Origin of the sequence: Enterobacter sp. DC4 (assembly GCF_000568095.1) — a bacterium.
GTDB classification, from domain to species: Bacteria; Pseudomonadota; Gammaproteobacteria; order Enterobacterales; family Enterobacteriaceae; genus Enterobacter; species Enterobacter pseudoroggenkampii.
This window is the reverse complement of record NZ_AZUB01000003.1, coordinates 1-230,686: the sequence shown is the minus strand read 5'-3', so window position 1 is coordinate 230,686 and position 230,686 is coordinate 1. Positions and strand designations below refer to the sequence as shown.

General features: G+C 55.6%; 202 protein-coding genes, 1 pseudogene, 1 riboswitch and 1 other annotated feature (1 of these 205 cut by a window edge). Of the genes and pseudogenes, 120 read left to right on the top strand and 83 right to left on the bottom strand.

Annotated features, from left to right (window positions below):
- A protein-coding gene (gene lplA / locus P349_RS13780) for a lipoate--protein ligase LplA (protein ID WP_032649887.1) crosses the window boundary here: on the bottom strand, positions 1-110 show its start. The gene continues 907 nt to the left of window position 1, outside the view; only the first 110 of its 1,017 coding nucleotides appear in the window; the start codon lies at positions 108-110; its stop codon lies off the left edge, out of view.
- 39 nt (positions 111-149) lie between these two features.
- Positions 150-794: a YtjB family periplasmic protein gene (locus P349_RS13785; RefSeq protein WP_024907398.1), complete on the bottom strand. Its 645-nt coding sequence runs from the start codon at positions 792-794 to the stop codon at positions 150-152.
- 117 nt (positions 795-911) lie between these two features.
- Between P349_RS13785 and serB the strand changes: the two genes are divergently transcribed.
- The 3 genes from serB to nadR all read left to right on the top strand — a co-directional run bounded on the left by serB (position 912) and on the right by nadR (position 4,608).
- Positions 912-1,880, top strand: a complete 969-nt coding sequence (gene serB, locus P349_RS13790) for a phosphoserine phosphatase (protein WP_025757501.1) — start codon at positions 912-914, stop codon at positions 1,878-1,880.
- A 74-nt stretch (positions 1,881-1,954) separates the two neighbouring features.
- Positions 1,955-3,340 carry a DNA repair protein RadA gene (gene radA, locus P349_RS13795; RefSeq protein ID WP_014068810.1) on the top strand — a complete coding sequence of 462 codons (1,386 nt, stop codon included), beginning with the start codon at positions 1,955-1,957 and terminating at the stop codon, positions 3,338-3,340.
- Positions 3,341-3,375: 35 nt separating this feature from the next.
- Complete coding sequence (gene nadR, locus P349_RS13800) at positions 3,376-4,608, top strand: multifunctional transcriptional regulator/nicotinamide-nucleotide adenylyltransferase/ribosylnicotinamide kinase NadR (protein ID WP_024907400.1); 1,233 nt, start codon at positions 3,376-3,378, stop codon at positions 4,606-4,608.
- A gap of 95 nt (positions 4,609-4,703) precedes the next feature.
- Here the strand turns inward: nadR and P349_RS13805 are convergent, their stop codons facing one another.
- On the bottom strand, positions 4,704-5,705 hold the full coding sequence (locus P349_RS13805; RefSeq protein ID WP_032649884.1) for a zinc-binding alcohol dehydrogenase family protein: 1,002 nt from the start codon (positions 5,703-5,705) through the stop codon (positions 4,704-4,706).
- Positions 5,706-5,813: 108 nt separating this feature from the next.
- Between P349_RS13805 and P349_RS13810 the strand changes: the two genes are divergently transcribed.
- Entirely contained in the window at positions 5,814-6,713 is a 900-nt protein-coding gene (locus tag P349_RS13810) for a LysR family transcriptional regulator (RefSeq protein WP_024907402.1), read from the top strand.
- A gap of 91 nt (positions 6,714-6,804) precedes the next feature.
- On the opposite strand, the gene ettA is transcribed toward P349_RS13810, so the two are convergent.
- A complete protein-coding gene (gene ettA / locus P349_RS13815; protein ID WP_032649883.1) occupies positions 6,805-8,472 on the bottom strand; it encodes an energy-dependent translational throttle protein EttA in 1,668 nt (555 codons plus the stop codon).
- 227 nt (positions 8,473-8,699) lie between these two features.
- Between ettA and sltY the strand changes: the two genes are divergently transcribed.
- Both sltY and trpR read left to right on the top strand, forming a co-directional pair.
- Entirely contained in the window at positions 8,700-10,637 is a 1,938-nt protein-coding gene (sltY, locus tag P349_RS13820; protein WP_032649881.1) for a murein transglycosylase, read from the top strand.
- Positions 10,638-10,692: 55 nt separating this feature from the next.
- On the top strand, positions 10,693-11,022 hold the full coding sequence (trpR, locus tag P349_RS13825) for a trp operon repressor (protein ID WP_024907404.1): 330 nt from the start codon (positions 10,693-10,695) through the stop codon (positions 11,020-11,022).
- On the opposite strand, the gene yjjX is transcribed toward trpR, so the two are convergent.
- Positions 11,013-11,528, bottom strand: a complete 516-nt coding sequence (gene yjjX / locus P349_RS13830) for an inosine/xanthosine triphosphatase (protein WP_032649880.1) — start codon at positions 11,526-11,528, stop codon at positions 11,013-11,015. The two genes, trpR and yjjX, sit on opposite strands and share 10 nt — an antisense overlap.
- Before the next feature lie 50 nt (positions 11,529-11,578).
- On the opposite strand from yjjX, the gene gpmB reads away from it, so the two are divergent.
- Complete coding sequence (gpmB, locus tag P349_RS13835) at positions 11,579-12,226, top strand: 2,3-diphosphoglycerate-dependent phosphoglycerate mutase GpmB (RefSeq protein ID WP_008502057.1); 648 nt, start codon at positions 11,579-11,581, stop codon at positions 12,224-12,226.
- Here gpmB and robA read toward each other — a convergent pair.
- The gene (gene robA, locus P349_RS13840) at positions 12,223-13,092 is read right to left on the bottom strand and encodes an MDR efflux pump AcrAB transcriptional activator RobA (RefSeq protein WP_024907406.1); all 870 of its coding nucleotides are present in this window, start codon (positions 13,090-13,092) and stop codon (positions 12,223-12,225) included. The two genes, gpmB and robA, sit on opposite strands and share 4 nt — an antisense overlap.
- A gap of 211 nt (positions 13,093-13,303) precedes the next feature.
- Between robA and creA the strand changes: the two genes are divergently transcribed.
- The 4 genes from creA to creD are packed head-to-tail and all read left to right on the top strand — an operon-like array spanning position 13,304 to position 17,311.
- A complete protein-coding gene (creA, locus tag P349_RS13845; protein ID WP_024907407.1) occupies positions 13,304-13,774 on the top strand; it encodes a protein CreA in 471 nt (156 codons plus the stop codon).
- A 14-nt stretch (positions 13,775-13,788) separates the two neighbouring features.
- Positions 13,789-14,478, top strand: a complete 690-nt coding sequence (creB, locus tag P349_RS13850) for a two-component system response regulator CreB (protein WP_032649878.1) — start codon at positions 13,789-13,791, stop codon at positions 14,476-14,478.
- Positions 14,478-15,902: a two-component system sensor histidine kinase CreC gene (gene creC / locus P349_RS13855; protein WP_032649876.1), complete on the top strand. Its 1,425-nt coding sequence runs from the start codon at positions 14,478-14,480 to the stop codon at positions 15,900-15,902. The genes creB and creC overlap by 1 nt, the downstream gene beginning before the upstream one ends.
- Positions 15,903-15,958: 56 nt before the next feature.
- A complete protein-coding gene (creD, locus tag P349_RS13860; RefSeq protein WP_032649874.1) occupies positions 15,959-17,311 on the top strand; it encodes a cell envelope integrity protein CreD in 1,353 nt (450 codons plus the stop codon).
- Positions 17,312-17,356: 45 nt separating this feature from the next.
- Here the strand turns inward: creD and arcA are convergent, their stop codons facing one another.
- On the bottom strand, positions 17,357-18,073 hold the full coding sequence (gene arcA, locus P349_RS13865; RefSeq protein WP_003856501.1) for a two-component system response regulator ArcA: 717 nt from the start codon (positions 18,071-18,073) through the stop codon (positions 17,357-17,359).
- A 95-nt stretch (positions 18,074-18,168) separates the two neighbouring features.
- Between arcA and yjjY the strand changes: the two genes are divergently transcribed.
- The 7 genes from yjjY to P349_RS13890 all read left to right on the top strand — a co-directional run bounded on the left by yjjY (position 18,169) and on the right by P349_RS13890 (position 24,987).
- A complete protein-coding gene (gene yjjY / locus P349_RS26300) occupies positions 18,169-18,309 on the top strand; it encodes a protein YjjY (RefSeq protein ID WP_085928893.1) in 141 nt (46 codons plus the stop codon).
- A 399-nt stretch (positions 18,310-18,708) separates the two neighbouring features.
- On the top strand, positions 18,709-19,395 hold the full coding sequence (locus tag P349_RS13870; RefSeq protein ID WP_032649873.1) for a tRNA/rRNA methyltransferase: 687 nt from the start codon (positions 18,709-18,711) through the stop codon (positions 19,393-19,395).
- A gap of 211 nt (positions 19,396-19,606) precedes the next feature.
- The gene (thrL, locus tag P349_RS25355) at positions 19,607-19,675 is read left to right on the top strand and encodes a thr operon leader peptide (RefSeq protein WP_015572623.1); all 69 of its coding nucleotides are present in this window, start codon (positions 19,607-19,609) and stop codon (positions 19,673-19,675) included.
- Positions 19,614-19,731, top strand: a sequence feature (Thr leader region). (Overlaps the previous gene by 62 nt.)
- Positions 19,732-19,755: 24 nt before the next feature.
- The gene (gene thrA / locus P349_RS13875) at positions 19,756-22,218 is read left to right on the top strand and encodes a bifunctional aspartate kinase/homoserine dehydrogenase I (protein WP_032649870.1); all 2,463 of its coding nucleotides are present in this window, start codon (positions 19,756-19,758) and stop codon (positions 22,216-22,218) included.
- Position 22,219: 1 nt separating this feature from the next.
- Positions 22,220-23,149 (top strand): homoserine kinase, encoded by a 930-nt coding sequence (gene thrB / locus P349_RS13880; RefSeq protein ID WP_024907413.1) that lies wholly within the window; start codon positions 22,220-22,222, stop codon positions 23,147-23,149.
- Between the two features lie 3 nt (positions 23,150-23,152).
- The gene (thrC, locus tag P349_RS13885; RefSeq protein ID WP_024907414.1) at positions 23,153-24,439 is read left to right on the top strand and encodes a threonine synthase; all 1,287 of its coding nucleotides are present in this window, start codon (positions 23,153-23,155) and stop codon (positions 24,437-24,439) included.
- A 245-nt stretch (positions 24,440-24,684) separates the two neighbouring features.
- Entirely contained in the window at positions 24,685-24,987 is a 303-nt protein-coding gene (locus tag P349_RS13890) for a DUF2502 domain-containing protein (protein WP_032649869.1), read from the top strand.
- A 32-nt stretch (positions 24,988-25,019) separates the two neighbouring features.
- On the opposite strand, the gene yaaA is transcribed toward P349_RS13890, so the two are convergent.
- Complete coding sequence (yaaA, locus tag P349_RS13895; RefSeq protein ID WP_032649867.1) at positions 25,020-25,793, bottom strand: peroxide stress protein YaaA; 774 nt, start codon at positions 25,791-25,793, stop codon at positions 25,020-25,022.
- Positions 25,794-25,859: 66 nt separating this feature from the next.
- A complete protein-coding gene (locus P349_RS13900; protein ID WP_032649865.1) occupies positions 25,860-27,290 on the bottom strand; it encodes an alanine/glycine:cation symporter family protein in 1,431 nt (476 codons plus the stop codon).
- A gap of 262 nt (positions 27,291-27,552) precedes the next feature.
- On the opposite strand from P349_RS13900, the gene tal reads away from it, so the two are divergent.
- The 3 genes from tal to P349_RS13915 all read left to right on the top strand — a co-directional run bounded on the left by tal (position 27,553) and on the right by P349_RS13915 (position 30,649).
- Positions 27,553-28,506, top strand: coding sequence for a transaldolase (tal, locus tag P349_RS13905; RefSeq protein ID WP_024907418.1), 954 nt, complete (start codon positions 27,553-27,555; stop codon positions 28,504-28,506).
- Positions 28,507-28,616: 110 nt separating this feature from the next.
- Entirely contained in the window at positions 28,617-29,204 is a 588-nt protein-coding gene (gene mog / locus P349_RS13910) for a molybdopterin adenylyltransferase (protein ID WP_024907419.1), read from the top strand.
- Positions 29,205-29,326: 122 nt separating this feature from the next.
- A complete protein-coding gene (locus tag P349_RS13915) occupies positions 29,327-30,649 on the top strand; it encodes an MFS transporter (protein WP_032649864.1) in 1,323 nt (440 codons plus the stop codon).
- On the opposite strand, the gene satP is transcribed toward P349_RS13915, so the two are convergent.
- Positions 30,626-31,192, bottom strand: coding sequence for an acetate uptake transporter (gene satP / locus P349_RS13920; RefSeq protein ID WP_032649862.1), 567 nt, complete (start codon positions 31,190-31,192; stop codon positions 30,626-30,628). The genes P349_RS13915 and satP overlap by 24 nt on opposite strands.
- Before the next feature lie 296 nt (positions 31,193-31,488).
- Here satP and dnaK point away from each other — a divergent pair, with 296 nt between their 5' ends.
- The 4 genes from dnaK to nhaR all read left to right on the top strand — a co-directional run bounded on the left by dnaK (position 31,489) and on the right by nhaR (position 36,941).
- Complete coding sequence (gene dnaK / locus P349_RS13925) at positions 31,489-33,402, top strand: molecular chaperone DnaK (RefSeq protein ID WP_024907421.1); 1,914 nt, start codon at positions 31,489-31,491, stop codon at positions 33,400-33,402.
- An 87-nt stretch (positions 33,403-33,489) separates the two neighbouring features.
- Positions 33,490-34,635 (top strand): molecular chaperone DnaJ, encoded by a 1,146-nt coding sequence (dnaJ, locus tag P349_RS13930; protein ID WP_023310347.1) that lies wholly within the window; start codon positions 33,490-33,492, stop codon positions 34,633-34,635.
- Positions 34,636-34,807: 172 nt separating this feature from the next.
- Positions 34,808-35,983 carry a Na+/H+ antiporter NhaA gene (gene nhaA, locus P349_RS13935; RefSeq protein WP_032649860.1) on the top strand — a complete coding sequence of 392 codons (1,176 nt, stop codon included), beginning with the start codon at positions 34,808-34,810 and terminating at the stop codon, positions 35,981-35,983.
- A 58-nt stretch (positions 35,984-36,041) separates the two neighbouring features.
- Positions 36,042-36,941, top strand: a complete 900-nt coding sequence (gene nhaR / locus P349_RS13940) for a transcriptional activator NhaR (RefSeq protein WP_003856462.1) — start codon at positions 36,042-36,044, stop codon at positions 36,939-36,941.
- Positions 36,942-36,998: 57 nt separating this feature from the next.
- Here nhaR and rpsT read toward each other — a convergent pair whose 3' ends face one another.
- Entirely contained in the window at positions 36,999-37,262 is a 264-nt protein-coding gene (gene rpsT, locus P349_RS13945; protein ID WP_003856458.1) for a 30S ribosomal protein S20, read from the bottom strand.
- 101 nt (positions 37,263-37,363) lie between these two features.
- Between rpsT and P349_RS26800 the strand changes: the two are divergent.
- From P349_RS26800 to folA, 13 genes and pseudogenes are all read left to right on the top strand, one after another.
- Positions 37,364-37,582 (top strand): annotated as a pseudogene (locus P349_RS26800) (DUF2575 domain-containing protein).
- Positions 37,583-37,589: 7 nt separating this feature from the next.
- Entirely contained in the window at positions 37,590-38,516 is a 927-nt protein-coding gene (gene ribF, locus P349_RS13950; RefSeq protein WP_024907423.1) for a bifunctional riboflavin kinase/FAD synthetase, read from the top strand.
- A gap of 45 nt (positions 38,517-38,561) precedes the next feature.
- Positions 38,562-41,378, top strand: coding sequence for an isoleucine--tRNA ligase (ileS, locus tag P349_RS13955; protein WP_024907424.1), 2,817 nt, complete (start codon positions 38,562-38,564; stop codon positions 41,376-41,378).
- Positions 41,378-41,878, top strand: coding sequence for a signal peptidase II (gene lspA / locus P349_RS13960; protein WP_008502034.1), 501 nt, complete (start codon positions 41,378-41,380; stop codon positions 41,876-41,878). Before ileS ends, lspA begins: the two co-directional genes overlap by 1 nt.
- A gap of 93 nt (positions 41,879-41,971) precedes the next feature.
- A complete protein-coding gene (gene fkpB, locus P349_RS13965; protein WP_003856450.1) occupies positions 41,972-42,421 on the top strand; it encodes an FKBP-type peptidyl-prolyl cis-trans isomerase in 450 nt (149 codons plus the stop codon).
- 1 nt (position 42,422) lies between these two features.
- Complete coding sequence (gene ispH, locus P349_RS13970; protein WP_024907425.1) at positions 42,423-43,373, top strand: 4-hydroxy-3-methylbut-2-enyl diphosphate reductase; 951 nt, start codon at positions 42,423-42,425, stop codon at positions 43,371-43,373.
- Between the two features lie 205 nt (positions 43,374-43,578).
- Positions 43,579-44,400, top strand: a complete 822-nt coding sequence (dapB, locus tag P349_RS13975) for a 4-hydroxy-tetrahydrodipicolinate reductase (RefSeq protein ID WP_032649858.1) — start codon at positions 43,579-43,581, stop codon at positions 44,398-44,400.
- 455 nt (positions 44,401-44,855) lie between these two features.
- Entirely contained in the window at positions 44,856-46,004 is a 1,149-nt protein-coding gene (gene carA, locus P349_RS13980) for a glutamine-hydrolyzing carbamoyl-phosphate synthase small subunit (protein WP_024907427.1), read from the top strand.
- Between the two features lie 18 nt (positions 46,005-46,022).
- Positions 46,023-49,247 (top strand): carbamoyl-phosphate synthase large subunit, encoded by a 3,225-nt coding sequence (gene carB / locus P349_RS13985; RefSeq protein ID WP_024907428.1) that lies wholly within the window; start codon positions 46,023-46,025, stop codon positions 49,245-49,247.
- A gap of 139 nt (positions 49,248-49,386) precedes the next feature.
- On the top strand, positions 49,387-49,620 hold the full coding sequence (locus P349_RS13990; protein WP_023310357.1) for a YgdI/YgdR family lipoprotein: 234 nt from the start codon (positions 49,387-49,389) through the stop codon (positions 49,618-49,620).
- Positions 49,621-49,723: 103 nt separating this feature from the next.
- Complete coding sequence (gene kefF / locus P349_RS13995; RefSeq protein ID WP_032649856.1) at positions 49,724-50,254, top strand: glutathione-regulated potassium-efflux system oxidoreductase KefF; 531 nt, start codon at positions 49,724-49,726, stop codon at positions 50,252-50,254.
- The gene (gene kefC / locus P349_RS14000; RefSeq protein WP_032649854.1) at positions 50,247-52,112 is read left to right on the top strand and encodes a glutathione-regulated potassium-efflux system protein KefC; all 1,866 of its coding nucleotides are present in this window, start codon (positions 50,247-50,249) and stop codon (positions 52,110-52,112) included. The genes kefF and kefC overlap by 8 nt, the downstream gene beginning before the upstream one ends.
- 114 nt (positions 52,113-52,226) lie before the next feature.
- Entirely contained in the window at positions 52,227-52,706 is a 480-nt protein-coding gene (gene folA / locus P349_RS14005; protein WP_008502023.1) for a type 3 dihydrofolate reductase, read from the top strand.
- 38 nt (positions 52,707-52,744) lie between these two features.
- Here the strand turns inward: folA and apaH are convergent, their stop codons facing one another.
- Genes apaH through lptD form a run of 6 tightly spaced genes read right to left on the bottom strand, consistent with a single transcriptional unit; the run spans position 52,745 to position 59,474 of the window.
- A complete protein-coding gene (gene apaH / locus P349_RS14010; protein ID WP_032649852.1) occupies positions 52,745-53,593 on the bottom strand; it encodes a bis(5'-nucleosyl)-tetraphosphatase (symmetrical) ApaH in 849 nt (282 codons plus the stop codon).
- A gap of 4 nt (positions 53,594-53,597) precedes the next feature.
- A complete protein-coding gene (gene apaG / locus P349_RS14015; RefSeq protein ID WP_024907431.1) occupies positions 53,598-53,975 on the bottom strand; it encodes a Co2+/Mg2+ efflux protein ApaG in 378 nt (125 codons plus the stop codon).
- A gap of 3 nt (positions 53,976-53,978) precedes the next feature.
- Positions 53,979-54,800 (bottom strand): 16S rRNA (adenine(1518)-N(6)/adenine(1519)-N(6))-dimethyltransferase RsmA, encoded by an 822-nt coding sequence (rsmA, locus tag P349_RS14020; protein WP_023310362.1) that lies wholly within the window; start codon positions 54,798-54,800, stop codon positions 53,979-53,981.
- Complete coding sequence (gene pdxA / locus P349_RS14025; RefSeq protein WP_032649850.1) at positions 54,797-55,783, bottom strand: 4-hydroxythreonine-4-phosphate dehydrogenase PdxA; 987 nt, start codon at positions 55,781-55,783, stop codon at positions 54,797-54,799. Before pdxA ends, rsmA begins: the two co-directional genes overlap by 4 nt.
- On the bottom strand, positions 55,783-57,069 hold the full coding sequence (surA, locus tag P349_RS14030) for a peptidylprolyl isomerase SurA (RefSeq protein WP_032649849.1): 1,287 nt from the start codon (positions 57,067-57,069) through the stop codon (positions 55,783-55,785). Before surA ends, pdxA begins: the two co-directional genes overlap by 1 nt.
- Before the next feature lie 53 nt (positions 57,070-57,122).
- Positions 57,123-59,474, bottom strand: a complete 2,352-nt coding sequence (gene lptD / locus P349_RS14035) for an LPS assembly protein LptD (protein WP_032649847.1) — start codon at positions 59,472-59,474, stop codon at positions 57,123-57,125.
- A 239-nt stretch (positions 59,475-59,713) separates the two neighbouring features.
- On the opposite strand from lptD, the gene djlA reads away from it, so the two are divergent.
- On the top strand, positions 59,714-60,529 hold the full coding sequence (gene djlA, locus P349_RS14040; protein WP_008502016.1) for a co-chaperone DjlA: 816 nt from the start codon (positions 59,714-59,716) through the stop codon (positions 60,527-60,529).
- A 29-nt stretch (positions 60,530-60,558) separates the two neighbouring features.
- On the opposite strand, the gene rluA is transcribed toward djlA, so the two are convergent.
- From rluA to araB, 6 genes are all read right to left on the bottom strand, one after another.
- Positions 60,559-61,218, bottom strand: a complete 660-nt coding sequence (rluA, locus tag P349_RS14045; protein WP_008502014.1) for a bifunctional tRNA pseudouridine(32) synthase/23S rRNA pseudouridine(746) synthase RluA — start codon at positions 61,216-61,218, stop codon at positions 60,559-60,561.
- A gap of 12 nt (positions 61,219-61,230) precedes the next feature.
- Positions 61,231-64,137, bottom strand: a complete 2,907-nt coding sequence (gene rapA, locus P349_RS14050; protein ID WP_032649845.1) for an RNA polymerase-associated protein RapA — start codon at positions 64,135-64,137, stop codon at positions 61,231-61,233.
- A 128-nt stretch (positions 64,138-64,265) separates the two neighbouring features.
- Entirely contained in the window at positions 64,266-66,623 is a 2,358-nt protein-coding gene (gene polB / locus P349_RS14055; RefSeq protein ID WP_032649843.1) for a DNA polymerase II, read from the bottom strand.
- 74 nt (positions 66,624-66,697) lie between these two features.
- Entirely contained in the window at positions 66,698-67,393 is a 696-nt protein-coding gene (gene araD, locus P349_RS14060; RefSeq protein WP_024907438.1) for an L-ribulose-5-phosphate 4-epimerase, read from the bottom strand.
- A gap of 86 nt (positions 67,394-67,479) precedes the next feature.
- Positions 67,480-68,982 carry an L-arabinose isomerase gene (gene araA / locus P349_RS14065; protein ID WP_032649842.1) on the bottom strand — a complete coding sequence of 501 codons (1,503 nt, stop codon included), beginning with the start codon at positions 68,980-68,982 and terminating at the stop codon, positions 67,480-67,482.
- Between the two features lie 10 nt (positions 68,983-68,992).
- Complete coding sequence (araB, locus tag P349_RS14070; protein ID WP_032649840.1) at positions 68,993-70,702, bottom strand: ribulokinase; 1,710 nt, start codon at positions 70,700-70,702, stop codon at positions 68,993-68,995.
- A gap of 337 nt (positions 70,703-71,039) precedes the next feature.
- Here araB and araC point away from each other — a divergent pair, with 337 nt between their 5' ends.
- Both araC and P349_RS14080 read left to right on the top strand, forming a co-directional pair.
- Positions 71,040-71,885 (top strand): arabinose operon transcriptional regulator AraC, encoded by an 846-nt coding sequence (araC, locus tag P349_RS14075; protein WP_032649837.1) that lies wholly within the window; start codon positions 71,040-71,042, stop codon positions 71,883-71,885.
- 128 nt (positions 71,886-72,013) lie between these two features.
- A complete protein-coding gene (locus P349_RS14080) occupies positions 72,014-72,781 on the top strand; it encodes a DedA family protein (RefSeq protein ID WP_024907441.1) in 768 nt (255 codons plus the stop codon).
- Between the two features lie 32 nt (positions 72,782-72,813).
- On the opposite strand, the gene thiQ is transcribed toward P349_RS14080, so the two are convergent.
- From thiQ to sgrR, 4 genes are all read right to left on the bottom strand, one after another.
- The gene (gene thiQ / locus P349_RS14085) at positions 72,814-73,515 is read right to left on the bottom strand and encodes a thiamine ABC transporter ATP-binding protein ThiQ (RefSeq protein ID WP_032649835.1); all 702 of its coding nucleotides are present in this window, start codon (positions 73,513-73,515) and stop codon (positions 72,814-72,816) included.
- The gene (thiP, locus tag P349_RS14090) at positions 73,499-75,109 is read right to left on the bottom strand and encodes a thiamine/thiamine pyrophosphate ABC transporter permease ThiP (protein ID WP_032649833.1); all 1,611 of its coding nucleotides are present in this window, start codon (positions 75,107-75,109) and stop codon (positions 73,499-73,501) included. Before thiP ends, thiQ begins: the two co-directional genes overlap by 17 nt.
- Positions 75,085-76,068: a thiamine ABC transporter substrate binding subunit gene (gene thiB, locus P349_RS14095; protein WP_032649831.1), complete on the bottom strand. Its 984-nt coding sequence runs from the start codon at positions 76,066-76,068 to the stop codon at positions 75,085-75,087. The genes thiP and thiB overlap by 25 nt, the downstream gene beginning before the upstream one ends.
- Before the next feature lie 31 nt (positions 76,069-76,099).
- A riboswitch (TPP riboswitch) is annotated at positions 76,100-76,200 on the bottom strand.
- 36 nt (positions 76,201-76,236) lie between these two features.
- On the bottom strand, positions 76,237-77,892 hold the full coding sequence (gene sgrR / locus P349_RS14100; protein ID WP_032649829.1) for an HTH-type transcriptional regulator SgrR: 1,656 nt from the start codon (positions 77,890-77,892) through the stop codon (positions 76,237-76,239).
- A gap of 88 nt (positions 77,893-77,980) precedes the next feature.
- Between sgrR and sgrT the strand changes: the two genes are divergently transcribed.
- Positions 77,981-78,133: a glucose uptake inhibitor SgrT gene (gene sgrT, locus P349_RS14105; protein WP_032644049.1), complete on the top strand. Its 153-nt coding sequence runs from the start codon at positions 77,981-77,983 to the stop codon at positions 78,131-78,133.
- Between the two features lie 120 nt (positions 78,134-78,253).
- Complete coding sequence (locus P349_RS14110; protein ID WP_032649827.1) at positions 78,254-79,432, top strand: sugar efflux transporter; 1,179 nt, start codon at positions 78,254-78,256, stop codon at positions 79,430-79,432.
- A gap of 41 nt (positions 79,433-79,473) precedes the next feature.
- Here P349_RS14110 and P349_RS14115 read toward each other — a convergent pair whose 3' ends face one another.
- The 7 genes from P349_RS14115 to leuL all read right to left on the bottom strand — a co-directional run bounded on the left by P349_RS14115 (position 79,474) and on the right by leuL (position 86,076).
- Positions 79,474-80,055, bottom strand: a complete 582-nt coding sequence (locus tag P349_RS14115) for a cytochrome b/b6 domain-containing protein (protein WP_032649825.1) — start codon at positions 80,053-80,055, stop codon at positions 79,474-79,476.
- A 106-nt stretch (positions 80,056-80,161) separates the two neighbouring features.
- Positions 80,162-81,052, bottom strand: coding sequence for a cation diffusion facilitator family transporter (locus P349_RS14120; RefSeq protein ID WP_032650075.1), 891 nt, complete (start codon positions 81,050-81,052; stop codon positions 80,162-80,164).
- A 164-nt stretch (positions 81,053-81,216) separates the two neighbouring features.
- Positions 81,217-81,822, bottom strand: a complete 606-nt coding sequence (gene leuD, locus P349_RS14125; protein ID WP_032649823.1) for a 3-isopropylmalate dehydratase small subunit — start codon at positions 81,820-81,822, stop codon at positions 81,217-81,219.
- 10 nt (positions 81,823-81,832) lie between these two features.
- On the bottom strand, positions 81,833-83,233 hold the full coding sequence (gene leuC, locus P349_RS14130) for a 3-isopropylmalate dehydratase large subunit (RefSeq protein WP_032649821.1): 1,401 nt from the start codon (positions 83,231-83,233) through the stop codon (positions 81,833-81,835).
- A gap of 2 nt (positions 83,234-83,235) precedes the next feature.
- Positions 83,236-84,327 (bottom strand): 3-isopropylmalate dehydrogenase, encoded by a 1,092-nt coding sequence (gene leuB, locus P349_RS14135; protein WP_024907450.1) that lies wholly within the window; start codon positions 84,325-84,327, stop codon positions 83,236-83,238.
- Complete coding sequence (gene leuA, locus P349_RS14140) at positions 84,327-85,898, bottom strand: 2-isopropylmalate synthase (RefSeq protein WP_029741222.1); 1,572 nt, start codon at positions 85,896-85,898, stop codon at positions 84,327-84,329. Before leuA ends, leuB begins: the two co-directional genes overlap by 1 nt.
- Before the next feature lie 91 nt (positions 85,899-85,989).
- Entirely contained in the window at positions 85,990-86,076 is an 87-nt protein-coding gene (leuL, locus tag P349_RS27040; RefSeq protein ID WP_071787438.1) for a leu operon leader peptide, read from the bottom strand.
- A 606-nt stretch (positions 86,077-86,682) separates the two neighbouring features.
- On the opposite strand from leuL, the gene leuO reads away from it, so the two are divergent.
- The 23 genes from leuO to mutT all read left to right on the top strand — a co-directional run bounded on the left by leuO (position 86,683) and on the right by mutT (position 113,859).
- The gene (gene leuO, locus P349_RS14145; RefSeq protein WP_050597488.1) at positions 86,683-87,627 is read left to right on the top strand and encodes a transcriptional regulator LeuO; all 945 of its coding nucleotides are present in this window, start codon (positions 86,683-86,685) and stop codon (positions 87,625-87,627) included.
- 380 nt (positions 87,628-88,007) lie between these two features.
- Positions 88,008-89,732, top strand: coding sequence for an acetolactate synthase 3 large subunit (ilvI, locus tag P349_RS14150; protein ID WP_032649818.1), 1,725 nt, complete (start codon positions 88,008-88,010; stop codon positions 89,730-89,732).
- A gap of 1 nt (position 89,733) precedes the next feature.
- Positions 89,734-90,225 (top strand): acetolactate synthase small subunit, encoded by a 492-nt coding sequence (ilvN, locus tag P349_RS14155; protein WP_008501994.1) that lies wholly within the window; start codon positions 89,734-89,736, stop codon positions 90,223-90,225.
- Between the two features lie 179 nt (positions 90,226-90,404).
- Positions 90,405-91,412 carry a catabolite repressor/activator gene (cra, locus tag P349_RS14160; protein ID WP_008501993.1) on the top strand — a complete coding sequence of 336 codons (1,008 nt, stop codon included), beginning with the start codon at positions 90,405-90,407 and terminating at the stop codon, positions 91,410-91,412.
- A 599-nt stretch (positions 91,413-92,011) separates the two neighbouring features.
- Entirely contained in the window at positions 92,012-92,470 is a 459-nt protein-coding gene (mraZ, locus tag P349_RS14165; protein ID WP_021240528.1) for a division/cell wall cluster transcriptional repressor MraZ, read from the top strand.
- A gap of 2 nt (positions 92,471-92,472) precedes the next feature.
- Entirely contained in the window at positions 92,473-93,414 is a 942-nt protein-coding gene (rsmH, locus tag P349_RS14170) for a 16S rRNA (cytosine(1402)-N(4))-methyltransferase RsmH (protein WP_021240527.1), read from the top strand.
- Positions 93,411-93,776, top strand: coding sequence for a cell division protein FtsL (ftsL, locus tag P349_RS14175; RefSeq protein ID WP_008501989.1), 366 nt, complete (start codon positions 93,411-93,413; stop codon positions 93,774-93,776). The genes rsmH and ftsL overlap by 4 nt, the downstream gene beginning before the upstream one ends.
- Before the next feature lie 15 nt (positions 93,777-93,791).
- On the top strand, positions 93,792-95,558 hold the full coding sequence (locus tag P349_RS14180) for a peptidoglycan glycosyltransferase FtsI (protein ID WP_024907454.1): 1,767 nt from the start codon (positions 93,792-93,794) through the stop codon (positions 95,556-95,558).
- Positions 95,545-97,032: a UDP-N-acetylmuramoyl-L-alanyl-D-glutamate--2,6-diaminopimelate ligase gene (murE, locus tag P349_RS14185; protein ID WP_032649816.1), complete on the top strand. Its 1,488-nt coding sequence runs from the start codon at positions 95,545-95,547 to the stop codon at positions 97,030-97,032. The genes P349_RS14180 and murE overlap by 14 nt, the downstream gene beginning before the upstream one ends.
- Positions 97,029-98,387 (top strand): UDP-N-acetylmuramoyl-tripeptide--D-alanyl-D-alanine ligase, encoded by a 1,359-nt coding sequence (gene murF, locus P349_RS14190; protein ID WP_032649814.1) that lies wholly within the window; start codon positions 97,029-97,031, stop codon positions 98,385-98,387. Before murE ends, murF begins: the two co-directional genes overlap by 4 nt.
- Positions 98,381-99,463 carry a phospho-N-acetylmuramoyl-pentapeptide-transferase gene (gene mraY / locus P349_RS14195; RefSeq protein ID WP_008501985.1) on the top strand — a complete coding sequence of 361 codons (1,083 nt, stop codon included), beginning with the start codon at positions 98,381-98,383 and terminating at the stop codon, positions 99,461-99,463. The genes murF and mraY overlap by 7 nt, the downstream gene beginning before the upstream one ends.
- A 2-nt stretch (positions 99,464-99,465) precedes the next feature.
- Positions 99,466-100,782: a UDP-N-acetylmuramoyl-L-alanine--D-glutamate ligase gene (gene murD / locus P349_RS14200; protein WP_032649813.1), complete on the top strand. Its 1,317-nt coding sequence runs from the start codon at positions 99,466-99,468 to the stop codon at positions 100,780-100,782.
- Positions 100,782-102,026 (top strand): cell division protein FtsW, encoded by a 1,245-nt coding sequence (ftsW, locus tag P349_RS14205; protein ID WP_024907458.1) that lies wholly within the window; start codon positions 100,782-100,784, stop codon positions 102,024-102,026. Before murD ends, ftsW begins: the two co-directional genes overlap by 1 nt.
- Positions 102,023-103,087, top strand: coding sequence for an undecaprenyldiphospho-muramoylpentapeptide beta-N-acetylglucosaminyltransferase (gene murG, locus P349_RS14210; protein ID WP_032649811.1), 1,065 nt, complete (start codon positions 102,023-102,025; stop codon positions 103,085-103,087). Before ftsW ends, murG begins: the two co-directional genes overlap by 4 nt.
- 56 nt (positions 103,088-103,143) lie before the next feature.
- Positions 103,144-104,619 (top strand): UDP-N-acetylmuramate--L-alanine ligase, encoded by a 1,476-nt coding sequence (murC, locus tag P349_RS14215; protein ID WP_032649810.1) that lies wholly within the window; start codon positions 103,144-103,146, stop codon positions 104,617-104,619.
- Positions 104,612-105,532, top strand: a complete 921-nt coding sequence (locus tag P349_RS14220; RefSeq protein WP_032649808.1) for a D-alanine--D-alanine ligase — start codon at positions 104,612-104,614, stop codon at positions 105,530-105,532. The genes murC and P349_RS14220 overlap by 8 nt, the downstream gene beginning before the upstream one ends.
- 1 nt (position 105,533) lies before the next feature.
- A complete protein-coding gene (gene ftsQ / locus P349_RS14225; RefSeq protein WP_024907461.1) occupies positions 105,534-106,376 on the top strand; it encodes a cell division protein FtsQ in 843 nt (280 codons plus the stop codon).
- Positions 106,373-107,629, top strand: a complete 1,257-nt coding sequence (gene ftsA, locus P349_RS14230; RefSeq protein ID WP_023334508.1) for a cell division protein FtsA — start codon at positions 106,373-106,375, stop codon at positions 107,627-107,629. Before ftsQ ends, ftsA begins: the two co-directional genes overlap by 4 nt.
- A gap of 63 nt (positions 107,630-107,692) precedes the next feature.
- The gene (gene ftsZ, locus P349_RS14235; RefSeq protein WP_008501978.1) at positions 107,693-108,844 is read left to right on the top strand and encodes a cell division protein FtsZ; all 1,152 of its coding nucleotides are present in this window, start codon (positions 107,693-107,695) and stop codon (positions 108,842-108,844) included.
- Positions 108,845-108,945: 101 nt separating this feature from the next.
- On the top strand, positions 108,946-109,863 hold the full coding sequence (lpxC, locus tag P349_RS14240; protein WP_008501977.1) for a UDP-3-O-acyl-N-acetylglucosamine deacetylase: 918 nt from the start codon (positions 108,946-108,948) through the stop codon (positions 109,861-109,863).
- Positions 109,864-110,142: 279 nt separating this feature from the next.
- Positions 110,143-110,646, top strand: coding sequence for a secA translation cis-regulator SecM (gene secM / locus P349_RS14245; RefSeq protein WP_193745660.1), 504 nt, complete (start codon positions 110,143-110,145; stop codon positions 110,644-110,646).
- Between the two features lie 58 nt (positions 110,647-110,704).
- On the top strand, positions 110,705-113,410 hold the full coding sequence (secA, locus tag P349_RS14250) for a preprotein translocase subunit SecA (protein ID WP_024907463.1): 2,706 nt from the start codon (positions 110,705-110,707) through the stop codon (positions 113,408-113,410).
- 56 nt (positions 113,411-113,466) lie between these two features.
- Complete coding sequence (mutT, locus tag P349_RS14255; RefSeq protein ID WP_032649804.1) at positions 113,467-113,859, top strand: 8-oxo-dGTP diphosphatase MutT; 393 nt, start codon at positions 113,467-113,469, stop codon at positions 113,857-113,859.
- Positions 113,860-113,893: 34 nt separating this feature from the next.
- Here mutT and yacG read toward each other — a convergent pair whose 3' ends face one another.
- From yacG to coaE, 3 genes are read right to left on the bottom strand one after another with little or no spacing between them, the layout of a single operon-like run.
- A complete protein-coding gene (gene yacG, locus P349_RS14260) occupies positions 113,894-114,088 on the bottom strand; it encodes a DNA gyrase inhibitor YacG (protein WP_024907465.1) in 195 nt (64 codons plus the stop codon).
- A 9-nt stretch (positions 114,089-114,097) separates the two neighbouring features.
- Positions 114,098-114,841 (bottom strand): cell division protein ZapD, encoded by a 744-nt coding sequence (gene zapD / locus P349_RS14265; RefSeq protein WP_024907466.1) that lies wholly within the window; start codon positions 114,839-114,841, stop codon positions 114,098-114,100.
- Positions 114,841-115,461, bottom strand: a complete 621-nt coding sequence (gene coaE, locus P349_RS14270) for a dephospho-CoA kinase (protein ID WP_032649802.1) — start codon at positions 115,459-115,461, stop codon at positions 114,841-114,843. Before coaE ends, zapD begins: the two co-directional genes overlap by 1 nt.
- 228 nt (positions 115,462-115,689) lie before the next feature.
- On the opposite strand from coaE, the gene P349_RS14275 reads away from it, so the two are divergent.
- Positions 115,690-116,733 (top strand): GMP reductase, encoded by a 1,044-nt coding sequence (locus P349_RS14275; RefSeq protein ID WP_023310407.1) that lies wholly within the window; start codon positions 115,690-115,692, stop codon positions 116,731-116,733.
- A 43-nt stretch (positions 116,734-116,776) separates the two neighbouring features.
- On the opposite strand, the gene hofC is transcribed toward P349_RS14275, so the two are convergent.
- From hofC to nadC, 4 genes are all read right to left on the bottom strand, one after another.
- The gene (gene hofC, locus P349_RS14280) at positions 116,777-117,961 is read right to left on the bottom strand and encodes a protein transport protein HofC (RefSeq protein WP_032649801.1); all 1,185 of its coding nucleotides are present in this window, start codon (positions 117,959-117,961) and stop codon (positions 116,777-116,779) included.
- Positions 117,951-119,333, bottom strand: coding sequence for a type II secretion system protein GspE (gene gspE, locus P349_RS14285; RefSeq protein WP_032649799.1), 1,383 nt, complete (start codon positions 119,331-119,333; stop codon positions 117,951-117,953). The genes hofC and gspE overlap by 11 nt, the downstream gene beginning before the upstream one ends.
- A gap of 10 nt (positions 119,334-119,343) precedes the next feature.
- A complete protein-coding gene (ppdD, locus tag P349_RS14290) occupies positions 119,344-119,781 on the bottom strand; it encodes a prepilin peptidase-dependent pilin (protein WP_032649798.1) in 438 nt (145 codons plus the stop codon).
- A 174-nt stretch (positions 119,782-119,955) separates the two neighbouring features.
- The gene (gene nadC, locus P349_RS14295) at positions 119,956-120,849 is read right to left on the bottom strand and encodes a carboxylating nicotinate-nucleotide diphosphorylase (RefSeq protein ID WP_032649796.1); all 894 of its coding nucleotides are present in this window, start codon (positions 120,847-120,849) and stop codon (positions 119,956-119,958) included.
- Between the two features lie 87 nt (positions 120,850-120,936).
- On the opposite strand from nadC, the gene ampD reads away from it, so the two are divergent.
- Positions 120,937-121,488 carry a 1,6-anhydro-N-acetylmuramyl-L-alanine amidase AmpD gene (gene ampD, locus P349_RS14300; RefSeq protein ID WP_032649795.1) on the top strand — a complete coding sequence of 184 codons (552 nt, stop codon included), beginning with the start codon at positions 120,937-120,939 and terminating at the stop codon, positions 121,486-121,488.
- 9 nt (positions 121,489-121,497) lie between these two features.
- On the top strand, positions 121,498-122,352 hold the full coding sequence (ampE, locus tag P349_RS14305) for a beta-lactamase regulator AmpE (RefSeq protein WP_032649793.1): 855 nt from the start codon (positions 121,498-121,500) through the stop codon (positions 122,350-122,352).
- A gap of 18 nt (positions 122,353-122,370) precedes the next feature.
- On the opposite strand, the gene P349_RS14310 is transcribed toward ampE, so the two are convergent.
- From P349_RS14310 to aroP, 3 genes are all read right to left on the bottom strand, one after another.
- Entirely contained in the window at positions 122,371-123,321 is a 951-nt protein-coding gene (locus P349_RS14310) for a glycoside hydrolase family 43 protein (protein WP_032649791.1), read from the bottom strand.
- A gap of 10 nt (positions 123,322-123,331) precedes the next feature.
- On the bottom strand, positions 123,332-124,729 hold the full coding sequence (locus tag P349_RS14315) for a glycoside-pentoside-hexuronide (GPH):cation symporter (protein ID WP_032649789.1): 1,398 nt from the start codon (positions 124,727-124,729) through the stop codon (positions 123,332-123,334).
- Between the two features lie 164 nt (positions 124,730-124,893).
- On the bottom strand, positions 124,894-126,264 hold the full coding sequence (aroP, locus tag P349_RS14320) for an aromatic amino acid transporter AroP (protein ID WP_024907477.1): 1,371 nt from the start codon (positions 126,262-126,264) through the stop codon (positions 124,894-124,896).
- 537 nt (positions 126,265-126,801) lie between these two features.
- On the opposite strand from aroP, the gene pdhR reads away from it, so the two are divergent.
- The 4 genes from pdhR (at position 126,802) to lpdA (ending at position 133,863) form a co-directional block, all read left to right on the top strand.
- On the top strand, positions 126,802-127,566 hold the full coding sequence (gene pdhR / locus P349_RS14325) for a pyruvate dehydrogenase complex transcriptional repressor PdhR (protein ID WP_014882565.1): 765 nt from the start codon (positions 126,802-126,804) through the stop codon (positions 127,564-127,566).
- A gap of 123 nt (positions 127,567-127,689) precedes the next feature.
- Positions 127,690-130,353, top strand: a complete 2,664-nt coding sequence (gene aceE, locus P349_RS14330) for a pyruvate dehydrogenase (acetyl-transferring), homodimeric type (RefSeq protein ID WP_024907478.1) — start codon at positions 127,690-127,692, stop codon at positions 130,351-130,353.
- 14 nt (positions 130,354-130,367) lie between these two features.
- The gene (aceF, locus tag P349_RS14335) at positions 130,368-132,263 is read left to right on the top strand and encodes a pyruvate dehydrogenase complex dihydrolipoyllysine-residue acetyltransferase (RefSeq protein ID WP_032649787.1); all 1,896 of its coding nucleotides are present in this window, start codon (positions 130,368-130,370) and stop codon (positions 132,261-132,263) included.
- A 175-nt stretch (positions 132,264-132,438) separates the two neighbouring features.
- The gene (lpdA, locus tag P349_RS14340) at positions 132,439-133,863 is read left to right on the top strand and encodes a dihydrolipoyl dehydrogenase (protein WP_003856313.1); all 1,425 of its coding nucleotides are present in this window, start codon (positions 132,439-132,441) and stop codon (positions 133,861-133,863) included.
- A 52-nt stretch (positions 133,864-133,915) separates the two neighbouring features.
- On the opposite strand, the gene P349_RS14345 is transcribed toward lpdA, so the two are convergent.
- Both P349_RS14345 and P349_RS14350 read right to left on the bottom strand, forming a co-directional pair.
- On the bottom strand, positions 133,916-134,707 hold the full coding sequence (locus tag P349_RS14345) for a DUF2950 family protein (protein ID WP_032650074.1): 792 nt from the start codon (positions 134,705-134,707) through the stop codon (positions 133,916-133,918).
- Positions 134,708-134,717: 10 nt separating this feature from the next.
- Complete coding sequence (locus tag P349_RS14350; protein WP_032649785.1) at positions 134,718-136,268, bottom strand: DUF3300 domain-containing protein; 1,551 nt, start codon at positions 136,266-136,268, stop codon at positions 134,718-134,720.
- Between the two features lie 891 nt (positions 136,269-137,159).
- On the opposite strand from P349_RS14350, the gene acnB reads away from it, so the two are divergent.
- Positions 137,160-139,757 (top strand): bifunctional aconitate hydratase 2/2-methylisocitrate dehydratase, encoded by a 2,598-nt coding sequence (gene acnB, locus P349_RS14355; protein WP_032645211.1) that lies wholly within the window; start codon positions 137,160-137,162, stop codon positions 139,755-139,757.
- Between the two features lie 190 nt (positions 139,758-139,947).
- On the top strand, positions 139,948-140,310 hold the full coding sequence (gene yacL, locus P349_RS14360; RefSeq protein ID WP_032649783.1) for a protein YacL: 363 nt from the start codon (positions 139,948-139,950) through the stop codon (positions 140,308-140,310).
- Positions 140,311-140,341: 31 nt separating this feature from the next.
- On the opposite strand, the gene speD is transcribed toward yacL, so the two are convergent.
- From speD to P349_RS14375, 3 genes are all read right to left on the bottom strand, one after another.
- Positions 140,342-141,136, bottom strand: a complete 795-nt coding sequence (speD, locus tag P349_RS14365) for an adenosylmethionine decarboxylase (RefSeq protein ID WP_032649781.1) — start codon at positions 141,134-141,136, stop codon at positions 140,342-140,344.
- Positions 141,137-142,006 carry a polyamine aminopropyltransferase gene (gene speE / locus P349_RS14370; protein ID WP_023310424.1) on the bottom strand — a complete coding sequence of 290 codons (870 nt, stop codon included), beginning with the start codon at positions 142,004-142,006 and terminating at the stop codon, positions 141,137-141,139.
- Between the two features lie 114 nt (positions 142,007-142,120).
- On the bottom strand, positions 142,121-142,468 hold the full coding sequence (locus tag P349_RS14375; RefSeq protein ID WP_014882582.1) for a YacC family pilotin-like protein: 348 nt from the start codon (positions 142,466-142,468) through the stop codon (positions 142,121-142,123).
- Between the two features lie 145 nt (positions 142,469-142,613).
- On the opposite strand from P349_RS14375, the gene cueO reads away from it, so the two are divergent.
- The gene (cueO, locus tag P349_RS14380; RefSeq protein ID WP_032649779.1) at positions 142,614-144,182 is read left to right on the top strand and encodes a multicopper oxidase CueO; all 1,569 of its coding nucleotides are present in this window, start codon (positions 142,614-142,616) and stop codon (positions 144,180-144,182) included.
- A gap of 136 nt (positions 144,183-144,318) precedes the next feature.
- Here the strand turns inward: cueO and P349_RS14385 are convergent, their stop codons facing one another.
- On the bottom strand, positions 144,319-146,709 hold the full coding sequence (locus P349_RS14385) for a glucose/quinate/shikimate family membrane-bound PQQ-dependent dehydrogenase (protein WP_032649777.1): 2,391 nt from the start codon (positions 146,707-146,709) through the stop codon (positions 144,319-144,321).
- Between the two features lie 208 nt (positions 146,710-146,917).
- Between P349_RS14385 and hpt the strand changes: the two genes are divergently transcribed.
- The gene (gene hpt, locus P349_RS14390; protein WP_008501948.1) at positions 146,918-147,454 is read left to right on the top strand and encodes a hypoxanthine phosphoribosyltransferase; all 537 of its coding nucleotides are present in this window, start codon (positions 146,918-146,920) and stop codon (positions 147,452-147,454) included.
- A 91-nt stretch (positions 147,455-147,545) separates the two neighbouring features.
- On the opposite strand, the gene can is transcribed toward hpt, so the two are convergent.
- Complete coding sequence (gene can, locus P349_RS14395) at positions 147,546-148,208, bottom strand: carbonate dehydratase (RefSeq protein ID WP_008501947.1); 663 nt, start codon at positions 148,206-148,208, stop codon at positions 147,546-147,548.
- Between the two features lie 107 nt (positions 148,209-148,315).
- Here can and P349_RS14400 point away from each other — a divergent pair, with 107 nt between their 5' ends.
- From P349_RS14400 to P349_RS14415, 4 genes are all read left to right on the top strand, one after another.
- A complete protein-coding gene (locus tag P349_RS14400) occupies positions 148,316-149,242 on the top strand; it encodes an ABC transporter ATP-binding protein (protein ID WP_032649775.1) in 927 nt (308 codons plus the stop codon).
- Positions 149,239-150,009 carry an ABC transporter permease gene (locus P349_RS14405; RefSeq protein ID WP_023334536.1) on the top strand — a complete coding sequence of 257 codons (771 nt, stop codon included), beginning with the start codon at positions 149,239-149,241 and terminating at the stop codon, positions 150,007-150,009. Before P349_RS14400 ends, P349_RS14405 begins: the two co-directional genes overlap by 4 nt.
- 104 nt (positions 150,010-150,113) lie before the next feature.
- Positions 150,114-150,554: a PTS sugar transporter subunit IIA gene (locus P349_RS14410; RefSeq protein ID WP_032649773.1), complete on the top strand. Its 441-nt coding sequence runs from the start codon at positions 150,114-150,116 to the stop codon at positions 150,552-150,554.
- A gap of 65 nt (positions 150,555-150,619) precedes the next feature.
- Positions 150,620-151,867 carry a polysaccharide deacetylase family protein gene (locus tag P349_RS14415; RefSeq protein WP_032649771.1) on the top strand — a complete coding sequence of 416 codons (1,248 nt, stop codon included), beginning with the start codon at positions 150,620-150,622 and terminating at the stop codon, positions 151,865-151,867.
- A 1-nt stretch (position 151,868) separates the two neighbouring features.
- Here P349_RS14415 and P349_RS14420 read toward each other — a convergent pair whose 3' ends face one another.
- The 16 genes from P349_RS14420 to thpR form a co-directional block, all read right to left on the bottom strand.
- Positions 151,869-152,936, bottom strand: a complete 1,068-nt coding sequence (locus P349_RS14420; RefSeq protein ID WP_032649769.1) for a fimbrial protein StkG — start codon at positions 152,934-152,936, stop codon at positions 151,869-151,871.
- 11 nt (positions 152,937-152,947) lie between these two features.
- On the bottom strand, positions 152,948-153,553 hold the full coding sequence (locus P349_RS14425; RefSeq protein ID WP_032650072.1) for a fimbrial-like protein: 606 nt from the start codon (positions 153,551-153,553) through the stop codon (positions 152,948-152,950).
- A gap of 12 nt (positions 153,554-153,565) precedes the next feature.
- Complete coding sequence (locus P349_RS14430) at positions 153,566-154,129, bottom strand: fimbrial protein (RefSeq protein ID WP_032649767.1); 564 nt, start codon at positions 154,127-154,129, stop codon at positions 153,566-153,568.
- A gap of 26 nt (positions 154,130-154,155) precedes the next feature.
- Positions 154,156-154,737, bottom strand: a complete 582-nt coding sequence (locus tag P349_RS14435; protein WP_032650071.1) for a fimbrial protein — start codon at positions 154,735-154,737, stop codon at positions 154,156-154,158.
- 31 nt (positions 154,738-154,768) lie between these two features.
- A complete protein-coding gene (locus P349_RS14440; protein ID WP_032649765.1) occupies positions 154,769-157,369 on the bottom strand; it encodes an outer membrane usher protein in 2,601 nt (866 codons plus the stop codon).
- 84 nt (positions 157,370-157,453) lie between these two features.
- On the bottom strand, positions 157,454-158,197 hold the full coding sequence (locus P349_RS14445; protein WP_032649762.1) for a fimbrial chaperone: 744 nt from the start codon (positions 158,195-158,197) through the stop codon (positions 157,454-157,456).
- Between the two features lie 82 nt (positions 158,198-158,279).
- Entirely contained in the window at positions 158,280-158,885 is a 606-nt protein-coding gene (locus P349_RS14450; RefSeq protein ID WP_032650069.1) for a fimbrial protein, read from the bottom strand.
- A 300-nt stretch (positions 158,886-159,185) separates the two neighbouring features.
- On the bottom strand, positions 159,186-159,566 hold the full coding sequence (panD, locus tag P349_RS14455; RefSeq protein ID WP_003856284.1) for an aspartate 1-decarboxylase: 381 nt from the start codon (positions 159,564-159,566) through the stop codon (positions 159,186-159,188).
- Between the two features lie 34 nt (positions 159,567-159,600).
- Positions 159,601-160,452, bottom strand: coding sequence for a pantoate--beta-alanine ligase (gene panC, locus P349_RS14460; protein WP_008501942.1), 852 nt, complete (start codon positions 160,450-160,452; stop codon positions 159,601-159,603).
- 11 nt (positions 160,453-160,463) lie between these two features.
- On the bottom strand, positions 160,464-161,255 hold the full coding sequence (panB, locus tag P349_RS14465; RefSeq protein ID WP_032649761.1) for a 3-methyl-2-oxobutanoate hydroxymethyltransferase: 792 nt from the start codon (positions 161,253-161,255) through the stop codon (positions 160,464-160,466).
- Between the two features lie 123 nt (positions 161,256-161,378).
- Positions 161,379-161,858 (bottom strand): 2-amino-4-hydroxy-6-hydroxymethyldihydropteridine diphosphokinase, encoded by a 480-nt coding sequence (gene folK, locus P349_RS14470; protein ID WP_032649759.1) that lies wholly within the window; start codon positions 161,856-161,858, stop codon positions 161,379-161,381.
- Entirely contained in the window at positions 161,855-163,252 is a 1,398-nt protein-coding gene (pcnB, locus tag P349_RS14475; RefSeq protein WP_073961632.1) for a polynucleotide adenylyltransferase PcnB, read from the bottom strand. The genes folK and pcnB overlap by 4 nt, the downstream gene beginning before the upstream one ends.
- 42 nt (positions 163,253-163,294) lie before the next feature.
- On the bottom strand, positions 163,295-164,185 hold the full coding sequence (gene gluQRS / locus P349_RS14480; RefSeq protein WP_032649757.1) for a tRNA glutamyl-Q(34) synthetase GluQRS: 891 nt from the start codon (positions 164,183-164,185) through the stop codon (positions 163,295-163,297).
- A gap of 59 nt (positions 164,186-164,244) precedes the next feature.
- The gene (dksA, locus tag P349_RS14485; RefSeq protein WP_001155232.1) at positions 164,245-164,700 is read right to left on the bottom strand and encodes an RNA polymerase-binding protein DksA; all 456 of its coding nucleotides are present in this window, start codon (positions 164,698-164,700) and stop codon (positions 164,245-164,247) included.
- 176 nt (positions 164,701-164,876) lie between these two features.
- Positions 164,877-165,581 carry a DNA/RNA nuclease SfsA gene (gene sfsA, locus P349_RS14490; protein ID WP_032649756.1) on the bottom strand — a complete coding sequence of 235 codons (705 nt, stop codon included), beginning with the start codon at positions 165,579-165,581 and terminating at the stop codon, positions 164,877-164,879.
- Positions 165,571-166,125, bottom strand: a complete 555-nt coding sequence (gene thpR, locus P349_RS14495; RefSeq protein WP_032649754.1) for an RNA 2',3'-cyclic phosphodiesterase — start codon at positions 166,123-166,125, stop codon at positions 165,571-165,573. Before thpR ends, sfsA begins: the two co-directional genes overlap by 11 nt.
- Positions 166,126-166,198: 73 nt before the next feature.
- Here thpR and hrpB point away from each other — a divergent pair, with 73 nt between their 5' ends.
- The 10 genes from hrpB (at position 166,199) to fhuB (ending at position 182,640) form a co-directional block, all read left to right on the top strand.
- Positions 166,199-168,628 carry an ATP-dependent helicase HrpB gene (gene hrpB, locus P349_RS14500; protein WP_032649753.1) on the top strand — a complete coding sequence of 810 codons (2,430 nt, stop codon included), beginning with the start codon at positions 166,199-166,201 and terminating at the stop codon, positions 168,626-168,628.
- A gap of 144 nt (positions 168,629-168,772) precedes the next feature.
- On the top strand, positions 168,773-171,295 hold the full coding sequence (gene mrcB, locus P349_RS14505; RefSeq protein WP_032649751.1) for a bifunctional glycosyl transferase/transpeptidase: 2,523 nt from the start codon (positions 168,773-168,775) through the stop codon (positions 171,293-171,295).
- Positions 171,296-171,621: 326 nt separating this feature from the next.
- Positions 171,622-172,191, top strand: a complete 570-nt coding sequence (locus P349_RS14510; RefSeq protein ID WP_032649749.1) for a fimbrial protein — start codon at positions 171,622-171,624, stop codon at positions 172,189-172,191.
- A 49-nt stretch (positions 172,192-172,240) separates the two neighbouring features.
- Positions 172,241-172,954, top strand: a complete 714-nt coding sequence (locus tag P349_RS14515; RefSeq protein WP_071995291.1) for a fimbrial biogenesis chaperone — start codon at positions 172,241-172,243, stop codon at positions 172,952-172,954.
- 19 nt (positions 172,955-172,973) lie between these two features.
- On the top strand, positions 172,974-175,451 hold the full coding sequence (locus tag P349_RS14520) for a fimbria/pilus outer membrane usher protein (protein WP_032649745.1): 2,478 nt from the start codon (positions 172,974-172,976) through the stop codon (positions 175,449-175,451).
- A gap of 13 nt (positions 175,452-175,464) precedes the next feature.
- A complete protein-coding gene (locus P349_RS14525) occupies positions 175,465-176,466 on the top strand; it encodes a fimbrial protein (protein WP_238550748.1) in 1,002 nt (333 codons plus the stop codon).
- 207 nt (positions 176,467-176,673) lie between these two features.
- Complete coding sequence (gene fhuA / locus P349_RS14530; protein ID WP_032649743.1) at positions 176,674-178,923, top strand: ferrichrome porin FhuA; 2,250 nt, start codon at positions 176,674-176,676, stop codon at positions 178,921-178,923.
- A gap of 50 nt (positions 178,924-178,973) precedes the next feature.
- The gene (fhuC, locus tag P349_RS14535) at positions 178,974-179,771 is read left to right on the top strand and encodes a Fe3+-hydroxamate ABC transporter ATP-binding protein FhuC (protein WP_032649742.1); all 798 of its coding nucleotides are present in this window, start codon (positions 178,974-178,976) and stop codon (positions 179,769-179,771) included.
- On the top strand, positions 179,771-180,661 hold the full coding sequence (gene fhuD, locus P349_RS14540; protein WP_032649740.1) for a Fe(3+)-hydroxamate ABC transporter substrate-binding protein FhuD: 891 nt from the start codon (positions 179,771-179,773) through the stop codon (positions 180,659-180,661). The genes fhuC and fhuD overlap by 1 nt, the downstream gene beginning before the upstream one ends.
- Positions 180,658-182,640: a Fe(3+)-hydroxamate ABC transporter permease FhuB gene (gene fhuB, locus P349_RS14545; protein WP_032649738.1), complete on the top strand. Its 1,983-nt coding sequence runs from the start codon at positions 180,658-180,660 to the stop codon at positions 182,638-182,640. The genes fhuD and fhuB overlap by 4 nt, the downstream gene beginning before the upstream one ends.
- A gap of 96 nt (positions 182,641-182,736) precedes the next feature.
- Here fhuB and hemL read toward each other — a convergent pair whose 3' ends face one another.
- The gene (gene hemL, locus P349_RS14550; protein ID WP_032649736.1) at positions 182,737-184,017 is read right to left on the bottom strand and encodes a glutamate-1-semialdehyde 2,1-aminomutase; all 1,281 of its coding nucleotides are present in this window, start codon (positions 184,015-184,017) and stop codon (positions 182,737-182,739) included.
- Positions 184,018-184,194: 177 nt separating this feature from the next.
- Here hemL and clcA point away from each other — a divergent pair, with 177 nt between their 5' ends.
- Together clcA and erpA are read left to right on the top strand one after the other, a co-directional pair.
- A complete protein-coding gene (gene clcA / locus P349_RS14555) occupies positions 184,195-185,595 on the top strand; it encodes a H(+)/Cl(-) exchange transporter ClcA (RefSeq protein ID WP_032649734.1) in 1,401 nt (466 codons plus the stop codon).
- A gap of 85 nt (positions 185,596-185,680) precedes the next feature.
- On the top strand, positions 185,681-186,025 hold the full coding sequence (gene erpA, locus P349_RS14560; protein WP_013095643.1) for an iron-sulfur cluster insertion protein ErpA: 345 nt from the start codon (positions 185,681-185,683) through the stop codon (positions 186,023-186,025).
- A gap of 93 nt (positions 186,026-186,118) precedes the next feature.
- On the opposite strand, the gene P349_RS14565 is transcribed toward erpA, so the two are convergent.
- Genes P349_RS14565 through mtnN form a run of 3 tightly spaced genes read right to left on the bottom strand, consistent with a single transcriptional unit; the run spans position 186,119 to position 188,255 of the window.
- Positions 186,119-186,736: a TRIC cation channel family protein gene (locus P349_RS14565; RefSeq protein WP_024907514.1), complete on the bottom strand. Its 618-nt coding sequence runs from the start codon at positions 186,734-186,736 to the stop codon at positions 186,119-186,121.
- A gap of 27 nt (positions 186,737-186,763) precedes the next feature.
- Positions 186,764-187,564 carry a vitamin B12 ABC transporter substrate-binding protein BtuF gene (btuF, locus tag P349_RS14570; protein WP_024907515.1) on the bottom strand — a complete coding sequence of 267 codons (801 nt, stop codon included), beginning with the start codon at positions 187,562-187,564 and terminating at the stop codon, positions 186,764-186,766.
- A complete protein-coding gene (gene mtnN / locus P349_RS14575; protein WP_024907516.1) occupies positions 187,557-188,255 on the bottom strand; it encodes a 5'-methylthioadenosine/S-adenosylhomocysteine nucleosidase in 699 nt (232 codons plus the stop codon). Before mtnN ends, btuF begins: the two co-directional genes overlap by 8 nt.
- 82 nt (positions 188,256-188,337) lie before the next feature.
- On the opposite strand from mtnN, the gene dgt reads away from it, so the two are divergent.
- From dgt to cdaR, 3 genes are all read left to right on the top strand, one after another.
- A complete protein-coding gene (gene dgt, locus P349_RS14580; protein WP_024907517.1) occupies positions 188,338-189,852 on the top strand; it encodes a dGTPase in 1,515 nt (504 codons plus the stop codon).
- A gap of 131 nt (positions 189,853-189,983) precedes the next feature.
- Positions 189,984-191,420 (top strand): serine endoprotease DegP, encoded by a 1,437-nt coding sequence (gene degP / locus P349_RS14585; RefSeq protein ID WP_024907518.1) that lies wholly within the window; start codon positions 189,984-189,986, stop codon positions 191,418-191,420.
- Positions 191,421-191,566: 146 nt separating this feature from the next.
- Positions 191,567-192,724: a DNA-binding transcriptional regulator CdaR gene (gene cdaR, locus P349_RS14590; RefSeq protein ID WP_023334570.1), complete on the top strand. Its 1,158-nt coding sequence runs from the start codon at positions 191,567-191,569 to the stop codon at positions 192,722-192,724.
- Positions 192,725-192,816: 92 nt separating this feature from the next.
- Here the strand turns inward: cdaR and P349_RS14595 are convergent, their stop codons facing one another.
- The 4 genes from P349_RS14595 to map form a co-directional block, all read right to left on the bottom strand.
- Complete coding sequence (locus P349_RS14595; RefSeq protein WP_014168696.1) at positions 192,817-193,203, bottom strand: DUF3461 family protein; 387 nt, start codon at positions 193,201-193,203, stop codon at positions 192,817-192,819.
- A gap of 111 nt (positions 193,204-193,314) precedes the next feature.
- Positions 193,315-194,139 carry a 2,3,4,5-tetrahydropyridine-2,6-dicarboxylate N-succinyltransferase gene (dapD, locus tag P349_RS14600; protein ID WP_008501915.1) on the bottom strand — a complete coding sequence of 275 codons (825 nt, stop codon included), beginning with the start codon at positions 194,137-194,139 and terminating at the stop codon, positions 193,315-193,317.
- A 32-nt stretch (positions 194,140-194,171) separates the two neighbouring features.
- Positions 194,172-196,847, bottom strand: a complete 2,676-nt coding sequence (glnD, locus tag P349_RS14605; protein WP_024907520.1) for a bifunctional uridylyltransferase/uridylyl-removing protein GlnD — start codon at positions 196,845-196,847, stop codon at positions 194,172-194,174.
- A 63-nt stretch (positions 196,848-196,910) separates the two neighbouring features.
- Positions 196,911-197,705 carry a type I methionyl aminopeptidase gene (gene map, locus P349_RS14610; RefSeq protein WP_023310454.1) on the bottom strand — a complete coding sequence of 265 codons (795 nt, stop codon included), beginning with the start codon at positions 197,703-197,705 and terminating at the stop codon, positions 196,911-196,913.
- 321 nt (positions 197,706-198,026) lie between these two features.
- On the opposite strand from map, the gene rpsB reads away from it, so the two are divergent.
- The 20 genes from rpsB (at position 198,027) to tilS (ending at position 221,509) form a co-directional block, all read left to right on the top strand.
- Positions 198,027-198,752 (top strand): 30S ribosomal protein S2, encoded by a 726-nt coding sequence (gene rpsB / locus P349_RS14615; protein ID WP_003856207.1) that lies wholly within the window; start codon positions 198,027-198,029, stop codon positions 198,750-198,752.
- A 117-nt stretch (positions 198,753-198,869) separates the two neighbouring features.
- Positions 198,870-199,721, top strand: a complete 852-nt coding sequence (tsf, locus tag P349_RS14620) for a translation elongation factor Ts (RefSeq protein ID WP_014830708.1) — start codon at positions 198,870-198,872, stop codon at positions 199,719-199,721.
- A 150-nt stretch (positions 199,722-199,871) separates the two neighbouring features.
- Positions 199,872-200,597: a UMP kinase gene (gene pyrH / locus P349_RS14625; protein ID WP_008501910.1), complete on the top strand. Its 726-nt coding sequence runs from the start codon at positions 199,872-199,874 to the stop codon at positions 200,595-200,597.
- A 167-nt stretch (positions 200,598-200,764) separates the two neighbouring features.
- Positions 200,765-201,322 (top strand): ribosome recycling factor, encoded by a 558-nt coding sequence (gene frr / locus P349_RS14630; protein ID WP_014882629.1) that lies wholly within the window; start codon positions 200,765-200,767, stop codon positions 201,320-201,322.
- Positions 201,323-201,417: 95 nt separating this feature from the next.
- Positions 201,418-202,617: a 1-deoxy-D-xylulose-5-phosphate reductoisomerase gene (ispC, locus tag P349_RS14635; RefSeq protein WP_032649731.1), complete on the top strand. Its 1,200-nt coding sequence runs from the start codon at positions 201,418-201,420 to the stop codon at positions 202,615-202,617.
- A 186-nt stretch (positions 202,618-202,803) separates the two neighbouring features.
- Positions 202,804-203,562 (top strand): (2E,6E)-farnesyl-diphosphate-specific ditrans,polycis-undecaprenyl-diphosphate synthase, encoded by a 759-nt coding sequence (ispU, locus tag P349_RS14640; RefSeq protein ID WP_024907522.1) that lies wholly within the window; start codon positions 202,804-202,806, stop codon positions 203,560-203,562.
- Between the two features lie 12 nt (positions 203,563-203,574).
- Positions 203,575-204,432, top strand: coding sequence for a phosphatidate cytidylyltransferase (gene cdsA / locus P349_RS14645; protein WP_024907523.1), 858 nt, complete (start codon positions 203,575-203,577; stop codon positions 204,430-204,432).
- 11 nt (positions 204,433-204,443) lie between these two features.
- On the top strand, positions 204,444-205,796 hold the full coding sequence (gene rseP / locus P349_RS14650) for a sigma E protease regulator RseP (RefSeq protein WP_024907524.1): 1,353 nt from the start codon (positions 204,444-204,446) through the stop codon (positions 205,794-205,796).
- A gap of 29 nt (positions 205,797-205,825) precedes the next feature.
- A complete protein-coding gene (gene bamA / locus P349_RS14655; protein WP_032649730.1) occupies positions 205,826-208,243 on the top strand; it encodes an outer membrane protein assembly factor BamA in 2,418 nt (805 codons plus the stop codon).
- 122 nt (positions 208,244-208,365) lie between these two features.
- Positions 208,366-208,860, top strand: coding sequence for a molecular chaperone Skp (gene skp / locus P349_RS14660; RefSeq protein WP_008501902.1), 495 nt, complete (start codon positions 208,366-208,368; stop codon positions 208,858-208,860).
- A gap of 3 nt (positions 208,861-208,863) precedes the next feature.
- Positions 208,864-209,889 (top strand): UDP-3-O-(3-hydroxymyristoyl)glucosamine N-acyltransferase, encoded by a 1,026-nt coding sequence (gene lpxD / locus P349_RS14665; protein WP_032649728.1) that lies wholly within the window; start codon positions 208,864-208,866, stop codon positions 209,887-209,889.
- Between the two features lie 102 nt (positions 209,890-209,991).
- Entirely contained in the window at positions 209,992-210,447 is a 456-nt protein-coding gene (gene fabZ, locus P349_RS14670) for a 3-hydroxyacyl-ACP dehydratase FabZ (RefSeq protein WP_010426706.1), read from the top strand.
- Positions 210,448-210,450: 3 nt separating this feature from the next.
- Positions 210,451-211,239, top strand: a complete 789-nt coding sequence (gene lpxA, locus P349_RS14675) for an acyl-ACP--UDP-N-acetylglucosamine O-acyltransferase (RefSeq protein WP_023310462.1) — start codon at positions 210,451-210,453, stop codon at positions 211,237-211,239.
- Positions 211,239-212,387 (top strand): lipid-A-disaccharide synthase, encoded by a 1,149-nt coding sequence (gene lpxB, locus P349_RS14680; RefSeq protein ID WP_024907527.1) that lies wholly within the window; start codon positions 211,239-211,241, stop codon positions 212,385-212,387. Before lpxA ends, lpxB begins: the two co-directional genes overlap by 1 nt.
- A complete protein-coding gene (gene rnhB / locus P349_RS14685; RefSeq protein WP_024907528.1) occupies positions 212,384-212,980 on the top strand; it encodes a ribonuclease HII in 597 nt (198 codons plus the stop codon). The genes lpxB and rnhB overlap by 4 nt, the downstream gene beginning before the upstream one ends.
- Before the next feature lie 38 nt (positions 212,981-213,018).
- Positions 213,019-216,501 (top strand): DNA polymerase III subunit alpha, encoded by a 3,483-nt coding sequence (gene dnaE / locus P349_RS14690; RefSeq protein ID WP_024907529.1) that lies wholly within the window; start codon positions 213,019-213,021, stop codon positions 216,499-216,501.
- Positions 216,502-216,513: 12 nt separating this feature from the next.
- A complete protein-coding gene (gene accA, locus P349_RS14695) occupies positions 216,514-217,473 on the top strand; it encodes an acetyl-CoA carboxylase carboxyl transferase subunit alpha (RefSeq protein WP_008501895.1) in 960 nt (319 codons plus the stop codon).
- A gap of 100 nt (positions 217,474-217,573) precedes the next feature.
- Positions 217,574-219,706 carry a lysine decarboxylase LdcC gene (locus P349_RS14700; RefSeq protein ID WP_032649727.1) on the top strand — a complete coding sequence of 711 codons (2,133 nt, stop codon included), beginning with the start codon at positions 217,574-217,576 and terminating at the stop codon, positions 219,704-219,706.
- A gap of 65 nt (positions 219,707-219,771) precedes the next feature.
- Positions 219,772-220,161, top strand: a complete 390-nt coding sequence (locus tag P349_RS14705; RefSeq protein ID WP_032649725.1) for a VOC family protein — start codon at positions 219,772-219,774, stop codon at positions 220,159-220,161.
- A gap of 58 nt (positions 220,162-220,219) precedes the next feature.
- Complete coding sequence (gene tilS, locus P349_RS14710) at positions 220,220-221,509, top strand: tRNA lysidine(34) synthetase TilS (RefSeq protein WP_032649722.1); 1,290 nt, start codon at positions 220,220-220,222, stop codon at positions 221,507-221,509.
- 28 nt (positions 221,510-221,537) lie between these two features.
- Here the strand turns inward: tilS and rof are convergent, their stop codons facing one another.
- Both rof and P349_RS14720 read right to left on the bottom strand, forming a co-directional pair.
- Positions 221,538-221,798: a Rho-binding antiterminator gene (rof, locus tag P349_RS14715; protein ID WP_024907532.1), complete on the bottom strand. Its 261-nt coding sequence runs from the start codon at positions 221,796-221,798 to the stop codon at positions 221,538-221,540.
- A complete protein-coding gene (locus P349_RS14720; RefSeq protein WP_008501889.1) occupies positions 221,785-221,985 on the bottom strand; it encodes a YaeP family protein in 201 nt (66 codons plus the stop codon). The genes rof and P349_RS14720 overlap by 14 nt, the downstream gene beginning before the upstream one ends.
- Positions 221,986-222,181: 196 nt before the next feature.
- On the opposite strand from P349_RS14720, the gene P349_RS14725 reads away from it, so the two are divergent.
- Genes P349_RS14725 through nlpE form a run of 3 tightly spaced genes read left to right on the top strand, consistent with a single transcriptional unit; the run spans position 222,182 to position 223,879 of the window.
- Complete coding sequence (locus tag P349_RS14725; protein ID WP_023310470.1) at positions 222,182-222,727, top strand: YaeQ family protein; 546 nt, start codon at positions 222,182-222,184, stop codon at positions 222,725-222,727.
- Complete coding sequence (gene arfB / locus P349_RS14730) at positions 222,724-223,146, top strand: alternative ribosome rescue aminoacyl-tRNA hydrolase ArfB (protein ID WP_032649720.1); 423 nt, start codon at positions 222,724-222,726, stop codon at positions 223,144-223,146. Before P349_RS14725 ends, arfB begins: the two co-directional genes overlap by 4 nt.
- A 34-nt stretch (positions 223,147-223,180) precedes the next feature.
- On the top strand, positions 223,181-223,879 hold the full coding sequence (nlpE, locus tag P349_RS14735) for an envelope stress response activation lipoprotein NlpE (RefSeq protein WP_032649717.1): 699 nt from the start codon (positions 223,181-223,183) through the stop codon (positions 223,877-223,879).
- Positions 223,880-223,926: 47 nt separating this feature from the next.
- Here the strand turns inward: nlpE and proS are convergent, their stop codons facing one another.
- The 6 genes from proS to metN all read right to left on the bottom strand — a co-directional run bounded on the left by proS (position 223,927) and on the right by metN (position 229,506).
- Entirely contained in the window at positions 223,927-225,645 is a 1,719-nt protein-coding gene (gene proS / locus P349_RS14740) for a proline--tRNA ligase (protein WP_032649715.1), read from the bottom strand.
- 112 nt (positions 225,646-225,757) lie between these two features.
- Positions 225,758-226,465, bottom strand: a complete 708-nt coding sequence (gene tsaA / locus P349_RS14745; RefSeq protein WP_032649713.1) for a tRNA (N6-threonylcarbamoyladenosine(37)-N6)-methyltransferase TrmO — start codon at positions 226,463-226,465, stop codon at positions 225,758-225,760.
- Entirely contained in the window at positions 226,462-226,866 is a 405-nt protein-coding gene (gene rcsF / locus P349_RS14750; protein ID WP_032649711.1) for an Rcs stress response system protein RcsF, read from the bottom strand. The genes tsaA and rcsF overlap by 4 nt, the downstream gene beginning before the upstream one ends.
- A gap of 106 nt (positions 226,867-226,972) precedes the next feature.
- Complete coding sequence (gene metQ, locus P349_RS14755) at positions 226,973-227,788, bottom strand: methionine ABC transporter substrate-binding lipoprotein MetQ (RefSeq protein ID WP_032649710.1); 816 nt, start codon at positions 227,786-227,788, stop codon at positions 226,973-226,975.
- A 40-nt stretch (positions 227,789-227,828) separates the two neighbouring features.
- The gene (locus P349_RS14760) at positions 227,829-228,482 is read right to left on the bottom strand and encodes a methionine ABC transporter permease MetI (RefSeq protein ID WP_014168730.1); all 654 of its coding nucleotides are present in this window, start codon (positions 228,480-228,482) and stop codon (positions 227,829-227,831) included.
- Positions 228,475-229,506 (bottom strand): methionine ABC transporter ATP-binding protein MetN, encoded by a 1,032-nt coding sequence (gene metN, locus P349_RS14765; RefSeq protein ID WP_032649708.1) that lies wholly within the window; start codon positions 229,504-229,506, stop codon positions 228,475-228,477. The genes P349_RS14760 and metN overlap by 8 nt, the downstream gene beginning before the upstream one ends.
- A gap of 188 nt (positions 229,507-229,694) precedes the next feature.
- Here metN and gmhB point away from each other — a divergent pair, with 188 nt between their 5' ends.
- Positions 229,695-230,261: a D-glycero-beta-D-manno-heptose 1,7-bisphosphate 7-phosphatase gene (gene gmhB, locus P349_RS14770; protein WP_029741186.1), complete on the top strand. Its 567-nt coding sequence runs from the start codon at positions 229,695-229,697 to the stop codon at positions 230,259-230,261.
- The last annotated feature ends 425 nt before the right edge of the window (positions 230,262-230,686 follow it).

Here is a 230,686-nt window from a genome sequence, read left to right as displayed (position 1 = left end):
AGAAACAGTACGCGCTGGGTAGCGGGCATCTGGCGGAAGATGCACTCTTCTACCGCGAGATTAAACCAGGGATCGTAAGAGTCAGAGATAAGCAGGCGTAACGTCGTCATGGCAAAGTTCCTTTTCCGAATCGTTCGCCTACTTTATCACTATTCTTTCTTCTCGCTCTCTTCGTCTTCAGGGACGGATTTGCTGGCGGTCAGCAGGAACGGGGATTGCTGCCAGCGCGTGCGTTTGCCCCGAAGCAGGGTGCGCGCCAGCACAACGCCGATGGCGAGTGAAAGCAGCAGCATCAGGCGCAGAATATTGGTGGTATTATCGACCTGTTTGGCTTCAGTGGGCAGGGTGTGGGTATCGAGAGTCAGGCGCAGATAGCCAAGCGGACCATTCTTTCCCTGAATAGGTTCGACGATCTGCTGGTTAAAATAGCCCCCGGCTTTTTTACCGTCCAGCGCCAGCCTGTCGCGCACGTCGACGTGCTCGCCCGCGCGGGCAATCAGGTTACCTTGCTCATCATAGACGCCGGCATCAAGAATGCGGCTGTTCTCCGTGAGCTGGCGTAAAACCTGGCCTATCCGCTTATCGTCCGGCGTTTCAGTACGCATGGATGGCGCGACGTTGAGCGTCACCTGGCGTGCCAGCGTGCGGGCCAGCTCTTCAAACTGAGGATTGCGTTGCCGTTGATGGTTCTGGCTAAACCAGGATGCCCCTTGCATCAGCACCACTAACAGTGCGAGACAAGAGAGGACAATCACGGCGCGATGGAGCCGGAATTTCAGTTTTGCGCGAGCCATATTCCACCTGCTGAAAATTTACGGCTTAATGTTGCCAGAAGTGATGGTTACAGGGTAGCCTCATGCGTTATTTTCCCTCTGCAACCTTCCGGCGCGAACGAAACTACAGGAGCTTTAATGCCGAACATTACCTGGTGTGACCTGCCAACGGATGTCTCTTTATGGCCAGGATTGCCGCTCTCTTTAAGTGGCGATGAGGTGATGCCTCTGGATTACCACGCCGGTCGTAGCGGCTGGCTCCTCTACGGACGCGGTCTGGATAAGCAACGCCTGACCCAGTATCAAAGCAAGCTGGGCGCCGCGATGGTCATCGTCGCCGCCTGGTGCGTGGAAGACTACCAGGTTATTCGCCTGGCGGGCTCTCTGACGCAGCGCGCAACGCGTCTGGCGCATGACGCCGGGCTGGACGTCGCGCCGCTGGGTAAAATTCCGCATCTGAAAACGCCGGGCCTGCTGGTGATGGACATGGACTCTACCGCCATTCAGATCGAGTGTATCGACGAAATTGCAAAGCTGGCGGGCAGCGGCGAGCTGGTGGCGGAAGTGACCGAGCGTGCGATGCGCGGCGAGCTGGACTTCACCGCCAGCCTGAGACAGCGCGTGGCGACCCTGAAAGGGGCTGATGCCAACATTCTGCGCCAGGTGCGCGACGTGCTGCCGCTGATGCCAGGGCTGACGCAGCTGGTGCTGAAGCTGCAGTCGCTGGGCTGGAAAGTGGCGATCGCCTCCGGTGGCTTCACCTTCTTCGCGGATTATCTGCGGGAAAAACTGCATCTGACCACCGTGGTGGCCAACGAGCTGGAGATCATGGACGGAAAGCTGACCGGCCAGGTGATCGGCGATATTGTGGATGCCCAGTACAAAGCCAATACGCTGACGCGTCTGGCGGAAAAATATGAAATTCCGGTTGTCCAGACCGTCGCGATCGGGGACGGCGCGAACGACCTGCCGATGATCAAAGCGGCCGGCCTGGGCATTGCCTACCATGCCAAGCCAAAAGTGAATGAAAAGACGGAAGTGACTATCCGTCACGCTGACCTGATGGGGGTGTTCTGCATTCTCTCCGGCAGCCTTAATCAGAAATAACGGCCTGCTTTGTAGGCCGGGTAAGCGTAAGCGCCACCCGGCTCGCAGGCCGCACAGAAATAACGAGGTAAACCGTGGCGAAAGCTCCAAAACGCGCATTTGTCTGTAATGAATGTGGTGCGGATTATCCGCGCTGGCAGGGGCAATGCAGCGCCTGCCATGCCTGGAACACCATCACCGAAGTGCGTGGTGTGGCGGCTTCGCCGAGCGTGGCGCGCAATGAACGCCTGAGCGGCTACGCGGGCAATGCGGGCGTAGCGAAAGTCCAGAAGCTCTCGGACATCAGCCTCGAAGAGCTGCCGCGCTTCTCCACCGGGTTCAAAGAGTTTGACCGCGTGCTCGGCGGCGGCGTAGTGCCGGGCAGCGCGATTCTTATCGGCGGTAACCCGGGCGCGGGCAAGTCAACCCTGCTGCTGCAAACGCTCTGCAAGCTCGCCGAACAGATGAAAACCCTGTACGTCACGGGGGAAGAGTCCCTGCAGCAGGTGGCGATGCGCGCGCACCGTCTGGGCCTGCCGACCGGTAATCTGAACATGCTGTCGGAAACCAGCATCGAGCAGATCTGCATGATCGCCGAAGAAGAGCAGCCGAAGCTGATGGTGATCGACTCCATCCAGGTGATGCACATGGCGGACATCCAGTCCTCGCCGGGCAGCGTCGCGCAGGTGCGTGAAACCGCGGCCTACCTGACGCGCTTTGCCAAAACGCGCGGCGTGGCGATTGTGATGGTCGGCCACGTGACCAAAGACGGCTCGCTGGCCGGGCCGAAGGTGCTTGAACACTGTATCGACTGCTCCGTGATGCTCGACGGCGACGCGGACTCTCGCTTCCGTACCCTGCGCAGCCATAAAAACCGCTTTGGGGCGGTGAATGAACTGGGCGTGTTTGCCATGACCGAGCAGGGGCTGCGCGAAGTCAGCAACCCGTCGGCCATCTTCCTGAGCCGTGGCGATGAGATCACCTCCGGCAGTTCGGTGATGGTGCTATGGGAAGGGACGCGCCCGCTGCTTGTTGAAATTCAGGCGCTGGTGGACGTGTCGATGATGGGCAACCCGCGGCGCGTGGCGGTCGGTCTGGAACAGAACCGTCTGGCGATCCTGCTGGCGGTGTTGCACCGTCACGGCGGGCTGCAGATGGCGGATCAGGACGTCTTCGTGAACGTGGTCGGCGGCGTTAAAGTCACTGAGACCAGCGCAGACCTGGCGCTGCTGCTGGCGATGGTCTCCAGCCTGCGCGACAGACCGCTGCCGCAGGATCTGGTGGTGTTTGGTGAAGTGGGGCTGGCCGGGGAAATCCGTCCGGTGCCCAGCGGCCAGGAGCGTATCTCCGAGGCGGCAAAACACGGTTTCCGTCGCGCGATCGTTCCCGCCGCCAACGTGCCGAAAAAAATCCCGGAAGGGATGCAGGTTTTTGGCGTGAAGAAACTCGCTGATGCGTTAAATGTCTTTGACGACTTATAATTATGTATTCGATTTTGCAGGAGGCATCGTAATTTATGTCATCATTTGACTACATCAAGACCGCTATCCGCCAGAAGGGCTGCACGCTGCAGCAGGTGGCAGACGCCAGCGGCATGACCAAAGGCTACCTGAGCCAACTGCTGAACGCCAAAATCAAAAGCCCCAGCGCGCAGAAGCTCGAAGCGCTACACCGCTTTCTGGGGCTGGAATTCCCGCGTATGCAAAAGAACATCGGCGTGGTGTTCGGCAAGTTTTACCCGCTGCATACCGGGCATATCTATCTGATCCAGCGCGCCTGTAGTCAGGTGGACGAGCTGCACATCATTATGGGGTACGACGAAACCCGCGACCGTCAGCTGTTTGAAGAGAGCGCCATGTCGCAGCAGCCGACCGTGCCGGACCGCCTGCGCTGGCTGCTCCAGACCTTCAAGTACCAGAAAAACATTCGCATTCATGCCTTCAATGAAGAGGGCATGGAGCCGTACCCGCACGGCTGGGACGTGTGGAGCAACGGCATCAAAGCGTTTATGGAAGAGAAGGGCATTGCGCCTAACTGGATCTATACCTCTGAAGAGTCCGATGCGCCGCAGTTCCGCGAGCATTTGGGCATCGAGACGGTACTGATCGATCCGAAGCGCACCTTCATGAACATCAGCGGAGCGCAGATCCGCGAAAACCCGTTCCGCTACTGGGATTACATCCCGACCGAGGTGAAGCCGTTCTTTGTGCGCACGGTAGCTATTCTGGGCGGCGAGTCGAGCGGGAAATCAACGCTGGTCAACAAGCTGGCGAACATCTTCAATACCACCAGCGCGTGGGAGTACGGACGCGACTATGTCTTTTCCCATCTGGGCGGTGATGAGATGGCGCTGCAGTATTCCGACTACGATAAAATCGCGCTCGGTCATGCCCAGTACATTGATTTCGCGGTGAAATACGCCAACAAGGTGGCGTTTATCGATACCGATTTCGTCACCACGCAGGCGTTCTGTAAAAAATACGAAGGGCGCGAGCACCCGTTCGTGCAGGCGCTGATTGACGAATACCGCTTTGACCTGGTGATCCTGCTGGAGAACAACACCCCGTGGGTGGCCGACGGCATGCGCAGCCTCGGCAGCTCCGTGGACCGGCGGGAGTTCCAGTCCATGCTGGTGGAGATGCTCAACGAAAACAACGTTGAGTTTGTGCACGTGGAAGAGTCGGACTACGACTCCCGTTTCCTGCGCTGCGTCGAGCTGGTGAAGGAGATGATGGGGGAGCAGGGGTAAAAAACTTACCCCTCACCCTAACCCTTTCCCCAAAGGGGAGAGGGAACGATTACCCCCTCGCCCCTTTGGGGAGAGGGCTGGGGTGAGGGGAAAACTTAGAACTCAACCACCACTTTCCCGCGCATATGCCCGTCCAGCACCTTACGGTGCGCCTCGGTAATGCTTTCCACGCTCAGCCCGTGCAGCGTTTCACTTAGCGAGCTTTCCACCACGCCGTTATCCACCAGCTTCGCCACCTCATTGAGGATCTCACCCTGACGCGCCATATCAGCGGTCTGGTACATGCTGCGGGTGTACATAAATTCCCAGTGCAGCGCGGCGGATTTCGACTTCAGCTTGTCCTGGTTCAGCGGACGTTCATTCTCGACGATAGAACAGATATGCCCCTGAGGCGCAATCAGTTCGCTGACCGCATCCCAGTGCCCGTCGGTATCGTTGAGGATGAAAATATAATCCACAAAGGTCAGCCCGTGTTTCGCCAGTTCGCCTTTCAGATCGCGGTAGTTCACCACCACATCTGCACCACGATCGCGGCACCACTGGGCGGAATCTTCACGCGACGCGGTTGCGATGATTTGCACCTTGCTGTTGTGCTTCGCGAACGGGATCGCCAGCGATCCCACCCCGCCTGCACCGCCGATGATCAGCAGGGTCTTGTCCGCACCGGCATCCTGAATGTTCAGCCGTTCAAACAGTCCTTCCCACGCGGTGAGTGCGGTCAACGGTAGCGCAGCGGCAGCCGCCCAGCCGAGGCTTGCCGGTTTGTGCCCGACAATGCGCGCATCGATCAGCTGGTGTGTGGTGTTGCTGCCCGGACGGGTGATGTCGCCCGCGTACCACACTTCATCTCCCGGCTTGAATCCGGTCACGCCCGTCCCAACGGCTTTGACAATCCCGCTGGCATCCCACCCGAGAATGCGCGGCGCGTTCAGCCCGTTCCTGGCAATGCCCGCGTGGACTTTGGTATCAACCGGGTTAATGGAGACGGCCTTCACCTCCACCAGAAGATCGTGCTCGCCGGGCTGCGGCATCGGCGGGGTGATTTCAATGAAGGTAGAGGGATTTTCAGGGTTAACGGCGATGGCTTTCACTGACATGGTGTGCTCCTCAATGGCATGCGTTTTGTTGAGGCTAGTCTATTAAGTGGCCAGCTGCATGATAAGATGGACAATCAAGAACTCAGCGTTCGTACAGGATGAACAATCATGTTTAAGCAGCTGCAGGATATGGCGCTGTTCGCGCTGGTGGCGGAGATGGGCAGCTTTACCGCGGCGGCGCAGAAGGCGGAACTGCCGAAATCCAGCGTCAGCCAGCGTATTAGCCAGCTGGAGCAGCAGGTGGGTATCCGCCTGCTTAACCGCACCACGCGCAGGATCAGCCTCACGTTTGCGGGCGAGCACTATCTGGTGCACTGCCGCGAAATGCTGGCGGCCAGCGAGCGGGCGGAGTACGCCATTCAGCGCCTGCGCGAAAACCCGAGCGGGCGGCTGCGCATCACCTGTCCGGCTGGGATTGGGGCGACGCTGCTGGCACACATGAATGCCGAGTTCCAGCTTCGCTATCCTGAGGTTTCGCTGGACGTGTCGATCTCTGATGACGTGGTGGACCTGGTCGAGGCCGGGTTTGACGTGGCGCTGCGTACCGGCAAGCCGCAGGACTCCTCCCTGATTGGCCGCATGATCGGGCACTGCCCGCGCTACATGCTGGCTTCGCCGGACTATCTGGCGCGCCGGGCGCCGCTGACGCATCCCCGTCAGCTGGTGGAGCACCGCAGCATTACGCATCGGGCGTGGTCAGAGTGGCTTCTGCGAAGCGAGAGCGAGGATTACCGCTACCTGCCGGATAACGCCCACATGACCGATAACCTGGTATACGCCCGCGAATGTGCGATTGCCGGTGCGGGGATTACGCTCCTTCCGGCTTTTTTGCTGGAAGATAAGGTCGAGAAAGGGGCGCTGGTGCAGGTACTGCCGGAGTGGAACGTTGAAGGAAACGACCTGTGGCTGGCCTATCCGAGCCGTAAGCTCAACTCACCCGCGCTGATGAGCTATATCGACTTTGCAATGCAGTTTGATGAGGTGAAGCGGTATTACGTGGGTGGGTGATTTTGTGCGGCCTGATGCCCTCACCCTGGCCCTCTCCCACGGGGAGAGGGTACAAACATAAAAAACGGCAACCGAAGTTGCCGTTTTGCTTTTATTTCGCAATACGCTTGTACTTAATACGCTTCGGCTCCAGCGCGTCGGCGCCCAGCGTGCGTTTCTTGTACTCTTCGTATTCGGTGAAGTTACCTTCGAAGAACTCCACTTTACCTTCGTCCTGGTAGTCCAGGATGTGGGTCGCGATACGGTCCAGGAACCAGCGGTCGTGCGAGATAACCATCGCGCAGCCCGGGAACTCCAGCAGGGCGTTTTCCAGCGCGCGCAGGGTTTCGATATCCAGGTCGTTGGTTGGTTCATCGAGCAGCAGAACGTTACCGCCCACCTGCAGCAGCTTCGCCAGGTGCAGACGACCGCGCTCACCGCCGGACAGCTCGCCCACGCGTTTGCCCTGATCGGTGCCTTTAAAGTTAAAGCGACCAACGTAGGCGCGGCTTGGCATCTCGGTGTTGCCGATACGCATGATATCCAGACCGCCGGAGACTTCTTCCCACACGGTTTTGCTGTTATCCATCGCGTCACGGAACTGGTCAACGGAGGCCAGCTTCACGGTTTCACCCAGGGTGATTGAGCCGCTATCAGGCTGTTCCTGACCGGACATCATGCGGAACAGGGTTGATTTACCCGCGCCGTTCGGACCGATGATGCCGACGATAGCGCCTTTCGGTACGGAGAAGGTCAGGTCGTCGATCAGCAGGCGGTCGCCGTAAGACTTACGCAGGTTGCTGACTTCAACCACTTTATCCCCCAGACGTGCTCCAGGTGGAATAAACAGTTCGTTGGTTTCGTTACGTTTCTGGTATTCGGTGTTGTTCAGCTCTTCGAAGCGTGCCAGACGGGCTTTGCCCTTAGACTGACGGCCTTTCGCGCCCTGACGCACCCACTCCAGCTCTTTCTCGATAGACTTACGACGGGCCGCTTCCTGAGACGCTTCCTGAGCCAGACGCTGATCTTTCTGCTCCAGCCAGGAGGAGTAGTTGCCTTCCCACGGAATACCTTCGCCGCGGTCCAGCTCCAGGATCCAGCCGGCGACGTTGTCGAGGAAGTAACGGTCGTGGGTGATCGCCACAACGGTGCCTTCGAAGTCATGCAGGAAGCGCTCCAGCCACGCCACGGATTCCGCATCCAGGTGGTTGGTCGGTTCGTCGAGCAGCAGCATGTCTGGTTTTTCCAGCAGCAGGCGGCACAGCGCCACGCGGCGGCGTTCACCACCGGAGAGGTTCGCGATTTTCGCATCCCAGTCCGGCAGACGCAGGGCATCAGCCGCGCGCTCCAACTGCACGTTCAGGTTGTGACCGTCGTGCGCCTGGATAATCTCTTCATACTTGCCCTGCTGCGCGGCCAGCTTGTCGAAGTCCGCATCCGGTTCGGCGTATTTGGCATACACTTCATCCAGACCTTTCAGGGCGTTAACCACTTCGGAAACCGCTTCTTCAACGGACTCACGCACGGTGTGTTCCGGATTCAGCTGAGGTTCCTGCGGCAGGTAGCCGATCTTGATGCCAGGCTGCGGACGGGCTTCACCTTCGATGTCTGTATCAATGCCGGCCATGATGCGCAGCAGGGTGGACTTACCGGCACCGTTGAGACCCAGAACACCGATTTTTGCGCCCGGGAAGAAGCTCAGCGAGATATTTTTAAGAATATGACGTTTCGGCGGGACAACTTTGCCGACACGATGCATGGTATAAACGAATTGAGCCACGTTGGACTTCGCCTCTTTTATCGTAATGAGAAGGAATTTCAGCCTCGAAGTGTAGCCTTTTTCACGGCCTAATCCCAGCCAGGAACGTCGGGAGTGTTAAAACGCGCAAGAAAGGTAAAAAAGTGTCCATGACGTGGCGCGTTGAAGGATGCCTGGTTAGCATAAGTTAATTAGACTTTGACGTGGCAAGACGCTGCAATTGACGAAAAAACAATGAGGAAGAGCTTGTGGAAAAAGCCAAACGGGTGGTCTGGCGTCTGCTGGCTGCCAGCGTATGCGTAATGGCGGTAAGCCAGGCGGTGCATGCCGATTCACTGGATGAACAACGTAATCGCTACGCCCAGATTAAACAGGCGTGGGACAACAAGCAGATGGATACCGTGCAGGCGCTAATGCCGACGCTAAAGGATTATCCGCTGTATCCGTATCTGGAGTATCGCCAGATTACGGACGATCTGATGAACCAGCCTACCGTCACCGTGAATAACTTCATTCAGGCGAACCCGACCCTGCCGCCAGCCCGAAATCTCCAGTCTCGTTTTGTGAATGAGCTGGCGCGTCGCGAAGACTGGCGTGGACTGCTGGCGTTTAGTCCTGAAAAGCCGAACGCCACCGAAGCCCAGTGTAACTACTACTACGCGAAATGGGCGACTGGCCAGCAGGAAGAGGCCTGGGCCGGGGCGAAAGAGCTCTGGCTGACCGGGAAAAACCAACCGAACGCCTGTGATTCCCTGTTTGGCGCGTGGCGCGCATCCGGCAAGCAGGATCCGCTGTCCTACCTTGAGCGCATCCGTCTGGCGATGAAGGCCGGTAACACGCGTCTGGTGACCACGCTGGCGGGGCAGATGCCGTCCGATTACCAGACAATCTCCACCGCGGTTATCTCGCTGGCTAACGATCCGAACAGCGTGCTGACCTTTGCCCGCAGTACGGGCGCGACCGATTTTACCCGCCAGATGGCGGCGGTGGCCTTTGCCAGCGTGGCGCGTGACGACGTGGAAAACGCGCGGCTGATGATCCCGCAACTGGTGCAGGCGCAGCAGCTTAATGAGGAGCAAACCCAGGAGCTGCGCGACATCGTGGCGTGGCGACTGATGGGCACCGATGTGACCGATGAACAGGCGCGCTGGCGTGACGATGCCATTATGCGTTCGAACTCCACGTCGCTGGTGGAACGCCGCGTGCGCATGGCGCTGGGCACGGGCGATCGCCGTGGGCTGAATACCTGGCTCGCGCGGTTGCCAATGGAGGCTAAAGAGAAAGACGAATGGCGCTACTGGCAGGCCGATCTGCTGTTGGAGCGCGGTCGTGATGATGAAGCTAAAGAGATCCTCCATACGCTGATGCAGCAGCGCGGGTTCTACCCGATGGCGGCCGCGCAGCGCCTGGGCGAGGAGTATACCTTCCGCATTGATAAAGCGCCCGCTAACGCGAACCCGGCGCTGACGCAGGGGCCAGAAATGGCGCGCGTTCGCGAGCTGATGTACTGGAATATGGATAACACCGCGCGCAGCGAGTGGGCGAATCTGGTGACCAGCCGCACCACCGACGAAAAAGCCCAGCTTGCCCGCTATGCGTTTGATAACCACTGGTGGGATCTCAGCGTGCAGGCGACGATCGCCGGCAAGCTCTGGGATCATCTGGAAGAGCGTTTCCCGCTGGCGTACAAAGATCTCTTCGATCGCTATACCAGCGGCAAAGATATCCCGCAAAGCTACGCGATGGCGATTGCCCGTCAGGAGAGCGCATGGAACCCGAAAGTCCGTTCCCCGGTGGGCGCCAGCGGCCTGATGCAGATTATGCCGGGCACGGCGACGCACACGGTGAAGATGTTTAATATCCCTGGGTACAGCAGCCCGTCACAGCTTCTCGATCCGGATACCAACATCAACATCGGTACCAGCTACCTGCAGTATGTGTACCAGCAGTTCGGCAATAACCGCATCTTCTCGTCGGCGGCGTATAACGCGGGGCCTGGACGCGTGCGCACCTGGCTCGGCAACAGCGCCGGACGCATCGACGCCGTGGCGTTTGTCGAGAGCATCCCGTTCTCGGAAACGCGCGGCTACGTGAAGAACGTGCTGGCCTATGACGCCTACTATCGCTACTTCATGGGGCAGAAAGATACCCTGATGAGCGATGCCGAGTGGCAGAGACGTTACTGATCGGCGTGGGTTGTGTTATGCTGTACTCGCTAATGAGTACAAGAGGCAGCATAACATGACCCAGCATTCCCCGTATTCCTCGGCAATGGCCGAACAACGTCATCAGGAGTGGCTTCGTTTTGTGGAGCTGCTTCGCCAGTCTTACGAACAGGATCTGCATTTACCCCTGATGCAGCTGATGCTCACGCCGGACGAGCGCGAGGCGCTGGGCACGCGCGTGCGGATCATTGAAGAGTTGCTGCGCGGCGAGATGAGCCAGCGCGAGCTGAAGAATGAGCTCGGCGCGGGCATTGCAACGATCACCCGCGGCTCGAACAGCCTGAAGTCGGCGCCGGTTGAGCTGCGCCAGTGGCTCGAGTCAGTCTTATTAAGCGATCAACGATAAATCGCGTTATGGAACGGGCTTAACGCCAGGATCACCGCCTGGTGGTAAACGCCTGAACGCGTCAGCGCGCCTGCGGTAAAGACGCCAATCGCCCCTTCTTTACGACCAATCTCATCGATGCCGGTGTACTGCGACATCACCGGCCCGAGCGCTTCACCCGCACGGACTTTTTCCAGAATGATCTCCGGCAGCGGAAGGGTGGCCGAACGCGCTTCACCGCGCTGCTCGCGGCTTTCAATGACCACCCAGCTAAAGGTTGCGCCTTCGTCGATACCGGCTTCAATCGCTACCCAAAAGTCTGCATCCGGTGCCGCGGCCTTAGCGTTTGCCACGCGATTTCGTGCGCCAGCGCGCGTTTCCTCGCTGCCAAACGGCTGTTCAGGCACGCCACTCTCGACGCCGATGGCCTCAATATGGCAGGATCCTGCGCCGAAGATCTCGTCAAATGCCCTTAGAATTGCCTGAATTTTGGCAGGATTAGTGGTAGCAGAGACAACATGGTGCATAATTAAGCTCGATTCAAAAAAAACTCATCGCAGTATAACGGAAAAAAAGCATGTTACAGGTATACCTTGTTCGCCACGGTGAAACGCAGTGGAACGCCGAGCGACGTATTCAAGGCCAGTCAGACAGTCCTCTCACTGAGAAGGGTGTGCAGCAAGCGTGGCAGGTGGCGGAACGCGCCAGAACGCTGGGCATAACCCACGTGATTACCAGCGATTTAGGTCGCACACAGCAGACGGCGCGCATCATCGCGGACGCCTGCGGCTGTGACGTCATGCTTGAGCCGCGCCTGCGCGAGCTGGATATGGGCGTGCTGGAAAAACGCCATATCGATACGCTGACGGAAACGGAAGAGGGCTGGCGCCGCACGCTGGTGAACGGTACCGAAGATGGCCGTATTCCTGAGGGCGAATCCATGCAGGAGCTCAGCGTACGTATGCATGCCGCACTGGCGGAATGCCTGAAGCTCCCGGCAGGAAGCCGTCCGCTGCTGGTGAGTCACGGGATTGCGTTGGGTTGCCTGGTGAGCACCATTCTGGGGTTACCGGCTTACGCCGAGCGCCGTTTGCGTCTGCGCAACTGCTCCATTTCCCGGATTGATTATCAGGAAAGCGCGTGGCTGGCGTCAGGTTGGGTAGTGGAGATGGCAGGGGACATTTCGCATCTTGATGCCCCTGCGCTTGACGAACTGCAGCGTTAACGGCGTATCGGAATCAAGAATTCCATACGCAGATTGATTGGGCCTTCTTCCGGTTTGGCATCCTGCGCCGGGTAGTAGCGCTCAATGTCCTGACCTTTACGGCGATTCAGATTCAGCATCGGCATGCAGGTTCCGTAAACGGTCAGGATGAACTCCTGAACTCCCGTTCCCAGCCCTTCATAGGCGAACATCACGTATTCGCCGCCTTCCAGCACGACAGGCTTCGAACCCTGAATGTAGCCATTGGCCATATCCGGCGTCAGCGCGGTGGTGTAGAACACCTCCTGCTCGTCGTCTTTTTCCTGGCTCGGGTGCGTTTCGTTGAGACCATACAGAATCGGCGGGATCGCCGGCGCGTGGCTCAGGAAGTCGCGCCAGAACTGGACGCGCATCTGATGACGGAACTCGGAAATCTGCTCCAGTGAACAGGAGTAGCTCTGCGTTGTGCCGATCAGATGGGTTTCTGGCAGGGTAATAATTTCATACTTCGGCATCGCGAACTCGCCCAGACGCAGCGGCGGACGCATGCCAAACGAGCTCCAGTCAGGCGAGCGACGATAAAGCGCTGGCGTCAACGAGAACTGTTTTTTAAAGGCGCGGGTGAAGGTCTGCTGCGAATCGAAACGATATTGCAGGGCAATATCCAGAATCGGCCGCGCCGTCAGGCGCAGTGCCACAGCAGATTTTGATAAACGACGCGCGCGAATATAGGCCCCGATAGCATGACCGGTGACATCCTTGAACATCCTTTGCAGATGCCACTTGGAATAGCCTGCTTTAGCCGCCACATTATCCAGTGACAAAGGCTGGTCGAGATGACCTTCCAGCCAGGTGAGCAGGTCGCGAATAATTCCAGCCTGATCCATATACTATCCTCATCCTTAAAACAGCAGGTGCCTGATAACAGGTTAGCGGATAATAGCATTTTTTGATGTTTTAGCATTCAGTGTTTTTTTTGCGCATTCATGCTTTTTAGAGCACATTACAGGCAGATATATTCTAATCCTGTGATCTTGCTACATTTTTATCTAAAGTGTTGAATAATTGCTCAATGTAATTTTAAAGAATGGTAACAATATGAAATACAAGACTTTGATCTTCACCGCGTTGATGCTGATGGTCGGGCGCGCGGCGCAGGCTGAGCAGATTGGCTCCGTCGATACCGTGTTCAAAATGTTTGGCCCGGACCACAAAATCGTGGTGGAGGCGTTTGACGATCCGGACGTGAAAAACGTCACCTGCTACGTCAGCCGCGCGAAAACGGGCGGTATCAAAGGCGGGCTGGGACTGGCGGAAGACACCTCCGATGCGGCGATCTCGTGTCAGCAGGTGGGGCCGGTTGAGCTAAGTGATAAAATTAAAAACGGCAAAGCGCAGGGCGACGTGGTATTCCAGAAACGGACCTCGCTGGTGTTTAAAAAGCTGCAGGTGGTGCGTTTTTATGATGCCAAACGCAACACGCTGGCTTACCTCGCCTATTCCGATAAAGTGGTGGAAGGCTCGCCGAAAAACGCGATCAGCGCGGTGCCAATTATGCCTTGGCAGTAACTCAGGGATGAATCATGCAACAACCTGTGGTCTGGCTGGTTGAAGACGAAACCAGTATCGCCGATACGCTGATCTACATGCTTCAGCAGGAAGGATTCGCGGTAAAGGCGTTTGAACGCGGCTTACCCGTGCTGGAGGAGGCGCGGCGGCAGGTTCCGGCGCTTGCCATTCTGGATGTCGGGCTGCCGGACATCAGTGGATTTGAGCTTTGTCGCCGGCTGCTGGCGCAGCATCCCTCACTGCCCGTGCTGTTTCTGACGGCGCGCAGTGATGAGGTAGACAAGCTGCTTGGTCTGGAAATGGGCGCTGATGACTACGTTGCGAAACCTTTCTCCCCTCGTGAAGTCTGCGCCCGGGTGCGGACGATTTTGAGGCGCATGCAAAAATCCGCCGCACCGTCAGAAACGTTGCGTATCGGGCAGTTTGAACTGAACGAACCTGCCGCGCGGATCAGCTGGTGCGGGGAAGCACTGCCCCTGACCCGCTACGAATTCTTGCTGCTCAAAACCTTGTTACAGGCACCCGGGCGGGTCTTTTCGCGTCAGCAGCTCATGGACAAGGTATGGGGTGAAGACGGCGACAGCTTCGATCGTACCGTGGACACCCACATCAAAACCCTGCGCGCCAAGCTGCGGGCGGTGAACGAAGAACTGTCACCCATCAGCACCCATCGCGGTATGGGCTACAGTCTGGGCCTTTACTGATGCGCATTGGGATGCGGCTATTGCTGGGATACTTCCTGATCGTGGCCATCGCCGCGTGGTTTGTGCTGTCGATCTTTGTTCAGGAAGTAAAGCCCGGCGTGCGTAGGGCAACCGAGGGCACGCTAATCGATACCGCGACCCTGTTGGCCGAAATCGGACGTGATGATTTGCTTTCGGGTCACGCGCAGCAGGGCAAGCTGGCACAGGCCTTTTCCCAGCTTCATCAGCGCCCTTTCCGCGCCAATATCGGCGGGATCCATAAAGTGCGTAACGAGTATCACGTCTACATGACCGATGCGCAGGGCAGGGTCGTGTTTGATTCCGCCGGTCTGGCCGTGGGGCAAGATTATTCGCGCTGGAACGATGTCTGGCTGACGCTTCGCGGCGAATACGGCGCGCGCAGTACCCAGAGCCATCCCGACGATCCGGAGAGTACGGTGATGTATGTTGCCGCGCCGGTTGTGGATCAGGGCAAGATTATCGGCGTGCTGTCGGTGGGGAAACCGAACAGCGCGATGGCGCCGGTGATTCACCGCAGCGAGCGAAGGATCCTGTGGGCTGGCGGGGCGCTGCTCGGCATTGCCCTGCTGATTGGCCTCGTTGTGGCATGGTGGATCAATCGATCTATCGGTACGTTATCGCGCTATGCCGACTCGGTGACCACGGATACACCTCTCCCGCTGCCTAATCCTGGCAGCAGCGAACTGCACAAGCTGGCCCAGGCGCTGGAGAATATGCGCATTCGCCTTGAAGGGAAAAACTACATTGAACGCTATGTCCATGCGCTGACCCACGAGCTGAAAAGCCCCATCGCCGCCATACGCGGCGCGGCAGAAATTCTCTCCGAGCAGCCACCGCCGCAAGTGGCCGCGCGGTTTATCGATAATATTCTGGTGCAAAACGCGCGCATGCAGTCTCTGGTTGAAAAACTGCTCACTCAGGCGCGGCTTGAAAATCGGGTCGAGATTACGCCTCAGACCGTCCGCGTCGATCTGCTGTTTACGCGGCTTGCCGATGCGCGCTCGGCGGTGCTGGCGGCAAAAGAGATTGCGCTGACCCTCCAGCCCGCTTCGCTTCATGTGGAAGGCGATCCCGACCTCCTCGAACAGGCACTCGGCAATTTGCTGGATAACGCTATCGATTTTACCCCGCAGGTCGGTGCCATTGAACTGGCGGCCCGGGAGGAGCACGGGCAGATACAGCTTCTCGTCACCGACAGCGGAAGCGGGATCCCGGATTACGCGCTGGAGCGAATTTTTGAGCGTTTTTATTCCCTGCCGCGCGAGAACGGGTTGAAGAGCAGCGGGCTCGGGCTGGCGTTTGTCCAGGAGGTGGCGCGTCTGCATCAGGGAGAGATTACATTGCGTAATCGTGATGAAGGCGGCGTGATGGCCACGCTGACACTTCACCGTCCCTTCACATAACTTCAAACTGACCCCACACAGCCTGGTTACGCTCTCCTCATCACAAAGGAGACGTAATGATGAAATCCCCCCTGTTCTGGAAAGTCAGCACCCTGCTGGGGTGCATCCTGCTGCTGTTAGTCCCGCTTTTTATGGTCAGTAACCTGATATCAGAGCGGGAGAGCTACCGCAACGATGTCGAAAATACGCTTCGTCAGAGTACCAGCGGACCGCAAAAGCTGGTCGGTCCGATGATTGCGATTCCGATGACGGAGATCTTTTACAAGATAGAGGATGAGAAGAAGGTCGAGTACAAGAAAAGCTATATGCACTTCATTCTGCCGGAATCTCTGGTTGTGGAAGGGAACCAGCGCGTGGAGTCCCGCAATATTGGCATCTATGACGGGCAAATCTGGAACACTGACCTGAAGATCAAAGCGCAGTTTAATACCGACGAGCTGAAGCAGCTGAAAGGGGAAACGATCGCGACAGGGCAGCCGTTTATCGTGACGGGCGTTGGCGACGCGCGGGGCATTGGCACGGTCAGTATCTCTAAAATCAATGGTGAGACGCTAAGCGTGGAACCCGGTTCAGGCGTCTACGGGGCGCTTGCGGGGATCCACATCCCGCTGACCGACAAAGCGCTGGAAGCCAAAACGTTTACGCTTGAGATGTCCCTCAGTCTGGCGGGAACCGGCAGTTTTGCGGTGGTACCGGTAGGGCGTAATAGCGAAATGATGCTCACCAGCAACTGGCCGCATCCGGGTTTTATGGGCGATTATCTCCCTGTTAAGCATCAGATTGGCGAGTCTGGTTTCCAGGCGAACTGGCAGAGCAGCTGGTTTGCAAATAACCTTGAGAGCTGGTTCTACGACAAGGAGTCGCCGGAGTGGGAGGCGCTCCCGGCCTTTAGCGTCACGGTAGCCACGCCCGCCGATCAGTATCAGCTGACTGACCGTGCGATCAAGTACGCTATTTTGCTGATTGCGCTGACGTTTATGGCCTTCTTTGTCTTCGAAACCTTAACCGGATTACGCCTTCACCCGATGCAGTATCTGCTGGTGGGGCTGTCGCTGGTCCTGTTCTATCTGGTGCTGCTGGCGCTGTCTGAACACGTCGGGTTTACGCCAGCCTGGGTTGTTGCAAGCCTGGTTGGCGCAGCGATGAACGGAATGTACCTGCAGGCCGTGCTGAAAAGCTGGAAACGCAGCGGGCTGTTTGTACTGGCACTGCTCGGGCTGGATGTCGTGATGTGGTTCCTGCTGCGCTCGGAGGACAGCGCGCTGCTGTTGGGGTCAGCGGTTCTCGCGCTGGCGCTGTTCGCCGTGATGTACCTGACCCGGCATTTCGACTGGTACTCGCTCTCTCAGCCGAAGCGACCTGAGCCACCCGCAGAGCCTGATAACGACACGATGCGGATCTGGAAATAAAAAAAACGGCGCAAATGCGCCGTTTTTTAATGCGTTAACTGCGGATTACTCCTGCAGATCGCCGCAGAAACGGTACCCTTCGCCGTGGATCGTGGCGATGATTTCCGGCGTATCTGGCGTAGATTCGAAGTGCTTACGAATACGACGGATGGTCACGTCTACGGTACGGTCGTGCGGTTTCAGCTCACGGCCGGTCATTTTCTTCAGCAGCTCTGCACGGGACTGAATTTTGCCCGGGTTTTCGCAGAAGTGCAGCATCGCGCGGAATTCACTGCGCGGCAGTTTATACTGCTCACCGTTCGGGCTAATCAGTGAACGGCTATTGATATCAAGTTCCCAGCCGTTGAATTTGTAGCTATCTACGCTACGACGCTCTTCGCTGACCGTACCCAGGTTCATGGTGCGGGATAGCAGGTTGCGTGCACGAATGGTTAACTCGCGAGGATTGAACGGCTTGGTGATGTAGTCATCCGCACCGATTTCCAAGCCAAGAATTTTATCAACTTCGTTATCACGGCCCGTCAGGAACATTAACGCGACGTTCGCCTGCTCGCGCAGTTCGCGCGCCAGTAGAAGACCGTTTTTGCCCGGCAGGTTAATATCCATGATCACCAGGTTGATATCATTTTCAGAAAGGATCTGATGCATCTCTGCGCCATCGGTCGCTTCAAAGACATCGTAGCCTTCTGCTTCGAAAATGCTCTTTAACGTGTTGCGTGTTACCAACTCGTCTTCAACGATAAGAATGTGCGGGGTCTGCATGTTTGCTACCTAAATTGCCAACTAAATCGAAACAGGAAGTACAAAAGTCCCTGACCTGCCTGATGCATGTCGCAAATTAACATGATCGGCTTAACGTGACTAAAGTACGTAATTGCGTTCTTGATGCACTTTCCATCAACGTCAACAACATCATTAGCTTGGTCTTGGGTACTTTCCCTTTGGACCCGACAGTGTCAAAAACGGCTGTCATCCTAACCATTTTAACAGCAACATAACAGGCTAAGTGACACCAGACACCCAATAAAACTACGCTTCGTTGACATATATCAAGTTCAATTGTAGCACGTTAACAGTTTGATGAAATCATCGTAGCCGAATGCTAGCCTTTGTCACAATTTTTCAATAAACCAACTAGTTGCGGACATTGATTTATAAACGAAGCGAATCCAATCAGAATAGGGTATTCATGCCGCTATTACCATTATAAAACATAAGGATAATAGTGTTCTGTTAACATTCTAACTGATTGTTCAGACACAGAATAGTTTAGCGTTTTTAATTTGTTATGAAACGCTATTTCGGTGATTTGTGTTGCAATTTTGTAAATTCGCGCTGCGTAATATGTTGAAGCGCATCACATTTTTACCCGCTAACTGATTAAAAAGAGAGCATAAATGCATCTGTCGATTGTACTGGTTGCCCCAGCCAGAGCAGAAAATATAGGCGCAGCGGCGCGTGCCATGAAGACCATGGGTTTTACCGATTTACGTATCGTGGACAGCACGGCCCACCTGGAGCCAGCGGCCCGTTGGGTGGCGCACGGATCGGGAGATATTCTCGATAATATAACCACTTACGCTACACTTGCCGATGCGCTGCACGATATTTCGTTTACCGTCGCAACCACGGCGCGCAGCCGGGCGAAGTTTCACTACTATGCCACGCCAGCGGAGCTGGTGCCGATGCTGAGCGAGAAAAGCCAGTGGCTGGAGAAAGCGGCGCTGGTGTTTGGGCGTGAAGATTCCGGGCTGACCAATGAAGAACTGGAACTGGCGGATGTGCTGACAGGCGCGCCGATGGTTGCAGATTACCCTTCTCTCAATTTAGGCCAGGCGGTGATGGTCTATTGCTATCAATTAGCATCCTTAATACAAATTCCGCAGTCGCCTGTTACAGGTTCCGATGAAAACCAGCTGGCTGCACTTCGCGCGCGCGTGGAAAACCTGCTCATGCAACTGGGTGTGGCAGACGATCAAAAAATGGTCGACTGGTTACAGCAGCGTTTGGGCCGTCTTGAGCAACGCGACACGGCAATGCTGCACCGTTTGCTGCACGATATTGAAAAAAAATTGGCCGAGTAAAGTGCTGTCATATATTTTTATTATGGTGTAATCATCTGATGCTAAGGGTTGCTTTTGGGGTATTCGGATGAAAATAAATCCGACGGCAGCGGGACGTGAGAGTCTCCCGAATTGTGATCAAATTAAAAATTCGTTGACTTAAGGTGCCCGATCCTTTAACCCTAAAAGAATACAGCACAGACAGATAATAATGACAGAGTACACAACATCCATGAAACGCATCAGCATCACCACCATTACCACAACCATCATCATTACCACAGGTAACGATGCGGGCTGACGCGTACAGGAAAAACAAAAAAAAGCCCGCACCTAGACAGTGCGGGCTTTTTTTTCGGCTAAAGGAAACGAGGTAGAACCATGCGAGTGTTGAAGTTCGGCGGTACATCAGTGGCAAATGCAGAACGTTTTCTGCGTGTTGCCGATATCCTGGAAAGCAACGCCAGGCAGGGGCAGGTTGCGACCGTGCTCTCTGCCCCGGCAAAAATCACGAACCATCTGGTGGCGATGATTGAAAAAACCATCGGTGGCCAGGATGCACTCCCGAACATCAGCGACGCAGAGCGTATCTTCGCTGACCTGCTGCAAGGGCTGGCAGAGGCGCTGCCTGGCTTCCCGCACGCTCAGCTGAAGTCTTTCGTTGAGCAGGAATTTGCCCAAATCAAACACGTCCTGCACGGCATCAGCCTTCTCGGCCAGTGTCCGGACAGCATCAACGCGGCGCTGATCTGCCGGGGCGAAAAACTCTCTATCGCCATCATGGCGGGCGTGCTGGAAGCGCGCGGCCATAGCGTGACCGTGATCGATCCCGTTGAAAAACTGCTGGCGGTGGGCCACTACCTCGAATCCACCGTTGATATTGCCGAATCAACCCGCCGTATCGCCGCCAGCAAAATTCCGTCTGACCATATGATCCTGATGGCTGGCTTCACCGCCGGTAACGAGAAGGGCGAGCTGGTGGTGCTGGGCCGTAACGGCTCCGACTATTCCGCCGCCGTGCTGGCCGCCTGTTTACGCGCAGACTGTTGTGAGATCTGGACTGACGTCGACGGCGTCTATACCTGCGACCCGCGCCAGGTACCGGACGCCAGGCTGCTGAAGTCGATGTCGTACCAGGAAGCAATGGAGCTTTCCTACTTCGGCGCCAAAGTGCTTCACCCGCGTACCATCTCCCCGATTGCCCAGTTCCAGATCCCTTGCCTGATTAAAAATACCGGTAACCCGCAGGCGCCGGGTACGCTGATTGGCGCGAGCACCGATGAGGACGGTCTGCCGGTGAAAGGCATCTCCAACCTCAACAACATGGCGATGTTCAGCGTCTCCGGTCCGGGGATGAAGGGGATGGTCGGCATGGCGGCGCGCGTGTTTGCGGCCATGTCCCGCAACGGTATCTCTGTTGTGCTGATCACCCAGTCCTCTTCCGAATACAGCATCAGCTTCTGCGTGCCGCAGGCCGACTGCCTGCGCGCCCGCCGCGCGCTGGAGGAAGAGTTCTATCTGGAGCTGAAAGAAGAGCTGCTGGAGCCGCTCGCGATTCAGGAGCGTCTGGCGATCATCTCCGTGGTGGGCGACGGTATGCGTACCCTGCGCGGTATCTCCGCCAAGTTCTTTGCCGCACTGGCGCGCGCCAATATCAATATCGTGGCGATTGCCCAGGGCTCGTCTGAGCGTTCAATTTCTGTTGTCGTGGACAACGATGACGCGACCACTGGCGTACGCGTGGTCCACCAGATGCTGTTCAATACCGACCAGGTTATCGAGCTGTTCCTGATTGGCGTCGGCGGCGTCGGCGGCGCGTTGCTGGAGCAGGTTAAGCGTCAGCAGGAATGGCTGAAGAAGAAACACATCGACCTGCGCGTCTGCGGGATCGCGAATTCCAAAGCGCTGCTGACCAACGTCCACGGCCTGAACCTGGAAAACTGGCAGGCCGAGATGAAGGAGGCGAAAGAGCCGTTCAACCTGGGCCGCCTGATCCGTCTGGTAAAAGAGTATCACCTGCTTAACCCGGTCATCGTCGACTGCACCTCGAACCAGGCGGTGGCCGATCAGTACGCGGACTTCCTGCGCGAAGGTTTCCACGTGGTGACGCCGAACAAAAAGGCCAACACCTCGTCGATGGATTACTATCACCAGCTGCGTCTGGCAGCGAGCAAGTCGCGCCGCAAGTTCCTGTACGACACCAACGTTGGGGCAGGCCTGCCGGTTATCGAGAACCTGCAGAACCTGCTTAACGCGGGCGACGAACTGCAGCGTTTCTCCGGCATTCTCTCCGGCTCGCTGTCGTTTATCTTCGGCAAGCTGGATGAGGGGATGAGCCTCTCGGAAGCCACCCGCGCCGCGCGCGAGCTGGGCTATACCGAGCCGGATCCGCGTGACGACCTTTCCGGTATGGACGTGGCGCGCAAGCTGCTGATCCTCGCGCGTGAAACGGGCCGCGAGCTTGAGCTTTCGGATATCGTGATTGAGCCTGTCCTGCCGGCAGAATTTGACAGCAGCGGTGATGTCGCTGCCTTTATGGCCAGTTTGCCGCAGCTTGACGACGCGTTTGCCGCGCGCGTTGCAAAAGCCCGTGATGAAGGTAAGGTATTGCGCTATGTTGGCAACATTGAAGAAGATGGCGTGTGCCGGGTGAAGATTGCCGAAGTGGATGGCAACGACCCGCTGTACAAAGTCAAAAACGGCGAAAACGCCCTCGCGTTTTACAGCCACTATTATCAGCCACTGCCGCTGGTGCTTCGCGGCTATGGCGCAGGGAACGATGTTACGGCGGCGGGTGTGTTTGCCGATCTGCTGCGTACCCTGTCATGGAAGTTAGGAGTTTAACATGGTCAAAGTTTATGCCCCGGCTTCCAGCGCGAATATGAGCGTCGGATTTGACGTGCTGGGTGCGGCGGTGACGCCGGTGGATGGTTCGCTGCTGGGCGATACGGTTACGGTGGAAGCGGCAGACAGCTTCAGCCTGAACAACGTGGGCCGCAACGCCTGCAAACTGCCGTCTGAGCCGCGCGAAAATATCGTCTATCAGTGCTGGGAACGCTTCTGTCAGGAGATCGGCAAAAACGTGCCGGTTGCCATGACGCTGGAAAAAAGTATGCCGATCGGCTCAGGTCTGGGCTCCAGCGCCTGCTCGGTGGTCGCCGCGCTGGTGGCGATGAACGAGCACTGCGGCAAGCCGCTGAACAACAACCGCCTGCTGGGGTTAATGGGCGAGCTGGAAGGGCGCATCTCCGGCAGCATTCACTATGACAACGTGGCGCCGTGCTTCCTCGGCGGCATGCAGCTGATGATCGAAGAAAATGGCATCATCAGCCAGCAGGTGCCAGGGTTTGATGAGTGGCTGTGGGTGCTGGCCTATCCGGGTATCAAGGTTTCAACCGCGGAAGCGCGTGCGATCCTGCCCGCGCAGTATCGTCGTCAGGACTGTATTGCCCACGGGCGTCATCTGGCGGGCTTTATCCACGCCTGCTACACCCGCCAGCCGCAGCTGGCGGCCAAACTGATGAAGGACGTCATTGCCGAGCCGTACCGCACGAAGCTGCTGCCCGGCTTTAACGAGGCGCGACAGGCATCGATGGATATTGGCGCGCAGGCGTGCGGCATCTCCGGCTCCGGGCCGACGCTGTTCGCCCTGTGCGACAAGCCTGATACCGCGCAGCGCGTGGCGGACTGGCTCTCTAAACACTACCTGCAAAATCAGGAAGGCTTTGTTCATATTTGCCGTCTGGACACGGCTGGCGCACGAGTACTGGGATAATCAATGAAACTCTATAACCTTAAAGATCATAACGAGCAGGTCAGCTTCGCGCAGGCAGTCACTCAGGGACTGGGCAAAAACCAGGGGCTGTTCTTCCCGCATGACCTGCCGGAATTCCACCTGACCGACATCGACGAACTGCTGAAGCAGGACTTTGTCACCCGCAGCACTAAAATTCTTTCGGCGTTTATCGGCGACGAAATCCCGCAGGAGCTGCTGGAAGAGCGTGTGCGTGCGGCGTTCGCTTTCCCGGCACCGGTGAAGCAGGTGGAGCCTGACGTTGGCTGCCTGGAGCTGTTCCACGGCCCGACCCTGGCGTTCAAAGACTTCGGCGGCCGCTTTATGGCGCAAATGCTGACCCACATCAGCGGCGACAAGCCGGTGACCATCCTGACCGCGACCTCCGGGGATACCGGTGCGGCGGTGGCGCACGCGTTCTACGGCCTGAAAAACGTCCGCGTGGTGATCCTCTATCCGAAAGGCAAAATCAGCCCGCTGCAGGAAAAACTGTTCTGTACGCTCGGCGGCAACATTGAAACCGTGGCAATTGACGGTGATTTCGATGCCTGTCAGGCGCTGGTCAAGCAGGCCTTCGACGACGAAGAGCTGAAGGTGGCCCTGGGTCTGAACTCTGCCAACTCTATCAACATCAGCCGTCTGCTGGCGCAGATCTGCTACTACTTCGAAGCGGTGGCGCAGCTGCCGCAGGAAGCGCGTAACCAGCTGGTGATCTCCGTGCCGAGCGGTAACTTTGGTGACCTGACGGCTGGCCTGCTGGCGAAATCCCTGGGTCTGCCGGTGAAACGCTTTATCGCCGCCACCAACGCTAACGACACCGTGCCGCGCTTCCTGAAAGACGGGAAGTGGGCGCCGAACGCCACGCAGGCAACGCTCTCTAACGCCATGGACGTGAGCCAGCCGAACAACTGGCCGCGCGTGGAAGAGCTGTTCCGCCGTAAGATCTGGCGTCTGGGCGATCTGGGTTACGCCGCGGTGACGGATGAAACCACCAAAGCGACCATGCGCGAGCTGAAGGCGGTGGGGTATACCTCTGAACCGCATGCGGCGATTGCTTACCGCGCGCTGCGCGACCAGCTTAACCCGGGTGAATATGGCCTGTTCCTGGGCACCGCGCATCCGGCGAAGTTTAAAGAGAGCGTGGAAGCGATCCTGGGCGAAACGCTGCCGCTGCCGAAAGAGCTGGCCGAGCGTGCCGACCTGCCGCTGCTGTCACATGAGCTGCCGGCAGACTTTGCCGCGCTGCGTAAGCTGATGATGACCCGAGCATAATTTTTGTCGGGTGCGGCTACGCCTTACCCGACCTACAACGGCTCAGAAAGTAGGCCGGGTAAGGCGAAGCCGCCACCCGGCTTTTTTGTGAAGAAATTAAGGAGAAAAATAGCAGGGAAAAAGCAGAAATTCCCAATAAATGCGGTCACTTAGCGTTTAGGATTGCAGAGAATAACATCCCCCGTTCCCCTCGCGTACTCTCCTTACATCGGCCCACGTTGGGCAAAGATAATAAGGAGTCACCGATGTCTACACTGAAACCTGTGCTGATTGCGCTTTCACTGATGCTGGTCGCTCCCATAGCGGTACAGGCATCTGAAATCACCCTTGTGCCTGCGGTCAAACTGCAGATTGGCGACCAGGATAATAACGGTCACTACTGGGACGGCGGCCGCTGGCGCGACCACGACTGGTGGAAAGCGCATTATGACTGGCGCGATAATCACTGGCGTCCGCATGATGAGCATCGTAAACATGACGATCGCCATGATGACCATCACCACGATGACCACCGCGACGATCGCGGCCCGGACTGGAAACACCATTAATGCAAAACCCCGCCAGCTGGCGGGGTTTGTTTTTACTGCTCGTGGCGCTTAAACACCAGCTCGCCTTTCCCTGACGACGTCTCGTCAAAGAAATAGCCTTCGCTGTTGAAGGCGGTCAGCTGCTCCGGCTTTGTCAGACGGTTCTGGATGATGTAGCGGCTCATCAGGCCACGCGCTTTCTTGGCGTAGAAGCTGATCACCTTGAACTTACCGTTCTTCTCGTCGAGGAACACCGGTTTGATAATCTCTGCATCCAGCTTTTTCGGTTTCACCGACTTGTAGTATTCATCGGATGCCAGGTTAATCACCACGTTATCGCCCTGAGCGCGCAGTGCCGCGTTCAGCTTATCGGTGATGATATCGCCCCAGAAATGGTACAGATCTTTGCCTTTGGCATTCTCCAGACGAATCCCCATCTCCAGACGATAGGGCTGCATCAGATCCAGCGGGCGCAGTACGCCGTACAGACCCGACAGCATGCGCAGATGCTGCTGGGCAAAATCGAAATCGGCTTCGCTAAAATCTTCCGCCTGCAGGCCGGTATAGACATCGCCTTTAAACGCCAGAATCGCCTGGCGAGCGTTAGCCGGGGTGAAATCCGGGTGCCACTCGTGAAAGCGGGTCGCGTTAAGGTCTGCCAGCTTGTCGCTGATGCTCATCAGCGAGGCGATTTGCGGTGCAGAGAGCTTGCGCGCTTCGCGGATCAGCTGTTGCGAGTAGTCCAGCAGTTCAGGCTGGGTATAGCGCTCGGTGGCGAGTTGGCTCTGGTAGTCGAGCGTTTTTGCAGGTGAAATCAGAATCAGCATATCCAGTCCTTGCAGGAAATTTAGAGCGACTTTAGCAAAAAATCGCCCCGAATTGATCGATAGCTGTTATTGCCGCGGCAAATCATCCCACGTGCCCGGGGCAAGCTGCGCCTTAATATCGGGATAGCGGGCGGGATCAAATACCGGCGGAACACCCAGTTTGCGCTGACGAAGATAGTCTCTGGCAATCAGGGTCACCACGGGTGAGAGCAGCAGGATTGCCGTGAGGTTAGTGATCGCCATCAGCGCCATAATGATATCGGCCAGTTGCCAGACCAGCGGCATACTGAGCAGGGAGCCTGCTATCACCATCAGGACGACCCCGAGACGCAGGGTTCCGATTGCAGCGCGGGAGTCGAGCTTCAGGAAAATAAGGTTATTTTCGGCGTAGAGGTAATTCACCACTATTGAGCTGAAGGCAAACAAGATCAGGATGAGCGAGACAAACCCTGCACCCCAGCCGCCGGTCAGGTTCACCAGCGCCTGCTGGAGAAGCTGTATCCCGGCGGTTCCTGAGGAATGCGGGACGGGGCCTGCCAGCAGCAAAATCATGGCGCTGGCGGAACAGATGATAATGGTATCGGTAAAGACGCCAATCATCTGCACAATGCCTTGTGCGGCCGGGTGCGGCGGCCAGGAAGAGGCGGCGGCGGCCGCGTTGGGGGTTGACCCCATACCGGCTTCATTGGAGAACATGCCCCGCTGAAAGCCCGCCATCAGCGCCTGGCTGAAGGTGTAGCCCAGCGCCCCGGAGGCCACTTCGCGCCAGCCAAAGGCGCTTTTGACGATGGTGGCAATCACGCCCGGCACCTGGTCGAGATGCAGTGCGGCAACAAACAGGCTCGCGGCAACCCAGAGCAACGCCATAATGGGCACCAGCCACTGCATCAGGCGGGCGATGCCCTTAAGACCGGCAGAAATGGTGAGCAGAACGAGGAGGGCTAAAGCAATACCGGCGACCCACTCCGGGCAGGAGAAGGCGTAGCTCAGGGCATTGGCGACAGAATTTGCCTGGACGGTATTAAAAATGAGGCCGTACGCGAGCAGTAAAAAAACCGAGAACAGGACGCCCATCCAGCGCATCCCCAGGCCACGCGCCATGTACCAGGCAGGACCACCGCGAAACTGGCCGTGCTTATCTTTCTCTTTGTAGAGTTGTGCAAGCGAACTTTCGGCAAAGGAGGTGGCCATTCCGAGTAGCGCCGTCACCCACATCCAGAAGACCGCGCCTGGCCCACCGGCGCTGATGGCCAGCGCAACGCCCGCCAGATTGCCGCTGCCGAGACGCGCTGCCAGGCTGGTACAGAGTGCCTGGAACGACGTTAATCCACCCGGCTGGGGCGTAACGCTGTTTTTCAGACTTCTGCCAAACTTGCGAATATAGCGAAACTGGATAAACCCACTGCGTAGCGTAAACCAAATACCTGCTCCCAGAAGCAGGTAAATCATTATCGAACCCCAGAGGACTTCGTTAATAAAGAAAAAGAAATCAGGCATTAACGTCCCTCTTGTTGATGCCAATGTGAATATGTAAGCGCTACCACTGATTGGGCATGCTGTTGCTTAGCAGCCTGTTAATCTTCCGAGTTTACCATACTCTGCCTAAGCGCACTGTCTGCGGTTGCGCTACCCCTCCGTCGTGTTATCATCAGGGCAGACCGGTTACATCCCCCTAACAAGTAAACCTGTCATTTTTCCGCTGCAGGCATGCTGTCGGTAGCGTGAATTATCCAGGGCACGTTAAAAGAGAAACACTATCATGACGGATAAATTGACCTCCCTTCGTCAGTTCACCACTGTCGTAGCTGACACCGGAGATATCGCGGCAATGAAGCTGTACCAGCCGCAGGATGCCACAACCAACCCTTCTCTGATCCTTAACGCCGCACAGATCCCTGAGTATCGCAAACTGATTGACGACGCAGTGACCTGGGCGAAAGCGCAGAGCAACGACCGCGCGCAGCAGGTTGTGGATGCCACCGACAAACTGGCAGTGAACATCGGTCTGGAAATCCTGAAACTGGTTCCTGGCCGTATCTCTACCGAAGTGGATGCGCGTCTCTCCTACGACACCGAAGCGTCTATCGCCAAAGCGAAACGTCTGATCAAAATGTACAACGACGCGGGCATCAGCAACGACCGTATCCTGATCAAACTGGCTTCTACCTGGCAGGGTATTCGCGCGGCAGAGCAGCTGGAAAAAGACGGTATCAACTGTAACCTGACCCTGCTGTTCTCCTTCGCGCAGGCGCGTGCATGTGCAGAAGCAGGCGTATACCTGATTTCTCCGTTCGTGGGCCGTATTCTGGACTGGTACAAAGCCAACACCGATAAGAAAGAGTACGCACCGGCTGAAGATCCAGGCGTGATTTCTGTGACTGAAATCTACGAATACTACAAACAGCACGGCTATGAGACTGTGGTTATGGGAGCAAGCTTCCGTAACGTCGGTGAAATCATCGAGCTGGCTGGCTGTGACCGCCTGACCATCGCGCCTGCGCTGCTGAAAGAGCTGGCAGAAAGCGAAGGTACTCTGGAGCGTAAACTGTCTTACACCGGTGAAGTGAAAGCACGCCCAGAGCGCATCACGGAATCCGAGTTCCTGTGGCAGCACAACCAGGATCCAATGGCGGTAGACAAACTGGCGGACGGTATCCGTAAGTTTGCTGTTGACCAGGGCAAACTGGAAAAAATGATCGGCGACCTGCTGTAATCATTCTGCGTGACCGGGCTCCCGGTCACGCGACTTCTTTCGTCCCCTGTCTGAATCTCCTCTCTGCGTGTATCATTCCCTTTAATCAGTACTCTTTGAATGGAATGGATATGAATACCTTACGCATCGGCTTAGTGTCGATTTCTGACCGCGCCTCCAGCGGTGTTTACCAGGATAAAGGCATCCCCGCTCTGGAAGCGTGGTTGAGCAGCGCGCTGACCACCCCCTTTGACATTCAGACCCGCCTGATCCCTGACGAACAGCCGATCATCGAGCAGACGCTTTGCGAACTGGTGGATGAGATGAGCTGCCACCTTGTTCTGACGACGGGCGGAACCGGCCCCGCGCGCCGCGACGTGACGCCGGACGCGACGCTGGCGATTGCCGATCGTGAAATGCCTGGCTTCGGCGAACAGATGCGCCAGATCAGTCTACACTTTGTTCCGACGGCCATTCTTTCCCGCCAGGTGGGGGTGATCCGCAAGCAGGCGTTGATCCTGAACCTGCCGGGCCAGCCGAAGTCGATTAAAGAGACGCTGGAAGGGCTGAAAGCAGAAGATGGCAGCGTCCTGGTTCATGGCATCTTTGCAAGTGTACCGTATTGTATACAGCTGCTTGACGGTCCCTATGTGGAAACCGATGAGAAAGTGGTAGCAGCTTTTCGCCCGAAAAACGCACGTCGCGAAACAATCTCCTGAAATTAACCAATATGTGACATTAGCTGAAGCGGCGATAGCGTGGTGAAGCTTTTACGGTATAGTAATTTTTTCTTTACGAATGCTGTAAAAATAAATCCACAACACACGCACAATGGTTCGCTATGTCACATAACACCCGACCTCTGAATCGACAGGACTACAAAACCCTCACGCTCGCGGCCTTAGGCGGCGCGCTGGAGTTTTACGACTTTATCATCTTCGTCTTCTTCGCCGCCGTGGTGGGAGAACTCTTCTTCCCGGCGGATATCCCGGAATGGCTGCGTCAGGTGCAAACCTTCGGCATTTTTGCCGCCGGGTATCTGGCGCGTCCGCTGGGCGGCATTATCATGGCCCACTTTGGCGATCTGGTCGGGCGCAAGAAGATGTTTACCCTTAGCATCCTGCTGATGGCCGTGCCGACGCTGGCCATTGGTTTGCTACCTACCTATGCCTCGATGGGCATTCTCGCGCCGTTGCTGCTGTTGCTGATGCGCGTCCTGCAGGGGGCGGCGATTGGCGGTGAAGTGCCGGGCGCGTGGGTGTTTGTCGCGGAGCATGTTCCGGCGCGCCGCATTGGTATCGCCTGCGGAACCTTAACGGCGGGGCTGACGGTCGGGATCCTGCTCGGCTCGGTGGTCGCAACAATTGTGAATACCAGCATGACGCAGCAGGCCGTGCACGACTGGGGCTGGCGTATTCCGTTCCTGCTGGGCGGAGCGTTTGGTCTGGTCGCGATGTACCTGCGCCGCTGGCTGCAGGAGACGCCGATTTTCCTCGAGATGCAGCAGCGCAAAGCGCTGGCGCAGGAGCTGCCGGTGAAGGCGGTTGTGGTACGCCATAAAAAAGCGGTGGTGGTATCGATGCTGCTGACCTGGCTGCTCTCGGCGGGCATTGTGGTGGTGATATTGATGTCCCCGGTCTGGCTGCAAAAGCAGTACGGTTTCGCCCCTGCTGTGACGCTACAGGCGAACAGTATCGCGACAATCATGCTCTGCTTTGGCTGTCTGGCCGCCGGGCTGGCGGCGGATCGTTTTGGTGCCAGCGTTACCTTTATCATCGGTAGCCTGCTACTGGCCGCATCAAGCTGGGCGTTTTACCATCTTGCGGGCAGCCATCCTGAACAGCTGTTCCTGCTGTACGGCGTGGTAGGGCTGTGCGTGGGCGTAGTGGGGGCTGTGCCTTACGTCATGGTGCGAGCTTTCCCACCGGAAGTTCGTTTCACCGGGATCTCGTTCTCTTACAACGTGTCGTATGCCATTTTCGGCGGGCTGACGCCGATTGCGGTCACCGTGCTGATGGGCGTGTCTCCCCTGGCTCCGGCCTGGTACGTGCTGGCGCTGTCGGTGATGGGGCTGGTATTAGGATTTTGGCTTCGTCAGGCGGGGGAATGTCGTGCCCGCGAGGCGGGCACGACAGAGGGATCAGTGTTTTTCACCAATCGGTAAAACGGTGCGGTCAAACTGCTCGTTCAGCACTTCACCCATTGCCAGGTAGATAGCGCTTGCGCCGCAAACCAGACCAATCCAGCCTGCAACATGAACGATGCCTTCGTTATCCACCAGATGACCAATCGCCAGCAGGGCGAACAGCACGGTCAGGCTCAGGAAAACGAACTGCAGCATGCGGTTACCTTTCAGGGTACCGAAGAACATGAACAGGGTGAAGATGCCCCACAGGCCCAGGTAAACGCCCAGGAAGTGGGCGTTTGCCGCGTCTGCCATGCCCATTTTAGGCAGCAGCAGAATGGCAACCAGAGTCAGCCAGAAAGAACCGTAAGAGGTGAATGCGGTTAAGCCGAAGGTATTGCCTTTCTTATATTCCAGCAGGCCCGCGAAGATTTGCGCGATACCGCCGTAAAAAATGCCCATCGCCAGGATGATGCCATCCATCGGGAACATCCCGATATTGTGCAGGTTCAGCAGGATAGTGGTCATGCCAAAACCCATCAGGCCCAGCGGAGCCGGATTAGCCAACTTAGTGTTGCCCATAAGTCCTCAAAAAAATCATCATTAATATGGTGAAATGGTTAAACCCGCGTCAGTTCTCCCTGACTGGGCGCGGCATCATAATGGGCGCAATCGATGGCGTCTATGATCTCATCAGGGTGAAATTAAAATTTTTTTTATCATTCCCCCTTGATGGATGCCGTCGCGACCCCATCTTGTAGTCAACCGCAGTGTGTGGACCTGAAAAAAATCAAATCTGGGCAGTTGAAAAAGCACGTTCTGCCCTTATTACAGGTACACAACCACATGTTGACTGAATTTTTAGTGGAGACGTTTAGATGGGTAAAATTATTGGTATCGACCTGGGTACTACCAACTCTTGTGTAGCGATTATGGATGGCACTACTGCACGCGTGCTGGAGAACGCCGAGGGCGATCGCACCACGCCTTCTATCATTGCTTATACCCAGGATGGTGAAACTCTGGTTGGTCAGCCGGCTAAACGTCAGGCAGTGACAAACCCGCAAAACACCCTGTTTGCGATTAAACGCCTGATCGGTCGCCGCTTCCAGGACGAAGAAGTTCAGCGTGACGTTTCCATCATGCCTTACAAAATCATCGCGGCAGATAACGGCGATGCATGGCTTGATGTGAAAGGCGCTAAAACTGCACCACCGCAGATTTCTGCTGAAGTGCTGAAGAAAATGAAGAAAACCGCTGAAGATTACCTGGGTGAGCCGGTAACTGAAGCTGTTATTACCGTACCTGCCTACTTCAACGATGCTCAGCGTCAGGCAACCAAAGATGCTGGCCGTATCGCAGGTCTGGAAGTAAAACGTATCATCAACGAACCAACCGCGGCTGCACTGGCTTACGGTCTGGATAAAGAAGTTGGCAACCGTACTATCGCGGTTTACGACCTGGGTGGTGGTACCTTCGATATCTCTATTATCGAAATCGACGAAGTTGACGGCGAAAAAACCTTCGAAGTTCTGGCAACCAACGGTGATACCCACCTGGGTGGTGAAGACTTCGATACCCGTCTGATCAACTACCTCGTTGACGAGTTTAAGAAAGATCAGGGCATTGACCTGCGTAACGACCCGCTGGCGATGCAGCGCCTGAAAGAAGCCGCTGAGAAAGCGAAGATCGAGCTGTCTTCCGCTCAGCAGACCGACGTGAACCTGCCGTACATCACTGCAGACGCGACCGGTCCTAAACACATGAACATCAAAGTGACCCGTGCGAAACTGGAAAGCCTGGTAGAAGACCTGGTGAACCGTTCTATCGAGCCGCTGAAAGTTGCTCTGCAGGATGCTGGCCTGTCCGTATCCGATATCCAGGACGTTATCCTGGTCGGTGGTCAGACCCGTATGCCAATGGTTCAGAAGAAAGTGGCTGAGTTCTTTGGTAAAGAGCCACGTAAAGACGTTAACCCGGACGAAGCAGTTGCAATCGGTGCTGCGGTTCAGGGTGGCGTACTGACCGGTGAAGTTAAAGACGTACTGCTGCTGGACGTTACCCCGCTGTCTCTGGGTATCGAAACCATGGGCGGTGTGATGACTGCGCTCATCAACAAAAACACCACCATCCCGACGAAACACAGCCAGGTGTTCTCTACCGCTGAAGACAACCAGTCTGCGGTAACCATCCATGTGATTCAGGGTGAGCGTAAGCGTGCGGCGGATAACAAATCTCTGGGTCAGTTCAACCTGGACGGTATTAACCCGGCACCGCGCGGCATGCCGCAGATCGAAGTGACCTTCGATATCGATGCTGACGGTATCCTGCACGTGTCTGCGAAAGACAAAAACAGCGGTAAAGAGCAGAAGATCACCATCAAGGCATCTTCTGGCCTGAACGAAGCGGAAATCGAAAAAATGGTTCGCGATGCCGAAGCTAACGCGGAATCCGACCGTAAGTTCGAAGAGCTGGTTCAGACCCGTAACCAGGGTGACCATCTGCTGCACAGCACCCGTAAGCAGGTTGAAGAAGCAGGCGATAAACTGCCAGCGGAAGACAAGACTGCTATCGAAGCTGCACTGAGTGCGCTGGAATCCTCACTGAAAGGTGAAGACAAAGCGGACATCGAAGCGAAGATGCAGGAACTGGCGCAGGCTTCTCAGAAGCTGATGGAAATCGCTCAGCAGCAGCACGCTCAACAGCAGGCGGGCGCTGACGCTTCGGCGAACAACGCGAAAGACGACGACGTTGTCGACGCTGAGTTCGAAGAAGTTAAAGATAAAAAATAATCGCCCTGATGCAGGGTAATTAATCGGCACGGGCGTAGGAGAACTCTCCACGCCCGTGCTCGCATGTTAAGGGGCTTAAAAAAACCAATGGCAAAGCAAGACTATTACGAGATTTTAGGCGTTCCGAAAACTGCGGAAGAGCGTGAAATCAAAAAGGCGTATAAGCGCCTGGCCATGAAATTCCACCCGGACCGTAACCAGGGTGATAAAGAGGCTGAAGCCAAATTTAAAGAGATCAAAGAAGCCTACGAAGTCCTGACCGATGCACAAAAACGTGCGGCCTATGACCAGTACGGTCATGCAGCCTTTGAACAGGGCGGCATGGGCGGCGGTGGATTCGGTGGCGGCGGCTTTGGCGGCGGCGCTGACTTCAGCGATATCTTTGGCGATGTGTTTGGCGACATCTTCGGCGGTGGCCGTGGTCGTCAGCGCGCGGCGCGCGGCGCGGACCTGCGCTACAACATGGAGCTGACGCTGGAAGAGGCCGTCCGCGGTGTCACCAAAGAGATCCGTATTCCGACGCTGGAAGAGTGTGACGTTTGCCACGGCAGCGGCGCGAAAGCAGGTACACAGCCTCAGACCTGTCCAACCTGTCACGGCTCTGGTCAGGTACAGATGCGTCAGGGCTTCTTCGCGGTACAGCAGGCCTGTCCGCACTGTCACGGTCGCGGTACGCTGATTAAAGATCCGTGCACCAAATGCCACGGCCACGGTCGCGTTGAGAAAACCAAGACCCTCTCCGTTAAAATCCCGGCCGGCGTCGATACGGGCGACCGCATTCGTCTGGCGGGTGAAGGTGAAGCAGGTGAACACGGTGCACCGGCAGGCGATCTGTACGTTCAGGTGCAGGTGAAGCAGCACGCCATCTTCGAGCGTGAAGGTAATAACCTGTACTGCGAAGTGCCGATCAACTTCGCGATGGCGGCACTGGGCGGTGAAATCGAAGTGCCGACGCTGGATGGTCGCGTGAACCTGAAAGTGCCAGGCGAAACCCAGACCGGTAAGCTGTTCCGCATGCGCGGGAAAGGCGTTAAGTCCGTTCGCGGTGGTGCGCAGGGCGACCTGCTGTGCCGCGTCGTCGTAGAAACGCCGGTTGGCCTGAACGACAAGCAGAAACAGCTGCTGAAAGAGCTGCAGGAGAGCTTTGGTGGCCCGACGGGTGAGAAAAACAGCCCGCGTTCCAAAAGCTTCTTCGATGGCGTCAAAAAATTCTTCGATGATTTGACCCGTTAATCTGTTCTCAGATTTTCATCCGCAAAAGCCCGGAAGCGATTCCGGGCTTTTTCTATTTACGGGTATTGCTCGGTAAAACTGAATCTATACTCAATATTAATCTGTTTTTGCCGAGCTATTTGGCTTGGTATTATGGTTTTATCGAGGTATTGTTGTAACAGAGAGAATTAAAGTGAAATTACTACACCGTTTTTTTAGCAGTGAGGCGTCCGGCGGCGTGATCCTGATTATTGCCGCTGTGGCCGCGATGGTGCTGGCTAACCTTGGCATCACGCAGGAACTCTACCATGCATTTCTGGAAACGCCCGTTGAGCTGAAGGTCGGGGCGCTGGAAATTAACAAGAACATGCTGCTGTGGATCAACGATGCGCTGATGGCGGTGTTCTTCCTGCTCGTCGGGCTTGAGGTTAAGCGTGAGCTGGTACTGGGCTCGCTTGCCAGCCGCCAGCGCGCGGCGTTCCCGGTGATTGCCGCGCTCGGCGGGATGGTGGTGCCGGCTCTGCTCTTCCTGGCGTTCACCTGGCAGGATCCGATTGCACGTCACGGCTGGGCGATCCCGGCTGCGACGGATATCGCCTTTGCCCTCGGGGTGCTGGCCTTACTGGGAAGCCGCGTGCCGGTAGCCCTGAAAATCTTCCTGATGGCGCTGGCGATCATCGATGACCTGGGTGCCATTGTGATTATCGCACTCTTCTACACCAGCGATCTGTCGATCCTGTCCCTGAGCGTGGCCGCCGGGGCGATTGCGGTGCTGGCGCTGCTGAACATCTTCAATGTTCGCCGTATCGGTATCTATATCCTGGTGGGGATGGTGCTGTGGACGGCGGTGCTGAAATCAGGCGTGCACGCCACGCTGGCGGGCGTGATCGTCGGCTTCTTCGTACCGCTGAAGCCGCAGGACGGCAAGTCGCCTGCCAAACAGCTGGAGCATGTGCTGCACCCGTGGGTCGCCTTTATGATCCTGCCGCTGTTTGCGTTTGCCAACGCCGGTGTGTCGCTGGGTGGCGTGACGCTGGACGGGCTAACGTCCGTGCTACCGCTGGGCATTATTGCCGGGCTGTTTATCGGCAAGCCGCTGGGTATTAGCCTCTTCTGCTGGCTGGCGACGAAGCTGAAGCTGGCGTCTTTGCCGCACGGCACCACCTTTAAGCAGATTATGGCCGTCGGCGTGCTGTGTGGTATAGGGTTTACGATGTCGATCTTTATCTCGACGCTGGCGTTTGGGACGCATGCGCCTGAGCTTATCGTCTGGGCAAAACTCGGCATTCTCATCGGGTCATTACTGGCTGCGGTAATCGGTTATACCTTGCTGAAGGTAAAATTGTCCGGACAGGCCGTCCAGGCATAACGGAACACCGGGAGGAGGCGATCCTTTTCCCGATACACACTCAGGGAGAGAAGACGCGATGTCTCATTTAAATTACAACCATCTGTACTACTTCTGGCACGTCTATAAACAGGGCTCGGTGGTGGGGGCGGCAGAGGCGCTCTACCTGACGCCGCAAACCATCACCGGGCAAATCAAGGCCCTGGAAGAGCGCCTGCAGGGTAAGCTGTTCAAGCGTAAGGGGCGTGGGATTGAACCCAGCGAACTGGGTGAACTGGTTTTCCGCTACGCGGACAAAATGTTCACCCTGAGCCAGGAGATGCTGGATATCGTCAACTACCGCAAAGAGTCGAACCTGCTCTTTGATGTTGGCGTGGCGGATGCGCTGTCCAAGCGGCTGGTGAGCGGCGTGCTGGATGCGGCGGTGGTGGAAGATGAGCAAATCCATCTGCGCTGCTTTGAATCCACCCATGAGATGCTGCTGGAACAGCTCAGCCAGCATAAGCTGGACATGATTATCTCGGACTGCCCGATTGACTCCACCCAGCAGGAAGGGCTGTTCTCGGTGAAGATTGGCGAATGCGGCGTCAGCTTCTGGTGTATTAACCCGCCGCCGGAAAAACCGTTCCCCGCGTGCCTGGAAGAGCGTCGCCTGCTGGTGCCGGGAAGACGCTCCATGCTCGGACGCAAGCTGCTGAACTGGTTTAACTCGCAGGGGCTGAACGTGGAGATACTCGGTGAGTTCGACGATGCGGCGCTGATGAAAGCCTTTGGCGAAGCGCATAACGCGATCTTCGTTGCGCCGACGCTGTACGCGCACGATCTCTATTCGGACGATAAGATTACGGAGATAGGCAGAGTGGATAACGTGATGGAGGAGTATCACGCCATATTTGCCGAAAGAATGATTCAGCACCCGGCGGTACAGCGAATCTGTAACCGCGACTATTCAGCGCTGTTTACGCCACCGGCAATCTGAAGACATAAAAAAACCCGCGTTAAGCGGGTTCTTTAAACAAGCAACAACAAGTAGCGATTAAGCCAGTTTGTTGATCTGCGCAGTCAGGTTTGCTTTATGACGCGCTGCTTTGTTTTTGTGGATCAGACCTTTAGCAGCCTGACGATCCACGATTGGTTGCATTTCGTTAAATGCGTTCTGCGCTGCAGCTTTGTCGCCTGCTTCGATTGCTGCGTATACTTTCTTGATGAAAGTACGCATCATAGAGCGACGGCTTGCATTGTGCTTACGAGCCTTTTCAGACTGAACGGCACGTTTCTTAGCTGATTTGATATTAGCCAAGTCCAACTCCCAAATATGATCTATGTGGACAATTCAAAGGCCGAGGAATATGCCCTCTTTGCCTTCTTTTGTCAATGGATTTGTGCAAATAAGCGCCGTTAATTAGCGACGCTACGTTACGTAGTGATGGCGCAGGATTCTACCAGCTTGTCTTCCCTGAATACAGCCTTTCGGCATAAAAATCGCAGTTCACGAGCAGATTTTTTCGCTGCGAAAGGTCAGCCTGATGAAATCATTACGGCTTTCTGTTTTGCACGAACAATCGCCGGTTAACCTTAACCGTTGTACAAGGTATACTTTGGCGATTTTCACTGTTTTGAGCCAGACATGAAGCTGATACGCGGCATACATAATCTCAGTAGCGCGCCACACGGGTGCGTGCTGACCATTGGTAATTTCGACGGCGTGCATCGTGGTCATCAGGCGCTGTTGCAGGGATTGCGTAAAGAAGGGGAGGCCCGTGGCCTGCCCGTTGTGGTGATGATTTTCGAACCGCAGCCGTTGGAGCTGTTCGCGGGTGATAAATCTCCCGCCCGTCTCACTCGCCTGCGCGAGAAGTTGCGCTACCTGGCAGAGTCCGGTGTGGACTACGTATTGTGTGTACGTTTCGATCGCCGCTTTGCCGCGCTGACAGCACAAAATTTTGTCAGCGACCTGCTGGTTAAGCGTCTTGGCGTACAGTTTCTCGCCGTGGGCGATGATTTCCGCTTTGGCGCTGGTCGTCAGGGCGATTTCTTGCTATTACAGAAGGCTGGTCTGGAGTACGGGTTTGACGTCACCAGCGCGATGACCTTCTGTGAGGGCGGCGTGCGCGTCAGCAGCACGGCGGTACGCCGGGCACTGGCCGATGACGAGCTGGAGACGGCGGAAACCCTACTGGGGCATCCGTTCACTATCTCTGGCCGCGTGGTCCATGGCGATGCGCTCGGCCGCACGATAGGCTTCCCGACGGCGAATATACCGCTGCGTCGTCAGGTTTCCCCGGTTAAAGGGGTGTATGCGGTGGAAGTGGCAGGACTGGGCGATAAGCCGTTTTACGGCGTCGCCAATATTGGCACGCGTCCGACCGTCGCCGGTGTGCGTCAACAGTTGGAAGTGCACCTGCTGGACGTTGTAATGGACCTGTATGGTCGCCATATAGATGTGATACTGCGTAAAAAAATACGCAACGAGCAGCGATTTGGTTCGCTGGATGAACTCAAAGCGCAAATTGCGCGAGATGAATTGACGGCCCGCGAGTTTTTTGGGCTTTGAACCCGGCTTAACTGCCTACGTGATAAATACGGAACCGAGAATCTGATGAGTGACTATAAATCAACCCTGAATTTGCCGGAAACAGGGTTCCCGATGCGCGGCGATCTCGCCAAGCGCGAACCGGGAATGCTGGCGCGTTGGACCGATGATGACCTGTACGGCATCATTCGTGCAGCCAAAAAAGGCAAAAAATCCTTCATTCTGCATGATGGCCCTCCATATGCGAATGGCAGCATTCATATTGGTCACTCGGTTAACAAGATTCTGAAAGACATTATCGTGAAGTCCAAAGGCCTCGCGGGATATGACTCGCCTTACGTTCCGGGCTGGGACTGCCACGGTCTGCCAATCGAGCTGAAAGTGGAGCAGGAGTTTGGCAAGCCGGGTGAGAAGTTCACCGCCGCCGAGTTCCGTGCGAAGTGCCGCGAATACGCCGCTACGCAGGTTGACGGTCAGCGCGCTGACTTCATCCGTCTGGGCGTGCTGGGCGACTGGTCGCACCCGTACCTGACCATGGACTTCAAAACTGAAGCCAACATCATTCGTGCGCTGGGGAAAATCATCGGTAACGGCCACCTGCACAAAGGCGCTAAGCCGGTGCACTGGTGCGTGGACTGCCGCTCTGCGCTGGCAGAAGCGGAAGTGGAGTATTACGACAAAACCTCTCCATCTATCGACGTGGCCTTCCAGGCCGTCGATCAGGATGCGGTGAAAGCCAAATTTGGCGTCTCCTCGGTAAACGGCCCAATCTCGCTGGTTATCTGGACCACCACTCCGTGGACCCTGCCTGCGAACCGTGCGATCTCCCTGTCCGGTGAGTTCGAATACGCGCTGGTTCAGGTTGAAGGTCAGGCGGTTATCCTGGCGAAAGATCTGGTTGAAAGCGTGCTGAAGCGTGCGCATATCACCGACTACACCGTGCTGGGCACCGTGAAAGGTGACGCGCTGGAGCTGATGCGCTTCAAGCACCCGTTCCTGGACTTCGACGTTCCGGCGATTCTGGGCGACCACGTGACGCTGGAAGCGGGTACCGGTGCGGTGCATACCGCCGGTGGCCACGGTCCTGACGACTACAACATCAGCCTGAAGTACGGTCTGGAAATCGCTAACCCGGTGGGCCCGGATGGTTCTTACCTGCCAGGCACCTACCCGGCTCTGGACGGTATCAACGTCTTCAAAGCGAACGACATCATCGTCGACATGCTGCGCACCAGCGGCGCGCTGCTGCACGTTGAAAAAATGCAGCACAGCTATCCGTGCTGCTGGCGTCACAAGACCCCGATCATCTTCCGTGCGACCCCGCAGTGGTTCGTCAGCATGGATCAGAAAGGCCTGCGCGAGCAGTCTCTGAAAGAGATCAAAGGCGTGCAGTGGATCCCTGACTGGGGCCAGGCGCGTATCGAATCCATGGTGGCTAACCGTCCTGACTGGTGTATCTCCCGTCAGCGTACCTGGGGCGTACCGATGTCTCTGTTCGTACATAAAGAGACGCAGGAGCTGCACCCGAACACCCTGGAACTGATGGAAGAAGTGGCGAAGCGCGTCGAAGTTGACGGCATTCAGGCGTGGTGGGATCTCGACGCCCGCGACATCCTGGGCGCTGACGCTGACAGCTACGAGAAAGTGCCGGATACCCTGGACGTGTGGTTTGACTCCGGATCGACCCACTCCTCCGTGGTTGACGTGCGTCCGGAGTTTGCCGGCCACGCTGCCGATATGTATCTGGAAGGCTCTGACCAACACCGCGGCTGGTTCATGTCATCCCTGATGATCTCCACCGCCATGAAGGGTAAAGCGCCTTACCGTCAGGTACTGACTCACGGCTTCACCGTGGATGGTCAGGGCCGTAAGATGTCCAAATCTATCGGTAACACCGTTTCTCCGCAGGATGTGATGAACAAGCTGGGCGCAGACATTCTGCGTCTGTGGGTGGCGTCGACCGACTACACCGGCGAAATGGCGGTATCTGACGAGATCCTGAAACGTGCTGCCGACAGCTATCGTCGTATCCGTAACACCGCGCGCTTCCTGCTGGCGAACCTGAACGGGTTCGATCCGGCAAAAGACATGGTGAAACCGGAAGAGATGGTCGTGCTGGACCGCTGGGCGGTAGGCTGCGCGAAAGCGGCGCAGGAAGATATCCTGAAGGCCTATGAGTCTTATGACTTCCACGAAGTGGTGCAGCGCCTGATGCGCTTCTGCTCCATTGAGATGGGTTCGTTCTACCTCGACATCATCAAAGACCGCCAGTACACCGCGAAAGCGGATAGCGTGGCGCGTCGTAGCTGCCAGACCGCGCTGTTCCATATCGCAGAAGCGCTGGTACGCTGGATGGCGCCGATCATGTCCTTCACCGCGGATGAAATCTGGGGTTACCTGCCGGGCGATCGTGAGAAGTATGTCTTCACCGGCGAGTGGTACGAAGGTCTGTTCGACCTCTCCAGCACCGAAGCGATGAACGATGCCTTCTGGGACGAGCTGCTGAAAGTGCGTGGCGAAGTGAACAAGGTTATCGAGCAGGCGCGTGCAGACAAGAAAGTCGGCGGCTCTCTGGAAGCAGCAGTCACGCTGTACGCTGAACCGGAGCTGGCGGCGAAGCTGACGGCGCTGGGCGATGAATTACGATTTGTCCTGTTGACCTCCGGTGCGAAAGTTGCGGATTATGCCGAGGCTTCTGCTGATGCTCAGCAGAGCGAACTGCTCAAAGGACTGAAAGTCGCGCTGAGCAAAGCCGACGGTGAGAAATGCCCGCGCTGCTGGCATTACACCACCGATGTCGGTCAGGTGGCGGAACACGCAGACATCTGCGGACGCTGTGTAAGCAACGTCGCCGGTGACGGCGAAAAACGTAAGTTTGCCTGATGAGTAAAACTCTCTGTTCAACAGGACTGCGCTGGCTGTGGCTGGTTGTGGTGGTGCTGATTATCGATCTGGGCAGCAAGTTCCTGATCCTCCAGAATTTTGCTCTGGGGGAGACGGTCCCGCTGTTCCCGTCACTTAACCTGCACTACGCACGTAACTACGGCGCAGCGTTCAGTTTCCTTGCCGACAGCGGTGGCTGGCAGCGCTGGTTCTTCGCGGGTATCGCTCTCGGTATCTGCGTGATCCTGGCTGTGCTGATGTACCGCTCGAAGGCGACGCAAAAGCTGAATAACATCGCCTACGCGCTGATCATTGGCGGCGCGCTGGGCAACCTGTTTGACCGCCTGTGGCACGGCTTTGTGGTCGATATGATCGACTTCTACGTCGGCGACTGGCACTTCGCGACCTTTAACCTCGCCGATAGCGCTATTTGCATCGGTGCAGCGTTAATCGTGCTGGAAGGCTTCTTGCCGAAACCCGCCGCGAAAGAGCAGGCGTAAAAACCAGCCGGGTGGCGCTGCGCTTACCCGGCCTACGGTTAATGTAGGCCCGGCAAGCGCAGCGCCACCGGACAAAACAAGCGAGCAATTTGCATGTCTAAATCCGTACAGAGCAACAGCGCGGTTCTCGTCCACTTCACGCTGAAGCTGGATGACGGCTCCACGGCCGAATCCACCCGCAATAACGGCAAACCGGCCCTGTTTCGTCTTGGCGATACTTCCCTGTCTGAAGGTCTTGAGCAGCAGCTTCTCGGTCTGAAAGAGGGTGAGAAAAAAGCCTTTTCGCTGGAGCCGGATGCCGCGTTTGGCGTGCCAAGTCCCGATCTGATCCAGTATTTCTCGCGCCGTGAGTTCATGGACGCGGGTGAACCGGAAATCGGGGCGATTATGCTCTTTACCGCTATGGACGGCAGCGAAATGCCTGGCGTGATCCGCGAAATCAACGGCGATTCGATTACCGTTGATTTCAACCATCCGCTTGCCGGGCGTACCGTTCATTTTGATGTTGAAGTGCTGGAAATCGATCCTGCACTGGAGGCCTGAAATGCAGATCCTGTTGGCTAACCCGCGCGGCTTCTGCGCCGGTGTAGACCGCGCTATCAGCATTGTTGAAAACGCGCTGGAGATTTACGGCGCGCCGATTTATGTACGTCACGAAGTGGTGCATAACCGCTACGTGGTTGACAGCCTGCGCGAGCGCGGCGCCATCTTTATCGAGCAGATCAGTGAAGTGCCGGACGGTGCGATCCTGATCTTCTCCGCGCATGGCGTCTCCCAGGCGGTACGTAACGAAGCGAAAAGCCGCGATCTGACCGTATTCGATGCCACCTGTCCACTGGTGACCAAGGTGCATATGGAAGTGGCGCGCGCCAGCCGTCGTGGTGAAGAGTCGATTCTGATTGGCCATGCCGGTCATCCGGAAGTTGAAGGCACCATGGGCCAGTACAGCAACCCGGAAGGGGGGATGTATCTGGTCGAGTCGCCGGAAGATGTCCTGACGCTGAACGTGAAAAATGAAGCCCGTCTGTCGTTTATGACCCAGACGACGCTCTCCGTAGACGATACCTCAGACGTGATTGACGCCCTGCGTCAGCGCTTCCCGAAAATCGTCGGTCCGCGTAAAGATGATATCTGCTATGCGACCACTAACCGTCAGGAAGCGGTGCGTGCACTGGCTGAACAGGCGGATGTGGTGCTGGTGGTCGGCTCCAAAAACTCGTCTAACTCCAATCGCCTGGCCGAACTGGCGCAGCGCATGGGGAAGGCAGCGTTCCTGATTGATGACGCGTCGGATATTCAGGAAGCGTGGGTTAAGCATGCGGCCTGTGTCGGCGTGACGGCCGGGGCGTCTGCGCCAGATATTCTGGTTCAGAACGTCATTTCCCGTTTGCAGGAGCTGGGCGGTGGCGAAGCGGTGCCGCTGGAAGGACGTGAGGAGAACATCGTTTTCGAAGTCCCGAAAGAACTGCGCATCGACGCCCGCGAAGTCGAATAGTCCCTTTTCTGATGAAAGGCCAGCACCTCCTGTGCTGGCCTTTTTTTTAACCGTTACTTTATCGTGACGACAAAATCATGTCTTTTACTGATATTTAAGTCGGTTTCACGTTAAATTCTAATTATCGGTGTTTTCAGTTGGCAGTGCTTCTCAAGGCTGGTTAATCTGAAAACGGTTTACATCATTTTAACGTAAGAGAATAACTATGCATGATGCACAGATCCGTGTCGCCATTGCGGGCGCGGGTGGACGTATGGGCCGTCAGCTTATTCAGGCGGCACTTCAGATGGATGGCGTCGCGCTTGGCGCGGCCCTGGAGCGTGAAGGTTCTTCACTTCTGGGGACCGATGCCGGTGAGCTGGCGGGCGCAGGCCACACGGGCGTTACCGTGCAAAGCAGCCTGGAGGCGGTAAAAGAGGACTTCGATGTCTTCATCGATTTTACCCGCCCGGAAGGGACGCTCACGCATCTGGCGTTTTGCCGTCAGCACGGCAAGGGGATGGTGATCGGCACCACCGGTTTTGACGACGCGGGTAAGCAGGCTATCCAGGATGCATCAAAAGAGATTGCGATTGTCTTCGCCGCAAACTTTAGCGTGGGCGTTAACGTCATGCTGAAGCTGCTGGAGAAGGCCGCGAAGGTGATGGGCGACTATACCGATATTGAGATCGTAGAAGCGCACCATCGTTATAAAGTTGACGCGCCCTCCGGCACCGCGCTGGCGATGGGCGAAGCGATTGCTTATGCAATGGATAAAGATTTAAAAGACATTGCGGTCTATTCTCGCGAAGGCCACACCGGCGAGCGTGTCCCGGGCACCATTGGTTTTGCTACCGTTCGTGCAGGTGATATCGTCGGCGAACATACCGCGATGTTCGCCGATATTGGCGAACGTGTGGAGATCACGCATAAAGCCTCCAGCCGAATGACATTTGCTAACGGCGCAGTACGCTCCGCTTTGTGGCTGAAAAATAAGAAAGATGGCCTTTTTGATATGCGAGATGTGCTCGATCTCAACAATTTGTAAGCATTATTACCCATCGTGATGTGGTTATTGCAGTCGTAATTGTTTGATTGCATAGGGCAATATTTTATTGCCCTTTTATTTTTGATTGTTTCAATGTAAATCAGGCTATAATCCTATAAAAATCTATCTATTGCTGCGTTTTAACGTTGCTGAAATGTAAATTTTGACCATTTGGTCCACTTTGTGATGCTCCATCCGCTGATTTTTTATTAAACCAGGCGCGCAAGCGTTTTCCGCAGTGATTTACCTGATCTTTTTGTCGCTTAAGCCGCATTCCTCTCGCCAGGCCTGTAAAAGACTAAATAAAATCTCCGTTTTGAGTTGACTTTTACCCACCAAATCCCCAGAATGCCGCCGTTTGCCAAAAATCCGCTGGCAACACATTTGCATTGATTCATGACATAGTTATGCATTAATATGCAAATAAAGTGAGTGAATATTCTCTGGAGGGTGTTTTGATTAAGTCAGCGCTATTGGTTCTGGAAGACGGAACCCAGTTTATCGGTCGGGCCATAGGGGCAACGGGTTCGGCGGTTGGGGAAGTCGTTTTCAATACTTCAATGACCGGTTATCAAGAAATCCTCACTGATCCTTCCTATTCTCGCCAAATCGTTACTCTTACTTATCCTCATATCGGCAATGTCGGCACCAATGCTGCTGACGAAGAATCTTCTCAGGTACATGCGCAAGGCCTGGTCATCCGCGATCTGCCGCTGATTGCCAGCAACTTCCGCAATACCGAAGACCTCTCTTCTTACCTGAAGCGCCATAACATCGTGGCGATTGCCGATATCGATACCCGTAAGTTAACGCGTCTGCTGCGCGAGAAAGGTGCACAGAACGGCTGCATCATCGCGGGTGATAACCTCGATGCGACGCTGGCGCTGGAAAAAGCGAAAGCCTTCCCGGGCCTGAACGGCATGGACCTGGCGAAAGAAGTGACTACCGCTGAAGCCTACAGCTGGACTCAGGGTAGCTGGACGCTTTCAGGCGACCTGCCGGAAGCGAAAAAAGAGAGCGAGCTGCCGTTCCACGTGGTGGCCTACGATTTCGGCGCCAAGCGCAACATCCTGCGCATGCTGGTTGACCGCGGCTGCCGCCTGACGGTGGTGCCGGCACAAACGTCTGCCGAAGACGTGCTGAAGATGAATCCGGACGGTATTTTCCTGTCCAACGGCCCTGGCGACCCGGCGCCGTGCGATTACGCTATCGCCGCCATTAAGTCCTTCCTGGAAACCGACATCCCGGTATTCGGCATCTGTCTCGGCCATCAGCTGCTGGCCCTGGCGAGCGGTGCGAACACCGTTAAGATGAAGTTCGGCCACCACGGTGGTAACCACCCGGTGAAAGACATCGATAACAACACGGTGATGATCACCGCGCAGAACCACGGCTTTGCCGTCGATGAAGCCTCAATGCCGGCTAACCTGCGCGTGACCCACAAGTCGCTGTTCGATGGCACCCTGCAGGGCATCCACCGTACCGATAAGCCAGCGTTCAGCTTCCAGGGCCACCCGGAAGCCAGCCCGGGCCCACACGACGCCGCGCCGCTGTTCGATCACTTCATCGAACTTATCGAGCAATACCGTAAGACCGCTAAATAATCAGGAGCCGAGAAGACAATGCCAAAACGTACAGACATAAAAAGCATCCTGATCCTTGGCGCTGGCCCGATCGTGATCGGCCAGGCCTGTGAATTCGACTACTCCGGCGCGCAGGCGTGTAAAGCCCTGCGCGAAGAGGGTTACCGCGTTATCCTGGTGAACTCCAACCCGGCAACCATAATGACCGACCCGGAAATGGCTGATGCGACCTACATCGAGCCGATTCACTGGGAAGTGGTGCGTAAAATCATCGAGAAAGAGCGTCCGGACGCGGTGCTGCCAACCATGGGCGGCCAGACGGCGCTGAACTGTGCGCTGGAACTGGAGCGTCAGGGCGTGCTGGCTGAGTTCGGCGTGACCATGATTGGTGCGACCGCCGACGCGATTGATAAAGCAGAAGACCGTCGCCGCTTCGACGTGGCAATGAAGAAAATCGGCCTCGACACCGCGCGTTCCGGTATCGCACACAACATGGAAGAAGCGCTGGCCGTTGCGGCTGATGTGGGCTATCCGTGCATCATCCGTCCATCGTTCACCATGGGCGGCACCGGCGGCGGCATCGCCTACAACCGCGAAGAGTTCGAAGAAATTTGCGAGCGCGGTCTGGATCTCTCCCCAACCAAAGAGCTGCTGATTGATGAATCGCTGATTGGCTGGAAAGAATACGAGATGGAAGTGGTGCGTGATAAAAACGACAACTGCATCATCGTCTGCTCTATCGAAAACTTCGATGCGATGGGTATCCACACCGGTGACTCCATCACCGTTGCGCCAGCTCAGACCCTGACCGACAAAGAGTATCAAATCATGCGTAACGCCTCGATGGCGGTACTGCGTGAAATCGGCGTGGAAACCGGCGGTTCTAACGTGCAGTTCTCCGTTAACCCGAAAACCGGCCGTCTGATTGTTATCGAAATGAACCCGCGCGTGTCCCGTTCCTCCGCGCTGGCCTCTAAAGCGACCGGCTTCCCGATTGCGAAAGTGGCGGCGAAACTGGCGGTGGGCTACACCCTCGACGAGCTGATGAACGACATCACCGGTGGCCGCACGCCTGCGTCCTTCGAGCCGTCCATCGACTACGTTGTGACCAAAATTCCTCGCTTCAACTTCGAGAAATTTGCAGGCGCGAACGACCGACTGACCACCCAGATGAAATCTGTCGGTGAAGTGATGGCGATTGGCCGCACGCAGCAGGAATCCCTGCAGAAAGCGCTGCGCGGCCTCGAAGTGGGCGCGACCGGCTTCGACCCGAAAGTGAGCCTGGACGATCCGGAAGCGCTGACGAAAATTCGCCGCGAGCTGAAAGACGCGGGCGCAGAGCGTATCTGGTATATCGCCGATGCCTTCCGTGCGGGGCTGTCCGTCGACGGCGTGTTCAACCTGACCAACATCGACCGCTGGTTCCTGGTGCAGATTGAAGAGCTGGTGCGTCTGGAAGAGCAGGTGGCTGAGCTGGGCATCACCGGCCTGGACGCGGACTTCCTGCGCGTGCTGAAGCGTAAAGGCTTCGCCGATGCGCGTCTGGCTAAGCTGGCGGGCGTGCGTGAAGCGGAAATCCGCAAGCTGCGCGACCAGTATGACCTGCACCCGGTCTACAAGCGTGTGGACACCTGTGCGGCGGAGTTCTCGACCGACACCGCCTACATGTACTCCACCTATGAAGACGAGTGCGAAGCGAACCCGTCCGTCGACCGCGACAAGATTATGGTGCTGGGCGGTGGTCCAAACCGTATCGGCCAGGGCATCGAGTTCGACTACTGCTGCGTACACGCCTCGCTGGCGCTGCGTGAAGACGGTTACGAGACCATCATGGTCAACTGTAACCCGGAAACCGTATCGACCGACTACGACACCTCTGACCGCCTCTACTTCGAGCCGGTTACCCTGGAAGACGTGCTGGAAATCGTGCGCATCGAGAAGCCAAAAGGCGTTATCGTGCAGTACGGCGGCCAGACCCCGCTGAAGCTGGCGCGCGCGCTGGAAGCGGCAGGCGTGCCGGTTATCGGTACCAGCCCGGACGCGATTGACCGTGCGGAAGACCGCGAGCGTTTCCAGCAGGCGGTTGACCGTCTGAAGCTGAAACAGCCTGCGAACGCCACCGTCACCGCCATTGAGATGGCCGTTGAGAAGGCGAAAGAGATTGGCTACCCGCTGGTCGTTCGTCCTTCCTACGTGCTGGGCGGCCGCGCAATGGAAATCGTTTATGACGAAGCCGACCTGCGCCGCTACTTCCAGACCGCGGTGAGCGTCTCCAACGATGCGCCAGTGTTGCTCGACCGCTTCCTCGACGACGCGGTGGAAGTGGACGTTGACGCCATCTGCGACGGCGAAATGGTGCTGATTGGTGGCATCATGGAGCACATCGAGCAGGCGGGCGTGCACTCCGGTGACTCAGCCTGTTCTCTGCCAGCCTACACGCTGAGTCAGGAGATTCAGGATGTGATGCGCCAGCAGGTGCAGAAGCTGGCCTTCGAGCTGCAGGTTCGCGGTCTGATGAACGTTCAGTTCGCAGTGAAAGACAACGAAGTCTACCTGATTGAAGTGAACCCGCGTGCGGCACGTACCGTCCCGTTCGTCTCCAAAGCCACCGGTGTTCCGCTGGCGAAAGTAGCGGCGCGCGTGATGGCGGGCCAGACGCTGGCGCAGCAGGGCGTGACCAAAGAGATCATCCCACCGTACTACTCGGTGAAAGAAGTGGTGCTGCCGTTCAACAAATTCCCGGGCGTTGACCCGCTGTTAGGGCCAGAAATGCGCTCTACCGGGGAAGTAATGGGCGTAGGCCGCACCTTTGCAGAAGCGTTCGCTAAGGCACAGCTGGGCAGTAGCTCCACCATGAGAAAATCAGGCCGTGCGCTGCTCTCCGTTCGTGAAGGCGACAAAGAGCGCGTGGTTGACCTGGCCGCCAAGCTGCTGAAACAGGGCTTCGAGCTGGATGCAACCCACGGTACGGCGATTGTGCTGGGCGAAGCCGGCATCAACCCGCGTCTGGTGAACAAGGTGCATGAAGGTCGTCCGCACATTCAGGATCGTATCAAGAATGGCGAATATACCTACATCATCAACACCACCGCAGGCCGCCAGGCGATCGAAGACTCCAAGCTGATTCGCCGCAGCGCGCTGCAGTACAAAGTGCACTACGACACCACCCTGAACGGCGGTTTCGCAACGGCCATGGCGCTGAACGCGGATGCTACCGAGAAGGTGATTTCAGTGCAGGAAATGCACGCGCAGATTAGCAAGTAAGTAAAAATGCCCGGTGCCGTTCGGCTGCCGGGCATTCTCCCCATCTTCAGAACCTTCTGGTTTTTCATCCGCTTTCAGTCAGTTAGCCTAAAATCATTAGGTCGATAACGAAATTCAACTGAGAGCAGGGGAAAACACCATGCAAAATAAATTACTGATCGCTTCCGTTCTGGCTGCCACGACAATGTTTACCGTTGCGGGCTGTTCGTCTAATCAGGCCGTAAAAACCACCGATGGCAAAACCATTGTTACCGACGGAAAACCACAGGTGGATGACGATACCGGTCTGGTGTCGTACAAAAACGCCGAAACCGGTCAAACCGAGCAGATCAACCGTGACCAGGTGAAATCGATGGGCGAGCTGGATAACTAATTCAGAATTCTGACGTAAGCCCGTCAATAATATTCACTATTAGCCTGTTGAATTACTGACTACACTCTTTTGTTAAAAGAAAGCAGTAACAACAGGCTAATCAATGATTCTGATAATTTATGCCCATCCTTATCCGCAGCACTCGCATGCGAATAAGCGGATGCTTGAGCAGGTAAGGACGCTTGATAACGTAGAGATACGTTCCCTCTATCAACTCTATCCCGATTTTAATATCGATATCGCCGCCGAACAGGAGGCGCTTTCCCGTGCCGATCTGATTATCTGGCAGCATCCCATGCAGTGGTACAGCACGCCCCCGCTCCTGAAACTGTGGATTGATAAAGTCTTCTCCCACGGCTGGGCGTATGGCCACAACGGCAATGCGCTAAAAGGGAAAAGCCTGATGTGGGCGGTCACCACCGGCGGAGGGGAAAGCCACTTTGATATCGGTTCCTTCCCGGGGTTTGAGGTCCTGGCACAGCCGCTGCAGGCGACTGCGCTGTATTGCGGTCTGAACTGGCTCCCGCCTTTTGCGATGCACTGCACCTTTGTCTGCGACGATGAAACGCTGCAGGCGCAGGCTCGCCATTATAAACAACGCTTACTTGAGTGGCAGGAGGCGCACCATGGATAGCCATACGCTGATACAGGCGCTGATATACCTTGGCGCAGCGGCGCTCATTGTGCCCGTGGCGGTACGCCTGGGGCTGGGCTCTGTTCTCGGCTACCTGATTGCGGGCTGCGTCATTGGACCGTGGGGCTTTCGACTGGTGACGGATGCAGAGGCGATCCTTCATTTCGCTGAAATCGGCGTTGTGCTGATGCTCTTTGTGATTGGCCTGGAGCTCGACCCGCAGCGGTTGTGGAAGCTTCGCGCATCAGTATTTGGCGGTGGGGCACTGCAGATGGTGGCCTGCGGCCTGCTGCTGGGCGGGTTCTGCATCCTGCTGGGCATGGACTGGAAAGTGGCAGAGCTTATCGGCATGACCCTGGCGCTCTCCTCAACGGCCATTGCCATGCAGGCGATGAACGAACGAAATCTGACGGTATCCCAGATGGGACGTAGCGCGTTCTCGGTGCTGCTGTTCCAGGATATTGCCGCTATCCCGCTGGTGGCGATGATCCCGCTGCTGGCGGCCAGCGGTTCCTCTACCACGCTGGGCGCTTTCGCGCTGTCGGCACTGAAGGTGGCGGGCGCGCTGGCGCTGGTGGTGCTGCTTGGTCGCTACGTCACCCGTCCGCTGCTGCGGTTTGTTGCCCGCTCGGGTCTGCGCGAAGTGTTCAGCGCCGTGGCGCTGTTCCTGGTGTTTGGCTTCGGTCTGCTGCTGGAAGAGGCCGGGCTGTCGATGGCGATGGGGGCGTTCCTCGCAGGCGTTCTGCTGGCGAGTTCTGAATACCGTCACGCGCTGGAAAGCGATATCGAGCCGTTCAAAGGGTTACTGCTGGGGCTGTTTTTCATTGGTGTGGGGATGTCCGTCGACTTCGGCACGCTGGTGACGCACCCGCTGCGGATCGTCATCCTGCTCGTCGGCTTCCTGATCATTAAAATGGTGATGCTGTGGCTGATTGCGCGTCCATTAAACGTGCCGGCCAGGCAGCGCCGCTGGTTTGCCGTGCTGCTGGGGCAGGGGAGTGAATTTGCGTTCGTGGTCTTTGGCGCCGCGCAGATGGTAAACGTGCTCGATCCCGAGTGGGCGAAAGCGCTGACGCTGGCGGTCGCACTGTCGATGGCGGCGACGCCTGTGCTGCTGGTGGTGCTGACGCGCCTGGAAAAATCGGACAGCGAGCAGGAACGTGAAGCCGATGAGATTGACGAGGAGCAGCCGCGCGTCATCATCGCCGGATTTGGTCGCTACGGGCAGATCGTCGGGCGTTTATTACTCTCCAGCGGCGTGAAGATGGTCATCCTCGATCACGATCCCGACCATGTCGATACCCTGCGTAAATTTGATATGAAGGTGTTTTACGGGGATGCCACCCGCGTCGATCTGCTGGAATCCGCCGGGGCGGCAAAAGCCGAGGTATTGATTAACGCCATTGACGATCCGGAGACCAGCATGCAGATGGTGGAGCTGGTTAAAGAGCATTTCCCGGCACTGACCATTATCTCCCGCGCGCGCGATGTGGATCACTACATCAGGCTGCGACAGGCGGGCGTAGACGCACCGGAGCGTGAAACGTTCGAAGGTGCGCTGAAGTCTGGCCGTATGGCGCTGGAAAACCTGGGGCTTGGCGCGTACGAAGCGCGCGAACGGGCGGACCTGTTCCGTCGCTTTAATACCGAGATGGTTGAAGAGATGGCGGCGATGGCGGGCAGTACGGCCACCGAGCGCGCGGCGGTGTTTAAACGCACCAGCGCGATGCTGACGGAAATCATTAACGAGGACCGTAACCACCTGTCGCTGATCCAGCGCCATGGCTGGCAGGGCACGGAAGAGGGCAAGCATACCGGCGATCCGGCTGACGAGCCCGAGAGTAAACCTTCCGCGTGAAGTGGAGTTGCCAGCAATATTAAAAAATTTCTTTATCTTTACCCTGCCGCCAGTCGACGAAAGATTAAGCTTTCCGTATAGTGGCGGCAATTTTTTGCATCCGGGAAATTTTCAATGATCAGTCTGATTGCAGCGCTGGCGGTGGACCGCGTTATCGGTATGGAAAATGCCATGCCGTGGAACCTGCCTGCCGATCTCGCATGGTTTAAACGTACTACGTTAAACAAGCCGGTAGTGATGGGCCGCCTGACCTGGGAGTCGATTGGTCGTCCATTGCCGGGCCGTAAGAATATCGTTATCAGCAGCCAGCCAGGCACTGACGATCGCGTCGAATGGGTAAAATCAGTAGACGAGGCGATTGCTGCATGCGGCAATGCCGAAGAGATTATGGTGATTGGCGGTGGGCGTGTGTACGAGCAGTTCCTGCCAAAAGCGCAGAAGCTGTATCTGACCCACATTGATGCAGAAGTGGAAGGGGATACCCATTTCCCTGACTACGATCCGGACGAGTGGGAATCGGTATTCAGCGAATTCCACGACGCGGATGCACAGAACTCCCACAGCTACTGCTTCGAGATTCTGGAACGTCGTTAAGTGATTTTCCCTCTCCCGGCCGGGAGAGGGAATCATTATCAGGAGGCAACGGCCTCGCCTTCTCCTAAGTCCAGCTGTCGGTTGGACGGCTGCACAAAGTAAGCTTTATCTTCCCAGCGTAAGCAGGTTAACTCCCCACCCCAGCAGCATCCGGTATCCAGGCCGTAAATCCCTTCCGGCGTTCCTTTTCCTTCCAGTGCTGCCCAGTGACCAAATACCACGCTGTACTCGCTGGTCACCGGTCCCGGAATGGCAAACCACGGTTTCAGCGGGGCGGGCGCGCTTTCCGGCGTCTCTTTGGAATACATATCCAGCTGCCCGTTCGGGAAGCAGAAACGCATGCGGGTGAACGCGTTGGTGATAAAGCGCAGGCGGGCCAGACCGCTGAGATCCTCGCTCCAGTGGTTCGGCATATCGCCGTACATGGCATCAAGGAAGAAAGGATACGAGTCGCTCGCCAGCACCGCCTCAACGTCACGCGCGCAGGTTTTCGCCGTCTCAAGATCCCATTGTGGCGTGATCCCGGCATGCGCCATGACCAGCTTTTTCTCTTCGTCGATCTGCAGCAGGGGCTGACGGCGCAGCCAGTTAATCAGATCGTCCGCGTCCGGCGCATCCAGCAGTGGAGTGAGGCGATCTTTAGGCTTGTTGCGGCTGATCCCCGCGAAAACCGCCAGCAGATGCAGATCGTGGTTACCCAGCACCATGCGCACGCTGTCGCCCAGCGATTTGACGAAACGTAATACTTCAAGGGAGCCGGGGCCACGCGCGACTAAATCGCCCGTCAGCCAGAGCGTGTCCTGTCCTGGCGTAAAGTCGACCTGTTTTAACAATGCGATCAGTTCATCGTAGCAACCGTGAACGTCGCCAATCAGATATGTAGACATTAGATTAATGAATGAGTGTTGTAACGGCGAGACGGAACACAGGAATGGCAACGCGGAATCCATTGCCATCGACGTCGACCATTTCATAATGGCCTTGCATGGTACCCATCGGCGTTTCAATTACCGCGCCGCTGGTGTACTGGTACTCTTCGCCAGGGGCGATGTGGGGCTGTTCACCCACCACACCTTCGCCCTGAACTTCAATTTCGCGGCCATTGCCGTTAGTGATTAGCCAGTAGCGCCCGCGCAGCTGCACGGGCATCCGTCCCAGATTGCGAATGGTCACGGTATAAGCGAAAACAAAACGATCTTCGTCCGGAGAGGACTGTGATTCAACATAGACGCTTTGTACATGGACACATACGCGGGGCGAATCAATCATGGCTTAACTCTCCTTCGGCGGCGCATTATCGCTGATGTAATTAGCCAGCTTGCAATACTGCTCTACGGAAATATTCTCCGCACGCATTGCCGGGTCGATCCCCAGCTCGGCTAACACCTCTACGGTAAACGAATTGCTCAGGCTGTTACGGATCGTTTTACGGCGCTGGTTAAAGGCTTCTGTGGTAATACGGCTCAGTACGCGCAGATCTTTAACCGGATACGGTTTCGTCTTGTGCGGCACAAGGCGCACAACCGCTGAATCCACTTTCGGTGGTGGTGTGAACGCTGACGGCGGTACTTCGAGTACCGGGATCACGTTGCAGTAATATTGTGCCATCACGCTTAAACGACCATACGCTTTACTGTTCGGGCCTGCAACCAGACGGTTAACAACCTCTTTTTGCAACATGAAGTGCATGTCGGCAATGGCATCAGTATAGCTAAAGAGGTGGAACATGAGCGGCGTGGAGATGTTGTACGGCAGGTTGCCGAAAACGCGCAGCGGCTGACCCATTTTTTCCGACAGTTCGCCAAAGTTCATGGTCATGGCATCCTGCTGATAGATGGTCAGCTTCGGCCCGAGGAACGGGTGCGTTTGCAGGCGTGCGGCCAGATCGCGGTCCAGTTCGATGACGGTCAGTTCGTCGAGGCGTTCGCCTACCGGTTCGGTCAGTGCAGCAAGGCCTGGGCCGATTTCGACCATCGCCTGGCCTTTTTGCGGATTAATAGCCGAGACAATGCTTTCGATCACGAACTGATCGTTAAGGAAGTTTTGCCCGAAACGTTTACGGGCTAAGTGGCCCTGATGGACTCGATTAGTCATTGAGTATTAACAATCATTTTGATGGCGAGATTAAGCGCCGTAATAAAACTGCCGACATCCGCCTTCCCCTGGCCTGCCAGATCAAGCGCAGTACCGTGGTCAACGGACGTTCGAATAAAGGGTAAACCGAGGGTGATATTCACCCCGCGGCCAAAGCCCTGGTATTTTAGCACGGGCAGGCCCTGATCGTGGTACATCGCGAGCACGGCGTCGGCATTATCCAGGTATTTTGGCTGGAAAAGGGTATCTGCTGGCAGCGGCCCGCTGAGGTTCATCCCCTTCGCCCGCATTTCGTTGAGCACCGGAATAATGGTGTCGATCTCTTCGGTGCCCATGTGCCCGCCTTCACCGGCGTGCGGATTCAGACCGCAAACCAGAACGTGCGGCTGCGGGATCCCAAATTTTGTCTGCAGATCGTGATGCAATATCCCGATGATCTCGCGCAGGAGATCGGGGGTGATCGCATCCGGAATCGCTTTGATCGGAAGATGGGTAGTCACCAGGGCAACGCGCATCGCTTCGGTCGCCAGCATCATCACCACTTTCGGACTGTGCGAGCGCTCTTCGAAGAACTCCGTATGCCCGGTAAATGGTATGCCCGCTTCGTTGATCACGCCTTTGTGAACGGGGCCGGTAATCAGAGCGGCAAATTCGCCCTTCAGGCAACCGTCGCAGGCGCGCGCAAGGGTTTCAACGACATAGTGGCCGTTTTCCGTGCTGAGCTGACCCGGAGTGACCGGCGTTCGAAGGGGAATAGAGAGAAGGGTAAGTGTACCGGCTTGCTGTGGTGCAGGCTGTTGGCCTTCAACGTAAGGGATGAGCGTTAAAGGCAGACCGAGCAGTGTTGCCCGGTCTTGTAACAGTGTTGCATCGGCGCAGACAACCAGTTCTACCGGCCAGCTGAGCTGGGCGAGCTGGACAACGAGGTCAGGCCCAATCCCGGCGGGTTCGCCGGGCGTGATAACAACACGATGCTGTTTCATTAGTTGCTCAGCACTTTCACGTAAGCACTGGCGCGTTGTTCCTGCATCCAGGTGGCTGCTTCTTCAGAGAACTTACGGTTAAACAGCATACGGTAGGCTCTGTCTTTCTGTGCCGCATCCGTTTTATCAACGTTACGGGTGTCCATCAGCTCGATCAGATGCCAGCCAAACGAAGAGTGGACCGGCGTGCTCATCTGGCCTTTGTTCAGCTTCATCAACGCGTCACGGAAGGCAGGATCGTAAATATCCGCAGCCGCCCAGCCCAGATCGCCGCCCTGGTTAGCAGAGCCTGGATCCTGAGAGAACTCTTTTGCGGCCTTCGCAAACGAGGTTTTACCGCTCTTAATGTCTGCTGCGATCTGTTCCAGCTTCGCACGCGCCTGATCGTCAGTCATGACCGGTGACGGTTTCAGCAGAATGTGGCGAGCGTGAACTTCGGTGACGGAGATATTTTGGCTCTGGCCGCGCAGATCGTTCACCTTCAGAATGTGGAAGCCCACGCCTGAACGGATAGGACCGACGATATCCCCTTTCTTCGCCGTGCTCAGCGCCTGGGCAAAGATGGATGGCAGCTCCTGAATACGTCCCCAGCCCATCTGGCCGCCTTTCAGCGCCTGTTGGTCAGCGGAGTAGGTGATGGCCAGCTTGCCAAAGTCGCCGCCGTTACGCGCCTGTTCAACAATAGAACGCGCCTGGCTTTCTGCTTCCGCAGCCTGATCGGACGTTGGGTTCTCTGGCAGTGGAATCAAAATGTGGCTCAGATTCAGCTCTGTGCTCGCATCGTTCTGGCTACCCACCTGTTTTGCCAGCGCGTCCACTTCCTGAGGCAGGATAGTGACGCGGCGACGCACTTCGTTGTTACGTACTTCCGAAATCAGCATCTCTTTACGGATCTGATTACGGTAGGTGGCGTAGCTGATGCCGTCATAGGCCAGACGGCTGCGCATCTGATCTAAAGACATATTGTTCTGCTTCGCGATGTTAGCGATCGCCTGATCGAGCTGCTCGTCAGTGACCTTCACACCCATTTTCTGCCCCATCTGCAGAACGATCTGATCCATGATCAGACGCTCTAGGATCTGGTGGCGCAGCGTGGCGTCATCCGGAAGCTGTTGACCGGCTTCGCCCGAATTGAGCTTCACCGATTTCATCAGACCGTCAACGTCACTTTCAAGCACGACGCCGTTGTTAACCACAGCAGCGACTTTATCAACAACCTGGGGGGCCGCGAAGCTGGTATTCGCAACCATAGCGACACCGAGCAGCAGCGTTTTCCAGTTCTTCATACTTTTTCCATTTCAATTAACCGCAAAGCGGATTACGTTGCAAATCAAGCACATTACAAGGCGCTACTGTACGGCAGAATATTCGAGCGCAGCATTTTCTGCGTACCCAGACCGTAGTTGGAACTCAGGCCGCGTAACTCGAAGTTAAAGCCAATCACGTTATCGTATTTGCTCTGATTGTTTTCACTGTTCCAGCCGTTAAGCTTACGTTCGTAACCGACACGCAGCGCGTAACAGCAGGAGTTATATTGCAGACCCACCATCTGGTCAGCAGGTTTATTGGCGTTAGTGTCAAAGTAGTAAGCGCCTACGATTGACCAGCGGTCGGCGATAGGCCAACTCGCTGCGCCACCCACCTGCGAGATACCGTCTTTATACTGTTCTGCGCCAGCATAAGATGGCAATGTTGCCTGAATATATTCCGGGCTGGCGTAACGATACGTCAACTGCACCATACGGTCTTCATCACGGCGGTACTCAATAGCAGCGCTACTTGTCGCAATATTATCGAGTCGAGTGTCATATTGCACACCACCACGCAGACCCCAACGGTCAGTCATACGCCAGTAAGTATCTCCTGCCCAAACCAGCGATCCCGTTTTGTTATCTTTCTCCCAGTTAATGTTGTCATCACCGGTGCGTGACTCGGTGAAATAGTAGATTTGACCAACAGAAACGTTAAAACGTTCAACGGCGGCATCATCATATACACGGGTTGTGACGCCGGTCGTCAACTGGTTTGCTGAGGCGATTCGGTCAAGACCACCGTAGGTACGGTCACGGAACAGGCCGCTGTAGTCAGACTGGAGTAAAGAGGAGTCGTAGTTCTGAATCTTGCTTTGATCGCGGTACGGCACGTACAGATACTGCATTCGCGGTTCGAGCGTCTGAGTATAACCATCCGCCAGCAGACCCATATTACGCTCGAAGATCAGCTTGCCGTCCATTTTGAACTGCGGGAGCGTGCGGTTGACCGACTCTTCCAGATGCGTATTGTTAGTTGCGTTGTAGTTATCAACATTTTTTTGCTGATAGTGGGTTGCCATCAGCTTGGCTTCGGTATTCAGGCTTGCCCAGTCGTTAGACCACGGCAGATTGATCGTCGGCTCAAGGTGAACACGCGTGGCTTCAGGCATGTCCGAATCCGTGTTAACGAAATGCACTGCCTGAGCGTAAACCCGAGTGTCAAATGGGCCCACATCATTCTGATACCAGTTAACGTCCAGCTGTGGCTCAGCGCCATAGGTAGGCGTGGACTGATCAGAAAATACCTGGAATTGCTTGGTCGAGACGGTTGCATCAAAGTTCTGCACCGCATAGCCCACGCTGAATTTCTGCGTGGCATAGCCATCGGTACTCGAGCCGTATTTGGACGAGAAGTCATTAAAATAAGACGAATCGCTAACTTTGGTGTAGTCAACGTTAAAGCGCCACACCTGATCCATCACCCCGGCATGCTGCCAGTAGAACAACCAGCGGTGCTTATCACCTTCGGTCGGATGCTCATCCTGGAAGACTTTATCCGACGGCAGATAATCCAGCTCCATCAGACCCGCACCAGCGTGTGTCAGATAGCGGAACTCGTTCTCCCACATGATGTTGCCGCGCTTGTGGATATAGTGCGGCGTGATCGTCGCATCCATGTTTGGCGCGATGTTCCAGTAATACGGCAGGTAGAACTCAAAGTAGTTCGTGGTGCTGTATTTGGCATTTGGGATCAGGAAACCGGAGCGACGTTTGTCACCCACGGGAAGCTGCAGATAAGGGCTGTAGAATATGGGCACTGGACCCAGTTTGAAGCGGGCGTTCCAGATCTCTGCGACCTGTTCTTCGCGGTCATGGATAACCTCGCTTCCGACCACGCTCCAGGTATTTGAACCCGGCAGACATGACGTAAATGTACCATTTTCCAGGATCGTATAGCGGTTTTCGCCGCGCTGTTTCATCAGGTCTGCGTCACCGCGCCCCTGGCGACCCACCATCTGGTAATCACCTTCCCAGACGTTAGTATCTTTAGTATTCAGGTTTGACCAGGCTTTCGGACCTTTCAGGATGACCTGATTGTCGTCATAGTGCACATTACCCAGCGCATCCACCGTTCGTACCGGCTCGGCCGCACCTTCCGGCTGCTTCTGGTGCAATTGCACTTCATCTGCCTGCAGGCGGCTATTACCCTGGTTAATATCCACATTGCCCGTAAACGTGGCATTGTCAGGGTAAGTTCCTTTCGAACTGTCGGCAGTAATGGTTACCGGCAAGCTATTTGTATCGCCACTCACCAGTGGGCGATTATAACTTGGGACGCCAAGCATACACTGCGAGGCGAGATCGGCCGCCAGCCCCTGTTGACTATACAGGGCGGAGCCAATCATTGTGGCCAGAAGGGTGGGGATACGTTTTTTCATACGTTGTATTTTATTGTTCCGTCATCAGTGGCTACGGCTTACAAACGCTCAGAGACTATCTTACTCATCTGCGCAGTACCAGCGTTAATCCTGCCCGTTTGCGTGCCAGAGTGTTAGGCTCGCTATCGAATGACGAGTATGATAAAGCAAATTATAGGCGATGTCCTTCAATTGACCGTGACTTGAACACAGTGATGATGACGTTGCGTCGGCCAGGAATATGACTATCCGGGGAGTATATGCAGTATTGGGGTAAAATAATCGGCGTTGCGTTCGCCATCATCATGGGTGCCGGGTTCTGGGGGATTGTGCTTGGACTTATTATCGGCCATATGTTTGATAAGGCGCGCAGCCGCAAAATGGCCTGGTTTGCCAATCAGCGCGAGCGTCAGTCACTCTTTTTCTCCACCACCTTTGAGGTGATGGGGCACTTAACCAAATCCAAAGGGCGTGTCACAGAAGCCGATATTCAGATTGCCAGCGTTTTTATGGATCGTATGAACCTGCATGGCGATTCCCGTCTGGAAGCGCAAAATGCGTTTCGCATCGGTAAATCGGATAACTATCCGCTTCGCGAAAAAATGCGTCAGTTCCGCAGCATCTGCTTCGGACGTTTTGATTTAATTCGGATGTTTCTGGAAATACAAATCCAGGCGGCCTTCGCCGACGGTTCACTTCACCCTAATGAACGTGATGTGCTGTACGTCATTGCGGAAGAGCTGGGCATCTCCCGCATGCAGTTCGACCAGTTCCTGCGCATGATGCAGGGCGGGGCGCAGTTTGGCGGCGGCTATCACCAGCAGTCGTCCGGCGGTGCCTGGCAGCAGGCGCAGCGTGGTCCGACGCTGGAAGATGCCTGCAACGTGCTTGGCGTAAAGCCCTCTGACGATCAGACCACGATTAAACGTGCCTATCGTAAGCTCATGAGCGAGCATCATCCGGACAAACTGGTCGCGAAAGGCCTGCCGCCAGAAATGATGGAGATGGCGAAGCAAAAAGCGCAGGAAATCCAGAAGGCGTACGAGCTTATTAAAGAGAAGAAAGGTTTCAAATAAAAAAAAGCCCGACGATGTCGGGCTTTTTTTTAGAAGTCCACCGGGGCTTTAAACGTCATTGCGTTACCAAAGGCCGGATGGGTGATGGTGAGCGTCTGCGCGTGCAGCTGCAGACGTGGCGCTAAGGCCAGCGCTTCAGGCGGCGCGTAAAACCGGTCGCCCAGAATCGGATGACCCAGAGCGAGCATATGCACGCGCAGCTGGTGTGAACGTCCGGTAATCGGTTTTAGCAGGACGCGCGCGGTATTATCCGGCGCATACTCCAGCACTTCATACTCGGTCTGCGCGGCCTTGCCAGTTTCATAACACACCTTTTGCTTTGGCCGGTTCGGCCAGTCGCAGATCAGCGGTAAATCCACCAGCCCTTCCGCCTGAGCGGGGTGGCCCCAGACGCGGGCGACATACTGCTTTTTCGGCTCGCGCTCGCGGAACTGGCGTTTTAACTCGCGTTCCGCCGCTTTATTTAACGCCACCACAATCACGCCGCTGGTAGCCATGTCCAGGCGATGGACAGACTCCGCCTGCGGATAATCGCGCTGAATGCGCGTCATCACGCTGTCTTTGTGCTCATCCAGACGCCCCGGCACGGACAACAGGCCGCTGGGCTTGTTGACCACCATAATGTGTTCATCCTGATACAGAATGACCAGCCAGGGATCCTGCGGCGGATTGTAAGGCTCCATCACCATCTTGCGCTCCGTTTACTGATGCGTCACAACGATAAGACGCAGGGCATCCAGACGCCAGCTCGCCTGATTCAGGCTTTCCAGCACCTGCTGACGGTTACTTTCAATCGCCGCCAGCTCGTCGTCACGAATGTTCGGGTTGACGGCTTTTAACGCTTCCAGACGGGACAGCTCCGCGGACAGTTTCTCGTCGGCTTCACTGCGCGCAGCGTCAATCAGCGCTCTGGCCGCTTTCTCAATCTGGGTTTCGCCCAGTTGCAGAATAGCGTGCACGTCCTGCTGGACCGCGTTAACCAGCTTGCTGCCGGTATGGCGGTTCACCGCGCTCAGCTGTCGGTTGAAGCTTTCGAACTCGACCTGTCCGGCCAGGTTCGTGCCGTTTTTGTCCAGCAGCAGGCGGACCGGCGTTGGTGGCAGGAAGCGGGTGAGCTGCAGCTGTTTAGGCGCCTGCGCTTCCACAACGTAGATCAGCTCTACCAGCAGGGTGCCCACCGGCAGCGCCTTGTTTTTCAACAGGGAGATGGTGCTGCTGCCGGTATCGCCGGAGAGGATCAGGTCCAGACCGTTACGGATCAGCGGGTGTTCCCAGGTGATAAACTGGGCATCTTCGCGGGACAGCGCCACGTCACGCTCGAAGGTGATGGTACAGCCATCTTCCGGCAGGCCCGGGAAATCCGGTACCAGCATGTGATCGGACGGGGTCAGGACAATCAGGTTCTCGCCACGGTCGTCCTGGTTGATACCGACAATATCGAACAGGTTCATGGAGAAGCTAATCAGGCTGGTATCGTCATCTTGCTCTTCGATGCTCTCTGCCAGCGCCTGCGCTTTTTCACCGCCGTTGGAATGGATCTCCAGCAGGCGATCGCGACCCTGTTCCAGCTGCGTTTTCAGCGCGTCGTGCTTCTCGCGGCAGGACTTAATCAGATCGTCAAAGCCGTCGGTGTTTTCCGGCGCGGCCAGGTAGCCGATCAGATCGCCATGCACCTGATCGTAAATGGTGCGGCCCGTCGGGCAGGTATGTTCAAACGCGTCCAGACCTTCGTGGAACCAGCGTACCAGCACGGACTGCGCGGTTTTTTCCAGATACGGCACGTGGATCTGAATATCATGCGCCTGACCAATACGGTCCAGACGGCCGATACGCTGCTCCAGCAGATCGGGGTTAAACGGCAGATCGAACATCACCAGGTTGCTGGCGAACTGGAAGTTACGGCCTTCAGAGCCGATTTCCGAGCACAGCAGAACCTGTGCGCCGCTGTCCTCTTCGCCGAACCACGCCGCGGCGCGGTCGCGCTCGACGATGGACATGCCTTCGTGGAACACGGCGGCACGAATACCTTCGCGCTCGCGCAGGACCTGCTCCAGCTGCAGCGCGGTGGCCGCTTTGGCGCAGATCACCAGCACTTTCTGGGAGCGGTGCGCGGTCAGGTAGCCCATCAGCCACTCCACGCGCGGATCGAAGTTCCACCAGGTGCCGGTATCGCCTTCAAATTCCTGGTAGATTTGTTCCGGATAAAGCATGTCGCGGGCGCGCTCTTCCTGGGTTTTGCGCGCGCCCATAATGCCGGATACTTTAATCGCCGTCTGATACTGCGTCGGCAGCGGAAGCTTGATGGTGTGCAGCTCGCGTTTCGGGAAGCCTTTGACACCGTTACGGGTGTTTCGGAACAGCACGCGGCTGGTGCCGTGGCGGTCCATCAGCATGTCGATCAGCTCTTTGCGCGCGGATTCCGCGTTGTCGCTCTCGCTGTTCGCGGCCTGCAGAAGCGGCTCGATATCCTGCTCGCCAATCAGATCGCTCAGGGTGTTGAGTTCGTCATTTGAAAGACGCTTGCCCGCCAGCAGCATGGCGACGGCATCCGCGACCGGACGGTAGTTATTCTGTTCTTCCACAAACTGCGCAAAATCGTGGAAACGGTTTGGATCGAGCAGGCGCAGACGGGCAAAGTGGCTTTCCAGCCCCAGCTGCTCCGGCGTTGCGGTCAGCAGCAGGACGCCAGGCACGCGCTCGGCAAGCTGCTCGATAGCCATATATTCGCGGCTCGGCGCATCTTCGCTCCAGACCAGGTGGTGCGCTTCGTCGACCACCATCAGGTCCCATTCAGCATCGCACAGGTGCTCAAGACGCTGCTTGCTGCGGCGCACGAAGTCCAGGGAGCAAATCACCAGCTGTTCGGTTTCAAACGGGTTGTCCGCATCGTGCTGCGCTTCGGCATAGCGTTCGTCGTCGAACAGCGAGAAACGCAGGTTAAAGCGGCGCAGCATCTCAACCAGCCACTGGTGCTGCAGGGTTTCTGGCACCACAATCAGCACGCGTTCGGCAGCGCCGGAAAGCAGCTGTTGATGCAGGATCATGCCCGCTTCGATGGTTTTACCCAGACCCACTTCATCTGCCAGCAGCACGCGCGGCGCGTGGCGACGGCCCACGTCATGGGCGATGTTCAGCTGGTGGGGGATCAGGCTGGTGCGCTGGCCGCGCAGGCCGCTCCACGGCATGCGGTACTGTTCACTCTGGAACTTACGCGCGCGATAGCGCAGCGAGAAGCGATCCATACGGTCGATTTGCCCGGCAAACAGGCGGTCCTGCGGCTTGCTAAACACCAGCTTGCTGTCGAGCAGCACTTCACGCAGGATAACATTGGCCTCGTCGGTGTCCAGACGAGTCCCGATGTAGGCGAGCAGTCCATTCTCTTCTTTTACGTCTTCAATCTTGAGCTGCCAGCCGTCATGGCTGGTCACGGTGTCACCCGGATTAAACATCACGCGGGTAACAGGGGAGTCATTGCGAGCGTACAGACGGTTTTCACCGGTGGCTGGGAAGAGGAGGGTAACCATACGCGTATCGATTGCTACGACGGTTCCTAATCCAAGTTCGCTTTCTGTATCGCTGATCCAGCGTTGACCAAGTGTAAAAGGCATAGTTGTTCGGCTCTAATCTTTAATTGCAGGCAATAGTTCGACCCCCGTCAAAAAAGACGGTCATCGAAAAATGGGTCCGGGAATGGAAAGGGCGCTATGGTACTGGATGGCAGCCATTTCGTCACGCGTCAAAATAGGCCAAGTTGCCCTGTCACTAGTGTAGCAAAATCATCGTCGATGAAGGGCAAAATTCCGTCGGCAACCGGCTGAAGCTGACGCGTCAGATAGTGTTCGTAATCCAGCGGAGAACGCTGATAATCCACGGGTTCCGGGCCGCTAATGGTCCAGACGTATTTGATGGTCCCCCGGTTTTGATACTGCGGCGCGCGGCCGCGGCGTACGTTTTCTTCATCCGCGAGACGCGCGGCGCGTACGTGCGGAGGAACGTTACGCTGGTACTCCGCCAGCGGGCGGCGCAGGCGCTTGCGGTACACCAGCTGCGCGTCAAGTTCGCCCGCCATCAGGCTGGCTATCGTCTCGCGCACATAGTCCTGATAGGGCTCATTGCGGAACACCCGAAGATAGAGCGTCTGCTGGAACTGCTGCGCCAGCGGCGTCCAGTCGGTACGGACTGTCTCGAGCCCTTTAAATACCATCCGCTGCGCGTCGCCTTCCTGAATCAGCCCGGCGTAGCGCTTCTTGCTGCCCTGATCGGTACCGCGAATGGTGGGCATTAAAAAGCGGGCGAAATGGGTTTCAAATTCCAGCTCCAGCGCGCTGGTTAACCGCGCTTTCTGCAGATGTTTCTGCCACCAGTCGTTCACGAAGGCGACCAGCGCTTTACCGATTTGCGCGGCGTCTTCTTCCGAATGCGCGCCCTTAAGCCATACAAAGGTGGAGTCGGTGTCGCCGTAGATGACGTCATAGCCCCGGGATTCAATCAGCGCTTTGGTCTGGCGCATGATCTCGTGCCCGCGCATGGTGATCGACGACGCCAGGCGCGGGTCAAAGAAGCGACAGGCGCTGGTGCCCAGCACGCCGTAAAAGGCGTTCATGATGATTTTCAGCGCCTGTGATAGCGGCTTGTTACCGTGGCGCTTGGCCTCGTCGCGGCCGTTCCAGATGTTTCCCACGATGTCAGGCAGACAGTGTTTTTCCCACGAGAAGCGTGCGCCGAGGAAGCCTTCGGTGCTGTGCTCATCATCCGGCTGGGCCAGGCCCTCAACCAGCCCGACGGGATCGATCAGGAAGGTACGGATGATCGACGGGTACAGGCTTTTGTAGTCCAGGACCAGAACGGAGTCATACAATCCTGGCCGGGAATCCATGACGTAGCCGCCGGGGCTGGCCTGCGGCGGCACGTCCCCGAGGTTAGGGGCGACATAACCTGCCCGGTGCATTCGGGGAAAGTAGAGATGGCTAAAGGCGGCAACCGAGCCACCGTGCCTGTCGACCGCCAGGCCGTTAACCGTCGCGCGCTCCAGCAGGAACGGCATAATCTCGGTTTTGTGGAATATCTGCGTGACCAGCTCGCAGTCTTTCAGGTTATAGGTGGCGAGCGCGGGCTTGTCTTCGTTAAAGCGCCGGTCGATCTCGTCCATTCTGTCCCAGGGGTTATCGATGGATTTACCTTCGCCAAGCAGCTCCTGCGCCACTGCTTCAAGGGAGAAGGAAGAGAAGCTCCAGAAGGCGGATTTGAGCGCCTCGATGCCGTCAATAATCAGGCGGCCGTTAGCCTGTGCGAAGAAAACGCCATTCTTAAAACCGTGTTCGCGCCATTCCAGCTCGCTGTTGCCGCGCCCAAGCATCAGCGGGATGCGGTAGCGCTCGGCGTGTTTTTGCAGCACGCGCAGGTCAAACTGCACCACGTTCCAGCCGATCAGAACATCGGGATCGTAGTCGGCAAACCACTGGTTAAGCTTCTCCAGCAGCTGCGGGCGGCTGTTGACGTACTCAAGCCGGAAATCCAGCGCGGTGGCATCACCATTCGGCGGCCCAAGCATATAGACAACCCGATCGCCACAGCCTTCCAGGCCAATGCAGTACAGTTCGCCGTGACGGGTGGTTTCGATATCCAGGGAGACCCACTTCAGCGGTGGGCGGTAGTGCGGGTTCGGCTTCAGGCGCGCATTAACGAGGCTGCCGCTATGCGCGGTGCCGTCGACCCAGACGGGGGCGGTAATAAACCGCTCCATCAGAAAGCGCTCCGGTGGGCGGATATCGGCTTCGTAGAGCGTCACGCCCGCCTCGCGGAGCAGTTTTTCATAGCGCATCAGCTGTCGATGGGCGCGGCAGTAGAGGCCGTAAACCGGCTGGCGGTGGAAATCTTTCAGTTCAAGCGGGGTAATGCGCCAGCCGTTTTCGCCGCGCAGCAGCTGTTTCACGTTTTCGACGTGGGCTTCAGGAATAAAGGCCACGGATTCCTGCGGGGGCAGCGTAACGTGCAGCGGACCGTTGTCTGTCGCCAGCCAGAACGCGACCTCGGTGCCCTGAGGGGTATCCCGCCAGTGTCGGGTCAGTAAAAAACCTTCTTGCGCCTGCGCCACGCCGTTATCCCAGAAAACAAAACCAGGCCTGATTATAGCCTGGTTAAGATTTTAATGCTGGGTTTATATACAGCTTACTGCCCGTAGTAGGCCTTCGCACCGTGCTTGCGCAGGTAATGCTTATCCAGCAGGGTTTGCTGCATATCCGGCAGCTGCGGTGCCAGCTGGCGACAGAAGATCCCCATATAGGCGATCTCTTCGAGCACGATGGCGTTATGCACCGCGTCCTCCGCGTTTTTCCCCCAGGCAAACGGGCCGTGGGAGTGCACCAGCACGCCGGGCATCTGCGCCGCGTCGATCCCCTGTTTTTCGAAGGTTTCGACAATCACGTTGCCGGTTTCCCACTCATACTCACCGTTGATTTCTGCATCGGTCATCAGACGCGTGCAGGGAATGGTGCCGTAAAAGTAGTCCGCGTGTGTGGTACCGGTCGCCGGGATGGACTGGCCCGCCTGCGCCCAGATGGTGGCATGGCGCGAATGGGTATGCACGATGCCGCCGATGGTCGGGAATGACCGATAGAGCAGGCGGTGAGTGGGCGTATCGGAGGACGGTTTTTTGTTGCCTTCCACCACTTCGCCGGTCTCGAGGCTGACAACCACCATATCGTCTGCGGTCATCACCGTGTAATCCACGCCGGAAGGCTTAATCACGAACACGCCTTTTTCCCGATCAACGGCGCTGACGTTGCCCCAGGTCAGGGTCACCAGATTATGTTTCGGCAGCGCCAGGTTGGCTTCGAGCACCTGACGTTTGAGATCGTCTAACATAGTTGTCTCCTGCCGGATGGCGCTTCGCTTATCCGGCCTACGAAACCGTAGGCCCGGTAAACGCAGTGCCACCGGGCATTCAGGGCTTAGCGTTTTGAACCGTAATAGACTTCATTCCAGCGCAGCGCGTCTTTGAAGGCGGGCAGGCGGGTATCGTTATCAATCACGGTAAGCTCGATGTCGTGCAGCTCGGCGAACTGACGCATGTCGTTCAGATCCAGCGCGTGGCTGAACACCGTGTGGTGCGCGCCACCGGCCAGGATCCAGGCCTCTGAGGCGGTTGGCAGGTCAGGCTGTGCTTTCCACAGGGCGTTGGCGACCGGCAGTTTCGGCAGAGAATGTGGCGTTTCAACCGCATCGACGCAGTTCACCAGCAGGCGGAAACGATCGCCGAGGTCGATCAGGCTGGCGTTGATGGCCGGGCCCGTGCGGGTGTTGAAGATCAGACGCGCCGGATCGGCTTTACCGCCGATGCCGAGGTACTGCACGTCGAGGATCGGTTTTTCCTCTACCGCGATGGAAGGACACACTTCCAGCATGTGCGAGCCGAGCACCAGGTCGTTGCCGTTTTCGAAGTGGTAGGTGTAGTCCTCCATAAAGGAGGTGCCGCCCTGCAGACCGGTCGACATCACCTTCATGATGCGAAGCAGAGCGGCAGTTTTCCAGTCGCCTTCGCCCGCAAAGCCGTAGCCCTGCTGCATCAGACGTTGTACCGCCAGACCCGGCAGCTGTTTCAGGCCGTGGAGATCTTCAAAGGTGGTGGTAAAGGCGTGGAAGCCGCCCTGTTCCAGGAAGCGCTTCATGCCCAGCTCGATGCGCGCCGCGTCCAGCACGTTCTGACGCTTGTCGCCGTTGATTTGTGCCGCAGGCGTCAGGCGGTAGCTGCTTTCGTATTCGTCCACCAGCGCGCTCACGTCGCCGTCGCTGATTTCATTCACCACCTGCACCAGGTCGCCCACGGCCCAGGTATTCACGGAGAAGCCGAACTTGATCTGCGCGGCCACTTTGTCGCCGTCGGTGACCGCCACTTCACGCATGTTGTCCCCGAAACGTACCACTTTCAGGTGGCGGGTGTCCTGTTTAGAGACCGCCTGACGCATCCAGGAGCCGATACGCTGTTGCGCCTTGCCATCCTGCCAGTGGCCGGTGACCACCGCGTGCTGCTGACGCATACGCGCGCCGATGAAGCCGAACTCGCGGCCGCCGTGCGCGGTCTGGTTCAGGTTCATAAAGTCCATGTCGATGCTGTCCCACGGCAGGGAGGCGTTGAACTGGGTATGGAACTGCAGCAGCGGTTTGTTGAGGATAGACAGGCCGTTGATCCACATTTTGGCGGGTGAGAAGGTGTGCAGCCACACCACCAGGCCGGCGCATTTATCGTCGTAGTTGGCGTCGCGGCAGATGTGGGTAATTTCATCCGGCGTCGTGCCCAGCGGTTTCAGCACCAGTTTGCACGGCAGTTTGGCTTCCGCGTTCAGCGCGTTAACGACGTGCTCCGCATGTTTCGTCACCTGCTGCAGCGCTTCCGGTCCGTACAGATGCTGGCTGCCAATTACAAACCACACTTCATAATTATTAAAAATGGTCATCATCGTGTCCTTAATGGGTCAGGGTTGCCGTAGTGTCCGCGGTGCTTTTGGCCGGGGCGGCGACAGGGAGATAGTGAAGTTCGGCGCTTTTTGCCCATTGCTGGTAGCGCTGATAAAGCTGTTCAAAGCGTTGTGCCTGTTGAGTACGCGGCTGGAGTGTGTTTTCGACGGCGCTCGCCATGTGCTGCTGCGCGGTCGGGATATCCGCATGAACGCCTGCGGCCACGGCGGCGAAAATCGCCGCGCCCAGCGCGCAGCACTGATCGGAGGCCACAATCTGCAGCGGACGGTTCAGCACGTCGCAGCAGGCCTGCATGATCACCGGGTTTTTACGGGCGATGCCGCCCAGCGCCATCACGTTGTTCACGTCGATGCCCTGCTCGGTGAAGCACTCCATAATGGCGCGGGCACCAAAGGCGGTGGCGGCAATCAGTCCGCCGAACAGCGCAGGCGCGTCGGTCGCCAGATTGAGATCCGCGATCACCCCTTTCAGACGCTGGTTGGCAAACGGCGTGCGGCGGCCGTTAAACCAGTCCAGCACCACCGGCAAATGTTCGAGAGACGGATTTTTTGCCCAGGCTTCGGTGAGCTGCGGCAGAAGCTGCTTTTTGCTCTCGGCTATCTGGGTTTTCAGTTCAGGATGCGCCGCCGCCAGCCGATCCAGCGGCCAGCCCAGCACGCGGCCAAACCAGGCGTAGATATCGCCAAACGCTGACTGACCGGCTTCGAGGCCAATAAAGTCCGGCACCACGCTGCCGTCCACCTGGCCGCAGATGCCTTTTACCGCGCGGTCGCCGACGGTGGCTTTATCCGCCGTCAGGATGTCGCAGGTGGAGGTCCCGATGACTTTGACCAGCGTGTTTGGCTGCGCGCCCGCGCCCACGGCGCCCATATGGCAATCAAACGCGCCGCCGGAGATCGCCACGTTTTGCGGCAGACCGAGACGCGTCGCCCACTCCTCACAGAGGGTGCCGACGGGAATATCGGCGGTAAAGGTGTCGGTAAACAGCGGGTATGTCAGGCTCTTGTTGATGATCGGGTCGAGCTCATCGAAGAACGCGGCCGGAGGCAGGCCGCCCCAGTTTTCATGCCACAGGGATTTATGCCCGGCACTGCAGCGACCGCGGCGGATATCCTGTGGACGCGTGGTGCCGGAGAGCAGGGCAGGCACCCAGTCGCACAGCTCAACCCATGACGCCGCAGCCTGCGCGACGGCGGCGTCGGCACGGCTGACGTGGAGGATCTTGGCCCAGAACCATTCGCTGGAATAAATCCCGCCGATGTAGCGCGAGTAGTCCGTTTTGCCCGGCTGATGGCACAGGCGGGTGATGGCTTCGGCCTCTTCCACGGCGGTATGGTCTTTCCACAGCACGAACATGGCGTTCGGGTTGTCGGCAAACTCAGGACGCAGCGCCAGCACGCGGCCTTCGGCATCCACAGGGGCTGGCGTGGAGCCGGTGCTGTCGACGCCAATGCCGACAATCTCAGCCCGCTGGGCGTCCGTCAGTTCAGCCAGGACGGTTTTGATCGCCGCTTCCATCGACTCAATGTAGTCACGCGGGTGGTGGCGGAACTGGTTGTTTGGCGCATCGCAGTAGCGCCCCTCTTGCCAGCGCGGGTACCACTCAACGCTGGTTGCTATCTCCTGGCCGGACGTACAGTCCACTGCCAGCGCGCGAACCGAGTCGCTGCCAAAATCGAGGCCAATCGCAATTGCCATGGTGTTGCTCCATCGAAAAAAGAGGTATGGAAGAACATTAGAGACTGGGGACAAAAGTCGTCAGGCAGGATCCGCTAATCTTATGGACTAAATTGCTGTTACAACGGAAAGTGTGACGCCGTGCAAATATTCAATGTGGACATTTCTGCCGCACTTATAGACACTTTTGTTACTGCTTATCTGCCTGCTCAGGCGGAGAAATCAGGGGGAAAGGCTGAAACATGGCGGACGTAAAAGCGGCGTGATGCTTTTTGGATCTTTTCGCGGGCCATTTTTAAGCTGCTTTTAATGATATGGACAATTGGTTTCCTTCAGGACCCTTGGGAGAACTGAATCTATGGCCGAAACGCAAAACGATCCCCTGCTGCCGGGATACTCGTTTAACGCGCACCTTGTGGCGGGACTGACCCCTATCGAGGCTGAGGGATATCTCGACTTTTACGTCGACCGACCGCTCGGGATGAAAGGATATATCCTCAACCTGACCGTGCGAGGGGAAGGGATCATCAAGAACGGTGACCAGCACTTTGTCTGCCGTCCCGGCGATATCCTGCTGTTCCCGCCGGGGGAGATCCACCACTATGGCCGTCATCCGGATGCCAAAGAGTGGTATCACCAGTGGGTCTATTTCCGTCCGCGCGCCTACTGGCAGGAGTGGCTTTCCTGGCCGGCTATTTTTGCGCACACCGGTTTTTATCGCCCGGATGAGGTTCATCTGGCGCAGTTTCGCGAGCTTTTTGCGCAGATTATCGAGGCGGGACAGGCCGGTGGTCGTTACGCTGAACTGCTGGCGATTAACCTGCTCGAACAGTTGCTGCTGCGCCGCATGGAAGCGATTAACGAGTCGCTTAATCCCCCGCTGGATAACCGCGTGCGCGACGCCTGCCAGTACATCAGCGACCACCTTGCTGACAGCCAGTTTGATATCGCCAGCGTTGCCCAGCACGTCTGCCTTTCGCCGTCGCGTCTGTCGCATCTGTTTCGCCAGCAGCTGGGCGTCAGCGTGTTGAGCTGGCGCGAGGACCAGCGGATCAGCCAGGCGAAGCTGCTGCTCAGCACCACCCGGATGCCCATCGCCACCGTGGGGCGCAACGTGGGCTTTGAGGATCAGCTCTATTTCTCCCGCGTATTTAAAAAATGTACCGGTGCCAGCCCGAGTGAATTCCGCGCGGGATGTGAATAAACGGTAAAAAAAGATAAACAAACAGGTGAATGCGGGAAGCAACCTGTAAACTATTCAGACAATTGTTGCCTTGACGCGGTGCGGGGCGCTAAGCAGAATCGCTGATTCGTTTTCTGACCGGAATAGTTATGCAGGCATTGCTGGAACATTTTATTACCCAGTCCGTTATGTACTCACTCATCGCCGTGGCGCTGGTGGCGTTTCTGGAGTCGCTGGCGCTGGTTGGGCTGATCCTGCCCGGCACCGTGATGATGGCGGGGCTTGGCGCGCTGATCGGCAGCGGTGAGGTCAATTTCTGGCAGGCGTGGCTGGCCGGGATTATCGGCTGCCTGCTGGGCGACTGGATCTCCTTCTGGCTGGGCTGGCGCTTTAAGAAGCCGCTGCACCGCTGGTCGTTCATGAAAAAGAACAAAGCCTTGTTGGATAAGACCGAGCATGCGCTGCACCAGCACAGCATGTTTACCATCCTCGTCGGCCGCTTCGTTGGGCCAACGCGTCCGCTGGTGCCGATGGTGGCGGGGATGCTGGATCTGCCCGTCGCGAAATTCGTGGTGCCAAACATTATCGGCTGCGTCTTCTGGCCGCCGTTCTACTTCCTGCCGGGGATCCTCGCGGGTGCTGCCATTGATATTCCTGACGGTATGCAAAGCGGTGAGTTTAAGTGGCTGCTGCTGGGCACGGCTGTGCTACTGTGGCTGGCGGCATGGCTCTGCTGGCGGCTGTGGCGCAGCGGGAAAGCGAATATCGATCGCCTGACGCGCTACCTCCCGCGTACTCGCCTGCTCTGGCTGGCCCCGCTAACGCTGGGCGTGGCGGCGGTGGCTCTGGTGGCGCTGATTCGTCACCCGCTGATGCCGGTGTACGGTGAGATTTTATTGAAAGTGGTCAGTCGTTAAGGACTATTTCCCTCTCCCCGTGGGAGAGGGCATCAGACCGCGCGAATGCCCAACAGTGAAGACGCCCCCGCTTGACCACTGAGCAGCTCTTCCGTCTTCCCATCCCACGCAATTCGCCCTTCAGCAACGACCACCGATCGCGGCGCAATCCGTGCGGCATCCTCAATACTGTGCGAAACCATCAGCATCGTCAGTTGCTGGCGCTGACAGACCTCCTGCACCAGGGCCAGCATCTCCTGACGCAGCGCGGGATCGAGCGCCGAGAACGGCTCATCCAGCAGCAGTATCGGCTGTTCGCGCACCAGACAACGTGCCAGCGCCACGCGCTGACGCTGGCCGCCGGAGAGCTCGCCCGGCAGCCTGTCGATAAACCCGGTGATCCCCATCTGTGCGGCAATGATCTCCAGCTTATGGCGCTGGTCATCGTTCAGCCTGAGTCCCGGGTGCATTCCCAGCGCGATGTTTTGCCGCACCGTCAGGTGGGTAAACAGGTTGTTTTCCTGAAACAGCATTGAGACAGGACGTTTTGCGGGCGGCGTGTGGGTATGATCCCGGTTATTTATGACGATCGATCCGCTTGCCGGCTGCAGAAAACCCGCAACCAGATTAAGCAGCGTGCTTTTTCCTGCGCCGCTTGGGCCAAGCACGGCGATCATCTCTCCCTGGCGCACGGAGAGCGTGAAGCGCATCGGCAGATGCTGATAAAGCCAGGTTACATCAGTCAGTTTTAACATCACGCCCCGGAAGTTTCTCAATAACGGTAAATAAGGCAAAGCACAGCAGCAGCAGTAACAGCGCGGTGACCGCGCCGTCCTGACTGCGGTAAGAGCCGATTTGCTGATAGAGCCAGTAGGGCAGCGTGCGGAAATCGTCATTGCCGAACAGCGCCACGACCCCAAAGTCTCCAATAGAGAGCACGCAGGCAAACGCCAGCGCCTGTGCCAGCGGACGTTTTAGCGCGCGCAGTTCGACCACCTTCAGCCGCTGCCAGCCCTGCATGCCCAGCGACTGGCACAGCAAACTGTAGCGGCTGTTGACGTCGCGCATCGGGTTTTCCAGCACCTTGAGCGCATAAGGGATGGCCATTAAGGCGTTGGTAAAGATCACGATGCCGTCGGCGCTTTCCGGCAGGCCGATGGTGCTGTTGAACAGCAAAAAGAAGCCCGTCGCCAGCACGATCCCCGGCATCGCCAGAATCAGCATGCCCGTCAGCTCCAGCATTTGTCCGGCTTTTTGCGCCTGGCGGGCGTAAAGCTCACGGCTGCTCCACAGCAGCATCATGGTCAGGATGACGCACAGTAATCCGGCAGCCAGCGCGATACGCAGCGAGGTCCAGGTGGCTTGCCGGAGGACGGGCTGTTGCAGGACAGACAGGAGATTGAGGTTCAGTCCGTCAACGATAACGGCCAGCAGCGGCGGCAACAGAAGCAGGAGCGCCAGCCCGATCAGGACAAAATCGCTGACGCGGCTGTGCAGGCTGTCCTGCGGATCGCGCCAGCCGGTTATTTGGTGACTGCCTGCAGGAATGGCTTTACTCAGCCGCTGGCTCAACAGGACCAGGGCAAGGCAGCATGCCATCTGGACTATCGCCAGCAGCGCGGCGCGACCGGGATCGTAGTCGTAACTCAGCGCCTGGTAAATCGCCAGCTCAATGGTGGTGGCCTGCGGCCCGCCGCCGAGCGACAGCACGGTGGCAAAGCTGGCAAAGCAGAGCATGAAGATTAATGCCGCCACGGGCGGGATCTGGCGGCGCAGCCACGGCCATTCGACAAAGCGGAAGAACGACACGCCACGCATGCCGAGCTGGGCGGCAACCTGGCGCTGCTCGCCGGGAATGTTCTCCAGAGCCTGCAAAAAGAGGCGCGTTGCCATCGGCATATTGAAAAAGACGTGTGCCAGCAGGATGCCCTGCAGTCCGTAAGGCGAGAATGACCATTCCAGACCAAGCTGGCCGAACAGCGATGCCAGCCAGCCCTGGCGACCGTAAACGCTCAAAATGCCGAATACCGCCACCAGCACGGGCAGGATCAGCGTCATGGCGCACAGGCGCAGCAGGGCCTGCCTGCCGGGGAAACGCCGCCGATACAGGGCGCGCGCCAGAAAAATGGCCGGGATCACCGAGAGCAGGGCAGAAAGAAACGCCTGCCAGAAGGAGAATTGGATCACGTGCCAGAGGTAACTGTCGTGCCAGAGGGCGAGCAGATCGCTCTCTGGCGCGTTGAACCACAGTGCAAGAAAAGCCCCCAGGCTGACCACCACCATCACTATGGCGGCGAGCAGCCCGGGAAGTAGCCAGCCGGGAATCAACGGCTGACGGCGCGTTGCCATTCACTTACCCATGCTGCACGCTGCGCGGCGACCTGCTGCGGCGTAAACTCCAGCGAGGTTGTTGGTTTGGTCAGCTGCTCAAAACCTGGTGGCAGCGCAACGTTAGCGACCGGATACATCCAGTTGCCTGCGGGAATGGCATTCTGGAACGCCGGTGAAACCATGAATTTCAGGAACTTCTCGGCCAGCTCCGGCTGTTTGCTGGCGGCGGTACGCGCGGCCACTTCCACCTGCAGGTAGTGCCCTTCAGCGAAATTAGCCGCAGCGTAGTTGTCTTTCTTCTCGGCGATAATGTGGTATGCCGGGGAGGTGGTGTAGCTCAGCACCAGGTCGCTTTCGCCTTTCAGGAACAGGCCATAGGCTTCGCTCCAGCCTTTGGTCACGGTGACGGTTTTGGCGGCCAGCTTCTGCCACGCTTCCGGTGCTTTATCCCCGTAGACCTTTTGCATCCACAGCAGCAGGCCCAGCCCCGGCGTGCTGGTACGCGGATCTTCATAAATCACGCGCCATTTCTGGTCACTTTCCACCAGTTCTTTCAGGCTCTTCGGCGGGTTTTTCAGCTTATTTTTGTCATAAACAAAAGCAAAGTAGCCGTAATCGAACGGCACAAAGGTGTCGTTCTTCCAGCCGCCAGGCACGTTAACGGCATCGGCCGCGACGCCGCTTTTGGCAAACAGTTTGGTTTGCGAGGCGGCTTCCAGCAGGTTGTTATCCAGCCCGAGCACCACGTCGGCCTTGCTGTTTTTCCCTTCCATGCGCAGACGGTTGAGTAGCGAAACGCCATCTTCCAGCGCCACGAACTTCAGCTCGCAGTTGCAGTCGGCTTCAAAGGCTTTTTTGACTGCCGGGCCAGGGCCCCAGTCGGCAGAGAAGGAGTCATAGGTGTAGACCGTCAGGACGGGCTTCGCAAAAGCAGGCAGCGCAAACAGCGCCAGCAGGGGGAGAACTTTTTTTAACACTTTGCACCTCAAAGTTGAGTGGCAAAGGATTTTGAGCGACAGCCTCAAATCCCTTCGCCGGCGTTATCCGGATCAGGTTCGACGGGTATTATCTCAGCGCACATCTGTGATGCAGCACCCCGTTGAGAACGGCGCTATTGTAATGATTTGGTGAATATTACGAAAGCGTTATGGCTCCGGGGGCGCAAACCAGGCGGATTTAAAATCAAACCAGCCCAGGGTATTCATCCGCAGGCCGCGCATGCTGCGCTGGCCCTGGATCATCAGCCAGTGGTGGATCAACGGGACGATGGTCTGTTCGGCCAGTAGCTGCTGGCACCACACGGCAAGATTCATCTCGCCCGCGCGCCACTGGGCGGCATCCTGCTGCCAGTCACGGTCGATGCAGTGCTGGATCAGCGGGACTTCATACAGGTGCGAGAAGAGCGAGAAATCGAGCGGCAGGGTGAAGTTGGCGCTGTTAAGCCAGATATCACTGGTGATATCCCCCTGGTGCCACTCGTCATAGTCAACTTCCTTGACCTCCAGCATTACTCCTTCGGCTGCCAGCAGGCGTGTCATGATCCTCGCGATAAAACGATGCTCCACGTGCTCGCGGTAGTAGGTCAGGGTGATAGACTCCAGCCCTGCGGGCTTGTCGCAGTGCGACGGGCGGGCGTGGTGCCAGCGCGGAAGCAGGCCGTAGGCCGGGAACCAGTATGTCTGGTACTGCGCTTCCGCATGGTAGATCAGATTGGCAGGGGACAACACGTGGCTGATCCACTTGCGGACGGCCTGGTTTGCCCCGCGGTGGGTGCGGCGGTCAAAGAGGAGATAGTAGCATCCCTCCTCCAGGCGACTCTCCACGGCTTTTTCTCCCGTGGTGGGGCCTTCAAGCGTCAGCCCGCAGCTCAGGTCTTCATTGAGATCCGGCAATACCCACACGTTGACTTCGTCGATCAGCGCCCGATAGCCAAAGTAGTCATCGAACGCGCGGATTTTCAGCTGGTTGCTGTTATTGCGGGACACGGAATAGGGCCCGGTGCCAATCGGCAGGCTGGCAAAATTGTTCATCGATTCCCACTCGCCGGGCAAAATCATCGACGGCACGTAGCCCAGCAGCCAGGGAAGCCACTTATCCTGCTGCGACAGCTCGATATCCAGCGTCCAGGCCGTGGGGGAGTGGATACGCGAAATATGCGAGTAGAGCGGCAGCCTTCGGACGCGTTCCAGAGAGGCGATGACGTCGTGCATCTCCAGCTCGCGACCATGGTGAAAGTGAATGCCGGGGCGTAAAAAGAAGCGCCAGTGAAGCGGAGAAAGTTGCTGCCAGTGGTGCGCGATATCCGCTTCCAGTTCCCCGTTTTCCTCATTTATCCGCGTCAGACCGCTGAAGATTTGCCGGGCCATATGGGTTTCTGAGCGGCGTAACGCCGTGCCGGGCAGCAGATTTTTCATTGGACGATAGTAGAGCACCCGCAGGATGTGCCGACCCTGACGAAAACTGCGTCCGAGATGGGAAACCAGCATCTGGCGTACGGCGGCTTTGTCGCCCACCAGCTGAACCAGCTGATCGATGCGGTCCTGCTCGAGCAGGTCTTCCGCGCGCTGCTGCTGCAACGCCAGCCCGGTATAGAGAAAGGTCAACCGCGAACGTTTGCCGCGTCCCGCCTCAGCTTCCCAGCTTAACCAACCCTGTTGCTGCATGGTGTTGAGCAGCGTACGCATATGACGGCGGGAACAGCTAAGCAGGTCAGCCAGCTCGTTGAGCGTGGTCTCCTGCGATTGCCCCTCGCAGCACTGCCAGAGGCGGATAAACTGTTGTTGCAGACGACCGGAAGGCATAAAAGGGGAACTCCTGACAAAAAACCAGCAATTTATTTATCCCTATATTAGGCCAATAATTCTCCTCGATGAAGTGAGGAGGTAAATTATGAAGAGGTCTACCGCACGTCAGTTTTATCAGCAGTACTTTTCAGCGACAAAAGGATCGTCCTGGCTGGCCCGCCAGTGTGCAGAGCAACGGCTGAAAACGTTAGAAGAATTGATGCAGTGGGACGTTACAACACCGACCTCTTCCCGCTAACTCGCCTCGATCATGTGTGACTGAGTATTGGTGCTTATCACCCGCCAGCAAAATGTTTTTGCTGGCTTTTTTCGTTTATTCTTTCACCCGATTTTGATTCGCTTTCACAAGGACTTGCGCATGCTGTGGTTGATGACGATGGGGCGACGCCTGAACGGCGTGTATGCCGCTTTTATGCTGGTGGCCTTTATGATGGGCGTGGCGGGGGCGCTGCAGGCGCCGACGCTTAGCCTGTTTCTCAGCCGCGAGGTGGGGGCACAGCCGTTTTGGGTCGGCCTGTTTTATACCGTTAACGCCATTGCCGGGATCCTGGTCAGCCTCGCGCTGGCGAAACGATCGGACAGCCAGGGCGATCGCCGCAGGCTGATCCTCTTTTGCTGCGCCATGGCGGTGGGCAACGCGCTGCTCTTCGCCTTTAACCGTCATTATCTGACGCTCATTACCTGCGGCGTGCTGCTGGCGTCACTGGCGAACACCGCCATGCCACAGCTTTTCGCGCTGGCCCGTGAATATGCGGATAACTCGGCACGGGAAGTGGTGATGTTCAGCTCGGTGATGCGTGCCCAGCTCTCGCTGGCGTGGGTCATTGGTCCGCCGCTGGCCTTCATGCTTGCGTTGAACTACGGCTTTACCACCATGTTCTCCATCGCCGCCGGGATTTTTGTCATCAGCCTGGCATTGATTGCCTTCGCGCTGCCGTCCGTGGCGCGCGTTGAACAGGCAACGGATAAACCTGTCACCGAGGTGAGCGGCTGGCAGGATAAAAACGTCCGCATGCTGTTTATTGCCTCCACGCTGATGTGGACCTGCAACACGATGTACATTATCGATATGCCGCTGTGGATCAGCAGCGATCTGGGTTTACCGGACAAACTCGCGGGGATCTTAATGGGAACCGCCGCCGGGCTGGAGATTCCGGCGATGATTCTGGCGGGTTACTACGTTAAGCGCTTTGGAAAGCGTCGGATGATGATCGTTGCCGTGGCGGCCGGAGTGCTGTTCTACGCGGGGCTGATCCTTTTCCATTCGCGTGAAGCGTTGCTGGCGCTGCAGCTGTTTAACGCCGTGTTTATCGGGATTGTTGCCGGGATCGGCATGCTCTGGTTTCAGGATCTCATGCCCGGTCGTGCCGGCTCGGCGACCACGCTTTTTACCAACAGTATTTCAACCGGGGTGATTCTGGCAGGCGTGATTCAGGGGGCGCTGGCGCAAAGCTATGGGCATGCGTCTGTCTACTGGATGATTGCGGCGCTCTCTGTCGTGACGCTTCTGCTGACCTGCCGCGTAAAGGACGTGTGATCGAATGAATGAAACGGAGCCCGGGAACGCCGGTCTCCGGTTTATTCTGAACACTGATATTTACGCTGCGCGCGTAGCGTCAGGTACATATGAACGAGGCCCATGAAACCGTGTGCCCAGAAATATGTTTCAATAAAGACCGTCAGGAATTTATGCAAATATAAGGCGGATTCCGTGACGGACGAAACGGGTCCGAGCGTGGCGTTCAGCACGAACCAGGCCGCGCCGCAGAGTGCAACGCCCAGCAGCGCCAGCACGCCCAAACCTTGCACCGTTGCCGCCATACCGCCGGCATGCGCGTCAGGAAGCTGACGCTGCGTGAGGGTGCGAATATCGTCAACGATTCCGCGAAAATCCAGCGCCAGCCAGGCGAAGTAATATTTAAATCCGCGCTGGGTTAACATCCATGCCATCATGGCAATGCCACAAAAAATTAAACCAAACCCGGAAATAATATGCATCCAGGTGACAATTCCGTTCAGCCCGGAGTCGTGGAGGGCTTCACTATCGGTGAAATTAGAATTGATGATCTGGACCAGCACCAGTACGGCCACAAGAATGTGCAGTACGCGAAGAAAGGGTGTTTCTTTATGGGGAAGCGTATTGCGTAGCGTTGGGTTCATCGCTTTTTACCTCAATAATGAGAGAGCTGATGCGATGCAGTGTGACGCAGATTAATTAACGAAACCTTAACGGTGGGTTGCGTCACACTGTATTTATGCGTTCCGATTAGCGAGCAGGATCAATATGCGTCATCACGTTCAGCACATTGAATTTTTGCATCACATTGTTTCTGGCATTGACGGCAATCTGATGCCCTTCTTTTACGCTTAATTCGCCGTTAACTTCCAGATGGACATCGACAAGGGCTAAATCGCCCATCTTGCGGGTTTTTAAATCATGGAGTCCGGTGACACCCTCGGTTGAGAGAAGACACGTTTTGATATCATGCTCCAGCTCGGGTTCAAGCGAACGGTCCATCAGGTCGTGCAGGGCATCAGCAGAGAATTTGTAACCCATATGGGCGATAAATATCCCAACAATCAGGGCCGCAATCAGGTCCATCGCGTGAAAACCCACTAAATTCCCGGCAATACCGATGGCGACAACCACTGACGAGGCTGCGTCAGAGCGGGCATGCCAGGCATTGGCTATCAGCAGCGAGGACTGAATACGTTTTCCCGTGGCATACATGTATCTGAACAGGCTTTCCTTCACTACCAGCGCCAGTATCGCCACCCACAGAGCGGCCCCTTTCACCAGCTGATGCGTCTCGGGGTGAAGCAGTTTATTCCCTGCGGACCAGAGCATCCCGACTCCCACAAGCAGCAGAATAGCGCCAATAATGAGCTTTGCACCGTTTTCGAAACGCAGATGACCGTAATGATGATCGATATCAGAGGCTTTCTGACTCTTTTTATTTGCAATCAGAACGACAAAGTCAGAGGATAAATCGGAAAGAGAATGAATCCCATCAGCAATTAATCCCTGTGAGCCTGAGAATATTCCTGCAACTATCTGAAAGCCGGTGAGTAAACTATTTGTTATCACGCTCACTATTGTGCATTTTTGTATTTCATGAGAACGGAGATGAGACTCATTGCCATTTTTCTTTTCCATGATAAATTTCCGCTGCCAGCTGATTGAGCGATTATTCTGCGCAGGGAACATTAAATTGACATTAAATATAACGTCATTATTGGCTGGGTTTGCGAAGTATTTACAGAAGGAAGATGAGCATTGGGATAAAACACGGCCTGCAGAGTACACTGCAGGCCGGAGGATTATTTCATAAATGCGGGTTGTTTTTGTTCGTAAGTGGCAATCGCCGCTTCGTGCTGGAGAGTTAAACCAATGCTGTCCAGGCCGTTCAGCATGCAGTGACGGCGGAAGGCATCAATGCTGAAGCTGTAGGACTTATCCCCGGCTTTCACCACTTCCGCTTCCAGATCCACTTCAAACGAAATGCCCGGATTCGCCTTAACCAGCGCGAACAATTCATCGACCTGTTCATCGCTCAGCGTCACCGGCAGAAGCTGGTTGTTGAAGCTGTTGCCGTAAAAAATATCCGCGAAGCTTGGGGCAATGACCACCTTAAAGCCGTAGTCGGTGAGCGCCCATGGCGCGTGTTCACGGGATGAGCCGCAGCCAAAGTTTTCCCGCGCCAGCAAAATGGAGGCGCCTTTGTATTCCGGGAAGTTCAGAACGAATTCCGGATTAGGCACTTCGCCTTTATCGTCCAGGAATCGCCAGTCGTTAAACAGGTGCGCGCCAAAGCCGGTACGCGTCACCTTCTGCAGAAATTGTTTTGGAATAATAGCGTCAGTATCGACGTTAGCGGCGTCCAGCGGGACAACCCGGCCCGTATGTTGGGTAAATTTCTCTGCCATGATTGTCTCCTTATTTCAGGCTGCGAATATCGGCGAAATGGCCGGTGACTGCCGCAGCGGCGGCCATTGCCGGGCTGACCAGATGGGTGCGACCACCGCGGCCTTGACGGCCTTCAAAGTTACGGTTACTGGTGGAGGCGCAGCGCTCACCCGGATTCAGGCGGTCATTGTTCATCGCCAGACACATGGAGCAGCCAGGCAGACGCCACTCGAAGCCCGCTTCGATAAAGATCTTATCCAGACCTTCGGCTTCTGCCTGGGCCTTCACCGGACCGGAGCCAGGAACCACCAGCGCCTGCACGCCTGGTGCCACTTTACGGCCTTTGGCAATTTCGGCGGCGGCACGCAAATCTTCGATACGGGAGTTGGTGCAGGAGCCGATAAACACTTTATCAATGGCGACATCGGTCAACGGCACGCCAGGCTTCAGCCCCATATAGGCCAGCGCTTTTTCCGCACTGGCGCGCTCGACCGGATCGGCGAAGGAGGCCGGGTCAGGGATGCTGTCGTTGACGGAAATCACCTGACCCGGGTTGGTGCCCCAGGTCACCTGAGGCGCAATCTCTTCTGCCTGCAGCGTGACAACGGTATCAAACGTTGCCCCATCGTCGGTTGTCAGGGTTTTCCAGTAGGCTACCGCGTCGTCAAAATCCTGACCTTTCGGCGCGTGCAGACGGCCCTTCACATAGTTGAAGGTGGTTTCGTCCGGCGCGACCAGCCCGGCTTTTGCGCCCATCTCAATGGCCATGTTGCACAGGGTCATGCGACCTTCCATGCTCAGTGCCTGAATAGCGTCGCCGCAGAACTCAACGACGTGGCCGGTACCGCCTGCGCTGCCGGTTTTACCGATGATGGCCAGGACGATGTCTTTCGCGGTAATGCCAGGTGCGGCTTTACCCTTCACCTCAATCTTCATGGTTTTGGCGCGGCCCTGCTTCAGGGTCTGCGTTGCCAGCACATGTTCCACTTCGGACGTGCCAATCCCGAATGCCAGAGCGCCAAACGCGCCGTGGGTCGCGGTATGGGAGTCACCGCAGACGATGGTCATGCCCGGCAGGGTGATACCCTGTTCTGGCCCCATCACGTGGACGATGCCCTGATACGGATGGTTCAGGTCGTACAGCTCAACGCCAAATTCATTGCAGTTCTTAATCAGCTCCTGCATCTGGATACGGGCCATCTCACCCGAGGCGTTAATGTCTTTGGTCTGGGTGGAAACGTTGTGATCCATCGTCGCGAAGGTTTTACCCGGCTGACGTACCGGACGCTTGTGCGCGCGCAGGCCGTCAAATGCCTGAGGTGAGGTCACTTCGTGTACCAGATGACGGTCAATGTACAGCAGCGGGGTTTCGTTTGGTGCCTCGTAAACAACGTGCGCATCGAACAACTTTTCATATAACGTCTTAGCCATGATTACACCCCTTCAGCGACATAGCGGGCAATGATGTCGCCCATTTCATCGGTACTGACTGCCGCCGTGCCGCGTGCTAAATCGCCGGTACGGACGCCTTCTTCTAACGCCCGGTTAATGGCGTTCTCAATTGCGGTTGCCGCATCGCCTGCATCCAGGCTATAGCGCAGCAGCAGGGCCAGGGAGAGGATCTGCGCAATCGGGTTGGCAATGTTTTTGCCTGCGATATCCGGTGCGGAACCGCCCGCAGGCTCGTACAGGCCAAAGCCTTCTTCATTCAGGCTTGCGGATGGCAGCATGCCCATCGAGCCGGTGATCATCGCGCACTCGTCAGAGAGAATATCGCCGAACAGGTTGGAGCACAGCAGCACGTCAAACTGGGACGGATCCTTAATCAGCTGCATGGTCGCGTTGTCGATGTACATGTGCGACAGCGCAACGTCCGGGTACTGCTTAGCGACTTCACTCACAATCTCGCGCCACAAAATGGAGGACTGCAGCACGTTCGCTTTATCAATGGAGGTCACCTTATGGCGGCGTTTGCGCGCCGACTCGAACGCGATGTGGGCGATACGTTCGATTTCGAAACGGTGATATACCTCGGTGTCGAACGCTTTCTCGTGTTGTCCGCTGCCTTCGCGCCCTTTTGGCTGACCAAAGTAGATCCCGCCGGTCAGTTCACGCACGCAGAGAATGTCGAAACCGTTGGCGGCGATATCCGCGCGCAGTGGGCAGAACTCTTCCAGACCCTGATACAGCTTCGCCGGACGCAGGTTGCTGAACAGCTTGAAATGTTTACGCAGCGGCAGCAGCGCGCCGCGCTCTGGCTGCTCTGCTGGCGGCAGGTGTTCCCATTTCGGGCCACCGACGGAACCAAACAGCACGGCATCGGCATTTTCGCAGCCTTCCACGGTCGCTTTCGGCAGTGGCGTACCGTGGTTATCAATCGCAATACCGCCCACGTCGTAGTGGCTGGTGGTGATTTTCATCGCAAAACGCGTACGAACGGCTTCCAGTACTTTCAGCGCCTGTGCCATCACTTCCGGACCAATACCGTCGCCCGGTAACACAGCAATATGGTAATTCTTCGACATTACACGGTTTCCTTGTTGTTCTCTTTATTCTGAGCTTTGCGTTGCAACTCTTTTTCGACTTCGGCGGCGCGCCAGATGTTGTTCAGAACATGCACCATCGCTTTCGCGGAGGATTCAACGATATCGGTCGCCAGGCCCACGCCATGGAAGCGGCGGCCATTGTGGGTCACAACAATGTCGACCTGACCCAGAGCATCTTTGCCGTGGCCCTTGGCCGTTAGGTCATACTTCACCAGCTCCACGTCGTACTCGGTGACGCGGTTAATCGCCTGGTAGATGGCATCGACAGGGCCGTTACCGTTCGCGGCCTCTGCTTTAATTTCATCACCGCAGGCCAGCTTGACCGAGGCGGTGGCGATGTCGCTGGAGCCGGACTGCACGTTGAAGTAATCCAGACGGAAGTGCTCTGGCTCTTCCTGCTGCTTGTTAATAAAGGCCAGCGCTTCCAGGTCATAATCGAACACCTGACCTTTTTTGTCGGCCAGCTTCAGGAACGCGTCATACAGCTGATCCATATTGTAATCGCTGTCCTTATAGCCCATCTCTTCCATACGGTGTTTAACCGCCGCGCGACCGGAACGGGAGGTCAGGTTCAACTGCACCTGGTTCAGGCCGATGGATTCCGGGGTCATGATTTCGTAGTTTTCACGGTTCTTCAGGACGCCATCCTGGTGAATACCGGAGGAGTGCGCGAAGGCGCCAGTGCCGACAATCGCTTTGTTAGCCGGAATGGGCATGTTGCAAATCTGGCTGACGGTCTGGCTGGTGCGCCAGATTTCGTTGTGATTGATGCGGGTGTGCACGTCCATGATGTCTTTGCGCACTTTGATCGCCATGATCACTTCTTCCAGCGAACAGTTGCCCGCGCGTTCGCCGATACCGTTCATCGCGCCTTCTACCTGACGCGCACCGGCGTGGACGGCGGCGATGGCATTACCCACGGCCAGACCCAAATCATCGTGGGTGTGGACGGAGATAATTGCCTTATCAATATTGGGTACGCGGTCGTACAGTCCGGTAATGATGTTGGAGAACTCAAACGGCATGGTGTAGCCGACGGTGTCAGGGATGTTGATGGTTTTCGCACCCGCGTTGATGGCGGCTTCCACGACGCGCGCCAGGTCTTCGATTGGCGTACGGCCCGCATCTTCACAGGAGAATTCAACGTCATCGGTGTAGTTGCGTGCGCGTTTCACCATATACACCGCGCGCTCAATCACTTCATCCAGCGTGCTGCGCAGCTTGGTGGCGATGTGCATAGGTGAGGTTGCAATAAAAGTGTGGATACGGAACGCTTCGGCGACTTTCAATGACTCGGCAGCAACGTCGATGTCTTTCTCTACGCAGCGCGCCAGAGCGCAAACGCGGCTGTTTTTAATGGTGCGGGCGATAGTCTGGACGGATTCGAAATCACCCGGAGACGAGACCGGGAAACCGACCTCCATCACGTCGACACCCATACGTTCGAGAGCCAGCGCGATCTGCAGTTTCTCTTTTACACTCAGGCTTGCCTGCAATGCCTGTTCACCGTCACGTAAAGTAGTATCGAAAATAATGACTTGCTGGCTCATGGGTTAGGTCCTTGTCAGTCTTAGGGCGCCTTGCTACGAGCATAAAAAAACCCGCGCAGTGGCTCGGGTTTTTAGTCTTACTGGTGACGATTCAACGCTGAATTTCGCCCGCCAGTCTACCGCGCACAGTGAATGCGTTTAGTAGTAGTAGACCGGTGAAACGAATGGTGCGAATCATGAATCGTGCTCCGTTAAATTCAATATGCTTTTAGTGGTACTGGATACGGCCGTTCATGTCAACCCCTGACGATGAAAACGGTCCCGACGGACGGAATCAGCAGGGTATTCACTTTAGCTAATTGTGCTGGTTTTAGCTTTCGCGACCCGACTAATTGTCTAATTTTGGACTTAAGAAAAGAGTTGCAGAAACAAATAAATATAATTGTTTAAAAATGAGTGAAATGTCCTGAAGAGAATGCGTTGTGATTAAAAGGTTTTAATATCATTAAGTTATAAATGCAGTGAATCTGTTCCATAATGCTGAAAAGCGAACGGATATAACAGGTTGTTAACTAACTGTAGGGCGATGGCAATAACAGTTTAATAATACTTAAGTCATCATTAACCTGATGGCAATTGTATATTTGTTTGGTTTATGGTTTCATTCAAATCCTAAAGTCAAACATATCATTTGCGCACATTAATTTTCGTTATTATAGAGTCTTTATATATTCCGAATTTTAAATAATTCTCTTTTGCTGATCGTATTTGCATGATAAATCATATTTTCGAGATGATTACCGTACGTGAGCAAAGGGAGTGTAGCGTGACAGTGGAGTCAGAAGTGTCAGAAAATAATATTAAACAACCTCAAGCTACTGATGGGATTAAACCGCAGTTACGCACGGTGGATCTTAATCTTCTGACGGTGTTTGATGCTGTCATGCAGGAACAGAATATTACCCGCGCGGCCCAGGCCTTGGGGATGTCACAACCTGCTGTGAGTAATGCCGTTGCCAGGCTTAAGGTCATGTTTAACGACGAATTGTTTGTTCGTTACGGAAGAGGGATCCAGCCTACGGCGCGCGCATTCCAGCTGTTCGGCTCCATCCGCCAGGCGTTGCAACTGGTACAAAACGAGCTGCCGGGCTCGGGCTTTGAACCCTTAAGCAGCGAGCGCGTATTCCATCTTTGCGTCTGTAGCCCATTAGATAATTATTTAACGTCGATTATTTATAATAAAGTTGAAGAGATCGCACCAAATATCAATCTTGTTTTTAAATCATCCCTGAATCAAAACACGGAACATCAGTTACGCTATCAGGAGATTGAATTCGTTCTGGGGTATGAAGAGTTCCGTCGTCCAGAATTTTCCTGTGTGCCGCTGTTTAAAGATGAAATGGTTCTCGTCGCCAGTAAAAAACATCCGCGCCTGAATTCTCCGCTGCTAGAAAGCGATGTTTATAACGAGCAGCACGCCGTTGTTGCACTCGACAGATATGCTTCCTTTAGCCTGCCGTGGTATGACACTGCGGATAAACAGGCGAGCGTGGCGTATCAGGGCATGGCCATGGTTAGCGTATTAAACGTGGTCTCCCAGACGCAACTGGTGGCGATTGCGCCGCGCTGGCTGGTAGAAGAGTTTTCTGACCCGTTAAACCTGCAAATTTTACCTCTGCCGCTCAAGCTAAATAGCCGCACCTGTTATCTTTCCTGGCATGAAGCGGCGGGTCGGGATAAAGGGCATCAGTGGATGGAAGAGTTGCTGGTTGGCATCTGTCGCCGGTAAACGCATCAGGATAAATCGCATCGGTTTATGTGATTTATCCTGAGTTCTTTTAGATAATTGCTATTTTATTCTGTGGTGCTTTTTTTCGGGATGCTCGCCGGCACGCAAAAATAGATGATTTCCTGCATTGTCGCGCTTTTCAGCGATGATTTATCACCCCATCCTCTATTCCCAGAGGAATTAACCATATCTCCTGTTAACGGCTGCTTTTTCTGCTTTACGCGCCGTTTATCTACCCGGGTTTGCTAATTGCCTGCCTCATAACGAGCGGTTAAGGTAAAGAACACTCTGCAAAATATAAGATTGGTTTATCCCAATCGTAAGACGGTGCGGAAATGAATTCGGCAGTCCGTCTATAACAAAATGCCTGGAGGCAAAGCATGGAGATGTTGTCTGGCGCGGAAATGGTCGTTCGGTCGCTGATCGATCAGGGCGTAAAGCAAGTGTTCGGCTACCCTGGCGGTGCGGTCCTCGATATTTATGATGCGCTGCATACGGTAGGGGGCATTGACCATGTTCTGGTACGTCACGAGCAGGCGGCGGTGCACATGGCTGACGGCCTGGCGCGTGCGACGGGTGAAGTGGGCGTGGTGCTAGTCACGTCCGGCCCCGGCGCGACAAACGCCATTACCGGCATTGCGACGGCCTATATGGACTCTATCCCGCTGGTGATCCTCTCCGGGCAGGTGGCAACCTCACTGATTGGCTACGATGCTTTTCAGGAGTGCGACATGGTCGGGATTTCGCGTCCCGTTGTGAAGCACAGCTTCCTGGTCAAGCAAACAGAAGACATTCCCGGCGTACTGAAAAAAGCCTTCTGGCTGGCGGCGAGCGGACGTCCAGGACCGGTGGTGGTCGATCTGCCTAAAGATATCCTGAACCCGGCAAACAAGCTGCCTTATGTCTGGCCGGAATCGGTCAGCATGCGCTCTTATAACCCAACAACGCAGGGGCATAAAGGTCAGATCAAGCGGGCATTGCAAACGCTGCTGGCAGCCAAAAAACCGGTTGTCTATGTCGGTGGCGGGGCGATCAACTCTGCCTGCGAAGTCCAGCTTCGTGAACTCATTGAAAAACTTAACCTGCCAGTTGCATCGTCATTGATGGGGCTGGGGGCATTCCCTGCCACCCATCGTCAGGCGCTGGGGATGCTGGGTATGCACGGTACCTATGAAGCCAACATGACGATGCATCATTCCGATGTCATCTTTGCCGTCGGCGTGCGCTTTGACGATCGCACCACCAACAACCTGGCAAAGTATTGCCCGAACGCCACCGTGCTGCACATTGATATCGATCCTACGTCAATTTCAAAAACAGTGGCTGCTGATGTGCCGATCGTCGGTGATGCCCGTCAGGTTCTGGAGCAAATGCTGGACCTGCTGACCCAGGAGAGTGCGACCCAGCCGCTGGATGAGATCCGCGACTGGTGGCAGCAGATTGAACAGTGGCGCGCGCGTCAGTGCCTGAAATATGACACGCAAAGCGAAAACATTAAGCCGCAGGCGGTCATCGAAGCGGTGTGGCGACTGACGAAAGGTGAGGCGTACGTAACCTCAGACGTGGGACAGCACCAGATGTTTGCCGCCCTGTATTACCCGTTTGATAAACCGCGACACTGGATCAACTCCGGTGGTTTAGGAACCATGGGCTTTGGTCTGCCTGCCGCGCTAGGCGTGAAGCTGGCGTTGCCGAATGAAACCGTCGTCTGCGTGACCGGAGATGGCAGTATTCAGATGAACATTCAGGAGCTGTCTACCGCGCTGCAATATGAACTGCCGGTACTGGTGCTGAACCTGAATAACGGATATCTCGGTATGGTGAAGCAGTGGCAGGATATGATCTACTCTGGCCGTCATTCACAGTCATACATGAAATCGCTGCCGGACTTTGTTCGTCTTGCTGAAGCTTACGGCCATGTAGGCATGCGGGTGACCGATCCGGCTGAGCTGGAAGCGAAGCTCGCGCAAGCGCTTGAGCACGTTAAAAACAACCGCCTCGTCTTTATGGATGTGATTGTTGATGGGACCGAACACGTTTATCCGATGCATATTCGTGGTGGTGGTATGGATGAAATGTGGTTAAGCAAAACGGAGAGAACCTGATATGCGCCGGATATTATCTGTTTTACTGGAAAACGAGTCTGGCGCACTGTCGCGCGTCATTGGTCTTTTTGCGCAGCGCGGCTATAACATTGAAAGCCTGACCGTTGCCCCGACGGAAGACCCGACGCTGTCGCGCATGACGATCCAAACCGTCGGCGATGCCAAAGTGCTTGAGCAGATTGAGAAACAGCTGCATAAGCTGGTTGATGTGCTGCGCGTGAGCGAGCTGGGGCAGGGGGCCTACGTTGAACGAGAGGTCATGCTGGTGAAAATCCAGGCCAGCGGCTACGGGCGTGAAGAAGTTAAACGCAATGCGGATATTTTCCGCGGACAGATTATTGACGTCACCCCTTCTCTTTATACGGTTCAGCTGGTTGGGACAAGCGACAAGCTGGATGCTTTCCTGGCGTCAGTGCGGGATGTCGCAAAAATTGTCGAGGTCGCGAGATCGGGTGTAGTCGGTCTGTCACGCGGTGAGAAAATTATGCGTTAGTTGTCAAAAAGGTTCGCCTCTTTCTGCCCGGTCACCAAAGCCGGGCTTTTTTTTGCGTAATCAGCCGACAACGCAGATAAAAGCGGTTGCCGCGAAGGCTTTTCTGCGTTTAGATGTTAAAAGATTTAACCATAACCTTGACAGGGCCATGGACTCTTTTCTTTTTTTAAGGGGCAATTGTGAAACTGGATGAAATCGCCCGGCTAGCCGGCGTGTCACGAACAACGGCCAGCTATGTGATTAACGGTAAAGCAAAGCAGTACCGTGTTAGCGACAAGACCGTTGAAAAAGTTATGGCGGTGGTTCGTGAGCATAACTACCATCCGAATGCTGTCGCAGCCGGTCTGCGTGCCGGGCGTACCCGCTCTATTGGTCTGGTGATCCCTGACCTGGAAAACACCAGCTATACCCGTATCGCCAACTATCTTGAACGTCAGGCGCGTCAGCGCGGCTATCAGTTGCTGATTGCCTGCTCAGAAGACCAGCCCGATAACGAGATGCGCTGCATTGAGCATCTGCTCCAGCGTCAGGTGGATGCCATTATCGTGTCAACCTCCTTGCCGCCAGAGCATCCGTTCTACCAGCGCTGGGCGAATGACCCGTTCCCAATTGTGGCGCTGGATCGCGCGCTCGATCGCGAGCATTTCACCAGCGTCGTGGGTGCGGATCAGGATGATGCAGAAATGCTGGCCGCAGAGTTGAGAACGTTCCCCGCTGAAACGGTGCTGTATCTTGGCGCGTTGCCCGAGCTTTCTGTGAGCTTCCTGCGTGAGCAGGGATTCAGAACCGCCTGGAAAGACGATCCGCGCGAGGTTCACTACCTCTATGCCAACAGCTACGAGCGTGAAGCCGCCGCGCAGCTGTTCGAGAAATGGCTGGAAACGCATCCGATGCCTCAGGCGCTGTTCACCACGTCGTTTGCGCTGTTGCAGGGCGTCATGGACGTGACCTTACGCCGGGAAGGCAAACTGCCCTCCGACCTGGCGATTGCCACGTTCGGGGATAACGAGCTGCTCGACTTCCTCCAGTGCCCGGTGCTGGCGGTAGCACAGCGTCACCGCGATGTGGCTGAACGCGTGCTGGAGATTGTGCTTGCAAGCCTGGATGAGCCGCGCAAGCCGAAGCCGGGCCTGACGCGTATCAAACGTAATCTCTACCATCGCGGAATTTTAAGCCGCCAAAAATGAAATGACCGGGGCGGCGAAATCTGCCCCCTTTTGTTACGATAATTCGTGCAGATAATTCCCGGAGAGAAATTAGGATAATTCTTGAGGGATCCTAATCACCTATTTTTCTTAATTCATTCTGGCTTTTAAATTGTCTTTTTAAGAACGTCCGGTCGATTTTAAACGGCATTCTTTGTATTATTTTGTTACAAACCCTTTTCGGTCGATGAATAATCAGACGTTTTTCCTCCTCCTTTGCCAGCTTACGTGGCAACCGCTGCGCTTACCGGGTGCCTGGGTGAATCTGGCGCTGTTATCCCCTGAGAATCTGTCATAAAATGCTGCCCGCGTCGCAAACTGACACTTTATATTTATCTGCGATGATATTGAGTGAGCTTTAACGCTAGTGTGCATATTCGGTTTTTTTCTTACAAATATTCATAACGTTAATTTTGCCTCGCCAGTTGTGCAGTTATTAACCAGGACTGTTTATCTCTGTAAATAGAGGGCTTCCGAGTCCTTATATGGAGAGTCCTGGCTTGACAAGCTTTTCCCTCGCTCCGTAAACTCCTTTAGGTGGGAATTTGTGGGTTAAAGTGGTGAGGAGGGGTGAGACTGGCATGTTCCGTGGAGCTACGTTAGTCAATCTCGACAGCAAAGGGCGTTTATCGGTACCAACCCGATACCGCGACCAGCTGATTGAGAACGCTGCGGGTCAAATGGTTTGCACCATTGACATTAACTCCCCCTGCCTGCTGCTTTACCCCTTGCCTGAATGGGAAATTATTGAGCAAAAGCTGTCGCGACTGTCGAGCATGAACCCGCAGGAACGCCGCGTACAGCGGCTGTTATTGGGACATGCCAGTGAATGTCAGATGGATAACGCAGGGCGATTACTGATTGCCCCTGTGTTGCGGCAACATGCCGGTCTGACCAAAGAAGTGATGCTGGTCGGGCAGTTCAACAAGTTTGAACTGTGGGATGAAACGACCTGGTATCAACAGGTCAAGGAAGATATCGACGCTGAGCAGTCTGATTCCGCGACATTATCGGAACGGCTGCAGGACTTGTCTCTATAAATATGATGGAAAATTATAAACATAAAACGGTGTTACTGGACGAGGCCGTAAACGGCCTGAATATTCGTCCGGATGGCATCTACATTGATGGCACGTTTGGTCGCGGTGGTCACTCGCGTTTGATTCTCTCCCAGCTTGGAGAGGAAGGACGTCTGCTGGCAATCGATCGCGATCCGCAGGCTATTGCCGTTGCACAGACCATCAATGACCCACGCTTTTCCATCGTGCATGGACCTTTCTCTGCGCTCGCGGATTATGTGGCTGAGCGCGGCCTGACGGGCAAGATCGACGGGATTCTTCTCGATCTTGGCGTCTCTTCACCCCAACTTGATGATGCTGAACGTGGTTTCTCCTTTATGCGTGATGGTCCGCTGGACATGCGGATGGACCCGACGCGTGGTCAGTCTGCCGCTGAGTGGCTACAGACCGCTGACGAAGCCGATATTGCATGGGTCATCAAAACGTTCGGCGAAGAGCGCTTTGGCAAACGTATTGCGCGCGCCATCGTTGAGCGCAATCGCATTGAGCCAATGACCCGCACCAAAGAGTTGGCCGAAGTGATCGCGGCGGCGACACCGGTGAAGGATAAGCACAAACATCCCGCGACCCGTACCTTCCAGGCGGTTCGCATCTGGGTAAACAGTGAACTGGAGGAAATAGAGCTGGCGCTAAAAAGCTCGCTCGACGTGCTGGCCCCGGGTGGGCGGTTATCCATCATCAGCTTCCATTCGCTGGAAGACCGTATTGTGAAACGCTTCATGCGTGAACAAAGCCGCGGTCCGCAGGTGCCAGCGGGGCTGCCGATGACGGAAGAACAACTCAGGAAGCTGGGTGGCCGTCAGTTGCGAGCATTAGGCAAGTTGATGCCGGGCGAAGAAGAAGTGGCAGAGAATCCACGCGCCCGTAGTTCAGTGCTGCGTGTTGCAGAGAGGACGAACGCATGATCGGCAGAGTGACAGAGACCCTAAGCAAAGTTAAGGATTCGTTAGGAAGCAACGAGCGCCATGCCTTGCCTGGCGTGATCGGCGACGATCTTTTGCGGTTTGGGAAACTGCCACTCTGTCTGTTCATTTGCATCATTGTCACGGCAGTTACGGTGGTGACCACCGCCCACCATACACGTTTATTGACTGCGCAACGCGAGCAGATGGTACTGGAACGCGATGCGCTGGATATTGAATGGCGAAATCTGATCCTTGAAGAAAACGCGCTCGGCGATCACAGCCGGGTTGAACGGATCGCAACGGAAAAGCTGCAGCTGCAGCATGTTGATCCTTCGCAGGAAAATATCGTAGTACAAAAATAAGGGAAAACGCGACGCATGAAAGCAGCGGCAAAAACGCTAAAACCAAAACGTCAGGAAGAACAGGCCAACTTTGTCAGTTGGCGTTTTGCGTTGCTTTGCGGCTGCATTTTACTGGCGCTGGGTTTCCTGCTCGGACGCGTGGCCTGGCTACAAATCGTCGCCCCTGACATGCTGGTACGCCAGGGCGATATGCGCTCTCTGCGCGTCCAGGAAGTGTCGACATCCCGTGGGATGATCACCGACCGCTCGGGTCGTCCGCTGGCGGTGAGCGTGCCGGTGAAGGCTATCTGGGCCGATCCGAAAGAACTGCATGATGCTGGCGGCATCACGCTTGATAACCGGTGGAAGGCCCTTGCGGATGCGCTGAAGATGCCGCTGGACCAGTTATCTTCACGCGTGAATACCAACCCGAGAGGGCGTTTTATCTATCTGGCGCGTCAGGTGAATCCTGACATGGCAGACTACATCAAAAAATTGAAGCTGCCGGGGATCCATCTGCGCGAAGAATCCCGCCGGTACTATCCATCCGGCGAAGTGACTGCTCACCTCATTGGCTTTACTAACGTTGATAGCCAGGGGATTGAGGGCGTTGAAAAAAGCTTTGATAAATGGCTGACCGGCCAGCCCGGTGAGCGCATTGTGCGTAAAGACCGCTATGGTCGCGTGATCGAGGATATTTCCTCAACGGACAGCCAGGCAGCACACAACCTTGCGCTGAGTATCGATGAGCGGTTACAGGCGCTGGTTTACCGCGAGCTGAACAACGCCGTGGCCTTTAACAAAGCGGAATCGGGCAGTGCCGTGTTAGTTGATGTCAACACGGGTGAAGTGCTGGCGATGGCCAATAGCCCGTCCTACAACCCTAACAATCTTACCGGTACGCAAAAGGATATTATGCGTAACCGTACCATCACCGACGTGTTCGAACCGGGTTCGACCGTTAAGCCGATGGTCGTCATGACTGCACTTCAGCGCGGTATCGTTAATGAAAATACCGTACTGAATACCATTCCTTACCGAATTAACGGTCACGAAATCAAAGACGTGGCGCGCTACAGCGAATTGACCCTGACCGGGGTGTTACAGAAGTCGAGTAACGTCGGTGTTTCAAAGCTGGCGTTAGCGATGCCGTCCTCAGCGTTAGTAGAGACTTACTCACGTTTTGGGCTTGGAAAGGCGACCAATTTGGGGTTGGTCGGAGAACGCAGTGGCTTATATCCTCAAAAACAACGGTGGTCTGACATAGAGAGGGCCACCTTCTCTTTCGGCTACGGGCTAATGGTGACACCGTTACAGTTAGCGCGAGTCTACGCAACGATCGGCAGCTATGGCGTTTATCGTCCGCTGTCGATTACCAAAGTTGATCCACCGGTTCCCGGTGAGCGTATCTTCCCGGAATCGACCGTCCGTACTGTTGTTCATATGATGGAAAGCGTGGCGCTGCCCGGCGGCGGCGGCGTGAAGGCGGCAATCAAAGGTTATCGCATCGCTATCAAGACCGGTACGGCGAAAAAAGTGGGGCCGGATGGCCGCTATATCAACAAATACATTGCCTATACCGCAGGCGTTGCGCCTGCAAGCAATCCGCGTTTTGCGCTGGTGGTCGTGATTAACGATCCACAGGCGGGTAAATACTACGGCGGCGCCGTCTCCGCGCCTGTGTTCGGGGCTATCATGGGCGGCGTGTTACGTACCATGAACATTGAACCGGATGCGCTGGCGACGGGCGAAAAAAGTGAATTTGTAATTAATCAAGGCGAGGGTACAGGTGGCAGATCGTAATTTGCGCGACCTTCTCGCTCCGTGGGTGCCAAATGCACCGGAGCGAGCACTGCGAGAGATGATACTGGACAGCCGCGTGGCTGCTTCTGGCGATCTTTTTGTGGCGGTGGTCGGTCATCAGGCGGACGGGCGTCGTTATATCCCGCAGGCGATTGCGCAAGGTGTGGCTGCCATTATTGCTGAGGCTAAAGATGAGGCAACCGACGGTGAGATCCGTGAAATGCACGGGGTGCCGGTTATCTATCTCAGCCAGTTAAACGAGCGTCTTTCCGCACTGGCGGGGCGTTTTTATCACGAACCTTCCGACCAGCTGCGCCTGGTTGGCGTGACGGGTACCAACGGTAAAACCACCACCACGCAACTGATGGCGCAGTGGGCCCAGCTGCTGGGTGAAACCGGTGCGGTGATGGGGACCGTGGGTAACGGCCTGCTGGGCAAAGTGAGCCCAACGGAAAACACCACCGGCTCCGCGGTAGACGTACAGCATGTGCTTGCCGGTCTGGCAGGGCAGGGGGCAACCTTTGCTGCGATGGAAGTCTCTTCGCACGGTCTGGTACAGCACCGCGTCGCGGCGCTGAAATTTGCCGCTTCCGTGTTTACCAATCTGAGCCGCGATCATCTTGATTATCATGGTGATATGGAGCATTACGAAGCTGCGAAATGGCTGCTGTTCTCTACTCACCATTACGGACAAGCCATCATCAACGCCGACGACGAAGTGGGCCGCCGCTGGCTGGCGAAGCTGCCGGATGCGGTTGCAGTGTCGATGGAAGACCATATCAATCCAAACTGCCACGGCCGCTGGCTGAAGGCGGTTGAAGTGAATTACCACGACAGCGGGGCGACAATCCGCTTTGCCTCTTCCTGGGGTGAAGGCGAAATTGAAAGCCGCCTGATGGGCGCGTTTAACGTCAGCAACCTGCTGCTGGCGCTGGCGACGCTGCTCGCGCTGGGGTATCCAATGGCTGAGCTGCTGAAAACCTCAGCGCGGCTGCAGCCGGTTTGCGGCCGTATGGAAGTGTTCAGCGCGCCGGGCAAACCGACCGTTGTGGTTGATTATGCCCACACGCCGGACGCGCTGGAAAAAGCGCTGGAAGCGGCGCGCCTGCACTGCACAGGGAAGCTCTGGTGCGTGTTTGGCTGCGGCGGCGATCGCGACAAAGGCAAACGCCCGCTGATGGGAGCTATTGCCGAGCAGTTTGCAGATATTCCGGTAGTCACCGATGACAACCCGCGTACGGAAGAGCCGCGCGCCATCATCAATGACATTCTGGCGGGCATGCTGGACGCGGGCCGCGCTCGCGTGGTGGAAGGCCGTGCGGAAGCCGTGACTAACACCATCATGCAGGCGCGGGAGAATGATGTTGTCCTGCTGGCGGGTAAAGGCCATGAAGATTATCAGATCGTTGGCAATCGCCGTCTGGACTACTCGGACCGCGTAACGGCAGCACGTCTGCTGGGAGTCGTGGCATGATTAGCATCACGTTAAGCCAGGCCGCTGCCATTCTGCAGGGTGACCTGCACGGGCAAGACCTGACGATTGATGCCGTCACGACGGACACCCGCAAAATCACCGCAGGCTGTCTGTTTGTGGCGCTGAAAGGCGAGCGTTTTGACGCGCATGATTTTGCTGAACAGACCAAAGAGAACGGCGCCGGTGCGCTGCTGGTCAGCCGCAAGCTGGATATCGATCTGCCGCAAATTGTGGTGAAAGATACGCGTCTCGCGTTCGGTGAGCTGGCCGCCTGGGTCCGTCAGCAGGTCCCTGCGCGCGTTGTCGCCCTGACCGGATCATCAGGCAAGACGTCAGTGAAAGAGATGACGGCGGCGATTCTCAGCCAGTGTGGGAATACGCTTTATACCGCGGGCAACCTCAATAATGACATCGGCGTGCCGATGACATTACTCCGCCTGACCAAAGAACATGAATTTGCGGTGATCGAGTTAGGGGCAAACCACCAGGGCGAAATCGCCTGGACCGTGAGCCTGACTCGCCCGGAAGCCGCACTGGTGAATAACCTCGCGGCTGCGCATCTGGAAGGCTTTGGCTCGCTGGAAGGCGTAGCAAAAGCCAAAGGTGAGATTTACACCGGCCTGCCGGATGACGGTATCGCCATCCTGAACGCTGATAACAACGACTGGCTGAACTGGCAGAGCATTATTGGTTCGCGTAAAACCTGGCGCTTCTCGCCGAATGCGGTCAACAGTGATTTTACCGCGACCAATATCCATGTGACGTCGCACGGCACAGAGTTCACCCTCACCACCCCAACGGGTGGCGTCGATGTGCTGCTGCCGCTGCCGGGTCGCCATAACATCGCCAATGCGCTTGCGGCGGCGGCGTTGTCGACGGCGGTGGGCGCGTCGCATGAAGCGATTAAAACCGGGCTGGCGAACCTGAAAGCCGTGCCGGGACGTCTGTTCCCGATTCAGCTTTCGGAAAATAAGCTGCTGCTGGATGACTCCTACAACGCGAACGTTGGCTCGATGACCGCGGCGGTGCAGGTGTTATCTGAAATGCCGGGCTATCGCATCATGGTAGTTGGCGATATGGCAGAGCTGGGCGACGAAAGCGAAGCCTGTCATACCCAGGTCGGTGAAGCGGCGAAAGCGGCGGGGCTGGACTGTGTGCTGAGCGCAGGAAAACTGAGCCAGGCGATTAGCTATGCCAGCGGCGTTGGCGAGCATTTTGCTGACAAAGCCGCGTTGATAGAGCGCCTTAAAGCGTTGATTGCAGAAAAACAAATTGTGACTGTGTTAGTGAAAGGTTCACGTAGTGCCGCCATGGAAGAGGTTGTGCACGCATTACAGGAGAACGGGACATGTTAGTTTGGCTGGCCGAACATTTGGTCAAATATTATTCAGGCTTTAACGTCTTTTCATATCTGACGTTTCGCGCCATCGTCAGCCTGCTGACTGCGCTGTTCATCTCGTTGTGGATGGGCCCGCGCATGATTGCCCGTCTGCAAAAACTCTCTTTCGGTCAGGTTGTACGTAACGACGGTCCGGAATCGCACTTCAGCAAACGCGGCACGCCGACCATGGGCGGGATCATGATCCTGACCGCCATCGTCGTTTCCGTGCTGCTGTGGGCCTATCCCTCCAACCCGTACGTCTGGTGCGTTCTGACGGTACTGGTGGGTTACGGGATCATCGGTTTTGTGGATGATTACCGCAAAGTCGTTCGTAAAGACACCAAAGGCCTGATTGCCCGCTGGAAATATTTCTGGATGTCGGTGATTGCGCTGGGCGTGGCCTTCGCGCTGTATCTGGCCGGGAAAGACACGCCAGCCACCGAGCTGGTCGTGCCGTTCTTTAAAGACGTGATGCCACAGCTGGGGCTGTTCTACATCCTGCTGGCCTACTTTGTGATTGTCGGTACCGGCAACGCCGTAAACCTGACCGACGGTCTGGATGGCCTGGCCATTATGCCAACCGTCTTTGTGGCCGCCGGTTTTGCGCTGGTGGCATGGGCGACCGGTAACATGAACTTTGCGAACTACCTGCACATCCCTTATCTGCGCCACGCGGGTGAGCTGGTGATCGTCTGTACGGCGATTGTCGGCGCGGGGCTGGGCTTCCTGTGGTTCAACACTTATCCGGCGCAGGTCTTTATGGGGGACGTCGGTTCTCTGGCTTTGGGCGGTGCGCTCGGCATTATCGCCGTACTGCTGCGTCAGGAGTTCCTGCTGGTGATCATGGGCGGCGTGTTTGTCGTTGAAACCCTGTCGGTGATTTTGCAGGTCGGCTCCTTCAAGCTGCGCGGTCAGCGCATCTTCCGTATGGCGCCGATTCACCACCACTATGAACTGAAAGGCTGGCCGGAGCCGCGCGTGATTGTGCGCTTCTGGATTATTTCGCTGATGCTGGTGCTGATTGGCCTGGCAACGCTGAAGGTACGTTAATCATGGCAGATTACCAGGGCAAAAAAGTCGTTATCATCGGGTTGGGCCTTACGGGGCTCTCCTGCGTGGACTTTTTCCTCGCGCGTGGCGTGACGCCGCGCGTGATGGATACGCGTGTCTCTCCGCCGGGTCTGGACAAACTGCCTGAACAGGTTGAACGCCACCTTGGTGGTCTGAATGATGACTGGCTGCTGGCAGCCGATCTGATTGTCGCCAGCCCGGGTATGGCGCTGGCGCATCCTTCACTGAGCGCTGCCGCGGATGCGGGCGTTGAGATTGTCGGCGATATCGAGCTGTTCTGCCGCGAAGCGCAGGCGCCCGTTATCGCCATTACCGGTTCTAACGGTAAAAGCACCGTCACTACCCTGGTGGGTGAAATGGCGAAAGCGGCGGGCATGAACGTCGGCGTTGGCGGTAACATTGGTTTACCCGCTCTGATGCTGCTGGATAAAGGCTGTGAGCTGTATGTTCTCGAGCTTTCCAGCTTCCAGCTGGAAACAACCTCCAGCCTGCGCGCTGCGGCTGCGACGATCCTCAACGTGACTGAAGATCATATGGACCGATATCCATTTGGTCTGCAGCAGTACCGTGCCGCCAAGCTGCGCGTTTATGAGAATGCCAAAGTCTGCGTAGTGAACGCCGATGATGCGTTGACCATGCCGGTGCGTGGCGCAGACGATCGCTGCATCAGCTTCGGTATCACGATGGGGGATTACCACCTGAACCGCCAGCTGGGCGAAACCTGGCTGCGCGTGAAGGGTGAGAAAGTGCTGAACGTGAAAGAGATGAAGCTCACTGGTCAGCACAACTATACCAATGCCCTGGCGGCGCTGGCGCTGGCAGATGCAGTAGGGCTGCCACGCTCCTCCAGCCTGAAAGCATTAACCACGTTTACTGGTCTGGCACACCGTTTCCAGCTGGCGCTGGAGCACAACGGCGTACGCTGGATCAACGACTCTAAAGCCACCAACGTGGGCAGCACGGAGGCCGCGCTGAACGGCCTGCACGTTGACGGCACGCTGCATTTGCTGCTGGGTGGCGACGGTAAATCAGCGGATTTCTCCTCCCTGAAACCGTATCTTTCCGGTGATAACGTCCGTCTGTACTGCTTCGGCCGTGACGGCAGCGAGCTGGCTGCACTGCGCCCTGAGGTCGCCGAGCAAACCGAAACCATGGAACAGGCGATGCGGCTGATTGCTCCTCGCGTGAAGCCAGGCGATATGGTGCTGCTCTCTCCGGCCTGCGCCAGCCTCGATCAATTCAAGAATTTCGAACAGCGTGGTGATGTCTTTACCCGACTGGCGAAGGAGTTAGGCTGATGCGTTTATCTCTCCCTCGCCTGAAAATGCCGCGCCTGCCAGGATTTGGGATCCTGGCATGGCTGTTTGCGGCGCTCAAAGGCTGGGTGATGGGCTCTCGTCAAAAAGATAACGACAGCCTGGTCATGTACGATCGCACGCTGTTCTGGCTCACGATGGGGCTGGCGGCGGTCGGCTTTATTATGGTTACGTCCGCCTCAATGCCCGTCGGGCAGCGTCTGGCGAACGATCCTTTCCTGTTTGCCAAGCGTGATGGTCTGTACATCATTCTGGCGTTTTGCCTGGCGCTGGTGACCTTGCGTCTGCCAATGGAGTTCTGGCAGCGGCACAGTACGGCGATGCTGATCGCCTCGATTATTATGCTGCTGATCGTACTGGTGGTGGGGAGCTCTGTTAACGGGGCATCGCGCTGGATCGCCTTTGGCCCGCTGCGTATTCAGCCTGCGGAATTTACCAAGCTCTCCCTGTTCTGCTACCTGGCTAACTACCTGGTGCGTAAGGTAGATGAAGTGCGTAATAACCTGCGCGGCTTCTTAAAACCGATGGGCGTGATTCTGGTGCTGGCGGTATTACTGCTGGCGCAGCCTGACCTCGGTACCGTTGTCGTGCTGTTCGTTACCACTCTGGCGATGCTGTTCCTGGCGGGCGCGAAGCTGTGGCAGTTCATCGCTATCATCGGAATGGGGATTTCAGCGGTTGTGCTGCTGATCCTCGCCGAGCCTTACCGTATTCGCCGTGTAACCTCGTTCTGGAACCCGTGGGAAGATCCGTTCGGCAGCGGTTATCAGCTGACTCAGTCGCTGATGGCCTTTGGTCGCGGCGAAGTCTGGGGACAGGGTCTGGGTAACTCGGTACAGAAACTGGAGTATTTACCGGAAGCGCATACTGACTTCATCTTCTCCATTATTGCGGAAGAACTGGGTTATATCGGTGTGGTATTAGCGCTATTAATGGTATTCTTCGTCGCTTTCCGCGCCATGTCCATCGGCCGGAAAGCGCTGGAGATCGATCACCGCTTCTCAGGATTCTTAGCCTGTTCAATTGGTATCTGGTTTAGCTTCCAGGCATTGGTTAACGTCGGGGCCGCAGCGGGTATGCTGCCGACCAAAGGTCTGACGTTGCCGTTGATCAGTTATGGTGGTTCCAGTCTGTTGATTATGTCGACGGCCATCATGTTTTTGTTGCGTATAGATTATGAGACGCGTCTGGAAAAAGCCCAGGCGTTTACACGAGGTTCACGATGAATCAACCGAAGCGGTTAATGGTGATGGCAGGCGGTACCGGCGGACACGTGTTCCCGGGGCTGGCGGTTGCGCACCATTTAATGGATCAGGGCTGGCAGGTACGCTGGCTGGGAACCGCAGACCGCATGGAAGCCGATCTGGTACCGAAGCACGGTATCGAGATCGACTTTATTCGTATTTCCGGCCTTCGGGGCAAAGGCTTCAAGGCAATGCTGCTGGCACCGGTGCGTATTTTTAACGCCTGGCGTCAGGCGCGCACCATCATGAAGCGCTTTAAGCCGGATGTGGTGCTGGGCATGGGCGGCTATGTCTCGGGTCCTGGTGGGCTGGCGGCGTGGTCGTTAGGTATTCCCGTCGTGCTGCATGAGCAGAACGGTATTGCCGGTCTGACCAACAAGTGGCTGGCGAAAATCGCCACCAAAGTTATGCAGGCGTTTCCCGGCGCGTTCCCGAAAGCGGACGTCGTAGGTAACCCGGTGCGTGTGGACGTGCTGGCGCTGCCGCTGCCGGACGCTCGTCTGACGGGCCGTGAAGGGCCGGTGCGTGTACTGGTCGTCGGCGGCTCTCAGGGCGCGCGTATCTTAAACCAGACGATGCCGCAGGTTGCCGCAAAGCTGGGGGATGCCGTGACGATCTGGCACCAGAGCGGAAAAGGCGCTCAGCAGACCGTTGAGCAGGCTTACGCAGACGAAGGTCAGCCGCAGCATAAAGTCACAGAGTTTATCGACGACATGGCGGCAGCGTATGCCTGGGCCGATGTCGTGGTCTGTCGTTCAGGCGCGCTGACGGTGAGCGAGATCGCCGCCGCCGGTCTGCCTGCCCTGTTTGTGCCGTTCCAGCACAAAGACCGACAGCAGTACTGGAATGCGCTGCCGCTTGAGAAAGCCGGTGCCGCGAAGATATTTGAGCAGCCACAATTTACCGCCGACGCGGTCGCCACCACCCTGGCGGGCTGGAACAGAGACGCACTGCTGGAGATGGCGCAACGCGCGCGCGCGGCCGCTATCCCTGATGCGACGGAACGGGTGGCAAAAGAAGTGAGCCTGGCAGCCCAGGCTTAACCCTCGCAGCGCGTGAAGCGCGGCACGAATTTTAAGTAGTCGATGGCGTTTAGAGAATGAATACACAACAACTGGCAAAACTGCGTTCAATCGTGCCCGAGATGCGTCGCGTCCGGCACATTCACTTTGTTGGCATCGGTGGTGCTGGCATGGGCGGTATTGCCGAAGTGTTAGCTAACGAAGGCTATCAGATCAGCGGGTCTGACCTGGCGCCAAACCCTGTTACGCAGCAGCTGGCGTCGCTTGGGGCGACTATCTATTTCAACCATCGTCCGGAAAACGTGCGCGATGCGAGCGTAGTGGTGGTCTCAAGCGCCATCTCCTCTGACAACCCGGAAATCGTTGCCGCGCATGAAGCGCGCATTCCGGTGATCCGCCGTGCAGAAATGCTGGCGGAACTGATGCGTTTCCGTCACGGCATCGCCATTGCCGGGACCCACGGTAAAACCACGACCACGGCGATGGTCTCCAGTATTTATGCGGAAGCGGGTCTCGATCCGACCTTCGTCAACGGCGGTCTGGTCAAAGCCGCAGGCGTACATGCGCGTCTGGGCCACAGTCGTTATCTGATTGCCGAAGCGGATGAGAGCGACGCGTCGTTCCTGCACTTGCAGCCAATGGTGGCGATTGTCACTAACATCGAAGCTGACCATATGGATACCTACCAGGGCGACTTCGAGAACCTAAAGCAGACCTTCATCAACTTCCTGCACAACCTGCCGTTCTATGGACGCGCGGTGATGTGCGTAGACGATCCGGTGATCCGCGAGCTGCTGCCGCGCGTGGGTCGTCAAATCACCACTTACGGCTTCAGCGAAGACGCTGACGTCCGCGTGGAAGAGTACAAACAGATTGGTGCGCAGGGGCATTTCACGCTGGCGCGTCAGGACAAAGAACTGCTGCACGTCACGCTGAATGCGCCAGGTCGCCATAACGCCCTCAATGCCGCAGCGGCAGTGGCCGTCGCGACGGAAGAAGGCATTGATGATGATGCGATTCTGCGCGCGCTGGAAAGCTTCCAGGGCACCGGCCGTCGTTTCGACTTCCTCGGTGAATTCCCGCTGGACGCCGTGAACGGTAAAGCCGGCACAGCGATGCTGGTGGACGACTACGGCCACCATCCGACCGAAGTGGACGCCACCATTAAAGCCGCACGTGCAGGCTGGCCTGACAAGAATCTGGTGATGATCTTCCAGCCGCACCGCTTCACGCGTACGCGCGATCTGTACGACGATTTCGCCAGTGTCCTTTCACAGGTCGATACTCTGTTAATGCTGGATGTTTATTCAGCGGGCGAAACACCGATTCCGGGCGCAGACAGTCGTTCTCTGTGTCGTACCATCCGTGGACGCGGTAAAGTTGACCCTATTCTGGTTTCTGACCCTGCACAGGTGGCGGAAATTCTGGCTCCGGTCCTGACAGGTAACGATTTGATTCTGATTCAGGGCGCGGGAAATATCGGCAAAATCGCCCGTACCTTAGCTGAAATCAAACTGAAGCCGCAAACTCAGGAGGATGAGCATCATGGCTGATAAGATTGCTGTCCTGTCTGGCGGCACCTCCGCCGAGCGTGAGGTTTCCCTGAATTCCGGCGCGGCTGTGCTCGCGGGCCTGCGTGAAGGGGGCGTCAATGCGCACCTGGTCGACCCTAAAGAGGTCGACGTGACGCAATTAAAAGCCATGGGCTTCGATAAAGTCTTTATCGCTTTGCATGGTCGCGGCGGTGAAGATGGCACCCTGCAGGGGCTTCTGGATTTGATCGGCATGCCGTACACCGGCAGCGGCGTGATGGCCTCCGCTATCTCTATGGATAAACTGCGCAGCAAACTCCTGTGGCAGGGCGCGGGGTTACCCGTTGCGCCATGGGTTGCGCTGACGCGTCGCGAATTTGAATTGGGCTTGCCGGATAGCGTTAATACACGCATTGCTGAACTGGGCTTACCGGTTATTGTAAAGCCCAGCCGGGAAGGCTCCAGTGTGGGAATGTCCAAAGTCGACAAAGCTGAAGATCTTTCGTCCGCTTTAGCACTGGCATTTCAACATGATGAAGAAGTTCTGATTGAAAAATGGCTCAGCGGGCCAGAATTTACCGTCGCGATGCTTGGCGAAGAAATTTTACCGTCAATCCGCATCCAACCCGCTGGAGTCTTCTATGATTATGAGGCGAAGTATCTCTCTGATGAGACGCAATATTTCTGCCCTTGTGGTCTTGAAGCCGAGCGTGAAGCAGATTTACAGTCCCTGGTGCTTAAAGCCTGGCATGTTCTGGGTTGCCGCGGCTGGGGACGCATCGACGTGATGCAGGACAGTGATGGGCAATTTTATTTGCTGGAAGCCAATACCTCTCCGGGAATGACCAGCCACAGCCTTGTGCCGATGGCTGCGCGTCAGGCGGGGATGAGTTTCTCGCAGTTAGTCGTACGCATTCTGGACCAGGCGGGCTGATATGTCTCAGGCTGCATTGAACACACGCAACCGCGATGACGAGGACGAATACACCTCTTCACGCCGCAGTAATGGAACGCGTCTTGCAGGCATCATTTTCCTGCTCGGGGTGTTGTGCACTGTGTTTATCAGCGGCTGGATGGTCCTGGGCTGGATGGAAGATGCGCAGCGGTTGCCGCTCTCTAAGCTGGTGGTCACTGGCGAGCGCCACTACACGCGTAACGACGATATTCGACAGTCAATACTGGCGCTGGGCTCGCCTGGCACCTTTATGACGCAGGACGTCAATATTATCCAGAGCCAGATAGAACGTCTGCCATGGATAAAACAGGCGAGCGTAAGAAAGCAATGGCCTGATGAATTGAAGATTCATCTGGTTGAATATGTGCCCATTGCGCGTTGGAATGATCAGCACATGGTTGACGTAGACGGAAACTCCTTCAGCGTCCCGACCGATCGTGTCAACAAGCAAAATTTACCGATGTTGTATGGCCCTGAAGGCAGCGAAAACGAAGTGTTACAGGGTTTTCGCGAAATGGGTCAGGTGCTGGCGAAGGACAGGTTTACGTTAAAAGATGCTGCCATGACGGCGCGCCGTTCCTGGCAGCTGACGTTAACGAACGGCATTAAGCTCAACCTGGGACGCGGAGACACAATGAAGCGTCTGGCGCGTTTTGTCGAACTTTACCCGGTTTTACAGCAGCAGGCACAGACTGACGGCAAACGGATAAGCTACGTTGATTTGCGCTATGACTCAGGCGCAGCAGTCGGTTGGGTACCGGCTCCGGTCGAGGAACCTAATCAGCAACAGAATCAGGCACAGGTACAGGCAGAACAACAATGATCAAGGCGACGGACAGAAAACTGGTAGTTGGACTGGAGATTGGCACCGCGAAGGTTGCCGCTTTAGTAGGGGAAGTTCTGCCCGACGGTATGGTCAATATCATTGGCGTAGGCAGTTGCCCGTCCCGTGGTATGGATAAAGGTGGGGTAAACGATCTTGAATCGGTGGTGAAATGCGTTCAGCGCGCCATCGATCAGGCTGAATTGATGGCAGATTGCCAGATTTCTTCTGTCTATCTGGCCCTTTCTGGTAAGCACATTAGCTGCCAGAACGAAATTGGTATGGTGCCGATTTCTGAGGAAGAAGTGACGCAGGAAGACGTTGAGAACGTCGTGCATACGGCGAAGTCCGTGCGCGTTCGCGATGAGCATCGCGTGCTGCATGTCATCCCGCAGGAATATGCGATCGACTACCAGGAAGGGATTAAGAACCCGGTGGGTCTTTCTGGCGTACGTATGCAGGCAAAAGTGCACTTGATCACATGTCACAACGATATGGCGAAGAACATTGTAAAAGCCGTTGAACGTTGTGGCCTGAAAGTTGACCAACTTATTTTCGCGGGGCTGGCGGCAAGTTATTCCGTGCTGACCGAAGATGAACGTGAACTGGGTGTCTGTGTGGTCGATATTGGTGGTGGTACAATGGATATCGCCGTATATACCGGCGGTGCGTTGCGCCACACCAAAGTGATCCCTTATGCCGGGAACGTTGTGACCAGCGATATTGCTTACGCTTTTGGTACGCCGCCGAGCGATGCAGAAGCGATTAAAGTGCGCCATGGCTGTGCCCTGGGGTCTATCGTTGGCAAAGATGAGAGCGTTGAAGTGCCGAGCGTTGGTGGTCGTCCACCGCGTAGCCTGCAGCGCCAGACATTGGCAGAGGTGATTGAGCCGCGCTATACCGAGCTGCTCAACCTGGTCAACGAAGAGATTTTACAGTTACAGGAACAGCTTCGTCAGCAGGGCGTTAAACATCATCTTGCGGCGGGGATTGTATTAACCGGCGGCGCAGCGCAAATTGAAGGTCTTGCGGCCTGTGCTCAGCGCGTGTTCCATACGCAGGTGCGTATTGGTGCGCCGCTGAATATCACCGGTTTAACGGATTATGCTCAGGAGCCGTATTATTCAACGGCTGTGGGCCTGCTCCACTACGGGAAGGAATCTCATCTCAGTGGTGAAGCAGAAGTGGAAAAACGCGTCTCAGTGGGGTCGTGGGTCAAACGACTGAACAACTGGTTGCGAAAAGAGTTTTAATTTTTTTAAGAGACCGGAGAGAATTAGCGGTCTCGGGCGACAGGCACAACGGAGAGAGAAATTATGTTTGAACCTATGGAACTGACCAACGACGCGGTGATTAAAGTCATCGGCGTCGGTGGCGGCGGCGGTAACGCCGTAGAGCATATGGTGCGTGAACGCATTGAAGGTGTTGAGTTCTTCGCAGTTAACACCGATGCACAGGCACTGCGTAAAACGGCTGTAGGCCAGACTATCCAGATCGGCGGTGGTATCACCAAAGGGCTGGGAGCAGGGGCTAACCCGGAAGTGGGTCGCAATGCGGCTGAAGAAGATCGTGAAGCCCTGCGCGCTGCACTGGAAGGTGCGGACATGGTCTTCATCGCAGCAGGTATGGGTGGCGGTACCGGTACCGGCGCAGCACCTGTTGTGGCTGAAGTGGCAAAAGATTTAGGTATCCTGACCGTTGCTGTCGTGACCAAGCCTTTCAACTTTGAAGGCAAGAAGCGTATGGCTTTCGCGGAGCAGGGTATCACCGAGCTGTCCAAGCATGTGGACTCGCTGATCACCATCCCGAACGATAAGCTGTTGAAAGTTCTGGGTCGCGGTATCTCCCTGCTGGACGCATTCGGTGCAGCAAACGACGTGCTGAAAGGTGCGGTTCAGGGTATCGCTGAACTGATTACCCGTCCTGGCCTGATGAACGTTGACTTTGCAGACGTTCGCACCGTGATGTCCGAAATGGGCTACGCGATGATGGGCTCTGGCGTGGCGAGCGGTGAAGACCGTGCAGAAGAGGCGGCTGAAATGGCTATCTCTTCTCCACTGCTGGAAGATATCGATCTGTCTGGTGCGCGCGGCGTGCTGGTCAACATTACCGCTGGCTTTGACCTGCGTCTGGATGAGTTCGAAACCGTGGGTAACACTATCCGTGCGTTCGCCTCTGACAACGCTACCGTGGTAATCGGTACTTCTCTTGACCCTGAAATGAACGACGAGCTGCGTGTTACCGTTGTTGCGACCGGTATCGGTATGGACAAACGTCCTGAGATCACCTTAGTGACCAACAAGCAGACTCAGCAACCGGTAATGGATCGTTACCAGCAGCACGGTATGTCTCCTTTGACTCAGGAGCAGAAACCGGCCGCGAAAGTGGTGAACGACCCAACGCCGCAAACGGCGAAAGAGCCAGATTACCTGGATATCCCGGCGTTCCTGCGTAAGCAAGCTGACTAAGAATTGGCTGGAATTAGGGGATTTGCGCTCTTTGTGCTAAACTGGCCCACCGTTAGTGATATACACTCTCGGTTGGATAGTTAATTTGGCGAGATTATACGATGATCAAACAAAGGACACTTAAACGTATCGTTCAGGCGACTGGTGTCGGTTTACATACCGGCAAGAAAGTCACGCTGACGTTACGCCCTGCGCCGGCCAATACCGGGGTCATCTATCGTCGCACCGACTTGAATCCACCGGTAGATTTTCCGGCCGATGCCAAATCTGTGCGTGATACTATGCTCTGTACTTGTCTGGTGAACGAGCATGACGTGCGGATTTCTACCGTAGAGCACCTGAACGCCGCCCTGGCGGGTCTGGGTATCGACAACATTATTGTTGAAGTCGATGCGCCAGAAATCCCGATTATGGATGGCAGTGCTGCACCGTTCGTCTATCTGTTGCTGGATGCCGGCATCGAAGAACTGAACTGCGCGAAGAAATTTGTACGCATCAAAGAGACCGTTCGCGTCGAAGATGGCGACAAGTGGGCTGAATTCAAACCGTACAATGGTTTCTCGTTGGACTTTACCATCGACTTTAACCATCCGGCGATTGACTCCAGCACCCAACGCTATGCGATGAACTTCTCTGCTGATGCGTTTATGCGCCAGATCAGCCGAGCCCGTACATTTGGCTTCATGCGTGATATCGAATATCTGCAGTCCCGCGGCCTGTGCCTGGGCGGCAGCTTCGATTGTGCCATCGTTGTTGACGATTATCGCGTACTGAACGAAGACGGCCTGCGTTTCGAAGATGAATTCGTTCGTCACAAAATGCTGGATGCTATCGGCGACCTGTTCATGTGTGGTCACAACATCATTGGTGCATTTACCGCGTTCAAATCCGGTCATGCGCTGAACAACAAACTGTTGCAGGCCGTCCTGGCAAAACAGGAAGCCTGGGAATATGTGACCTTCGAAGACGAAGCTGAACTGCCGCTGGCTTTCAAAGCACCAAGCATGGTGCTGGCGTAACGGTTCAAACCGTTTCGTAAAAAAATCGACTGGTTAACCTGGTACTCTCTCCGACCAGGAAGACCAGTCGTTTTTATTTTTACCCTTCTTCGTTTGCCCCGGCGTTATCTCTCGTTTGTCTTACGCAGAAAATGTGTGCGTTAGCTGCATTCTTGACCGTTTTTCCCCGCGGCGGCACCTCATTCCTGCTGATGTACATTAGCTTTAGTGGTACTATCTGGGCGCTAAAAAGAATAACTGAACTCAGCCTCTGCAAGGCTGGCTTATTGGGTGGAGCAGGTGAGCGGAATACTGACGCGCTGGCGACAATTTGGCAGACGTTACTTCTGGCCGCATCTCTTATTAGGGATGGTCGCGGCGAGTTTCGGCTTGCCTGCGCTCAGCAACAGTGCAGAAGCGGCGACGCCCGCGAAAACCTCTACCACCAAACACGATCTCAACACGCGGGTTAACTTTACAAACCTCGCGTGGCTTGAAGCCAGCCGCCGCCCGAATTTCTCCGTTGATTACTGGCACCAGCACGCTATCCGCACGGTTATCCGTCATCTCTCCTTCGCGATGGCACCACAGGCCATGCCTGTTGCGGAAGAGACGCTTCCGGTGCAGGCACAGCATCTTGCGCTGCTGGACACGCTCAACGCGCTGCTCACGCAGGACAGCCAGCCGCCGGTCATGGTTCGCCAGACGGCGCAGCTCGCGCTCGTTCCTCCTGTCTCATTCTCTGTTTCAACCTGGATTAGCCAGACTCACGGCATTCGTGCCGGGCCGCAACGCCTCAGCTAAATTAACTTTTTCAATACCTTAATTTATCTGCCCACGATGGGGCGTTTGAGAATTTATTATGCTAATCAAATTGTTAACTAAAGTTTTTGGTAGTCGTAACGATCGTACCCTGCGCCGTATGCGCAAAGCTGTTGCCGTCATCAACGGGATGGAACCGGCGATGGAGAAGCTCTCTGATGATGAGCTGAAAGCGAAAACGGCGGAATTCCGTGCGCGTCTGGAAAAAGGCGAAACCTTAGAAAGCCTGATCCCGGAAGCGTTTGCAGTTGTGCGTGAAGCAAGTAAGCGCGTATTCGGCATGCGTCACTTCGACGTTCAGCTGCTGGGTGGTATGGTGCTTAACGAGCGCTGCATCGCGGAAATGCGTACCGGTGAAGGTAAAACCCTGACCGCAACGCTGCCGGCTTACCTGAACGCGCTGACCGGTAAAGGCGTTCACGTCGTTACCGTCAACGACTATCTGGCGCAGCGTGACGCCGAAAACAACCGTCCACTGTTCGAATTCCTCGGTATGACCGTCGGCATCAACATGTCCGGCCTGCCTGCGCCAGCCAAGCGTGAAGCGTATAACGCGGACATTACCTACGGTACCAACAACGAATACGGCTTCGACTACCTGCGTGACAACATGGCGTTCAGTCCGGAAGAGCGCGTCCAGCGTAAGCTGCACTATGCGCTGGTGGATGAGGTGGACTCCATCCTGATCGATGAAGCGCGTACTCCGCTTATCATCTCCGGCCCGGCTGAAGACAGCTCCGAGATGTACCGTAAGGTCGACAAAATCATTCCACACCTGCTGCGTCAGGAGAAAGAAGACTCGGATACCTTCCAGGGTGAAGGCCACTTCTCCGTTGATGAAAAAGCGCGCCAGGTGAACCTGACCGAACGTGGTCTGGTGAAAATTGAAGAGCTGCTGGTCGCTGAAGGCATTATGGAAGAGGGCGAGTCTCTGTACTCCCCGAGCAACATTATGCTGATGCACCACGTGACCGCCGCGCTGCGTGCCCACGCGCTGTTCACCCGCGACGTCGACTACATCGTAAAAGACGGCGAAGTGATCATCGTCGATGAGCACACTGGCCGTACCATGCAGGGACGTCGCTGGTCTGACGGTCTGCACCAGGCTGTGGAAGCCAAAGAAGGTGTGGATATTCAGAATGAAAACCAGACGCTGGCGTCTATCACCTTCCAGAACTACTTCCGTCTGTACGAGAAACTGGCGGGGATGACCGGTACTGCTGATACCGAAGCGTTTGAATTCAGCTCTATCTACAAGCTGGATACCGTGGTCGTTCCAACCAACCGTCCGATGATCCGTAAGGATATGCCGGACCTGGTGTACATGACCGAAGCGGAAAAAATTCAGGCGATCATCGAAGATATTCGCGACCGTACTGCCAATGGCCAGCCGGTTCTGGTGGGGACCATCTCCATCGAGAAATCCGAAGTGGTTTCGCACGAGCTGACGAAAGCGGGTATCCAACACAACGTTCTTAACGCCAAATTCCACGCCAAAGAAGCGGACATCGTTGCGCAGGCGGGTTATCCGGCTGCCGTAACCATCGCCACCAACATGGCGGGTCGTGGTACCGACATTATGCTGGGCGGTAGCTGGCAGGCTGAAGTGGCGGAGCTGGAAAACCCAACGCCAGAACAGATTGCCCAGATCAAAGCCGACTGGCAGGTTCGTCATGACGCCGTTCTGGCGTCCGGCGGTCTGCACATCATCGGTACAGAGCGTCATGAATCCCGTCGTATCGATAACCAGCTGCGTGGTCGTGCGGGTCGTCAGGGTGATGCCGGTTCATCCCGGTTCTACCTGTCTATGGAAGATGCGCTGATGCGTATTTTTGCCTCCGACCGTGTATCCGGCATGATGCGTAAGCTGGGGATGAAACCTGGCGAAGCTATTGAGCACCCGTGGGTCACCAAAGCGATCGCTAACGCACAGCGCAAAGTGGAAAGCCGCAACTTCGATATTCGTAAGCAGCTGCTGGAATATGATGATGTGGCTAACGATCAGCGTCGTGCGATCTACACCCAGCGTAACGAACTGCTGGACGTGTCCGACGTGAGCGAAACCATCAACAGCATTCGTGAAGATGTGTTCAAAGCCACCATCGACGCACATATTCCACCGCAGTCTCTGGAAGAGATGTGGGATATCGAAGGCCTGCAGGAACGTCTGAAAAATGACTTTGACCTCGAACTGCCAATCAAAGAGTGGCTGGACAAAGAGCCTGAGCTGCACGAAGAGACCCTGCGTGAACGTATCTTTGAAACCGCGCTGGACGTTTACAAGCGTAAGGAAGAGGTTGTTGGCGCTGAAATGATGCGTCACTTCGAAAAAGGCGTGATGCTGCAGACTCTGGACTCCCTGTGGAAAGAGCACCTGGCGGCGATGGACTACCTGCGTCAGGGTATCCACCTGCGTGGCTATGCGCAGAAAGATCCGAAGCAGGAATACAAGCGTGAATCCTTCTCCATGTTTGCGTCTATGCTGGAGTCACTGAAGTACGAAGTAATCAGCACCCTGAGCAAGGTTCAGGTGCGTATGCCGGAAGAAGTGGAAGCGATGGAGCAGCAGCGTCGTGAAGAAGCCGAGCGTCTGGCACAAATGCAACAGCTGAGTCATCAGACCGACGACAGCGAAGCCGCCGCGGCGATCGCCGCGCAGACAGGCGATCGTAAAGTGGGTCGTAACGATCCGTGCCCGTGTGGTTCCGGTAAAAAGTACAAGGCGTGCCACGGCCGTCTGAGCTAAGTTCATAAAAAACAAAAAGGCGCAGACATCTGCGCCTTTTTTATGGAAGTAACAATATGAAAATACTGCAAATTGCCGTTGGGATTATTCGCAACCCGCAAAACCAAATCTTCATCACCCAGCGCGCTGCCGACGCCCATATGGCGAACAAGTGGGAGTTTCCGGGCGGTAAAATCGAGTCAGGTGAAACGCCGGAAGAGGCGCTGGTTCGGGAACTTCAGGAAGAGGTGGGGATCACTCCGCTTGGCGCTACGCTGTTTGATAAGCTTGAGTATCAATTTCCGGACAGGCACATCACGCTGTGGTTCTGGCTGGTGGAAAACTGGGAAGGTGACCCCTGGGGAAAAGAGGGGCAGCCGGGTAACTGGGTGGCGCTTCAGGCAAGTGATGCCGAAAAATTCCCGCCAGCCAACGAGCCTGTGATCCTGCGGTTAGTCGCACAACCGTAGGCCTGCCGAGCGACGCGCCAGCAGGCTTTACAGATTACTGCTGGGTTTCACTCCAGTCGTCGCTGTCCGAGAGATCGCCTTTACTCGGAATGCGTTTCTCTTCCGCCGCCCATTCGCCCAGGTCAATAAGCTGGCAGCGTTTGCAGCAGAATGGGCGGAACGGACTCACTTCGCCCCAGACAACGGTTTTGCCACAGGTAGGGCAGTTTACGGTGGTGACATCAGACATCGGCACTCCTTAACAACAGGCCAGTTCAAAATCGAGACGTTCCGGCACGGTGCCATTTTCACTGTCCAGCGGCATAAAGCGAATCGCAAAGCGGCTCTTATGCCCGGAAATCTGTGGGTAAAGCTGTTCGCCAAGAGACAGATTGAGACGCAGAAGATCGGCATCATCACCGTTATCCTGGAAGAAACCATTCAGGCTGGTTTGCTTGCGGAACGGCGCAGAATTACGAATCAGATCGAGGATCAGCGACAGCGTCTGGTGCATAGGCTCCAGGCTTGCCAGCCAGCTGTTCACCTGCGCGTCACGCTGCGCCTGTGGCATATGTAGCCACATATGCAGCGTCGGCAGGTCGAAGCTACAGCAGCCGCCAGGGATGCTCAGACGCTGGCGCACCAGGCCAATCAGGCGGTCTTCACGCAAAAACTGCCCGACGCGCGGCGCGGCCATCAGGATGCTGCTGCTGGTTTTAAGCTGCTGACGAAGGGAATCGATACGGCTTACATCCACCCCCGGAACCTCAGCCCATGCCTGTAATTTACGCTGCTGGCGCTCCAGCTCTTTGAGTAATTCTGTGCGGACATCGCCGCGTTCAATCACATCCAGCAGATCGCCTACGTTGCGGAAGAAGTGCAGCGCCGTAGCGTGATCGTTAACCGGCAGATGTTGTGAAAGCTGCTGAATGAGGAATTCGATGCGCAGCCAGGTGCGCATTTTTTCGTTGAGCGGATGCTCAAAAAGGATGTGTGTCGACATTATGGTTTTTCCTGTGCAACGGCCTGCGCGGCAAACGTCAGATACTGCGCGTGCAGACGGGCAACATCCGATGCAATGGCATCTGGTGCGCCGTTATTATCAATGACATCATCCGCCACGGCAAGGCGCTGAGCGCGCGTAGCCTGAGCGGCAAGAATGTGTTCAGCATGCTCCCGCGAGACATGGTCGCGCGTCATGGTTCTCTGGATTTGCGTTTCGGGTGAGACATCAATCACCAGCACCCGGTCGGCTTTCTTCTGCAGCTGATTTTCAACCAGTAGCGGAACCACCCACAAGACATAGGGCGAGCGGGCCGCGGCGATCTGACGCTGAGTTTCCCGGTGGATGATGGGGTGGAGAAGGCTATTAAGCCAGGCTTTTTCCGCGGAATCGGAAAAAATGCATTCGCGAAGCTGACGGCGATTCAGTGTGCCATCGGCATTGATGATGGCCTGACCAAAATGTTCTGCGATGGCCTTTAGCGCGGGTGTATTGGGCTCTACCACCTGGCGGGCAATGATATCGGCATCGATAATCGTGATACCCAAACGAGAGAAAGCGTCTGCAACGGTACTTTTACCACTACCGATGCCGCCGGTTAATGCGACGATATACCCCATTAAATCAAATCCTGGGAATTATTCATTTTTAAAATCAGTTGATTAAAATTCTTACGTGCGCCAGCCACTGTTTAGCCCCGTTTACCGGCTTTTTACCAGGTAAATTTATAGGATTGTAGCGTAAAAAAAGAGAATTTCGCAGTCTTGCGGAGCAGGTATTAGTGCGTATGATAACGTCACTGGAGTTGTGCTTTTAACATATTTGCCTCTAACCCCAGGAATCCGCACATGCGTATCGAAGAAGATCTGAAGTTAGGTTTCAAAGACGTTCTTATCCGCCCTAAACGCTCTACACTGAAAAGTCGCTCAGACGTTGAACTCGAACGTCAATTCACCTTTAAGCATTCCGGTCAGACCTGGTCTGGCGTGCCGATCATCGCTGCCAACATGGATACTGTGGGAACCTTTGAGATGGCAACCGCCCTGGCACAGTTCGACATTCTCACCGCCGTGCACAAACATTACAGCCCTGAAGAGTGGAATGCGTTCGTTGCGTCCGCGTCTGCTGACGTGGTGAAGCATGTGATGGTCTCTACCGGTACCTCCGATGCGGATTTCGAGAAGACTAAACAGATCCTGAATGCTAACCCGGCGCTGAACTTCGTTTGTATTGATGTGGCGAATGGTTACTCCGAGCACTTCGTGCAGTTCGTCAGCAAGGCGCGTGAGGCCTGGCCGACGAAAACCATCATCGCGGGCAACGTGGTGACCGGTGAAATGTGTGAAGAGCTGATCCTCTCCGGTGCAGATATCGTGAAAGTAGGTATTGGCCCGGGCTCCGTCTGCACGACACGCGTCAAAACCGGCGTCGGTTATCCGCAGCTCTCCGCAGTCATTGAATGTGCCGACGCGGCGCACGGGCTCGGCGGCCAGATCATCAGCGACGGCGGTTGCACCATGCCGGGTGATGTTGCAAAGGCATTCGGTGGCGGTGCGGACTTCGTGATGCTCGGCGGTATGCTGGCAGGTCACGAAGAGAGCGGTGGTACCGTGGTTGAAGAGAACGGCGAGAAATTTATGCTGTTCTACGGCATGAGCTCTGAATCCGCGATGACCCGTCACGTCGGTGGCGTGGCAAAATACCGTGCGGCAGAAGGCAAAACCGTGAAGCTGCCTCTGCGCGGCCCGGTTGAATACACCGCGCGCGATATCCTCGGCGGCCTGCGCTCGGCCTGCACCTACGTTGGGGCATCCCGCCTGAAAGAGCTGACAAAACGTACAACGTTTATTCGCGTTCAGGAACAGGAAAACCGCGTATTCAATAGCCTGTAATGGCTTTCGCTGGCGCATGCCCATGCGCCAGCACTGTTTTACGCTAACCCGCGCTCATCGCATCCCCCAGATGGAAAATCGGCAGGTACATTGCCACCACCAGCGTGCCGATGATGACCCCCGTCACAATCAGAAGCACTGGCTCGAGAAGTGCCGCCAGGCTATCTGCCCGTTGAAAGGTCTGTTCCGTGTGATGTCGGGCGAGGTTTGCCAGCATGATGTCCAGCGCGCCTGACATTTCGCCGGTTCGTAAAAGCTGAATGCACAGCGGGGTAAAGATGGCCGCTTTCTGAAAGGATGACCAGACGGGGAGGCCTTTTTCAATGTCCTCTCGCACGCCGCGAAGTATTCCCTGCCAGTACTGGCTCTCAACAGTTTCCTCTGCACTCGCAAGGCCCTGTAAAAAGGGGATCCCCGACTGTTGCGTGAGTGACAGCACGGTAAAGATATGTCCCAGTTTTCGACCTTTTGCCAGTGCGCCCAACACGGGAGTGAGCATCAGGATGCGCTGCCAGCGAGGGTTCTGCCGCAGAGCCCAGGCGGTGGCTAAGGGCGCGAGTAACGCGGCGAACAGCGCAAGGGCATATGACCGCATAAAGGCGGCCATCCCCATGACCATTTGCGTCAGCAGCGGAAGCGGAGTGTTAAACGTTTTGTAGATCGCGGCAAACTCGGGCAAGACCAGGATGACCATCGCCAGCACCACGAGTACGGCCAGGGTCAGGACGATCGCCGGGTAGCGCAGCGCCTTTTTCACTTTCGCACTGAGCTGCTGCTGCGCTTTTTGCTGCTGCGCGAGCTGGCGACAGCACTCCTCCAGCTTCCCTGTGAGCTCACCGGTTTTCACCATCGAGACATGCAGCGGGCTAAAAACGGCTGGCCACTTTTTTAGCGACTCAGAAAAGGGGGCTCCCTCACTAAGCTCATCGGCAATGCTTTGCAGCAGCGCCTGCCACGGTTTTAACGGATGTTGCTCTGCCAGCATCTGCAGGCTGTGGGACAATGTCAGCCCGGCCTGCAGAAGCGTTGCGAGCTGGCGAAACATCTCGTAGCAGTGATGTGGCCGCCAGCGGTGTCGCTGAGCGCATCGGGTCAGCGTCAGAGGATGGAGGTCGCTGTGCATCAGCCTGGTGAAGGCGGCATTGCGGTCTGTGGCCCAGAGTGTCCCGCTTCGGGGTTCTCCTTCCTGGGTGAGCGCTCGCCAGCGCCAGAGATGATTAGCAGCCATCCGGCATGCCCAGGACGCGCACCAGCTCTTCGATCGTGGTCAGCCCCTGTTCGACGGCCATGCAGCCGTGCTCAAAAAGAGAAATCATTCCCGCCTGCCGGGCGCTCGCCTCTATCACTTCTGTTCCCGCCCCGCTGGCAATGGCCTGCCGCAGGGCATTGTCGATCGCGAGTACTTCAAAAATAGCCACGCGGCCATAAAAACCGTGATAACAACGCTCGCAGCCGATGGGCTGCCAGCGTGGAAGCGGTCTGGACCATACGGCGCGCGGTAATTCAGCATGCTCACTGGTTTCCCGACGACAATGTGGGCACAGACGCCGGACCAGACGCTGGGCAATCACCATCGACAGCGCGGATGATATCATCCAGCGCGCCACGCCCATCTGCTCCAGGCGAGTCAGGGCTTCCGTCGTCGAGTTGGTGTGTAGCGTTGAAAGCACCAGATGCCCGGTCTGCGCGGCATTAATGGCAATTCCGGCCGTTTCACCGTCACGGATTTCGCCGACCATAATGATGTCTGGATCCTGGCGTAGCAGCGCCCGCAGCACGCTCTGGAATGTTAAACCTGACCGGGGATTAATCTGCGTCTGGTTTAATCCCGCAAGGGGTATCTCAATGGGATCCTCCACGCTACAGATGTTGACGTCAGGGGTGTTACGCGCCTGCAGCGCGCTATACAGCGTCACGGTTTTGCCGCTGCCGGTAGGGCCGGTAACCAGAATTAGCCCCTGCGGCTGGTGGAGGGCCTCATTAAAACAGGCCAGTTGTTCAGCACTCATGCCAAGCGCTTTTGGCTCAAGAGCCTGCTGAACCTGATGCAGGAGACGCAGCACAATTTTCTCGCCGCCGCTGCAGGGAAGCGTCGCGATCCGAAACGAGACCGGCGCGTTCGCCAGCTCTATCGTAAACTGACCGTCCTGTGGCAAACGACGCTCTGCAATATCCAGGTTACCCAGCACTTTTAAACGTGCGCTGAACTGGCTTGCCAGCGAGACGGAAAGCGGAGGCTGGGGGCAAAGAACCCCGTCGATGCGTAAACGGATCTGGCACGCGTGCTCCATCGGTTCGATATGAATATCAGAGGCGCGCTGGTTGATTGCCTGCTGCAGCGTGTGGTTGAGGATATCTACCGTTGAGTGCGTTTGCGAAACAACGGGCAGATGGGATTGTGACGTTAGCTGTCGCTGTTTTTCCATGCGCTCAGCGCTCCAGCACTCAATATCAATTCGTTTCTGGGTGGCGAAACGCAGCGCTTCCATCAGTTCAGCCGCGGGGTTGCCTACAACGGCGATGCTGACCATGTCACTGTCGCTGTTGAGCAGCAGAGCGTGATGGCGCAGGCAAAGCGCCACGAGTTGATCGGTATTCATTTTCCGCTCCTCAGTTATTGTCGAAGCGGAAAACGTCTTCGCAGGCCTGCTTCAGGGCGCTGTCAGCACTGATGCTGCAGGCACGCGTCCAGCCCGTCATACCGTTGCCGTCGCTCCACCGTGGCGTCATGGTTACCGTCAGCCCGTTAAGACTCTCCTGTCCTGTTAAGGTCACGACCCCTTTCGCTACGCTCATTCCTGAAACGTAGCGTGTCGTGGTGGGGGAAGGGATGTCGTTGCTGCCGGCATCGCAGCTTTCCACACCACCGTGATCCAGCGCGCAAAGCTCGATGGCCGTGCGGTAGGGAATGAAGGTTTGCAGCATATCGGTCAGCGCCGCCTTGCGCAGGTAATTCTGATAGGCGGGGACGCCGATGGCGCTCAGAATCGCAATAATGCCAATGACCACCATCAGCTCAATGAGTGTGAAACCTTGTTGTCTGTCCATATCTGCTCCTTATGCAAAGTGGCGCTACTTTGTCAGCGGGAAAGAGCAGAAACGAGGGGCAAAAAAGGGAACGGGAAGGGGGCTTCAGAGAATTTATTCAGTATTGCAGGGAAGAACAGCGGATCTGCGAGCGGGGCAGTAATTCCCCTCTCCGGGTGGAGAGGGGAGAATGCGTTATTTAAAGCGCATTGAGAGGTCGAGAGCGCGAACGTGTTTGGTTAGCGCACCGACGGAGATGTAATCCACGCCAGTTTCGGCGAATTCACGGATCGTTTCGAAAGTGACGTTCCCGGATACTTCAAGCTGAGCCCGGCCGTTTGTCAGTTTTACCGCCTCGCGCATCTGCTCTGTTTCGAAGTTATCGAGCATGATGATATCGGCCCCGGCCTTAATCGCCTGCTCCAGCTCTTCCAGGTTTTCGACTTCCACCTCAACCGGCACATCCGGGTGCAGCCAGAAGGCTTTCTCCACCGCCTGACGCACGGAGCCAGAGGCAATAATGTGGTTCTCTTTAATCAGGAAGGCGTCGGACAGGCCCAGACGATGGTTTGCGCCCCCGCCGCAGAGCACCGCATATTTCAGCGCGGTGCGCAGGCCCGGCAGCGTTTTGCGGGTATCCAGCAGCTGAGTGCGGGTACCGGCCAGCAGGTCAACGTAGCGACGCACTTCGCTGGCAACGCCAGAGAGCGTTTGTACAAAATTGAGCGCGGTACGTTCGCCGGTCAGCAAGACGCGGGAAGGACCGTCCAGTTCGAACAGCGGCTGGTTGGCCGTGACTGCATCGCCATCTTCCACGTGCCATGTTACCTGCACATCGTCGCCTGCCAGTTGAGTAAAGACCTCTTCAACCCAACGCTTGCCGCAAAAAACACCGTCTTCACGGGTGATGATGACCGCGTGGGAGCGCGTCTCTTTTGGCAATAATTGTGCGGTAATATCCTTATCAGCATTAACGTCACCGCCCAGATCTTCTTTCAAAGCATGGGAGACGCTTGCCGGAATATCCATATTAATACGTTCCAGAAGCGCTTCACGTCGGTGGTCGGGGTTATAGCGGCGAGGCGGCATGATAAAACTCCAAATTGGTAACGAATCATAATATTGAAACATGCTACTCTGAACCGAGTCATTGCACCATACAGAAGGAGTTCCAGCATGTTGTTAGAAGACGGATGGCTGGTGGATGCGCGGCATGTGCCCTCGCCGCACCACGATTGCCGCCCGGAGGATGAAAAGCCCACACTGCTGGTGGTTCATAATATTAGTCTCCCGCCGGGTGAATTTGGCGGCCCGTGGATCGATGCGTTATTCACGGGAACGATTGATCCCGATGCTCATCCCTTTTTTGCTGAAATTGCGCATCTGCGCGTATCGGCTCACTGCCTGATTCGTCGCGATGGTGAAGTGGTTCAGTATGTTCCCTTTGATAAGCGCGCCTGGCATGCCGGGGTGTCGATGTATCACGGGCGCGAACGGTGCAACGATTTTTCTATCGGGATCGAACTGGAAGGCACGGATACCACGCCCTATACCGATTCACAGTATCAACAGCTAGCGGCCGTGACCCGCACGCTTATCGGACTCTACCCGGCTATCGCCGACAATATCACGGGGCACAGTGATATTGCCCCGGAGAGAAAAACCGATCCCGGCCCGGCCTTTGACTGGCCCCGGTTTCGCGCCATGCTCACCGCGTCGTCAGAATAAGGAGATACCATGACGTTGTTTACCATGCTGCTGGTTATCATCGCTGAACGCCTGTTCAAGCTCGGCGAGCACTGGCATCTGGATCACCGGCTGGAGGTGTTTTTCCGCCGGATTAAGCACTTTTCCATGCTGCGCACGCTGCTGATGATGGCGGGCGTGATGGTCATTACGTTCCTGCTCCTGCGCGCGCTGCACGGACTGTTTTTCAACGTACCGTTGCTGGTGGTGTGGATCCTGCTTGGGGTGCTGTGCATTGGTGCGGGCAAGGTGCGTTTGCACTATCACGCCTACCTGAAAGCCGCCTCCCGTGACGATGCCCATGCGCGCAATGCTATGGCGAGCGAACTGACGATGATCCACGGCGTGCCGCCGGACTGCGACGAGCGCGAATTTCTGCGCGAACTGCAGAACGCGCTGCTGTGGATTAACTTCCGCTACTACCTGGCACCGCTGTTCTGGTTCGTGGTGGGCGGCCCGTGGGGGCCGGTACTGCTAATGGGGTATGCGTTCCTGCGCGCCTGGCAGACCTGGCTTGCCCGCTATCTGACGCCGCATGAACGTTTGCTGTCCGGCATCGATGCCATCCTGCACGTGCTCGACTGGCTCCCGGTGCGTCTGGTGGGCGTGGTGTATGCGTTAATTGGTCACGGTGAAAAAGCGCTGCCCGCTTGGTTTGCGTCTCTTGCCGATCGCCATACGTCGCAGTACCAGGTGTTAACGCGTCTGGCGCAGTTCTCGCTGGCGCGTGAGCCGCATACCGACAAGATTGAAACACCAAAAGCCGCTGTCTCCATGGCGAAGAAAACGTCGTTTGTGGTGGTGGTGATCGTGGCGCTGCTGACTATTTACGGCACGCTGGTGTAAGCCAGCGCGCCGCAAAGACTACAGCGTATCCGCGGGCGGGATGCCGAAATCAGGCATCCCGTTTTCATTCCAGCGGACGAGCTTCAGGCGGGTATGCCGGTTCGGATCGTACAGCGGGTCGCCCTCAATTTCGGTGTAGTTACGCGCGTGATACACCAGCACGTCTTCCCCTTCCGGCGTTTGCGTAAAGCTGTTGTGTCCCGGGCCGAACTGGCGGTTTTCATAGCTGGTAACGAACACTGGACGCGGGGATTTGTGCCAGTTTGCCGGGTTTAGCGGATCGGCATTCAGATCTATCCACAGTAGCCCCATACAGTAGTTCTCGTCGGTGGCGCTGGCGGAATAGCTGATAAACAGCTTATCGCCGTGAACAAGCACCGCCGGGCCTTCGTTAACCCAGAACCCGCGACACTCCCAGTCATACTCCGGCTTGCTGAGCATCACCGGCTCGCCTTTTAGCGTCCACGGGTTCGCCATTTCGCACAGGTAAAGGTTGGAGTTCCCGGTGATATCCGGCGCTTTTTGCGCCCACAGATACCAGCGTTTTCCCTGATGCACAAAGGTGGTGGCGTCCAGGGCGAAGGTGTCGAAAGGCGTTTTAATCTGCCCTTTTTCCACCCACGCGCCGGTGAGCGGATCGTCGTCAGCACATTCAATGGCGAACATCCGGTGCTGGAACATCCCGAGCGCGTCGAGCGCCTGGGTGTGCGTCGCGGCAAAGTAGATGTACCACTTCCCGTCAATGTGGTGCAGTTCCGGCGCCCAGATCAGCTGGCTCATGGGTCCGGTCTCGGGTTTGCGCCAGACCACAACTTCTTCATCATGGCGTAAGCCTTCCAGCGACGCTGCGCGGCGGATCGCCAGCCTGTCGTACTGCGGCACGGAGGCGATAAAATAGTACTCCCCCTCATGGCGTAAAATGTACGGGTCGGCACGTTGTTCGATAAACGGGTTTGGCCACTGATGCATTTGGCTCTCCTTATTTTGTCTCTGCGGCTTTCAGTTCCTGATAGTCGCTCAGTTCACGGTAATTGGTGCGACGTTTTTCCAGGTCTTCCTGAATGCGTTTCATCGTTTCACGGTCAACCTTCAGCAGCCGTACTACGCCCGCGGTGATTAAGTATCCAATGCCGGGAATGACGGTAAACAGCAGGACGATCCCGTTGATGGCGTCCGCGCTCTGCGCTTTCGCGCCCGCGTCATAGCCGTACCAGGAGAGCAGGAAGCCGACCATCGCCCCGGCAATCGCCAGCCCCAGCTTGAGGAAGAAGATGTTGCCGGAGAAGCTGATGCCGGTAATGCGCTTCCCGGTCTTCCACTCGCCGTAGTCGTCCACGTCGGCCATCAGCGACCAGTGCAGCGGAGACGGGATCTGGTGCAGGATGTTCAGCAGGACGTAGAGCACCACAATGGTGACGGTGGCTTTCGGGTCGAAGAAGTAGAAGGCGCAGGAGAAAATCGCCAGCACGATGTTGGTCCAGAAGAAGACCTTCAGCTTACACCAGCGGTCGGTCAGCACTTTTGCCAGCACGCTGCCGAGCATCATGCCGACCACGCCCAGGCTGATAAACAGCGTAGCGAAGTGGGTGCTCTGGCCCATCACCCAGGTGACGTAATACATGGTGGCCGCCATACGGATAAAGCCCGGGCAGACGTTGCAGAGCGTCAGCAGCAGAATGCGTACCCACTGGTCGTTCTTCCACACGTCTTTCAAATCGTTTTTCAACTCGTCGTTGGTCTGTACCGCCGGGCGCACGCGCTCGCGCACGGTGGCGAAGCAGAACAGGAACATGCAGGTGCCAATCAGCGCCAGCACGGTCATCGCCATCTGGTAGCCTTTGGCTTTATTGTCCCCGCCAAACCAGTCGGCCATCGGCAGCAGCGTTAATGAGAGCAGCAGCGTGGCGATGCCGACCAGCACGAAGCGATACGACTGGCAGGCCACGCGTTCTTTTGGATCGTTGGTGATCACCCCGCCGAGCGAGCAGTAGGGAATGTTGATGGCCGTATAGGTCAAAGAGAGCAGGAAGTAGGTGACAAAGGCATAGATAACTTTGCTGTTATAGCTCCACTCCGGCGTGGTGAACATCAGGATGCTGAACAGCGCATACGGGAAAGCGATCCATAGCAGCCATGGACGAAACCGGCCATATTTACTGCGGGTGCGGTCAGCAATCGCGCCCATGATCGGGTCCGTTACGGCGTCAATCACGCGGACAGACAGCAGCAGCACGCCGACCAGCGCAGGCGCGAGGCCAAAAATATCCGTATAAAAATAGTTAACAAACAACATGATGGCGCCAAAGATAATGTTGCATCCGGCGTCGCCCATCCCATAGCCGATCTTTTCTCTTACTGACAGTGTGTTGTTATCCATCGACAGCTCTCCGGTTTACGGTATGGAGAGAATTATTCGCTGGCAAAGGGATATATGCGTTGCAGTATCAGGGCGGTGATATGGATAAATGCGCTATGGGCGTGAAAGTGTGAGGGAGGTAACAACGCGCGGTACCCGCAAAAGCAGGTACCGCGGAGAGAGGCTTAGTGTGCCTTCATGGCATTACGGCTTTTCTGACTGAAGAGATAGCCCACGCCCAGGATCGCAATCCAGACCGGGATCAGGTAGACGGAAATCGCCATACCCGGCGTGATCAGCATGATCACCAGCACGGCCGCCATAAACAGCAGGCAGATCCAGTTACCCAGCGGATAGAGCAGGGCAGGGAAGCGCGTGGTGACGCCCTGCTGCTGTTTCGCGCGGCGGAACTTGATGTGTGCCAGGCTGATCATCGCCCAGTTGATGACCAGGGCAGAGACCACCAGCGCCATCAGCAGGCCAAACGCCGACTCGGGGGCCATGTAGTTAATCAGCACGCACAGGGCGGTCACGATGGCGGAAACAATAATGGTATTCACCGGTACGCCGCGTTTATCAACGTTAAGCAGCATCTTCGGCGCGTTGCCCTGTTGGGCAAGGCCGAACAGCATACGGCTGTTGCAGTATACGCAGCTGTTGTATACGGAGAGCGCTGCGGTCAGCACCACGATGTTCAGGGCGTTGGCGACAAAGGTGTCGCCCAGCTCGTGGAAGATCAGCACAAACGGGCTGGTGTCAGCGGTGACGCGCGTCCACGGCAGCAGAGAGAGCAGCACGGCCAGTGAGCCCACATAGAAGATTAGAATACGGTAGATAACCTGGTTAGTGGCTTTTGGAATGCTCTGCTCCGGGTTGTCGGCTTCAGCGGCGGTGATACCCACCAGCTCCAGACCGCCAAAGGAGAACATAATGATGGCCATCATCATCACCAGACCGGTCATGCCGTGAGGCAGAAAGCCACCCTGTTCCCAGAGGTTGCGCACGGTGGCCTGCGGTCCGCCGTTGCCGCTGAACAGCAGCCAGCCGCCAAAGATAATCATCGCCACCACGGCAATGACTTTGATGATGGCGAACCAGAACTCCATCTCACCGAACACTTTAACGTTGGTCAGGTTAATGGCGTTAATAATGACAAAGAAGGCCGCAGCAGAAGCCCAGGTTGGGATTTCGGGATACCAGAACTGGATGTATTTTCCGACGGCGGTAAGCTCAGCCATGGCAACCAGAACGTACAGCACCCAGTAGTTCCAGCCCGAGGCGAAACCGGCAAAGCTGCCCCAGTATTTATAGGCAAAGTGGCTGAAGGAGCCTGCGACCGGTTCTTCAACGACCATTTCGCCCAGCTGGCGCATGATCAGAAAAGCAATGAAGCCCGCAATCGCGTAACCCAAAATAATACCCGGACCGGCAGACTGGATAACGGATGCGCTGCCCAGAAACAGGCCGGTACCTATCGCACCGCCCAGTGCGATGAGCTGAATATGGCGGTTTTTAAGCCCGCGCTTTAGCTGATCGCCGTGCTGTTGAGCTTCCATTTGAAACCTCGTGTGTGGTTGTTATGTTCACGCTGTGCGTGTGTAATTATGAAAATCCATATTCTGTATTTATTTCTTTACGGTTAACGAGACCGAAAAAAGCGGAGATGACTTCCGTAAGCGCAAGAATAGTGGTAAGCGCCTGCGAATGCACCTGCTTTATGAAGGGGTGATGACGACTTGAATAAAAAGAAAGCATTTGTAAATCGGTCCGCTCGTTGTTCCTAACCCAACCTATAGAATAGAAATGCGCCGTAAGTGGGCGAATTTTCATTATTTGCCTTGTTGAATCGCTTCAGATTGCAAAAACCCTCGTTTCATTATGGTTAAAACTCCCTCTTTAGGAGTAATCAACTCATTTGTGCAAAGTTACATTTCTGAAACGTTATTTCTGTAAGGTTGTTAAAATGTGCAGGGTTTAATGATTTCAATCAAAACCAATATGGACAGAAGGTGAATACTTTGTTACTTTAGCGATACGAAATAGAAATTGGTAAGACCAATTGACTCCGGGCAAAAAGGCGTAAGACAGGGAATATGGCCTACAGCAAAATTCGCCAACCAAAACTATCTGATGTGATTGAGCAGCAGCTGGAGTTTTTAATCCTCGAAGGGACTCTGCGCCCGGGTGAGAAACTTCCACCAGAACGCGAGCTGGCAAAACAGTTCGACGTTTCACGTCCCTCTCTGCGTGAGGCGATTCAACGTCTCGAAGCAAAGGGCTTGCTGCTTCGTCGCCAGGGCGGCGGAACCTTTGTGCAAAACAGCCTGTGGCAGAGCTTCAGCGATCCGCTGGTAGAACTTCTCTCTGACCACCCAGAATCCCAGTTTGACCTGCTTGAGACCCGTCACGCGCTTGAAGGGATTGCGGCCTATTACGCCGCCCTTCGCAGCACTGATGAAGATCGCGTGCGTATCCGCGAACTGCATCAGGCCATTGAACGGGCACAGCAGTCCGGCGATTTAGACGCCGAGTCCAGCGCCGTCGTCCAGTATCAAATCGCCGTCACCGAAGCGGCACACAATGTGGTGCTCCTCCATCTGCTACGCTGCATGGAGCCGATGCTGGCCCAGAACGTTCGTCAGAATTTTGAATTGTTGTATGCCCGTCGGGAGATGCTCCCACTGGTAAGCAACCATCGCACCCGAATATTCGAGGCGATAATGGCCGGGGAACCGGAGCAGGCGCGTGAAGCGTCGCACCGCCATCTGGCTTTCATTGAGGAAATCTTGCTGGACCGCAGCCGTGAACAATCGCGACGCGAACGTTCATTACGCCGCATACAGCAACGAAAGGATTAAGCGCCAGGTACTTTTAGAGCGCGGCAACTAAACGCAGAACCTGTCTTATTGTGTTCTTGCCCAAGAGCACAATGGGACAGGTTCCAGACAAATCAACGTATTAGATAGATAAGGAATACCCCCATGTCAGAACGTCTCCAAAATGACGTGGATCCGATCGAAACTCGCGACTGGCTACAGGCGATCGAATCGGTCATCCGTGAAGAAGGTGTTGAGCGCGCTCAGTATCTGATTGATCAGCTGCTTTCTGAAGCCCGCAAAGGCGGTGTGAAGGTTGCTTCAGGTGCAGGGGCTAGCAACTACGTAAACACGATTGCCGTCGAAGACGAACCGGAATACCCGGGCAATCTGGATCTGGAACGTCGTATCCGTTCTGCAATCCGCTGGAACGCCATCATGACCGTTCTGCGCGCCTCCAAGAAAGACCTGGAGCTGGGTGGCCACATGGCGTCCTTCCAGTCTTCTGCGACCGTTTACGAAGTGTGCTTCAACCACTTCTTCCGTGCAGCGAACGAGAAAGACGGCGGCGACCTGGTGTACTTCCAGGGCCACATCTCTCCGGGCATCTATGCACGTGCCTTCCTGGAAGGTCGTCTGACTGAAGAGCAGATGAACAACTTCCGTCAGGAAGTTCACGGTAAAGGTCTGTCTTCTTACCCGCACCCTAAACTGATGCCTGAATTCTGGCAGTTCCCGACCGTATCTATGGGTCTGGGCCCAATCGGTGCGATCTACCAGGCTAAATTCCTGAAGTATCTGGAACACCGTGGTCTGAAAGACACCTCTGAGCAGACCGTTTACGCCTTCCTGGGCGACGGCGAAATGGATGAGCCAGAATCTAAAGGTGCGATCACCATCGCTACCCGTGAGAAGCTGGACAACCTGTGCTTCATCATCAACTGTAACCTGCAGCGTCTGGATGGTCCGGTAACCGGCAACGGCAAGATCATCAACGAACTGGAAGGCATCTTCGCGGGTGCAGGCTGGAACGTGATCAAAGTCATGTGGGGCGGTCGTTGGGATGAACTGCTGCGTAAAGACACCAGCGGTAAGCTGATCCAGCTGATGAACGAAACCGTTGACGGTGACTACCAGACCTTCAAATCCAAAGACGGTGCCTACGTTCGTGAGCACTTCTTCGGCAAATACCCTGAAACCGCAGCCCTGGTTGCAGACTGGACTGATGAGCAGATCTGGGCCCTGAACCGCGGTGGTCACGATCCGAAGAAAGTCTACGCTGCACTGAAAAAAGCGCGTGAAACCAAAGGTAAAGCGACTGTAATCCTGGCCCATACCATCAAAGGTTACGGCATGGGTGATACCGCAGAAGGTAAAAACATCGCTCACCAGGTTAAGAAAATGAACATGGACGGCGTGCGTTATATCCGCGACCGTTTCAACGTTCCAGTGACCGATGAGCAGGTAGAAAACCTGTCTTACATCACCTTCCCGGAAGGTTCTGAAGAGCATAAGTACCTGCACGAACGTCGTCAGGCGCTGAAAGGCTACCTGCCAGCTCGTCAGCCTAACTTCACCGAGAAGCTGGAACTGCCAGCGCTGGAAGACTTCTCTCAGCTGCTGGAAGAGCAGAACAAAGAGATCTCTACCACTATCGCTTTCGTTCGTGCCCTGAACGTGATGCTGAAGAACAAGTCGATCAAAGATCGTCTGGTTCCAATCATCGCCGACGAAGCGCGTACTTTCGGTATGGAAGGTCTGTTCCGTCAGATCGGTATCTACAGCCCGAACGGCCAGCAGTACACCCCGCAGGACCGTGAGCAGGTTGCATACTACAAAGAAGACGAGAAAGGTCAGATCCTGCAGGAAGGTATCAACGAGCTGGGCGCAGGCGCATCCTGGCTGGCTGCTGCGACTTCTTACAGCACCAACAACCTGCCGATGATCCCGTTCTACATTTACTACTCCATGTTCGGGTTCCAGCGTATCGGTGACCTGTGCTGGCAGGCAGGCGACCAGCAGGCTCGCGGCTTCCTGGTAGGTGGTACTTCAGGTCGTACGACCCTGAACGGTGAAGGTCTGCAGCACGAAGATGGCCACAGCCACATTCAGTCTCTGACTATCCCTAACTGTATCTCTTACGACCCGTCTTACGCGTACGAAGTGGCAGTCATCATGCATGACGGTCTGCAGCGCATGTACGGTGAAGCGCAAGAGAACATTTACTACTACATCACCACCCTGAACGAAAACTACCACATGCCGGCAATGCCAGCAGGTGCCGAGGAAGGTATCCGTAAAGGTATCTACAAACTCGAAACCATTGAAGGTAGCAAAGGTAAAGTTCAGCTGCTGGGCTCCGGTTCTATCCTGCGTCACGTACGTGAAGCAGCGCAGATCCTGGCGAAAGACTACGGTGTCGGTTCCGATGTGTACTCTGTGACCTCCTTCACTGAGCTGGCGCGTGATGGCCAGGATTGTGAGCGCTGGAACATGCTGCACCCAATGGAAACCCCACGCGTTCCGTACATCGCTCAGGTGATGAACGACGCGCCAGCGGTGGCGTCTACTGACTATATGAAACTGTTCGCTGAGCAGGTTCGTACCTACGTTCCAGCTGATGATTATCGCGTTCTGGGTACTGACGGCTTCGGTCGTTCTGACAGCCGCGAAAACCTGCGTCACCACTTCGAAGTTGATGCTTCTTACGTGGTTGTAGCAGCACTGGGCGAACTGGCTAAACGTGGCGAAATCGATAAGAAAGTGGTTGCGGACGCAATCACCAAATTCAACATCGATGCAGAAAAAGTTAACCCGCGTCTGGCGTAAGAGGTAAAAGAATAATGGCTATCGAAATCAATGTACCGGACATCGGGGCTGATGAAGTTGAAATCACCGAGATCCTGGTCAAAGTTGGCGACAAAGTTGAAGCTGAACAGTCGCTGATCACCGTAGAAGGCGACAAAGCCTCTATGGAAGTCCCGTCTCCTCAGGCTGGCATCGTTAAAGAGATCAAAGTCTCTGTTGGCGATAAAACCGAGACTGGCAAACTGATCATGATTTTCGATTCCGCCGACGGTGCAGCAGCAGCTGCACCTGCGCAGGAAGAGAAGAAAGCCGCTCCGGCCGCCGCTGCTCCAGCAGCTGCCGCGAGCGCGAAAGAAGTGAACGTGCCTGACATCGGCGGTGACGAAGTTGAAGTCACTGAAATCCTGGTGAAAGTGGGCGACACCGTTGCGGCCGAGCAGTCACTGATCACCGTAGAAGGCGACAAAGCCTCTATGGAAGTGCCAGCGCCGTTCGCCGGTACCGTTAAAGAGATCAAGATCAACACCGGTGACAAAGTGTCTACCGGCTCCCTGATCATGGTCTTCGAAGTGGCAGGTGCAGAAGGCGCTGCCGCGCCTGCACAGGCCGCTGCTCCGGCTCCAGCCGCAGCACCAGCCGCTGCTGGCGGCGCGAAAGACGTTAACGTACCGGACATCGGCGGTGACGAAGTTGAAGTCACCGAAGTGATGGTGAAAGTGGGCGACAAAGTTGCCGCTGAACAGTCACTGATCACCGTTGAAGGCGACAAGGCTTCTATGGAAGTCCCTGCGCCGTTCGCGGGTACGGTTAAAGAGATCAAAATCAGCACCGGCGACAAAGTGTCTACCGGCTCTCTGATCATGGTCTTCGAAGTGGAAGGCGCTGCGCCTGCCGCAGCTCCGGCTGCCGCGGCTGCTCCAGCACCTGCTGCTGCGCCGGCTCAGGCTGCTAAACCAGCCGCTGCCCCTGCTGCTAAAGCAGAAAAATCTGAGTTCGCTGAAAACGACGCTTACGTCCACGCTACCCCGCTGATTCGTCGCCTGGCGCGCGAATTCGGTGTGAACCTGGCGAAAGTGAAAGGGACCGGCCGTAAGGGTCGTATCCTGCGCGAAGACGTTCAGACCTACGTGAAAGACGCGGTGAAACGTGCCGAAGCTGCACCAGCTGCAGCCGCTGGCGGCGGTATCCCGGGCATGCTGCCATGGCCGAAAGTGGACTTCAGCAAGTTCGGCGAAATCGAAGAAGTGGAGCTGGGCCGTATCCAGAAAATCTCTGGTGCGAACCTGAGCCGTAACTGGGTGATGATCCCGCACGTTACGCACTTTGATAAGACCGATATCACCGATCTGGAAGCGTTCCGTAAACAGCAGAACGCCGAAGCCGAGAAGCGCAAACTGGACGTGAAATTCACCCCAGTGGTCTTCATTATGAAAGCGGTTGCTGCGGCTCTGGAGCAGATGCCACGCTTCAACAGCTCCCTGTCCGAAGACGGTCAGAAGCTGACGCTGAAGAAATACATCAACATCGGTGTTGCGGTTGATACGCCAAATGGTCTGGTTGTTCCGGTCTTCAAAGACGTGAACAAGAAGAGCATTACCGAGCTGTCCCGTGAACTGACCGTGATCTCCAAGAAAGCGCGTGATGGTAAGCTGACTGCCGGCGAAATGCAGGGCGGCTGCTTCACTATCTCCAGCATCGGCGGCCTGGGTACTACCCACTTCGCGCCGATTGTGAACGCGCCGGAAGTGGCTATCCTCGGTGTGTCCAAGTCCGCGATGGAGCCGGTGTGGAATGGCAAAGAGTTCGTACCGCGTCTGATGATGCCAATCTCTCTGTCCTTCGACCACCGCGTAATCGACGGTGCTGATGGTGCGCGTTTCATCACCATCATCAACAACATGCTGAGCGACATTCGCCGCCTGGTGATGTAATCGAAAAGCCGGCCAGTCGGCCGGCTTTTTTCTGATAATCTCATGGGGTTTGTGAGGTTATTGGCGAAAGCGACAATTCGTGAGCCGTTTGTTGTTTCAAAATTGTTAACAATTTTGTAAACTGCGGGCGGATAGAACGACCCGGTGGACGACGGGTATAAATTAAGAGGTCATGATGAGCACAGAAATCAAAACTCAGGTCGTAGTACTTGGGGCAGGCCCGGCAGGTTACTCCGCAGCATTCCGCGCCGCGGATTTAGGTCTGGAAACCGTCATCGTAGAGCGTTACAGCACCCTCGGCGGTGTTTGTCTGAACGTCGGCTGTATCCCTTCTAAAGCGCTGCTGCACGTAGCGAAAGTTATCGAAGAAGCCAAAGCGCTGGCTGAACACGGTATCGTCTTCGGCGAGCCGAAAACCGATATCGACAAAATTCGTACCTGGAAAGAGAAAGTTATCACTCAGCTGACCGGCGGTCTGGCGGGTATGGCCAAAGGCCGTAAAGTGAAAGTGGTAAACGGTCTGGGTAAATTCACCGGTGCGAACACCCTGGAAGTGGAAGGCGAAAACGGCAAAACCGTGATCAACTTCGACAACGCGATCATCGCGGCAGGCTCTCGCCCAATCGAACTGCCATTCATTCCGCATGAAGATCCACGCGTGTGGGATTCCACCGATGCGCTGGAGCTGAAAACCGTTCCTAAGCGTCTGCTGGTTATGGGCGGCGGTATCATCGGTCTGGAAATGGGTACCGTGTACCATGCGCTGGGTTCAGAGATCGACGTGGTTGAAATGTTCGACCAGGTTATCCCGGCTGCCGACAAAGACATCGTTAAGGTCTTCACCAAACGCATCAGCAAGAAATTTAACCTGATGCTGGAAACCAAAGTGACTGCCGTTGAAGCGAAAGAAGACGGTATTTACGTTTCCATGGAAGGCAAAAAAGCGCCATCCGAACCACAGCGTTACGACGCCGTGCTGGTGGCTATCGGTCGTGTACCGAACGGTAAAAACCTCGACGCGGGCAAAGCTGGCGTGGAAGTGGACGACCGTGGCTTTATCCGCGTTGACAAACAGCTGCGCACCAACGTGCCGCACATCTTTGCTATCGGCGATATCGTCGGTCAGCCAATGCTGGCGCACAAAGGTGTTCACGAAGGCCACGTTGCCGCTGAAGTTATCGCCGGTATGAAGCACTACTTCGATCCGAAAGTGATCCCATCTATCGCGTACACCGAGCCAGAAGTGGCATGGGTTGGTCTGACTGAGAAAGAAGCGAAAGAGAAAGGCATCAGCTACGAAACCGCCACCTTCCCGTGGGCTGCTTCTGGCCGTGCTATCGCTTCCGACTGCGCAGACGGTATGACCAAACTGATCTTCGACAAAGAGACTCACCGTGTGATCGGTGGTGCGATTGTCGGTACCAACGGCGGCGAGCTGCTGGGTGAAATCGGTCTGGCTATCGAAATGGGCTGTGACGCTGAAGACATCGCGCTGACCATCCACGCTCACCCGACTCTGCACGAGTCCGTGGGCCTGGCGGCAGAAGTGTTTGAAGGTAGCATCACCGACCTGCCAAACGCGAAAGCGAAGAAGAAATAAGTTTCTTCAGATGAAAAAAGCGGCCTCAGGCCGCTTTTTTTATGCGCTGCGTTCAGGGGGCCACCGGCTGCCAGGTTTTATCAGGACTATAGGTGGTTAACGCCCGGGCTTTCTGCTCAGAATCGCTGCCGAGATCGGTCTGATACACCTTATCATCCTGATTTATCACAAAGCTCATGACGCCCGTCTGACCATAGCTGACTGGCCAGGCCACCATCGCGAAACCGTTATTATCCGGCAGGATGCGGAAACGATAGCCGTGATAACCGGTACCCGGCTCTTTTGGGCTAAATGCCGGTCCGAGCGGACTGGGCGCTTCGCCGGGAGAGGCAGGCCAGTACAAACCGTCTTTTTTCCCTTTCGAGCTGACAATCTTCTGCGCGAATTTCTGGTTCATCGCAAAGTAGCTTTGCTGCGCATCAACATAGGCATGTAAGGCTTCAATGGCGGCAAGTTCGTTACGCCCGATTTCGCGGGTCAGGATCTCTTCGGCCCCTTCTTTGATATCGAATTGCCAACCGGCAGAGGTTTTGATCACCGGGATAGGAAGCTGCCAGCTGTTGTCACCGACAACCAGATGCGCCGTATCCCCTTCGACAACCGTGTTATGACGGACTTTCCAGTCGCGCAGGAAACGATCGACGGCATCCGGGTCAACGCCTTCAGGGGGCAGAAAATCGCGCCAGTTCTCTCCAAGCAGATTGCTCATCTCGCTCTCATTATGCTCACTAATGGCTTTGGTCAGCGCATCGGTTGCCTGATCGGGGGTGCTAAAGGATTGCTGCGCCATCACCGAAGCCGAAAGCATGAACAACACCATGCCACTGAGTAGTTTACTTTTCATGTCGGTTCCCTTAGCGATGTCGAATTTCACGGCGTTCAGCGCGTCCACCAGACGCCTGACGTGGCTGCTGCTGGCGAGCCGCAAGCTGTCTGCTTTGCGCACCGCGCTGCTGCTGCGCCTGCCAGTTCGCGGAGCGGCTGTCGTTGCCGCTCAGCGCATTGGCCCGGGGCTGGCTGTTTCGCTGCTGGAGAGCGCGTTGCTGCGCCGGCTGCGAACCCCGTTTCTCTTGTCTCTGCGCGGTGGTCTGGCGATTTTCTCGCTGCTGCGTGGTGGTTCGCTTCGTCGTCTGCGGTTTGGTGTCGTAGCCACGGTAGTTATTGCGCTGCGAAATCTGCTTCAGCTGTTCACTTGAGGCCTGACGCTGCACATCTTTCGTGCCGGGACGCGCCGTTTGGGGGAAAGTTTTGCCCGTGGATTTCTCCATCTGGCTCAGGGCAGCCTGACGCTGGCTATCGCGGTTAACCGGTTTTTGCTGCGTTGAGCTTAGTCCGGTAGCCGTGCTGGTGGAGTGGAAACGGTTGTTGAGCTGGTTAGTCGGATAAGGCACGCCTTCACGATAGGCTGGGTTATGCTGCCAGGTACGGTTGGCGTCCGTCAGACGCTGCCCGCTGATTTTATTGAAGTTCTCAACGTTGATATTGATGTTGTTATCACCGTTGCGGTTATAGCCGCCGTGATTATCCCAGTCGTCATGGTGATGATCCCAGTCATCGTCATCATCCCAGTCGATGTTGCTGAAGATGGCATAGGTTGTGGCGACGCCCAGGCTGAAGCCTAAGCCGTTGACGAAGCTGTTGCCAAACTGCTCCCCGGGTGTAGGCGGGAGATAAGTAGGTGGATAGGCGGTGTTTGGCCAGGTCCCGTAAACCGTATTGGGGTTATAGGTAGGGACGTAAACAACCTGCGGATCGGCAGATTCAATTTTGATTACCGTTGGGGCCGGCGCAGACGTGGTTGTTGTCGTTGCCTCGGTGGTGCTGGTTTTCGCTGGTGCCGGTTTTGTCACGGTGGTGACCGTCTGCTGAGGCGTGGATTGTAAAGCGCCGGTCTTTTGTGCCAGCGCGCGCAGGCGTTGAACGGAATCCATTACGTCCTTCGGCTGCGCGAGAAACGCATCGCCCAGATTTTGTACCCATGGCGGGTTTTCACCCATCAGGGACATGAGCTGAGGAAACGCGACCAGCGATTTTACGCTGGGATCCCAGGGCTGGCTGGCAACGGCCTGAATGGCGGCGTCCCCTTCCATTTTAGGGTTGTCTTTTGACCACTGCGCCGCCTGGATCACGTTGGCCGGGTAAGTCGAGGCCATCAGGATTTGCGACAGCAGGGCATCCGGGTAGAGCGCGATAGGGGCAACCCACTGATCGATTTGCGCGGCAGTATAGGTTGGTGCGGCGACAGGGGCGGGCGTTGCTGCTACCGGTGCCGCTGGTTGTTGTGCGACGGGGGCCGGCGCAACGGGTTCCGTTGCACGACTTTTGACAAACATGACGCCTGAGGCGGCAAGCAGCCCGGCACTGCACAGAAGGACGAGCAGATGTGGCTTAAAGGGCAACTTCATAAAATGACTCCAACGAGACAAGCGCTGTGCCGTGAGGCGTTACGGTTGGCGTGAGTATTATTCACCCGTCTTTTACTGTTTTGACTTTTATTGGGAAGCGTCCGGTACGTCCGGATAAAGATTGTGAGCATTTATTACACAATTATATGCGATGCGGGAAAAACCGAAGGGAATTCAGAAGGCCGCTCTTACGAGCGGCCAGCAGCTAGTTGCCGAGGTTGACGACAAACAGCACCGTGATGTCGGATATGTTCCAGCCACCGTGCAGCGCGGTTAGCAGTAAACCGGTCACAACGATCAGCGCAGTGATTCGCATCTCCATTGCGTGCGTTCCTGTAAAGGCTACGCGGGTTCATTCTTCACCGGGAAAGGCAGAACCAGGCAAGTTGGGATTGCCGCGTAGGTTACGGAACTGCTCCCGGGCCCGGTGACTGGTTGCTACACCAGCGAAGCAGGCCGAGAGGAAGAGTAATCGACTCAGTAGTCATTCTGAAGGCGAAAAATGAAGTGAAACGAATTTTCATTCGAAACAGGAAGGCGCTACGCAAAATTGACATAATGGCTTGCAAGCCAGCGGGGCGTGATGCAAAATTCATTGCGTTGGGGTTGCCGCAAATCTGCCAGCCCGGTGTGCTACCACCGCAAGGCAACAAAATAACCGCTACCAGGCGGTTTTTTTGTCCCTAAAATTCACCTCGTCTCTCCGCTACACCATGCTTAACGATTCAGCAAATTTTTTAATGTTGCTTTTTTGTAAACGGATTAACACTGTGCAGAAATCCTGCTATGCTGCCCGACGCGGTATCGGGCATTTACCCTACAAACTGCTGTCTCACAGGAGCGTGAAGAGAACGCCCGCCGCATATGACAATGAGAGCGAGGAGAACCGTCGTGCTAGAAGAATACCGTAAGCACGTAGCAGAACGTGCCGCCGAGGGAATTGTACCCAAACCTTTAGATGCAACCCAAATGGCCGCGCTCGTCGAGCTGCTGAAGAACCCGCCTAAGGGCGAAGAAGAATTCCTGTTAGATCTGCTGATCAACCGCGTACCGCCTGGCGTAGATGAAGCTGCCTACGTAAAAGCCGGATTCCTTGCTGCTATCGCCAAAGGCGAAGCCACCTCCCCACTGGTTACTCCTGAAAAAGCCATTGAACTGCTCGGCACCATGCAGGGTGGTTACAACATACATCCGCTGATTGACGCGCTGGATAACGACAAGCTGGCACCGATTGCCGCTAAAGCGCTCTCTTCCACGCTGCTGATGTTCGATAACTTCTACGATGTAGAAGAAAAAGCCAAAGCAGGCAACGTCTATGCGAAGCAGGTGATGCAGTCCTGGGCGGATGCCGAATGGTTCCTGAACCGTCCTGCGCTGGCTGAAAAAATCACCGTTACCGTCTTTAAAGTGACCGGTGAAACCAACACCGATGACCTCTCTCCGGCACCGGACGCGTGGTCTCGCCCGGATATTCCTCTGCACGCCCTGGCAATGCTGAAAAACGCCCGTGAAGGCATTGAGCCGGATCAGCCTGGCAGCGTTGGCCCGATCAAACAGATCGAAGCCCTGCAGAAAAAAGGGTTCCCGTTGGCCTACGTGGGTGACGTTGTAGGTACCGGTTCTTCCCGTAAGTCCGCCACCAACTCCGTGCTGTGGTTCATGGGCGACGACATTCCGCACGTGCCAAACAAACGCGGCGGCGGCCTGTGCCTTGGCGGCAAAATTGCACCGATCTTCTTCAACACCATGGAAGATGCGGGCGCCCTGCCGATCGAAGTGGATGTTTCTAACCTGAATATGGGCGACGTGATTGACGTTTACCCGTACAAAGGTGAAGTGCGTAACCACGAAACTAACGAGCTGTTGGCGAGCTTTGAGCTGAAAACCGACGTGCTGATCGACGAAGTGCGTGCCGGTGGCCGTATTCCGCTGATCATCGGCCGTGGCCTGACCACCAAAGCGCGTGAAGCGCTGGGTCTGCCGCACAGTGATGTATTCCGTCACGCGAAAGACGTGGCGGAAAGCAATCGCGGTTACTCTCTGGCGCAGAAAATGGTCGGTCGCGCCTGCGGCGTCGCCGGTGTTCGTCCTGGCGCATACTGTGAGCCGAAGATGACCTCCGTAGGCTCTCAGGACACTACCGGTCCAATGACCCGTGACGAACTGAAGGACCTGGCGTGCCTGGGCTTCTCTTCTGACCTGGTGATGCAGTCCTTCTGCCATACTGCGGCGTATCCGAAGCCGGTTGACGTGACCACGCACCACACGCTGCCAGACTTCATCATGAACCGCGGCGGCGTTTCCCTGCGTCCGGGCGACGGCGTAATTCACTCCTGGCTGAACCGCATGCTGCTGCCGGATACCGTGGGTACCGGCGGTGACTCCCATACCCGTTTCCCAATCGGTATCTCTTTCCCGGCGGGCTCCGGTCTGGTGGCGTTTGCTGCGGCGACGGGCGTGATGCCGCTGGATATGCCGGAATCGGTGCTGGTGCGCTTCAAAGGTAAAATGCAGCCGGGTATCACCCTGCGCGACCTGGTTCACGCGATCCCGCTGTATGCGATTAAACAGGGTCTGCTGACCGTTGAGAAGAAAGGGAAGAAAAACATCTTCTCTGGCCGCATCCTGGAAATCGAAGGTCTGCCGGATCTGAAGGTTGAGCAGGCGTTCGAGCTGACCGATGCCTCCGCTGAGCGTTCAGCTGCGGGCTGTACCATCAAGCTGAACAAAGAGCCGATTATTGAGTATCTTAACTCTAACATCGTGCTGCTGAAGTGGATGATTGCAGAAGGCTACGGCGACCGTCGTACGCTGGAGCGTCGTATCCAGGGCATGGAGAAATGGCTGGCCGATCCGCAGCTGCTGGAAGCCGATGCTGACGCAGAGTACGCGGCGGTGATCGACATCGATCTGGCGGATATCAAAGAGCCAATCCTGTGTGCACCGAACGATCCGGACGACGCGCGTCCGCTGTCCGAAGTTCAGGGCGAGAAGATCGACGAAGTGTTCATCGGATCCTGCATGACCAACATCGGTCACTTCCGTGCGGCCGGTAAGCTGCTGGATACCCACAAAGGCCAGTTGCCAACCCGTCTGTGGGTGGCGCCGCCAACCCGTATGGATGCGGCTCAGCTGACCGAAGAGGGCTACTACAGCGTGTTTGGTAAGAGCGGTGCGCGTATCGAAATTCCTGGCTGCTCCCTGTGCATGGGCAACCAGGCGCGCGTAGCCGACGGTGCGACGGTGGTTTCCACCTCTACCCGTAACTTCCCGAACCGTTTAGGTACCGGTGCGAACGTCTTCCTGGCCTCTGCGGAGCTGGCGGCGGTTGCGGCGCTGATTGGCAAACTGCCAACGCCGGAAGAGTACCAGACCTTTGTGGCTCAGGTGGATAAGACCGCGGTGGATACTTATCGCTATCTGAACTTCGACCAGCTCTCTCAGTACACCGAGAAGGCCGACGGGGTTATCTTCCAGACGGCTGTATAAACAGCAAAACCGTCTCTACGAGACGGTTTTTAGTGTTTGCACCCTCTCCCACGGGAGAGGGACGGGGTGAGGGCATCAGGCCGCAGGGTCTTGCTCTCACCTTTTTATTTTCATTCCTCCCACCTCTCACGCTTTTTTTCTTCCTCGCTGCTGCGATAATTACCTTAATGGCTTTGCAGAGGAAAACACTATGGATTACGAATTTCTGCGCGACATCACCGGAGTGGTGAAAGTGCGTATGTCGATGGGCCACGAAGCCGTTGGACACTGGTTTAACGAAGAGGTGAAAGAAAATCTCGCACTTCTTGATGAGGTTGAACAGGCGGCAAATACGGTGAAAGGCAGTGAACGCTCCTGGCAGCGCGCCGGTCATGAATACACGCTGTGGATGGACGGTGAAGAGGTTATGGTGCGCGCCAACCAGCTCGAGTTTTCAGGTGACGAGATGGAAGAGGGGATGAGCTACTATGACGAAGAGAGCCTGTCGATGTGCGGCGTAGAAGACTTCCTTCAGGTGGTGAATGCCTACCGCGAGTTTATGAAACAGCGGTAACTACCCGAAGCGTCCCTGCTCCGGGCAACACTTACACGGCCGGAATATTACGGCCGTAGTAGATCTCGCGCATCTCTTTCCAGAGCAGGTCGGTAATCGCCTTACGCTCTTCTTCGCTCAAATCTTCCGGCTTCGTGTGGAACATATAGTGCTTAAGGTCGAATTCCTTAAGTAACATCTTGGTATGGAAGATGTTTTCCTGGTACACGTTCACGTCCATCATGTCATACAGCGATTTCATGTCTTCGGACATGAAGTTCTGAATAGAGTTGATTTCGTGGTCGATGAAGTGCTTCATGCCATTGATATCACGAGTAAAACCGCGCACGCGGTAATCAATCGTGACGATATCCGATTCCAGCTGATGGATGAGATAGTTCAGCGCGTTCAGCGGGGAAATCACGCCGCAGGTCGACACTTCAATATCGGCGCGGAACGTACACAGCCCACCTTCCGGGTGACTCTCCGGGTAGGTATGGACGCAGATATGGCTTTTATCCAGGTGGGCAACAACCACTTCCGGCAGCGGGCCCGGATGTTCCGTTTTGTCGATAAGCTTAGGATCGACCGGCTCTTCGCTGACCAGGATGGTCACGCTGGCGCCCTGGGGTTCATAATCCTGTCGGGCGATGTTCAGGATGTTGGCGCCGATAATGGAACAGGTTTCTGACAGGATCTCGGTCAGACGGTTGGCGTTGTAGAGTTCGTCGATATAGGCGATGTAACCATCGCGTTCTTCCGCTGTTTTGGCATAGCAGATATCGTAAATACAAAAACTCAGGCTTTTCGTCAGGTTGTTAAAGCCATGCAGTTTAAGCTTTTTCAATTAGCTCACCCCCTTAGTGGATAATGCGTCTTGCAGGTACTGCGGCAGAGCAAACGCTGCGGTATGAATAGCCGGATTGTAGTATCGGCACTGAAGACCGGCCTGATGGAAGCGGGCCTGAATAATTTCGGTGGAGAGATGACGTAATACGTCGTTATCCGTCGCCCAGGCAAAGGTCATGATCCCGCCGTAGTACGTCGGAATAGCGGCCTGATAGAAGCTGACATCATCGAAATAGGTGCTGAGCTTACGATGGCTATCCAGCGCTTCATCCTGCTGCAGGAAGCAGACGCCATTTTGGGCGACGAAGATCCCGCCCGGGTTCAGGCAGCGCTTGCAGCCCTCGTAGAAGGAGGAGGTAAACAGCGACGCGCCGGGGCCGATAGGGTCGGTGCAGTCGGAGATGATCACGTCAAAGGTCTGCGAGGTCTGGTTAACGAAGTTAACGCCGTCGTCAATTACCAGGCTAAAGCGCGGATCGTCATAGCTGCCGGCATTGTGGTTGGGCAGGTACTGGCGGCAGAAAGAGACGACGCCCGCATCGATTTCCACCATGGTGATGGTTTCAATGGAACGATGGCGGGACACTTCACGCAGCATTGCGCCGTCGCCACCGCCGATAATCAGGACATGCTTCGCGTGGCCGTGCGCCAGCAGCGGGACGTGGGTCATCATCTCATGATAGATGAACTCATCTCGCTCGGTGGTTTGCACGACGCCGTCCAGCGCCATCACGCGGCCAAAGGCAGCATTCTCGAAGATGATCAGATCCTGGTGATCGGTTTTCTCATGATAGAGCACGTTATCAACGGCAAAGTACTGACCAAACTGATCATGCAAGGTTTCATGCCACAACGTGTGGTCGGCCATAGCGAACTCCTCCTGTGTAAACATCCGTTACGCTCACAAAAAATGAGCGAAACATGATAGCTAACTCTAACCGCGGTTGCACGGTCAGAGGTTCAACAGGGGGCGTCGGGAAGGTTATTTGACGTAGGCGAGCAGGCTGAGTGAGTCGCGAGCCAGCGCTTTGCATTTTTTGGCAGTGGGAATACCAATACCGCTTAGGTCGCGATAGCTGTCTTCACCGAGCGCCTTCATGTCGAAGCTGTCGTAGTTGCTGAGATCCCACTGGTTCTGCTGGGCAAAAAAGACCAGCGCGCGGCGAATTTGCCCGTTGGGTAAATTCTGGTAGCCACAATCATTTTTCAGGAATACAAAAACCGCCGTTAAATCGGCCATATCTTCCGCTTCATTTTCACTTAGCGCATAGCTGTTCGCACACATTGCCATCAGGCTACCGAACAAAATTGTCCTGAAAAACGTCTTCATTGCTTCTACCACTTCTTCACGGAAAATTAACGTTAGCATACTTGATGCCAGTGCGACGATCTTTATTATTGCCGCTTGACTTGACCTTCCGGTAAGGGGAGGGTTTATGCTCAAAAGATCGCCTGCTGGAAATAAGGAAATGAACATGCAACGTCGTGATTTTTTAAAATATTCCGTGGCGCTGGGTGCTGCCAGCGCATTGCCTCTCTGGAGCCGCGCGGTTTTCGCGGCTGACAGGCCTGCCTTACCTATCCCTGACTTGCTGACCGCGGATGCCCGTAGCCGTATCAAGCTTGTTGTTCAGTCCGGCAACACGCTGTTCGGTGCGCACAACGCCACGACCTGGGGCTATAACGGCAATCTGCTCGGCCCGGCGCTGCAGCTGCGCAAAGGGAAGACGGTGACGGTGGATATCCACAACACGCTTGCCGAAGAGACGACGCTGCACTGGCACGGGCTGGAAGTGCCGGGCGAGGTAGACGGCGGGCCGCAGGGCGTCATCAAAGCGGGCGGCACGCGCAGCGTCACCTTTACGCCCGACCAGCGCGCGGCGACCTGCTGGTTCCATCCGCATCAGCATGGCAAAACGGGCCACCAGGTGGCGATGGGGCTGGCGGGGCTGGTGCTGATTGAAGACGACGAAAGTCGCCTGCTGCGCCTGCCGAAACAGTGGGGCATCGACGACGTGCCGGTGATTGTGCAGGACAAGAAATTCACCGCGGACGGGCAAATTGACTACCAGCTGGACGTGATGAGCGCGGCGGTAGGCTGGTTTGGCGACACGCTATTGACCAACGGCGCCATTTATCCTCAGCACGCCGCGCCGAAAGGCTGGCTGCGCCTGCGTCTGCTCAATGGCTGTAATGCGCGTTCACTCAACTTCGCCGCCAGCGATAAGCGTCCGCTATACGTGGTCGCCAGTGACGGCGGCCTGCTGCCTGAGCCGGTGAAAGTAAGCGAACTGCCGATGCTGATGGGGGAACGCTTTGAGGTGCTGGTGGATATCAGCGACGGCAAAGCGTTTGATCTTGTGACCCTGCCGGTTAGCCAGATGGGGATGGCGGTCGCACCGTTTGACAAGCCGCATCCGGTGCTGCGTATTCAGCCGTTACTGGTGACCGCTTCCGGCACGCTGCCTGATTTGTTAACCACTCTGCTAGCACTCCCGTCGCTTGATGGTCTTACGCAGCGTAAGCTGCAGCTCTCCATGAACCCGATGCTCGATATGATGGGCATGCAGGCGCTGATGGCGAAATATGGCGATAAGGCGATGGCGGGGATGCATCACGGGCAGATGATGGGTCATATGAATATGGACCACGGCAAAATGGGCGGCATGGGGAATATGGATCACGGCGACCATGGCTTTGATTTTCACAACGCCAATATGATCAACGGCAAAGCGTTCGACATGAATACGCCGATGTTTGCTGCGACAAAGGGTCAGTTTGAGCGCTGGGTGATCTCGGGCGAAGGGGACATGATGCTGCATCCGTTCCACATTCACGGTACGCAGTTCCGCATTCTCTCAGAAAACGGTAAAGCGCCGGATGCGCATCGCGCGGGCTGGAAAGATACGGTGAGAGTGGAAGGCGGCGTTAGCGAGGTGCTGGTGAAGTTTGACCACGACGCGCCGAAGGAGTTTGCCTATATGGCGCACTGCCATCTGCTGGAGCATGAAGATACGGGGATGATGCTGGGGTTCACTGTTTAAAACAGTGCGGCCTGATGCCCTCACCCTGACCCTCTCCCACAGGGAGAGGGAACAAACACAAAAACGGCAACCGAAGTTGCCGTTTTGCATCTTTCCGTAGGCCGGGTAAGGCGTAGCCGCCACCCGGCTTTTTCAGTTACTTGTTTTCGTCAGGCAACGCATACGCGACAATATAGTCGCCCATCTTCGTGCCAAACGAACCGTGACCGCCCGCGGAGATGACAACGTACTGCTTGCCATTCACTTCATAGGTCATCGGGGTAGCCTGTCCGCCAGCCGGCAGACGACCTTGCCACAGTTTCTCACCGTTGGTCATGTTGTACGCGCGCAGGTAGTTATCTGCGGTTGCCGCGATGAACAGCACGTTACCGGCGGTGGAAATTGGGCCACCCAGCATCGGCATACCCATATTAAACGGCACCGGAACCGGCATCGGGAACGGCATGCTGTCCTGCGGGGTACCAATACGTTTTTTCCACACGATCTGGTTGGTTTTCAGATCCAGGCCGGAGATGTAACCCCAGGCAGGCTGTTTACACGGCAGGCCAAACGGTGACAGGAACGGGTTCAGCGTTACGCCGAACGGTACGCCATACTGCGGCTGAATACCGGCTTCGGTACCGCTGCCTTTCGCATCTTTCGGCTGCTCCATTGGGTTGCCCGGACCGCGTGGGATCAGACGGGAAACGAACGGCAGCGCCATTGGGTTGGCAATCGCTACCTGACGGTTCGGGTCAACGGAGATCCCGCCCCACTCGAACATCCCCAGGTTACCCGGGAAGACCAGCGTGCCCTGCTCAGAAGGCGGCGTGAAGATGCCTTCATAGCGCAGCTGATGGAACATCACGCGGCACACCAGCTGGTCAAACATCGTGGCACCCCACATGTCTGCCCCGCTGAGGTCTTTCTTCGGACGGAAGCTCAGGTCAGAGAACGGCTGGGTTTTGCTGACGTAATCGCCTTTCGCCGCACCCTGCGGAACCGGTTTTTCCGGTGCCGGCACAACCAGCTTGCCGTTGCTGCGATCCAGAACGAAGATGTTGCCGGTCTTGGCCGGGGCGTAAATCACCGGAACGGTTTTGCCGTTAACGGTAATGTCCGCCAGCGTCGGCTGGGACGGCATATCCATATCCCACAGATCGTGGTGTACGGTCTGATAGCTCCAGGCCAGCTTACCGGTGGTCGCGTTCAATGCCACGATAGCGCTCGCATAACGCTCCTGCTCTGGCGTGCGGTTACCGCCCCAGATATCTGGCGTAGTAACGCCCATCGGCAGGTAGACCAGGTCCAGCTTCGCGTCATACGCAGCCGGGGCCCAGGAGTTTGGCGAGTTAAAGGTAAAGGTGTGCTCGTCCGACGGGATCGCATTTGGATCTTTCGCGCCCGGGTCGAAGGCCCACAGCAGTTTACCGGTATTCACGTCGAAACCGCGGATAACGCCGGAGGTTTCACGCGTGGAGAAGTTATCCGTTACCGAACCGGCAATCACGATGGTTTTATCGGTGATGATCGGCGGCGAGGTTGGCTCATACAGACCCGGCGTGGTGTCCGGCATGTTGGTCTGCAGATTCAGGATACCTTTGTTGGCAAAGGTTTCGCACAGCTTGCCCGTTTCGGCATTGATGGCGAACAGACGGCCATCGTTCACCGGCAGCATGATGCGGCGCGGACAGTCGGCAACCACTTCCGGGCTCGCATTGTCGGCGCGCGCTTCGTGGTAAGAGACGCCGCGGCAGGTGACGTGCTGGAAGGACGGGTTGGAGTTCAGCTGCGGATCGAAGTGCCATTTCTCTTTACCCGTGGCCGCGTCGAGCGCGAACAGACGCTGGTGCGCCGTACACAGATAAAGCATATCGCCGACTTTAATTGGCGTCACTTCGTTGGTCAGTTCACCCGGATCGTTCGGCATCTTCAGGTCGCCGGTACGGAATACCCAGGCTTCTTTCAGGTTCTTAACGTTGTCCGCGTTGATCTGCTTCAGCGGAGAGTAGCGTTGACCTTCCTGATTACGACCATACGCAGGCCAGTCGCCATCCGCTACCTGCGAGATAGCCGCCGCAGGCGTCGATTCTGCGTTCAGCGTACCGTTGATCTCCTGCGGGTCGTTAAAGCCGGCCCAGGTTAGGATGCCGCCGGTAATCAGCAGGGCAACAACCAGGCCCGCCACAGCACCGCTGGAAGGCACAATCAGGCGACGCCAGACGAACGGCAGGATCAGCCAGATACCGAAGAAGACCAGGATGTCGCTGCGCGGCGTCAGAGCCCAGAAGTCAAAGCCGACTTCCCAGACGCCCCAGATCATGGTGGCAAGAAGGAGTGCGGCATATAGCCACAGTGCAGATTGTTTTCTACGCCAGAGCAGGACGGTTACGCCAAACATAACCAGGCCCGCAATCGGGTAGTACCAGGAGCCGCCGATCGCGACCAGCCAGACGCCACCGATTAACAGATACAGCGCGCAGAAGGCTGCGAACGCCGCTGTTAATGTCACCAGTAGACGCGGCTGTTTAGAGTTTGTTTCAGCCATAGAAAGTGTACTCGTCAGTTTTTGTTAATAATTTGCTAGCAACTAATTATAGGTATTAACAAGTGTGATCGGAATCACAATATTTGCTTTTTATAACTCATACGCCAGGGTTATCCATTTGCTGATATAATGGCTGGCTTGCGTATCAGTGCTGGATATTAACTCATCCGTATTGAGAGATTTTCATCAAAATCATTTGGTTAGTAATATGAAACATACTGTTGAAGTGATGATCCCGGAAGCCGAGATCAAAGCGCGTATCGCCGAACTGGGTCGTCAAATCACCGAACATTACAAGGACAGCGGCAGTGAAATGGTGCTGGTCGGTCTGTTGCGCGGCTCTTTCATGTTCATGGCGGACCTGTGCCGTGAAGTGCATGTGCCCCATGAGGTCGATTTTATGACCGCCTCCAGCTACGGCAGCGGCATGTCCACCACCCGTGATGTGAAAATCCTGAAAGATCTGGATGAAGATATTCGTGGCAAAGATGTGTTGATCGTGGAAGACATCATCGACTCCGGCAACACGCTGTCAAAAGTGCGCGAGATCCTGAGCCTGCGTGAGCCAAAATCGCTGGCGATTTGCACCCTGCTGGATAAGCCTGACCGCCGTGAAGTGCAGGTGCCGGTAGAGTTTGTCGGTTTCTCTATCCCGGACGAGTTCGTCGTCGGTTACGGCATTGACTACGCGCAGCGCTATCGCCATCTGCCGTATGTTGGGAAAGTGGTATTGCTGGACGAGTAATTGCGGTTTGTTGCCCGGTGGCGCTGCGCTTACCGGGCCTACGAATGGGCACATGTAGGCCGGGTAAGGCGCAGCCGCCACCCGGCTTTGTTTATTTATGGTTCACATGCTTAAGCTGAAGGTTGGCAATTCCCGAACGGTAACGCTGCTCCAGCGTTTCGCGGTTGGTGGCGGTCACTTCAAGATTGCGCAGCAGGCCGTCGTGAATGCCGTACGCCCAGCCGTGGATCGAGACCTTCTGCCCGCGTTTCCACGCCGATTGCATGATCGTTGAGTGGCCCAGGTTATATACCTGCTCCATCACGTTGAGTTCGCACAGGGTATCCATGCGACGCTCCTGCGGCATTTCGCCCAGCAGTGAGCTATGTTTGAACCAGATATCGCGGATGTGCAGCAGCCAGTTATCAATGAGCCCCAGTTCCGTGTTTTCAACCGCCGCCTGCACGCCGCCGCAGCCGTAGTGGCCGCAAATGATGATGTGCTCGACTTGCAGAACGTCAACGGCATACTGAACAACAGAAAGACAATTGAGATCGGTGTGAATCACCAGGTTGGCAACGTTGCGGTGAACAAACAGTTCGCCGGGCTCGAGGCCGGTCAGGCGCTCCGCCGGTACGCGGCTGTCGGAGCATCCAATCCAGAGAAAGCGTGGGTTTTGCGCCTGCGCGAGTTTTCCAAAAAATCCGGGGTCTTCCTCCACCAGCATTTTTGACCATAGTGCATTGTTGCTGATGAGTGTATCTATGTTGTTCATGGAGGTTAGCGACCTGTAACCGAGTAATTGCGTTGCGCTACTATAGGGTAACCCGACTTTTAATGAAACCACACAACGTGTGTCAGAACGGAAGGTAAGTTAATTTCATGGCAATTGCACTGGAGCTTGAGCAGCTTAAAAAAACCTATCCGGGCGGCGTTCAGGCGCTGCGCGGAATAGATCTAAAAGTAGAGGCCGGTGATTTTTATGCGCTTCTGGGGCCGAACGGGGCGGGGAAATCGACCACCATTGGGATCATCAGTTCGCTGGTCAATAAAACCTCCGGCCGGGTGAGCGTCTTTGGTTATGACCTGCAAAAAGATGTGGTGAACGCCAAGCGCCAACTGGGTCTGGTGCCGCAGGAGTTTAACTTCAACCCGTTCGAAACGGTGCAGCAGATCGTTGTTAACCAGGCGGGTTATTACGGCGTCGAGCGTAAAGAGGCCCTGGAGCGGAGCGAAAAATACCTCAAGCAGCTCGACCTGTGGGAAAAGCGTAACGAGCGCGCACGGATGTTATCCGGCGGGATGAAGCGCCGCCTGATGATTGCCCGCGCGCTGATGCACGAGCCAAAGCTGCTGATCCTTGATGAGCCGACGGCGGGCGTCGATATTGAACTGCGTCGTTCCATGTGGGGCTTCCTGAAGGATCTCAACGACAAAGGCACCACCATTATTCTGACCACCCACTACCTTGAAGAGGCTGAAATGCTGTGCCGCAACATCGGCATCATTCAGCACGGCGAGCTGGTGGAAAACACCTCGATGAAGAATCTGCTCTCCAAGCTGAAATCCGAAACCTTCATTCTCGATCTGGCGGCAAAAAGTCCGCTGCCGAAGCTGGAAGGGTATCAGTATCGCCTCGTCGATACCTCGACGCTGGAAGTGGAAGTGCTGCGCGAGCAGGGCATCAACAGCGTGTTCTCGCAGCTGAGCGCACAGGGGATTCAGGTTTTAAGTATGCGTAACAAAGCGAACCGACTGGAAGAGCTGTTTGTCTCTCTGGTTCATGAGAAACAAGGAGACAAGGCATGACGCATCTTTACTGGGTCGCGCTGAAAAGTATCTGGGCGAAAGAGATTAACCGCTTTATGCGCATCTGGGTGCAAACCCTGGTGCCGCCGGTCATCACGATGACGCTCTATTTCATCATCTTCGGTAACCTGATCGGTTCCCGGATTGGTGAGATGCACGGCTTTACCTATATGCAGTTTATCGTACCTGGCCTGATCATGATGGCGGTGATCACTAACGCCTATGCCAACGTGGCGTCGTCATTCTTCAGCGCCAAGTTCCAGCGTAATATTGAAGAGCTGCTGGTGGCACCGGTGCCGACGCACGTCATTATCGCGGGCTATGTCGGCGGCGGCGTGGCGCGCGGGCTGTGCGTGGGGATCCTGGTTACGGCGATTTCGCTGTTCTTCGTGCCGTTCCAGGTGCACTCGTGGCTGTTCGTCGCGCTGACGCTGCTCCTGACGGCGATCCTGTTCTCGCTGGCCGGTCTGCTGAACGCCGTATTCGCCAAAACGTTTGACGATATCAGCCTGATCCCGACCTTCGTGCTGACGCCGCTGACCTATCTCGGCGGGGTGTTCTACTCCCTGACGCTGCTGCCGCCGTTCTGGCAGGCGCTGTCGCACCTGAACCCGATTGTCTACATGATCAGCGGCTTCCGCTTTGGCTTCCTCGGTATCACCGATGTGCCGCTGTTTACCACGGTGGCGGTGCTGGTGGTGTTCATCATCGCCTTCTACCTGCTGTGCTGGTATCTGATCCAGCGCGGACGCGGTCTGCGCAGCTAGCCCTCAGCCCGGCAACATTCTGTTTGCCGGGCACTTTCTTTGACAGTTATCACCGAAAGCTAACCTTCACTCCGCTAAACTACTTGCCTGCTAAGGAGAGAGTTATGCTGGGATGGGTTATCACCTGCCACGATGAACGGGCGCAGGACATGCTGGACAAGCTTGCAGCCAGATTTGGCCCGCTGGCACAGTGCCGGGCGGTAAATTACTGGCGCGGGTTGAGCACCAATATGCTGAGCCGCATGATGTGCGATGCCCTGCATGAAACGGACACCGGTGATGGCGTCATTTTTTTGACCGATAAATCGGGCGCGGCGCCTTACCGCGCAGCCGCTTTGCTGAGCCATAAGCATGATTGCTGTGAGGTGATCTCGGGCATCAGCCTTCCATTACTTGAAGCGATGTATCCGCAGCGTCAAACGTTAACCAGTGCCGGGTTCCGGAACGCTATCGTCGAGCAGGGCGCGCCGGACGTCAGCAGCTTGTGGCATCAGCAGCAAAAAAATCCTCCTTTCGTCCTGCTCCATGATCTGTATAAGAATTAAACGTTGGTATTGATGTCGCTTTTGCTACAATGGCATAAGTATTTCCGCTTCGAATAAGACCCCTCATGTTCACGCGTATTGTTTTTCTGTTGTTGATGTTCGTGTCCGGCACTTCTTCTGCCAGTTTATTAAGTCAGCAAAGACTGCCTGCCCAATATATGCAAACCACCGAAGATGCGGCGATTTGGGCGCAGGTCGGCAACAGCGTTATTAACGTCGGCAACGTGCGGGCAGGGCAGATCCTTGCGGTGGTGCCTGCGGCGGCGGACTACTATGAATTTCGCTTCGGATTTGGCACGGGCTTTATCGACAAGGGACATCTGGAGCCGGTGCAGGGTAAACAGCGCGTCGAGGATGGGCTGGGAGATCTGAATAAACCGCTGAGCAATCAAAACCTGATAACGTGGAAAGACACGCCCGTTTATAACGCCCCGAACAACGGTAGCGCACCCTTCGGCACCTTAAGCGCTAATCTTCGCTATCCGATCCTGAATAAACTCAAAGATCGCCTCAATCAGACCTGGTTCCAGATCCGCATCGGCAACCGCCTGGCGTGGATCAGCAGCCTGGACGCGCAGGAAGATAACGGCATTCCGGTCATTACCTACCACCATATTTTGCGCGACGAAGAGAACACCCGTTTTCGCCATACCTCCACGACCACCAGCGTGCGGGCGTTCAGTAACCAGATGACCTGGCTGCGCGATCAGGGCTATACCACCCTGACGATGTACCAGCTGGAAGGGTACGTGCGTAACAAAATGAACCTGCCGGCGAAATCGGTGGTGATTACCTTCGACGATGGCCTGAAGTCCGTTAACCGCTATGCTTACCCGATCCTCAAAGCGTATGGCTTTAAGGCGACGGCGTTCATCATCTCGTCGCGCATCAAGCGCCACCCGCAAAAATGGGCGCCAAAATTCCTGCAGTTTATGAGCGTGTCGGAGCTGGAGCAGATGCATGACGTGTTCGACTATCAGTCCCACACGCACTTCCTGCACCGCGTTGACGACAACCATCAGCCCATTCTACTGAGCCGCAGCTACCACAATATTTTGTTTGATTTTAAGCGCTCGCGCAGGGACCTGGCGCAGTTTAACCCGCACGTGCTTTACCTCTCGTATCCGTTCGGCGGCTACGACGATAAAGCGATTAAAGCCGCAAATGATGCCGGGTTTCATCTGGCGGTGACGACGGTACGCGGGAAGGTCAAGCCGGGGGATAATCCGTTCTTGCTGAAGCGACTGTATATCTTAAGAACGGATTCGCTGGAGACGATGTCGCGGCTGATCAGCAATCAGCCGCAGGGGTAAATCATTCGTAAGTAAACTGGAACGTGATGTTCGCCCCGAATGCGCCCACCGTTACCGGGTCGCTGCCCGTCTTCACCAGGTGCGCCCAGATATTTTCGTTAATTATGTTCACCGGATTAACGTAGTCAGCATATAATACTTGCTTATAGCCAGCGGGTACTGGGTAGGTATTATTTGGGCCGCTCGTAATCTTGACACCGACTCCCCCGGCTGCGGTCACGCTTGCATTGCTCACCAGCGAATTGGTGAAATACTTCTTGTCATCTGTCGTGTTGGCGGAGGACATCGTGTAGCTCACATCATGCGTATTGGCGCAGGTGCCGGTCACGTTAACCGGCACCACGGTGGTTGTCCCGTTTTCCACTTCTGCCGGTGTCCAGTCGCCCAGGTTCACCGTGTACGGCATTCTGAGCGCGCAGGTTGGACGATTCAACGGCACATTAAACGACATTTCCGAGATATTGACTAAGGGGCGCGGGTGGTCACCGGCATCCCCGGTATTTGGATTGCCCAGTACGATTTGACCTAATGGGCCGCTTCCCAGGGTGAGGTAATTGACATTTTCAGGAATACCCGCAAAACCGTTAGTCTGATAGATATCGACGCGGACATGCCAGGTTCTTCCCTTCACGTTACCTTCATTCTCATGATCGTCGCCCGTCATATACCAGCTGCCCGCATTCGGAGGAAACCAGGCCGTTAATCCGTTTCCGTCAGGATAAAAAGCCACGGTATATTCGATTCCCGGTACGTTGGTTCGAAATGCCGCTTTGTTATCAACGTAGCCTACAAGCATGGCATTATTGGTCATTTGGTAGACATCATCACCATCGTTGCCCACTTCGCAGTCAGACGTTAACGCCGGCGTGGTTTCCATAATAATGGTTGTGCTGATTTGCACTGGCGTGGACCCGACGGTGCCCACGGGTAACGGGACGATACTCGGTGTAGCGCCAGGGGGCATGATTTGGAGCGTATCGCCGCTGTTAAAATGGCATTCGTAGCCGGCATGGGATAGACCTGATATCCCTGTTAACACGGCGGCTAACAATAATTTAGTAAAGCCCATAATAAATCCTTTTATTCGTAACGTACGTCGACCAAAACGTTGCTGACAACGAGACCGCTCGTGACATCGCCCGTGTTTTGATAGCGTGCGTAAAATTGATAGTCCGTTAAATAATCTTCCGGGCTGCTGCTTACGTCATAAACGACGTTTGAACTGCCGTCGCTGTTCAACACATTTTTATTGTAGGCAGCAGAGAAAATAACAATGCCCACGTTCCTGGCCGCACCTGCCGTGGCATCATTCTTAAACACCTGATTCTGGTTACTCCAGAATCCCGTCTTCGGCGTGAAGCTGAATTGCAGCTGCTTAACGCCTGCTCCCTTATCACCCGTATAGCAGTTTTCTACATGTACGGTAAAAGGCGTTCCGGCCTCATCGTCGGTAGGGGAGAGGCGATAGCTATTATCCGCGTTATAAAACCAGTCGCGCGATACGTTCGGTAAAAAGACGTCCCCACCGTTTTCCAGGCTTAACTGACAGGTGTTATTGACGATATTGGCTGTCAGATTGATATCCATATCTGAACCTGCCTGGCTTACGCCAGGCAGCAAATTTCCAGCCAGACCGACGAGCAACAGAAGACCGGGCTGGCGTAAATTAAACGGTGATTGTTGCATCATAAGCCTTGCTTAAGGATAGGTAATAGTGAAAGTCACTGGTGCAGTAACGGCCCCTGTACCAACATTCGCAATGGTTCTGCCTTTTGCGATGACAATACGTGAATTCATTGGGAATTCTCCTGTACCATCGGCTATTGCAACTTCCTGTGCTGATGGTGGCGTTTTGCAGCTTAACAAGACGCCACTGTCAACTATTCCTGACCAGACTTCGAAAGCTGTGGCGAGGCCTGCGGAGTATGAATCACCGTCACCATTTGGTCCTGAACATCCGCCGCCAGGCCCTGGAGCTGCAGAAACTGCGGCTTTATCGACACCTGAACAATTACTGAAGACGATCTTCAGCGGTTCGACGCGCGTTTTGTTTACCAGATCTGATTTATAGACATCACCAAAGGCAATTTCCGTCGCTTCGGTGCCGGCATTGTTCAACAGTTTTGCGGTACAGGTACCTGAGGTGACGTTGGTGACGAAGGTCATTTCTGCGCTGCTGGTGCCCGTGATCGTTGCGTTAGCCATGCCAGAAAATAACGCGGCAGAAACGGAAAGGGCGATTAAAGCTGAGTTAAATTTCATAATAGTGCTCCGTTATTCTGCACAAATTATTCGTAAGTAAATTCAAATGTGGCAACAGTCTGGAATGAACCCGTTGTCATCTGGTTTGCTTTTGTTTCACGCAGAGTCGCCACGAGCGGGACCTCTTTGTTATTAATCTCTTCTGATGTCCAGACTAGGCGTTGAGCATCTGCCGTTGCGTTCGGGGTAAAAGGCGCATCCGGCGTAGATTCACGTGCAATTTCGATTGCCGCATAATCAGCGCCACCGCTATCTTTGCTTATCTGGTTAACAAAACCGGTCGCTAAATCCGCTGCGGCCTGGCCTTTAATGGTTGTTTTCAAGGACGTCAGCGATGATGGGCATTCAACGATCATCAGCTTAAAATCAGCAGACACGTTACCGCTTTTGACATCGTTCAGGCGCACTTCACCTTTGCTACCACCCAGCGTTAAGGTCTGCTGGGTGTCAGAACCGATACCGCCGGAAAGTTTCATATCGCAGGTTGTTTCACGAATATTTGCCGTAAAGTTAACGGTGATATCCGCACCGTCCGTAGCCTGGGCTGACCCCATAGATGCCAAAACAGCAATCGCTGTCATGGACAAGCCAAGAAGACTTTTTTTCATATAAATTCTCATTAATTTAATCCCTGAATAATTACATCTGGCACAGCTGATTGCTGAGCACGGTTGTAAGCCCTACTTTTTGAGCATCTGGTGCAACGTGATAACTCACTGAACATGTACTATCTTTATTTCCACCCCAGTTAACATGCAGCACTCCCTGGTCGGGAATACCGCGAACGTAGGCCTGTCCAGCCTGTCCGACTGTACCGACAACTTCATTCTTCTCATTCAGTACATCCGCGCCTAACGGAATAAAACCTTTATCGCTACGCTGGAGTTCTAATATGACGGAACGACCTTCATCCGTTTCGAAATTAACTAAAACAACCGAGCCGCTGCGTGGAACGGTAATGGCGGTGGTGTTTTTAACTTCCACGTCGTTTTCCAGGGTGCTGATATCCAGCGATACGCGGTTTTCTCGATAGGCAGACATATAAGGCAGGATCCCATAACCGGAATCGCCTATTTCAGCATTGCTGAAACCAATGCCCGCGCCTTTCGCGCCGCTGGCTCTGACCAGCGCTAACGAATCATTGTCACCAATACTTCCCGGCGCAAACGCGATGCCGCCAGAGTGCAGGACCATGCCGCCGCTGTAAGAGGCAGAATATTGTTTGCTGCTGTCGTCCCCAAATGAAGCTGACAGACCCAGCGGGCCGTACTCGCTGTTCCAGGAGCTAAAACCGCTGATTTGGTTCAGATCGCCATAATTACCGGAACTTGATGCGGCGCTGACGGAATAACTGACTTTGCCGTCTTCGGTATTGCCCCCTGCCGAGGTGTTGAAGTTCGTTCCACCCTTCAGGTCAGAGCGTAACCCCATATTGATATTGGTAAAGCCTCCCGAAGAGTGGCCGCCATTGTTAGAGAACACGCTCAGTGGCACGCTCAGGCTCAGATAAACGCTGTCGTCTTTCTTTCCCGTCTGATCATAGGTACGCTGCACCGACAGGCTATAACTGCCGTATTTGAAGCTGTTGTTATAGCCCACGTTATAGTTGGAGTTAGACCCTGTACCGTTCCAGTAATCCTGCCAGGTACCGCTGACGTACAGTGAGCCATAATTGTCTTCACCCGCTTTCAGCGGCTGGTTAAGACTGAGCTGCACCTGGTTTTTAGTACGCTGATAGTTGGCGTATAGCTCGTTGCTAGAGTTATAGCTGCGGTTCGCGTATTTCTGACGTTTGATGCTGTCCTCAAGCTGTGCGGCATCGCTAAGGCTGAGGTAATCCTCCGTCGAGAAGCGATAGGCCGCGACGTTAAACGAGGTATTGGTGGCTTCAACCATCTTGCTGTACGTTAAGCGATAGCTTTGACCACTCAGCGAATCCAGCCCTTCAATATCCGCATGGGACTGCGTAATATCGAATGCAAAGGCACCAATTTCGGTATTCATCGCCAGGCCTAAAATACCGGCGTAGAAATCCATATCGGTATACTGCGCACCCAGATAGCCCGTGAAGGTGTTGTTCAGGCCATAGTAAAGCGTGCCGTACCCGACCTTCGGTTTTTCCAGAAGCGAGTCATCATTGAGTTCACCCACGCCCACATCCCAGCGCGCTAAGCCCGGACGTAACATCTGGGTCACGGAAGAGAAGGGCACGCTAAAGGAGCGTTTGCTACCATCCGCTTCTTCAATGGTGACCAGCAGGTCATTACCGTAACCCGTTGTGCTTAAATCGTTAATTTCAAACGCACCCGGCGGCACGGACGTTTCGTAAATCTTGTTACCGCTCTGCGTTACGCTCACTTTGGCGTTACTGTTTGCTACGCCGCGAATCACCGGGGCGTAACTGCTTGACCCCATAGGCAGCATGCGGTCGTCGCTGTACATGCGCGCGCCGCGAAGGCTTACGGAGTCAAATGCTTCACCGCGGGTGTAAGAGTCACCCATCACCATCTGTGCGCTAAGGCGGGTCACGTCGCGCTGCAGGTAGATATCCTGGCTGGAATAGTGGCTGCCGTTGTCTTTATCCCAGTTAAAGTTACCTCGCGAGCGCAGGCGCCATGGGCCCATGTTGAGGCCATAGCGAAGCCCCATATAGCCGGTTTCTGACGTATCGCCATTACTTTCGTTGTGCCACGCATTCATGTCGTACGAGACTAATGCCGCCGGAATACCGGCATCCCATAACGACGGGTCGACATAGCCATTTGGGCGCTTAATCACATAGATTTGCGGGAAGTTAAGATCCAGCGCCTGTTTTCCGCTGTCATAATTGGCGGTCGCTCCAGGGTAGGATTTCTGAATATCGATACAAACGGTATTGTCTTCGTCATCCAGCTTTTCATCGAGCTTGCTGACGTCAACCCCGGCCTGAGCCAGTAACAGTTTCGTGATACAGGCAGATGCCCTCGGCGTGCCGTTTTCTTTAAAGGTAATTTCAGCGGTAGATTTTAATTTACCGTTCAGATTTACCCTGGTGCGATAAGTCCCTGGCGCAACCGGGTTGCCGTATGCGAAGCGGCTAACGTCAATATTTGTACTGCCATTAAGCAGAAACTGATCGTTAAACTCGATAGCACTATCATCTTCAGGCAGATTATCTGAAGATGTATTTGCGTCAGCATAGGCATATAAAGGCAATGCTGTACTTATAGCAAGACATAAAAGAGAGCGTCGAAACAACATGGCACATCCGTATAATTAGAGCGGATAAAATATTATCCGCAGAATTTATGCTATCAATTGTTACTGGTATTCAGAGTGTGCAGATTATTTCAGGCTTTTTTCGAGCTTATCTGTACCACCGAAATCATTAATTGAATCGAACAGAACTGTCCCGGTTGTGGCCGACGTCAATCCTTTAACAACCATTTGTGCGTCGCTGAACGGTTTAACTGTCTGATGCACAACATCGTAATTTTTCTCTCCCACTTTTAATTTCACTGAGGAAAGTGAAATATGATAAGGCGAATTGTTGTGCGCAATCAGCTGAAGGGTATTTCCCTCTTTTTTCTGCGACCAGGTTAATGCGGCAGCCGCTTCACCTTGTGATCCTTTCATTGCTTCAGGACGATAGAAAAATTTAATACGGGTGCGGAATGCCAGCTGAAGCTGATTAAGGTTTTCTGCCTTAACCACTTTTGATTTTGGCGGGATTTCCAGTACGTTGAACCAGAAAAGGGATTCGCGGTCTTGCGGTAAAGATCCCCCCGTGTAGGTGACACGAACGGACTGGCCTTTTTTCGGATCGATACGTGATACCGGAGGGGTAATCACAAACGGTAGCTTAAGTTCTTCAGGGTTCACGCCATCACGACCGTCGTCCAGCCATGTCTGAACGAGCAGGGGTTTATCGCCGTGGTTGTCGAGATTAACGATCACATCTTTGGATGATTGCGGGTAAATAACGCGAGTGCCTGAAATGACGATATCAGCATTAGCAGCGAATGCTGTTAATAATGCAGTCGCGACGAACGCGGATTTTAATCCTTTAAATACAAATGCTTTAAACATTTTTTCCACTTCCTGTTGGAATTAAATGAACTATCCCCCGGTATTCACCGAGGGATTGATTTACCAGCGAAATATAACGCTATTATTCGTAGATCATGGTGAAGGCAACCTGTGCCTGCACGGTACCTACGGTCACTGGGTTAGCAGATGCATCCCAGTTCTGGCCCTGCGTATACGCTACGCGGTAGTACAGGTTGCCTGCACCGGAAGCATCGACAGTGGCTTTCTGAGTGTTGTTGGTCTGGTCAACTTTGATCTGGTCGGTTGCGGAGTTACCGTCGTTCGACAGCACCAGGTTTACGTTCTGAGCAGCACCCTGGCTGTTTGATGGTGGAACCAGCAGGCCGCCTTCAGTAGAGGAGGAACCCGCCCATGAGGAGAACTGTGCAGACGCATCTTTAACCGTTGCAGTGTCGCAACCGGTCAGGGACAGACTGAATTTCTTTTCACCCAGGGTGCTGGTTGTACCCAGTGCGTTAGCGAAATCTTTCACGTACACGGTATCCAGCGTGACGTCGAAATCGTTGCCGTTCTGGTCAATTTTCTGATCCAGGGAGATCTGGCAGGTGTTATTAGAAACCATACCATGGAAAGTAATTGTACCGGTATCAGAGTCAGCTGCTACAGCTGAACCTGCGCTCATTACCATTGCCATTGCAACTGCTAAACCATATTTCTTAAAAGACATTTTAATATCCATATCGTGTATATAATGATAAGCAAACATATATATGCTTGCTCTATGGGTGAAATATTATTTCGGGGCTGATTTTATCCGCGATTTTTAGGGATAGGAATAGTGTGGACGGTTAGTTTATTTTAAAAGGAATTTAAGAATGTCTTAAGGAGGCTAATTTGAGGTTTTTATATTGGTGCGAGGAATGTTTTTTGCGTGCAATGCGTGGGAGAATGACTTAACTGACGGGGCTAAAATAATAACTCATTCGCGATAATTATATTTCGCGAATGAGTTTGGTAATATGAATTATCAGGCAACCTGAACCGGAATCGCCTTTGCGGTGCGCTTCATTTCATTGTCGCCTTCGAAGTAGGCCACTTTAGGCTGCCAGCGGCGGGCTTCTTCGTCAGACATCATCACGAAGCTGGCGATAATCACAATGTCGCCCACGTCTGCACAGTGCGCGGCTGCGCCGTTAACGGAGATGATTTTAGACCCGCGCTCGGCGGCAATCGCGTAGGTAGAGAAGCGTTTACCGTTATTCACGTTCCAGATATCAATCGCTTCGTTTTCGAGGATACCTGCTGCATCAAGGAAATCCTGGTCAATGGCGCAGGAGCCTTCATAGTGCAGGTCGGCCTGGGTGACTTTCACACGGTGAAGCTTACCTTGCAGCATTTTGCGAATCATTACGTTTACCTATAATTATCAAGGGTGAAAGGAACTACGCCAGCTCAACCACTTTATTGTCGATCAGACGCGCCTGACCTAGCCAGGCCGCCACCAGGATGACTGCGCGCTTGCTGTTCTGGGTTAATTCCAGCAGCGTATCAGCATCACGAATTTGTACGTCGTCAGCACGAAGGCCTTTATCGTTCAGCGCCTGCTCGGCAAGGGCGATAATCTCTTCTGCTGTTAACTCTTTTGCCAGCATCTGCTCTGCCATGGTGTTCATGACCTTGCTGAGACCCGGCGCGATTTTACGCTGTTCGGCGGTCAGGTAGCCATTACGCGAGCTGAGCGCCAGTCCGTCTTTGGCACGTACAATCGGTACGCCGACAATCTCGATATCGTAACCCATATCCGCGACCATCTTGCGGATCAGCGCCAGCTGCTGGAAATCTTTCTCACCAAAACAGGCAACGTCCGGCTGCACCAGGTTGAACAACTTGCTGACGATGGTGGACACGCCGCGGAAATGACCCGGGCGGCTGGCGCCTTCGAGCATGGTGGAAATGCCCGGGACGTCAACGTAGGTTGCCTCTTCGGTACCCTGCGGATAAACATCCGCTGGTGCAGGTGAGAAGACGATATCCGCGTGGCGTTTTTTGAGCTTCTCGCAATCTTCCTGCAGGGTACGCGGGTAGCGCGCCAGATCGTCTGCGCGGTCAAACTGCATGGGGTTCACGAAGATACTGACCACCACGATATCTGCCCGCGCGCGGGCTTCGTCGACGAGCTTCATGTGGCCGTCATGCAGATTGCCCATGGTCGGGACCAGTGCGATACGTTTACCTTCCTGACGCGCGCGGCGGATATGCTGGCGCAGCAGCGGCAGGGTTTCAATGATTAGCACAACGAGACTCCTTAATGGAAACTGTGTTCTTCACCCGGGTAAACACCGGATTCAACGTCGGCAATATACTGCCTGACCGCAGCGCGCATGTCGCCCGCTTCGGCGAGGAAATTTTTAGCAAATTTCGGGATGTGTCCGCCGGTGATACCGAAGGCGTCGTGCATCACCAGAATCTGACCGTCGGTGACGTTGCCTGCACCAATACCAATCACCGGAATGGACAGCGCGTCGGTGATGCGTTTCGCCAGCTCAACCGGCACGCACTCCAGCACCAGCAGCTGGGCACCTGCGGCTTCCAGCGCCAGGGCATCATCCAGCAGCGTCTGGGCTGCATCGCCGCGGCCCTGTACCTTATAGCCGCCGAAGATATTCACGGATTGCGGCGTCAGGCCTAAATGGCCGCAGACCGGCACGGCGCGTTCGGTGAGCATCTTCACCGTATCAACCAGCCAGGCACCGCCTTCAATTTTGACCATATTGGCACCGGCGCGCATCACTGCCGCCGCGTTTTCGAATGCCTGTTCCGGCGTGGCATAGGTCATAAACGGCAGATCGGAAAGCAGCAGGCAGGCTGGGGCGCCACGGCGCACGGCGCGGGTATGGTAAGCGATATCCTCAACCGTCACCGGCAGGGTGGAATCATGTCCTTGTACCGTCATCCCTAACGAATCTCCGACCAGCATGACGTTGATCCCCTCTTCGGCAAACAGTTTGGCGAAGCTGTAGTCATACGCGGTGATGGTGGCGAAGCGTTTTTTTTCCTGTTTGCATTTCTGCAGTAAGGAGATGGTGGTTGGTTTCATACTGTTTCCTGATAGCCCAAAAGCGAATCTTTGCGCATTCTAACAGTAACATTCGAGGGAACAATGATTTTAGGTAAACGATTAGCCACAATTATTTTGAGGCTAATTGACAGGGGAACCCGATCACCAGCGAGCGGGTTTTTCCGCGTTGAGGTTGTCCAGAATGGACTTAAGTGAGGTGCCATCCGGGAAGATGAGATTGGGGGCGACTTCATAGAGCGGCCAGAGCATAAACCCGCGATTTTTCATATCGTAATGCGGAACGGTGAGACGTTCAGTGTTAATCGTCTCGTGACCAAACAGCATAATGTCGAGGTCCAGCGTGCGCGGTCCCCAGCGTTCGGCTTTGCGTACGCGGCCCTGCTGCAGTTCGATGCGCTGGGTATTGTCCAGCAGCGCTTCTGGACCCAGTTCAGTCTCAAGCACCACGGCGGCGTTGAGGTAATCGGGCTGATCCTGCGGCCCCAGCGGCGGCGTGCGGTAGAACGAGGAGACCGCCACGATTTTGCTTTGCGGAATCTCGCCCAGCGCCTGTACGGCAGCATTCACCTGCTCCAGCGGAGAGGCTAAATTGCTGCCGATGGCGATATACGCGAGGGTCATGCTGTCCCTTCACGACGCGGCGCGCGTTTGCGCGGACGACGATGACGGCGACGCGGTTCCGGCTCTTCATCCAGCCCGGTGAGCATATCTTTTTGCTCCGGCGGGGCGGAAACCTGGAATTCAGCCCACCACTGCGCCAGACGCTGCAGCTCCTGGTTGCGTTCAATTTCTGCACGCAGCGACAGCAGATCGAAGGCAGCACGGAATTTAGGATGCTCCATCAGCTTCCAGGCGCGTTTGCCCTGACGACGGGACATGCGCAGCTGAAGCTGCCAGATGTCGCGCACCAGGGTGGTAATACGTTTCGGAATGGCGAGCGTGCGGCAGCCTTCGTCCAGCACGTCGTTGGCGGCCAGCGCGAACGCATCGTAATAGGCGAGCCCGCTCTCCTGGGTAATACGCTGTGCCGTTTCCAGCAGCGGATACCAGAACATCGCGGCAAACAGGAACGCCGGATTGACGCGCATGTCGTTGCGAATACGGGTATCGGTATTTTTCAGCACCTGCGCAATCATCCGCTCCATTGGGCTGTCACCGTTTTCGGTGAAGTAGCGGGTAATGGTTGGGAACAGCGGCTGGAACAGGTTGTATTCGCGCAGCAGATTATAGGTTTCAAAGCCGTGGCCGGCCTGCAGCAGCTTCAGCGCCTCTTCAAACAGGCGAGCAGGCGGCACGTCGTTAATCAGCGTTGCCAGACGCGGGATCGGCTCTGCCGTTTCCGGGCTGATGCGCATATCCAGCTTGGCGGCGAAACGCACGGCGCGCAGCATACGCACGGGATCTTCACGGTAGCGCGTTTCCGGCGTGCCGATCAGACGGATCAGACCTTCTTTCAGGTCCTGCATGCCGCCGACGTAATCGCGCACGGTGAAATCCGCCACGCTGTAATAAAGGCTATTGATGGTGAAGTCGCGACGCTGGGCATCTTCTTCGATGGATCCGAAGATATTGTCGCGCAGCAGCATACCGTTCTGGCCGCGCTGTGACGTCGTGCGATCGGACGCACCCGCTTCGTGGTGGCCGCGGAAGGTCGCCACTTCGATAATTTCCGGCCCAAACATCACGTGAGCCAGACGGAAACGGCGGCCAACGAGACGACAGTTACGGAATAATTTGCGCACCTGCTCAGGCGTGGCGCTGGTCGTCACGTCGAAATCTTTTGGTTTTTTGCCCAGCAGTAAATCACGCACTCCACCGCCCACGAGATAGGCCTCGTAGCCCGCTTTATTCAGACGATAGAGCACCTTGAGGGCATTTTCACTGATATCTTTGCGGGAAATAGTGTGCTGCTCACGCGGAATAACCGACATGTGTGGCTGTGCAATAGCATCGTTCGCCATGCTCTCTTCGCGGCTTAGCACTTTACGGCAAAAATTAGCGACTCGGGTAAAAATGGTACACCTCGTAGTGTGTTTTGTTATGAAAAAAGCGGCTAATCATAGCTCAGCGCAACGCATTTGAGAATGCTGGATTTTTGGCACTGCCGCGAGCGTCCAGTTGGCAACGGCCATTTTCAGCAGTTCGTCAATACGCAGATCCTGCCATTCGTTGGTTACATTCTGGTTGAGAAATCGCAGCGCGTCGATCAAAACAGGACGCGGATCGCCGTCTGGCAGGGCCGGGGCGTGGTTCTGCTTTGACAATTTAAAGCCCTGCGCATTGACCGCCAGCGGCAGATGAATGTAGTCCGGCGCCGTCCAGCCAAACTGGTGATACAGCGAGATTTGTCGCACGGTCGGCTCGACCAGATCCGCCCCGCGCACAATTTCCGTCACGCCCTGGAAATGATCGTCCACCACCACGGCCAGGTTATAGGCGAACAGGCCATCGCGACGGTGAATAATAAAATCCTCACGCGCCAGACGTTCATCGGCATGAATCTCACCGGAGAGTAAATCGGTAAAACGCGTCACCGGGGAGTGCTGCCTTATACGCACGGCGGCATTTTCCGAAGGAAGATTAAGCGTGCGGCAGTGGCCGTCATAGACGCCGCCTGCGCTCTGGATACGCGCGCGGGTGCAGGTGCAGTTATAGGAAAGCCCCTGTGCGCGAAGCCAGGCCAGACGTTCCCGATAAGCCTCGTGACGTTTTGACTGCCACAGCACCTCATCATCCCAGTGAAGACCGTAATGTTCCAGCTGACGCAGAATGCTCTCTGCAGCACCGGGAACTTCACGCGGAGGGTCAATATCTTCAATGCGGACGAGCCATTTTCCCTGGCGGGCGTGAGTCTGCAGGTAGCTGCCGAGCGCGGCAATTAATGAGCCGAAGTGTAATTCACCGGAAGGAGATGGCGCGAAGCGCCCAATATAGTGTGATTCAGACATATCAACAGTAACAAGGCGGGAGAGACTCCCGCCTTTAGAGTGTGTAAACAGCGCTGGTATTAACCGGCCATCTGTTTTTCGCGGATTTCGGCCAGCGTTTTACAGTCGATGCACAGATCGGCGGTTGGACGCGCTTCCAGGCGACGAATACCGATTTCAACACCGCAGGATTCGCAGTAGCCAAAATCTTCGTCTTCGACTTTTTTCAGCGTTTTCTCGATCTTTTTGATCAGTTTGCGTTCGCGGTCACGGTTACGCAGTTCGAGGCTGAACTCTTCTTCCTGAGCGGCACGGTCTACCGGATCCGGGAAGTTAGCAGCTTCATCCTGCATATGAGTAACGGTGCGATCGACTTCATCCCTGAGTTGATTACGCCATGCTTCAAGAATACGCTTGAAGTGCGACAGCTGGGCTTCGTTCATATACTCTTCGCCCGGCTTCTCTTGATACGGCTCCACCCCAGCGATGGCGAGAATACTCAGGGACGATGTTTTACGGTTTTGCCCTTCTTGCATGTTGCTTCTCCTTAACACGCACTATCGATCCCCGTGTTGGGGGAAAAATCAGGTCGCTATAAATAGCAGATGCTTTTCCGGATGGCAATTATCTAAACGTAACACTTGACAAGCCTGTGAGGAAAAGCGTATTTGCGCACGCGGCCAGAACACTTAATCGTCAATCGTCTAATCCCTTATAAGACAATGGGAAGAGAGGATCTCAGAGTCATATTATCGGCAGAAAGTTCCGCTTTATAAGCGAAAACCTCTACCCCCTGCTTTTGTGCCTCATTCAACAATTGCGCGTATTTAGGATCAATATGGCGGGCAGGGGAGAAACGTTCAATGGCTGAATGCAACACCGCAAACAGCAATACGGCGCGTTTGCCCGCCGCCGCAACACTCATTAGCTCTCGCAGATGCTTCTGGCCACGTAGCGTTACCGCATCCGGGAAGTAGCCATTTTCCTGCTCCGCTAACGTCACTGATTTCACTTCAATATAGCACTCCGGCCTGTCTTCCGCCTGTAACATGAAGTCAATTCTGCTGCTTTCATCGCCATATTTCACTTCACTTTTATGCGTGCCATAACCGACCAGTTCAGGAATGGTGCCATGGGTCAGCGCTTCCTTAACCAGTTGATTTGCGCGCAGGGTGTTAACGCAAATAAATGCCCCGTTTTGGGTTTCGGTCATTTCCCAGGTATGGGCATATTTGCGTTTAGTATTTTCTGATGTGGAATACCAGACCCTGTCACCCGGCGTCGCACAGCCCGTCATGGCACCGGTATTAGGGCAGTGCAGGGTGAGCTGCACCCCTTCGGGGGTGATCACGTCGGCGAGGAAGCGTTTGTAGCGTTGGATAAGCGTAGCGTGCTGCAGGGGGGGACTAAACTTCATCAGAATTCCTTTCGGTGTTGCCCAGCGTCCAGCGCTGTAGCGGCGTATAGCGGGTGCGTCCCTGTGCAAAGACGGATTCGTAAAGCGCGAATCCGTTGACCGGAAAGGCCCAGTGAAAACCCGGCGGCGGGATAGCAACGGCCTGACCGGCATCGCGCAGCAGCGTGATATGTGGATGAAACGGCTGTGGGCTCTGATAACAGCCGCTGCGCGCCGCCTGCGCGCGCAGCATGTTCGCCAGCTGCAATAATCCGCGCGGAGGCTGGCGCGTGCCCAGCCAGACCACGCGCGAACGCAGCCACTGACCCGCGTCGTCGAGGTGCAGCGTAAATTCAGGCTGGGCAATACGCCCGGCCATTGCGGCTAACGCCCGCTGCTTTTCGGCACTGACGTCGCCCAAAAAGGCCAGCGTCAGGTGCAGGTTGGCGGCCGCGACAGGGCGACCGGCTTCCGGCGGGAAGCGATCGGCGCGCCAGCGAACAATTTGACGCTGTATCGCGGTGGGCAATTCAATGGCAAAAAACAGCCGTTTCGACTCAGGCATACGGAGGACTCGGTAATGATATGCGCCGATGCTACAATGTACGCCGACTAATGTTAACCCTCTGGAGCTGTTAGTGTCCTCATTGCCGGTCACCGTCGTTCTTCCTGACCTTCTCGCTGCCTTACATCATGCCCCGCAGGTTTTGCTGAATGCCCCGACGGGTGCGGGGAAGTCCACCTGGCTGCCGCTGCAGATTCTGAAAGACGGGAACATCAGCGGGAAAATTATCCTGCTGGAGCCGCGCAGGCTGGCCGCGCGCAACGTGGCGCAGCGTCTGGCGGAACTGCTCAATGAAAAACCGGGCGAAACGGTAGGTTACCGGATGCGCGCCGAGACCTGCGTGGGGCCGAGCACGCGCCTCGAAGTGGTCACCGAGGGTATTCTCACCCGCATGCTGCAAAACGATCCGGAGCTGACCGGCATCGGGTTGGTGATCCTGGATGAATTCCACGAGCGCAGCCTGCAGGCGGATCTGGCCCTCGCGCTGTTGCTGGACGTTCAGCAGGGACTGCGTGACGATCTCCGGCTGCTGATTATGTCGGCCACGCTGGATAACGAGCGGCTACGGCAGGCGCTACCCGATGCACCGGTCATCAGCTCTGAAGGGCGGGCGTTTCCGGTTGAACGCCGCTATCAACCGCTTCCCTCCTACCAGCGTTTTGACGAGGCGGTCGCCATTGCCACCGCTGAGCTGCTGCGCCAGGAGCCCGGTTCCCTGCTGCTGTTTTTGCCGGGTGTCGGTGAGATCCAGCGCGTGCAGGAGCAGCTTTCTACCCGCGTAGGCGGTGATGTGCTGCTGTGTCCGCTTTACGGCGCGCTGTCGCTCCAGGACCAGCGTAAAGCCATCCTTCCGGCCCCGGTGGGGCAGCGCAAGGTGGTGCTGGCAACCAACATCGCTGAAACCAGTTTGACCATTGAAGGGATTCGCCTGGTGGTGGATAGCGCCCAGGAGAGGGTGGCAAGCTTTGACCCGCGTACCGGGCTGACTAAACTTCTGACGCAACGCATTAGCCAGGCGTCGATGGTGCAGCGCGCGGGCCGCGCGGGGCGTCTTGAGCCGGGTATCTGCTTGCATTTGACCAGCGCGGAACAGGCTGAACGCGCTGCACAGCAAAGCACGCCGGAAATTTTACAAAGTGATTTGTCGGGCCTGGTGATGGATCTGCTTCAGTGGGGCTGCCCGGATCCTGGACAGCTTACCTGGCTTGATTCTCCGCCTGCCGTGAATCTCGCCGCTGCGCGCAATCTGCTGACCCAGCTTGGCGCGCTGGAAAGCGAGCGTCTGACGGTGCGCGGCCAGAAAATGGCGGCACTGGGCAACGATCCGCGTCTGGCCGCGATGCTGGCGGCCGCGCAGGGGGACGATGAAATTGCCACGGCGGCCAAACTGGCGGCTATTCTTGAGGAGCCGCCGCGCGGTGGCAGCAGCGATCTGGGGCAGGCGTTTTCGCGCAGTCAGGGGAACTGGCAGCAGCGGGCGCAGCAGCTCGGTAAACGGCTTAACAGCCGCGGCGGCGTACCAGACAGTGAGAGTATTCCTCGGTTGCTGGCGCAGGCGTTTCCGGACAGGATTGCGCGTCGGCGCGGGCTGGACGGTCGCTACCAGCTGGCAAACGGCATGGGGGCGATGCTGGACAGCGATGATGCGCTGACGCGTCACGAGTGGCTGATTGCGCCGCTCCTGCTGCAGGGGAGTCACTCCCCGGATGCGCGTATCCTGCAGGCGATAGCCATAGATATTGACGCCCTGACCCGTACCTGTCCGCAGCTGCTTCAGCAATCGGATATCGTCGAGTGGGATGATGCACAGGGTACGCTGAAGGCGTTTCGGCGTAGCCAGATTGGTAAACTGACCCTCGGGACGAAGTCGCTGGCGAAGCCGTCGGAAGAAGAGCTTCATCAGGCTATGCTGAACGGCATTCGGGAAAAAGGATTAGGCGTGCTGAACTGGTCACCAGAGGCTGAACAGTATCGTCTTCGCCTGCATTGTGCCGCACGTTGGCTACCGGAGTATGCCTGGCCCGCAGTCGATGATGAGACATTGCTGGGCTCTCTGGAGCGCTGGCTGCTGCCGCAAATGCACGGTGTTCACTCGCTTCGGGCGCTGAAAGCCCTTGATGTTAAGGTCGCGTTACAGAATTTACTGGACTGGTCATTACGTCAACGTCTGGATAGTGAACTGCCAGGGCATTACACTGTGCCCACCGGAAGCCGGATTGCCATCCGTTATCATGAGGATAATCCGCCGGCGCTGGCGGTTCGGATGCAGGAGATGTTTGGTGAGGCCACCACGCCGTCCATTGCGGAAGGGCGTGTGCCGTTAGTGCTTGAGCTGCTGTCGCCTGCGCATCGTCCATTACAAATCACCCGAGATTTGGGGGCGTTCTGGGCGGGAAGCTACCGTGAAGTGCAAAAAGAGATGAAGGGGCGATACCCCAAACATGTCTGGCCGGACGATCCGGCGAATACGGCGCCGACGAGGCGGACGAAGAAGTATTCCTGAAAGGGATGTGCGGCCTGATGCCCTCACCCCAGCCCTCTCCCACAGGGAGAGGGAGAAAACAAATTTTGAGAGATTTCTTCTTTCACAGGCCTGTGAAAGAAAAGAAAATCTGGCCTTTGCGCCTGAAAGTTGCGGAGAAAAAGCATGGCGGGGAATGACCGCGAGCCAATAGGACGTAAGGGAAAACCAACGCGTCCGGCGAAAGAAAAGGTAAGCCGTCGTCGCCTCAGAGATGAGGACTATGACGATGACTATGAAGACGATTATGAGGATGAAGAACCGATGCCGCGTAATGGAAAAGGCAAAGGGCGTAAGCCTCGGGGCAAGCGCGGCTGGTTCTGGCTGCTGCTGAAGCTGTTCATTGTTTTTGTCGTGCTGATGGCGATTTACGGCGTGTATCTGGATCAGAAGATCCGCAGCCGTATCGACGGTAAAGTCTGGCAGTTACCTGCGGCAGTGTATGGCCGTATGGTGAACCTTGAGCCAGATATGTCCATCACGAAGAACGAGATGGTTAAACTGCTCGAAGCCACCCAGTATCGTCAGGTGTCAAAAATGACGCGGCCTGGCGAATTTACCGTGCAGTCCAACAGCATTGAGATGATCCGTCGTCCGTTTGATTTCCCGGACAGCAAAGAGGGGCAGGTGCGCGCGCGTCTGACCTTTGACGGCGATCGTCTGGATACCATCGAGAACATGGATAACAACCGTCAGTTTGGTTTCTTCCGTCTCGATCCGCGTCTGATCACCATGCTTTCGTCAGCAAACGGCGAGCAGCGCCTGTTCGTGGCGCGTAACGGCTTCCCGGATCTGCTGGTCGATACACTGCTGGCAACCGAAGACCGCCACTTCTACGAGCATGATGGCATCAGCCTCTATTCGATTGGTCGTGCGGTGCTGGCTAACCTGACTGCCGGCCGTACCGTACAGGGCGCGAGTACGCTGACCCAGCAGCTGGTGAAGAACCTGTTCCTCTCCAGTGAACGCTCTTACTGGCGTAAAGCGAACGAAGCCTACATGGCCGTGCTGATGGATGCGCGCTACAGCAAGGATCGTATCCTTGAGCTGTATATGAACGAGGTATATCTCGGTCAGAGCGGCGATAACGAAATCCGCGGCTTCCCGCTGGCGAGCCTGTACTACTTTGGTCGTCCGGTGGAAGAGCTGAGCCTGGATCAGCAGGCGCTGCTGGTGGGCATGGTGAAAGGGGCGTCCATCTATAACCCGTGGCGTAACCCGAAACTGGCGCTGGAGCGTCGTAACCTGGTGCTGCGTCTGCTGCAACAACAGCAGGTGATTGACCAGGAGCTGTACGACATGCTGAGCGCACGTCCGCTTGGCGTTCAGCCGCGCGGCGGTGTGATTTCGCCTCAGCCTGCGTTTATGCAACTGGTGCGTCAGGAGCTTCAAAGCAAGCTTGGCGATAAGGTCAAAGATCTCTCCGGCGTGAAGATCTTCACCACCTTTGACTCCGTGGCGCAGGATGCGGCAGAAAAAGCGGCGGTGGAAGGCATTCCGGCGCTGAAGAAACAGCGTAAGCTCTCCGATCTTGAAACCGCGATGGTGGTGGTTGACCGTAACTCCGGCGAAGTTCGCGCGATGGTGGGCGGTGCCGAGCCGCAGTTTGCAGGCTACAACCGTGCCATGCAGGCGCGTCGATCGATCGGTTCTCTGGCAAAACCGGCGACCTATCTCACTGCCCTGAGCCAGCCAAACCAGTATCGTCTGAATACCTGGATTGCGGATGCGCCGATCTCCCTGCGCCAGCCTAACGGCCAGGTGTGGTCACCGCAGAACGATGATAAACAGTTCAGCGGTCAGGTGATGCTGGTGGATGCGTTAACGCGTTCCATGAACGTACCAACCGTTAACCTGGGCATGTCGCTGGGACTGCCAGCGATTGTCGACACCTGGCAAAAACTGGGCGTATCGAAAGATCAGCTGCACCCGGTGCCGGCAATGATCCTCGGGGCGCTTAACCTGACCCCGATCGAAGTCGCCCAGGCGTTCCAGACCATTGCCAGCGGCGGTAACCGCGCACCACTGTCTGCCCTGCGTTCAGTGATTGCCGAAGATGGCTCCGTGCTATATCAGAGCTTCCCGCAGGCGGAGCGTGCCGTTCCTGCGCAGGCGGCTTATATGACGCTATGGACGATGCAGCAGGTGGTGCAGCGTGGTACCGGGCGTCAGCTGGGGGCGAAGTATCCGGGTCTGCATCTGGCGGGTAAAACCGGGACCACCAACAACAACGTCGATACCTGGTTTGCCGGTATTGATGGCCGCGAAGTGGTGATCACCTGGGTAGGCCGCGACAACAACCAGCCGACCAAGCTGTACGGGGCGAGCGGGGCGATGTCGATTTACCAGCGCTATCTGGCCAATCAGTCACCGGTGCCGCTGAACCTCGTTGCACCGGAAGATATCGTGGATATGGGCGTGGACAGTTCCGGTAACTTTGTCTGCGGCGGCGGAATGCGTACCCTGCCGGTCTGGACAACCAACCCGGATTCCCTGTGCCAGCAGAGCCAGCCTGAACAGCCGACGGGCAACCCGTTCGATCAGTCCTCTCAACCGCAGCAGCCGCAACAACAGCCGCAGCAGCAGAATGAGAAGAAAGACAGCGACGGCGTAGCCGGCTGGATCAAGGATATGTTCGGCGGGAACTGATTTTCATGCTAAAACATAAAGCCGCTTCATTTCGAAGCGGCTTTTTTTTTGAGTGTATTATTCATGAGTTGAATGGATTTCCTTAATTTAATTTTTATAAAATTCTATTTAAGAATATTTAATTGCATTTTTTGTGGTTTAAAAACAGCTGGTTAATGATGTTGTGCGTTTTTTTTGAATTTTACACGGTAGACGGGATAGAGAAAATCCTGATTTAATAAGACCACGAAATAAAGTTGAGTTTTTATTTCAGCATAATTAACGTTCTGACCCGATATTGTAGTCTGGAATGGAAGCGTATATTGGTCTTTAATAAGGAATATTTTATGAAAAAACAGATTGTGCATTCTCTTGTTTCCGCCAGTCTTTTAGCAACATTAGCGATGCCAGTAATGGCAAGCGATTCTGGCACGGTTAATTTCGCCGGAAAAATTGTCGCGGATACCTGTGAAGTGAATGTTGATGATTCAGGTGCAACGGTATCGACCGTCACGTTTGCTGATACCTATCCCTCCGATTACGGGACAGATGGAAAAATAGGTACTTCAAAAGATTTCAAAATTGAGGTGTCAAAATGCGACCCGCTGGTTGCAAATCTCAACCTGAAATTTAGTGGTACCACAACGGATGCAGCCTATAAGCGCCTGCAAAACGATCTGTCTGGTGCCGGTAATGCGACCAATGTCGGTATCACGGTTGCCAATAACAATGGCGCGAAAGGTGATGTGCTCTTTAACGGTTCCGTGCCAGACAGTTCAACCGATGTGGCGAACGACCCTACTGGTGCCAGCGCCTCAGTATTCAATTATACCGCGAACGTTATTCAGGTTGGAGATGAGGTACCCACGGCGGGCCATTACTCGGCTTCAGCCACCTTCGAGGTAATGTATCGCTAAGCCTCTTTGGGCAGCCATCCCGGCTGCCCTTATTGGATTTAATAATGTTATGAACTCATGTTTAAAAATATTGTGTGGATGTTTATTGATTAGTTGCTGTTCAGCTCAGGCCAGCATTGTATTGGGGGGAACCCGAATTATTTACCCTTCCAATAAATCTGAGGTACAAATAGCCCTCAAAAATAAAGATCCGCATACCCGTTATTTGGTTCAGAGTTGGGTCAGCTATCTGAATGATACAAAAGCCCCTTTCGTTATCACTCCGCCCGTTTATAAGCTGCAAGAAAACCGTCAGACGCTCCTGCATATTATTTATACCGGTGATAAGAACGCATTGCCGGGCGATCGGGAATCGCTGTTTGTGGCCAATGTGAAATCCGTATCAGCGATTACACCAGAGTTGAAAGAGAAAAACACACTTCAGTTTGCGATGAAGACACGCCTCAAACTGTTCTGGCGTCCGGCAAATCTGAAGGAAGCTGACGCGCTGCAGGCCTGGGAGAAAGTCACCTTCCGTCGACAGGGAACGCAGCTCATCGCGAAAAATCCGACGCCATTTTATGTCTCTTTTGGCGAGCTGTCCGTCGGGGGCAAAGCGGTACCGGTCGTGGAAAGTAAAGACTCACCCGGTGCTATTTCAATGATGGTCGCGCCTTTCAGTGAGAAAGCATTTGCCTTGCCAAAGGGGGCAAGCGGTACGGTTCGCTGGACGGCAATCAGCGATTTTGGTGCCCAAACCCGCCAGAAGCAACAGGCCTTATAACTCATCATGTTGGTATGTTATGTCATCTTCTTCACTCTACAGGACGGTTTTGAACGGATTAACGTTAGCGTTGCTAGCGTTATGCCAGCCAGCGAGTGCAGATGATGAGTTTAACCTGCGTATTCTTGAACTGGATACGCCACTGGAAAATACCTCGACCTTAAAGAATTTCATCGGCAACAACAGCTTGTTAGCCGGAAATTACCCGACAACCATTATTTGGGGTAAAGATGTGTTGGATAAGCGAACCCTTGCTTTCGCGCTGTCCGACGACAAACAGCATCTGCTTCCCCAGTTAACCAAAGCCGATCTGCGCGATTTGGGTGTTAAAGTGGATACCTTGCCGGATATGAAAGACCTGGATGATGGTGTGCTGGTCGATGATATCTCGCGTTTTATTGACCAGGCTCGCTACGATTTCAACCAGGATAACCAGACCCTGAACCTGGTCATTCCACAGATCTACCGTGACCAGGCGGCGGCAGGCGCCATCAACCCGAAATACTGGGACGATGGCGCGTCAGCGGCCTGGGCCAGCTATCAGTTGAGCGGGTCACAGCAGCAAACTGATTCCGGTAAAACCTCATCGACATGGCTTGGCCTGGACTCCGGCATCAATCTTGGCGCATGGCGCCTTCGCAACAGCAGCACCTGGAGCGATTCATCCGGTTGGGATGCCATCAGCACAAGTGTGCAGCGCGACATTAAGGCGCTGAAAAGTCAGCTGGAGATCGGTCAGACCGCCACCAGCGGGGAGCTTTTTGATAGCGTGCAAATGACGGGCGTGAAGCTGGAAACCGATACCTCCATGCTGCCGAGCAGCCAGCAGGGGTTCGCTCCGGTGGTCCGTGGGATAGCCAACAGCGACGCAAAAGTTACGATCAAGCAAAACGGTTACACCGTTTATCAGACCAATGTCTCTCCCGGCCCGTTTGAAATCCGTGATTTAAGCCAGGTAACTTCCGGCGCCGATCTCGAAGTCACCGTCGAAGAGGCGGACGGCAGCGAGCACAGTTTTATTCAGGCCAGCGCCTCTGTGCCTGTTTTGCAGCGTGAAGGCGCGTTTAAATATGCCCTGGCGGCAGGGACGTTTCGGGGCAACGAAGGAGAAGAGGAACCTGCATTTGCGCAGGGCACGGCGATCTACGGGCTCCCTTACGGTGTGACGGTTTACACGGGGGCGCTGGGGGCGTCGTTGTATCATGCTTTGCTGGCGGGTATCGGCGCTGATTTAGGCCGTTTTGGTTCGGCGTCGGTGGATGTCACTGCCGCGCGTACCGCCTTCGATGATGGCCGCGCGGATGCCCGCGGTCTGTCGGTACGCTCTCAATACTCAAAAGATATCCCGGATACGGACACAACGGTAACGCTTGCCAGCTATCGCTACTCCACGTCCGGGTTTTATACCTTCCAGGAAGCCATCGACCAGCGCGATAGCCAGATTGATGACGGGATCTATACCTACCGCCGAACGAATAACCGCCGCAGCCGAATGCAGGTGAATCTCTCCCAGCGTTTGGGGGAGTGGGGATCCGCCTATCTCAACGGCTACCAGCAGAACTACTGGGATATGGATGGCCATGAACGCAGCGTAAGCGCCGGATTAAGTTCAAGCTGGCGTGATATCTCCTGGTCGGTCAGTTATAACCTGACCCGGACGCCAAATGCCGGGCAGGACAGGCAGATGGCACTGACGGTTAATATTCCGCTCTCCCACTGGCTGCCAAATTCCTGGGCAACCTATAGCGCAAATACTGCCAGCGGCGGCTACACATCGCATCAGTTAGGGATTGGCGGCACCGCGCTGGAAAACAATAACCTCAGCTATAACCTGCAGCAGAGCTACACCAGCAATAACACCGGTTATGGTGCGAGCGTATCAGGCCGCTACCGTGGCTCGGCGGGAGAGGTGGGGTTAGGTTACAGCTATGCTGGCAGCAATCAGCAGTGGAACTACAGTGCGCGTGGATCTGTCGTCGCACATGAACATGGCGTGACGCTTGGGCAATCTGTACGGGATGCCTTCGCCATTGTGCATATCAAAGGCGGTGACAACGTCAAAGTGCAAAACGGCCGGGGCATTTACACCGATGCATTTGGCAACGCTATTGTGCCAACGCTCACCGCCTACCGTCACAACACGGTGACTGTGAACACACAGGATCGGGAAGATATTGAGATAGAGACCGCAACGCAGGATCTCGTGCCGACGAAAGGCGCAGCGGTGACAGCGAATTTTGACGCCAGAGTTGGGATGAGAGCGCTGATTACCCTGCTGTACCAGGGAAAAGCGGTGCCCTTTGGCGCCATTGTGTCTCTGGATAACACCACGGCCATTGTAGGCGACGATGGTGAAGTGTGGCTGACCGGCTTACGAGACATCGTGTCATTTAACGTCCAGTGGGGAGACGGGCGCGAGGAGCAATGTCGCGGTACGTTTAACGTTCCTGCAGACAATGCGGCTTCCATTTATAAAACCACGGTAACTTGCCGTTAGACAAAGGTGACAGGTGAAAACGTTAATTTCGTTCCAACGGTTAGGTATTACGATACTCTTTATGACGCTGCTCGGCATTGTGCAGCCTGCTTTCGCCGGCTCCTCATGCACCCATGATGGCAAGCCCGGGACAATGATCTTTCAGCTACCCGCCAGCCTGCAGCTCGAGCCAGATACCGCAGTGGGTACTATTGTTTTTGAGCAGACGCTGGATAGTGGCGAAATTAAAATAACCTGTTCATCCGTTGGCAATAAATACAAAGGTTACACCAGCCTGACGGATGCCGATGCCCGTAGTGATGTGCTGGAAGGGGTATATCAAACCAACGTGCCCGGCATTGGCATCCGTATGGCACAGGCGCAGGATCGAAATACCTCCTATACCACCAGTGATATTATTACCCCCATGCACTTTTACAGCTATGGTGGGGGGGCAATAGCATTTGACACGGTTTTTCATGCCGCGATGCAACTGGTGGTCACCGGGAAGGTGGAAGAGGGCTACCTTGATACATCCCGCCTGACTTCAGAAGAGAAGTATGGCAGCGACGTGGTTGCCCAACTGCTCGTTTCACCCACCAGCGTTCATATTCAGACCAACACCTGTAATCTGGTGGATAAAAATATCTATGTGCCGCTGAAAACTGTTCACGCCAGTGATTTTGACGGCCCATATTCCGATATCCTCACGGACGGTGGTTTTAAAATTGAAATTACCGATTGTCATGAAGGCACTCAGATCGATTATCAGTTTACCAGCGCAGGCTCTACGGGAGTTACGAACGGAAATATTCTGGATATTGCCGCTGGTGACGGCGCCGCAAGCGGGGTAGGGATCCAGATTCTGGATAACAAGGACACCGTGCTGAACTTTGACCAGACTTATACCGCCATCAGCAGCACTCGTGCCAATGAAGTGGCGGAGATCCCCCTGCAGGCGCGCTACATCAAAACCGGCGACGTTAAAGCCGGAAAGGTGAACGCCGTTGCCACCTTTGAGGTCTTCTACCGCTAAGCCACTTTGACCCGTTTTGACGGGTCATAAGCGATCATTTCGCTATCCTCATTAACCCTCTCTTTTCATCTGGTTAATTCTTAAACCCTTAAATCTTGTAGGGCTGCTTACTGCTTGCTATGCAACCCGCGTTTCGCATATTATTCTGGCGCTCATAATAATAATTCTCGTTTACGTTATCATTCACTTTTCCATCAGAGAAACATCATGGCGCTTTCCAATACTGCTCAGCCAATGAACACGTCGCTGCGTAAACTCGCGGTCGTCGTCGCCACAGCGGTTGCCGGCATGTCCGCGTATGCTCATGCGGCCGAAACCCCGAAAAAAGAAGAAACCATCACGGTAACCGCAGCACCTGCGGCACAGGAGAGTGCCTGGGGACCGGCGGCGACCATCGCTGCACGGCAATCGGCGACCGGGACCAAGACGGATACTCCGATTCAAAAGGTTCCTCAGTCTATTTCCGTGGTGACCGCTGAAGAGATGGCGCTGCACCAGCCACGCTCGGTGAAAGAAGCCCTGAGCTACACGCCGGGTGTTGCGGTGGGTACGCGTGGCGCGTCTAACACCTATGACTACCTGGTCATTCGCGGTTTCGCGGCCGACGGTCAGACCCAGAATAACTACCTCGACGGTATGAAGATGCAAGGCAACTTCTATAACGACGCGGTGATTGACCCTTATATGCTGGAGCGTGCTGAGATCATGCGCGGCCCGGTTTCGGTTCTGTACGGTAAAAGCAGCCCTGGCGGCTTGCTGAACATGGTCAGCAAGCGCCCAACGACCGAGCCGTTGAAAGAAGTGCAGTTCAAAATGGGCACCGACAGCCTGTTTCAGACCGGCTTTGACTTCAGCGATGCGATCGACGATGACGGCGTTTACTCTTATCGCTTAACGGGCGTTGCACGTTCGAACAACTCGCAGCAGGAAGGCAAAGGTGAGCAGCGTTATGCCATCGCGCCTTCTTTCTCCTGGCGTCCGGATGATAAAACCACCTTCACGTTCCTCTCATACTTCCAGAACGAGCCTGAGACAGGCTACTACGGCTGGCTGCCAAAAGAGGGAACGGTTGATCCGCTGCCGAATGGCGATCGTCTGCCGACGAACTTCAACGAAGGCGCGAAGAACAACACCTACTCCCGTAACCAGAAAATGGTGGGATACAGCTTCGACCACGCCTTCAACGATACCTTTACCGTGCGCCAGAACCTGCGCTTTGCTGAGAACAAAACTTCGCAAAACAGCGTATACGGCTATGGTGTCTGTACCGACCCGGCGAACAGCGGCAACAAGCAGTGCGCGGCGTTAGCGCCATCGGACAAAGGCCATTATCTGGCGCGTAAATACGTTGTCGATAATGAAAAACTGCAGAACTTCACCGTTGATACTCAGCTGCAGAGCAAATTCGCTACGGGTGAGGTGGACCACATCCTGCTGACCGGCGTTGACTTTATGCGTATGCGTAACGACATCAACTCCTGGTTTGGCTATGACGACTCTGTTCCGCTGCTGGATCTCTACCATCCGGTGAACAGCGATTTTGATTTTGGTGCAAAAGACCCGGCAAACTCCGGCCCGTATCAGATCCTTAACCGTCAGAAACAGACGGGACTCTACGTTCAGGATCAGGCGCAGTGGGATAAGGTCCTGGTAACCCTGGGCGGCCGTTATGATTGGGCCGATCAGGAATCCTACAACCGCGTGACGAACACCACTTCCAAACGTGATGACACCCAGTTCACCTGGCGCGGCGGCGTTAACTACCTGTTTGATAACGGTGTCACCCCGTACTTTAGCTACAGCGAATCGTTTGAACCGGCTTCGCAGACCGATGCCCAGGGTAAACTGTTCTCGCCTTCCAAAGGCAAACAGTACGAAGCGGGCGTGAAATACGTACCGAACGATCGTCCGATCGTTGTTACCGGTGCGGTATACCAGCTGACCAAAACCAACAACCTGATGGCGGACCCGGCGGGATCCTTCTTCTCCGTTGAAGGCGGTGAAATCCGCGCGCGTGGCGTAGAGCTGGAAGCGAAAGCGGCCCTCTCTGCAAGCGTGAACGTCGTCGGCTCCTATACCTATACCGATGCGGAATACACCACCGATACGAACTACAAAGGCAACACGCCAGCTCAGGTGCCAAAACACATGGCATCCGTTTGGGGTGATTACACGATGTTTGATGGCCCACTGTCTGGCCTGACGCTGGGTACCGGCGTGCGTTACACGGGTTCCAGCTATGGCGATCCGGCGAACTCCTTCAAGGTGGGCAGCTACACCGTTGTCGATGCGCTGGTCAGATACGATCTGGCACGCGTTGGCATGGCAGGCTCGAACGTGGCGCTGCACGTGAACAACCTGTTCGATCGTGAGTACGTTGCCAGCTGCTTCAACACCTACGGCTGCTTCTGGGGTGCTGAACGTCAGGTTGTTGCTACCGCGACCTTCCGCTTCTAATCTCTGTCCGGGCACGGTTCGCCGTGCCCTTTTTATTTAAGTTGGCTGATATGCAGGATAATCAAACGCAACCTGACACCACCTTTACGCTCAACCATCTCTCCTTTCGCGTACCCGGGCGCACCTTGCTGCATCCGCTCTCTCTGACGTTCCCCGCAGGTAAAGTCACTGGCCTGATTGGTCACAACGGCTCCGGTAAATCCACACTGCTCAAGATGCTGGGGCGCCATCAGCCGCCTTCAGAAGGCGATATTCTGCTGGATGATCAATCGCTGGAGAGCTGGAGCAGTAAAGCCTTTGCCCGCAAAGTGGCCTATCTGCCGCAGCAGCTGCCGCAGGCGGAGGGGATGACGGTGCGAGAGCTGGTGGCGATTGGACGTTATCCGTGGCACGGGGCGCTTGGACGATTTGGCGTGGCCGACAGAGAGAAAGTGGAAGAGGCGATTGCGCTGGTCGGGCTAAAACCGCTGGCGCACCGTCTGGTGGATAGCCTGTCCGGCGGCGAACGTCAGCGCGCGTGGATTGCGATGCTGGTGGCGCAGGACAGCCGCTGCCTGCTGCTGGATGAACCGACCTCTGCGCTGGATATCGCGCATCAGGTCGACGTCCTGGCGCTGGTGCACCGCTTAAGCCAGCAGCGTGGTCTGACGGTCATTGCGGTCCTGCACGATATCAACATGGCCGCGCGTTATTGTGACTACCTCGTCGCGCTGCGCGGGGGCGAGATGATTGCCCAGGGTACACCCGCAGAGCTGATGCGCAGCGAAACGCTGGAACATATTTACGGTATTCCTATGGGTATTCTGCCTCACCCGGCCGGGGCTGCACCGGTGAGCTTTGTCTACTGATGCTCGATAACACACGCATTAGCCGCCGTCGCCTGCTGACGGCGATGGCGCTCTCACCGCTGCTGTTAAAAATGAATACGGCGCGTGCTGCCGCCGTCGATCCGCACCGCATAGTCGCTCTGGAGTGGCTGCCGGTCGAGCTGATGATGGCGCTCGGCGTCACGCCCTACGGCGTGGCGGACATTCCTAACTATAACCTCTGGGTGAACGAGCCGAAGCTGCCGGACTCGGTGATCGACATCGGCCTGCGGACGGAGCCAAACCTCGAGCTGCTCACCCAGATGAAACCCTCGTTCATGTTCTGGTCAGCGGGCTACGGTCCGTCAGAGGAGACCATGGCGCGCATCGCGCCCGGTCGTGGATTCGCCTTCAGTGACGGTAAAAAACCGCTGGCCATGGCTAAAAATTCGATTAACGAGATGGCGCGTTTCCTCAACCGCGAGGTCGAGGCCAAAAAACATCTCGACGAATTTGATGCCCTGATCGACTCCCTGAAGCCCCGATTTGCTCACCGGGGCGATCGTCCGCTGCTGATGGTGACGCTGCTGGATGCCCGCCATATGCTGGTTTTCGGTAAAAACTGCCTCTTCCAGGAAGTGCTCGACAGCTTCGGCATTCGTAATGCCTGGGAAGGGGAGATGACGTTCTGGGGCAGTACCGCCGTGGGTATCGATCGTCTCGCGGCGTTTCGCGACGTGGATGTGCTGTGCTTCGATCACGGCAACGAGCGCGCCATGCAAACCCTGATGGCGACGCCGCTCTGGCAGGCGATGCCGTTTGTGCGTGAGCAGCGCTTCCAGCGCGCCCCGGCGGTCTGGTTCTACGGCGCGACGCTGTCGGCCATGCATTTTGCCCGCGTGCTGGATAACGCGCTGGGAGGGAAAGCATGAGTACGCGTATCGCCCGCTTCCCGGCGCTGCTGCTATCCCTGCTTTTGCTGGTTGCGCTGGTATTAACCGGGTTCAACCTCTCGACGGCGTTACCCCGCACGCAGTGGGGGGCCGCGCTGGCCTCGCCGGATATCGACAATATTCAGCAGATGCTGTTCCACTACAGCCTGCTGCCGCGTCTGGCGATCTCCCTGTTAGTCGGCGCCGGTTTAGGGCTGGTGGGCGTGCTGTTCCAGCAGGTTTTGCGTAACCCGCTGGCAGAGCCAACCACGCTCGGCGTCGCGACCGGCGCACAGCTTGGGATCACCATTACCACGCTGTGGGTGCTGCCGGGTGCGTTAACCTCGCAGTTTGCGGCACTCGCGGGGGCGTGCGTGGTGGGTGCGCTGGTCTTTGGCGTGGCCTGGGGCAAGCGCCTTTCGCCAGTAACGCTTATCCTGGCCGGGCTGGTGGTGAGCCTCTACTGTGGGGCGATCAACCAACTGCTGGTGCTGTTCCACCACGATCAGCTGCAAAGCATGTTCCTGTGGAGCACCGGCACGCTGACCCAGACCGACTGGAGCGTGGTGCAGCGCCTGTGGCCGCAGCTGGCTGGCGGTGTTGTGCTGACGCTGCTGCTGCTGCGTCCTCTTACGCTGATGGGACTGGATGACGGCGTGGCGCGCAACCTGGGGCTGGCGCTGTCGCTGGCTCGCCTGGCGGCGTTGACGCTGGCAATTGTATTGAGCGCCCTGCTGGTGAACGCGGTCGGCATCATCGGGTTTATCGGCCTGTTTGCGCCGCTGCTGGCGAAAATGCTCGGGGCGCGTCGTTTACTGACGCGTCTGATGCTGGCGCCGCTGATTGGGGCGCTGATCCTCTGGCTTTCCGATCAGCTTATTCTCTGGCTGGCGCAGGTCTGGCGGGAAGTCTCCACCGGCTCTGTGACCGCGCTTATCGGGGCGCCGCTGCTGCTGTGGCTGCTCCCGCGGCTGCGCAGCATGAGTGCACCGGCGATGGACGCGGGCGATAAAGTCTACGCTGAACGTCGGTCGGTGCTTTGGTTTAGCCTTGCCGGTCTGGCGGTGCTGATTATCGCCTCGTTCGCGGCGCTCTCATTTGGACGCGATGCCGCGGGCTGGCACTGGGCAACGGGTGATTTACTCAATGAACTGCTACAGTGGCGCTGGCCGCGTATCGTCGCTGCGCTGATCGCCGGGGTGATGCTGGCGGTGGCGGGGTGCATCATTCAGCGTCTGACCGGCAACCCGATGGCGAGCCCGGAAGTGCTCGGGATCAGCTCTGGCGCCGCCTTTGGCGTGGTGCTGATGCTGTTCTTCGTGCCGGGAAATGCGTTTGGCTGGCTGATGCCTGCCGGCAGTATCGGCGCGGCAGCCACGCTGATGATTATCCTGATAGCCGCCGGTCGCGGCGGCTTTTCGCCGCACCGCATGCTGCTGGCCGGGATGGCGCTCAGCACCGCGTTTACGATGCTGCTGATGATGCTACAGGCAAGCGGCGATCCGCGTATGGCGAAGATCCTGACCTGGATTTCCGGCTCGACCTACAACGCCACCGGAAGCCAGGTGGTCTGGTCCGGGATGGTGATGCTCGTGCTGCTGGCGATGGTGCCGCTGTGCCGCCGCTGGATGACCATTCTGCCGCTCGGCGGCGAAACCGCGCGTGCGGTGGGGATGGCGCTGACGCCAGCGCGCGTGGCCTTGCTGCTGCTGGCGGCGTGCCTGACGGCGACGGCAACCCTGACGATTGGACCGCTGAGTTTTGTGGGGTTAATGGCGCCGCACATTGCCAGAATGATGGGGTTCCGCCGGACGATGCCGCATATCGTCATGTCGGCCCTGACGGGCGGGGTGATGCTGGTGTTCGCGGACTGGTGCGGAAGAATGGTGCTGTTCCCGTACCAGATCCCGGCGGGTCTGCTGTCGACCTTTATCGGTGCGCCGTACTTTATTTATCTGTTGAGAAAGCAGAGCCGGTAGTCAGGTGCGGCCTGATCCCCTCACCCCAGCCCTCTCCCACAGGGAGAGGGAGAACATCGTAGGCCGGGTAAGCGTTAGCGCCACCCGGCAATGACCTTAGAGCTTCGCAAACACCTTACGCGCCGCGTCGATGGTGTTATTGATATCTTCTTCGCTGTGCGCCACGGACATAAAGCCCGCTTCGAACGCTGACGGTGCCAGGTACACGCCTTCTTCCAGCATCAGGTGGAAGAAGCGCTTGAAGCGCTCAACGTCGCACTTCACCACGTCCTGATAGCAGGTCACGGTTTTCGCATCGGTGAAGAAAATCCCGAACATGCCGCCCACGTGGTTAACCACCAGCGGAATACCGGCTTCCTCTGCCGCTTCAAGCAGTCCGTTTGCCAGCTGCGTCGTCAGGTCGGTCAGGGTTTCGTGAATGCCTGGCTGGGCCACTTCGGTCAGGCAGGCAAAGCCCGCGGCCATGGCGATGGGGTTACCGGAGAGCGTGCCCGCCTGGTAAACCGGGCCGGTTGGCGCCAGGGCTTCCATCACGTCCTTACGACCGCCGAATGCGCCGACCGGCATGCCGCCGCCGATGATTTTGCCGAGGCAGGTCAGGTCCGGCTCAACGCCGTAGTAAGACTGGGCACCCGCCAGTGCTACGCGGAAGCCGGTCATCACTTCATCGATGATCAGCAGCGCGCCGAACTCGTCGCACAGGGCGCGCAGGCCCGGCAGGAATTCAGGCTGCGGTGGGATGCAGTTCATGTTGCCCGCAACCGGCTCAACGATGATGCAGGCGATCTCCTGCGGATACTGCTCGAACGCCGCGCGAACGGTAGCAAGATCGTTGTAGGTGCAGGTCAGGGTGTGCTTCGCGAAATCTGCCGGTACGCCAGGTGAGTTTGGCTGGCCGAGCGTCAGCGCGCCGGAACCGGCTTTCACCAGCAGGCAGTCCGCATGGCCGTGGTAGCAGCCTTCGAATTTGATGATTTTATCGCGACCGGTAAAACCGCGCGCCAGGCGGATGGCGCTCATGGTGGCTTCGGTACCGGAGTTCACCATACGCACCATGTCCATGGTCGGCACTAGTTCGGTCACCAGCTCCGCCATTTTCACTTCCATTTCGGTTGGCGCGCCGAAACTCAGGCCGCGCTGGGCAGCTTCAATCACCGCATTACGAATAGCCGGGTGGTTGTGCCCCAGCACCATCGGGCCCCAGGAGCCGACATAATCGATATAGGCTTTGCCATCGACATCATACAGATACGCGCCGTCAGCACGTTCGATAAACAGCGGCGTACCGCCCACGCCGGTGAAGGCGCGCACAGGTGAGTTCACGCCACCCGGAATAAGCTCGCGGGCTGCACTGTAGAGGTTTTCAGACTTGCTCATGGCGTCGTTCCTGGTTCGTATAAAATGATTAAGCCCACTATTCTAAGTGATTCGGGGAAGGTTATGAAATTTTTAGCCGGGTAATGCTTTAAGATTTGTTAAGTAATTTTCAGGAGACGGTGGGGCAGTCTCTGGTAAAATCCTCGCGGCTTTTTGTATGACGAATAAGAACAGGACATGAAATCAGATTCTCCGTCTTTTGAAGAACAACAGTTTACGCGCGCCCGGCACCGGGTCAGTATTCGGCGGCTGCTCAATCGCGATAAAACGCCGCTGGCGATCCTGCTGGCCGCTGCCGTGGTGGGGACTCTCGCGGGGCTGATTGGCGTGGCGTTTGGAAAAGCGGTTAATGCCGTACTCAACTGGCGAGTGGGCACTGTGGCCGGTTTCGCCGATAGCGAATGGCTGGTCTGGGTTTGGGCATTCGGGCTGTCTGCGCTGTTTGCCATGGTGGGGTATTTTCTGGTGCGTAAATTCGCGCCGGAGGCGGGCGGGTCTGGCATCCCGGAAATTGAAGGTGCGCTGGAGGAGCTGCGTCCGGTGCGCTGGTGGCGGGTGATTCCGGTTAAATTCATCGGCGGCATGGGTACGCTGGGCGCAGGCATGGTACTTGGCCGGGAAGGGCCCACGGTACAGCTGGGGGGGAACGTCGGCCGCATGGTGGGCGATCTGTTTCGGATGCGAAGCGCCGAAGCGCGCCATACGCTGCTGGCTACCGGTGCGGCGGCGGGGCTGTCGGCGGCGTTTAACGCGCCGCTGGCGGGCATTTTGTTCATTATCGAAGAGATGCGCGCGCAGTTTCGCTACAACCTGATCTCCATTAAAGCGGTGTTTACCGGCGTCATTATGTCGAGCATCGTCTTTCGCCTCTTTAACGGCGAAGGGGCGGTCATTGAGGTGGGTAAACTGACCAACGCGCCGGTCAACACCCTGTGGCTTTACCTGATCCTCGGCATGATTTTTGGCGTGGTGGGGCCGCTGTTTAACACCTTTATCCTGCGCGCTCAGGATATGTTCCAGCGCATTCACGGCGGGAACACCACGAAATGGGTGCTGATGGGCGGTCTGCTGGGCGGAATGTGTGGCGTGCTCGGGTTTATCGAGCCGAATGCCGCAGGCGGCGGGTTCGGGCTGATTCCCATTGCGGCGGCGGGGAATTTCAGCGTGGGTCTGCTGCTGTTTATGTTTATCTCCCGCGTCATCACGACGGTACTCTGTTTTTCCTCCGGCGCGCCCGGCGGGATATTTGCCCCGATGCTGGCGCTGGGGACCTTGCTGGGCACCGCGTTTGGTATGGCGGCTGAAGTGGGTTTTCCCGCCTATCATCTTGACGCCGGGACCTTTGCCATCGCCGGAATGGGAGCGCTGCTGGCCGCATCCCTGCGTGCGCCGTTGACCGGGATCGTGCTGGTGCTGGAGATGACGGACAATTACCAGCTCATTTTGCCAATGATCATTACCTGTCTCGGCGCGACACTATTAGCCCAGTTCCTGGGTGGAAAGCCGCTATACTCCACCATCCTAGCGCGTACTCTGGCAAAACAAGAGGCTGAACGGGCCGCAGCGCAGAATACTTGAATGAATTACCAGGGTATTAGATAATGACACAAAGAATTGGGTGAATTTTACCCAATCGCAGTAGCAGTATTCATGGGAGCATATGATGAGTGATGATGTAGCGTTGCCGCTGGAATTTACCGAAGCAGCAGCCAACAAAGTGAAAACCCTGATTGCAGACGAAGACAATCCGGATCTGAAACTGCGCGTCTATATTACCGGTGGCGGCTGCAGCGGCTTCCAGTATGGTTTTACCTTTGACGATCAGGTTAACGATGGCGATATGACTATCGAGAAACAGGGCGTCGCGCTGGTGGTTGACCCGATGAGCCTGCAATATCTGGTGGGCGGTTCGGTGGATTACACCGAAGGTCTGGAAGGTTCACGCTTTGTGGTGACCAACCCGAACGCAACAAGCACCTGCGGGTGTGGTTCTTCGTTCAGTATTTAAGAGGGTGCGGGCTGTTGCCCTCACCCCGGCCCTCTCCCACAGGGAGAGGGAGAAAAGACTAAAAACGGTAACCGTCAGGTTACCGTTTTGCTTTTACCGGTCATCCAGCGCAAACGTCGGCAGCTTCAGGTGCCAGCGTATCGCCGCTAAACGTATCACCAGCGTCACGACCATCCCCAGCATCGCAGCGTTTTCCAGCGGAAGTGCAAACGTGTAGTACGCGGTCGCGTGGACAATGCCCCCCGCGATACAGGCCGTTGCGTAAATTTCAGTACGCAGGATCATCGGTACTTCACGCGCCAGAATGTCGCGAATGATCCCACCGCCCACGCCGGTTAATACGCCCATACAGATTGCCACCATTGGACCGGTACCCGCATTAAACGCCTTATTGACGCCAATACCGACAAACACGGCCAGGCCGACGGCATCCAGTACCGGCAATATCCATTTGGGTAATCTGCGGGGCTGGCGAACCAGCACAATGGTTAACAGACAGGTGACCATCGCGACCACCAGATCGGTAGGATCTTTCACCCAAAACACCGGGCCATTCGCCAGCGCCATATCGCGGATAGTCCCGCCGCCGACGGCGGTCACGACCCCAAGCACCAGCACGCCAAACGGATCCATGCGTAGTTTTCCGGCGAGCAGGACGCCGGAGATAGCAAAAACGGCTGTGCCAAGAATATCCAGCCAATAAACGAGCATCGTTAAATCCTCGAAAAGGGTCTTATGTTAGTGACTCTCTGCCAGCGCGGCACAGAGCTGTTTTGCGGCGAGGATAATACGCGGGCTGGCGCGTTCAAACCAGTCGCTGTTAAGGGGAATTACCGGTATTTTTAGCTGCCGTTGCCAGAATTGTTCAATTTTGGGAATTTCGCTCGCATTTCCGACCACGACGATAGCCTGCGGCTGGCGCGCCAGGACCTGTTCACGGCTAACCTGGGGCCACGGCACCCGGCTGGCTGCAAAGATGTTTTCACCGCCACAGACTTCCAGCACCTGGTTCTGAATCGACCCTTTTCCGGTGGTGAACAGCGGTTGGCTGCCAAACTGCAGGAAGATGCGCTTTTTAACAGGGGTATCGTATCGGGATTTCAGCGCGGCATAGTCGCTCAGCATCTGTTTAGCCGCCGCCTCGGCTTTTTTGGGCGTAGGGCTATAGGGTGCCAGGGCGCGTAGCGCCTGAGCGACTTGCTCAATGCTGACGGCATCAATCCACATCACTTTTATGCCAAGCGAGGTGAGCTGGTTGACCTGCCGCTCGGCGTTACCGCCGCGCCAGGCCAGCACGAGATCCGGTTTAAGCGCCACGATGCGCTCAAGGTTCATCCCTTGCCAGGTGGCGACTTGTTCAATTCCCGCGGCCTGCGGCGGATAATCCGAATAGCTACTCACGCCAACGGGTGTGATCCCGGCGGCAAACGCCAGTTCCGTATTTGCGGGAGAGAGTGTAATCACGCGCGGTACAGCATAGAGCCACAGCGGTGCGAGAAGAAGCAGGGCGGCCAGCGCCCTGACGGTATGTTTAGCCACGTGCCAGATTCTGCACCAGGCGTTCCACCATCACGGTGGACTGTTTTGCCGCAACGGTCAGAAACTCGTCGAAGCTGATGTGGGACTGCTGGTCTGCCACGTCAGAGATGGCGCGAACCACCACAAACGGTACGCTGAAGTTATGGCAAACGTGCGCAATCGCGGTCGCTTCCATCTCAACGGCAACCGCCTGAGGGAAGTTATGACGGATTTTCGCCAGCCCAACGGAGCCGTTGATGAACGCATCACCGCTGACAATCAGACCGCGTACCGCGTTGAGGTTGAGTTCTGCGATGCAGGTCTCCGCCGCCGCAATCAGTTTGTCGTCAGCTTTAAAAGCAGCAGGGCAGCCCGGGAGCTGACCGTACTCGTAACCGAACGCGGTGACGTCGGCATCGTGGTAACGCGCTTCGTCGGAGACAACGATATCACCCACCTTCAGCGTCGGCGCCAGGCCGCCCGCAGAGCCGGTATTCACGATCACATCCGGCTTGCAGCGCTCAAGCAGCAGGGTTGCACCCAGCGCAGCTGCCACTTTACCGATGCCTGATTTCAGCAGAGCCACGTCAACACCGTTCAGCTGGCCGGTGTAGATCTCACAACCACCAAGAGAGAGGGTCTGACGGTTCTCAATTTTGTCACGCAGCAGCGTAACTTCTTCTTCCATTGCACCAATAATGCCGATTTTCATAGATTTACTCGCGATGTGCCTTGTTAAGATGCATAGTCTATCATGCGGTTAAGGGGAAACGCATTCTCACGCGGGGGAGCACATGGCACCAATCGATTTTCGCACCAAAATTAACTGGCACCGACGTTTCCGTTCGCCGCAGGGCGACAAGAGCGAACATGAGATCCTCCGTATCTTCGAAAGCGATCGCGGGCGGATCATTAACTCGCCAGCCATCCGCCGTCTGCAGCAAAAGACCCAGGTCTTTCCGCTTGAGCGTAACGCCGCGGTGCGCACGCGCTTAACCCACTCCATGGAGGTGCAGCAGGTCGGGCGCTACATTGCCAAAGAGATTTTAAGCCGTCTCAAAGAGCAGCGCTTACTGGAAACCTATGGTCTGGACGAGCTGACGGGGCCTTTTGAGAGCATCGTTGAGATGGCCTGCCTGATGCATGACATCGGCAACCCGCCTTTCGGCCACTTTGGTGAGGCGGCAATCAATGACTGGTTTAAACAACGGCTTTACCCTTCGGATGCGGTAAGCCAGCCGCTGAGCGACGACCGCTGTATCGTACGCGATTTACGCCTGCGTGAAGGCGAAGAGGGGCTGAACGATCTGCGACGCAAAGTGCGCCAGGATTTGTGTCACTTTGAGGGCAACGCGCAGGGGATCCGGCTGGTCCACTCCCTGATGCGCATGAACCTGACCTGGGCACAGGTCGGCTGCATTCTGAAATATACCCGCCCCGCGTGGTGGATGGGAGATACGCCCGCGTCCCACAGCTATTTAATGAAAAAACCGGGCTATTACCTTTCCGAAGAGGCCTATATTGAACGGCTACGTAAAGAACTTTCATTGACGCCAAACGGCCGCTTTCCATTGACCTGGATTATGGAAGCCGCCGATGATATTTCCTATTGCGTGGCCGATCTGGAAGATGCCGTTGAGAAAAGAATCTTCAGCGTTGAGGAGCTTTATCAGCATCTTTATGCGGCCTGGGGTACTCATGAAAAAGGCTCGCTGTTTGCGCAGGTTGTCGAAAATGCCTGGGAAAAATCGCGCTCAAATACATTAAGCCGTAGTACAGAAGACCAGTTCTTTATGTATTTGCGGGTCAATACATTAAATAAACTGGTGCCGTATGCGGCGTCGCGCTTTATTGATAATTTACCGCTTATCTTCAGCGGGGAATTCAACCACGCGCTGCTGGAAGATGACAGCAGTTTCAGTCAACTCCTTGAGCTTTATAAACATGTGGCGATGCGGCATGTATTTAGCCATCCGGATGTCGAGCAGTTAGAGCTGCAGGGTTATCGGGTAATCAGTGGGTTACTGGAAATTTATTCCCCGTTGCTCCAGCTGTCGGTCGACGAGTTCAGCGAGCTGGTGGAACACGAGCGCGTGCGCAGAATACCTATCGAATCGCGGCTTTATCAGAAACTCTCTACCCGGCATCGTCTGGCGTATGTCGAAGCGATTGGCAAGCTGGATCGCCACTCTTCCCAATGGCCGGTGATGGAATATTATTATCGCAGCCGTCTAATCCAGGACTATATCAGCGGCATGACGGATTTGTATGCCTGGGATGAATACCGCAAGCTTATGGCGGTGGAATAATCCCGGAGTTTTGTAAAGACGGCCAATAAATTTTTACCTTTTCCATAAACTTATCGCCGGAACTAAGCGGTATAAAACGAATCTGAGTTACACAGCAATTTTGCGTTACCTGTAAATCGAGATTGAGAAACATGAAAAAAACCACATTAGCAATGAGTGCACTGGCTCTGAGTTTAGGTTTAGCGCTGTCTCCTCTGACTGCTACTGCAGCTGAGACCGCGTCGTCGGCAGCAACCGCGCAGCAGATGCCAAGCCTGGCACCGATGCTCGAAAAAGTGATGCCATCGGTGGTGAGTATTAACGTTGAGGGCAGTACGACCGTCAATACGCCGCGTATGCCGCGTAACTTCCAGCAGTTCTTCGGCGACAACTCGCCGTTCTGCCAGGATGGTTCGCCATTCCAGAGCTCTCCATTCTGTCAGGGCGGTGGTGCCGGGGATGATAGCCAGGGCGGCGGCCAGCAGCAGAAATTCATGGCGCTTGGCTCGGGGGTAATCATTGATGCAGCGAAAGGCTATGTCGTCACTAACAACCACGTTGTTGATAACGCGAACAGCATTAAGGTTCAGCTGAGCGATGGCCGTAAGTTCGACGCCAAAGTGGTGGGTAAAGACCCGCGCTCCGATATCGCGCTGATCCAGATCCAGGATCCGAAAAACCTGACGGCGATTAAAATTGCCGACTCCGACGCGCTGCGCGTGGGCGACTATACCGTGGCGATCGGTAACCCGTTCGGCCTGGGTGAAACCGTGACCTCGGGTATCGTCTCTGCGCTGGGTCGTAGCGGCCTCAATGCCGAGAACTATGAGAACTTCATCCAGACGGATGCGGCGATCAACCGCGGTAACTCCGGCGGTGCGCTGGTGAACCTGAATGGTGAGCTGATCGGTATCAACACCGCGATCCTGGCACCGGACGGCGGCAACATTGGGATCGGCTTTGCTATCCCAAGTAACATGGTGAAAAACCTTACCGCGCAGATGGTGCAGTATGGCCAGGTGAAACGCGGCGAGCTGGGTATCCTCGGGACCGAGCTGAACTCCGAACTGGCTAAGGCGATGAAAGTTGACGCCCAGCGCGGGGCATTCGTCAGCCAGGTGATGCCGAACTCCTCCGCGGCGAAAGCGGGCATTAAAGCGGGGGATGTGATCACCTCCCTGAACGGTAAGCCGATCAGCAGCTTTGCCGCCCTGCGTGCCGAAGTGGGCTCAATGCCGATTGGCAGCAAAGTGACCCTCGGCCTGCTGCGCGACGGTAAGCCGGTTAACGTGAGCCTGGAGCTGCAGCAGAGCAGCCAGAATCAGGTGGATTCCAGCACCATCTTCAGCGGTATTGAAGGTGCCGAGATGAGCAATAAAGGCGCAGATAAAGGCGTGGTGGTGAACAACGTGAAAGCGAATTCACCGGCAGCCCGTATCGGCCTGAAAAAAGGCGATGTGATCATGGGCGCTAACCAGCAGCCGGTGAAAAACATCGCTGAACTGCGCAAGATCCTCGACAGCAAGCCTTCCGTGCTGGCGCTGAATATCCAGCGTGGTGATACTTCGCTTTATCTGCTGATGCAGTAATCCTCTGAAGCCCCTGTTCGCAGGGGCTTTTTCGTTTCTGTGATTCTTGCCACAACTCCATACATCTCCCTCTCTCTTTGTGCATTCGCACAATGCAGCCGCCGCTGAACTTCCCTATGCTTGAGCTCTGCTCACGGGAGGGTTCTATGGCTGGCTGGCATCTTGATACCAAAATGGCGCAGGATATCGTGGCGCGCACCATGCGCATCATTGATACCAATATCAACGTGATGGATGCCCGCGGGCGCATTATTGGCAGCGGCGATCGCGAGCGTATTGGGGAATTGCACGAAGGCGCGCTGCTGGTGCTTTCCCAGGGGCGGGTCGTGGATATCGACGATGCGGTAGCGAAACACCTGCACGGCGTCCGTCAGGGCATCAATTTACCGCTGCGCCTTGAAGGCGAGATTGTGGGGGTCATCGGCCTGACCGGCGAGCCCGAGTCACTGCGAAAATACGGTGAGCTGGTCTGCATGACGGCAGAGATGATGCTGGAGCAGTCGCGCCTGATGCACCTGCTTGCCCAGGACAGCCGCCTGCGTGAAGAGCTGGTGATGAACCTTATTCAGGCGGAAGAGCACACGCCCGCGCTCAGCGAATGGGCGCAGCGTCTGGGGATCGATCTGAACCAGCCGCGCGTGGTGGCGGTGATTGAGGTCGATAGCGGCCAGCTGGGCGTAGACAGCGCGATGGCCGAGCTGCAGCAGCTGCAAAACGCGCTGGCGACGCCGGAGCGCGATAACCTGGTGGCGATCGTTTCTCTGACGGAAATGGTGGTACTCAAACCGGCTCTCAATGCGTTCGGCCGCTGGGATGCGGAAGATCATCGTCGTCGCGTGGAGCTGCTGATCTCCCGGATGAAGGAGAATGGTCAGCTGCGTTTTCGCGTTGCGCTGGGCAACTACTTTACCGGGCCGGGCAGCATCGCCCGCTCCTGGCGTACCGCGCGCACCACCATGATGGTGGGCAAGCAGCGGATGCCGGAGAGCCGTAGCTATTTCTATCAGGATTTGATGCTGCCGGTGCTGCTCGACAGCCTGCGCGGGGGCTGGCAGGCCAATGAGCTGGCGCGACCATTAGCGCGTCTGAAAGCCATGGACAATAACGGTCTGCTGCGCCGGACGCTGCAGGCGTGGTTCCGTCATAACGTGCAGCCGCTGGCGACGTCAAAAGCGCTGTTTATTCACCGCAATACCCTGGAGTATCGGTTAAACCGAATTTCAGAGCTGACGGGGCTGGATCTGGGGAATTTCGACGACAGGCTGCTGCTGTATGTGGCGCTGCAGCTGGACGAGCAGAGATGATTGAGTGCGGTCTGGTGCCCTCACCCCATCCCTCTCCCACGGGGAGAGGGCGCAAACACTAAAAACGGCAATCAAGGATTGCCGTTTTGCTTTTATTTCCGGGTTAACTTCTCAAGATCCGCTTCAATCTCGCTGATCTTATTGGTCACAACGCTTTCAAGGTGACGCAGATCGTCAAGGATCTTACGCTTGAGATCGACTTCGGTGCGGTCGCGCTGGCAGATCTGATCGAGTTCATCGATCACATAGCGCAGGTTAGGGCTGATTTCCTGTACTTCTTTGTATCCCTGTCCTACACCGTCAGCAACAACGGTCTTACGCTGGCGTGGATATTTAAACTTCACGCTTTTGGCGAAAAACTCTCCTTTGTCCTTGTGAAAATAGATTTTCAGAATATCGTTATTGGCTTCCTGACGGAGGCTGTAACGATCAATTTCATCAGGATTGGTAATGCCCAGACTTTTCAGATTATCGTACATAGCGGTACCCTTGATCTCAACATAACCTTTGAATAATTAACGAAAAAATCTATTTTCGCCACTCTCAGATACAAAAAAAGCGGGGTTGCCCCCGCTTTTTGTTATACCCGATTAATCGATGGTGCGCAGCAACTCGTTGATGCCCACTTTACCGCGCGTTTTCGCATCCACTTTCTTCACGATAACCGCACAGTACAGGCTGTATTTACCATCTTTTGACGGCAGGTTGCCGGAAACCACCACGGAGCCCGCCGGAACGCGACCGTAGTGAACTTCGCCGGTTTCACGGTCGTAAATACGGGTGCTCTGACCGATGTAAACGCCCATGGAGATCACGGAGCCTTCTTCAACGATCACGCCTTCAACCACTTCAGAGCGCGCGCCGATGAAGCAGTTGTCTTCGATGATGGTCGGGTTAGCCTGCAGTGGCTCCAGAACACCACCGATGCCTACGCCGCCGGACAGGTGAACGTTTTTACCGATCTGCGCGCATGAGCCAACAGTCGCCCAGGTGTCAACCATGGTGCCTTCATCAACGTAGGCACCGATGTTCACGTAGGATGGCATCAGCACGGTATTACGTGCGATGAAAGCGCCCTGACGCACTGCCGCAGGTGGCACCACGCGGAAGCCTTCTTTCTGGAAACGCGCTTCGTCGTAGTCAGCGAATTTCATAGGGACTTTATCGAAGTAGCGGCTTTCAGCTCCGTCGATAACCTGGTTATCGTTGATACGGAAAGAGAGCAGCACGGCTTTCTTCAGCCATTGATGAGTGACCCACTGACCGTCGATTTTTTCTGCCACGCGCAGCGCGCCGGAATCCAGCAGGGAAATCACCTGGTTTACCGCTTCACGGGTCACGGTATCCACATTTGCCGGGGTAATCTCGGCGCGACGCTCAAAAGCGGACTCAATAACGTTCTGTAACTGCTGCATTGTTTACTCTTTCCATTTCACTAAAAAACATATCACCCTTTATCGTTTGGATTGAGGGCTGCTGTCAACCGTTGTTGCACTTCTAGCTGCAGGTCATTATTAAGGGCACGCCGGTCCGCTGTCGCGATTATAAATAAATCTTCTACTCGCTCGCCAATCGTTGTAATTCGGGCTCCATGGAGCGAAATTCCCAGATCGGCAAAAACCTGGCCGACGCGGGCGAGCAGCCCCGGCTGGTCGAGCGCGATCAGCTCCAGGAACGATTTACGGTCGGTGTGGGTCGGCAGGAAGTTGACCTCGGTATCGACGGTAAAGTGGCGCAATTTCGCCGGCTGGCGACGCGGCTGCGGGGGCTGCCAGCTGCGCTGGGTAATCGCCTGTTCCAGACCAAAACGTATCCCTTCATGCCTGTCCGACGACAGCGGGCTGCCGTCCGGCTCCAGCACGATAAAGGTGTCCATTGCCATGCCGTCGCGGGTGGTGAAAATCTGCGCGTCGTGAACGCTCAGGTTTCGCCTGTCCAGCTCGGCGCAGACCGCAGCAAACAGATAAGGTCGGTCCGGGCTCCAGATGAAAATCTCCGTTCCGCCTCGGGTAGCCTGAGGGCTCAGCAGAATCATTGGCTGGGACAGGTCGTGCTTCAGCAGGTGCCGCGCGTGCCACGCAAGCTGGTTTGGGCTGTGGCGGACAAAATAGTTGGCACGGCAGCGGGCCCATATCTGGTGTAGCGCCTCTTCATCAATGTTATCCATCCGCAGCAGCGCCAGCGCCTGCAGCTGGTGATGACGCACGCGCTCGCGCATGTCCGGGGTGTTTTGCATCCCGCGACGCAGCTGTTTTTCGGTAGCGAAATACAGCTCGCGCAGCAGGCTCTGCTTCCAGCTGTTCCACAGCGTTTCGTTTGTGGCGCAGATATCGGCCACCGTCAGGCAGACCAGATAGCGCAGACGGTTTTCCGTCTGAACCGCTTCCGCGAACTGCTTGATCACCTCAGGATCCTGAATGTCACGACGCTGCGCGGTAACCGACATCAGCAGGTGATGGCGTACCAGCCAGGCCACCAGCTGCGTTTCACGTGAGTTCAGGCCGTGCAGCTCGGCAAATTTCAGTACGTCCTGTGCGCCCAGCACCGAATGATCGCCGCCGCGACCTTTGGCGATATCGTGGAACAGGGCAGCAATCAGGATCAGTTCCGGGTGGGTCAGGCGCGGCCATAGCTCCACGCACAGCGGATGGCGGGAGCGCGTCTCTTCTTTTGCAAAGCTTTCCAGCTTGAGCATCACGCGGATCGTGTGTTCATCCACCGTATAGGCGTGGAACAGATCGAACTGCATCTGTCCGACAATGTGCGACCACTGCGGCATATAGGCCCACAGCACGCTGTGGCGGTGCATCGGCAGCAGCCCACGGCTGACGGCGCCCGGGTGGCGGAGCATGCTCAGGAACAGCGAACGCGCTTCCGGGATATAGCACAGCGGCTCCGTCAGATGACGGCGCGCATGGCGCAGATGGCGCAGGGTGGTGGAGTAGATCCCGGTGATGGTGCTGTTGCGCACCATGGTATAGAACATCCGCAGAATCGCTTCCGGCTCGCGGATGAACAGCGTTTCGTCGCGCAGATCGATAAGCGTGCCGCGCAGCTGGAATTCGTCATCAATCGGGCGCGGTTTCTCATCCGCCGTCAGGGCCAGAATGGCCTCGTCGAACAGCTGCAACAGCATCTGGTTCAGCTCGGTCACCCGGCGGGTGACGCGGAAGAAATCCTTCATCATGTGCTCAACCGGCTCGTTGCCTTCGCCCTGATAATTCAGGCGCTGAGCCACGCTGAGCTGGCGGTCAAACAGCAGACGGTTATCGTAGCGGGTGACTTCCAGATGCAGGGCAAATCGAATGCGCCACAGCAGGTGCAGGCACTCGTTCAGCTCGTTACGCTCTGCCTCGGTTAAGAAGCCGAAGCCGACCATCTCGTCCATCGAGGTGGCGCCAAAATGGCGGCGAGCGACCCACTGCAGGGTATGGATGTCGCGCAGGCCGCCGGGGCTGCTTTTAATATCGGGCTCAAGATTATAGCTGGTGCCGTGGTAGCGCTGGTGGCGCTGGTTTTGCTCCTCGACCTTCGCGGCGAAGAACTTTTCTGACGGCCAGAAGCCGTCGCTGAAGATGTGCTTTTGCAGCTCCAGAAACAGCGCGACGTCGCCAATCAGCAGGCGGGTTTCAATCAGATTGGTGGCGACGGTCAGGTCCGATAACCCTTCCAGCAGACACTCTTCCAGGGTGCGCACGCTGTGGCCGACTTCCAGCTTCACGTCCCAGAGGAGCGTCAGCAGTTCGCCAATTTTTTGCGCCTGTTCGTCCGGCAGCTTTTTGCGGCTTAAGATCAGGAGATCGATATCGGAAAGCGGATGCAGCTCACCGCGGCCATAGCCCCCGACGGCAACCAGCGCAACATCACTGATTTGCCCAAACCCGTAATCGATCCACAGGCGCTGCAGCAGCTGGTCGATAAATTCGGTGCGCGCTTCAATGAGCTGCTCGGCCGACACGCCTGCGTCGAACGCGCTGCCCAGCCAGCGATGGAAAACATCCATATGGGCTTTAATATGCGCGCAGGTCAGCTCGTGCGACGGCCAGACGCCCGGGTTATCGGGCTGGTCGGGAAGGGTGGGAAGTGCTGTGTTAGCATACTGTTCGGGTAAAAGATTACTCATCGTGCGCCACCCATAAGAAAAAGCTATAGCCATTAAAAAAGCCGGCATTTGCCGGCTTTTTTATCATTCGTCGTGCGTCAGTATCGCCGGGATGGTGTCATCCTTGCGCAACGTCATAATTTCGCAGCCGTTGTCTGTTACCACAATAGTATGCTCGTACTGCGCAGACAAGCTTCTGTCTTTGGTTTTCACCGTCCAGCCGTCTTTCATGGTACGGATGCGGTAGTCACCCGCGTTGACCATCGGCTCAATGGTAAAGGTCATGCCTTTTTGCAGCACCACGCCGCCGTCATCTGCATCATAGTGCAGGACCTGCGGTTCTTCATGGAAGACGCGACCAATGCCGTGACCGCAGTACTCGCGCACCACGGAGAAACCTTCTGCTTCCACAAACTTCTGGATTGCCGCACCGATGGTACGCAGGCGAATACCCGGTTTAACCATTTTCAGTGCCAGGTAGAGGCTCTCTTGCGTCACTTTGCACAGACGCTCGCCAAGAATAGTCGGCTTGCCAACGATGAACATTTTTGAGGTGTCACCGTGGTACTCGTCTTTAATGACGGTCACGTCAATGTTGACGATGTCGCCATCTTTCAGCAGTTTTTCATCGTCCGGGATGCCGTGACACACCACTTCATTAATAGAGATGCAGACGGATTTCGGGAAACCGTGGTAGCCGAGGCAGGCGGAAACCGCGTGCTGCTCGTTCACGATATAGTCGTTACAGATACGGTCCAGTTCACCGGTGCTGACGCCCGGCTTCACGAACGGCTCGATCATTTCCAGCACTTCCGCGGCCAGACGACCGGCGACGCGCATCTTTTCAATTTCTTCAGGTGTCTTAATAGAGATAGCCATGTAATCTGTCCATCGGTGTCGATTTTTTCGACAATACTAGTCTAAGTGTCGTCAATGGTATCAGTCAGGCACACCCCGTGCCAAATTGAGAATCATTAACAGCACACTCCGCCAACAACTGTTGGTTTCTGGTCGTGTTTTGTGGTATAAAGCGCGCCGGACTTCCGATCCATCTCAGATACACAGGCTGGACGGAAGCGACAAATCTCACTTTGTGTAACAACACACACGTATCGGCACATATTCCGGGGTGCCCTTTGGGGTCGGTAATATGGGATACGTGGAGGCATAACCCCAACTTTCAATATAGAGGTTTTAAACATGGCAACTGTTTCCATGCGCGACATGCTCAAGGCTGGTGTTCACTTTGGTCACCAGACCCGTTACTGGAACCCGAAAATGAAGCCTTTCATCTTCGGCGCGCGTAACAAAGTTCACATCATCAACCTTGAGAAAACTGTACCAATGTTCAACGAAGCCCTGGCTGAGCTGAACAAGATCTCTTCCCGTAAAGGTAAGATTCTGTTCGTTGGTACTAAGCGCGCTGCAAGCGAAGCTGTGAAAGATGCTGCTAACAGCTGCGACCAGTTCTTCGTGAACCATCGCTGGTTGGGCGGCATGCTGACCAACTGGAAAACTGTTCGTCAGTCCATCAAACGCCTGAAAGATCTGGAAACCCAGTCTCAGGACGGTACTTTCGACAAGCTGACTAAGAAAGAAGCGCTGATGCGCACTCGTGAACTGGACAAGCTGGAAAACAGCCTGGGCGGTATCAAAGATATGGGCGGCCTGCCAGACGCGCTGTTCGTAATCGATGCAGACCACGAGCACATCGCAATCAAAGAAGCTAACAACCTGGGTATCCCGGTATTCGCTATCGTTGATACCAACTCCGATCCGGACGGTGTTGACTTCGTTATCCCGGGTAACGACGACGCAATCCGTGCTGTTAGCCTGTACCTGAGCGCTGTAGCTGCTACCGTTCGTGAAGGCCGTTCCCAGGATCTGGCTTCTCAGGCGGAAGAAAGCTTCGTAGAAGCTGAATAATAAGGTTTTACCCCTTATTAGTACCGTGTATGAATAGGGGCCCATTACCGGCCCCTTTTTTCAATTTACACTGTTTGGCCCCCGGCCGGGCAGTTCACATCTCCCGAGGATTTAAGAATGGCTGAAATTACCGCATCCCTGGTAAAAGAGCTGCGCGAGCGTACTGGCGCAGGCATGATGGATTGCAAAAAAGCGCTGACTGAAGCGAACGGCGACATCGAGCTGGCAATCGAAAACATGCGTAAATCCGGTGCGATCAAAGCAGCTAAAAAAGCAGGCAACGTTGCTGCTGACGGCGTGATCATCACTAAAATCGACGGCACCTACGGCATCATTCTGGAAGTTAACTGCCAGACTGACTTCGTTGCTAAAGATGGTGGTTTCCAGGCATTTGCTAACAAAGTTCTGGACGCAGCTGTTGCTGGCAAAATCACTGACGTTGAAGTTCTGAAAGCACAGTTCGAAGAAGAACGTGTTGCGCTGGTTGCTAAAATCGGTGAGAACATCAACATCCGTCGCGTTGCTTCTCTGGAAGGCGACGTTCTGGGCTCTTACCAGCACGGTGCACGTATCGGTGTTCTGGTTGCGGCTAAAGGCGCTGACGAAGAGCTGGTTAAACAGCTGGCTATGCACATCGCTGCAAGCAAGCCAGAATTCGTTAAGCCAGAAGACGTGTCTGCTGAAGTGGTAGAGAAAGAGTACCAGGTTCAGCTGGACATCGCGATGCAGTCTGGTAAACCAAAAGAAATCGCAGAGAAAATGGTTGAAGGCCGCATGAAGAAATTCACCGGCGAAGTTTCTCTGACTGGCCAGCCATTCGTTATGGATCCAAGCAAGTCTGTTGCGCAGCTGCTGAAAGAGCACAACGCTGACGTAACTGGCTTCATCCGCTTCGAAGTGGGCGAAGGCATCGAGAAAGTTGAGACTGACTTCGCAGCAGAAGTTGCTGCAATGTCCAAGCAGTCTTAATGATTGAAAAGGAGCCGCCTGAGGGCGGCTTCTTTTTGTCACCCGTCACAGGAAATCAGACAGGCTCCAGTATCGCTGTGCTGATTTGCGGCATATCATGTCGCCAGAATTAACCCCCATCTTAATCGTTGACAGTCTCAGGAAAGAAACATGGCTACCAATGCAAAACCCGTGTACAAACGCATTCTGCTTAAGCTGAGTGGCGAAGCGCTGCAGGGATCGGAAGGCTTCGGTATTGACGCAAGCATCCTTGATCGCATGGCACAGGAAATCAAAGAACTGGTCGAACTGGGTATCCAGGTTGGCGTGGTCATTGGCGGTGGCAACCTTTTCCGTGGTGCTGGTCTGGCGAAAGCGGGGATGAACCGCGTTGTGGGCGACCACATGGGTATGCTGGCAACCGTGATGAATGGCCTGGCAATGCGTGATGCTCTCCATCGCGCCTATGTGAATGCCCGCCTGATGTCCGCGATTCCCCTGAATGGCGTTTGCGATAATTACAGCTGGGCAGAAGCTATCAGCCTGCTGCGCAATAACCGCGTGGTGATCCTCTCCGCCGGTACGGGTAACCCGTTCTTTACAACCGATTCCGCTGCCTGCCTGCGCGGTATCGAGATCGAAGCCGATGTGGTACTGAAAGCGACCAAAGTAGACGGCGTGTTTACTGCCGACCCGGCAAAAGATCCTTCTGCCACCATGTACGATCAGCTGAGCTACAGCGAAGTGCTGGATAAAGAGCTGAAAGTGATGGATCTTGCCGCCTTCACGCTGGCTCGCGACCACAAACTGCCGATCCGTGTCTTCAACATGAACAAGCCTGGCGCACTGCGTCGCGTGGTCATGGGCGAAAAAGAAGGCACTTTGATCACGGAATAATTTCCGTTGACGATAAATACAGGTAAGATTCCGCTTTATTTTGTAGTGGTATCTTACCCGGGCGCGCCTTTGGCGTTGTCATGAATTAAACGCGACTATACTTAGCACACCTGTAGCGCTGTGCTGGCGGATAGTCTGCCTGAGACAAGTTTTCAAGGATTCGTAACGTGATTAACGACATCAGAAAAGATGCTGAAGTACGCATGGAAAAATGCGTAGAAGCGTTCAAAACCCAAATCAGCAAAATCCGTACTGGCCGTGCTTCCCCAAGCCTGCTGGATGGCATCATCGTAGAATACTACGGTACGCCAACCCCTCTGCGTCAGCTGGCGAGCGTAACGGTAGAAGATACCCGTACGCTGAAAATCAACGTGTTCGATCGTTCTATGAGCCCGGCCGTTGAGAAAGCGATCATGGCCTCAGACCTCGGACTGAACCCAAGCTCTGCGGGTTCTGACATCCGCGTTCCACTGCCTCCACTGACGGAAGAGCGTCGTAAAGATCTGATCAAAGTGGTTCGTGGCGAAGCTGAGCAGGGTCGTGTATCCGTGCGTAACGTCCGTCGCGATGCGAACGATAAAGTAAAAGCGCTGCTGAAAGAAAAAGAGATCAGTGAAGATGACGATCGTCGTTCTCAGGACGACATTCAGAAAATGACCGACGCTGCCATCAAGAAAATTGATGCGGCGCTGGCAGATAAAGAAGCGGAACTGATGCAGTTCTGATTTCTGTCGTACACTGATAAACGCCGTTCAGAGGGACTTCGGGTCTTGCTGGCGGCGTTTTGCTTTTATCTGGTCTAACTTTTTTCGGGCATCTCATGAAGCATTTAACACTCCTTGGCTCAACCGGCTCTATCGGTTGCAGCACTCTCGACGTCGTTCGCCATAATCCTGAACTCTACACCGTGACAGCGCTGGTGGCCGGTAAGAATGTGCAGCGAATGGTCGAGCAGTGCCTGGAGTTTACGCCCCGCTATGCGGTGATGGATGACGAAGAGAGCGCGCGTCTGCTGAAAGCGCAGCTGCGTGAACAGGGCTGCCGAACCGAGGTGCTGAGCGGCCAACAGGCGGCCTGCGAGATGGCGGCGCTGGATGAGGTGGATCAGGTGATGGCGGCCATCGTCGGGGCGGCAGGGTTATTGCCTACGCTTGCCGCGATTGATGCCGGCAAGGACGTTCTGCTGGCCAATAAAGAGTCGCTGGTCACCTGTGGACGCCTGTTTATGGATGCGGTGAAGCAGCGCGGCGCGCGTCTTTTGCCGGTCGACAGCGAACACAACGCGATTTTTCAGAGTTTACCGCAACCTTTTCAACAGAACCTGGGGTACGCTGACCTGGAGCAGAATGGCGTGGTGTCTATCCTGCTTACCGGGTCTGGTGGCCCGTTCCGTGAAACGCCACTGTCTGAACTGCGCGCCATGACGCCGGATCAGGCGTGCCGTCATCCGAACTGGTCGATGGGGCGTAAAATCTCCGTTGACTCTGCCACCATGATGAACAAAGGTCTGGAATACATTGAAGCGCGCTGGTTGTTTAATGCGTCAGCGAAACAGATGGAAGTACTGATTCACCCGCAATCGGTGATTCACTCGATGGTGCGTTATCAGGATGGCAGCGTGCTGGCACAGCTGGGCGAGCCGGACATGCGTACGCCAATTGCCCATTCCATGGCGTGGCCAAATCGAGTGAAATCCGGCGTGAAGCCGCTTGATTTCTGCAAGCTAAGTTCCCTGACGTTCAGTGAACCGGACTATGACCGCTATCCTTGTCTGAAGCTTGCGATGAATGCCTTTGACCAGGGGCAGGCGGCGACGACGGCACTTAATGCAGCCAATGAAATTACCGTTGAAGCATTTCTGAATCAGCAAATTCGTTTTACCGATATCGCGTCGTTAAATTTATCGGTACTGGAGATGATGGATTTGCGTGAACCACAAAGCGTGGAAGAGGTGCTGGCGGTGGATGCAGCTGCGCGTAATATTGCGCGTCAGCAGGTGACACGTCTCGCAAGCTGGTGATAAAGCAACCACTAGTCGTCGTGCTATTTGTTAGCGTTGGGCTTCAGTGATATAGTCTGCGCCACCTGATCGCAGGTATTTGACTTAATGTGGTCAGGTGAGCCGTGGTTTGACACGGCTTTTTTATGTATAGGCTTCAGTATTCCTGAGTACCGTTAAATCCTTTTCAGGGACAAAAAACGCGTTATGTTGTCTGCGAATCAACCAATAAGCGAAAATTTGCCAGCTCATGGCTGCCGTCATGTAGCAATCATTATGGATGGCAATGGCCGCTGGGCGAAAAGACAAGGGAAGATACGAGCCTTTGGGCATAAAGCGGGGGCGAAATCCGTTCGTCGCGCCGTTTCTTTTGCCGCCAACAACGGCATTGATGCGTTAACGCTCTATGCTTTTAGCAGTGAAAACTGGAATCGACCTTTGCAGGAAGTGACTGCGTTGATGGAATTGTTTGTGTGGGCGCTAGACAGCGAAGTAAAAAGCCTGCACCGCCACAACGTTCGCCTGCGTATCATTGGCGATACCAGTCGTTTTAACTCACGTTTGCAAGAACGGATTCGTAAAGCAGAAGCGCTGACGGAAAATAATACCGGTCTGACGCTGAATATTGCGGCGAATTACGGCGGACGCTGGGATATTATCCAGGGCGTTCGGCATCTGGCCGAACAGGTTCAGGAAGGGCTGTTGAGACCCGACCAAATTGATGAAGAGGCGCTGAGCAAGCAAATCTGCATGAATGAACAGGCGCCTGTGGATTTGGTAATTAGGACCGGGGGGGAACATCGCATAAGTAACTTTTTGATATGGCAAATTGCCTATGCCGAACTTTACTTTACGGATGTTCTTTGGCCCGATTTTGATGAACAAGACTTTGAAGGTGCGCTGCATGCCTTTGCCAATCGAGAGCGTCGTTTCGGCGGCACCGAGCCTGGTGGCGACAAAGCCTGATGGGGGTAGCTTTTGCTGAAGTATCGCCTGATTTCCGCTTTTGTATTAATACCCATTGTCATTGCGGCGCTGTTTTTACTGCCCCCGGTGGGATTCGCTATTGTCACGCTGGTGGTGTGCATGCTCGCCGCGTGGGAATGGGGACAGTTTAGCGGCTTTACCTCGCGCACTCAGCGAGTATGGCTCGCGGTACTTTGTGGCTTTATCCTGGCCATAATGCTGTTTACGTTGCCTGAATATCACCATGATATTCATCAGCCCCTGGTTGCCGGCTCCTTGTGGATATCGTTGGTCTGGTGGGTTGCCGCGCTGTTGCTGGTCCTTTTTTATCCAGGTTCCGCGGCATTATGGCGTAATTCAAAAGTGCTACGACTGATTTTTGGTTTGCTCACCATTATTCCTTTTTTCTGGGGTATGGTTGCGCTGCGTGCCTGGCACTACGACGAAAACCACTACAGCGGCGCGATCTGGCTGCTTTATGTAATGATTCTGGTCTGGGGGGCTGACTCCGGGGCCTATATGTTTGGTAAACTGTTTGGCAAACATAAGCTGGCACCGAAGGTCTCCCCGGGTAAAACCTGGCAAGGATTCATCGGCGGCCTGTTTACGGCAGCGATCATCTCCTGGGGCTACGGCGTCTGGGCGAATCTTGAAGTGGCACCGTCAATACTGCTGGTGTGCTCGATTTTTGCTGCGCTTGCCTCCGTGCTCGGTGATTTAACCGAAAGTATGTTTAAGCGTGAAGCAGGGATTAAGGACAGCGGACACCTGATTCCAGGGCATGGCGGTATACTGGATCGCATTGATAGCCTGACAGCGGCTGTTCCAGTGTTTGCATGTTTGCTTTTACTGGTATTCGGGACGATTTAACGGAAGGTTTTATGCTGAGCATTCTCTGGAATCTGGCGGCGTTCATTGTTGCACTGGGTGTACTGATTACCGTGCATGAATTTGGCCATTTCTGGGTTGCTCGCCGCTGTGGCGTGCGCGTAGAGCGGTTTTCCATCGGTTTTGGCAAATCACTCTGGACGCGCACCGACCGCCACGGCACGGAATTTGTCATCGCCCTTATCCCGCTGGGCGGCTACGTCAAAATGCTCGACGAACGCGTCGAGCCTGTCGCACCTGAGCTGCGACACAGCGCTTTCAACAATAAAACCGTTGGACAACGCGCCGCCATCATTGCTGCCGGACCGGTAGCCAACTTCATCTTTGCGATTTTCGCTTACTGGCTGGTGTTTATCATCGGCGTCCCGGGCGTGCGTCCGGTGGTGGGGGAAATTGCTCCCAACTCCATCGCGGCGAGTGCGCAAATTACATCCGGGATGGAACTTAAAGCGATTGATGGCATCGAAACCCCTGATTGGGATGCCGTGCGACTGCAGCTGGTTGCCAAAATTGGCGATCCGCAGACCACCATCAGCGTATCGCCGTTTGGTTCCGATGCGCGTCAGGACAAAGTGCTCGATTTACGTCACTGGCGTTTCGAGCCAGACAAAGAAGATCCCGTCGCTGCGCTGGGTATTCGTCCACGCGGTGCGCAGATCGAGCCGGTATTAGCCGAAGTACAGGCAAATTCGGCGGCGAGCAAAGCGGGTTTGCAAGCGGGCGACAGGATCGTTAAAGTCGATGGTCAACCATTAACAGAGTGGATGACCTTTGTTACTCTGGTGCGCGATAATCCGGGAACGTCTCTCGCGCTAGAAGTTGAAAGGCAAGGCAGTCCGCTTTCGCTGACGCTGATCCCGGACACGAAGTCGGTCGGCAAAAAGGCAGAAGGGTTTGCAGGCGTTGTGCCAAAAGTGATCCCGCTGCCAGATGAGTACAAGACAATACGCCAGTATGGGCCGTTCAGCGCCATCCTTGAAGCCACGGATAAAACATGGCAACTGATGAAGCTGACGGTCAACATGTTGGGGAAATTGATAACCGGTGATGTGAAACTGAACAACCTCAGTGGGCCAATTTCGATTGCCCAGGGGGCTGGGATGTCAGCGGAGTTCGGGGTGATTTACTATCTCATGTTCCTCGCGCTCATTAGCGTGAACCTTGGGATAATCAACCTGTTCCCGCTTCCCGTTTTAGACGGGGGTCATCTGCTGTTTTTAGCGATTGAAAAGCTAAAAGGCGGACCGGTATCCGAGCGAGTTCAAGACTTTAGTTATCGCATTGGCTCGATTTTGCTGGTGCTGTTAATGGGGCTTGCACTTTTCAATGATTTCTCTCGGTTGTAAGAGAGTGTTAGGAAGAACGCATAATAACGATGGCGATGAAAAAGTTGCTCATAGCGTCGCTGCTGTTTAGCAGCGCCACCGTATACGGTGCTGACGGGTTCGTAGTGAAAGACATTCATTTCGAAGGCCTCCAGCGTGTCGCCGTTGGTGCGGCCCTCCTCAGTATGCCTGTACGCCCCGGCGATACGGTTAATGATGATGATATCAGTAACACCATCCGTGCTCTGTTTGCCACCGGCAACTTTGAGGATGTCCGCGTCCTGCGCGATGGTGATACGCTGCTGGTACAGGTAAAAGAACGTCCAACGATCGCCAGTATCACTTTCTCCGGTAACAAGTCGGTGAAAGATGACATGCTCAAGCAAAACCTTGAAGCATCCGGTGTTCGTGTGGGGGAATCCCTGGACCGCACAACCCTTTCAGACATTGAAAAAGGTCTGGAAGACTTCTACTACAGCGTCGGTAAATACAGTGCCAGCGTGAAAGCGGTTGTCACTCCGCTGCCGCGCAACCGTGTTGACCTGAAGCTGGTCTTCCAGGAAGGTGTTTCTGCGAAGATCCAGCAGATCAACATTGTCGGCAACCACGCGTTCAGCACCGACGAACTGATCTCCACCTTCCAGCTGCGCGATGAAGTGCCATGGTGGAACGTGGTAGGCGATCGCAAATACCAGAAACAGAAACTGGCGGGCGACCTTGAAACTCTGCGCAGCTACTATCTCGATCGTGGCTATGCGCGTTTCAACATCGACTCGACTCAGGTAAGCCTGACGCCGGACAAGAAAGGGATCTACATCACGGTCAACATCACTGAAGGCGAGCAGTACAAGCTTTCGGGGGTTGAGGTGAGTGGTAACCTGGCGGGGCATTCTGCTGAAATCGAATCGCTGACCAAAATTCAGCCAGGCGACCTGTATAGCGGTTCCAAGGTAACCAAAATGGAAGACAGCATTAAGAAGCTGCTCGGCCGCTATGGTTATGCCTATCCGCGCGTACAGACTCAGCCTGAAATCAATGACGCGGATAAAACCGTTAAGCTGCATGTGAATGTTGACGCGGGCAACCGTTTCTACGTGCGTAAGATCCGCTTCGTCGGTAACGACACCTCCAAAGATTCCGTTCTGCGTCGCGAAATGCGTCAGATGGAAGGCGCATGGTTGGGTAGCGATCTTGTTGATCAGGGTAAAGAGCGTCTGAACCGTCTGGGCTATTTTGAAACGGTGGATACCGATACCCAGCGCGTACCGGGCAGCCCGGATCAGGTTGATGTCGTTTATAAAGTGAAAGAGCGTAACACCGGTAGCTTCAACTTTGGTGTGGGCTACGGTACTGAAAGCGGCGTTAGCTTCCAGGTCGGCGTGCAGCAGGATAACTGGCTGGGTACGGGTTACTCTGTCGGTATTAACGGCACCAAAAACGACTACCAGACCTACTCTGAGTTCTCTGTAACGAACCCATACTTCACCGTAGACGGTGTGAGCTTGGGCGGTCGTATCTTCTATAACGACTTTAAAGCAGACGATGCGGATCTGTCTTCTTACACCAACAAGAGTTACGGTGTGGACGGTACGCTTGGCTTCCCGGTTAACGAATACAACACCCTGCGTGCGGGCTTAGGTTACGTGCATAACGACCTGTCCAACATGCAACCGCAGGTGGCGATGTGGCGTTATCTGGACTCTATCGGCCAGTCAACCAGTAAAAATGGTAATGACAATGGCTTCGCGGCGGATGACTTCACCTTTAACTACGGCTGGACCTATAACCGTCTCGACCGTGGTTACTTCCCAACGGAAGGTTCTCGCGTCAACCTGAACGGTAAAGTGACCGTGCCGGGCTCCGATAACGAGTTCTATAAGGTCACGCTGGATACCGCGTCCTACTTCCCGATCGATGACGATCATAAGTGGGTGGTTCTGGGTCGTACCCGCTGGGGCTACGGCGACGGTTTAGGCGGCAAAGAACTGCCGTTCTATGAAAACTTCTATGCCGGTGGTTCCAGTACCGTTCGTGGCTTCCAGTCCAACAACATTGGTCCGAAAGCGGTTTACTACGGCGGGAACGACAAAGATAACTGTGATAAGTCTTCCTCTTCGGAAGTCTGTAGCTCCAATGATGCGGTGGGCGGTAACGCCATGGCCGTTGCCAGCCTGGAGTTCATCACGCCAACGCCGTTTATCAGCGATAAATATGCGAACTCGGTCCGTACGTCCTTCTTCTGGGATGCCGGTACCGTATGGGATACCAACTGGCAGAATACTGCCCAGATGCGCGCAGAAGGCATTCCTGACTACAGCGATCCGAGCAATATTCGCATGTCTGCCGGTATCGCATTACAATGGATGTCACCGCTGGGACCGTTGGTCTTCTCTTACGCCCAGCCGTTTAAGAAATATGATGGAGATAAGTCGGAGCAATTCCAGTTTAACATTGGTAAAACCTGGTAATAATCCGCTGCAAAGGAATGCGTTGGCAGTGTAGCGCTGACAACTGGCGATCGGTAACACGGTCGCCTTGCCACGCAAAGAACGGTACCTTCTGGTGCCAATGGGATGGTAAGGAGTTAATTGTGAAAAAGTGGTTATTAGCTGCAGGTCTCGGTTTAGCGATGGCAACTTCTGCTCAGGCAGCAGACAAAATTGCAATCGTCAACATGGGTAATTTGTTCCAGCAGGTTGCACAGAAAACAGGTGTTTCTGCGACTCTGGAAAACGAATTCAAAGGCCGTGCAAGCGAACTGCAGGGTATGGAAAACGATCTTCAGTCCAAAATGCAGCGTCTGCAGCGTGATGGTTCTACCATGAAGGCAAGCGACCGCAGCAAGCTGGAAAAAGACGTAATGGCTCAGCGCCAGGCGTTCTCTCAGAAAGCGCAGGCTTTCGAGCAGGATCGTCAGCGTCGTTCTAACGAAGAACGCGGCAAGCTGGTGACTCGCATTCAGACCGCTGTTAAAGCAGTGGCTGCCGATCAGAGCATCGATCTGGTTGTTGATGCGAACGCCGTCGCTTTCAACAGCAAAGATGTTAAAGACATCACTGCTGATGTTCTGAAACAGGTTAAATAAGTAATGCCTTCAATTCGACTGGCTGATTTAGCTCAGCAGTTGGATGCAGAATTACACGGTGATGGCGATATCGTCATCACCGCTGTTGCGTCCATGCAATCTGCTAAAGCTGGCACGATTACCTTCATGGTAAGCCCTAAGTACCGTGAGCAACTGGCTCAATGCCAGGCGTCAGCTGTTGTACTGACGCAGGACGATCTTCCATTTGCCACTGTAAGCGCGCTGGTAGTGAAAAACCCCTACCTGACGTATGCACGCATGGCTCAAATTCTTGATACCACGCCGCAACCGGCCCAGAACATTGCTGCCAGCGCAGCGATTGATGCGACGGCCAGGCTGGGTAACAACGTCGCCGTTGGGGCGAATGCGGTTATCGAATCCGGCGTTGTGCTGGGCGATAACGTCGTCATTGGCCCAGGCTGCTTCGTTGGGAAAAATACGACAATCGGCGCAGGGACCCGTTTGTGGGCCAATGTGTCCGTTTATCATGACGTTGAAATTGGCGAAAACTGCCTCGTCCAGTCCAGCACCGTGATTGGTTCTGATGGCTTTGGTTACGCTAACGATCGCGGTAACTGGGTGAAGATCCCACAGCTTGGTCGCGTTATTATTGGCGATCGCGTGGAGATCGGCGCCTGTACCACCATTGACCGTGGCGCGCTTGACGACACGATCATTGGCAATGGTGTTATCATCGATAACCAGTGCCAGATTGCGCATAACGTTGTGATTGGCGACAATACCGCGGTTGCGGGTGGCGTCATCATGGCGGGCAGCCTGAAAATTGGCCGTTATTGCATGATTGGCGGTGCGAGCGTGATTAATGGCCATATGGAAATCTGCGACAAGGTGACCGTGACGGGAATGGGCATGGTAATGCGTCCTATCACTGAACCTGGCGTTTATTCCTCAGGCATTCCGCTACAGCCCAACAAGGTATGGCGTAAAACAGCAGCTCTGGTGATGAACATTGATGATATGAGCAAGCGCCTCAAGTCCCTTGAGCGTAAGATCGATCAACAAGACTAAGCGTCATCCGTTGAACGCTATTTTTCCCGGCCTGTCGGCTTTCTAATAAACCGGCAGGCCGTGTTATTATTGTTATCAGTACATTTTGACAGGAAGAGTATTTTGACTACTGACACTCATACTCTGCATATTGAAGAGATTTTAGAACTTCTGCCGCACCGCTACCCGTTTCTGCTGGTAGACCGCGTGCTGGATTTTGAAGAAGGTCGTTTTCTGCGCGCAGTGAAAAATGTTTCCGTGAACGAGCCGTTCTTCCAGGGGCACTTCCCTGGTAAGCCTATCTTCCCGGGTGTGTTGATTCTGGAAGCGATGGCTCAGGCTACCGGTATTCTGGCGTTTAAAAGCGTCGGTAAACTGGAGCCAGGTGAGCTGTATTACTTCGCGGGTATTGATGAAGCGCGCTTTAAGCGCCCTGTCGTGCCTGGTGATCAGATGATCATGGAAGTCACTTTTGAAAAAACGCGTCGTGGCCTGACTCGCTTCAAAGGCGTAGCACTGGTTGACGGCAAAGTTGTTTGCGAAGCGACGATGATGTGTGCTCGTAGCCGGGAGTCCTGATACGTGATTGATAAATCCGCCTTTATTCATCCTACCGCGATTGTGGAAACCGGTGCCATCATTGGTGCTAACGTCCACATTGGCCCGTTTTGTATTGTTGGACCCCATGTCGAAATTGGTGAGGGTACAGTACTGAAATCTCACGTTGTCGTGAATGGTCATACGACCATTGGCTGCAATAACGAGATCTATCAGTTCGCCTCCATCGGCGAAGTTAACCAGGATCTGAAATATGCTGGTGAGTCGACCCGTCTGGAAATTGGCGATCGTAACCGTATTCGCGAAAGCGTCACCATTCATCGTGGAACAGTACAGGGTGGTGGGTTGACGAAGGTGGGCAGCGATAACCTGTTTATGGTTAATGCGCATATCGCGCACGACTGTACCGTGGGTGACCGCTGTATTCTTGCCAACAACGCAACGCTGGCAGGACACGTATCGGTTGATGACTTCGCAATTATTGGCGGCATGACCGCAGTCCATCAGTTCTGCATCATTGGTGCGCACGTGATGGTTGGCGGCTGCTCCGGTGTGGCGCAGGACGTCCCACCGTATGTGATTGCGCAGGGCAACCATGCCACGCCGTTTGGCGTGAACATCGAAGGCCTCAAGCGTCGTGGTTTTAGCCGCGAAGCGATTACTGCCATCCGCAACGCGTACAAACTGCTGTACCGTAGCGGTAAAACGCTGGAAGAGGCGAAGCCGGAAATTGCCGAGCTGGCGAATAAGCACCCGGAAGTGAACGCGTTCATGGAATTCTTTGACCGTTCAACAAGGGGTCTGATTCGTTAATGGTCGACAGTCGTCCGCTTACGATAGCCCTGGTCGCCGGAGAAACCTCCGGCGATATTCTTGGTGCAGGTCTCATCCGCGCGCTTAAGGCGCGTGTACCCAACGCTCGCTTTGTCGGCGTTGCTGGCCCGCTGATGCAGGCCGAAGGCTGTGAAGCCTGGTATGAAATGGAAGAGCTGGCCGTGATGGGCATCGTTGAGGTGCTGGGACGGCTCCGCCGTTTGCTGCACATTCGTGCCGATCTCACCCGCCGTTTTACCGAACTCAAACCCGATGTGTTTGTCGGTATCGATGCACCTGATTTCAACATTACCCTCGAAGGGAATCTGAAAAAGCAGGGCATAAAAACCATTCACTACGTCAGTCCGTCCGTCTGGGCGTGGCGACAGAAACGCGTTTTCAAAATTGGACGGTCCACCAACCTGGTGCTGGCTTTTCTGCCTTTCGAAAAAGCGTTTTACGACAGATTTAATGTTCCGTGCCGTTTTATCGGTCATACCATGGCGGATGCGATGCCATTGGATCCGGATAAAAACGCGGCGCGCGACGTGCTGGGCATCCCCCATGATGTGCATTGTCTGGCACTGCTGCCAGGCAGCCGTGGTGCAGAAGTGGAGATGCTGAGCGCCGATTTCCTCAAAACAGCGCAAATTCTTCGCCAGAGCTATCCCGACCTTGAAGTGGTTGTTCCGCTGGTGAATGCCAAACGCCGCGAGCAGTTTGAGCGCATCAAAGCGGAAGTCGCCCCGGATCTCCACGTCCGTCTGCTGGACGGGAAAGGGCGAGAAGCGATGTATGCGAGCGATGCCGCACTGCTGGCTTCCGGCACGGCGGCCCTGGAATGTATGCTGGCGAAATGCCCGATGGTGGTCGGTTACCGCATGAAGCCGTTCACCTTCTGGCTGGCAAAACGTCTGGTGAAAACGGATTATGTCTCCCTGCCAAACCTGCTTGCCGGGCGCGAACTGGTGAAAGAGCTATTGCAGGATGAGTGCCAGCCGCAGGCGCTTGCCGATGCGCTGCTGCCGCTGCTGGCAAACGGCAAGACCAGCCACCAGATGCACGACACCTTCCGCGAACTGCATCAACTGATCCGCTGTAATGCTGATGAGCAAGCGGCGGATGCGGTGCTGGAGCTAGCAAAATGATGGAATTTGTTTATCCTCACACTCGCCTTGTTGCGGGCGTGGACGAAGTGGGTCGTGGTCCGTTAGTGGGGGCTGTGGTGACCGCCGCGGTGATCCTCGATCCGGCTCGCCCGATTATCGGGCTGAACGACTCAAAAAAATTGTCTGAAAAGCGCCGGCTGGCGCTGTTTAGTGAGATTCAGGAGAAGGCGCTGGCCTGGAGCCTGGGGCGCGCTGAACCGCATGAAATAGACGAACTGAATATTTTGCATGCCACGATGCTGGCGATGCAGCGTGCGGTAGCGGGTTTGAAAATTTCCCCGGAATATGTCCTGATTGACGGCAACCGCTGTCCCGCATTGCCCATGCCTTCAATGGCGGTTGTCAAAGGCGATAGCCGGGTCGCAGAAATCAGCGCAGCTTCTATTATTGCCAAAGTGACGCGCGACGCTGAAATGGCCGCGCTGGACCTCACTTACCCTCAGTATGGTTTCGCCCAGCATAAGGGGTATCCCACACCTTTCCATCTGGAAAGGCTGGCTGAACATGGCGCAACCGAACATCACCGGCGCAGCTTTGGCCCGGTGAAACGCGCGCTGGGACGGGTGTCCTGAATCAATACGCAAGCAATTAAGTAACGCGGAATCTGAAGATGGCTGAACCACGTTTCGTACACCTGCGGGTGCATAGCGACTACTCCATGATCGATGGGCTGGCGAAGACCGGGCCGCTGGTAAAAAAGGCGGCCTCCCTTGGCATGCCCGCGCTGGCGATCACCGATTTTACCAACCTGTGTGGCCTGGTGAAGTTCTACGGAACGGCGCATGGCGCGGGGATGAAGCCTATCGTCGGCGCAGATTTTCACGTGCAGAGCGATCTCATCGGCGATGAAATGACGCAAATCTCCGTGCTGGCGATGAACAACACGGGCTATCAAAACCTCACTCTGCTTATCTCAAAAGCCTACCAGCGTGGATACGGTGCGCTGGGGCCGTGGATCGACCGTGACTGGCTGGCTGAGCTGAACGAAGGGCTGCTGCTGATCTCCGGTGGCCGTATGGGCGATGTCGGCAAATGCCTGCTGCGCGGCAATAGCGCGCTGGTGGATCAATGCCTCTCGTTCTATGAAGAGTATTTCCCGGATCGTTATTATCTGGAGCTGATCCGCACCGGCCGTCAGGACGAAGAGAACTATCTTCATGCCGCTGTGGCACTTGCAGAAGAGCGTGGGTTGCCCGTGGTGGCTACCAACGACGTGCGGTTCCTTGAGCCGGGGGATTTTGACGCGCACGAAATTCGCGTGGCGATCCACGATGGCTTCACGCTGGACGATCCTAAACGACCGCGCAACTACTCATCGCAGCAGTACATGCGCAGCGAAGAGGAGATGTGTGAGCTCTTCTCCGATATCCCGGAAGCGCTGGAAAACAGCGTAGAGATTGCCAAGCGCTGTAACGTTACCGTCCGCCTTGGCGAGTATTTCCTGCCGCAGTTCCCGACAGGAGACATGACCACGGAAGATTTCCTGGTCGCAAAATCAAAAGAAGGTCTGGAAGAGCGTCTGGAGTTCCTGTTCCCGGATGAGGCCGTTCGCAAAGAGAAGCGGCCGCCGTACGATGAACGCCTGGACATTGAACTCCAGGTGATCAACCAGATGGGCTTCCCGGGCTACTTCCTGATCGTCATGGAGTTTATCCAGTGGTCGAAGGATAACGGCGTACCGGTCGGACCGGGCCGAGGCTCCGGTGCTGGGTCGCTTGTGGCCTATGCGCTTAAAATTACCGACCTCGATCCGCTGGAATTCGACCTGCTGTTCGAACGTTTCCTCAACCCGGAACGTGTTTCCATGCCCGACTTTGACGTCGACTTCTGCATGGAGAAACGTGACCAGGTGATCGAGCACGTCGCCGATATGTACGGCCGTGATGCGGTATCGCAGATTATTACGTTCGGTACGATGGCGGCGAAAGCGGTTATCCGTGACGTCGGCCGCGTGCTGGGCCACCCGTACGGGTTTGTCGATCGCATCTCTAAACTGGTACCGCCCGATCCGGGCATGACGCTGGCAAAAGCCTTTGAGGCTGAACCACAGCTGCCGGAAATCTACGAAGCGGACGAAGAAGTCAAAGCGCTGATCGACATGGCGCGCAAGCTGGAAGGCGTCACGCGTAACGCCGGTAAGCATGCGGGGGGCGTAGTTATCGCCCCGACCAAAATTACCGACTTTGCGCCGCTCTACTGCGACGAAGCGGGTCAGCACCCGGTTACCCAGTTCGATAAGAACGACGTAGAATACGCCGGGCTGGTGAAGTTCGACTTCCTTGGTCTGCGTACGTTGACCATCATCAACTGGGCGCTGGAGATGATCAACGCCCGCCGCGAGAAGAACGGCGAGCCGCCGTTGGATATCGCGGCCATCCCGCTGGATGACAAGAAAAGTTTCGACATGCTGCAGCGCTCGGAGACCACCGCCGTCTTCCAGCTTGAATCGCGCGGCATGAAAGATCTGATTAAGCGCCTGCAGCCCGACTGCTTCGAAGATATGATCGCATTGGTTGCCCTGTTCCGTCCGGGCCCGCTGCAGTCAGGGATGGTAGATAACTTTATCGACCGTAAGCACGGGCGCGAAGAGATTTCCTACCCGGACGTTCAGTGGCAGCATGAAAGCCTGAAGCCGGTGCTGGAGCCCACCTACGGCATCATCCTGTACCAGGAACAGGTTATGCAGATCGCCCAGGTGCTTTCCGGCTATACCCTCGGCGGCGCGGACATGCTGCGTCGTGCAATGGGTAAGAAAAAGCCGGAAGAGATGGCCAAGCAGCGAGGCACTTTCGAAGAAGGCGCGAGAAAAAACGGCGTTGATGGTGAACTGGCGATTAAGATCTTTGACCTGGTGGAGAAATTCGCCGGGTACGGATTTAACAAATCCCACTCCGCCGCCTATGCTTTGGTGTCGTACCAAACGCTGTGGCTGAAAGCGCACTATCCTGCTGAATTTATGGCGGCGGTAATGACGGCCGATATGGACAACACCGAGAAGGTGGTGGGCCTGGTGGACGAGTGCTGGCGCATGGGGCTGAAGATCCTGCCGCCGGACATTAACTCGGGGCTCTACCACTTCCACGTCAACGACGACGGGGAGATCGTTTACGGGATCGGCGCGATCAAAGGCGTGGGTGAAGGTCCGATCGAGGCGATCATTGAAGCGCGTAACAACGGCGGGTATTTCCGCGAGCTGTTCGATCTTTGCGCCCGCACCGATACCAAAAAACTGAACCGTCGCGTGCTGGAAAAACTGATCATGTCCGGCGCGTTTGACCGGCTGGGGCCGCACCGCGCCGCGCTGATGAATTCCCTCGGCGATGCGCTGAAAGCGGCGGATCAGCATGCAAAAGCGGAAGCCATTGGTCAGGCGGATATGTTCGGGGTGCTGGCGGAAGAGCCGGAGCAGATCGAGCAATCTTACTCCAACTGCCAGCCGTGGCCAGAACAGGTGGTACTGGATGGCGAGCGTGAGACGTTAGGCTTGTACCTGACGGGGCACCCGATCAACCAGTACATCAAAGAAATTGAGCGCTATGTCGGCGGCCACAGGCTTAAAGACATGCATCCGACAGAACGTGGTAAAATCACCACGGCTGCGGGGCTCGTGATTGCTGCAAGGGTTATGGTCACCAAGCGCGGCAATCGTATCGGCATCTGTACGTTGGATGACCGTTCCGGGCGTCTGGAGGTGATGTTGTTCACCGACGCGCTGGATAAATACCAGCAATTGCTGGAAAAAGACCGCATACTTATCGTCAGCGGACAGGTCAGCTTTGATGACTTCAGTGGGGGGCTTAAAATGACCGCCCGCGAAGTGATGGACATTGACGAAGCCCGGGAAAAATATGCTCGCGGGCTTGCTATCTCGCTGACGGACAGGCAAATTGATGACCAGCTTTTAAACCGACTCCGTCAGTCTCTGGAACCCCACCGCTCGGGGACAATTCCAGTACATCTCTACTATCAGAGGGCGGATGCACGCGCGCGGTTGCGCTTTGGTGCAACGTGGCGTGTCTCTCCGAGCGATCGTTTACTGAACGATCTCCGTGGCCTCATTGGTTCGGAGCAGGTGGAACTGGAGTTTGACTAATACAGGAATACTATGAGTCTGAATTTCCTTGATTTCGAACAGCCGATTGCTGAGCTGGAAGCGAAAATCGATTCTCTGACAGCGGTAAGCCGTCAGGATGAAAAACTGGATATTAACATCGACGAAGAAGTGCATCGTCTGCGCGAGAAAAGCGTAGAGCTGACGCGCAAAATCTTTGCCGATCTCGGCGCATGGCAGGTGGCCCAGCTGGCTCGCCATCCACAGCGTCCGTACACCCTGGATTATGTCCGCCTGGCGTTTGACGAATTTGACGAACTGGCAGGCGATCGCGCATACGCTGACGATAAAGCTATCGTTGGCGGTATCGCGCGTCTGGACGGACGCCCGGTGATGATCATTGGTCATCAGAAAGGCCGTGAAACCAAAGAAAAAATCCGTCGTAACTTTGGTATGCCAGCACCAGAAGGCTACCGTAAAGCCCTGCGTCTGATGGAGATGGCTGAGCGTTTCAACATGCCAATCATCACCTTCATCGATACCCCGGGTGCATATCCTGGCGTGGGCGCGGAAGAGCGCGGTCAGTCTGAAGCCATCGCGCGCAACCTGCGCGAGATGTCTCGTCTGAAGGTACCGGTCATCTGTACCGTTATCGGCGAGGGTGGTTCCGGCGGTGCGCTGGCGATTGGCGTGGGCGATAAAGTGAATATGCTGCAGTACAGCACCTATTCCGTTATCTCCCCTGAAGGCTGCGCGTCCATTCTGTGGAAAAGCGCCGACAAAGCACCGCTGGCTGCAGAAGCAATGGGCATCATTGCGCCACGCCTGAAAGAGCTTAAGCTGATCGATTCCATCATCCCGGAACCGCTGGGTGGTGCACATCGTAAGCCGGAAGTGATGGCGGCTTCTCTGAAAGCGCAGCTGCTGGCTGACCTGGCGGATCTGGACGTGCTGAGCAAAGAGGATCTGCTCAACCGCCGTTACCAGCGTCTGATGACCTACGGTTACGCGTAAGCTTCACAATTATCTGAAAAGCCGCACACTGTTGCGGCTTTTTTTATACCTGCGGTTTAGCCGGACTATGCTTAGCTAATGTTTTTTAAGGAGGAAGCCCATGAATATCATTGCCGTTATGGGGCCACACGGCGTCTTTTATAAAGATGAGCCGATTAAGGAGCTGGAGCAAGCCCTGCAGTCGCGCGGGTATCAGCTGATCTGGCCGCACAACAGCGCCGACCTGCTGAAGTTCATCGAGCATAACCCGCGTATCTGCGGCGTGATCTTCGACTGGGACGAATATGATCTCGAACTGTGCAGCGACATCAACAAGCTGAACGAATACCTCCCGCTGTATGCGTTTATTAATACCCACTCCACCATGGACGTCAGCGCCAATGATATGCGTATGGCGCTGTGGTTCTTTGAATATTCCCTCGGCGTGGCGGACGATATTGCGACCCGCATTCAGCAATACACGAATGAATATCTCGATAACATTACGCCACCGTTTACCCGGGCGCTTTTCACCTACGTAAAGGAGGGGAAATATACCTTCTGTACGCCGGGCCATATGGCGGGGACGGCTTATCAAAAAAGCCCGGTGGGCTGCCTGTTCTATGATTTCTTTGGTGGCAACACGCTGAAAGCGGACGTGTCGATTTCAGTCACCGAATTAGGCTCTCTGCTGGATCATACCGGCCCGCATCTGGAAGCCGAAGAGTATATCGCCCGCACCTTTGGCGCAGAGCAGAGCTATATGGTGACCAACGGCACCTCGACCTCGAACAAAATCGTCGGTATGTACGCCGCGCCGGCGGGCAGCACCCTGTTGATTGACCGTAACTGCCATAAATCGCTGGCTCACCTGCTGATGATGAGCGACGTCGTACCGCTCTGGCTGTCACCCACGCGTAACGCGCTCGGTATTCTTGGCGGTATTCCGCGCCGGGAGTTCACCCATGAAGCCATTGAAAGCAAGGTCGCGGCAGTGCCTGGCGCGAGTTGGCCTGTCCATGCGGTGATTACCAACTCGACCTATGACGGTCTGCTGTACAATACAGACTGGATCAAAAAGGCGCTGGACGTGCCGTCGATCCACTTCGATTCCGCATGGGTGCCATACACCAACTTCCATCCGATTTACGCAGGTAAAAGCGGCATGAGCGGTGAACGCGTGCCGGGTAAAGTATTCTTCGAAACGCAGTCGACGCACAAAATGCTGGCAGCATTTTCCCAGGCTTCGCTTATCCACATCAAAGGTGAGTACGACGAAGACACGTTCAACGAAGCCTTTATGATGCACACTACCACTTCACCGAGCTATCCGCTGGTGGCCTCTATTGAAACGGCCGCGGCGATGCTGCGCGGCAACCCGGGCAAACGTCTCATCAACCGTTCGGTGGAGCGCGCGCTGCATTTCCGCAAAGAGGTTCAGCGGCTGAAAGATGAAGCCGACGGCTGGTTCTTTGATATCTGGCAGCCGGAAGAGATTGATGAGGCGGAGTGCTGGCCCGTCTCGCCCGGCGAAGACTGGCATGGCTTCCGGGATGCAGATAGCGACCATATGTTCCTCGACCCGGTAAAAGTAACAATCCTGACACCGGGCATGGATGAGCAGGGCAAGATGAGCGAGGAAGGTATTCCGGCCGCGCTGGTGGCGAAATTCCTTGATGAACGGGGTGTGGTGGTGGAAAAAACCGGCCCCTATAACCTGCTGTTCCTGTTCAGTATTGGTATTGATAAAACGCGGGCGATGGGGTTGTTGCGCGGTCTGATGGAGTTTAAGCGCGCCTACGATCTTAACCTGCGGGTGAAGAACATGCTGCCGGATCTCTACGCGGAGGATCCTGACTTCTATCGCAATATGCGCATTCAGGATCTGGCCCAGGGGATCCACAGGTTGATCCGTCAGCACGATCTGCCGCGTCTGATGCTTCAGGCGTTCGATGTGTTACCGGAGATGAAATTAACCCCGCACAAGGCTTGGCAGCGCCAGGTGAAAGGGGAGGTCGAAACCGTCGAACTGGAAAATCTGGTTGGGCGCGTATCGGCCAACATGATCCTGCCTTACCCGCCGGGCGTTCCGCTTCTGATGCCAGGAGAGATGATTACCGAGGAGAGTCGGGCCGTGCTCGATTTCCTGCTGATGCTCTGTTCGGTAGGGCGTCACTATCCCGGTTTTGAGACGGATATTCACGGTGCGAAGCGCGATGAGAACGGCGTTTACTGGGTGCGAGTCCTAAAATAAGGGTGACTGCTTGCAAGGTGCGGGTTTTCGGTTGTAACGTTCAGGCATCATAAAAAGGAGAAGCTATGCTGGGTTTAAAAGCTGTTCATCATATTGCGATCATTGCGACCGATTACGCGAAAAGTAAGGCCTTCTACTGCGACATTCTGGGCTTTACGCTCATGAGCGAGGCCTACCGCGAAGAGCGCGACTCCTGGAAGGGCGATCTGGCGTTAAACGGGCAATATGTGATTGAACTGTTCTCTTTCCCTTTTCCGCCTGCGCGTCCGTCCCGCCCGGAGGCCTGTGGCCTGCGCCATCTTGCCTTCAGCGTCGATGATCTGGATTGCGCAGTCAAACATCTGGAAGCGCACGGCGTGACGTGTGAAGCGATCCGCGTCGATCCGTTCACCGACAAGCGCTTTACCTTTTTCAACGACCCGGACGGCCTGCCGCTGGAGCTTTATCAGCAGTAATCTTCGTCCTGTGTGATAATGCCCGCTCAGTTCGGGCATTTTTTATGTGTAATTCCCTATGACCTTACCCGCTATCGCACACGCCGTTTCACCGTACCGCCAGCTGCTGGTGGGGTTTAGCGGTGGCCTGGATTCCACCGTTCTGCTCCATCGTCTTAAACGCTGGCGCGACCGGGAGCCTGACGTCCAGCTTCGGGCGATGCATATTCACCACGGATTAAGTCCTCACGCGGAGGAGTGGGTGGCGCACTGCGAAGCCTTGTGTGCGGCGTGGGCGATCCCGCTCATCGTCGAGCGCGTCACGCTTGCGGAGGAAGGGCTGGGCATCGAGGCGCAGGCGCGTAAAGCCCGCTATGCCGCGTTTGCCGGGGCATTACGTCCTGGAGAAGCGCTGGTCACGGCCCAGCACCTGGACGATCAGTGTGAAACCTTTCTGCTGGCGCTTAAGCGGGGCAGCGGACCGGTGGGGCTGTCAGCCATGCCGGCGCGTTCTGCATTTGCCGACACAACGTTACTGCGTCCGCTGCTTGGCGAGACGCGCGCCTCGCTTGAGGCCTGGGCGCGAGAACATCATCTGAGCTGGATTGAAGATGAGAGCAACCAGGATGACGGCTATGACCGTAACTTTCTACGTCTGCGCGTCCTCCCGCTATTGAGCGAGCGCTGGCCGCATTTCGCCGACGCGACGGCAAGAAGCGCCATGCTGTGCGCCGAACAGGAATCGCTGCTGGACGAGCTGTTGAGCGACGAGCTGGCTGAACTGATTTCTGAGGACGGAGCGCTGGCCATTGCACCTCTGACAGCGATGAGCCCGGTGCGTCGCGCCGCACTGATACGACGCTGGCTGGCCTCTCATCACGCTGCGATGCCGTCGCGGGCGATGCTGAGCCGTATATGGGACGAAGTCGCGCTGGCGCGGGATGATGCTTCCCCGTGCGTCCATCTGAACGGTTTTGACGTAAGACGCTATAAAGGGGAACTCTGGTGGATAAAATCCACGCCCTCACTGAACGATGTGGTGCTCGACTGGTTTTCACCTGACGCACCGCTGGTATTGCCCGCTGAGGCTGGACTCGTCTCTCTCCTGCCGTCTGGTCATGTGCGGCTGCCGGAGCCCGGTGAACCGGTCACCGTGCGCTTTAAGGCTGGCGGCATGCTGCACATCGTCGGGCGCAACGGCGGACGGAAACTGAAGAAAATATGGCAAGAGTGCAACGTACCACCGTGGCTGCGCGACACCACGCCACTGCTGTTCTATGGTGAAACGCTTATCGCTGCGGCAGGGGTTTTCATCACGGAAGCGGGATGGACGGAAGACGGGGTCAGGTTTGAGTGGCAGAAAGCGTAACGGGCAGCCTGGCTGCCCGTTAGTGTCATTAGGATTCGCTCACCACGACGGTGCCGATTTGCGGGTGGCTGAAGCTGGCTATTTTATCCAGACGCAGCTCACGCGTCGCACCGGCATCTTCCACTATCAGGTATTCCACGTTCTTACGTGAAACCAGATCGTTGGCTTTCGCTTTCAACACTTCGCCATCTTTTAGCTCCAGCGTCAGTAATAAATGATGCTGGCAGGCGAGTTCGAGGTTGTCATAGTCATCACAATTGATGGGTTGATAAGTATCATTCATCGACATAATCGCTCACCAGTAAATTCGCCGCAGCATACGCTGCTTTTTCCCTGACCGACTCCGAAAGGCTCTCATCAGAGGCCACTTCATTAAGCACTTTCAATACACAGCCCAACGCGTCCGGGACATACCCCAGATCTCCGCTGGCGATTTCCGCATACCGTTTGCGAATTAACTCACAATAATTATTCACATCCCCTCCCGCCAGCGCACTGACTTACTGTGAGATATCATTAAGCCTACGAAGATAAACTCGGTTTAGCAAGGTGACTATACCATACTCATTTAAGCAATATCAGCGCCTTGATAGCGGTGTATTTAACACCCCATAACAGCCTTTTGCCGCGGTTTTCGCTACAATGGGCGCCTGATTCGAATGGAGTTCTCTCATGGCGCTGAAAGCGACAATTTATAAAGCAGTGGTCAATGTGGCCGATCTGGATCGCAACCAGTTCCTGGACGCCTCGCTGACGCTGGCACGCCACCCCTCCGAAACCCAGGAGCGCATGATGCTGCGCCTGCTGGCGTGGATAAAGTATGCCGACGAGCGTCTGCAGTTTACCCGTGGCTTAAGCGCAGAAGACGAGCCTGAAGCCTGGCTGCGCAACGATCATCTGGGTATCGATTTGTGGATCGAACTCGGACTGCCGGACGAGCGCAGAATTAAGAAGGCCTGCACCCAGTCCGCTGAAGTGGCCTTATTCGCGTATAATCAGCGCGCTGCGGAGATCTGGTGGCAGCAAAACAAGAGCAAGTGCGGACAGTTTAAAAATCTTACGGTCTGGTATCTGGATGATGAGCAGCTGGCTCAGCTGAGCGAGTTTGCCAGCCGGACCATGGTATTGCAGGCTACGATTCAGGACGGTGCAATCTGGCTTTCTGATTCTCAGAATAATCTGGAAATTCATTTGACGGCGTGGCAACCGGCCTCATGATCGTCTTGTCCCGAAACGTCAGCATTCCGGACAACGAGCTGGAGATCACCGCTATCCGTGCACAGGGGGCCGGTGGGCAGCACGTGAACAAGGCGTCGACGGCTATCCATTTGCGTTTTGACATTCGGGCCTCAAGCCTGCCAGAGTATTATAAAGAAAGTCTGCTTGCCGCCAGCCACCACCTGATCACCAGCGATGGTGTGATTGTGATTAAAGCCCAGGAGTACCGTAGCCAGGAGCTCAACCGGGAAGCGGCGATAGCCAGGCTGGTGGCGGTCATCAAAGAGTTAACGGCAGTACAAAAAAGCCGCCGGGCAACGCGGCCAACCCGCGCATCGAAAGAGCGTCGTTTGTCCTCGAAGGCCCAAAAATCCACAGTGAAAGCACTACGCGGTAAAGTTCGTCGCCCGACAGAGTGACGAAAGGGAACACACTTTTCATAAGGAATTCATTGTGAAAAAAGCATTATGGTCAGCGCTGGCAGTGAGTACGCTGTTTGCGCTTTTCGGGTGTAACAACCGCTCCGAAACGCAGGTTTTACAACCCACGCAAACGGAAGAATTAAAACCGATGCAGCAGAGCTGGCGTGGCGTATTGCCTTGCGCGGACTGTGAAGGCATTGAAACGTCCCTGTTCCTGCAAAAAGACGGCACCTGGGTAATGAACCAGCGCTATCAGGGGGCGAAAGAGCCTTCTTCTTTTGCGACTTATGGAACATGGGCGCGTACGGCGGAGAAGCTGGTCCTGACCGATACCACCGGTGAGAAAACCTGGTTCCGTCCTAAAGGTGACAGCATGGAGATGCTCGATCGCGAAGGTAACCCAATTCAATCCCAGTTAAACTACACGCTGGCCCCGGTGAAAGCGGCCCTGCCTGCCACACCGATGGCAATGCGGGGGATGTACTTCTATATGGCGGATGCGGCGATCTTTACCGACTGCGCAACCGGCAAGAAGGTCAGTGTGGCAAACAATGCGCAGCTTGAACGTGATTACGCTGTAGCACGCGGCAATGACAGCAAGCCGGTATTGCTGACGGTTGACGGTCACTTTACGCTGGAGCCAAATCCGGATAGCGGAGAGATGGTGAAAACGCTGGTGGCAGATAAAGACGCGAAGTTTATTGCGGGCAAAGACTGTAACAGTAAATAAGCTGACGAAGCGCCATTAAAAAACCCCGCCTGAGCGGGGTTTTTTGTTTAGCCTTTGATGGCTTTCACCAGGTAATCAAGAATGTCGCCGGTCTTGATCATCTGTTTTTCGCCGCTGCGACGGTATTTGTATTCAATCTCATCGCTGTCGAGGTTACGGTCGCCGATAACGACGGTGTGTGGAATACCGATCAGTTCCATATCGGCAAACATCACGCCCGGACGCTCTTTACGGTCATCCATCAGCACTTCGATACCCTGCGCACGCAGCTCGGCATACAGCTTCTCGGCCAGCTCCTGCACGCGGTAAGACTTGTGCATGTTCATTGGCAGAATAGCGACCTGGAACGGCGCGATGTTGTCCGGCCATACGATGCCGCGCTCGTCGTAGTTCTGCTCAATGGCGGCAGCTACCACGCGCGTTACCCCGATCCCATAGCAACCCATGGTCAGGATCTGGTTACGGCCATCTTCACCCTGAACGGCGGCGTTCAGCGCGCGCGAGTATTTATCGCCCAACTGGAAGATGTGACCCACTTCGATACCGCGCTTGATCATCAGGGTACCCTGGCCGTCCGGGCTTGGGTCGCCTGCCACCACGTTACGGATGTCAGCCACTTCCGGCGTCGCCACGTCGCGATCCCAGTTGATGCCGAAGTAATGTTTACCGTCGATGTTCGCACCGGCGGAGAAGTCGCTCATCGCGGCTACCGTACGGTCAATAACAACAGGCACCGGCATATTCACCGGACCCAGTGAACCTGGACCCGCATTCACCACGGCGCGGATTTCCGCTTCCGTCGCGAATGTCAGCGGGCTGGCGACCTGCGGCAGCTTCTCGGCTTTCACTTCGTTCAGCTCGTGATCGCCACGCACCAGCAGGGCAACCAGCGGGTAAGCGCTCCCTTCGGTGGATTTCACCAGCAGGGTCTTAACGGTTTTTTCAACTGGCAGGTTGAACTGCTCAACCAGCTCGGCGATGGTTTTCGCGTTTGGCGTATCAACCAGCGTCATCTCTTGCGTTGCAGCAGCACGTGGTTCTTTTGGTGCCAGTGCTTCTGCAAATTCGATGTTCGCCGCGTAGTCTGAAGAGTCAGAGAAGATCACATCGTCTTCACCGCTCTGCGCCAGTACCTGGAACTCATGGGATGCGCTACCGCCGATGGAGCCGGTATCAGCCTGCACAGCGCGGAAATCCAGACCCATGCGGGAGAAGATTTTGCTGTATGCCGCGTACATTGCGTCGTACGTCTCTTGCAGGGATTCCTGAGAGGTATGGAAAGAGTAGGCATCTTTCATCAGGAATTCGCGAGAGCGCATGACGCCGAAACGTGGGCGAACTTCGTCACGGAACTTGGTCTGGATCTGGAAGAAGTTCAGCGGCAGCTGTTTGTAAGAGCTCAGCTCATTACGAATCAGGTCGGTAATGACTTCTTCATGCGTTGGGCCGAGAACGAACGGACGCTCGCCGCGATCGACGAAGCGCAGCAGTTCTGGGCCATATTGTTCCCAACGGCCACTCTCCTGCCACAGGTCAGCGGGCTGAACCACAGGCATGGACACCTCGATAGCACCGGCGTTGTTCATCTCTTCACGCACGATGTTTTCGACTTTTTTCAGGACGCGCACGCCGGTCGGCAGCCAGGTATATAACCCGGAGGCCAGCTTGCGGATCATCCCGGCGCGCAGCATCAGCTGATGGCTGATCACTTCGGCGTCGGCAGGCGTCTCCTTCAGAGTGGAGAGCAGATATTGGCTAGTACGCATGTTGTTACGGTTCCATTTCGACGATTGGAACAGGCTGAAACACCAGCCTGGCACAAAAAAAGTGGTTTAGTTTACCAGTGTGGCAAAGATGCCAAAAGAGAGGAGAACAAAATTACCTGGGTTCAAGGGCAAACACTTCAAAACCTGCCCCAGTGACGCGCCAGCGAACGTTAAAATCCAGCAGCCAGACGGCGTATGATTTTCCTGCTTCTTCTTCTTTACGGTAGGCCGGACGCGGGTCCTGTGCCAGAACTTCGGTGATGAAATCCCGTAAGCGAGGATAGCGTTTCTCCAGTTGACCGAGCTGCGCGGTTATCTCAGGCGTAAAATAAACAGGCATGTCCGCCTGCGGTGCGTCCTGAGCATAACTTGCACGCGCGTCCGGGAGGGCTTCGGCGAAGGGCAAATAGGGTTTGATGTCGATAACCGGCGTGCCGTCGACCAGATCCAGGCTACCTAACTCCAGTATCACCCGATCTTTCTGGCAGCGTATGCCTTTCAGTTCAACCAGCGACATGCCAACCGGATTTGGGCGGAAGGTCGAGCGCGTTGCAAACACGCCCATTCTCGCATTTCCGCCAAGACGAGGAGGGCGCACTGTAGGACGCCAGCCGCCTTCCATCGTCTGGTGAAACACGAATACCACCCATAAATGGCTGAAAGCCTCGAGCCCGCGTACCGCATCGGCCTGATTGTAAGGCGCAATCAGGTGAAGCTCACCGCGTCCGCTGGTGACAAGACCGGGCTGGCGGGGGACGGCGAACTTCTCTTTATAGGGAGAGTGGATAACGCCTATCTGCTCGAACTGAAATGCACTCATTTCGCCGTGATGTTCAACGCAGAACCGATGCAAACCGCCTGACGGTAGCAACCCGGCGTGCCGCTGGTGACTTCGCAGCTGTGCAGCAGGACCGCGTTGGCTTTCATTTTTGCGGCATTAATCTGCATACGTTTACGCGCTGTCGGAATATTCGGTGGTGAGTCCTGATTGGTCGCCTGACAGGAATCGCCGCTTACTTCGCCCAGTTCACGGAACGGTTTACCGACGAGTTCGTCCGCTTTCGTGATAATGCGAACTGGCGCAGGGCGAACCACTTTTGGTTTTGCAGGCTCTGTTTTTGGCGGGGTTGCCGTGCTTTGAACGGGTTCAACGGGAGATCTGCTTAGCATTGAACAGCCGCTCAGCATGAGTGCTAAAAGACAGATCGGTAAAGCACGCATAATATTTCCTCAATGGATAATCAAAACGTCAGATATTGAATCAGTTGACTGCACAAATGACAAGACGGGCATAAGCCCGTCCTGATGATATTACACTGAGGTGAGATTACCAGCCTTTAACAGCGCCACCGTTAAACACTTTGTTGGCTTCCTGGTAAACTTCATCAGACTGATAAGCCTGAACGAATTTCTTCACGTTTTCCGCGTCTTTATTGTCTTCGCGAGTCACGATCAGGTTAACGTACGGGGAATCTTTATCTTCAACGAAGATACCGTCTTTGGCTGGCGTCAGGCCAATCTGGCTGGCGTAAGTGGTGTTGATAACGGCCAGGGCAATCTGGGCATCGTCCAGAGAACGTGGCAGCTGAGGCGCTTCCAGTTCAACAATTTTCAGATTTTTCGGGTTCTCGGTGACATCCAGAACGGTTGGCAGCAGGCCAACACCGTCTTTCAGTTTGATCAGACCCACTTTCTGCAGCAGCAGCAGGGAACGACCAAGGTTGGTTGGGTCGTTAGGCACGGCTACCTGAGAGCCCGGCTGCAGTTCGTCCAGCGATTTAATTTTCTTAGAGTAACCGGCAATTGGATAAACGAAGGTGTTACCGACACCCACCAGTTTATAGCCACGATCTTTGATCTGCTGGTCCAGGTATGGCTTATGCTGGAAGGCGTTCGCGTCGATATCGCCTTTGCTCAGCGCTTCGTTCGGCAGAACGTAATCGTTGAAGGTCACCAGCTCAACGTTCAGGCCATATTTCTCTTTTGCCACTTTCTGAGCAACTTCCGCAACCTGCTGTTCTGCACCCACGATAACGCCCACTTTAATGTGGTTTGGATCCTTTTCGTCCTGACCGCAACCCACCAGTGCCAGAGAGCCGATCAGCGCGCCTACTGCTGCAAAGGTCTTTAATTTAAACGCCATGTTTTATCCTTAACTCGTAGAGTTTGTGTTGTGTGTAACGTTATTTGTGAGTAACGGTCCGCACGATGCGATCGCCAGAGAACTGGATTAAGTAAACCAGAACAACCAGCAATACCAGAACGGTATTCATCACGGTAGCGTTATATCCAATATAGCCGTACTGGTAACCAATCTGACCTAAACCGCCCGCGCCAACTGCACCACCCATTGCCGAATAACCGACCAGCGTGATGAGCGTAATGGTTGCCGCATTCACCAGGCCTGGCAGTGCTTCCGGGAGCAGGACTTTGCGCACGATCTGCATCGGTGTTGCGCCCATCGCGCGGGAAGCTTCGATCAAACCGGTTGGAATTTCCAGCAGGGCGTTTTCCACCATACGGGCGATAAACGGCGCAGCCCCCACGGTCAGCGGAACGATGGCCGCCTGCAGACCGATAGACGTTCCGACGATCACGCGGGTAAACGGAATCATCCACACCAGCAGAATAATGAAGGGGATAGAACGGAAGATGTTCACCAGCGCAGAGAGCGTACGGTACAGTTTCGCGTTCTCAATGATTTGACCCGGACGCGTTACGTACAGCAATACGCCGACCGGCAGGCCAATCACAAAACCAAAGAAACCAGAGACAAAGGTCATTGCCAGCGTTTCCCAAACGCCGCGAACCAGCAGCCACATCATCGGCTCAGACATAACCCAGTACCTCTACTTTTACATGGTGTTCTTGCAGCCAGGCAATCGCGGCCTGGGTTTCTTCTTGTGTGCCGTGCATTTCTGTCAGCATGATGCCGAACTTCACGCCACCGGCGTAATCCATCTGCGCGCTGATGATGTTGTTGTTCACGTTAAAGCGACGCGCGGTTTCGGAAAGCAGGGGAGCGTCAACGGACTGACCGGTGAACTCCATGCGCAGCATCGGGACGCTGTCTGCGGTGGATTCGGTTTTCAAACGCTCCAGATAATCTTCCGGAATATCCAGATGCAGGGTGGACTGGATGAACTGCTGTGCCAGCGGCGTCTTCGGATGCGAGAACACTTCACTTACCGTGTCCTGCTCGATCAGTTCACCATTGCTGATGACCGCCACGCAGTCGCAGATGCGTTTCACCACGTCCATTTCGTGCGTAATAAGGAGGATCGTCAGGCCCAGGCGACGGTTAATGTCTTTCTGCAGTTCCAGAATCGAACGCGTGGTGGCCGGATCCAGTGCGCTGGTGGCTTCATCACACAGCAGTACCTTAGGATTGCTTGCCAGCGCGCGGGCAATGGCCACACGCTGTTTTTGCCCACCGGACAGATTTGCCGGGTAGCTATCATGTTTATCGCCCAGACCCACGAGGTCGAGCAGCTCGGTGACGCGACGCTTCACTTCTTCTTTCGGCGTGTTATCCAGCTCAAGCGGTAAGGCAACGTTGCCGAACACGGTGCGGGAGGCCAGCAGGTTAAAGTGCTGGAAAATCATGCCAATCTGACGACGCGCTTTGGTGAGTTCTTTTTCTGAAAGGGCGGTAAGTTCCTGGCCGCCAACTTCTACGCTGCCCTGGGTTGGGCGCTCAAGCAGGTTAACACAACGGATCAGCGTGCTTTTACCTGCACCCGATGCGCCAATGACGCCATAAATTTGACCAGCAGGAACATGCAGACTGACGTTGTTCAGCGCCTGAATGGTTCGGTTCCCCTGCTGGAACACTTTGGTGATATTGGAAAGTTTAATCATTAGATTATTTTTATCGTATGTAAGTTAGCCGTGGCATTTTCTTCTGCCAGATACGGGTGATGACCGTAAACAAAACGGATGTTAAGGCATCCAGACGTCTAAATCAATCCAACTCTGTACGATGAGCACTTTATTGCGCTGCGATTCATGAGATACTAGTCGAACATGCCTTTTTCAGGAGCAAACCGGTGGCAAAATCAGTACCCGCAATTTTTCTCGATCGTGACGGCACTATTAATGTGGATCACGGTTATGTCCATGAGATTGATGAGTTCGAGTTTATCGAGGGCGTAATAGATGCCATGCGCCAGCTGAAAGAGATGGGCTATGCGCTGGTAGTTGTAACGAACCAGTCCGGTATTGCACGCGGTAAATTCACCGAAGCGCAGTTCGAGACGCTGACGGAATGGATGGACTGGTCGCTGGCCGACCGCGGCGTGGATCTCGACGGCATCTATTATTGTCCGCACCACCCGCAGGGAACGGTAGAAGCGTATCGCCAGACCTGTGATTGCCGTAAGCCGCATCCGGGGATGTTCATCTCTGCGCAGGAGTTCCTGCACATTGATATGTCTGCTTCTTATATGGTGGGCGATAAACTGGAAGATATGCAGGCAGCAGCAGCAGCGGGTGTAGGGACCAAAATATTAGTCCGCACCGGTAAGCCAGTTACGCCAGAAGCAGAAAATGCAGCGGATTGGGTGATTAATAGTCTGGCCGATCTGCCAAAAGAGATTAAAAAGCACCAAAAATAGCCTTTTTGGCGAAAAGATGAGCGGTTGAAATAAAAATGCATTTTTCCGCTTGTCATTCCTCGGCGGCCCCCTATAATGCGCCTCCATCGACACGGCGGATGTGAATCACTTCACAAACAACCCGGTCGGTTGAAGAGAAAAAATCCTGAAATAACGGGTTGACTCTGAAAGAGGAAAGCGTAATATACGCCACCTCGCAACGGTGAGCGAAAGCCGCGTTGCACTGCTCTTTAACAATTTATCAGACAATCTGTGTGGGCACTCAAAGTGACATGGATTCTTAACGTCCTAGGACGAAAAATGAATACCAAGTCTCTGAGTGAACATACGTAATTCATTACGAAGTTTAATTCACGAGCATCAAACTTAAATTGAAGAGTTTGATCATGGCTCAGATTGAACGCTGGCGGCAGGCCTAACACATG

Excerpts from the sequence above, each read along its gene's own strand:
- P349_RS13785 (WP_024907398.1), bottom strand. The coding sequence starts at position 794 with ATGGCTCGCGCAAAACTGAAATTCCGGCTCCATCGCGCCGTGATTGTC.
- serB (WP_025757501.1), top strand. The coding sequence starts at position 912 with ATGCCGAACATTACCTGGTGTGACCTGCCAACGGATGTCTCTTTATGG.
- nadR (WP_024907400.1), top strand. The coding sequence starts at position 3,376 with ATGTCATCATTTGACTACATCAAGACCGCTATCCGCCAGAAGGGCTGC.
- P349_RS13805 (WP_032649884.1), bottom strand. The coding sequence starts at position 5,705 with ATGTCAGTGAAAGCCATCGCCGTTAACCCTGAAAATCCCTCTACCTTC.
- P349_RS13810 (WP_024907402.1), top strand. The coding sequence starts at position 5,814 with ATGTTTAAGCAGCTGCAGGATATGGCGCTGTTCGCGCTGGTGGCGGAG.
- trpR (WP_024907404.1), top strand. The coding sequence starts at position 10,693 with ATGACCCAGCATTCCCCGTATTCCTCGGCAATGGCCGAACAACGTCAT.
- yjjX (WP_032649880.1), bottom strand. The coding sequence starts at position 11,528 with ATGCACCATGTTGTCTCTGCTACCACTAATCCTGCCAAAATTCAGGCA.
- gpmB (WP_008502057.1), top strand. The coding sequence starts at position 11,579 with ATGTTACAGGTATACCTTGTTCGCCACGGTGAAACGCAGTGGAACGCC.
- robA (WP_024907406.1), bottom strand. The coding sequence starts at position 13,092 with ATGGATCAGGCTGGAATTATTCGCGACCTGCTCACCTGGCTGGAAGGT.
- creA (WP_024907407.1), top strand. The coding sequence starts at position 13,304 with ATGAAATACAAGACTTTGATCTTCACCGCGTTGATGCTGATGGTCGGG.
- creB (WP_032649878.1), top strand. The coding sequence starts at position 13,789 with ATGCAACAACCTGTGGTCTGGCTGGTTGAAGACGAAACCAGTATCGCC.
- creC (WP_032649876.1), top strand. The coding sequence starts at position 14,478 with ATGCGCATTGGGATGCGGCTATTGCTGGGATACTTCCTGATCGTGGCC.
- creD (WP_032649874.1), top strand. The coding sequence starts at position 15,959 with ATGATGAAATCCCCCCTGTTCTGGAAAGTCAGCACCCTGCTGGGGTGC.
- arcA (WP_003856501.1), bottom strand. The coding sequence starts at position 18,073 with ATGCAGACCCCGCACATTCTTATCGTTGAAGACGAGTTGGTAACACGC.
- P349_RS13870 (WP_032649873.1), top strand. The coding sequence starts at position 18,709 with ATGCATCTGTCGATTGTACTGGTTGCCCCAGCCAGAGCAGAAAATATA.
- thrA (WP_032649870.1), top strand. The coding sequence starts at position 19,756 with ATGCGAGTGTTGAAGTTCGGCGGTACATCAGTGGCAAATGCAGAACGT.
- thrB (WP_024907413.1), top strand. The coding sequence starts at position 22,220 with ATGGTCAAAGTTTATGCCCCGGCTTCCAGCGCGAATATGAGCGTCGGA.
- thrC (WP_024907414.1), top strand. The coding sequence starts at position 23,153 with ATGAAACTCTATAACCTTAAAGATCATAACGAGCAGGTCAGCTTCGCG.
- P349_RS13890 (WP_032649869.1), top strand. The coding sequence starts at position 24,685 with ATGTCTACACTGAAACCTGTGCTGATTGCGCTTTCACTGATGCTGGTC.
- yaaA (WP_032649867.1), bottom strand. The coding sequence starts at position 25,793 with ATGCTGATTCTGATTTCACCTGCAAAAACGCTCGACTACCAGAGCCAA.
- P349_RS13900 (WP_032649865.1), bottom strand. The coding sequence starts at position 27,290 with ATGCCTGATTTCTTTTTCTTTATTAACGAAGTCCTCTGGGGTTCGATA.
- tal (WP_024907418.1), top strand. The coding sequence starts at position 27,553 with ATGACGGATAAATTGACCTCCCTTCGTCAGTTCACCACTGTCGTAGCT.
- mog (WP_024907419.1), top strand. The coding sequence starts at position 28,617 with ATGAATACCTTACGCATCGGCTTAGTGTCGATTTCTGACCGCGCCTCC.
- P349_RS13915 (WP_032649864.1), top strand. The coding sequence starts at position 29,327 with ATGTCACATAACACCCGACCTCTGAATCGACAGGACTACAAAACCCTC.
- satP (WP_032649862.1), bottom strand. The coding sequence starts at position 31,192 with ATGGGCAACACTAAGTTGGCTAATCCGGCTCCGCTGGGCCTGATGGGT.
- dnaK (WP_024907421.1), top strand. The coding sequence starts at position 31,489 with ATGGGTAAAATTATTGGTATCGACCTGGGTACTACCAACTCTTGTGTA.
- dnaJ (WP_023310347.1), top strand. The coding sequence starts at position 33,490 with ATGGCAAAGCAAGACTATTACGAGATTTTAGGCGTTCCGAAAACTGCG.
- nhaR (WP_003856462.1), top strand. The coding sequence starts at position 36,042 with ATGTCTCATTTAAATTACAACCATCTGTACTACTTCTGGCACGTCTAT.
- ribF (WP_024907423.1), top strand. The coding sequence starts at position 37,590 with ATGAAGCTGATACGCGGCATACATAATCTCAGTAGCGCGCCACACGGG.
- ileS (WP_024907424.1), top strand. The coding sequence starts at position 38,562 with ATGAGTGACTATAAATCAACCCTGAATTTGCCGGAAACAGGGTTCCCG.
- lspA (WP_008502034.1), top strand. The coding sequence starts at position 41,378 with ATGAGTAAAACTCTCTGTTCAACAGGACTGCGCTGGCTGTGGCTGGTT.
- fkpB (WP_003856450.1), top strand. The coding sequence starts at position 41,972 with ATGTCTAAATCCGTACAGAGCAACAGCGCGGTTCTCGTCCACTTCACG.
- ispH (WP_024907425.1), top strand. The coding sequence starts at position 42,423 with ATGCAGATCCTGTTGGCTAACCCGCGCGGCTTCTGCGCCGGTGTAGAC.
- dapB (WP_032649858.1), top strand. The coding sequence starts at position 43,579 with ATGCATGATGCACAGATCCGTGTCGCCATTGCGGGCGCGGGTGGACGT.
- carB (WP_024907428.1), top strand. The coding sequence starts at position 46,023 with ATGCCAAAACGTACAGACATAAAAAGCATCCTGATCCTTGGCGCTGGC.
- P349_RS13990 (WP_023310357.1), top strand. The coding sequence starts at position 49,387 with ATGCAAAATAAATTACTGATCGCTTCCGTTCTGGCTGCCACGACAATG.
- kefF (WP_032649856.1), top strand. The coding sequence starts at position 49,724 with ATGATTCTGATAATTTATGCCCATCCTTATCCGCAGCACTCGCATGCG.
- kefC (WP_032649854.1), top strand. The coding sequence starts at position 50,247 with ATGGATAGCCATACGCTGATACAGGCGCTGATATACCTTGGCGCAGCG.
- folA (WP_008502023.1), top strand. The coding sequence starts at position 52,227 with ATGATCAGTCTGATTGCAGCGCTGGCGGTGGACCGCGTTATCGGTATG.
- apaH (WP_032649852.1), bottom strand. The coding sequence starts at position 53,593 with ATGTCTACATATCTGATTGGCGACGTTCACGGTTGCTACGATGAACTG.
- apaG (WP_024907431.1), bottom strand. The coding sequence starts at position 53,975 with ATGATTGATTCGCCCCGCGTATGTGTCCATGTACAAAGCGTCTATGTT.
- rsmA (WP_023310362.1), bottom strand. The coding sequence starts at position 54,800 with ATGACTAATCGAGTCCATCAGGGCCACTTAGCCCGTAAACGTTTCGGG.
- pdxA (WP_032649850.1), bottom strand. The coding sequence starts at position 55,783 with ATGAAACAGCATCGTGTTGTTATCACGCCCGGCGAACCCGCCGGGATT.
- surA (WP_032649849.1), bottom strand. The coding sequence starts at position 57,069 with ATGAAGAACTGGAAAACGCTGCTGCTCGGTGTCGCTATGGTTGCGAAT.
- lptD (WP_032649847.1), bottom strand. The coding sequence starts at position 59,474 with ATGAAAAAACGTATCCCCACCCTTCTGGCCACAATGATTGGCTCCGCC.
- djlA (WP_008502016.1), top strand. The coding sequence starts at position 59,714 with ATGCAGTATTGGGGTAAAATAATCGGCGTTGCGTTCGCCATCATCATG.
- rluA (WP_008502014.1), bottom strand. The coding sequence starts at position 61,218 with ATGGTGATGGAGCCTTACAATCCGCCGCAGGATCCCTGGCTGGTCATT.
- rapA (WP_032649845.1), bottom strand. The coding sequence starts at position 64,137 with ATGCCTTTTACACTTGGTCAACGCTGGATCAGCGATACAGAAAGCGAA.
- araD (WP_024907438.1), bottom strand. The coding sequence starts at position 67,393 with ATGTTAGACGATCTCAAACGTCAGGTGCTCGAAGCCAACCTGGCGCTG.
- araA (WP_032649842.1), bottom strand. The coding sequence starts at position 68,982 with ATGACCATTTTTAATAATTATGAAGTGTGGTTTGTAATTGGCAGCCAG.
- araB (WP_032649840.1), bottom strand. The coding sequence starts at position 70,702 with ATGGCAATTGCGATTGGCCTCGATTTTGGCAGCGACTCGGTTCGCGCG.
- araC (WP_032649837.1), top strand. The coding sequence starts at position 71,040 with ATGGCCGAAACGCAAAACGATCCCCTGCTGCCGGGATACTCGTTTAAC.
- P349_RS14080 (WP_024907441.1), top strand. The coding sequence starts at position 72,014 with ATGCAGGCATTGCTGGAACATTTTATTACCCAGTCCGTTATGTACTCA.
- thiQ (WP_032649835.1), bottom strand. The coding sequence starts at position 73,515 with ATGTTAAAACTGACTGATGTAACCTGGCTTTATCAGCATCTGCCGATG.
- thiP (WP_032649833.1), bottom strand. The coding sequence starts at position 75,109 with ATGGCAACGCGCCGTCAGCCGTTGATTCCCGGCTGGCTACTTCCCGGG.
- sgrR (WP_032649829.1), bottom strand. The coding sequence starts at position 77,892 with ATGCCTTCCGGTCGTCTGCAACAACAGTTTATCCGCCTCTGGCAGTGC.
- sgrT (WP_032644049.1), top strand. The coding sequence starts at position 77,981 with ATGAAGAGGTCTACCGCACGTCAGTTTTATCAGCAGTACTTTTCAGCG.
- P349_RS14110 (WP_032649827.1), top strand. The coding sequence starts at position 78,254 with ATGCTGTGGTTGATGACGATGGGGCGACGCCTGAACGGCGTGTATGCC.
- P349_RS14115 (WP_032649825.1), bottom strand. The coding sequence starts at position 80,055 with ATGAACCCAACGCTACGCAATACGCTTCCCCATAAAGAAACACCCTTT.
- P349_RS14120 (WP_032650075.1), bottom strand. The coding sequence starts at position 81,052 with ATGGAAAAGAAAAATGGCAATGAGTCTCATCTCCGTTCTCATGAAATA.
- leuD (WP_032649823.1), bottom strand. The coding sequence starts at position 81,822 with ATGGCAGAGAAATTTACCCAACATACGGGCCGGGTTGTCCCGCTGGAC.
- leuC (WP_032649821.1), bottom strand. The coding sequence starts at position 83,233 with ATGGCTAAGACGTTATATGAAAAGTTGTTCGATGCGCACGTTGTTTAC.
- leuB (WP_024907450.1), bottom strand. The coding sequence starts at position 84,327 with ATGTCGAAGAATTACCATATTGCTGTGTTACCGGGCGACGGTATTGGT.
- leuA (WP_029741222.1), bottom strand. The coding sequence starts at position 85,898 with ATGAGCCAGCAAGTCATTATTTTCGATACTACTTTACGTGACGGTGAA.
- leuL (WP_071787438.1), bottom strand. The coding sequence starts at position 86,076 with ATGATTCGCACCATTCGTTTCACCGGTCTACTACTACTAAACGCATTC.
- ilvI (WP_032649818.1), top strand. The coding sequence starts at position 88,008 with ATGGAGATGTTGTCTGGCGCGGAAATGGTCGTTCGGTCGCTGATCGAT.
- ilvN (WP_008501994.1), top strand. The coding sequence starts at position 89,734 with ATGCGCCGGATATTATCTGTTTTACTGGAAAACGAGTCTGGCGCACTG.
- mraZ (WP_021240528.1), top strand. The coding sequence starts at position 92,012 with ATGTTCCGTGGAGCTACGTTAGTCAATCTCGACAGCAAAGGGCGTTTA.
- rsmH (WP_021240527.1), top strand. The coding sequence starts at position 92,473 with ATGATGGAAAATTATAAACATAAAACGGTGTTACTGGACGAGGCCGTA.
- ftsL (WP_008501989.1), top strand. The coding sequence starts at position 93,411 with ATGATCGGCAGAGTGACAGAGACCCTAAGCAAAGTTAAGGATTCGTTA.
- P349_RS14180 (WP_024907454.1), top strand. The coding sequence starts at position 93,792 with ATGAAAGCAGCGGCAAAAACGCTAAAACCAAAACGTCAGGAAGAACAG.
- murF (WP_032649814.1), top strand. The coding sequence starts at position 97,029 with ATGATTAGCATCACGTTAAGCCAGGCCGCTGCCATTCTGCAGGGTGAC.
- mraY (WP_008501985.1), top strand. The coding sequence starts at position 98,381 with ATGTTAGTTTGGCTGGCCGAACATTTGGTCAAATATTATTCAGGCTTT.
- murD (WP_032649813.1), top strand. The coding sequence starts at position 99,466 with ATGGCAGATTACCAGGGCAAAAAAGTCGTTATCATCGGGTTGGGCCTT.
- ftsW (WP_024907458.1), top strand. The coding sequence starts at position 100,782 with ATGCGTTTATCTCTCCCTCGCCTGAAAATGCCGCGCCTGCCAGGATTT.
- murG (WP_032649811.1), top strand. The coding sequence starts at position 102,023 with ATGAATCAACCGAAGCGGTTAATGGTGATGGCAGGCGGTACCGGCGGA.
- murC (WP_032649810.1), top strand. The coding sequence starts at position 103,144 with ATGAATACACAACAACTGGCAAAACTGCGTTCAATCGTGCCCGAGATG.
- P349_RS14220 (WP_032649808.1), top strand. The coding sequence starts at position 104,612 with ATGGCTGATAAGATTGCTGTCCTGTCTGGCGGCACCTCCGCCGAGCGT.
- ftsQ (WP_024907461.1), top strand. The coding sequence starts at position 105,534 with ATGTCTCAGGCTGCATTGAACACACGCAACCGCGATGACGAGGACGAA.
- ftsA (WP_023334508.1), top strand. The coding sequence starts at position 106,373 with ATGATCAAGGCGACGGACAGAAAACTGGTAGTTGGACTGGAGATTGGC.
- ftsZ (WP_008501978.1), top strand. The coding sequence starts at position 107,693 with ATGTTTGAACCTATGGAACTGACCAACGACGCGGTGATTAAAGTCATC.
- lpxC (WP_008501977.1), top strand. The coding sequence starts at position 108,946 with ATGATCAAACAAAGGACACTTAAACGTATCGTTCAGGCGACTGGTGTC.
- secA (WP_024907463.1), top strand. The coding sequence starts at position 110,705 with ATGCTAATCAAATTGTTAACTAAAGTTTTTGGTAGTCGTAACGATCGT.
- mutT (WP_032649804.1), top strand. The coding sequence starts at position 113,467 with ATGAAAATACTGCAAATTGCCGTTGGGATTATTCGCAACCCGCAAAAC.
- yacG (WP_024907465.1), bottom strand. The coding sequence starts at position 114,088 with ATGTCTGATGTCACCACCGTAAACTGCCCTACCTGTGGCAAAACCGTT.
- zapD (WP_024907466.1), bottom strand. The coding sequence starts at position 114,841 with ATGTCGACACACATCCTTTTTGAGCATCCGCTCAACGAAAAAATGCGC.
- coaE (WP_032649802.1), bottom strand. The coding sequence starts at position 115,461 with ATGGGGTATATCGTCGCATTAACCGGCGGCATCGGTAGTGGTAAAAGT.
- P349_RS14275 (WP_023310407.1), top strand. The coding sequence starts at position 115,690 with ATGCGTATCGAAGAAGATCTGAAGTTAGGTTTCAAAGACGTTCTTATC.
- hofC (WP_032649801.1), bottom strand. The coding sequence starts at position 117,961 with ATGGCTGCTAATCATCTCTGGCGCTGGCGAGCGCTCACCCAGGAAGGA.
- gspE (WP_032649799.1), bottom strand. The coding sequence starts at position 119,333 with ATGAATACCGATCAACTCGTGGCGCTTTGCCTGCGCCATCACGCTCTG.
- ppdD (WP_032649798.1), bottom strand. The coding sequence starts at position 119,781 with ATGGACAGACAACAAGGTTTCACACTCATTGAGCTGATGGTGGTCATT.
- nadC (WP_032649796.1), bottom strand. The coding sequence starts at position 120,849 with ATGCCGCCTCGCCGCTATAACCCCGACCACCGACGTGAAGCGCTTCTG.
- ampD (WP_032649795.1), top strand. The coding sequence starts at position 120,937 with ATGTTGTTAGAAGACGGATGGCTGGTGGATGCGCGGCATGTGCCCTCG.
- ampE (WP_032649793.1), top strand. The coding sequence starts at position 121,498 with ATGACGTTGTTTACCATGCTGCTGGTTATCATCGCTGAACGCCTGTTC.
- P349_RS14310 (WP_032649791.1), bottom strand. The coding sequence starts at position 123,321 with ATGCATCAGTGGCCAAACCCGTTTATCGAACAACGTGCCGACCCGTAC.
- P349_RS14315 (WP_032649789.1), bottom strand. The coding sequence starts at position 124,729 with ATGGATAACAACACACTGTCAGTAAGAGAAAAGATCGGCTATGGGATG.
- aroP (WP_024907477.1), bottom strand. The coding sequence starts at position 126,264 with ATGGAAGCTCAACAGCACGGCGATCAGCTAAAGCGCGGGCTTAAAAAC.
- pdhR (WP_014882565.1), top strand. The coding sequence starts at position 126,802 with ATGGCCTACAGCAAAATTCGCCAACCAAAACTATCTGATGTGATTGAG.
- aceE (WP_024907478.1), top strand. The coding sequence starts at position 127,690 with ATGTCAGAACGTCTCCAAAATGACGTGGATCCGATCGAAACTCGCGAC.
- aceF (WP_032649787.1), top strand. The coding sequence starts at position 130,368 with ATGGCTATCGAAATCAATGTACCGGACATCGGGGCTGATGAAGTTGAA.
- lpdA (WP_003856313.1), top strand. The coding sequence starts at position 132,439 with ATGAGCACAGAAATCAAAACTCAGGTCGTAGTACTTGGGGCAGGCCCG.
- P349_RS14345 (WP_032650074.1), bottom strand. The coding sequence starts at position 134,707 with ATGAAAAGTAAACTACTCAGTGGCATGGTGTTGTTCATGCTTTCGGCT.
- P349_RS14350 (WP_032649785.1), bottom strand. The coding sequence starts at position 136,268 with ATGAAGTTGCCCTTTAAGCCACATCTGCTCGTCCTTCTGTGCAGTGCC.
- yacL (WP_032649783.1), top strand. The coding sequence starts at position 139,948 with ATGGATTACGAATTTCTGCGCGACATCACCGGAGTGGTGAAAGTGCGT.
- speE (WP_023310424.1), bottom strand. The coding sequence starts at position 142,006 with ATGGCCGACCACACGTTGTGGCATGAAACCTTGCATGATCAGTTTGGT.
- P349_RS14375 (WP_014882582.1), bottom strand. The coding sequence starts at position 142,468 with ATGAAGACGTTTTTCAGGACAATTTTGTTCGGTAGCCTGATGGCAATG.
- cueO (WP_032649779.1), top strand. The coding sequence starts at position 142,614 with ATGCAACGTCGTGATTTTTTAAAATATTCCGTGGCGCTGGGTGCTGCC.
- P349_RS14385 (WP_032649777.1), bottom strand. The coding sequence starts at position 146,709 with ATGGCTGAAACAAACTCTAAACAGCCGCGTCTACTGGTGACATTAACA.
- hpt (WP_008501948.1), top strand. The coding sequence starts at position 146,918 with ATGAAACATACTGTTGAAGTGATGATCCCGGAAGCCGAGATCAAAGCG.
- can (WP_008501947.1), bottom strand. The coding sequence starts at position 148,208 with ATGAACAACATAGATACACTCATCAGCAACAATGCACTATGGTCAAAA.
- P349_RS14400 (WP_032649775.1), top strand. The coding sequence starts at position 148,316 with ATGGCAATTGCACTGGAGCTTGAGCAGCTTAAAAAAACCTATCCGGGC.
- P349_RS14405 (WP_023334536.1), top strand. The coding sequence starts at position 149,239 with ATGACGCATCTTTACTGGGTCGCGCTGAAAAGTATCTGGGCGAAAGAG.
- P349_RS14410 (WP_032649773.1), top strand. The coding sequence starts at position 150,114 with ATGCTGGGATGGGTTATCACCTGCCACGATGAACGGGCGCAGGACATG.
- P349_RS14415 (WP_032649771.1), top strand. The coding sequence starts at position 150,620 with ATGTTCACGCGTATTGTTTTTCTGTTGTTGATGTTCGTGTCCGGCACT.
- P349_RS14420 (WP_032649769.1), bottom strand. The coding sequence starts at position 152,936 with ATGGGCTTTACTAAATTATTGTTAGCCGCCGTGTTAACAGGGATATCA.
- P349_RS14425 (WP_032650072.1), bottom strand. The coding sequence starts at position 153,553 with ATGCAACAATCACCGTTTAATTTACGCCAGCCCGGTCTTCTGTTGCTC.
- P349_RS14430 (WP_032649767.1), bottom strand. The coding sequence starts at position 154,129 with ATGAAATTTAACTCAGCTTTAATCGCCCTTTCCGTTTCTGCCGCGTTA.
- P349_RS14435 (WP_032650071.1), bottom strand. The coding sequence starts at position 154,737 with ATGAAAAAAAGTCTTCTTGGCTTGTCCATGACAGCGATTGCTGTTTTG.
- P349_RS14440 (WP_032649765.1), bottom strand. The coding sequence starts at position 157,369 with ATGTTGTTTCGACGCTCTCTTTTATGTCTTGCTATAAGTACAGCATTG.
- P349_RS14445 (WP_032649762.1), bottom strand. The coding sequence starts at position 158,197 with ATGTTTAAAGCATTTGTATTTAAAGGATTAAAATCCGCGTTCGTCGCG.
- P349_RS14450 (WP_032650069.1), bottom strand. The coding sequence starts at position 158,885 with ATGTCTTTTAAGAAATATGGTTTAGCAGTTGCAATGGCAATGGTAATG.
- panD (WP_003856284.1), bottom strand. The coding sequence starts at position 159,566 with ATGATTCGCAAAATGCTGCAAGGTAAGCTTCACCGTGTGAAAGTCACC.
- panB (WP_032649761.1), bottom strand. The coding sequence starts at position 161,255 with ATGAAACCAACCACCATCTCCTTACTGCAGAAATGCAAACAGGAAAAA.
- folK (WP_032649759.1), bottom strand. The coding sequence starts at position 161,858 with ATGACCCTCGCGTATATCGCCATCGGCAGCAATTTAGCCTCTCCGCTG.
- gluQRS (WP_032649757.1), bottom strand. The coding sequence starts at position 164,185 with ATGTCTGAATCACACTATATTGGGCGCTTCGCGCCATCTCCTTCCGGT.
- dksA (WP_001155232.1), bottom strand. The coding sequence starts at position 164,700 with ATGCAAGAAGGGCAAAACCGTAAAACATCGTCCCTGAGTATTCTCGCC.
- sfsA (WP_032649756.1), bottom strand. The coding sequence starts at position 165,581 with ATGAAGTTTAGTCCCCCCCTGCAGCACGCTACGCTTATCCAACGCTAC.
- thpR (WP_032649754.1), bottom strand. The coding sequence starts at position 166,125 with ATGCCTGAGTCGAAACGGCTGTTTTTTGCCATTGAATTGCCCACCGCG.
- mrcB (WP_032649751.1), top strand. The coding sequence starts at position 168,773 with ATGGCGGGGAATGACCGCGAGCCAATAGGACGTAAGGGAAAACCAACG.
- P349_RS14510 (WP_032649749.1), top strand. The coding sequence starts at position 171,622 with ATGAAAAAACAGATTGTGCATTCTCTTGTTTCCGCCAGTCTTTTAGCA.
- P349_RS14515 (WP_071995291.1), top strand. The coding sequence starts at position 172,241 with ATGAACTCATGTTTAAAAATATTGTGTGGATGTTTATTGATTAGTTGC.
- P349_RS14520 (WP_032649745.1), top strand. The coding sequence starts at position 172,974 with ATGTCATCTTCTTCACTCTACAGGACGGTTTTGAACGGATTAACGTTA.
- fhuA (WP_032649743.1), top strand. The coding sequence starts at position 176,674 with ATGGCGCTTTCCAATACTGCTCAGCCAATGAACACGTCGCTGCGTAAA.
- fhuC (WP_032649742.1), top strand. The coding sequence starts at position 178,974 with ATGCAGGATAATCAAACGCAACCTGACACCACCTTTACGCTCAACCAT.
- fhuD (WP_032649740.1), top strand. The coding sequence starts at position 179,771 with ATGCTCGATAACACACGCATTAGCCGCCGTCGCCTGCTGACGGCGATG.
- fhuB (WP_032649738.1), top strand. The coding sequence starts at position 180,658 with ATGAGTACGCGTATCGCCCGCTTCCCGGCGCTGCTGCTATCCCTGCTT.
- hemL (WP_032649736.1), bottom strand. The coding sequence starts at position 184,017 with ATGAGCAAGTCTGAAAACCTCTACAGTGCAGCCCGCGAGCTTATTCCG.
- clcA (WP_032649734.1), top strand. The coding sequence starts at position 184,195 with ATGAAATCAGATTCTCCGTCTTTTGAAGAACAACAGTTTACGCGCGCC.
- erpA (WP_013095643.1), top strand. The coding sequence starts at position 185,681 with ATGAGTGATGATGTAGCGTTGCCGCTGGAATTTACCGAAGCAGCAGCC.
- P349_RS14565 (WP_024907514.1), bottom strand. The coding sequence starts at position 186,736 with ATGCTCGTTTATTGGCTGGATATTCTTGGCACAGCCGTTTTTGCTATC.
- mtnN (WP_024907516.1), bottom strand. The coding sequence starts at position 188,255 with ATGAAAATCGGCATTATTGGTGCAATGGAAGAAGAAGTTACGCTGCTG.
- dgt (WP_024907517.1), top strand. The coding sequence starts at position 188,338 with ATGGCACCAATCGATTTTCGCACCAAAATTAACTGGCACCGACGTTTC.
- degP (WP_024907518.1), top strand. The coding sequence starts at position 189,984 with ATGAAAAAAACCACATTAGCAATGAGTGCACTGGCTCTGAGTTTAGGT.
- cdaR (WP_023334570.1), top strand. The coding sequence starts at position 191,567 with ATGGCTGGCTGGCATCTTGATACCAAAATGGCGCAGGATATCGTGGCG.
- P349_RS14595 (WP_014168696.1), bottom strand. The coding sequence starts at position 193,203 with ATGTACGATAATCTGAAAAGTCTGGGCATTACCAATCCTGATGAAATT.
- dapD (WP_008501915.1), bottom strand. The coding sequence starts at position 194,139 with ATGCAGCAGTTACAGAACGTTATTGAGTCCGCTTTTGAGCGTCGCGCC.
- glnD (WP_024907520.1), bottom strand. The coding sequence starts at position 196,847 with ATGAGTAATCTTTTACCCGAACAGTATGCTAACACAGCACTTCCCACC.
- map (WP_023310454.1), bottom strand. The coding sequence starts at position 197,705 with ATGGCTATCTCTATTAAGACACCTGAAGAAATTGAAAAGATGCGCGTC.
- rpsB (WP_003856207.1), top strand. The coding sequence starts at position 198,027 with ATGGCAACTGTTTCCATGCGCGACATGCTCAAGGCTGGTGTTCACTTT.
- tsf (WP_014830708.1), top strand. The coding sequence starts at position 198,870 with ATGGCTGAAATTACCGCATCCCTGGTAAAAGAGCTGCGCGAGCGTACT.
- pyrH (WP_008501910.1), top strand. The coding sequence starts at position 199,872 with ATGGCTACCAATGCAAAACCCGTGTACAAACGCATTCTGCTTAAGCTG.
- ispC (WP_032649731.1), top strand. The coding sequence starts at position 201,418 with ATGAAGCATTTAACACTCCTTGGCTCAACCGGCTCTATCGGTTGCAGC.
- ispU (WP_024907522.1), top strand. The coding sequence starts at position 202,804 with ATGTTGTCTGCGAATCAACCAATAAGCGAAAATTTGCCAGCTCATGGC.
- rseP (WP_024907524.1), top strand. The coding sequence starts at position 204,444 with ATGCTGAGCATTCTCTGGAATCTGGCGGCGTTCATTGTTGCACTGGGT.
- bamA (WP_032649730.1), top strand. The coding sequence starts at position 205,826 with ATGGCGATGAAAAAGTTGCTCATAGCGTCGCTGCTGTTTAGCAGCGCC.
- lpxD (WP_032649728.1), top strand. The coding sequence starts at position 208,864 with ATGCCTTCAATTCGACTGGCTGATTTAGCTCAGCAGTTGGATGCAGAA.
- lpxB (WP_024907527.1), top strand. The coding sequence starts at position 211,239 with ATGGTCGACAGTCGTCCGCTTACGATAGCCCTGGTCGCCGGAGAAACC.
- rnhB (WP_024907528.1), top strand. The coding sequence starts at position 212,384 with ATGATGGAATTTGTTTATCCTCACACTCGCCTTGTTGCGGGCGTGGAC.
- dnaE (WP_024907529.1), top strand. The coding sequence starts at position 213,019 with ATGGCTGAACCACGTTTCGTACACCTGCGGGTGCATAGCGACTACTCC.
- accA (WP_008501895.1), top strand. The coding sequence starts at position 216,514 with ATGAGTCTGAATTTCCTTGATTTCGAACAGCCGATTGCTGAGCTGGAA.
- P349_RS14700 (WP_032649727.1), top strand. The coding sequence starts at position 217,574 with ATGAATATCATTGCCGTTATGGGGCCACACGGCGTCTTTTATAAAGAT.
- P349_RS14705 (WP_032649725.1), top strand. The coding sequence starts at position 219,772 with ATGCTGGGTTTAAAAGCTGTTCATCATATTGCGATCATTGCGACCGAT.
- tilS (WP_032649722.1), top strand. The coding sequence starts at position 220,220 with ATGACCTTACCCGCTATCGCACACGCCGTTTCACCGTACCGCCAGCTG.
- rof (WP_024907532.1), bottom strand. The coding sequence starts at position 221,798 with ATGTCGATGAATGATACTTATCAACCCATCAATTGTGATGACTATGAC.
- P349_RS14725 (WP_023310470.1), top strand. The coding sequence starts at position 222,182 with ATGGCGCTGAAAGCGACAATTTATAAAGCAGTGGTCAATGTGGCCGAT.
- arfB (WP_032649720.1), top strand. The coding sequence starts at position 222,724 with ATGATCGTCTTGTCCCGAAACGTCAGCATTCCGGACAACGAGCTGGAG.
- proS (WP_032649715.1), bottom strand. The coding sequence starts at position 225,645 with ATGCGTACTAGCCAATATCTGCTCTCCACTCTGAAGGAGACGCCTGCC.
- tsaA (WP_032649713.1), bottom strand. The coding sequence starts at position 226,465 with ATGAGTGCATTTCAGTTCGAGCAGATAGGCGTTATCCACTCTCCCTAT.
- rcsF (WP_032649711.1), bottom strand. The coding sequence starts at position 226,866 with ATGCGTGCTTTACCGATCTGTCTTTTAGCACTCATGCTGAGCGGCTGT.
- metQ (WP_032649710.1), bottom strand. The coding sequence starts at position 227,788 with ATGGCGTTTAAATTAAAGACCTTTGCAGCAGTAGGCGCGCTGATCGGC.
- P349_RS14760 (WP_014168730.1), bottom strand. The coding sequence starts at position 228,482 with ATGTCTGAGCCGATGATGTGGCTGCTGGTTCGCGGCGTTTGGGAAACG.
- metN (WP_032649708.1), bottom strand. The coding sequence starts at position 229,506 with ATGATTAAACTTTCCAATATCACCAAAGTGTTCCAGCAGGGGAACCGA.